At 72.4% G+C, this 172,724-nt stretch carries 169 protein-coding genes, 2 pseudogenes and 1 riboswitch (1 of these 172 only partly in view); of the genes and pseudogenes, 74 read left to right on the plus strand and 97 right to left on the minus strand.

All coding sequences use genetic code 11. The features are described 5' to 3' along the window. The 3 genes in view from HJG45_RS13800 to arfB are tightly spaced (each overlapping or abutting the next) and all read left to right on the plus strand, a layout consistent with a single transcriptional unit that may run on beyond the window. Positions 1 to 374: the 3' end of an ethanolamine ammonia-lyase subunit EutB gene (locus HJG45_RS13800; RefSeq protein ID WP_171612697.1), read on the plus strand. It extends 1,003 nt beyond the left edge of the window; the window shows 374 of its 1,377 coding nt (coding positions 1,004-1,377); its start codon lies off the left edge, out of view; its stop codon occupies positions 372 to 374. Beyond that, positions 371 to 1,132 (plus strand): ethanolamine ammonia-lyase subunit EutC, encoded by a 762-nt coding sequence (gene eutC / locus HJG45_RS13805; protein WP_171612698.1) that lies wholly within the window; start codon positions 371 to 373, stop codon positions 1,130 to 1,132. Before HJG45_RS13800 ends, eutC begins: the two co-directional genes overlap by 4 nt. After that, positions 1,129 to 1,551: an alternative ribosome rescue aminoacyl-tRNA hydrolase ArfB gene (arfB, locus tag HJG45_RS13810; RefSeq protein WP_171612699.1), complete on the plus strand. Its 423-nt coding sequence runs from the start codon at positions 1,129 to 1,131 to the stop codon at positions 1,549 to 1,551. Before eutC ends, arfB begins: the two co-directional genes overlap by 4 nt. Positions 1,552 to 1,567: 16 nt before the next feature. On the opposite strand, the gene HJG45_RS13815 is transcribed toward arfB, so the two are convergent. From HJG45_RS13815 to HJG45_RS13845, 7 genes are all read right to left on the minus strand, one after another. Then, the gene (locus HJG45_RS13815) at positions 1,568 to 2,641 is read right to left on the minus strand and encodes a BMP family ABC transporter substrate-binding protein (protein WP_171612700.1); all 1,074 of its coding nucleotides are present in this window, start codon (positions 2,639 to 2,641) and stop codon (positions 1,568 to 1,570) included. A 32-nt stretch (positions 2,642 to 2,673) separates the two neighbouring features. Beyond that, positions 2,674 to 3,603, minus strand: a complete 930-nt coding sequence (locus tag HJG45_RS13820; protein ID WP_171612701.1) for an ABC transporter permease — start codon at positions 3,601 to 3,603, stop codon at positions 2,674 to 2,676. Further along, entirely contained in the window at positions 3,596 to 4,666 is a 1,071-nt protein-coding gene (locus tag HJG45_RS13825) for an ABC transporter permease (protein WP_171612702.1), read from the minus strand. The genes HJG45_RS13820 and HJG45_RS13825 overlap by 8 nt, the downstream gene beginning before the upstream one ends. Further along, on the minus strand, positions 4,650 to 6,185 hold the full coding sequence (locus tag HJG45_RS13830) for an ABC transporter ATP-binding protein (RefSeq protein WP_171612703.1): 1,536 nt from the start codon (positions 6,183 to 6,185) through the stop codon (positions 4,650 to 4,652). The genes HJG45_RS13825 and HJG45_RS13830 overlap by 17 nt, the downstream gene beginning before the upstream one ends. Before the next feature lie 136 nt (positions 6,186 to 6,321). Further along, positions 6,322 to 6,765 carry a PepSY domain-containing protein gene (locus HJG45_RS13835; RefSeq protein WP_171612704.1) on the minus strand — a complete coding sequence of 148 codons (444 nt, stop codon included), beginning with the start codon at positions 6,763 to 6,765 and terminating at the stop codon, positions 6,322 to 6,324. Positions 6,766 to 7,082: 317 nt separating this feature from the next. Next, a complete protein-coding gene (locus HJG45_RS13840; protein WP_171612705.1) occupies positions 7,083 to 8,057 on the minus strand; it encodes a tripartite tricarboxylate transporter substrate-binding protein in 975 nt (324 codons plus the stop codon). Positions 8,058 to 8,117: 60 nt separating this feature from the next. Next, on the minus strand, positions 8,118 to 9,182 hold the full coding sequence (locus tag HJG45_RS13845; RefSeq protein WP_171612706.1) for a ketopantoate reductase family protein: 1,065 nt from the start codon (positions 9,180 to 9,182) through the stop codon (positions 8,118 to 8,120). 164 nt (positions 9,183 to 9,346) lie between these two features. Here HJG45_RS13845 and HJG45_RS13850 point away from each other — a divergent pair, with 164 nt between their 5' ends. From HJG45_RS13850 to HJG45_RS13870, 5 genes are all read left to right on the plus strand, one after another. Then, a complete protein-coding gene (locus HJG45_RS13850; RefSeq protein ID WP_171612707.1) occupies positions 9,347 to 10,603 on the plus strand; it encodes a putative DNA modification/repair radical SAM protein in 1,257 nt (418 codons plus the stop codon). Then, positions 10,600 to 12,162 (plus strand): UdgX family uracil-DNA binding protein, encoded by a 1,563-nt coding sequence (locus tag HJG45_RS13855; RefSeq protein ID WP_368040586.1) that lies wholly within the window; start codon positions 10,600 to 10,602, stop codon positions 12,160 to 12,162. The genes HJG45_RS13850 and HJG45_RS13855 overlap by 4 nt, the downstream gene beginning before the upstream one ends. Positions 12,163 to 12,334: 172 nt before the next feature. Then, positions 12,335 to 13,594, plus strand: coding sequence for a sorbosone dehydrogenase family protein (locus HJG45_RS13860; protein WP_171612708.1), 1,260 nt, complete (start codon positions 12,335 to 12,337; stop codon positions 13,592 to 13,594). A gap of 64 nt (positions 13,595 to 13,658) precedes the next feature. Next, positions 13,659 to 14,243, plus strand: a complete 585-nt coding sequence (locus HJG45_RS13865; protein WP_171612709.1) for a c-type cytochrome — start codon at positions 13,659 to 13,661, stop codon at positions 14,241 to 14,243. Next, positions 14,240 to 14,695 carry a hypothetical protein gene (locus HJG45_RS13870; protein WP_171612710.1) on the plus strand — a complete coding sequence of 152 codons (456 nt, stop codon included), beginning with the start codon at positions 14,240 to 14,242 and terminating at the stop codon, positions 14,693 to 14,695. The genes HJG45_RS13865 and HJG45_RS13870 overlap by 4 nt, the downstream gene beginning before the upstream one ends. Positions 14,696 to 14,725: 30 nt before the next feature. Here the strand turns inward: HJG45_RS13870 and HJG45_RS13875 are convergent, their stop codons facing one another. The 4 genes from HJG45_RS13875 to HJG45_RS13890 form a co-directional block, all read right to left on the minus strand. After that, positions 14,726 to 15,721, minus strand: coding sequence for an SMP-30/gluconolactonase/LRE family protein (locus tag HJG45_RS13875; protein WP_171612711.1), 996 nt, complete (start codon positions 15,719 to 15,721; stop codon positions 14,726 to 14,728). A gap of 184 nt (positions 15,722 to 15,905) precedes the next feature. Further along, positions 15,906 to 16,847 carry a prephenate/arogenate dehydrogenase family protein gene (locus HJG45_RS13880; RefSeq protein WP_171612712.1) on the minus strand — a complete coding sequence of 314 codons (942 nt, stop codon included), beginning with the start codon at positions 16,845 to 16,847 and terminating at the stop codon, positions 15,906 to 15,908. Continuing rightward, entirely contained in the window at positions 16,840 to 17,934 is a 1,095-nt protein-coding gene (gene hisC / locus HJG45_RS13885) for a histidinol-phosphate transaminase (RefSeq protein WP_171612713.1), read from the minus strand. Before hisC ends, HJG45_RS13880 begins: the two co-directional genes overlap by 8 nt. Then, the gene (locus HJG45_RS13890) at positions 17,934 to 18,794 is read right to left on the minus strand and encodes a chorismate mutase (RefSeq protein ID WP_171612714.1); all 861 of its coding nucleotides are present in this window, start codon (positions 18,792 to 18,794) and stop codon (positions 17,934 to 17,936) included. The genes hisC and HJG45_RS13890 overlap by 1 nt, the downstream gene beginning before the upstream one ends. A gap of 304 nt (positions 18,795 to 19,098) precedes the next feature. On the opposite strand from HJG45_RS13890, the gene HJG45_RS13895 reads away from it, so the two are divergent. Continuing rightward, on the plus strand, positions 19,099 to 20,253 hold the full coding sequence (locus tag HJG45_RS13895) for a homoserine O-acetyltransferase (RefSeq protein WP_171612715.1): 1,155 nt from the start codon (positions 19,099 to 19,101) through the stop codon (positions 20,251 to 20,253). Positions 20,254 to 20,375: 122 nt separating this feature from the next. Continuing rightward, entirely contained in the window at positions 20,376 to 20,975 is a 600-nt protein-coding gene (gene metW / locus HJG45_RS13900; RefSeq protein ID WP_171612871.1) for a methionine biosynthesis protein MetW, read from the plus strand. Between the two features lie 79 nt (positions 20,976 to 21,054). On the opposite strand, the gene HJG45_RS13905 is transcribed toward metW, so the two are convergent. The 4 genes from HJG45_RS13905 to HJG45_RS13920 all read right to left on the minus strand — a co-directional run bounded on the left by HJG45_RS13905 (position 21,055) and on the right by HJG45_RS13920 (position 24,825). Continuing rightward, positions 21,055 to 21,282 (minus strand): hypothetical protein, encoded by a 228-nt coding sequence (locus HJG45_RS13905; protein ID WP_171612716.1) that lies wholly within the window; start codon positions 21,280 to 21,282, stop codon positions 21,055 to 21,057. A 237-nt stretch (positions 21,283 to 21,519) separates the two neighbouring features. Further along, a complete protein-coding gene (locus HJG45_RS13910) occupies positions 21,520 to 22,188 on the minus strand; it encodes an SDR family NAD(P)-dependent oxidoreductase (RefSeq protein WP_171612717.1) in 669 nt (222 codons plus the stop codon). Between the two features lie 112 nt (positions 22,189 to 22,300). After that, on the minus strand, positions 22,301 to 23,965 hold the full coding sequence (locus HJG45_RS13915) for an FkbM family methyltransferase (RefSeq protein ID WP_171612718.1): 1,665 nt from the start codon (positions 23,963 to 23,965) through the stop codon (positions 22,301 to 22,303). 56 nt (positions 23,966 to 24,021) lie between these two features. Further along, positions 24,022 to 24,825 (minus strand): hypothetical protein, encoded by an 804-nt coding sequence (locus HJG45_RS13920; protein WP_171612719.1) that lies wholly within the window; start codon positions 24,823 to 24,825, stop codon positions 24,022 to 24,024. Positions 24,826 to 24,993: 168 nt separating this feature from the next. Between HJG45_RS13920 and fabD the strand changes: the two genes are divergently transcribed. Together fabD and fabG are read left to right on the plus strand one after the other, a co-directional pair. After that, positions 24,994 to 25,953 carry an ACP S-malonyltransferase gene (gene fabD / locus HJG45_RS13925; protein ID WP_171612720.1) on the plus strand — a complete coding sequence of 320 codons (960 nt, stop codon included), beginning with the start codon at positions 24,994 to 24,996 and terminating at the stop codon, positions 25,951 to 25,953. A 12-nt stretch (positions 25,954 to 25,965) separates the two neighbouring features. Further along, positions 25,966 to 26,703: a 3-oxoacyl-[acyl-carrier-protein] reductase gene (fabG, locus tag HJG45_RS13930; RefSeq protein WP_171612721.1), complete on the plus strand. Its 738-nt coding sequence runs from the start codon at positions 25,966 to 25,968 to the stop codon at positions 26,701 to 26,703. A gap of 147 nt (positions 26,704 to 26,850) precedes the next feature. Here fabG and HJG45_RS13935 read toward each other — a convergent pair whose 3' ends face one another. Next, positions 26,851 to 28,206, minus strand: coding sequence for an amidase (locus tag HJG45_RS13935; protein WP_171612722.1), 1,356 nt, complete (start codon positions 28,204 to 28,206; stop codon positions 26,851 to 26,853). 244 nt (positions 28,207 to 28,450) lie between these two features. On the opposite strand from HJG45_RS13935, the gene dapF reads away from it, so the two are divergent. From dapF to HJG45_RS13960, 5 genes are all read left to right on the plus strand, one after another. After that, positions 28,451 to 29,290: a diaminopimelate epimerase gene (dapF, locus tag HJG45_RS13940; RefSeq protein WP_171612723.1), complete on the plus strand. Its 840-nt coding sequence runs from the start codon at positions 28,451 to 28,453 to the stop codon at positions 29,288 to 29,290. Beyond that, the gene (mtaB, locus tag HJG45_RS13945; RefSeq protein WP_368040587.1) at positions 29,287 to 30,543 is read left to right on the plus strand and encodes a tRNA (N(6)-L-threonylcarbamoyladenosine(37)-C(2))-methylthiotransferase MtaB; all 1,257 of its coding nucleotides are present in this window, start codon (positions 29,287 to 29,289) and stop codon (positions 30,541 to 30,543) included. Before dapF ends, mtaB begins: the two co-directional genes overlap by 4 nt. Positions 30,544 to 30,546: 3 nt before the next feature. Beyond that, positions 30,547 to 31,932 carry a signal recognition particle-docking protein FtsY gene (gene ftsY / locus HJG45_RS13950; RefSeq protein WP_171612725.1) on the plus strand — a complete coding sequence of 462 codons (1,386 nt, stop codon included), beginning with the start codon at positions 30,547 to 30,549 and terminating at the stop codon, positions 31,930 to 31,932. 83 nt (positions 31,933 to 32,015) lie between these two features. Further along, on the plus strand, positions 32,016 to 32,588 hold the full coding sequence (locus tag HJG45_RS13955) for a peroxidase-related enzyme (RefSeq protein ID WP_171612726.1): 573 nt from the start codon (positions 32,016 to 32,018) through the stop codon (positions 32,586 to 32,588). A gap of 5 nt (positions 32,589 to 32,593) precedes the next feature. Next, complete coding sequence (locus tag HJG45_RS13960; protein ID WP_171612727.1) at positions 32,594 to 33,379, plus strand: creatininase family protein; 786 nt, start codon at positions 32,594 to 32,596, stop codon at positions 33,377 to 33,379. Positions 33,380 to 33,533: 154 nt separating this feature from the next. Here HJG45_RS13960 and HJG45_RS13965 read toward each other — a convergent pair whose 3' ends face one another. From HJG45_RS13965 to tkt, 6 genes are all read right to left on the minus strand, one after another. Next, entirely contained in the window at positions 33,534 to 33,887 is a 354-nt protein-coding gene (locus HJG45_RS13965) for a hypothetical protein (protein ID WP_171612728.1), read from the minus strand. Beyond that, complete coding sequence (locus HJG45_RS13970; RefSeq protein WP_171612729.1) at positions 33,887 to 34,453, minus strand: NUDIX domain-containing protein; 567 nt, start codon at positions 34,451 to 34,453, stop codon at positions 33,887 to 33,889. The genes HJG45_RS13965 and HJG45_RS13970 overlap by 1 nt, the downstream gene beginning before the upstream one ends. 216 nt (positions 34,454 to 34,669) lie before the next feature. Continuing rightward, on the minus strand, positions 34,670 to 34,969 hold the full coding sequence (locus HJG45_RS13975; RefSeq protein WP_171612730.1) for a hypothetical protein: 300 nt from the start codon (positions 34,967 to 34,969) through the stop codon (positions 34,670 to 34,672). Positions 34,970 to 35,034: 65 nt separating this feature from the next. Further along, positions 35,035 to 36,228, minus strand: coding sequence for a phosphoglycerate kinase (locus HJG45_RS13980; RefSeq protein ID WP_171612731.1), 1,194 nt, complete (start codon positions 36,226 to 36,228; stop codon positions 35,035 to 35,037). 198 nt (positions 36,229 to 36,426) lie between these two features. Beyond that, positions 36,427 to 37,443, minus strand: a complete 1,017-nt coding sequence (gene gap / locus HJG45_RS13985) for a type I glyceraldehyde-3-phosphate dehydrogenase (protein ID WP_171612732.1) — start codon at positions 37,441 to 37,443, stop codon at positions 36,427 to 36,429. A 43-nt stretch (positions 37,444 to 37,486) separates the two neighbouring features. Next, entirely contained in the window at positions 37,487 to 39,526 is a 2,040-nt protein-coding gene (tkt, locus tag HJG45_RS13990) for a transketolase (RefSeq protein WP_302479756.1), read from the minus strand. A 154-nt stretch (positions 39,527 to 39,680) separates the two neighbouring features. Between tkt and HJG45_RS13995 the strand changes: the two genes are divergently transcribed. Next, positions 39,681 to 40,421, plus strand: coding sequence for a VIT1/CCC1 transporter family protein (locus tag HJG45_RS13995; RefSeq protein WP_171612733.1), 741 nt, complete (start codon positions 39,681 to 39,683; stop codon positions 40,419 to 40,421). Between the two features lie 173 nt (positions 40,422 to 40,594). On the opposite strand, the gene HJG45_RS14000 is transcribed toward HJG45_RS13995, so the two are convergent. Both HJG45_RS14000 and HJG45_RS14005 read right to left on the minus strand, forming a co-directional pair. Next, entirely contained in the window at positions 40,595 to 42,262 is a 1,668-nt protein-coding gene (locus HJG45_RS14000) for a helicase HerA-like domain-containing protein (protein WP_171612734.1), read from the minus strand. An 82-nt stretch (positions 42,263 to 42,344) separates the two neighbouring features. Beyond that, the gene (locus tag HJG45_RS14005; RefSeq protein WP_171612735.1) at positions 42,345 to 42,776 is read right to left on the minus strand and encodes a lysozyme inhibitor LprI family protein; all 432 of its coding nucleotides are present in this window, start codon (positions 42,774 to 42,776) and stop codon (positions 42,345 to 42,347) included. 182 nt (positions 42,777 to 42,958) lie between these two features. On the opposite strand from HJG45_RS14005, the gene rpmI reads away from it, so the two are divergent. The 6 genes from rpmI to HJG45_RS14035 all read left to right on the plus strand — a co-directional run bounded on the left by rpmI (position 42,959) and on the right by HJG45_RS14035 (position 48,326). Next, the gene (rpmI, locus tag HJG45_RS14010) at positions 42,959 to 43,165 is read left to right on the plus strand and encodes a 50S ribosomal protein L35 (protein WP_111468122.1); all 207 of its coding nucleotides are present in this window, start codon (positions 42,959 to 42,961) and stop codon (positions 43,163 to 43,165) included. A 15-nt stretch (positions 43,166 to 43,180) separates the two neighbouring features. Then, entirely contained in the window at positions 43,181 to 43,567 is a 387-nt protein-coding gene (gene rplT / locus HJG45_RS14015) for a 50S ribosomal protein L20 (protein ID WP_171612736.1), read from the plus strand. Positions 43,568 to 43,694: 127 nt separating this feature from the next. Further along, a complete protein-coding gene (gene pheS / locus HJG45_RS14020) occupies positions 43,695 to 44,801 on the plus strand; it encodes a phenylalanine--tRNA ligase subunit alpha (RefSeq protein ID WP_171612737.1) in 1,107 nt (368 codons plus the stop codon). Position 44,802: 1 nt separating this feature from the next. Beyond that, positions 44,803 to 47,286 carry a phenylalanine--tRNA ligase subunit beta gene (gene pheT, locus HJG45_RS14025; RefSeq protein WP_171612738.1) on the plus strand — a complete coding sequence of 828 codons (2,484 nt, stop codon included), beginning with the start codon at positions 44,803 to 44,805 and terminating at the stop codon, positions 47,284 to 47,286. A 30-nt stretch (positions 47,287 to 47,316) separates the two neighbouring features. Further along, positions 47,317 to 48,021, plus strand: coding sequence for an AzlC family ABC transporter permease (locus HJG45_RS14030; protein WP_254452508.1), 705 nt, complete (start codon positions 47,317 to 47,319; stop codon positions 48,019 to 48,021). Then, positions 48,018 to 48,326, plus strand: a complete 309-nt coding sequence (locus HJG45_RS14035) for an AzlD family protein (protein WP_171612739.1) — start codon at positions 48,018 to 48,020, stop codon at positions 48,324 to 48,326. The genes HJG45_RS14030 and HJG45_RS14035 overlap by 4 nt, the downstream gene beginning before the upstream one ends. Positions 48,327 to 48,344: 18 nt before the next feature. Here the strand turns inward: HJG45_RS14035 and HJG45_RS14040 are convergent, their stop codons facing one another. Continuing rightward, positions 48,345 to 50,717, minus strand: coding sequence for a mechanosensitive ion channel family protein (locus HJG45_RS14040; protein WP_171612740.1), 2,373 nt, complete (start codon positions 50,715 to 50,717; stop codon positions 48,345 to 48,347). A 108-nt stretch (positions 50,718 to 50,825) separates the two neighbouring features. Here HJG45_RS14040 and HJG45_RS14045 point away from each other — a divergent pair, with 108 nt between their 5' ends. The 4 genes from HJG45_RS14045 (at position 50,826) to HJG45_RS14060 (ending at position 53,887) form a co-directional block, all read left to right on the plus strand. Beyond that, on the plus strand, positions 50,826 to 51,020 hold the full coding sequence (locus tag HJG45_RS14045) for an HIG1 domain-containing protein (protein WP_171612741.1): 195 nt from the start codon (positions 50,826 to 50,828) through the stop codon (positions 51,018 to 51,020). A gap of 217 nt (positions 51,021 to 51,237) precedes the next feature. Further along, positions 51,238 to 51,987 carry an electron transfer flavoprotein subunit beta/FixA family protein gene (locus HJG45_RS14050; protein WP_171612742.1) on the plus strand — a complete coding sequence of 250 codons (750 nt, stop codon included), beginning with the start codon at positions 51,238 to 51,240 and terminating at the stop codon, positions 51,985 to 51,987. Positions 51,988 to 51,989: 2 nt separating this feature from the next. Continuing rightward, on the plus strand, positions 51,990 to 52,919 hold the full coding sequence (locus tag HJG45_RS14055) for an electron transfer flavoprotein subunit alpha/FixB family protein (protein ID WP_171612743.1): 930 nt from the start codon (positions 51,990 to 51,992) through the stop codon (positions 52,917 to 52,919). Positions 52,920 to 53,008: 89 nt separating this feature from the next. Then, a complete protein-coding gene (locus HJG45_RS14060; RefSeq protein ID WP_171612874.1) occupies positions 53,009 to 53,887 on the plus strand; it encodes a 3-hydroxybutyryl-CoA dehydrogenase in 879 nt (292 codons plus the stop codon). Between the two features lie 59 nt (positions 53,888 to 53,946). Here HJG45_RS14060 and HJG45_RS29220 read toward each other — a convergent pair whose 3' ends face one another. Further along, entirely contained in the window at positions 53,947 to 54,462 is a 516-nt protein-coding gene (locus tag HJG45_RS29220) for a pyridoxamine 5'-phosphate oxidase family protein (protein WP_368040588.1), read from the minus strand. Between the two features lie 241 nt (positions 54,463 to 54,703). On the opposite strand from HJG45_RS29220, the gene gpmI reads away from it, so the two are divergent. The 5 genes from gpmI to HJG45_RS14090 all read left to right on the plus strand — a co-directional run bounded on the left by gpmI (position 54,704) and on the right by HJG45_RS14090 (position 61,135). Then, a complete protein-coding gene (gene gpmI / locus HJG45_RS14070) occupies positions 54,704 to 56,230 on the plus strand; it encodes a 2,3-bisphosphoglycerate-independent phosphoglycerate mutase (protein WP_171612745.1) in 1,527 nt (508 codons plus the stop codon). A gap of 157 nt (positions 56,231 to 56,387) precedes the next feature. Then, complete coding sequence (locus HJG45_RS29455; RefSeq protein WP_171612746.1) at positions 56,388 to 57,803, plus strand: peptidoglycan DD-metalloendopeptidase family protein; 1,416 nt, start codon at positions 56,388 to 56,390, stop codon at positions 57,801 to 57,803. 88 nt (positions 57,804 to 57,891) lie between these two features. Further along, a complete protein-coding gene (locus HJG45_RS14080) occupies positions 57,892 to 59,268 on the plus strand; it encodes a S41 family peptidase (RefSeq protein WP_171612747.1) in 1,377 nt (458 codons plus the stop codon). Between the two features lie 158 nt (positions 59,269 to 59,426). Next, entirely contained in the window at positions 59,427 to 60,431 is a 1,005-nt protein-coding gene (locus tag HJG45_RS14085) for a divergent polysaccharide deacetylase family protein (RefSeq protein WP_171612748.1), read from the plus strand. A 221-nt stretch (positions 60,432 to 60,652) separates the two neighbouring features. Then, entirely contained in the window at positions 60,653 to 61,135 is a 483-nt protein-coding gene (locus HJG45_RS14090; protein ID WP_171612749.1) for an RNA pyrophosphohydrolase, read from the plus strand. Between the two features lie 15 nt (positions 61,136 to 61,150). On the opposite strand, the gene glp is transcribed toward HJG45_RS14090, so the two are convergent. The 4 genes from glp to HJG45_RS14110 all read right to left on the minus strand — a co-directional run bounded on the left by glp (position 61,151) and on the right by HJG45_RS14110 (position 64,885). Beyond that, positions 61,151 to 62,395, minus strand: a complete 1,245-nt coding sequence (gene glp, locus HJG45_RS14095) for a gephyrin-like molybdotransferase Glp (protein WP_171612750.1) — start codon at positions 62,393 to 62,395, stop codon at positions 61,151 to 61,153. Further along, positions 62,376 to 62,912 (minus strand): molybdopterin-guanine dinucleotide biosynthesis protein B, encoded by a 537-nt coding sequence (gene mobB, locus HJG45_RS14100; protein WP_171612751.1) that lies wholly within the window; start codon positions 62,910 to 62,912, stop codon positions 62,376 to 62,378. The genes glp and mobB overlap by 20 nt, the downstream gene beginning before the upstream one ends. Positions 62,913 to 63,030: 118 nt before the next feature. Then, complete coding sequence (locus HJG45_RS14105; protein WP_171612752.1) at positions 63,031 to 63,459, minus strand: GFA family protein; 429 nt, start codon at positions 63,457 to 63,459, stop codon at positions 63,031 to 63,033. Between the two features lie 94 nt (positions 63,460 to 63,553). Further along, positions 63,554 to 64,885 (minus strand): dihydroorotase, encoded by a 1,332-nt coding sequence (locus HJG45_RS14110; RefSeq protein WP_171612753.1) that lies wholly within the window; start codon positions 64,883 to 64,885, stop codon positions 63,554 to 63,556. Positions 64,886 to 64,988: 103 nt separating this feature from the next. Here HJG45_RS14110 and HJG45_RS14115 point away from each other — a divergent pair. After that, positions 64,989 to 65,441, plus strand: a pseudogene (locus HJG45_RS14115) (DUF29 domain-containing protein); the annotation flags it as partial. A gap of 18 nt (positions 65,442 to 65,459) precedes the next feature. Here the strand turns inward: HJG45_RS14115 and asnB are convergent. From asnB to HJG45_RS14140, 5 genes are read right to left on the minus strand one after another with little or no spacing between them, the layout of a single operon-like run. Then, positions 65,460 to 67,232, minus strand: a complete 1,773-nt coding sequence (asnB, locus tag HJG45_RS14120) for an asparagine synthase (glutamine-hydrolyzing) (RefSeq protein ID WP_171612755.1) — start codon at positions 67,230 to 67,232, stop codon at positions 65,460 to 65,462. Further along, on the minus strand, positions 67,232 to 68,341 hold the full coding sequence (locus HJG45_RS14125; protein WP_254452509.1) for a glycosyltransferase: 1,110 nt from the start codon (positions 68,339 to 68,341) through the stop codon (positions 67,232 to 67,234). Before HJG45_RS14125 ends, asnB begins: the two co-directional genes overlap by 1 nt. Next, positions 68,338 to 69,354 carry a glycosyltransferase gene (locus HJG45_RS14130; protein WP_171612756.1) on the minus strand — a complete coding sequence of 339 codons (1,017 nt, stop codon included), beginning with the start codon at positions 69,352 to 69,354 and terminating at the stop codon, positions 68,338 to 68,340. Before HJG45_RS14130 ends, HJG45_RS14125 begins: the two co-directional genes overlap by 4 nt. After that, entirely contained in the window at positions 69,354 to 70,139 is a 786-nt protein-coding gene (locus tag HJG45_RS14135; RefSeq protein ID WP_171612757.1) for a glycosyltransferase family 2 protein, read from the minus strand. Before HJG45_RS14135 ends, HJG45_RS14130 begins: the two co-directional genes overlap by 1 nt. Continuing rightward, positions 70,136 to 71,056 carry a glycosyltransferase family 9 protein gene (locus HJG45_RS14140; RefSeq protein ID WP_171612758.1) on the minus strand — a complete coding sequence of 307 codons (921 nt, stop codon included), beginning with the start codon at positions 71,054 to 71,056 and terminating at the stop codon, positions 70,136 to 70,138. Before HJG45_RS14140 ends, HJG45_RS14135 begins: the two co-directional genes overlap by 4 nt. Before the next feature lie 204 nt (positions 71,057 to 71,260). Here HJG45_RS14140 and HJG45_RS14145 point away from each other — a divergent pair, with 204 nt between their 5' ends. Together HJG45_RS14145 and HJG45_RS14150 are read left to right on the plus strand one after the other, a co-directional pair. Next, positions 71,261 to 72,109, plus strand: a complete 849-nt coding sequence (locus tag HJG45_RS14145; protein WP_171612759.1) for a folate-binding protein YgfZ — start codon at positions 71,261 to 71,263, stop codon at positions 72,107 to 72,109. A gap of 81 nt (positions 72,110 to 72,190) precedes the next feature. Beyond that, positions 72,191 to 73,621, plus strand: coding sequence for a hypothetical protein (locus HJG45_RS14150; protein ID WP_171612760.1), 1,431 nt, complete (start codon positions 72,191 to 72,193; stop codon positions 73,619 to 73,621). Here HJG45_RS14150 and HJG45_RS14155 read toward each other — a convergent pair. From HJG45_RS14155 to HJG45_RS14170, 4 genes are all read right to left on the minus strand, one after another. Next, a complete protein-coding gene (locus tag HJG45_RS14155) occupies positions 73,611 to 74,480 on the minus strand; it encodes an SDR family oxidoreductase (RefSeq protein WP_171612761.1) in 870 nt (289 codons plus the stop codon). The genes HJG45_RS14150 and HJG45_RS14155 overlap by 11 nt on opposite strands. A 90-nt stretch (positions 74,481 to 74,570) precedes the next feature. After that, positions 74,571 to 77,240 carry a pyruvate, phosphate dikinase gene (gene ppdK, locus HJG45_RS14160; RefSeq protein WP_171612762.1) on the minus strand — a complete coding sequence of 890 codons (2,670 nt, stop codon included), beginning with the start codon at positions 77,238 to 77,240 and terminating at the stop codon, positions 74,571 to 74,573. An 82-nt stretch (positions 77,241 to 77,322) separates the two neighbouring features. Continuing rightward, on the minus strand, positions 77,323 to 79,476 hold the full coding sequence (gene glyS / locus HJG45_RS14165) for a glycine--tRNA ligase subunit beta (RefSeq protein ID WP_171612763.1): 2,154 nt from the start codon (positions 79,474 to 79,476) through the stop codon (positions 77,323 to 77,325). 197 nt (positions 79,477 to 79,673) lie between these two features. Further along, positions 79,674 to 80,576: a glycine--tRNA ligase subunit alpha gene (locus tag HJG45_RS14170; protein ID WP_171612764.1), complete on the minus strand. Its 903-nt coding sequence runs from the start codon at positions 80,574 to 80,576 to the stop codon at positions 79,674 to 79,676. Positions 80,577 to 80,671: 95 nt separating this feature from the next. Between HJG45_RS14170 and HJG45_RS14175 the strand changes: the two genes are divergently transcribed. Beyond that, the gene (locus HJG45_RS14175; protein ID WP_171612765.1) at positions 80,672 to 81,076 is read left to right on the plus strand and encodes a ketosteroid isomerase-related protein; all 405 of its coding nucleotides are present in this window, start codon (positions 80,672 to 80,674) and stop codon (positions 81,074 to 81,076) included. A gap of 4 nt (positions 81,077 to 81,080) precedes the next feature. Here the strand turns inward: HJG45_RS14175 and HJG45_RS14180 are convergent, their stop codons facing one another. The 7 genes from HJG45_RS14180 to HJG45_RS14210 all read right to left on the minus strand — a co-directional run bounded on the left by HJG45_RS14180 (position 81,081) and on the right by HJG45_RS14210 (position 85,491). Further along, positions 81,081 to 81,887 (minus strand): S49 family peptidase, encoded by an 807-nt coding sequence (locus HJG45_RS14180; RefSeq protein WP_171612766.1) that lies wholly within the window; start codon positions 81,885 to 81,887, stop codon positions 81,081 to 81,083. A 186-nt stretch (positions 81,888 to 82,073) separates the two neighbouring features. Then, positions 82,074 to 82,280 (minus strand): hypothetical protein, encoded by a 207-nt coding sequence (locus HJG45_RS14185; RefSeq protein WP_171612767.1) that lies wholly within the window; start codon positions 82,278 to 82,280, stop codon positions 82,074 to 82,076. Between the two features lie 79 nt (positions 82,281 to 82,359). Further along, on the minus strand, positions 82,360 to 82,725 hold the full coding sequence (locus HJG45_RS14190; RefSeq protein ID WP_171612768.1) for a gamma-butyrobetaine hydroxylase-like domain-containing protein: 366 nt from the start codon (positions 82,723 to 82,725) through the stop codon (positions 82,360 to 82,362). A gap of 15 nt (positions 82,726 to 82,740) precedes the next feature. After that, positions 82,741 to 82,953 carry a Trm112 family protein gene (locus tag HJG45_RS14195; RefSeq protein WP_171612769.1) on the minus strand — a complete coding sequence of 71 codons (213 nt, stop codon included), beginning with the start codon at positions 82,951 to 82,953 and terminating at the stop codon, positions 82,741 to 82,743. Between the two features lie 177 nt (positions 82,954 to 83,130). Continuing rightward, entirely contained in the window at positions 83,131 to 83,808 is a 678-nt protein-coding gene (locus tag HJG45_RS14200; protein ID WP_171612770.1) for an LON peptidase substrate-binding domain-containing protein, read from the minus strand. A gap of 10 nt (positions 83,809 to 83,818) precedes the next feature. Beyond that, on the minus strand, positions 83,819 to 84,769 hold the full coding sequence (locus tag HJG45_RS14205) for a co-chaperone YbbN (protein WP_171612771.1): 951 nt from the start codon (positions 84,767 to 84,769) through the stop codon (positions 83,819 to 83,821). A gap of 206 nt (positions 84,770 to 84,975) precedes the next feature. Then, positions 84,976 to 85,491 carry a prolyl-tRNA synthetase associated domain-containing protein gene (locus tag HJG45_RS14210; RefSeq protein WP_171612772.1) on the minus strand — a complete coding sequence of 172 codons (516 nt, stop codon included), beginning with the start codon at positions 85,489 to 85,491 and terminating at the stop codon, positions 84,976 to 84,978. Between the two features lie 218 nt (positions 85,492 to 85,709). Here HJG45_RS14210 and HJG45_RS14215 point away from each other — a divergent pair, with 218 nt between their 5' ends. The 3 genes from HJG45_RS14215 (at position 85,710) to HJG45_RS14225 (ending at position 88,871) form a co-directional block, all read left to right on the plus strand. Continuing rightward, a complete protein-coding gene (locus tag HJG45_RS14215) occupies positions 85,710 to 86,702 on the plus strand; it encodes a tripartite tricarboxylate transporter substrate binding protein (RefSeq protein WP_171612773.1) in 993 nt (330 codons plus the stop codon). Positions 86,703 to 86,825: 123 nt separating this feature from the next. Then, positions 86,826 to 87,482 (plus strand): PAQR family membrane homeostasis protein TrhA, encoded by a 657-nt coding sequence (locus HJG45_RS14220; protein WP_171612774.1) that lies wholly within the window; start codon positions 86,826 to 86,828, stop codon positions 87,480 to 87,482. 330 nt (positions 87,483 to 87,812) lie between these two features. Beyond that, a complete protein-coding gene (locus HJG45_RS14225; protein WP_171612775.1) occupies positions 87,813 to 88,871 on the plus strand; it encodes a glycosyltransferase family 4 protein in 1,059 nt (352 codons plus the stop codon). 66 nt (positions 88,872 to 88,937) lie between these two features. Here HJG45_RS14225 and HJG45_RS14230 read toward each other — a convergent pair whose 3' ends face one another. Further along, positions 88,938 to 89,270, minus strand: coding sequence for a YdhR family protein (locus HJG45_RS14230; RefSeq protein ID WP_171612776.1), 333 nt, complete (start codon positions 89,268 to 89,270; stop codon positions 88,938 to 88,940). A gap of 91 nt (positions 89,271 to 89,361) precedes the next feature. Then, positions 89,362 to 89,745: a VOC family protein gene (locus HJG45_RS14235; RefSeq protein ID WP_171612777.1), complete on the minus strand. Its 384-nt coding sequence runs from the start codon at positions 89,743 to 89,745 to the stop codon at positions 89,362 to 89,364. Positions 89,746 to 89,867: 122 nt separating this feature from the next. Between HJG45_RS14235 and HJG45_RS14240 the strand changes: the two genes are divergently transcribed. The 3 genes from HJG45_RS14240 (at position 89,868) to HJG45_RS14250 (ending at position 92,188) form a co-directional block, all read left to right on the plus strand. Next, a complete protein-coding gene (locus tag HJG45_RS14240; RefSeq protein ID WP_171612778.1) occupies positions 89,868 to 90,620 on the plus strand; it encodes a DUF2786 domain-containing protein in 753 nt (250 codons plus the stop codon). Beyond that, positions 90,617 to 91,051: a hypothetical protein gene (locus HJG45_RS14245; protein WP_171612779.1), complete on the plus strand. Its 435-nt coding sequence runs from the start codon at positions 90,617 to 90,619 to the stop codon at positions 91,049 to 91,051. The genes HJG45_RS14240 and HJG45_RS14245 overlap by 4 nt, the downstream gene beginning before the upstream one ends. A gap of 72 nt (positions 91,052 to 91,123) precedes the next feature. Further along, the gene (locus tag HJG45_RS14250; protein ID WP_171612780.1) at positions 91,124 to 92,188 is read left to right on the plus strand and encodes a ketopantoate reductase family protein; all 1,065 of its coding nucleotides are present in this window, start codon (positions 91,124 to 91,126) and stop codon (positions 92,186 to 92,188) included. A gap of 21 nt (positions 92,189 to 92,209) precedes the next feature. On the opposite strand, the gene htpX is transcribed toward HJG45_RS14250, so the two are convergent. Beyond that, entirely contained in the window at positions 92,210 to 93,148 is a 939-nt protein-coding gene (htpX, locus tag HJG45_RS14255; RefSeq protein ID WP_171612781.1) for a zinc metalloprotease HtpX, read from the minus strand. A gap of 142 nt (positions 93,149 to 93,290) precedes the next feature. Between htpX and HJG45_RS28800 the strand changes: the two genes are divergently transcribed. Beyond that, positions 93,291 to 93,560 carry a succinate dehydrogenase assembly factor 4 gene (locus tag HJG45_RS28800; protein WP_171612782.1) on the plus strand — a complete coding sequence of 90 codons (270 nt, stop codon included), beginning with the start codon at positions 93,291 to 93,293 and terminating at the stop codon, positions 93,558 to 93,560. 558 nt (positions 93,561 to 94,118) lie between these two features. Here HJG45_RS28800 and HJG45_RS14265 read toward each other — a convergent pair. The 4 genes from HJG45_RS14265 to HJG45_RS14280 form a co-directional block, all read right to left on the minus strand. After that, positions 94,119 to 94,772, minus strand: coding sequence for a sugar transferase (locus HJG45_RS14265; RefSeq protein ID WP_171612783.1), 654 nt, complete (start codon positions 94,770 to 94,772; stop codon positions 94,119 to 94,121). Between the two features lie 34 nt (positions 94,773 to 94,806). Next, positions 94,807 to 96,060 (minus strand): O-antigen ligase family protein, encoded by a 1,254-nt coding sequence (locus HJG45_RS14270; protein ID WP_171612784.1) that lies wholly within the window; start codon positions 96,058 to 96,060, stop codon positions 94,807 to 94,809. A 13-nt stretch (positions 96,061 to 96,073) separates the two neighbouring features. Next, a complete protein-coding gene (locus tag HJG45_RS14275; RefSeq protein ID WP_171612785.1) occupies positions 96,074 to 96,952 on the minus strand; it encodes a hypothetical protein in 879 nt (292 codons plus the stop codon). Positions 96,953 to 97,020: 68 nt separating this feature from the next. Then, the gene (locus HJG45_RS14280; protein ID WP_171612876.1) at positions 97,021 to 98,781 is read right to left on the minus strand and encodes a heparinase II/III-family protein; all 1,761 of its coding nucleotides are present in this window, start codon (positions 98,779 to 98,781) and stop codon (positions 97,021 to 97,023) included. Between the two features lie 137 nt (positions 98,782 to 98,918). On the opposite strand from HJG45_RS14280, the gene HJG45_RS14285 reads away from it, so the two are divergent. Further along, positions 98,919 to 100,877 carry an SLBB domain-containing protein gene (locus HJG45_RS14285; protein ID WP_171612786.1) on the plus strand — a complete coding sequence of 653 codons (1,959 nt, stop codon included), beginning with the start codon at positions 98,919 to 98,921 and terminating at the stop codon, positions 100,875 to 100,877. Between the two features lie 13 nt (positions 100,878 to 100,890). Here HJG45_RS14285 and HJG45_RS14290 read toward each other — a convergent pair whose 3' ends face one another. The 3 genes from HJG45_RS14290 to HJG45_RS14300 form a co-directional block, all read right to left on the minus strand. Continuing rightward, positions 100,891 to 101,499 (minus strand): hypothetical protein, encoded by a 609-nt coding sequence (locus tag HJG45_RS14290; RefSeq protein ID WP_171612787.1) that lies wholly within the window; start codon positions 101,497 to 101,499, stop codon positions 100,891 to 100,893. A gap of 409 nt (positions 101,500 to 101,908) precedes the next feature. After that, positions 101,909 to 102,823 carry a hypothetical protein gene (locus HJG45_RS14295; RefSeq protein ID WP_171612788.1) on the minus strand — a complete coding sequence of 305 codons (915 nt, stop codon included), beginning with the start codon at positions 102,821 to 102,823 and terminating at the stop codon, positions 101,909 to 101,911. Beyond that, positions 102,823 to 103,062 carry a DUF6471 domain-containing protein gene (locus HJG45_RS14300; RefSeq protein ID WP_171612789.1) on the minus strand — a complete coding sequence of 80 codons (240 nt, stop codon included), beginning with the start codon at positions 103,060 to 103,062 and terminating at the stop codon, positions 102,823 to 102,825. The genes HJG45_RS14295 and HJG45_RS14300 overlap by 1 nt, the downstream gene beginning before the upstream one ends. Positions 103,063 to 103,169: 107 nt before the next feature. Here HJG45_RS14300 and HJG45_RS14305 point away from each other — a divergent pair, with 107 nt between their 5' ends. Further along, the gene (locus HJG45_RS14305; RefSeq protein ID WP_171612790.1) at positions 103,170 to 104,132 is read left to right on the plus strand and encodes an IS1595 family transposase; all 963 of its coding nucleotides are present in this window, start codon (positions 103,170 to 103,172) and stop codon (positions 104,130 to 104,132) included. A 157-nt stretch (positions 104,133 to 104,289) separates the two neighbouring features. Continuing rightward, positions 104,290 to 104,418 (plus strand): hypothetical protein, encoded by a 129-nt coding sequence (locus tag HJG45_RS29225; RefSeq protein WP_302479757.1) that lies wholly within the window; start codon positions 104,290 to 104,292, stop codon positions 104,416 to 104,418. A 99-nt stretch (positions 104,419 to 104,517) separates the two neighbouring features. On the opposite strand, the gene HJG45_RS14310 is transcribed toward HJG45_RS29225, so the two are convergent. Together HJG45_RS14310 and HJG45_RS14315 are read right to left on the minus strand one after the other, a co-directional pair. After that, entirely contained in the window at positions 104,518 to 104,760 is a 243-nt protein-coding gene (locus tag HJG45_RS14310; RefSeq protein WP_171612791.1) for a hypothetical protein, read from the minus strand. A gap of 363 nt (positions 104,761 to 105,123) precedes the next feature. Next, positions 105,124 to 105,324, minus strand: coding sequence for a hypothetical protein (locus tag HJG45_RS14315; protein WP_171612792.1), 201 nt, complete (start codon positions 105,322 to 105,324; stop codon positions 105,124 to 105,126). Positions 105,325 to 105,564: 240 nt separating this feature from the next. Between HJG45_RS14315 and HJG45_RS14320 the strand changes: the two genes are divergently transcribed. Then, a complete protein-coding gene (locus HJG45_RS14320; RefSeq protein WP_171612793.1) occupies positions 105,565 to 105,810 on the plus strand; it encodes a hypothetical protein in 246 nt (81 codons plus the stop codon). Here the strand turns inward: HJG45_RS14320 and HJG45_RS14325 are convergent. The 3 genes from HJG45_RS14325 to HJG45_RS14335 form a co-directional block, all read right to left on the minus strand. Beyond that, positions 105,781 to 106,263, minus strand: coding sequence for a response regulator (locus HJG45_RS14325; RefSeq protein WP_171612794.1), 483 nt, complete (start codon positions 106,261 to 106,263; stop codon positions 105,781 to 105,783). The genes HJG45_RS14320 and HJG45_RS14325 overlap by 30 nt on opposite strands. A 347-nt stretch (positions 106,264 to 106,610) precedes the next feature. Next, positions 106,611 to 107,480, minus strand: a complete 870-nt coding sequence (locus HJG45_RS14330; protein WP_171612795.1) for a DUF3800 domain-containing protein — start codon at positions 107,478 to 107,480, stop codon at positions 106,611 to 106,613. 163 nt (positions 107,481 to 107,643) lie between these two features. Continuing rightward, positions 107,644 to 108,075: a hypothetical protein gene (locus HJG45_RS14335; protein WP_171612796.1), complete on the minus strand. Its 432-nt coding sequence runs from the start codon at positions 108,073 to 108,075 to the stop codon at positions 107,644 to 107,646. Between the two features lie 215 nt (positions 108,076 to 108,290). Here HJG45_RS14335 and HJG45_RS14340 point away from each other — a divergent pair, with 215 nt between their 5' ends. From HJG45_RS14340 to HJG45_RS14350, 3 genes are all read left to right on the plus strand, one after another. Beyond that, on the plus strand, positions 108,291 to 109,088 hold the full coding sequence (locus HJG45_RS14340) for an SLBB domain-containing protein (protein WP_368040589.1): 798 nt from the start codon (positions 108,291 to 108,293) through the stop codon (positions 109,086 to 109,088). Positions 109,089 to 109,149: 61 nt separating this feature from the next. Beyond that, on the plus strand, positions 109,150 to 111,225 hold the full coding sequence (locus HJG45_RS14345; RefSeq protein ID WP_171612797.1) for a YjbH domain-containing protein: 2,076 nt from the start codon (positions 109,150 to 109,152) through the stop codon (positions 111,223 to 111,225). 41 nt (positions 111,226 to 111,266) lie between these two features. Further along, a complete protein-coding gene (locus HJG45_RS14350) occupies positions 111,267 to 112,352 on the plus strand; it encodes a glycosyltransferase family 4 protein (protein WP_171612798.1) in 1,086 nt (361 codons plus the stop codon). Here HJG45_RS14350 and HJG45_RS14355 read toward each other — a convergent pair. Further along, positions 112,335 to 112,976 carry a YjbF family lipoprotein gene (locus HJG45_RS14355; protein ID WP_171612799.1) on the minus strand — a complete coding sequence of 214 codons (642 nt, stop codon included), beginning with the start codon at positions 112,974 to 112,976 and terminating at the stop codon, positions 112,335 to 112,337. The two genes, HJG45_RS14350 and HJG45_RS14355, sit on opposite strands and share 18 nt — an antisense overlap. Before the next feature lie 169 nt (positions 112,977 to 113,145). Between HJG45_RS14355 and HJG45_RS14360 the strand changes: the two genes are divergently transcribed. Next, positions 113,146 to 113,850, plus strand: a complete 705-nt coding sequence (locus HJG45_RS14360; protein WP_254452510.1) for a CBS domain-containing protein — start codon at positions 113,146 to 113,148, stop codon at positions 113,848 to 113,850. Positions 113,851 to 113,868: 18 nt separating this feature from the next. Here the strand turns inward: HJG45_RS14360 and HJG45_RS14365 are convergent, their stop codons facing one another. Genes HJG45_RS14365 through HJG45_RS14375 form a run of 3 tightly spaced genes read right to left on the minus strand, consistent with a single transcriptional unit; the run spans position 113,869 to position 120,337 of the window. Beyond that, positions 113,869 to 115,119, minus strand: coding sequence for an MFS transporter (locus HJG45_RS14365; RefSeq protein ID WP_171612800.1), 1,251 nt, complete (start codon positions 115,117 to 115,119; stop codon positions 113,869 to 113,871). Then, positions 115,116 to 115,655 (minus strand): mismatch-specific DNA-glycosylase, encoded by a 540-nt coding sequence (locus tag HJG45_RS14370; protein ID WP_368040594.1) that lies wholly within the window; start codon positions 115,653 to 115,655, stop codon positions 115,116 to 115,118. The genes HJG45_RS14365 and HJG45_RS14370 overlap by 4 nt, the downstream gene beginning before the upstream one ends. Continuing rightward, the gene (locus HJG45_RS14375) at positions 115,652 to 120,337 is read right to left on the minus strand and encodes an NAD-glutamate dehydrogenase (RefSeq protein ID WP_171612801.1); all 4,686 of its coding nucleotides are present in this window, start codon (positions 120,335 to 120,337) and stop codon (positions 115,652 to 115,654) included. The genes HJG45_RS14370 and HJG45_RS14375 overlap by 4 nt, the downstream gene beginning before the upstream one ends. A gap of 120 nt (positions 120,338 to 120,457) precedes the next feature. Here HJG45_RS14375 and HJG45_RS14380 point away from each other — a divergent pair, with 120 nt between their 5' ends. From HJG45_RS14380 to uraD, 8 genes are all read left to right on the plus strand, one after another. After that, entirely contained in the window at positions 120,458 to 121,678 is a 1,221-nt protein-coding gene (locus HJG45_RS14380; protein ID WP_171612802.1) for a cupin domain-containing protein, read from the plus strand. Next, positions 121,678 to 122,256: an OmpA family protein gene (locus tag HJG45_RS14385; RefSeq protein WP_171612803.1), complete on the plus strand. Its 579-nt coding sequence runs from the start codon at positions 121,678 to 121,680 to the stop codon at positions 122,254 to 122,256. Before HJG45_RS14380 ends, HJG45_RS14385 begins: the two co-directional genes overlap by 1 nt. Before the next feature lie 124 nt (positions 122,257 to 122,380). Next, a complete protein-coding gene (locus tag HJG45_RS14390) occupies positions 122,381 to 123,352 on the plus strand; it encodes a tripartite tricarboxylate transporter substrate binding protein (protein ID WP_171612804.1) in 972 nt (323 codons plus the stop codon). Between the two features lie 308 nt (positions 123,353 to 123,660). Further along, positions 123,661 to 123,927: a twin-arginine translocase TatA/TatE family subunit gene (locus HJG45_RS14395; protein ID WP_171612805.1), complete on the plus strand. Its 267-nt coding sequence runs from the start codon at positions 123,661 to 123,663 to the stop codon at positions 123,925 to 123,927. Between the two features lie 206 nt (positions 123,928 to 124,133). After that, on the plus strand, positions 124,134 to 124,754 hold the full coding sequence (locus tag HJG45_RS14400) for a methylthioribulose 1-phosphate dehydratase (protein WP_171612806.1): 621 nt from the start codon (positions 124,134 to 124,136) through the stop codon (positions 124,752 to 124,754). Then, the gene (locus tag HJG45_RS14405) at positions 124,751 to 125,287 is read left to right on the plus strand and encodes an acireductone dioxygenase (RefSeq protein WP_171612807.1); all 537 of its coding nucleotides are present in this window, start codon (positions 124,751 to 124,753) and stop codon (positions 125,285 to 125,287) included. The genes HJG45_RS14400 and HJG45_RS14405 overlap by 4 nt, the downstream gene beginning before the upstream one ends. Before the next feature lies 1 nt (position 125,288). Further along, positions 125,289 to 125,981, plus strand: coding sequence for an acireductone synthase (gene mtnC / locus HJG45_RS14410; RefSeq protein ID WP_171612808.1), 693 nt, complete (start codon positions 125,289 to 125,291; stop codon positions 125,979 to 125,981). Further along, positions 125,978 to 126,466 carry a 2-oxo-4-hydroxy-4-carboxy-5-ureidoimidazoline decarboxylase gene (gene uraD, locus HJG45_RS14415; RefSeq protein WP_171612809.1) on the plus strand — a complete coding sequence of 163 codons (489 nt, stop codon included), beginning with the start codon at positions 125,978 to 125,980 and terminating at the stop codon, positions 126,464 to 126,466. The genes mtnC and uraD overlap by 4 nt, the downstream gene beginning before the upstream one ends. A gap of 18 nt (positions 126,467 to 126,484) precedes the next feature. Here uraD and HJG45_RS14420 read toward each other — a convergent pair whose 3' ends face one another. The 3 genes from HJG45_RS14420 to HJG45_RS14430 are packed head-to-tail and all read right to left on the minus strand — an operon-like array spanning position 126,485 to position 128,902. Next, entirely contained in the window at positions 126,485 to 127,351 is an 867-nt protein-coding gene (locus HJG45_RS14420) for an alpha/beta fold hydrolase (protein ID WP_171612810.1), read from the minus strand. A gap of 49 nt (positions 127,352 to 127,400) precedes the next feature. After that, positions 127,401 to 127,889, minus strand: coding sequence for a nucleoside deaminase (locus HJG45_RS14425; protein ID WP_171612811.1), 489 nt, complete (start codon positions 127,887 to 127,889; stop codon positions 127,401 to 127,403). A 38-nt stretch (positions 127,890 to 127,927) separates the two neighbouring features. Next, positions 127,928 to 128,902 (minus strand): tripartite tricarboxylate transporter substrate binding protein, encoded by a 975-nt coding sequence (locus HJG45_RS14430; protein WP_171612812.1) that lies wholly within the window; start codon positions 128,900 to 128,902, stop codon positions 127,928 to 127,930. Between the two features lie 222 nt (positions 128,903 to 129,124). Here HJG45_RS14430 and corA point away from each other — a divergent pair, with 222 nt between their 5' ends. After that, a complete protein-coding gene (corA, locus tag HJG45_RS14435; RefSeq protein ID WP_254452511.1) occupies positions 129,125 to 130,147 on the plus strand; it encodes a magnesium/cobalt transporter CorA in 1,023 nt (340 codons plus the stop codon). 137 nt (positions 130,148 to 130,284) lie between these two features. Beyond that, the gene (locus HJG45_RS14440) at positions 130,285 to 131,250 is read left to right on the plus strand and encodes an acetamidase/formamidase family protein (RefSeq protein ID WP_171612813.1); all 966 of its coding nucleotides are present in this window, start codon (positions 130,285 to 130,287) and stop codon (positions 131,248 to 131,250) included. A gap of 46 nt (positions 131,251 to 131,296) precedes the next feature. Here HJG45_RS14440 and HJG45_RS14445 read toward each other — a convergent pair whose 3' ends face one another. From HJG45_RS14445 to HJG45_RS14460, 4 genes are all read right to left on the minus strand, one after another. Beyond that, the gene (locus tag HJG45_RS14445; protein WP_171612814.1) at positions 131,297 to 132,181 is read right to left on the minus strand and encodes a sulfurtransferase; all 885 of its coding nucleotides are present in this window, start codon (positions 132,179 to 132,181) and stop codon (positions 131,297 to 131,299) included. 182 nt (positions 132,182 to 132,363) lie between these two features. Beyond that, a complete protein-coding gene (locus HJG45_RS14450; RefSeq protein ID WP_171612815.1) occupies positions 132,364 to 133,437 on the minus strand; it encodes an SDR family oxidoreductase in 1,074 nt (357 codons plus the stop codon). 70 nt (positions 133,438 to 133,507) lie between these two features. After that, entirely contained in the window at positions 133,508 to 134,182 is a 675-nt protein-coding gene (locus HJG45_RS14455; protein WP_254452535.1) for a superoxide dismutase, read from the minus strand. A gap of 120 nt (positions 134,183 to 134,302) precedes the next feature. Then, positions 134,303 to 135,370, minus strand: coding sequence for an ABC transporter ATP-binding protein (locus HJG45_RS14460; RefSeq protein WP_171612817.1), 1,068 nt, complete (start codon positions 135,368 to 135,370; stop codon positions 134,303 to 134,305). Between the two features lie 128 nt (positions 135,371 to 135,498). Here HJG45_RS14460 and HJG45_RS14465 point away from each other — a divergent pair, with 128 nt between their 5' ends. The 4 genes from HJG45_RS14465 to HJG45_RS14480 all read left to right on the plus strand — a co-directional run bounded on the left by HJG45_RS14465 (position 135,499) and on the right by HJG45_RS14480 (position 137,955). Continuing rightward, the gene (locus HJG45_RS14465; RefSeq protein WP_171612818.1) at positions 135,499 to 135,846 is read left to right on the plus strand and encodes a YqjD family protein; all 348 of its coding nucleotides are present in this window, start codon (positions 135,499 to 135,501) and stop codon (positions 135,844 to 135,846) included. 24 nt (positions 135,847 to 135,870) lie between these two features. Next, entirely contained in the window at positions 135,871 to 136,299 is a 429-nt protein-coding gene (locus HJG45_RS14470; protein WP_171612819.1) for a phage holin family protein, read from the plus strand. A gap of 208 nt (positions 136,300 to 136,507) precedes the next feature. Continuing rightward, the gene (locus HJG45_RS14475) at positions 136,508 to 137,527 is read left to right on the plus strand and encodes a 3-hydroxyisobutyryl-CoA hydrolase (protein WP_171612820.1); all 1,020 of its coding nucleotides are present in this window, start codon (positions 136,508 to 136,510) and stop codon (positions 137,525 to 137,527) included. 47 nt (positions 137,528 to 137,574) lie between these two features. Then, complete coding sequence (locus HJG45_RS14480) at positions 137,575 to 137,955, plus strand: acyl-CoA thioesterase (RefSeq protein ID WP_408902021.1); 381 nt, start codon at positions 137,575 to 137,577, stop codon at positions 137,953 to 137,955. A 127-nt stretch (positions 137,956 to 138,082) separates the two neighbouring features. Here the strand turns inward: HJG45_RS14480 and HJG45_RS14485 are convergent, their stop codons facing one another. From HJG45_RS14485 to HJG45_RS14510, 6 genes are all read right to left on the minus strand, one after another. Beyond that, the gene (locus tag HJG45_RS14485; RefSeq protein WP_171612822.1) at positions 138,083 to 138,580 is read right to left on the minus strand and encodes a hypothetical protein; all 498 of its coding nucleotides are present in this window, start codon (positions 138,578 to 138,580) and stop codon (positions 138,083 to 138,085) included. A 166-nt stretch (positions 138,581 to 138,746) separates the two neighbouring features. Then, positions 138,747 to 139,661, minus strand: coding sequence for an EamA family transporter (locus HJG45_RS14490; protein ID WP_171612823.1), 915 nt, complete (start codon positions 139,659 to 139,661; stop codon positions 138,747 to 138,749). A 76-nt stretch (positions 139,662 to 139,737) separates the two neighbouring features. After that, positions 139,738 to 140,715, minus strand: coding sequence for a tripartite tricarboxylate transporter substrate binding protein (locus tag HJG45_RS14495; protein ID WP_254452512.1), 978 nt, complete (start codon positions 140,713 to 140,715; stop codon positions 139,738 to 139,740). Then, positions 140,712 to 141,704, minus strand: coding sequence for a tripartite tricarboxylate transporter substrate binding protein (locus HJG45_RS14500; RefSeq protein WP_171612824.1), 993 nt, complete (start codon positions 141,702 to 141,704; stop codon positions 140,712 to 140,714). Before HJG45_RS14500 ends, HJG45_RS14495 begins: the two co-directional genes overlap by 4 nt. A gap of 196 nt (positions 141,705 to 141,900) precedes the next feature. Continuing rightward, positions 141,901 to 142,917, minus strand: a complete 1,017-nt coding sequence (locus tag HJG45_RS14505) for an OmpA family protein (protein ID WP_171612825.1) — start codon at positions 142,915 to 142,917, stop codon at positions 141,901 to 141,903. Positions 142,918 to 143,075: 158 nt separating this feature from the next. Continuing rightward, positions 143,076 to 144,146, minus strand: a complete 1,071-nt coding sequence (locus HJG45_RS14510) for a DUF6817 domain-containing protein (protein ID WP_171612826.1) — start codon at positions 144,144 to 144,146, stop codon at positions 143,076 to 143,078. Positions 144,147 to 144,384: 238 nt separating this feature from the next. Here HJG45_RS14510 and hemA point away from each other — a divergent pair, with 238 nt between their 5' ends. Further along, positions 144,385 to 145,611 (plus strand): 5-aminolevulinate synthase, encoded by a 1,227-nt coding sequence (gene hemA / locus HJG45_RS14515; protein WP_171612827.1) that lies wholly within the window; start codon positions 144,385 to 144,387, stop codon positions 145,609 to 145,611. 136 nt (positions 145,612 to 145,747) lie between these two features. Here hemA and HJG45_RS14520 read toward each other — a convergent pair whose 3' ends face one another. The 3 genes from HJG45_RS14520 to HJG45_RS14530 all read right to left on the minus strand — a co-directional run bounded on the left by HJG45_RS14520 (position 145,748) and on the right by HJG45_RS14530 (position 147,647). Then, positions 145,748 to 146,155, minus strand: a complete 408-nt coding sequence (locus HJG45_RS14520; protein ID WP_171612828.1) for a hypothetical protein — start codon at positions 146,153 to 146,155, stop codon at positions 145,748 to 145,750. A gap of 159 nt (positions 146,156 to 146,314) precedes the next feature. Continuing rightward, complete coding sequence (locus HJG45_RS14525) at positions 146,315 to 146,524, minus strand: hypothetical protein (protein WP_171612829.1); 210 nt, start codon at positions 146,522 to 146,524, stop codon at positions 146,315 to 146,317. Positions 146,525 to 146,648: 124 nt separating this feature from the next. Beyond that, entirely contained in the window at positions 146,649 to 147,647 is a 999-nt protein-coding gene (locus HJG45_RS14530) for a substrate-binding domain-containing protein (RefSeq protein WP_171612830.1), read from the minus strand. Positions 147,648 to 147,870: 223 nt separating this feature from the next. Here HJG45_RS14530 and ptsP point away from each other — a divergent pair, with 223 nt between their 5' ends. From ptsP to HJG45_RS14545, 3 genes are all read left to right on the plus strand, one after another. Continuing rightward, entirely contained in the window at positions 147,871 to 150,411 is a 2,541-nt protein-coding gene (gene ptsP, locus HJG45_RS14535) for a phosphoenolpyruvate--protein phosphotransferase (protein WP_217362923.1), read from the plus strand. Further along, a complete protein-coding gene (gene pfkB / locus HJG45_RS14540) occupies positions 150,411 to 151,358 on the plus strand; it encodes a 1-phosphofructokinase (protein WP_171612832.1) in 948 nt (315 codons plus the stop codon). The genes ptsP and pfkB overlap by 1 nt, the downstream gene beginning before the upstream one ends. 212 nt (positions 151,359 to 151,570) lie before the next feature. Continuing rightward, on the plus strand, positions 151,571 to 153,316 hold the full coding sequence (locus HJG45_RS14545) for a PTS fructose transporter subunit IIC (RefSeq protein ID WP_171612833.1): 1,746 nt from the start codon (positions 151,571 to 151,573) through the stop codon (positions 153,314 to 153,316). A gap of 127 nt (positions 153,317 to 153,443) precedes the next feature. Here the strand turns inward: HJG45_RS14545 and crcB are convergent, their stop codons facing one another. The 3 genes from crcB to HJG45_RS14560 form a co-directional block, all read right to left on the minus strand. Then, complete coding sequence (gene crcB / locus HJG45_RS14550; RefSeq protein WP_171612834.1) at positions 153,444 to 153,875, minus strand: fluoride efflux transporter CrcB; 432 nt, start codon at positions 153,873 to 153,875, stop codon at positions 153,444 to 153,446. Between the two features lie 77 nt (positions 153,876 to 153,952). Further along, a riboswitch (Fluoride riboswitch) is annotated at positions 153,953 to 154,030 on the minus strand. A gap of 273 nt (positions 154,031 to 154,303) precedes the next feature. Next, the gene (locus HJG45_RS14555) at positions 154,304 to 155,107 is read right to left on the minus strand and encodes an SDR family NAD(P)-dependent oxidoreductase (protein ID WP_217362924.1); all 804 of its coding nucleotides are present in this window, start codon (positions 155,105 to 155,107) and stop codon (positions 154,304 to 154,306) included. Between the two features lie 13 nt (positions 155,108 to 155,120). After that, positions 155,121 to 156,200, minus strand: coding sequence for a phosphotransferase family protein (locus HJG45_RS14560; protein WP_171612835.1), 1,080 nt, complete (start codon positions 156,198 to 156,200; stop codon positions 155,121 to 155,123). A gap of 101 nt (positions 156,201 to 156,301) precedes the next feature. Between HJG45_RS14560 and HJG45_RS14565 the strand changes: the two genes are divergently transcribed. After that, entirely contained in the window at positions 156,302 to 156,754 is a 453-nt protein-coding gene (locus tag HJG45_RS14565) for a DUF1810 domain-containing protein (protein ID WP_171612836.1), read from the plus strand. A 109-nt stretch (positions 156,755 to 156,863) separates the two neighbouring features. Continuing rightward, positions 156,864 to 158,012, plus strand: coding sequence for a molybdenum ABC transporter ATP-binding protein (gene modC, locus HJG45_RS14570; protein WP_171612837.1), 1,149 nt, complete (start codon positions 156,864 to 156,866; stop codon positions 158,010 to 158,012). Between the two features lie 139 nt (positions 158,013 to 158,151). Here the strand turns inward: modC and HJG45_RS14575 are convergent, their stop codons facing one another. The 11 genes from HJG45_RS14575 to HJG45_RS14625 form a co-directional block, all read right to left on the minus strand. Further along, complete coding sequence (locus HJG45_RS14575; RefSeq protein WP_171612838.1) at positions 158,152 to 159,321, minus strand: acyl-CoA dehydrogenase family protein; 1,170 nt, start codon at positions 159,319 to 159,321, stop codon at positions 158,152 to 158,154. A gap of 1 nt (position 159,322) precedes the next feature. After that, a complete protein-coding gene (locus HJG45_RS14580) occupies positions 159,323 to 160,099 on the minus strand; it encodes an enoyl-CoA hydratase/isomerase family protein (protein WP_171612839.1) in 777 nt (258 codons plus the stop codon). Next, positions 160,096 to 161,169 carry an acyl-CoA dehydrogenase family protein gene (locus HJG45_RS14585; protein WP_171612840.1) on the minus strand — a complete coding sequence of 358 codons (1,074 nt, stop codon included), beginning with the start codon at positions 161,167 to 161,169 and terminating at the stop codon, positions 160,096 to 160,098. Before HJG45_RS14585 ends, HJG45_RS14580 begins: the two co-directional genes overlap by 4 nt. A gap of 225 nt (positions 161,170 to 161,394) precedes the next feature. After that, positions 161,395 to 162,030 (minus strand): 3-oxoacid CoA-transferase subunit B, encoded by a 636-nt coding sequence (locus HJG45_RS14590; RefSeq protein WP_171612841.1) that lies wholly within the window; start codon positions 162,028 to 162,030, stop codon positions 161,395 to 161,397. Between the two features lie 34 nt (positions 162,031 to 162,064). Further along, a complete protein-coding gene (locus HJG45_RS14595) occupies positions 162,065 to 162,760 on the minus strand; it encodes a 3-oxoacid CoA-transferase subunit A (RefSeq protein ID WP_171612842.1) in 696 nt (231 codons plus the stop codon). Positions 162,761 to 162,840: 80 nt separating this feature from the next. Further along, positions 162,841 to 163,674: an isocitrate lyase/phosphoenolpyruvate mutase family protein gene (locus HJG45_RS14600; RefSeq protein WP_171612843.1), complete on the minus strand. Its 834-nt coding sequence runs from the start codon at positions 163,672 to 163,674 to the stop codon at positions 162,841 to 162,843. Beyond that, complete coding sequence (locus tag HJG45_RS14605; RefSeq protein ID WP_171612844.1) at positions 163,671 to 164,252, minus strand: 3'-5' exonuclease; 582 nt, start codon at positions 164,250 to 164,252, stop codon at positions 163,671 to 163,673. The genes HJG45_RS14600 and HJG45_RS14605 overlap by 4 nt, the downstream gene beginning before the upstream one ends. A gap of 142 nt (positions 164,253 to 164,394) precedes the next feature. Further along, positions 164,395 to 165,252: a MaoC family dehydratase gene (locus HJG45_RS14610; protein WP_171612845.1), complete on the minus strand. Its 858-nt coding sequence runs from the start codon at positions 165,250 to 165,252 to the stop codon at positions 164,395 to 164,397. A gap of 1 nt (position 165,253) precedes the next feature. Beyond that, a complete protein-coding gene (locus tag HJG45_RS14615; protein WP_171612846.1) occupies positions 165,254 to 167,383 on the minus strand; it encodes an acetate--CoA ligase family protein in 2,130 nt (709 codons plus the stop codon). Positions 167,384 to 167,491: 108 nt separating this feature from the next. Continuing rightward, entirely contained in the window at positions 167,492 to 167,734 is a 243-nt protein-coding gene (locus tag HJG45_RS14620) for a hypothetical protein (RefSeq protein ID WP_171612847.1), read from the minus strand. A gap of 333 nt (positions 167,735 to 168,067) precedes the next feature. Beyond that, positions 168,068 to 169,483, minus strand: a complete 1,416-nt coding sequence (locus tag HJG45_RS14625) for a lytic transglycosylase domain-containing protein (RefSeq protein ID WP_217362925.1) — start codon at positions 169,481 to 169,483, stop codon at positions 168,068 to 168,070. Positions 169,484 to 169,841: 358 nt separating this feature from the next. Here HJG45_RS14625 and HJG45_RS14630 point away from each other — a divergent pair, with 358 nt between their 5' ends. Further along, positions 169,842 to 170,693 carry an ABC transporter permease gene (locus HJG45_RS14630; RefSeq protein WP_171612849.1) on the plus strand — a complete coding sequence of 284 codons (852 nt, stop codon included), beginning with the start codon at positions 169,842 to 169,844 and terminating at the stop codon, positions 170,691 to 170,693. Positions 170,694 to 170,695: 2 nt separating this feature from the next. Then, complete coding sequence (locus HJG45_RS14635) at positions 170,696 to 171,427, plus strand: ABC transporter ATP-binding protein (RefSeq protein WP_171612850.1); 732 nt, start codon at positions 170,696 to 170,698, stop codon at positions 171,425 to 171,427. A gap of 85 nt (positions 171,428 to 171,512) precedes the next feature. Here the strand turns inward: HJG45_RS14635 and HJG45_RS14640 are convergent. Both HJG45_RS14640 and HJG45_RS14645 read right to left on the minus strand, forming a co-directional pair. Beyond that, a pseudogene (locus HJG45_RS14640) lies at positions 171,513 to 172,598 on the minus strand (transposase); the annotation flags it as partial. A 6-nt stretch (positions 172,599 to 172,604) separates the two neighbouring features. Continuing rightward, entirely contained in the window at positions 172,605 to 172,712 is a 108-nt protein-coding gene (locus tag HJG45_RS14645) for a transposase domain-containing protein (RefSeq protein ID WP_408902020.1), read from the minus strand. Positions 172,713 to 172,724: the final 12 nt, after the last annotated feature.

Below are 172,724 nucleotides of genomic sequence, written 5' to 3' on the forward strand. Positions count from 1 at the left end.
ACCTGTTCGACGGCAAGCAGATCACCCGCGCCGGGCTGGAGGACCATTGCTGCGGCAAGCTGCTCGGCCTGCCGATGGGGGTGGATGTCTGCTACACCAACCATGCCGAGGCCGATCAGGACGACGTGGACGCGCTGCTCACCCTGCTCGGCGTCGCCGGCGTTACCTACATCATGGGCGTGCCCGGCGCGGATGACGTGATGCTCGCCTACCAGTCCAGCTCCTTCCATGACGGCCGCTATCTCCGCGCCGCGCTCGGCAAGCGGCCGGCGCCGGAATTCGCCGCCTGGATGGAGCGGATGGGGCTGGAGGCGGCGAGCGGCGCCGGCGAGCTGCCGCCGCGCCTCGCCCCGGCGCTGGCGGGGCTGGCATGAGTGCCGCCGATCCGCCGGTGACGCCGGCACGATGGAGCGAGCTGCGCCGCTTCACCGCGGCGCGCGTCGCCCTCGGCCGCGCCGGCAACGGGTTGCCCACCGCGGCGCATCTCGATTTCCAGGAGGCGCATGCGCGGGCGCGGGACGCGGTGCATTCCGCCCTCGACCCGGCGGCGCTGGAAGCCGCGTTGGCGCCGCTCGGCCTGCCGGTGCTGCGCGTCGCCAGCCAGGCACCGGACCGGCGCAGCTACCTGCTGCGCCCCGATCTCGGCCGCAGGCTGCGCGCGGGCGATCGCGCCCTGCTGCCTGCGGCGCCGGGCAGCCTGCTCTTCGTCATCGCCGACGGGCTCTGCGCCAGCGGCGTGCAGGCCCAGGCCCCGGCGGTGATCGGCCATGCCCTGCCGCCTCTCCGCCAGGCCGGCATCCCGGTGGCGCCCATCGTGCTGGCCGAGCAGGCACGGGTCGCGCTCGGGGACGAGATCGGCGGCGCCATGGGGGCGCGGCTGGTTGCCATGCTGATCGGCGAGCGGCCGGGGCTGACGGCGCTCGACTCGCTCGGCCTCTACCTCACCTATGCGCCGCGGCCGGGCCGCAGCGATGCCGAGCGGAATTGCATCTCCAACATCCGCCCCGGCGGGCTCTCCCCCGGGCAGGGCGCCGGCAAGCTGGTCTGGCTGGTGCGGGCGGCGCTCGGCCAGGGAATGACCGGCGTCGCGCTCAAGGACGAGCAGCCGCTGCCCGGGCGATTGCCGCCATGATCCGCGTCACCAACCGCATCAGCCTCGATGAGTCTGAATTGCAGGAGGAGTTCCTGCGCGCCTCCGGCGCCGGCGGGCAGAACATCCAGAAGGTGGAGACGGCGGTGCAGCTCCGCTTCGATGTCCTCCGCAGCCCCTCCCTGCCCGAGCCGGTGCGGCAGCGCCTGCTGCGGCTCGGCGGGCGGCGCGTCACCGGCGAGGGCGTGCTGGTCATCACCGCGCAGCGGCACCGCACGCAGCTCCGCAACCGCGAGGACGCGCGCGAGCGCCTGCTCGCCCTGATCCGCGAGGCGGCGACGCCGCCCCCGCCGCCGCGCCGGCCGACCAGGCCGACGCTCGGCGCGAAGACGCGCCGGCTGGAGGGCAAGGCGAAGCGGGGCGACGTCAAGCGGCTGCGCGGCCGCCCGGATGCCGAGTGAGTCGCGGCGCGCGGGCTCACAGCTTGCCCTGCACGCCCTCCAGGAACCAGTTCATCGACAGGATCTCGGGATCCGTCAGCGCCTTGCCCTCCGGCACCTTCACCGCGCCGGACTGGTCCCGGAGCGGGCCGGCGAAGACCACCAGCCGGCCGGACTTGATCGCCTCGGTCTTCGCCGCGACCTCCTCGAGCAGCGGCGCCGGCAGGGCCGGGTTGACGCGGGAGAGCCGCACCATGCCGCTCGCCAGGCCGCCCCAGACATCGCCGCTGGTCCAGCTGCCGTCGATCGCCTTGCGCACCCGCTCGATGTAGTAGTCGTCCCAGTGCATCTCGACCGCGGTGGTGTGGGTCTTCGGGGCGTATTTCAGCATGTCGCTGTCATAGCCGCTGCACCAGACGCCCTTCTCCTCGGCCGCCTGCACCACGGCGGTGCTGTCCGTGTGCTGCGTCAGGTAGTCGGCGCCCTGCGCCACCAGCGTGTCCGCCGCCGCGCGCTCCTTGCCCGGATCGAACCAGGAGCTGGTGAAGATCACGCGGATGACGGCCTGCGGATTGACGCTGCGGGCGCCGAGCAGCATGGCGTTGATCCCCTGGATCACCTCGGGGATCGGGAAGGCGGCGACATAGCCGATGGTGCCGGATTTCGAGAGCCGGCCGGCGATGAGGCCGGTGAGATAGCGCGGCTCGTAGTAGCGGCCGGAATAGGTGGCGAGGTTGACGGCGCGCTTGTAGCCCGTCGCATGCTCGAACTTCGCCTTGGGAAAGGCACGCGCCACCTTCTCCACCGGGTTCATGTAGCCGAAGGAGGTGGCGAAGACGAGCTGGTTGCCGTCCTGCGCCAGGCGGCGGATGACGCGCTCGGCATCGGCTCCCTCCGGCACGTTCTCGACATAGGCGGTCTTCACCGCCGGGCCGAGCGCCGCCTCCACCGCCCGCCGGCCAAGCTCGTGCTGGAAGGTCCAGCCGGCATCGCCGATCGGCGAGACATAGACGAAGCCGACCCGGAAGGGATCGGCGGCGCTGGCCGGGCGCAGCGCGGCGGCGCCGAGCAGCGCGGGCAGGGCGAGGAGCGGGCGGCGGTGCAGGCTCATGCGGCGCGGTATCCCATCGTGGTGCGGCGGTATCAACCGGCGGCGGTGAAAGGCTTGCCCAGGGCGGCGGGCGCGTTGAGCTTCCGCCGCGTCTCGTCACGCGAGATCAGCACCAGGACGACCACGGTGGCGAGGTAGGGCAGCATCGAGAGGAGATGCGGCGACACCTCCAGCCCGAAGGCCCCGGCCTGGAATTGCGCGATGGTGACGAAGCCGAAGAAGAGCGCGCCGAGGGCGAGCCAGCCCGGCTTCCAGGCGGAGAAGACCACCAGGGCCAGCGCGATCCAGCCGCGGCCGGCGACCATGTTCTCCGTCCACATCGGCGTGTAGACCAGGGAGAGATAGGCCCCGCCCAGCCCGGCCATGGCGCCGCCGAACAGCACCGCCGCATAGCGCACGCGCAGCACGCCGTAGCCGAGCGCATGCGCTGCCTCGTGGCTCTCGCCCACCGCCCGCAGGATCAGGCCGGCGCGGCTGCGGTAGAGGAAGGCGCCCACCAGCGCCGGCAGCAGCAGGGCCAGCCAGAGCACCGGGTCGAGCAGCATGAGCTGCTGCGCCACCGGCCCGGCGGCATCGAGCCCGGGCCAGATCACGCTGGCCAGGCCGGCGATCGGCGTGCCCTGCCAGGGCAGCCCGATCAGCGCCGAGAGGCCGATGCCGAAGATGGTCAGCGCCAAGCCGCAGGCGACCTGGTTGGCGCCGAGCGTCAGGGTCAGCAGGCCGAAGAGCAGCGCCATCAGCATCCCCGCCAGCGCCGCGACCAGCAGGCCGAGCAGCGGCTGGCCGGTGGCGGCGGTGGCGATGAAGCCGGCGGCGGCGCCCACCAGCATCATCCCCTCGACGCCGAGGTTCAGCACGCCCGAGCGCTCCGCCACCAGCTCCCCGAAGCCGGCGAGCAGCAGCGGCGTCGCGGCCCTCAGCGTGGCGACGAGAAGAGCGAGGAGGACGAAGGCGTCAGGCATGCCGGCGCGCCACCCGGACCAGCCGCCGGTCGATGAAGACGTCGCTGGCGAGCAGGAAGAACAGCAGCATGCCCTGGATGGTCCCGGTCGCGGCGATCGGCAGCTGCATCGAGACCTGCAGTTGCTCGCCGCCGAGATAGATCAGCGCCATCAGCAGCGCCGCGAGCAGGATGCCGAAGGGCTGCAGCCGGCCGAGGAAGGCGACGATGATGGCGGCGAAGCCGTAGCCGGGCGACATCAGCGGCTGCAGCTGCCCGACCGGTCCCGCCGCCTCGCAGAGGCCGGCGAGCCCGGCCAGGGCGCCGGCGAGGCAGAGGCCGAGCCAGGTGCCGCGCGCGGCGGAGAAGCCGGCATAGCGCGCGGCGCGCGGCGCCAGGCCGATGGTGCGCAGCCGGTAGCCGGCGACGGTGCGGGCGAGCAGCGCCCAGGCGAGCGGCACGGCCAGCAGCGCCAGCAGCACGCCGGCATGCAGCCGCGTGCCCTCGACCAGCACCGGCAGCAGCGCATCCGCCTCGAACATCCGGCTCTGCGGGAAATTGAATCCCTCCGGGTCGATCCAGGGGCCATGCACCAGCCAGCCGAGGAACTGCACCGCGACATAGCTCAGCATCAGCGTGGTCAGGATCTCATGCGCGTGGAAGCGCGTCTTCAGCAGCGCCGGGATCGCCGCCCAGGCGGCGCCGCCCGCGGCCCCCGCCAGCAGCATCGCCGGCAGGATCCACCAATGTCCCTCGCCGCCGAAGGCCAGCGCGATGCCGCCGCCGGCGATCGCCCCCATGGTGAGCTGCCCCTCGGCGCCGATGTTCCAGAGGCCGGCCTGCACCGCGACGGCGATGCCGATGGCGCAGAGCAGCAGCGGCGTCGCCTTCAGGCCGAGCTCGGTCAGCCCATCGAGCGTCGAGAGCGGGTCGAGGAAGAGGGTCCGCAGCGCCACCAGCGGATCGTAGCCCAGGGCGGCGAAGACCAGGCCACCGCCCGCCGCGGCCAGGACCGCCGCCAGCACCGGCGACAGCCAGAGCATGGCGCGCGAGGGCTCCGGCCGCGCCTCAAGCCGCAGCGGCATCGGCCATCCTCTGGGCATCCCCGGGGGCACTGCCCATCAGCAGGCCGATCGCCTCGGCGCCGGTTTCCGCCACCGGCACGGGCGGGGAGAGGCGGCCGCCGGCCAGCACCGCGATGCGGTCGGCGAGGCCGAGCAGCTCGTCCAGATCCTCGCTCACCACCAGGATGCCGGCCCCGGCCGCCGCCAGGTCTAGCAGCGCCTGATGGATGGCGACCGCCGCGCCGATATCGACGCCCCAGGTCGGATGCGCCGCCAGCAGCACGCGCGGGCCGGCATCGATCTCCCGCCCGACGATGAACTTCTGCATGTTGCCGCCCGAGAGGCTGCGGCCGCGGGCCGCGATGCCGGCGGCCCGCACGCCGAAGCGCGCGATCAGCCGCGTCGCCAGCGCCCTGACCGCGCCGGGATCGAGCAGGCCGCGCGGCGCCGTGCGGGCATCGAGCCGCGTCAGCAGCGCATTCTCGGCCAGGCTGTAATCGGCGATGGCGCCGCGGCCGAGGCGTTCCTCCGGGATGAAGGCGAGGCCGCGCGCCCGCCGCGCCGCCGGGCCGAGATGGCCGACCGGCCGCCCGTCGAGCGCGATGCGCGCCGCCGCGCTGCGGCGCTCGCCGGCCAGCGCGGCCAGTAGCTCCGCCTGGCCGTTGCCGGCAACCCCGGCGATGCCGAGGATCTCGCCGGCGCGCAGCTCGAGCGCGATGTCGCGCAGCGTCGTGCCGAAGGGCTCCTCCGGCGCCAGGGTCAGCCGATCGACCACCAGGCAGGGCGGGCCGGGCTGCCGGGCGGCGCGCGTGGTGCGGACGACGCGGCCGCCGATCATCATCTCGGCGAGGGATTCCGCCGTCTCGGCGCGCGGGTCGCAGCGCGCCGCCACGCGCCCGGCCCGCAGCACGGTGGCGGCGCTGCACAGCGCCCGGATCTCCTCCAGCTTGTGGCTGATGTAGAGGACCGAGCAGCCCTCCGCCGCCAGCCGCCGCAGCATGGCGAAGAGGCCTTCCACCTCCTGCGGCGTCAGCACGCTGGTCGGCTCGTCCAGGATCAGCAGCCGGGGCTGCTGCAGCAGGCAGCGCAGGATCTCGATCCGCTGCCGCTCGCCGACCGAGAGGTGGTGCACATGCCGTCCGGGATCGACCGCGAGGCCGTAGCGCGCCGCGACCTGCCGGATCTCCGCCGCGAGCGCCTCCAGGGGCCGCGTGCTGCCGAGGCCAAGGGCGATGTTCTCCGCGACGGTCAGGGTCTCAAAGAGCGAGAAATGCTGGAACACCATGCCGATGCCGAGGCGCCGCGCGGCATTCGGATCGGCGATGGCGACCGGGCGGCCGTCCCAGGCGATCTCCCCCGCATCGGGGGCGACGACGCCGTAGACGATCTTCATCAGCGTGGACTTGCCGGCGCCATTCTCGCCGAGAAGGGCGTGGATCTCGCCCGGCGCGACGCTCAGCGCGACCTCGTCATTCGCCAGCGTGGCGCCGTAGCGCTTGACGATGCCGGTCAGGGCCAGACGCGGCGGCGTCGGGCTCATGCCGGGCGCCGCCCTGCCGATGGCATGGACTCCTGCAATGGCCTGCCTCTTCCCTGTCCGTCCGCGCCACGCGCGATATCGGCCCCGAGCGACTCCGGACGGAAAGAGACCACTGCCGGGGCGGTCCCGGCAATGCTCAGCGAATGACCGCCCCGGTGCGGGCATTGACCCGCACCTCCACCGGCGTGTCGCCCTGGCGGGCGCGGAGATGGATCACCTCGCCCTCCCGGCTGGCCTCCTCGACACCGGTATAGCCGCGTTCCTGCAGCAGGCTGCGGGCCTGGCTTTCGGTGAGCAGCGGGGCGTCGCGCGGCGCGCCGGTCAGCGCATCGATGCGCAGCTCCGGCACCTTCTCGCCATAGCGGGTCGCATCCAAGACCTTGTAGGTGTCGCCTTCGCGCTCCACCTCGCCGATCTCGTTGTAGCCGCGCGCCCGCAGCACGGTGCGCACCTGATCGACGGTCAGCCAGGCGGGATTGACCTGCTGCGGCTGCGGATCCTGCGCCGAGGCCGGGCAGGTCGCCGCGGCCAGGGCGAGGAGAACGGACAGGATTGGGGCAACAGAGTGCCGCACGGGCATGGCGCTGGCTCCGACATGGCCCGTCCCCGGGCAGAATTGCCGGACTAACCGCGCCGGCCGGAGAAGGTTCATGCGGCCGAAGCTAGCGCCTCGCCTCCCGCTCGTGAACCTCCCGGCCTTGCCGGGATGCCATCGCGGGCGCGCGCCATGACCGGCGCTTGCACTCGAAGTCGAATTGCAGCGCGGATTGTTCGAGGCTTGGGGCAAGGCCCTGACGCGGCGGGCCGCCATTCCTCGCCGGCGCTCCCGCGATCCGCTCCCAGGCGCCGATCGAAACCGCCGCTGCCCGTTGTCCTGCTGCGGCTTCGCGGGGAGTTCTAATCCGCATAGGCACCGGCCGCCTGGATGACCGGCCGCCAGCGCTTCACCTCATCCGCGAGGAATTGGCGATGGAAGGCAATCGTCTGGCGCTCCGGCGCGGGGATGTCGGTCAGTAGCTCGGCATAGCGTTGGCGCAGCTTCGGCTCCTGCAAGGCGGCGCGCATGGCGGCGGAGATCTTCTCCTGGATCGGCTCCGGCGTGCCGGCCGGCGCATAGAGGCCGTGCCAGGTGCTCATCGCGATGCCGCCGAAGCCGGCCTCCGCCGTCGTCGGCACCTTGGGCAGGCCGGGCAGCCGCTCCGGGCTGCTGACGCCCCAGGCCCGCACGCGGTCGTCGCGGATATAGGGGATGGTGTTGGTCGCCTGGTCGCAGAGCAGGTCGATGCGGCCCGCCATCAGCTCGGCGATTGCCGGCGCCGTGCCGCGGAAGACGACGATGGTGGCGCGGTTGCCGGCCGATTGCTGCACCAGCAGGGCGCAGAGATTGGCCGCCGAGCCGAGGCCCGCGGTCGCCATGTTCAGCGCGTCGCCGCGCTGCGTCAGCGCGCCCATCACCCCAGCCAGGTCCTTCGCCTCGAAATTCGGGCGGGTGACGATGGTCATCGCGGCGTCCGAGACCAGGCCGAGCGGCGCGAAGCTGCCCGGCACGTCATAAGGCAGGGAGCGGTAGAGCGTGGCGCTCGCCGCCATGCCGATGTTGTTGATCAGCAGCGTGTAGCCGTCGGGCTTCGACTGCACCATGCGCTGCGGCCCGACGATCGAGCCGCCGATGCTCTCGACCACCACCGGCTGGCCCATATGCCGGCCCATGCTGTCGGCGACGATGCGGGTGACGGTGTCGGTCGGGCCGCCCGCCGCGCCGGCGGCGATGATGGTGACGGGGCGGCTCGGGTAATCGGTCTCCTGCGCCCGCGCCGCGGCGCCGGCGAGGACGAGCGGGGCGGCGAGCAGGCCGCGTCGCGTCGGGTGCATCCTGGATCTCCCTGGTGGGGCGGCGGGCCTCGGACCGGTCAGACGACCGGTCCGTCAGCATCAATTCAGCCGCAGCGCCTTGATGTGCTGCGGGTCGGGCTGCAGCTCGCCCTTCTCGACCCGCTTCACGACTTCGGTCAGCGCCGCATTGGCCGGCGTGGCGAGGCCGATCTCCTGCGCCCGGTCGGTGATGAAGCCGTTCAGGAACTCGATCTCGGTGCGGCGCCCCTTCACCATGTCCTGGCCCATGGAGGGCCGGTGCGCGCCGCCGCCAGGCTTGTTCGCCTCCTTGATGCGGTGCTCGTCATAGGCGCGGCGCGCCTCGGCATCGCCCTCGCCGGCCCGGGCGATGATCTCGGGGTCGAGGTGGTGCACCTCCTCGAGCGAGTAGCCAAGCGCCTGGCCGACCCGGATCGCCTCGCTGCCGAGGCGGGCGGTGAACTGCCGCAGCGTGTCGTCGAGCAGGATGTCGCGGCTGATGAGGCCGGTGCAGGCGGACATGCCGTTGGCCATGGCGTTGGTGACCAGCTTCGACCAGCGCTCGCCCCAGAGATTGGCGGTGACCACGCAGCTGTCCGAGAGGGCGCAGAGCCGGCCGATCTCCTTCGCCCGGTCGGTGATGCGGCCATGCACCTCGCCGACCCGGAAGACGGTATGCGCCGCCCCGCCCTTGCCGGAGGCGCGCCGCACATGCCCGGGCTCGCAGAGCTCGACGGTGATGGAGGAGGCGATGGCGCCGAGGGTGCGGCCCCAGCCGACGATGCCGGCGATGGTCTCCTCGTTCATGCAGTTCTGCAGCGAGACGCAGAAGCCGCCTGGCGCCAGGTACTGCTTCACCATCATGGTGGCCCAGGCCGTGTCGTAGGACTTCACGCAGATGAAGGCGATGTCGAAGGGCCGCTGCTTGGAGACCTGCTGCAACTCCGTCAGGTGCAGCGCCTGCACGGGCACGGTGAACTCCGGCACATCGCGGATATGGGTGATTCGCAGCCCGTCCCGCCGCATCGTCTCGACATGCTCCGGCCACATGTCGACGAAGGTGACGTCCTCGCCCGCCTGGACCATATGCGCCCCGGCATAGCCCCCGACCGCGCCGGCGCCGATGATGGCGATGCGATTGCCCATGAAGGTTTCCTTCCCGAACTCCCGGCGATGATGCCCGGCACCCGCGGGCGCCGCAATCTGCGGGCCGGCCGGCGGCGATGGGCCGGGCGGGGCTTGCCATGCGGCCAAAAAAGAACATATAGTGAACAAATAGCGGGGCCGGCCGCTGCGGGCCGGATCGATCCATGGAATTGCGCCGCAAGCTCGAGATCCTCGCCGACGCCGCGAAATACGACGCCTCCTGCGCCTCCTCGGGCACCGAGACGCGCGACAGCCGCCAGGGCGGGATCGGCAGCACCGAGGGCATGGGCATCTGCCATGCCTATGCGCCGGACGGGCGCTGCATCTCCCTGCTCAAGGTGCTGCTGACCAATGCCTGCCAGTTCGACTGCGCCTATTGCATCAACCGCGCCTCCTCGCAGGTGCCGCGCGCCCGCTTCACGGTGCGCGAGCTGGTGACGCTGGTCCTGCACTTCTACCGCCGCAATTACATCGAGGGGCTGTTCCTCTCCTCCGGCATCATCCGCTCGCCCGACTACACGATGGAGCAGATCACCGAGGTCGCGCGGCAGCTGCGGGAGGAGCATGGCTTCCGCGGCTACATCCACCTCAAGACCATCCCGGATGCGGCGCCGGAGCTGCTGGCCCGCGCCGGGCAGCTCGCCGACCGGCTCTCGATCAACATCGAGCTGCCGCAGGATGCCAGCCTGCGGCAGCTCGCGCCCGAGAAGGACGGTCCCGGCATCCGCCGCGCCATGGCCGGGCTGCGACTCAGGATCGACGAGGCGCGCGAGGCCGGCCGCGGCGCCGGCCGCGCCGCGCCGCCACGCTTCGCCCCCGCCGGGCAGAGCACGCAGATGATGGTCGGCGCCGATGCCGCCGACGACCGGGCCGTGCTCGGCACCAGCGCCGGCCTCTACGCCGCCTATGGTCTGCGCCGCGTCTACTACTCGGCCTATTCGCCGATCCCCGACGCCTCCCGCCGGCTGCCGCCGCAGGCCCCGCCCCTCCTGCGCGAGCACCGGCTCTACCAGGCCGACTGGCTGCTGCGCTTCTACGATTTCGAGCTGGACGAGATCCTGGCGGGTGGCGAGGGCGGCATGCTCGATCTCGCCCTCGACCCGAAGCTGGCCTGGGCGCTGAAGCATCGCGGGCGGTTCCCCGTGGACGTCAACCGCGCGCCGCGCGAGATGCTGCTGCGCGTCCCTGGCCTCGGCGCCCGCACGGTGGACCGGCTGCTCTCGACCCGGCGGCAGCGGGCGATCCGCACCGACGACCTGGCGCGGCTGCGGCTGCCGCTGGCGAAGCTGCTGCCCTTCCTCGTCACCGCCGATCGGCATCCGCGCGCCGGCCTGCTCGACCGCACCGATCTGCGGCAGATGCTGGCGCCGCGGGCCGGCCTGGCCGCGGCGGCGCGGCCGCGCCAGATGGTGCTGCTGTGACCGGCGTTTCCGTCACCGGCGAGATCGACGCGCCGCTGCCGGGACCGGCCGACTTCGCCGCCTGGCGGGGACAGGCACGCCGCTTCCTCGCCGCCGGCCTGCCGCCGGCGCTCGTGTCCTGGCGGGTCGCCGGCGAGGCGCCGGGCCTCTTCGCCTCGGCCGCCCCGCCGGAGACGGTGGCGCCCCTCTCGGCCAGCGTCCCGGCCAGCGTGCCCCGCAGCTTTCTCGAGGCGGCCGAGACCGCCATCCGGCACCGCGACCCGCAGCGCTTCGCCCTGCTCTACCGGCTGCTCTGGCGGCTGGCGCATGACGAGCCGGGTCTGATGCAGGTGGCGACCGATCCGGATGTCCTGCGCCTCCACGCCATGGCCAAATCCGTGCGGCGCGACGCCCACAAGATGCACGCCTTTGTCCGATTCCGCTGCGTCGAGATGGCGGACGCGCCGGACGAGGACAGCGGCGCCGATCCGGTCGGCGCGCACTACGTTGCCTGGTTCGAGCCGGAGCATCATATCCTGGAAGCCGAGGCCGGCTTCTTCATTCGGCGCTTCGCCGGGCTGCGCTGGTCCATCCTGACGCCGGAGGCGAGCGCGCACTGGGACGGCGCCACCCTCCGCATGGGGCCCGGCGGCACGCGGCGCGAGGCGCCGGCCGAGGATGCGCATGAGGCGCTCTGGCGCGCCTATTACCGCAGCGTCTTCAACCCCGCCCGCCTGAAGCCGGCGGCGATGCGGGCGGAGATGCCGGTGAAGTACTGGCGCAACCTGCCGGAGGCGCGCGAGATCCGCGGCCTGATCGCCGATGCGCCGCGGCGCACGGCCGAGATGCTGGCCCGCGGCGTCTCCGCGCCGATTCTCCGGCGCCAGCGCCCGCCGCCGGCGGCGGTGCAGCCAACCGCCCTCCCGGACGTTGCGGAGACCATGCCAGCCGATCTCTTCTCCCGCGTCGAAGACCCGGCCGCCGCGCTCGCCGCGCTCCGGGCCGGTCTCATGGGACGCAACGACCTGCCCCCCTGGACGGCGGCCAGCACGCAGCCGGTCTTCGGCGAGGGGCCGCTCGGCGCGCCGCTGATGTTCGTCGGCGAGCAGCCGGGTGACGAGGAGGATCTCGCCGGCCGGCCCTTCGTCGGCCCTGCCGGCCGTCTCTTCGACCGCGCGGCCGCGGAGGCGGGGATCGACCGCAGCGCCACCTACGTCACCAATGCGGTGAAGCATTTCAAGTTCAAGCCGACCGGCCGGCGCCGCCTGCACCAGTCGCCCGATGCCGGCGACATCACCTACTACCGCCCCTTCCTGAAGCGGGAGATCGAGTTGGTTACGCCGGGCCTCGTCGTCTCGCTCGGCGCCACGGCGCTGCGGGCGCTGACCGGCAAGCCGCTGCCGATCACCCGGGTGCGCGGCGAGATGATCGAGGCGCCGGAAGGCTTCCGCATCTTCCCGACCGTGCATCCCTCCTACCTGCTGCGCCTGCCCGACCCGGCCAGCAAGGAGCGCGAATACGCCCGCTTCGTCGCCGACCTGGTCGCGGCGCGGGAGGCGGCGGATCGTCTCGGCAGCTAGGGCGGACCATGCGCCGGCCTTTCCCCGGCATTGCCGGCGCATGACGGAAGGGTGCGGCGCGAGGCTTCCCGGAGTCGGTGTCGTGCGAGGTGCTTGCGCGGCGCCGAGCCGGCATGGTCTCGTGAAACAAGCGGCACCGGTACGGTGACGTGCAAAGAACGGGGGACCGTCCATGTCCGGCACATCATTGCGGAAACGGGGAATCGCCTTCGCCGCGATCGCCGCGGCGGGCCTGGCGCTCGGCGCCGGCCCGGCCGCCGCGCAGCTCAAGAGCTACGACAGCAGCAAGCCCAGCTTCTGGAAGAACCCGCCGCCCGACTGGTTCCTCGGCGACGAGACCGAGGCGCAGAAGGGCCTGGCGCCGCCGGTCGGCCCGGCCCTGCCGACGCCGCTCTCGGAGCTGCAGGACAACCTGAAGAAGATCAAGCTGCCGCCGGGCTTCAAGATCGAGGTCTATGCCTCCGGCCTGCCCGAGGCGCGGCAGATGGCCTGGGGCGACAAGGGCACGCTCTTCGTCGGCTCCTTCGGCGCGGGCAATGTCTATGCGGTCACCGAATCGGGCGGCAAGCGCGAGGTCAAGACGATCCTGAAGGGGCTGAACATGCCCACCGGCGTCGCCTTCCGCGACGGCGCGCTCTACGTCGTGGCCATCGACAAGCTACTCCGCTACGACAACGCCGAAGCGAAGCTCGGCGCCATGCCGGAGCCGGCGGTGGTCTATGACGACATGCCGCCCTTCGTGGCGCATGGCTGGAAGTACATCGTCATGGACAAGGAGGGCGCGATGTACCTGCCCTTCGGCCCGCCCTTCAACATCGGCATCCCGCCGACCAGCCTGTCGCAGATCCGCCGCGTGCATCCGAACGGCCTGGCCGAGCTCGTCGCGCTCGGCGTGCGCAACAGCGTCGGCGGCGACATCGATCCGCGCACCGGGCAGTACTGGTTCACCGAGAACGCCCGGGACTGGGTGAGCGACGACATGCCGAGCGACAAGCTGAACCGCATCAGCCGGCTCGGCGAGCATTTCGGCTATCCCTACTGCCACCAGGGCGACATGCCGGATCCGAAATTCGCCATGGGCCATAAATGCGACGAGTTCACCCCGCCGGTGCTGAACCTCGGCGCCCATGTCGCGCCGCTCGGGATGAAGTTCTACACCGGCAGCCAATTCCCGGCCGAGTACCGCAACAACATCTTCATCGCCGAGCACGGCTCCTGGAACCGGCACAAGTATCAGGGCGGCCGGATCATGCGCGTCACCGTCGACCCCGACGGCAAGAACGCCAAGCAGGAGGTCTTCGCCGAGGGCTGGCTGACCGGGGCGCAGGAATATTCCGGCCGTCCGGCCGATGTTGTCATCGCCCAGGACGGCTCGCTGCTGGTCGCGGATGACTGGGCCGGCGCCGTCTACCGCATCAGCTATTCCCGCTGAGGCGACGCAACCGCCCGGCCCTCCCGGCCGGGCGGCACATCTGCAGACCTGGACGAAACCGCGCATGCGTCCCTTCCTCGCCGCCGTCGCGGCCGCCGCCTGCCTCGCCCTCCCTGCCGCCGAGGCCGCCGATATCGAGGCCGGACGCGCCCGCGCCGAGCCCTGCATGGCCTGCCACGGCACGGACGGCATCACCGCCGACCGCTCCATCCCCTCCCTCGCCGGGCAGAAGGAGCGCTACCTGCAATGGCAGCTCGTCTTCTTCCGCTCCGGCCGACGGCAGAGCGAGATCATGCAGCCGCAGGCGGCGGAGCTCTCGGATGAGGAGCTGCGCAATCTCGGCGCCTATTTCGCCTCCCTCCCCCGCATCGTCCTGCCGCCCGGGCCGCCCGATCCGGCGTTGCACGAGAAGGGCAAGCTGGCCGCGGCGCGGCACCGCTGCGCCTCCTGCCACATGGACAACTACGCCGGCAGCCAGGCGGCGCCGGCGATCGCGCATCAGACGCGTGAATACACCACCAAGGCGCTGGAGGATTACCGCAACAACGCCCGCCCGAGCGTCGGCGTCGCGGCGATGAACGAGGTCGCCGGCGGGCTGACGGACGAGGACATCGCCGCCATCGCGCTCTACATGGAAAACCCGGAATGAGGCGTCTGCCGCTGCTCGCCGCCGCGCTGCTGCTCGTCGCCGCCGGCCCGGCGCAGGAGGCGCCGTTGCAGGATACGGAAGCCTTCGAGCGCGGCTTCGCCATCTCGCTCTACCAGTTCGATGCCTGCGGCGACCCGCTGGCCGGGCGCATGTTCCGCAGGGCCCTTACCGACCGCTTCGACCATTGCCCCTTCTCGCCCGAGGCCAGGAGCCGCTACCGCGACCGCACGCGCGCCGAACTCGCCCGCGTGCGGGAGCGGATGCAGCGTCTGGTCGAGGAGAATGGCGGCCTGCCGCGCGAGCTGGCCGGCATGTCCACCACCTGCCATGCGCAGCAGGCCAGCGCGCCCTACCGGGAGTTCCGCGCCCTGCTCGAGCGCTATGCCGGGGGCATGGTGCCGGCGGAGGCGGTGATCCCCGCCTCCTGCGACGCAGCCGACATCATGCCCTGAGACCGGCCGCCGCCCGGCCTCGAGACCTGCCTATTTCGGCTGCGCCACCGCGATCGCCCGGAAAGGCGGCGGCGTCTGCGATTTCAGCTTGGGGTCGAAGAGGTATTTCAGCGACACGTCGAGCACGTAAATGGTGTCGCCGTGCCGGGCGAGCGAGACCGGGGACTGGAAGCCGTCGCGGATCGTCCGGACCTCCGCCGCCTCGCCGCGGATGGTGATCAGGTCGAGCGTGCCGCGGCCCTCGCCCTCGACCATCAGCAGCGTGTTGGGCCCCGCCGGCCGCAGCCCGTCGGCATGGACGAGCGGGCGGGATGTCTTCAGCTTGGTCACCGCGCCGGCGCTGCCATCGGGCTGCATCGCCACCCGGAACAGTCCGTCGCCCTCGAAGAAATTCACGTAGACCGCGCCGTCGCCGATGGCGATGCCGTCGAGCCGGGGCCCCTTGCCCTCCCATTGCGGATCGCGCGCCCAGACCTCGAGCGCCGCGGCACCCGGGCGCAGCCGGAGGATCCGCGCGGAGAGCGTGTCGGTCGCATAGGCCGTGCCATCCTCCGCGACCGCGATGTCGTTGCAGAAGGGCGACTGCCCGGCGATCGTCCCGGGCGGGAAGGGGAAGCGCCCCTTCGGCGCCCCCGTCTTCAGGTCGAACAGCACCAGCGCGGTCGGCGTGTTGCCGCTCGGCACGCGCACGCCCGCACCCGTCATGTCGGAGGAGCAGGCGTAGAGCGTCCCGGATCGCTCGTCGGCGAGCAGGCCGACCACCGAGGAGAGGCCGTTCGTCCCCGCGGGGATCCACTCCTTCGCCTCCGCGGCGCCGGGCGCGGCGCGGAGGATCCGCCCGCCGGCCATGCTGCTGAAATAGAGCGTGCCGTCGGCGGTGGCGTGCAGGCTCTCGGGGAAGTCGGCATGGCCGGGGACCAGGACATCGTCCCGCGCGGCGGCCGGCGCCGCGGCGAGGGCCGGCAGGCCGGCCGCCAGGACGGCGCAGCGCAGCCCGTGCAGGGCGCGTCGGATCTTCCTTCGCATGGTGTCCTCCCGTTCCGGGGCGGATCGCGCCGGATGCCCCTCTATATTCCATTAAATATAGCGAAGCGGCCTGCCGCAACCGCGATCGCAGCGGCAGCGCCACAGCCCGGCAGGGTAGTCCTTCTCCACCGGCCCATCGAGTGCCGCCTGGCGCGAAGCCCGGTCGCGGCTTCGCCAGGCCTGGTCAGGCCTGCCGGCGCTCGATCAGCCCGCGGCGGATGCGGCGGCCGCGGCGGATGCGGTCCTCGATGAACTCCGCCTGCCCCCAGCGCACGGCGCGGGCCAGGGCATGGCTGTCCTCGGTGAAGCGGGCCAGCATCTCGAGCAGCGCGTCGCGGTTGTTGAGGAAGATATCGCGCCACATGTCGACGTCGCTGGCCGCGATGCGGGTGAAGTCGCGGAAGCCGGAGGCGGCGAATTTCAGCACCGCCTCGCGCGTTTCCTCGGCCAGGTCGTCCGCGGTGCCGCAGATGGTGAAGGCGATGAGGTGCGGCAGGTGCGAGACGATCGCCACCACCTTGTCATGCGTCTCGGCATCCATCCGCTCGACCATGGAGCCGCAGCGGCGCCACAGCTCCGCCACCCGCTCCGTCGCCGCCGGGTCGCCCTCGCGCAGCGGCGTCAGGATGCAGTAGCGCCCCTCGAAGAGCTCGGCGAAGCCGGCATCCGGACCGCTATGCTCGGTGCCCGCCATCGGATGCGCCGGCACCAGATGCACGCCCGGCGGCAACAGCGGCCGCAGGTCGCGGATCACGCTGCCCTTGGTCGAGCCAACATCGGAGAGGACGCAGCCCGGCGCCAGATGCGGCGCGATCTCGCGCATCACCCCGGCATAGGCGCCGACCGGCACGCAGAGGATGACGCCATCCGCCCCCGCCACGGCCCGCCCGGCCTCCGCCTCCACCGTATCGGCGAAGCCGAGGGCGCGGATGCGGTCCAGCGTCTCCGACCGGCGGCTATGGACGACGATGCTGCGCGCGATGCCGCCCTTGGCTCGCGCCGCGCGGGCGATGGAGCCGCCGATCAACCCGGCGCCAATCAGGCAGAGCCGGTCGAAGAGCGGCGCCGCCTGCGTCCGCACCTGCTCCGGCGTCGCCGCGCCGCGCCCGAAGAACTGCTCAGCCATTCGCGCCGCGCATGAAGCCCGTCAGCGCGTCCAGCACCATGTTGCATTCCTCGGCCGTGCCGATGGTGATGCGCAGCGCCTGCGGCAGGGCATAGGCGCCCATCATGCGCACGATCAGGCCGCGCTGCTTCAGCGCCGCATCCGCCGCCTTGGCCCGCTCCGCCGTGCCGAAATCGGCCAGGATGAAATTGCCCTCGCTCGGATGCACCACGATGCCGGCGGCGCGCAGCCCGTCCGACAGCCGCCCCCGCCACTCCGTGTTGTGCGCGACCGAGCTCTCGACCCAGCCCGGCTCGGCCAGCGCCGCGACGCCGGCGGCCATGGCGGGGGCGTTCACGTTGAAGGGGCCGCGGACACGGTTGAGGATGTCCGCCACATGCGCCGGGGCGTAGCACCAGCCGAGGCGCACGCCGCCGAGCCCGAAGATCTTGCTGAAGGTCCGCGTCATCACCGTGTTGGTGCCGGCCTCGACCAGCGCCGTGCCAGGGTCGTAATCCGGCCGGGTGACATATTCGGCATAGGCGCTGTCCAGCACCAGCAGCACGTCCTCGCGCAGCCCGGCGCGCAGCCGCGCCACCTCGGCGGCCGGCAGCATGGAGCCGGTCGGGTTGTTCGGGTTGGCGAGGAAGACCAGCCGCGTGCGCGGGCCGACCGCGGCCAGCATGGCATCGACATCGGCGGTGAGGTCGCGCTCCGGCACCTTGATCACCCGGCAGCCGGCATAGCGGCCGGCGATGTCGTACATGACGAAGCCATGCGCGCTCATCACCAGCTCGGTGCCCTCGCCGCCATAGGCGAGGATCAGCGCGCCGATCAGCTCGTCCGAGCCGTTGCCGCAGACGATCCGCGCCGGGTCGAGGCCGAAGCGGGCGCCGATCGCCTCGCGCAGCGCCGTGGCGCCGCCATCGGGGTAGCGGTGCAGCTCGGCGGCGAGCTTCGCATAGGCGGCCTGGGCGCCCGGCGGCACCCCGAAGGCGCCCTCGTTGGAGGACAGCTTCACGATGCGGTTGACGCCCGGGATCTTCGACTCGCCGCCCACATAGGGCTCGATCGAGAGGATGGAGGGGCGGGGCAGCAGGGTCGGCATCAGCCAAGGTCTCCACTCGCCGGCACGGCATGGAAGCCGAGCGGCAGCACATGGGCAAAGGGCAGCTGGGCCAGGCGCGGATCGCCGGCCTCGACCACCCCCTCGATCTCGGCGAGGGCCAGGGCATGGCCGGCCTCGCGGCGCAGCAGCAGGCTCAGCGCCGGCAGGCCGGCGGCCTCGAGCCCGGCGAGCAGCGCCGCCCGCCCGGCCTCGGCGGCGGCCTCGATCCGCAGCAGCGAGCGGTCCGCGCCGCTCGGGTCCGGCGCGCCGAGGATGACCACCAGGGCCTCCGGCCCCGCATAGCCGGCCGGCCGCCAGAAGGGCAGCCGTGCCGCCACCTGCAGCCGCGGCGCATCGAGCGCCGTCCACCAGGCGCGCTCGGGGGCCTCGCCCTCCTCGGGCAGCGGCAGCACCGCCACCTGCGCCTCGCCGGCCGAGAGGGCCGAGAGCGCCGCCGCCAGGCTCGGCAGCGGGCGGAGCGTGATGGCGCCGCCGAAATGGTCGCGGGCCAGCAGCAGGCCGGCCTCGTCGCGCGCATGCAGGGCGACGGTGTAGCCCCCCTGCAGGCCGCTGCTGGCGCTGATGATCTCGTGCCAGATCTGCACCACCGCGCCGGCCGGCAGCGGACCGCCATGCCGGGCGAGCAGCCGGCGCAGGATCATCGCCTCCCGCCCCGGGCGCAGCGGCCCGGTCCCGCGCTTGATGCGGCTGCTGGCGAGGGTGGCGACCACCTCGGCACGGCGCTGCAGCAGGTCGTGGATGGCATCGTCCAGCCGGTCGATCTCGTCGCGCAGCGCGGCGAGCGCGGCGTCCGGCGAGCCAGTCGTCGAGAGGGGGGCGGGTTCGGCGGCTGCGGTCATCGTCCGGTGTCTTCCCGCCCTAAGTTCGAGCGCCTGTCACAAGGAGCGCCTGCCATAACCCGCCGCCACCCTGCCCTGGCAGGCCCGGCGCCCGGAGACGACGCGCCGGGACCGATGGGCGGCTCCCTCGGGCCCGGCCTCGTCGCGCGGCGGTTATGGGGGCGTTCTTAGACGCCACCGGCCCCGACGCCAAGCCGATCGCCCAGACCAAGCCCCAGGGCCAAATAGGAGGCCGGTCGCGCGCCGGCGGTTCCGGTGGCGGGCGATCTGCTCTATGCAGGCCAGCCTGAGAAAGCCCCCGAGCATGTCAGCCCCCGTCGCCCCCTTCCCGCAGGTCGACCACCAGCGCGCGGTCTTCGCCGATGGCCTGGCGCTCGACTGCGGCATGGCGATCGCGCCGCTGGCGGTGGCCTACCGCACCTATGGGCAGCTCAACGCGGCGCGGAGCAATGCCGTGCTGGTCTGCCACGCCCTGACCGGCGACCAGTACGTGGCCGAGCCGCATCCGCTGACCGGCAAGCCGGGCTGGTGGGAGAGCATCGTCGGCCCGGGCAAGCCGCTCGACACCGACCGCTACTTCCTGGTCTGCGCCAACGTCCTCGGCGGCTGCATGGGCAGCACGGGGCCGCAGGAGGAGATGACGGATGCGGCGGGGCGCGGCCTCGGCCGGCCCTGGGGAACGGATTTCCCCAACATCACCATCCGCGACATGGTCCGCGCCCAGAAGCGCCTGGTCGAGCATCTCGGCATCGGCCGGCTGCTCGCCGTGGTCGGCGGCTCGATGGGCGGCATGCAGGCGCTGGAATGGGCGGCGACCTTCCCCGATGCGGTCTTCGCCGCCGCCCCCATCGCCACCGCCGCCTATCACAGCGCCCAGAACATCGCCTTCCACGAGGTCGGCCGCGCCGCCATCCATTCCGACCCCGCCTGGCGGGGCGGCCGCTACTGGGAGGAGGGACGGGTACCGGCGCAGGGCCTCTCGGTCGCCCGCATGGTGGCGCACATCACCTATCTCTCGGAGCAGGCGCTGACGCGGAAATTCGGCCGCCGGCTGCGCGGCGCCCCCACCCTCACCTTCCTCGAGGATGTCTTCGAGGTGGAGAGCTACCTGCGCCACCAGGGCAGCACCTTCGTCCGCCGCTTCGACGCGAATTCCTACCTCACCATCACCCGGGCGATGGACTATTTCGACCTCGCCGCCGAGCATGACGGCGACCTCGCCGCCGCCTTCCGCGGCACGGCGACGCGCTTCTTCATCGCCTCCTTCAGCAGCGACTGGCTGTTCCCGACGGCGGAGAGCCGCGCCATCGTGCGCGCCCTCAACGCGGCGGCGGCCAATGTCTCCTTCGTCGAGATCACCTCGGACAAGGGACACGACGCCTTCCTGCTGGACGAGCCGGATTTCCACCGCGCCCTCGGCGGCTTCCTCGCCGGCTGCGCCGACCGGCTGGGAGTGTGAGCATGCCGGAGGCCCCGACCGACCGCCATCACGACGACGGCCACCCCAATGGGCGCCCCAACGGACGCCCGGGCGGGCGCCCCGCGCCGCGCGGCGGCGAGATCAAATACGTCGCCAAGAACATGCGGCTCGACCTCCGCCTGATCGCGGAGATGATCCCGTCCGGTGCGACGGTGCTCGATATCGGCTGCGGCGACGGCGCGCTGCTCGCGCATCTCACCGCCGAGAAGGGCGCCGATGCGCGCGGCATCGAGATCGACATGGCGCAGGCGACGCAGGCAGTGGCCGCGGGTCTCGCCGTGATCCAGGGCGATGCCGATCACGACCTCGCCTTCTATCCGGACGGCGCCTTCGACTATGTCGTGCTCTCGCGCACCCTGCAGGCGGTGGAGCGGCCGCGCGAGGTGCTGCGGCAGATGCTGCGCATCGGCCGGCATGCCGTCGTCTCCTTCCCGAATTTCGGCCATTGGCTGCTGCGCTGGCAACTGCTCAGCAAGGGCCGGATGCCGGTGACCGAGACCTGGCACCGGGAGTGGTACGAGACGCCGAACATCCACCCCTGCACCATCCGGGACTTCTTCGACCTCTGCCGACTCGACGGCTACGAGGTGGTGCGCTGGCTGGCGGTGGATGATCGCGGGATGCGGGCGCCCTGGACCCGGGCGCCAAGGCTCGCCAACCTCTTCGGAGAGCAGGCCCTGTTCCTGCTGCGCCGGGGCTGAGGCCGGCCCGGATCGCCGGCGATGCCCTCGCTGGCGCCTGGGCGTGGACGATGCGGCAGAGGGCCCCGCGGGCCAGGCCTCAGTGCAGCCGGGCGCCGCGCGGCCGGCGCGCCGTCGTCGCCACGGCCGTGACACCCGCATTGCGCGGCTGTTCCGGCATGAGGGAGGCGGCGAGCGCCGCATGCCGGGCCGCATCCGTCGCCCCCATGCGCAGGCACTCGGCCTCGACATAGGACAGCATCAGCCGCAAAGCGGAATGGTCCGCCGTCTCACTCTCGGTCTCGGCAACCAGAGGCGTGGCACGCATAAGCGGCTCCGGTAATTGTGATCGTCCACAGGACACATACAAGTGACCCGTTAACGCGGCAAGCCGGAAGTCGTTTCTGGTACCGGTCAATTTTGCACAAACCCCTTGAAAACAATGGGATTCACCATGTTAAAGTTGTCAAACCAAGGCATTTCTACTTGACGTTTCCGAGACGGTGTCGGCCTGTCCAATCAGCCTCCGAGGGTCAAACTCCCGTGACTTTCGGCCGCGCCGCCCTCAGAACCGCTCCACCCAGGGCCGGATCTCGATCTCCCAGCTCCAGGCGCTCCGCGGCTGCCGGATCAGCGCCAGATAGGTCTCGGCGATCGCATCCGGGTCGAGCAGCGTATCCTCCCCCTGCTCTGGCCGCCGAGCGCTGCGGATGCCGCCATCGATGACGACATGCCCGATATGGATGCCCTTCGGGTGCAGCTCCCGCGCTGCCGACTGCGCCAAGCCGCGCAGCGCGAATTTGCCCATCGCGAAGGCCGCGCTCTGCGCATAGCCCTTCACCCCGGCCGAGGCGCCGGTCAGCAGGATGGTGCCCTGGCCCCGCGGCAGCATCCGCCGCGCCGCCTCCCGCAGGGCGAGGAAGCCGCCGAAGGCGCAGACCTGCAGGCTCTTCTGCACCTCCGCCGGATCGAGCTCGGCCACCGGCCCACGGGTCCGGTAGCTCGGATTGTAGACCACCACCTCCGCCTCGCCGGCCGCCTCGAACAGCGCGGCCATCTGGGCCGGATCGGCGGCGTCGCAGGCATGGGTGCGGGCGCCCGTCTCGGCGGCGAGCGCGGCGAGCTTGGCGGTGTTCCGGGCCGCCAGGGCGACGCCATAGCCCTGCCGCGCCAGCAGCCGGGTGAGCGAGGCGGACAGGCCATCGCCCGCGCCGATGATGAGAGCCTGGGGCATGCGGTCACCTCCGTTTCGGCGGAGGCTAGCATGCGGCCCGAGGCGGCAGCCCCGCCCCCTGCGCAGGGCGGACGCTGGTGGCCCCGCTCATTCGGCAGGGCGCCTGCCGGCCCTATCGCGGTAGGAACAGCCAGGTCGGGTCGCGGTTGAAGCAGGCCTCCGGGCGATAGCCGAGGGGGCGGAGGATCGCGTCCACCGCCGCGAAATCGCCCTCGGTTAGCGTCTCGACATACAGCGCCGGGCGGTGACGGGCGAGAATGCCGCGCGCCCCCTCCAGCACCGCCGGCTCCATGCCCTCGACATCCAGCTTGATGACCGCCGGCGCCTCCTGCAGCACGTCGTCGAGCCGCACCACCGGCACCGCGCCGGCATCGGCCGACCCCTCCATCGCCAGCCGCGTCCGCCCGGCATTGTGCCCGGGCCCCGGACAGAGGCGGGCCAGGCCCGGCGCCGCCCCGGCACCCTCGGCCCGCAGGCTGAGCCGCGCCGCCAGGCCGTTCGCCTCAAGCGTCGCCTGGCAATGCGCGGCCAGCGCCGGCGCCGGTTCGAAGGCCAGCACCCGGGCGCCGCAGACCCCGGCGGCGAAGAGGCTGTGATTGCCGATATTGGCGCCGATATCGACGAAGAGCGCCCCCGGCGGCAGCCGCCGGCGGAGATCCTCCAGCATCTCCGCCTCGTAGAAGGCGCCGGTGGAGAGGATGGCGTGCTGGATGTGGTCGGCCGGCTCGCGCAGCGGGAACACGCCGCGCCAGGCGCCGTGCGAGAGCGGCATCAGGCGCTCCCGCAGCGCGGGCGGCCGGCGGTCGGCCAGCATCGCCAGCACGCCGGCCACCTGTCGCTCGAGCCCGAAGCGCGCCTCGGCCAGGCCGCGCCAGCGTTTGGGCCGGGCGGCGCAGATCAGCCGCACTGCCTCGTCCACCGTCCCGAAGCGCACCGCCTCGGGCCAGAATTCCTCCGAGCCGCGATGGTCGAGCACGGCGAGGTCGCAGCCCGCCGCGGCCGCCTCGGCGATGGCATAGCCGAAGCTCTCATGCAGGCTGGTCGAGAGCAGCACGGCGTTGCGGGCATGCCAGTCGGGCATGGCCGCGGCCGGCAGCGTGCCGTCGAAGCGCACCGCCCCGCCGAGGCCCATGCGCGGCACCAGCCGCAGCACCGCCTCCTCCACCATCCGCTCCCCGGGCGAGGCGGTGATGTGCAGCCGCCAGCGCGCATCCTCCTCCAGCAGCCGAGCCAGCACCTCGAGCGCCAGGGTCGGGTTCTTGCGCGCGGCCATGCTGCCGCACCAGCCGATGCGGAAGGGATCGGCCGGCGCCGTGGCCGGCACGAAGCGGGCGAGGTCGAGGCCATTGTGGATCACGTGCAGCCGCGTCGTCCGCTCCAGCCACGGCGCCGCCTGCAGCACGATGCGCGCCATGTCCTCGCTGACGGTGACGAGGTCGTCCACCTTCGGCCAGGGGCCTTGCGCCACGTGCAGCGTCTCATAGGCCTCGACGCGGTGGACCCGCAGGATCACCCGCCGGCCGCCGAACTCGGTGCGCGCGATCAGCTCGGGGAAGGGCGGCCAGCAGAACTCGAACCACAGCGCGTCGCGCGCCGGGTCGTCCGTCCAGTGCAGGGCCTCGGCCAGCACGGCGGGGCCGGTCACGGTGAAGACACGCACCTCCACCGCGCCGGAGGCGGCGAGGCCGGCCACGAGATCCGGCAGGAAATGCTCGAGCCCGCGCAGCTGCAGCACGGCGAGCCTCGGCGGCCTGCTCTCCCGGAATGCGCCCTGCATGCGGCCCCCCTTCTGGCTGGCCCTCGCAGGCTGCGGCCGGGCGGGTGAAAGCGCGGTTAAGGCGCCCCGGCCGCGGCGCCGGCCATCGCATCCTGCCAGGCGAAGAGCGGGCGGAGCTGCCGGGCCGGGCGGTCCCCCATGTAGTAGGAATATTCCGCAGCCCGCCGGTAGAAGGCCTCCTCCTCCGGCGGCAGGCCGGTCTCGCGGTACCAGGGCAGGTGCCGCGCGGTGAAGCGGCCGCCGACGCGGATCCCGCGGAAGGGCTGCGCCGGGTCGAAATGCTCCTGGTCGTAGAGCGCGAAGATGGTGTCGATCTCGGCCCGGTAGAGCGGCTCGGCGAAGCCCGGCATGGTCAGCCGCTCCTGCCAGTGCGCCGCTTCGGACTCCCAGATCCGCTTCCAGCCTTCGGCATGCCGGAAGGCGGTGTCCACCATCAGGTGCCGGTCGGCGAGGCTGAGGGCGAAGCCGGCCTTCCCGCTGCGGAACTGCGCCGCGACCCGGGCGAGCTGCGCTGGGAAATCCGCCGGCAGCGCCGGGTTCAGCTCGAGGTCCGGATCGGTCAGGCAGAAATGCCGCGGCAGGCGGCGCAGGAAGCCCGCATCCTGCCAGACCGCGCGCGGGCCGAGATTCTGCCCGAGCAGCAGCACCAGCACCCGCCCCGGCGCCAGCCCCTGCGCCGCCCAGCGCCGGTAGAGCGCGAGCGCCGGCGGGTAGGTCGAGCCGTTGTCCAGCACCACCGGCCGCAGCCCAGGGAAGCGCAGGAGCTGGCCGACCATGCCGGCGACATAGGTGGGGTTGTTGAAGGCGGGGATGAGGACGGGCATCTGCCCCGCCGCCGCGATATCCGTGCCTGCCGCCATGTCCGGCCCCCTCCTGCGGGCGCCAGCCTGCCCCGGCATCCCCTTCCAGGCGGTGAAGACCCCGCGCCCGGCGGCGCGGCGCGGGGATGCCGGAACGTTGACAGTCGGATGACCGACCGTTACCCCGCGCGCCCATCGCTCGGCCACGCCACCAAGGGAAACGCCATCATGGCCCTCGCCTTCGTCTTCCCCGGCCAGGGGAGCCAGGCCCCCGGCATGGGCCGGGATCTCGCCGCCGCCTTCCCCGTCGCCCGCGAGGTCTTCCAGGAGGTGGACGAGGCGCTGAAGCAGAGCCTCTCGCGCCTGATGTTCGAGGGCCCGGCGGAGGAGCTGACCCTCACCGCCAATGCCCAGCCGGCGCTGATGGCGCATTCCGTCGCCGTGCTGCGGGTGCTGGAGAAGGAGGGCGGCTTCGACCTGCCGGCGCGCGTCGCCCTGGTCGCCGGCCATTCCCTCGGCGAGTACAGCGCGCTGACCGCCGCCCGGGCCTTCGATCTCGCCACCGCCGCCCGCCTGCTGCGGCTGCGCGGCGAGGCGATGCAGAAGGCGACGCCCGCCGGCATCGGCGCCATGGCGGCGCTGCTCGGCGCCGAGCTGGAGCAGGCTCAGGCGCTCTGCGAGGCCGCCCGGACCGATCCGGAGACCGGCAAGGCCGAGGTGGCGGAGATCGCCAACGACAATGGCGGCGGCCAGGTGGTGATCTCCGGCCATAAGGGCGCGATCGACCGCGCCGTCGCCGCCGCGCCCGGCGCCGGCATCAAGCGCGCCATGCCGCTGCCGGTCTCGGCGCCCTTCCATTGCTCGCTGATGGCGCCCGCCGCCGAGGCGATGGGTGAGGCGCTGGAGCGGGCCGCGATCGCCGCCCCCGTCGTCCCCGTCGTCGCCAATGTCTCGGCCGCGAAGGCCACGGACCCGGCCGAGATCCGCGACCTGCTGGTCCGGCAGGTGACCGGCACGGTGCGCTGGCGCGAATGCGTCGCCGCCATGGCCGCGATGGGCTGCGACCGCTTCGCCGAGCTCGGCGCCGGCAAGGTGCTGACCGGCCTGATGAAGCGCAACGCGCCCGGCGCCACGGCCGTCGCGCTGGGCGCGCCGGGCGATATCGAAGCCTTCCTGAAGAGCCTCTGAGGAGCCCGCGCCATGTTCAGGCTGGATGGCAAGGTCGCGCTGGTCACCGGCGCGACGGGCGGCATCGGCGCCGCGACGGCGCGGGCGCTGCACGCCCAGGGCGCCCAGGTGGCGCTGACCGGCCGCCGCGCGGCGGAGCTGGAGGCGCTGGCCGCCGAGCTCGGCGAGCGCGTGCTGGTGGCGCCGGCCGACCTCGCCGAGGCGGCGGCGCCGGCGGCGCTGGTCGAGCAGGTGGAGGGCAAGCTCGGCGGGCTCGACATCCTGGTGAACAATGCCGGCTTCACCCGCGACATGCTGGCGTTGCGCATGGGCGATGCCGACTGGGCCGCGGTGCTCGAGGTCGACCTGACCGCCCCCTTCCGCCTGGCCCGGGCGGCGCTGCGTGGCATGATGAAGAAGCGGCATGGCCGCATCGTCTCCATCGCCTCCATCGTCGGCGTCACCGGCAATGCGGGCCAGGCGAATTACGCCGCGGCCAAGGCCGGACTGATCGGCATGAGCAAGTCGCTGGCGCAGGAGGTCGCGACGCGCGGCGTGACGGTGAACGTCGTCGCCCCGGGTTTCGTGAAGACGGCGATGACGGACGCCCTGCCCGAGGCGGCGCGCGGCAAGCTGCTGGAGCGCATCCCGGCGGCGCGCATGGGCCTGCCGGAGGATATCGCCGGCGCGGTGGTCTACCTCGCCAGCGCCGAGGCGGGCTGGGTCACCGGCCAGACCCTGCACGTGAATGGCGGGATGGCGATGATCTGATCCACTGGCCCTCAGGCACCGGGCGCCAATCTCCGGTTCGCCTGGCTGCGCGACATGGGTCGCGGGCCCCGTTCGGGACCTCGGACAGGTCATAAGACCGGTCCGTTCGCATCAAGTGGCTGGCCGCCCGCCGGCCTGCCCCTTTTGCTACAGGTCGAGCCGGATGCCGGTCTCCGAGAGGAGGAAGCCGGCCAGCCGCGCATCCGCCCCCGGCGCGCCGAAGAGCAGCGCCCCGACCGGCATCCCGCTCGCCTCGTCCAGCCCGGCGCGCAGCGTGGCGACCGGCCCGCCGAGCGCCGTGGTCGGGATGACGAAGGACGGATCGCCGGTGGTGCCGTCGGCCGGCGCCACATCCGGGGCCGCGGGCAGCAGCAGCAGCTCCTCGGTGCCGAATTCCGCCCAGAAGCGGCGGCGGATGCCGGCCAGCCGGTGCAGCGCGTTGAGATACTTCGCCTCGGGCACCGCCAGCCCGGCCTCGATATCGGCGGCCAGGCGCGGAGCCAGGCGCTCCCGCGGCAGCCGGGCATGGGTGCGGCCGAGCTCGGCGAGCAGCACGATACGATGGGTGGCGAGGATCTCCTCGAGCCCGACCGGCGTCGCGGCGCAGCGGATCGCCAGCCCGGCCACCGCCAGCCGCTCGGCCAGCGCCGTGATACCGGCGGCGATGCCCGGCGCGACGCGGCGCGCCACCAGCGGGTCCTCCAGCACCATCAGCCGGGGCGGCGGCGCCTGGTGGTGCCAGGGGGCGCCGAGCCGCAGATGGTCGGCCGCATAGCCGCCGGCGAGCAGGGCGGCGTCCCGGGCCGAGGCGCCGAAGGCGCCGACCGTGTCGAAGCTCGGCGCCAGCGGCACCACCCCGGCGCCGCCGATGGCCAGGGTCGAGGGCTTGAAGGCGCCGGCGCCAGTATAGGCCGCCGGCCGGTTGACGCTGCCTGCCGTCTGGGTGCCGAGGGCGAGCGGCACCGTGCCGCAGGCGATCGCCGCGCCCGAGCCGGCGGAGGAGCCGCCCGGCGTCCGCGCCAGGTCCCAGGGATTTCGCGTCGGCGGGCGGGATTCGTAATAGGCGTATTCGGTGGTGTGCAGCTTGCCCAGGATGATGGCGCCCGCCGCCCGCAGATGCGCCACCACCGTGGCATCGGCCGTCGCCGGGGCGATCCCGTCGCGCGAGGCGCTGTTCGCCCGGGTCGGCAGGCCGGCAACGTCGATCACGTCCTTCACCCCGACCGGGATGCCGTGCAGCGGGCCGCGCACCGCCCCCGCCGCCCGCTCGGCATCGAGGGCGCGGGCAGCGGCCAGCGCCTCCTCGGCCAGCACATGCACCCAGGCCCGCACCGCGCCGTCCACGGCCGCGATGCGGTCGAGGCAGCGGCAAACCAGCGCCGTCGCGGTCAGCGAGCCGGCCGCCATGGCCGCCGCGAGGTCCTGCACCCGGCCGGGATCCTGGACCAGCGCCTCCGCAACGGCGGGCTCCGGCGCGAGCGGGACCGGGTTGGAGCCGCTCATCGGCCGCCCACCCGGCGGCGCGTCACGGGCCATGGCGGCGGGGCGGCGGCACGGCCGGTGGAAGCAACCATGCTGCGAAACGCCATCTGCTGTCTCCGCGTCAGCCGAGGCCAGGATGCCCGGCGACGGGTTTAGCAAGCACCATGCCGGTAGCAACAGCCCGGCCGGTCGCGGCCGGCGCTGCCCTCCCATGCGCCGCGCCGTCTTGGATTGGTCGCCCGCCCACGGCATATCTGCGCCCGCCATGGTCCCCTTCCGGAAGATGCACGGCCTGGGCAACGACTTCGTCGTCCTCGATGCCCGCCAGGCCCTGCCGCCCATCACGCCCGTCCGGGCCGCCGCCCTCGCGGACCGGCGCTTCGGCGTGGGCTGCGACCAGCTCATCCTGCTCGAGCCCGGGGGTGAGGGGGCGGATGTCTTCATGCGCATCCGCAACCCCGACGGGTCGGAGGCCGGGGCCTGCGGCAATGCCACGCGCTGCGTCGCCGCCCTCCTCGCAGGGGAGCGGGACAGCGACCGGGTGGTGGTGCGGACCATCGCCGGCGACCTGCCGGTGGAGCGGCTGCGGGACGGGGCCGGACGCGATCTCTGGCGCGCCGATATGGGCGAGGCGCGGCTCGACTGGCGGGCGGTGCCGCTGGCATCGGCGATGGACACGCTGCACCTGCCGCTCGCGGCCGGCGGCGTCGCCGATCCGGCCGCCTGCTCCATGGGCAACCCGCACGCCACCTTCTTCGTCCCCGCGCTCGACGCGCTGGAGCTGGCGACGATCGGCCCGGCGCTGGAGCACGACCCGATCTTTCCCGAACGCGCCAATATCGGCTTCGCCCAGGTGCTGGACCGCGCCCATCTCCGCCTCGCGGTCTGGGAACGCGGCGCCGGGCTGACGCTGGCCTGCGGCTCCGGCGCCTGCGCGGCGCTGGTGAATGCGGCGCGGCGCGGCCTGACCGACCGGCGCGCCACCGTCTCCCTGCCCGGCGGCGACCTGCTGATCGAATGGCGGGAGGACGGGCATGTGCTGATGACCGGCCCGGCGGCCACCGCCTTCACCGGCACGCTCGACCTCGAGGCCTATCCGCGGTGAGCGTCGAGGTCCTCACCTTCGGTTGCCGGCTCAACACCTATGAGTCCGAGGCGATGCGGTCGTTGGCGACCGAGGCCGGGCATGCCGGGACCATCGTCGTGAACACCTGCGCCGTCACCGCCGAGGCGGAGCGGCAGGCACGGCAGGCGATCCGCCGCGCGGCGCGCGACAATCCGGGGGCCCGCATCGTCGTCACCGGCTGCGCCGCGCAGATCGCGCCCGAACGCTGGGCCGGCCTGCCCGGCGTCGCCCGGGTGATCGGCAATGCCGACAAGCTGAAGCCGGAGAGCTGGGCGCTCGGCGCGCCGCCCGCCCCGGTCAGCGACATCATGGCGGCGACCGAGACGGCGGCGCATCTGGTGACGGAGTTCGCCGGCCGCGCCCGCGCCTTCGTGCAGGTGCAGCAGGGCTGCGACCACCGCTGCACCTTCTGCGTCATCCCCTTCGGCCGCGGCCCCTCCCGCTCCGTCCCGATCGGCGCCATCGTCGAGCAGGTGCGGGCGCTGGTCGCGCATGGCTACCGCGAGGTGGTGCTGACCGGCGTCGATATCACCTCCTACGGCCCGGACCTGCCGGGCGCGCCGAGCCTCGGCCAGATGGTGCGCCGGCTGCTCGCCCTGGTGCCGGAGCTGCCGCGGCTGCGCCTCTCCTCGCTCGACCCGGTGGAGGTGGACGAGGATCTCTGGCGGCTGATCGCCGGCGAGCCGCGGCTGCTGCCGCATCTGCATCTCTCGCTGCAGCATGGCGCCGACCTGATCCTGAAGCGGATGAAGCGCCGGCACCTCCGGGCCGATGCCCTGGCCTTCGCCCGGCGGGCGCGGGCGCTGCGCCCGGACATGGCCTTCGGCGCCGATTTGATCGCCGGCTTCCCGACCGAGACCGAGGCGCAGTTCCGCGCCACGCTCGATCTCGTCGAGGAGATGGAACTGAGCTTCCTGCACGTCTTTCCCTATTCCGAGCGGCCGGGCACGCCGGCGGCGCGCATGCCGCAGCTGCCGGTGCCGCTGCGCAAGGAGCGGGCGGCGCGGCTGCGCGAGGCCGGCCGGCAGGCCGCGACGCGCTTCTATGCCGCGCGGCTGGGCGCGGCGCGGCTGGGGGAGGAGGAGCAGGTGCTGTTCGAGCGCGAGGATCGCGGCCATACGGCGCATTTCGCCCCCCTGCGCCTGATCGGCGGCGCCGCCGCGCCGGGCGAGCTGCGCCGGGTGCGGGTGACCGGCACGGCGGCGGACGGCCTGCTGGCCCGGGCGGCCTGAGCCATGGCGCTCCGCGACTGGATCACCCGGCTGCGCAGCCGGGGCGAGACGCCGCCGGCCGAGACGCCGGCCACCGAACCGCCGCCGCCCGCGGCGATCCCCGATCTCGCACCGCCGGCACCGCCCGCCGCGCCCCCCGCAGGGCCCGTTCCCGCGCCGCCGCCCCCTGCCCCGGCCGCACCCGACCTTGCGCCGCCACCGCCGGCGCCCTCCCCGGCGCCCCATCCCGAGCCTGAGCGCCCTGCACCGCCCGAGCCCGCGAGGCAGGACCAGGACGGCGCGGCGGCCGCACCGCCGCCACCCCCGGCCGCGGATGCCGATCTCGCGCCGCCGCCGGCGCCACCGCCCACCATCCCGGCGCCCGAGCCGGTCCCGGCCCCGGTTGCCGCGCCGCCACCGGCCTCGGTCGTCGTGTCGCCACCCGCGCCGCCGCCCGTCCCGGCGCCTGCCGAGGAGCCGGCCACCGGGCGTCCGGGCTGGTTCTCCCGCCTCAAGGCCGGGCTGTCGCGCTCCACCGCCAAGCTCACCGAGAGCGTCACCACCCTCTTCCGCAAGCGCCGCCTCGACGACGAGGCGCTGGAGGAGCTGGAGGAGACGCTGATCACCGCCGATCTCGGCGTCGCCGCCTCCCGCCGCATCGTCGAGGGCTTCCGCAAGACCCGCTTCGGCAAGGAAGTGACGGATGAGGAGGTGAAGACGGCGCTGGCCGAGGCGATCGCCGAGATCCTCGGCCCCGTCGCGCGGCCGATGCCGATCGAGCCGGCGCATGCGCCGCATGTTGTGCTGGTGGTGGGGGTGAACGGCACCGGCAAGACCACCACCATCGCCAAGCTCGGCCAGCAATACCGCGAGCAGGGCCTGGCCTGCGCCTTCGTCGCCGGCGACACCTTCCGCGCCGCGGCGGTCGAGCAGCTGCAGATCTGGGGCGACCGCACCGGCTGCCGGGTGCACGTGCCGGCCAAGGAGGGGGCGGATGCCGCCGGCCTTGCCTTCGACGCGCTGAAGGCGGCGAAGGCGGATGGCACGGAGGTGCTGCTGGTCGATACCGCCGGGCGGCTGCACAACAAGTCCGCCCTGATGGAGGAGCTGCGGAAGATCGTCCGCGTCATCCGCCGGGTGGACGAGACGGCGCCGCATTCGGTGCTGCTGGTGCTGGATGCCACCACCGGCCAGAACGCCATCCAGCAGGCCAAGGTGTTCAAGGAGATGGTCTCGGTCAGTGGCCTCGCCGTGACCAAGCTGGACGGCTCGGCCAAGGGCGGCGTGGTGGTGGCGCTGGCGCAGGAATTCGGCCTGCCGGTGCATTTCGTCGGCGTCGGCGAGAAGGCGGCCGACCTGCGGCCCTTCGCGGCGCGCGACTTCGCCCGCGGGCTGATGGGGCTGGACTGAACGGCCCGGCGGCGTAGGGTCGCGGCGCAGAAGGACCAAGCAGGGCAGGGCCGGCAATGGCCCCCGCCCGGAGGAGACCCGCCATGGCCCAGCCCGCCGTCAGCCGCTTCCCCGTCCCGCGCCTCGCGGACATGCCCGAGGACATCCGCGCGCGGATCGAGAAGGTGCAGGAGAAGTCGGGCTTCATCCCGAACGTCTTCCTGATGCTCGCCTACCGGCCGGAGGAATTCCGCGCCTTCATGGCCTATCACGACACGCTCATGGACAAGCCCGGCGGCCTCTCCAAGGCCGAGCGGGAGATGATCGTGGTCGCCGTCTCCTCCTACAACCAGTGCCAGTACTGCGTCGTCGCGCATGGCGCGATCCTCCGCATCCGCGCCAAGAACCCGCTGATCGCCGACCAGATTGCCGCCAATTTCCGCAAGGCCGACATCACGCCGAAGCAGCGGGCGATGCTGGAATTCGCCCTCAAGGTCACGCAGCGGGCCAACGAGGTGGAGGAGGCCGACAGCGCCGCCCTGCGCGACCACGGCTTCACCGATGACGACATCTGGGACATCGCCGCCATCGCCGCCTTCTTCGGCATGTCCAACCGCATGGCCAATGTCACCTCGCTGCGGCCGAACGAGGAATTCTACGCCCTGGGCCGGGGCTGAGCCGGATGCCGGAAATCCGCTGGGAGCGCATGACCGGGCCGGAGTTGAAGGCGCTCGCGGCCCGGGATGCGCTGGCGGTGCTGCCCATCGGCAGCTTGGAGCAGCACGGCCCGCACCTGCCGGTCTGGACCGACAGTCTCTGCGCGCATGAGATCGCGCTGCGCGGCGCCGCGGCGGCCGGCATCCCGGTCGCGGTGCTGCCGCCGATGTGGATGGGGCTGTCGGAGCATCACCTGCCCTTCGGCGGCACCGTCACCCTCGACCACGCCACCTTCCATGCGGTGCTGCGCTGCGTGGTGCGGTCGCTGCTCGCCGACGGCTTCCGCAAGCTGCTGATCGTCAACGGCCACGGCGGCAATATCGACCCGCTGGCGGTCAGCACGCGGGAGCTGGCGGTGGAATTCGGCATCCCGGTCGTCGTCACCACCTGGCCGAACCTGGCGCCGAAGGAGATCGCGGCACAGCTCACCACCCAGCCGGGCATCCAGCATGCCTGCGAGGGGGAGACCAGCCTCTGGCTCGCCCTCGACGCGACGCAGGTGCGGCGGGAGAAGCTGGCCGAGACGATCTCCAACCCGCCGCCCAATCCGCCCCCGGGCATGGTGCGCTTCTGGTCCTTCGAGGAACGGGCGCCCCGCACCGGCGTCCGCGGCGACCCGCGCGCCGCGACGGCGGAGAAGGGCGAGGCGATCCTCGCCGTGGTGACGGCGGCGCTGGCGGCGGCGATGCGCGATCCTGCGCTGTGGAGCACGCCCGACGATGTCTGGACTCCGGGCCGGTCGCAGCGCTGAGGCGCGGAGCGCCTGCACCAACGGACCGGTCCCTTGACCGGTTCGAGGCCCTGAACGGGGCCCGCCGCAGGTGCGGCGAAGCCAAGCAAGCCGGAGGCTTGCGCCCCGCGCCTGAGGGGGGCCTTCATGCGGTCACGCATGAGGGCTCCTGGACTCAATAGGAAAAAGGCACGTTGATCCGCGCGCCCGGCGCCGGCTTGAACAGCTTGTCCTCCAACACCTCGCGCTCCCCCTGATCGACCGCCCCCCGACCGGGGAGCGGCCGGTTGATGATGCTGGGGTCGATCCGGGCGCGGTCCGGCTCGATGACGCGCGGGGCTTCGCGGGTGCGGTCGGGGACCGGCGCGATGCTGGAATTCGCCGGCAGGCCGGATTTCTGCGGCAGCGGGACGGAAGGCTGCTTCGGCAGGTCGAGCGGCGGCGGCTTGCCGGCGCCAGCCTGGGCCCGGGCGGTGCCAGCGGCCAGTGCGAGCATGAGGATCAGGCAGGGCAGGCTGCGTCGGCGCATCACAGCGCACTCCCGGCGGGCTGGGCCAAGGGGAGGGGCAGGGGCCTGGTGCCCCGCGGATCTTCCGGCGGATTGGTGGCCGGCGCCGCCAGCGGCCGGTCGCGCATGTCGTGCCAGCGGCGCAGCGCCCAATGGACCGAAGGGAAGGCGATGTCCTGCCAGGGGATCTCGTCCCAGCCGAAGAAGCCGACCTCCTGGCTCTCCGGACCGGCCGCGATGCCGGGCTCGGCCAGCCCGGCGCGGAAGATGACCTGCACCTGTCCGATCCGCGCGATCGAATAGACGGCGAGCACGCCCTCGATGGCGATGCGGGCGCCCGCCTCCTCCCAGGCCTCGCGCCGCGCGCCCTCCTCCACCGTCTCGGCCATCTCCATGTAGCCGGCGGGCAGGGTCCAGTAGCCGCGGCGCGGCTCGATGGCGCGCCGGCAGAGCAGGATGCGGCCCCCTTCGGCGACGACGCTGCCCACGACGATCTTCGGGTTCTCATAGGCGACGAAGCCGCAATCGGGGCAGGTCAGCCGCTCGCGGTCATCGCCGGGCGGAACGGTGCGGACGAAATCCGGCATGGCTGGACGATGCGCGGGGCGCGGCCGCCATGCAAGGGCGGCCGGGCACCGTTACGCGCCTCGCTCCCGACCGTGAGCAGGGTCGGGACGACAGCGGATTGCGTTCAAGATTGAACGCCGCTCCGCTGTCGCCTGTTGTTCCCAGAGCAGCGTCACGCCTCCGGGCGGTCTCGCCCTCCCGCGATCTGCTCTAGCGGTGGCGGCCCGACCCCGGGCTCAAACCCGCAGGTCGAGCAGCGAGCCGCGCGGCAGGATCTGGCCGGGCTTGTTTGGCACGCTCTCGAGGCTGCGCTGCGCCGCGCCGGCCTCTTCCTGCGTGCGGACCGGCGCGGCGGGCGAGATGCCCCGGACCTGTTGCACATCCCCGGCCCGCCCGACCGAGGGGGTGAAGGCGCTGAAGGACTGGCTGGCGATCATGCGCAGGATCATGCGGCCGAGATCCGAATCGGCGGTTAAGGCGGCCCGCCGGATCGGGCTGGCCCGGCGGTCGGGGAAGAAGGGGCCGGCGATGCGCATGGCCTCAGGCTGCGCATCGCCGCTTTCATCGTCCAGTAACCTATGATTGGGTTACCGGAATGAGATCATGCCTCGAGCGCGGCGACCCCCGGCAGCGTCTTCCCCTCCAGCCACTCCAGGAAGGCCCCGCCGGCCGCCGAGACATAGGTGAGGCGGTCGGCGATGCCGGCATGCTTGAGGGCGGCCACCGTATCGCCGCCGCCGGTGATGGATTTCAGCCCCGCCGACTGCGTCAGCGCCGCGACGGACTGGGCGATGGCCACCGTCGCCGTGTCGAAGGGCGGCACTTCGAAGGCGCCGACAGGGCCGTTCCAGACCAGGGTGGAGGCCTTCCGCAGCCGGTCCTCGATGGCGGTGATCGTCTCCGGCCCGACATCGAGCGCCATCATGTCGGCGGGCACACCGTCGATGCCGACCGTCCGGGTCGGGACGTTCGGGGCGAAGCTGCCGGCGACGACCAGATCGAGCGGCAGCAGGATCTCGCAGCCATTGCCCTTCGCCTCGGCCAGGATTTGCCGGGCGGTGTCGTGCATCTCGGCCTCCTGCAGCGACTTGCCGAGGGCATGGCCCTGGGCGGCGAGGAAGGTGTTGGCCATGGCGCCGCCGATGACCAGGACATTGACCTTCTTCGTCAGGTTGCCCAGCAGGTCGAGCTTGGTGCTGACCTTGGCACCGCCGACGATGGCGACCACCGGCCGGGCGGGGTTGCCGAGGGCGGCGTCGAGCGCCTCGAGCTCCGCCTGCATCAGCCGGCCGGCATAGGCGGGCAGCAGCCGCGCCACGCCCTCCGTCGAGGCATGCGCCCGGTGGGCGGCCGAGAAGGCGTCGTTCACATAGACATCCGCGAGCTTCGCCAAGCCCTTGGCGAGCTCGGGGTCGTTCTTCTCCTCGCCGGCATGGTAGCGGGTGTTCTCGAGCAGGATCACCTGGCCATCCTGCATCGCGGCCGCCGCCGCCTCCGCCGTCGGGCCGACGCAGTCATCGACGAAGCCGACCGGCTTGCCGAGCGCCTCGCCGAGCGCCTCCGCCATCGGCTGCAACGACATCTCCGGCACGCGCTTGCCCTTGGGGCGGTCGAAATGGCTGCAGACGATGACCCGGCCGCCCTTCTCCGCCAGCTCGCGGATGGTCGGTGTCAGCCGCTCGATGCGGGTGCGGTCGGTGATGCGGCCGTCCTTCATCGGGACGTTCAGGTCGGCGCGGAGCAGGACGCGCTTGCCGCGGGGGTCGAGCGCATCGAGGGTGCGGAACTTGGCCATGGAGGGTCCTTCGGGCGGCGTGCCTGCAGGGCCGCCGCGCCCGGAGGCGCGACCCCGCCCTGCGGCACCGGCATCGGGTCGCGGCGCGGGCCGGCCTGTCGGCGGCGCCGCGCCACGGCGGAAGGGAGGCTGCCCCGGCTTGCCGGGGATGCGGCGGGGCCGGTGGCCCCGCCCGATCAGCGAAGGTTCAGCGCGCGATCAGAGCTTGCCGAAGAGCGCCATGGTGTCGCTCATGCGGTTCGAGAAGCCCCACTCGTTGTCGTACCAGGACAGAACGCGCACCAGCCCGCCATCGACCACCTGGGTCTGGGTGGCGTCGAAGGTGCTGCTGTGCGGGTCGTGGTTGAAGTCGACGCTGACCAGCGGCGCGGTGTTGTAGCCGAGGATGCCCTTCAGCTCGCCCTCGGCGGCCGCCTTCATCGCCGCGTTCACCGCCTCCTTCGTCACGCCTTCCTTCTTCGGCACGAAGTCGAGCGAGACGAGCGAGACGTTCGGCGTCGGGATGCGGATGGCGGTGCCGTCCAGCTTGCCCTTCAGCTCCGGCAGCACCAGGCCGACCGCCTTGGCCGCGCCGGTGCTGGTCGGGATGGCGGAGACCGCCGCGGCACGCGCCCGGTGCAGGTCCTTGTGCAGCGTGTCGACCGTGTTCTGGTCGCCGGTATAGGCGTGGATGGTCACCATGTAGCCGCGCAGGATGCCGAAATTGTCGTGCAGCACCTTGGCGACCGGGGCGAGGCAGTTGGTGGTGCAGGAGGCGTTGGAGATGACGGTCATCTCCTTGGTGAGGATCTTCTCGTTCACGCCGTAGACGATGGTCGCGTCGGCATTCTCGCCCGGTGCCGAGATCACCACCTTGCGGGCGCCGGCCTGCAGCAGGGCCGAGGCCTTCTCCTTGCTGGTGAAGATGCCCGTGCACTCGGCGGCGACGTCGATGCCCTTGAAGGGCACCTTGGTCGGGTCGCGCTCGGCGCTGACCGTGATCGGCGCGTAGCTGCGGCCATTCGCCTTGATGTGCAGCGTGTTGCCCTCGACCCCGATCTCGCCGGGGAAGCGGCCATGGACGCTGTCGTAGCGCAGCAGATGCGCATTGGCCTCGACCGAGCCGAGGTCGTTGATGGCGACGATCTCGACATCGTCCCGCCCGCTCTCGATGGCGGCGCGCAGCACCAGGCGCCCGATCCGCCCGAATCCGTTGATGGCGACCTTCACGGCCATGATCCGTCGTCCTTCTTCCGGTCTTGTCTCTCTATATAGCCTATCAGCCGAGGCGTTTCTTCACCGCATTGGCAACGGCTTCCGCCGTGATGCCGAAATGGCGGAACAGGTCCTCGGCCGGCGCCGAGGCACCGAAGCCATGCATGCCGACGAACAACCCCTCCGGCCCCAGCCAGCGCTCCCAGCCGAAGGGGATCGCCGCCTCGATGCCGACGCGCAGCGCCTCGCCGAGCACCTGCGCCTGGTAGCTTGCGTCCTGGGCGGCAAAGAGTTCCCAGGAGGGCAGCGAGACAACCGCGACGGGGATGCCCTCCGCCTCCAGCGCCGCCCGGGCGGCGAGCGCGGTGCCGACCTCAGAGCCGGTGGCGATCAGGGTGGCGCGGCGCGGCCCGGAGGCCTCCTCGACGACGTAACCGCCACGAGCACAACGATTCTCGCCGGCATCGCTGCGGAAGGCGGCGAGGTTCTGCCGCGACAGCGCCAGCACCGTCGGCCCGTCCGCCCGCTTCACCGCGAGTTCCCAGCACTCCGCTGTCTCCATCGCGTCGCCGGGGCGGAAGACCACGAGGTTCGGGATGGCGCGCAGGCTGGCCAGGGTCTCGACCGGCTGGTGGGTCGGCCCGTCCTCGCCGAGGCCGATGCTGTCATGCGTCAGCACATGGATCACCCGCTGGCGCATCAGCGCGGCGAGGCGGATGGCCGGGCGCATGTAGTCGGCGAAGACCAGGAAGGTGCCGGAATAGGGGATGATGCCGCCATGCAGGGCCATGCCGTTCATGGCCGCGGCCATGCCGTGCTCCCGTACGCCATAATGGACATAACGCCCGGCGAAATTCCCGCGCGCGATGGAGGGCACGCCCTTCACATTGGTGTTGTTCGAGCCGGTGAGGTCGGCTGAGCCGCCGATCATCTCCGGCACCGCCGGCACCAGCGCCTCCAGCGCCTTCTGCGAGGCGACGCGGGTCGCCAGCTTCGGCCTGTCGACCGCGTGCTTCTGCCGCAGCTCGGCCAGCGGCTCGTGCCAGGCCTCGGGCAGGCGGCCCGCGACGGCGCGCTCGAACTCCGCCTGCATCGGGTGCTTGGCGAGACGCTTCAGCCAGGCTCGGCGGGTGCCGGCGCCGCGGCGCCCGGCCTCCTCCCAGCGGGCGCGGATGCCGTCCGGCACCTCGAAGGGCGGGTAATTCCAGCCCAGCGCGCTCTTCGCCGCCGCCGCCTCGTTGGGGCCGAGCGGGCTGCCATGGCTGCCCGCGGTGCCGGCCTTGGTCGGCGCCGAGAAGCCGATGATGGTGCGGCAGGCGAGCAGCACCGGCCGGCGGCTGCGCATCGCCCAGGCGAGCGCCGCCTCCACCGCCGCCGCGTCATGCCCGTCGACGCGCCGCACCGCCCAGCCATAGGCCTGGAAGCGCTTCAGCGTGTCGTCGGTGAAGGAGAGGTCGGTGCCGCCATCAATGGTGACGCTGTTGTCGTCGTAGAGGACGCAGAGCTTCTCGAGCTGCAGATGCCCCGCGAGGGAGGCCGCCTCGTGGCTGATCCCCTCCTGCATGCAGCCATCGCCGGCGATGACCCAGGTGCGGTGGTCGACCAGCGACTTGCCGAAGCGCGCCGCCAGGATGCGCTCGGCGAGCGCCATGCCGACGGCATTGGCGAGGCCCTGGCCGAGCGGCCCGGTCGTCGTCTCGATGCCCGGATGCTCGCCGTATTCCGGATGCCCGGCGGCCGGCGAGTGGAGCTGGCGGAAGCGCTGCAGCTCCTCGATGCCCATGCCGGCATGGCCGGTCAGGTGCAGCAGGGCGTAGAGCAGCATCGAGCCATGGCCGGCCGAGAGGACGAAGCGGTCCCGGTCGGGCCAGCGCGGGTCGGAGGCGTCGAATTTCAGGAAGCGGGTGAAGAGGACGGTCGCCACATCCGCCATGCCCATCGGCATGCCGGGATGGCCGGACTTCGCCTTCTCGACCGCATCGATCGCCAGGGCCCGGATCGCATCCGCCATCCGCCGCTCCTCGGTCGCCGGCCGGGCCAGGATGGCGGCCTGGGCGTCCAGGGCGGGGTTGGGGGCGTCGGGGCTCGGGGCAAGGCTGGCCAAGGCGCGGGTCTCCGGAACGCCCGGCCCTATACGGCGATGGGCGGGAGCGGGCAACCGCACCCCGGCCTGCCCGCCCGGCGCGCGTCGCCGAGGGAGCGACCACCGGCACCGGTCCGCCATGGCGGACGGGATCGGCCGGGCGATATAGGGCGTCATGGATCCCGCTGCGCTCCCGGCCGCCTCCGACGGCTTGCCGCCACCGCCGCCCGGGCCGCCCGAGCAGCATTTCACCGGCTCGGAGACGGTGCGGGACCTCGTCATCGGCATGGCCGACGGCCTCACCGTGCCCTTCGCCCTGGCCGCCGGCCTCTCGGGCGCCGTCGCCGCCAACCCGCTGATCGTCACCGCTGGCCTCGCCGAGATCGCCGCGGGCTGCGTCGCCATGGGGCTCGGCGGCTACCTCGCCGCCCGCACCGACGCGCAGCACTACGTCGCCGAGCGGCGCCGCGAGGAGGCGGAGACGCAGGACTTCCCCGACCGCGAGCGATGGGAGGTGGCGGCGATCCTGCATCGCTACGGGCTGCGCGGCGCGGTGCTGCAGCAGGCGACCGAGGCGGTGGCGAGCGACCGCCGGCGCTGGGTCGATTTCATGATGCGCTTCGAGCTGGAGCTCGCCGAGCCGGGCGCGGGGCGGGCGCTGCGCTCGGCGGCGACCATCGGCGGCGCCTATGTGGTGGGCGGGCTGATCCCGCTCTCCCCCTACATGCTGCTGGACGAGAGTCGCCCGGCGCTGGTCGCCTCCTGCGCCCTGACCGGCGCGGCGCTGCTCGCCTTCGGTTGGCTGAAGGCGCGGGCGACCGACCTGCCGGCGCTGCGCGGGGCGCTGCAGACGCTCGGCATCGGCGGGCTGGCGGCGGCGGCGGCCTTTGCGGTGGCGCGGATGGTCGGCGGCTAGAGCGTGATCGCTTGGGGTGGACGCACCGAAAGGCGTGCCTCACGCGATCACACAACGGCCTGGACCATGATCCGCGACCCTGTGTGAGCGGATCATGGTCCAGAGCATTTTCCGTTCACCTGCGTTCACGGACCGGTCCGAGGCTTCGAACGGGACCCGCCGGCCGGACTGCGTCAGCGCTTCAGGATCGAGCCGAGCACGCCGCGCAGCACGGCATTGCCGATCTGCCGGCCGACCGAGCTGCCGACGCTGCGGGCCACCGACTTGGTCATCGCCTCGAGCGGGCTCTGCCGCCGACCGCCGCCGCCCGTCAGGACCTGGCCGATCACCTCGCCCCAGCCACCGCCACTGCCACCGCCACCGGCCGCACCGCCGCCGCCACGCTGCTGCGGCGGCTGCGGCGCCGGGCCGGACCAGGGGCCCGACCAGGGGCCGGGCGCATCACGGCGTCCTCCCTGCGGCAGGCTGTCCGGCCCGGAGCGCACCGGCACCACCACGCCGCCCCAGGGATTGTCGTCGCGCACCGGCGCCGGGCCGGTCGGCCGGGGCCCGGCGGCCGGTTCCCCGGTGGCGCGGCCGACCAGCCGCTCATAGGCGCTCTCGCGGTCGACCGCCGTGTCGTAATGCCCGGCGAGCGGGCTCTTCTGCATCAGCGCCGCCCGCTCCTCCGGCGTCACCGGCCCGATGCGGCCACGCGGCGGCACCACCCGCGCCCGCTCGACGATGGAGGGCGTGCCATCCGCCTGCAGGGTCGAGACCAGCGCCTCACCCACCGCCAAGTGCGAGATCGCCTCCTCCGTGTTCAGGCGCGGATTCGGCCGGAAGGTCTCGGCCGCGGCGCGCACCGCCTTCTGCTCGGCGGGCGTGAAGGCGCGCAGCGCGTGCTGCACCCGGTTGCCGAGCTGGCCCAGCACCGTCCCCGGCAGGTCCAGCGGGTTCTGGGTGACGAAATAGATGCCGATCCCCTTCGAGCGGATCAGCCGCACCACCTGCTCCACCTTCTCGACCAGCGCCTTCGGGGCGTCGCGGAAGAGCAGATGCGCCTCATCGAAGAAGAAGACGAGCTTCGGCTTGTCGAGGTCGCCCACCTCCGGCAGCTCCTCGAACAGCTCGCTGAGCAGCCAGAGCAGGAAGGTGGCGTAGAGGCGCGGACTCTGCACCAGCTTGTCGGCCGCCAGGATGTTCACCGAGCCGCGGCCGGCCGGCGTGACCAGCATCAGGTCCTGCAGCGACAGGGCCGGCTCGCCGAAGAACTGCTCGCCGCCGGCCTGCTCCAGCACCAGCAGCCGGCGCTGGATGGTGCCGATGGTGGTCTTGCTCACCTGGCCGTAATGGTCCCGCAGCTCCGCGGCGCGGTCCGCGACATGCGCCAGGATCGCCCGCAGGTCCTTGAAATCGAGCAGCAGCAGCCCCTCGTCGTCGGCGACCTTGAAGGCGATGTTGAGCACACCTTCCTGGGTGTCGTTCAGCTCCAGCATGCGCGAGAGCAGCAGCGGCCCCATCTCGGCGACGGTCGCGCGCAGCGAATGGCCCTGCTGGCCGAAGACGTCCCAGAACACCACCGGGGCGGCCTCATAGGCGTAGTCCGCCTCGCCGAGCTCATGGGCGCGGGCCTCGAATTTCGGGTTGGGCCTGCCAGGGAGGGCGATGCCCGAGAGGTCGCCCTTGATGTCGGCGGCGAAGACCGGGACGCCGGCGCGGGAGAAGCCCTCGGCCATGACCTGCAGGGTCACGGTCTTGCCGGTGCCGGTGGCGCCGGCGACCAGCCCGTGGCGGTTGGCGCGGGAGAGCAGGAGCTCGCAGGGTTTCTCGCCCCGGCCGATCAGGATGCTCTCCGCCATCGCAACTCCCTCCTTCTTCGGGCGCCACCGGCCCCGGGCACGGCACCACCGGCATGGATGCCCGGATAGCCGGGCATGATGCTCAACGCCCGGCAGCCCTGCGCTGGGTTTCTTCCAATTCCAACGCCCGGTCCGCCGTCAGCCGGGCGACGCAATCCGCCGCGGCGATGCGCGACAGGGTGCCGCCCTCGGCGGCGAGTTCTCCCTGCGCCGCGCAGGAGCGATCGCGATAGGCGATCCAGGCCCGCTGCGCGTCCCGCAACAGCGCCTTGGTCTCCGCGTTCCAGCCGGGGTCGCGCATGATGCCGCCATAGGCGGCGTTGAGGCGCCGGTCCCAGCGGCCGGCCTCTTCGTTACTGCATTGCACCATCGCCGGCGTGACTCCCCCGGCGCGGTCGAGGCAGGCGGCATAGGCGGGTGTTGCCCGCTCGGGCGTCGCGGCCGCCTGGCCATGCGCCGCCGCGCCCGGAAGCAAGAGGAGTGCGGCGGCGGTCAGGCGGTGCATCGACGGCATGTCCGGTCGTTCCCCTGGCAGCTATACGCCGCGCCTGCCCGGCGCAAGGGCGATCCCGCTTGCATCCCCCACCCACCATCGCTATACGCCGCCCTCCCCGCGCGCCGGTGCTTGTCTGGGCATGCCCGGCCGCGTTCCCGCGTCCCCGTCCCGGGACGCCTCCCGACCGCAGGAGGTCCGAAATGCCCAAGATGAAGACGAAGTCTTCGGTGAAGAAGCGCTTCAAGACCACGGCCACCGGCAAGGTGCTGGCCGGCCCGGGCAAGAAGCGGCACATGCTGCGCAACCGCTCCTCCAAGGTGAAGCGGCAGAACACCGGCACCCAGGTTCTGCGCCACCAGGACGGGCTGACCGTCCTGCAATGGGCCCCCTACGGGCTGGTCCGGTAAGAAGGAGCGCACGCCATGGCACGTGTGAAGCGCGGCGTCACCGCCCACGCCCGTCACAAGAAGGTCCTCCGGCTGGCCAAGGGCTATGTCGGCCGGTCCTCGACCAACTACCGCCCCGCCCTGCAGCGGGTCGAGAAGGCGCTGCAATACGCCTATCGCGACCGCCGCAACAAGAAGCGCGACTTCCGGGGCCTGTGGATCCAGCGGATCAACGCCGCGGTGCGCGAGCACGGGCTGACCTATTCCCAGTTCATCGCCGGCGTGAAGGCGGCGGGGATCGAGCTGGACCGGAAGGTGATGGCGGCCATCGCCTTCGACGATCCGTCGAGCTTCGCGGCGCTGGTCGAGAAGGCCCGCGCTGCACGGTCTGCCCCCTTGGCTGCGGCCAAGCCGGCCGCCTGACACTTCCCGCTTCGGAAGTCTGACGCAGAGAGGGGCCGCTCCCGGCAGGGTGCGGCCTTTTTCGTTCGCGGCCGGCGGAGGCCCCCTGCCGCACCGGTCCGCCCCCAAGATTTCGGGACGCTGAGAGATGAGCGAGACGACCAAGCCGGGCGACGACCTCGCCGCCCTCGAGGCCGAGACGGCGGCGGCGCTGGACGCGGCCGGCGACCTGCGCGCCTGGGACGCGGTGCGCGTCGGCCTGCTGGGCAAGAGCGGCCGCCTGACCGCGCTGCTGAAGGGCCTCGGCCAGGTGCCGGCCGAGCAGCGGCGGGAGCGCGGCGCGGCGCTCAACCGGCTGAAGACGGCGCTGGAAGGCCGGATCGAGGCCCGCCGCACGGCGCTTGAGGCGGCGGCGCTGGAGGCCCGCCTCGCCGCCGAGCGCATGGACGTCACCCTGCCGCCGCGGCCGCACCCGCCGGGCGGCGCCGAGGTGGGCGGCATCCACCCGATCAGCCGCACCGTCGAGGAGCTGGTCGCCCTCTTCGGCGCCCAGGGCTTCTCGGTCGCCGAAGGGCCGGACATCGAGAGCGACTGGCACAATTTCGGCGCCCTCAACATCCCCGAGCACCATCCGGCGCGGCAGGACCACGACACGTTCTATCTGCCGGCCCTGCCGGGCGGGAATGGCCGCCGGCCGGTGCTGCGCACCCACACCTCGCCGGTGCAGATCCGCACCATGGTGGCGCAGGAGCCGCCGATCCGCGTCATCGTCCCCGGCCGCACCTGGCGCGCCGACCACGATGCGACACACAGCCCGATGTTCCATCAGGTGGAAGGGCTGGTGATCGATCGCGGCATCACCCTCGGCCACCTGAAGGGCTGCCTGATCGACTTCCTGCGCGGCTTCTTCGGCATCGCCGACCTGCCGGTGCGTTTCCGCGCTTCCTACTTCCCCTTCACCGAGCCCTCGATGGAGGTGGATATCGGCTGGGACCGGAAGTCCGGCGAGCTCGGCAAGGGCACGGACTGGCTGGAGATCCTCGGCAGCGGCATGGTGCATCCGCGCGTGCTGGCCAATTGCGGCATCGACCCGCGGGAGTGGCAGGGCTTCGCCTTCGGCATGGGCATCGAGCGCATCACCATGCTGAAGCACGGCATGCCCGACCTCCGCCCCTTCTACGAGAGCGATCTGCGCTGGCTGCGCCACTACGCGGCCGACCCGCTCTCGCCCCCCTCCCTGGCGGAGGGCGTGTGAGATGAAATTCCCGCTTTCCTGGCTGCGCCGGCACCTCGACACCGCCGCCCCGCTCGCCGAGATCATCGCGACGCTCAACCGCATCGGCCTCGAGGTCGAAGGGGTGGAGGATCGCGGCGCGGCGCTGGCCGGCTTCCGCATCGCGCATGTGGTCGAGGCCGCGCCGCACCCGAATGCCGACCGGCTGCGGGCGCTGAAGGTCGATCCCGGTGATGGCCGGCTGCTCTCCGTCGTCTGCGGCGCGCCAAATGCGCGGGCCGGAATGAAGGGGGTGCTGGCCCTGCCCGGCGCCTTCATCCCCGGCACCGGCATCACGCTCAAGAAGGGCGAGATCCGCGGCGTCGCCTCCGAGGCGATGATGCTCTCGGCGCGCGAGATGGGCCTGGGCGACGACCATAGCGGCATCGTCGACCTGCCCGCAGAGGCGCCGCTCGGCGAGAGCTACGTCGCCTGGGCCGGGCTGGACGACCCGGTGATCGAGATCAGCGTCACCCCGAACCGCGGCGACGCGCTCGCCATCCGCGGCGTGGCGCGCGACCTCGCGGCGGCCGGGCTCGGCACCTTGAAGCCGCTGCCCGAGCCGAAGATCGTGCCCGCCTATCCCGCGCCGCTGCGCTGGGAGATCGCCGATCCGCGCGCCTGCGACCATGTCCTCGGCCGCGGCATCCGGGGCTTGCGCAACGGGCCGAGCCCGCGCTGGCTGCGGGACTGGCTGGTCGCCATCGGGCTGCGGCCGATCAATGCCCTGGTCGACGTGACCAACCTCTTCACCTACGGCCTCGGCCGGCCGCTGCACGTCTTCGACGTGGCCAAGGTGCAGGGCGGCACGCTGACCATGCGCATGGCGCGCGAGGGCGAGAGCCTGGTCGCGCTGAACGGCAAGACCTACGCGCTGACGCCGGAGGACGGCATCATCGCCGATGCCGCCGGGCCGGAGGCGCTCGGCGGCATCATCGGCGGCGAGCCCTCGGGCTGCGACGAGGGCACCACCGAGTGCTTCATCGAATGCGCCCTCTTCGACCCGGTGCGCATCGCGCTCTCCGGCCGCCGGCACGACATCCGCACCGATGCACGGGCGCGTTTCGAGCGCGGCGTCGACCCGGCCCTGCCGCCGCTCGCCCTCGACCTCGCCACGGCGCTGATGCTCGAGCTCTGCGGCGGCGAGGCGAGCGAGGTGGCCGCGGCCGGCGCGCCGCCGGCCTGGCAGCGCAGCGCGACGCTCCGCTTCGAGCGGCTGGCCGGGCTCGGCGGCGCCGCGGTGCCGCCCGAGGAGGCGGTCGCCATCCTGGAGCGCCTCGGCTTCGCCGTGCAGCAGCGCGATGCGGCGCAGGTGACCGTCGCCGTGCCCTCCTGGCGCAACGACATCGCCCAGGCCGGCACCGTCGATGCGGTGCTCGACCAGGCCGCGACGCTGCCCGCCGACCGGGCCCGCGCCGCGGCCGAGGGCTGCGCCGTGGTGGAGCCGGAGGCGGATCTGGTGGAGGAGGTGCTGCGCATCCGTGGCCTCGACACCATCCCGCCGGTCTCGCTGCCCGTCGCCGGCATCGTGCCGCCGCCGGCGCTGACGCCGAAGCAGGCGCGCGCCGGCCTGGCCCGCCGGGTGCTCGCCGCGCGCGGCATGCTGGATTGCGTCAGCTTCGGCTTCCTCGAGCGCAAGACGGCGGCGTTGTTCGGCGAGACGCCGGACGCCCTGCGACTGGAGAACCCGATCGCCGCCGATCTCGACCAGATGCGCCCGACGCCGCTCGCCAGCCTGCTGCTCGCCGCCGGGCGCAACGCCGCCCGCGGCTTTCCGGACGTGGCGCTGGCCGAGCTCGGGGCGAGCTACCTCGATCCCTCGCCGGAGGGGCAGCGCCAGGTCATCGCCGGCCTTCGCGCCGGCCATACGTCGCGGCACTGGGCCGAGGCCGCCCGCCCGGTCGATGCCATGGATGCGAAGGGCGATGCGCTCGCCCTGCTCGCCGCGCTCGGCCTGCCGATGGCGGCGGTGACGGTCACCACCGATGCGCCGGGCTTCTACCATCCCGGCCGCAGCGGCGTGCTGCGGCAGGGGCCGAAGACGGTGCTGGCACGGTTCGGCGAGATCCATCCGAAGGTCCGCGCGGCGCTCGACCTGGCCGGGCCGGCGGTCGGCTTCGAGGTCTTCCTCGACGCCATCCCCGAGCCGAAGCGGCGCCGGAAGGGCACGCCCGACCTGCCGGCCTTCCAGCCGCTGCGGCGCGACTTCGCCTTCCTCCTCGATGAGGGCGTCGCCGCCGAGCAGGTGCTGCGCGCGGCGCGCGGCGCCGACCGGCAGCTCGTCGCCGATGTCGCCGTCTTCGACCGCTATGCCGGCGACAAGCTGCCGGCGGGCAAGGTGAGCCTCGCCATCCAGGTCACCCTGCAGCCGCGCGAGGCGACGCTGACGGATGCGCAGATCGAGGCGGTGGCGGACCGCATCGTGGCGGCGGTCGTCAAGGCGACCGGGGCGGTGCTGCGGGCCTGAGGGGCGGCGCCGCCATCGGGGGATCGGGGCTTGGACCAGCGCGGCGGCTTCACGCGGGGCGGGGTGGTGCGGGGGCTGAAGGCGGCGCTCGCCATCACCCTCGGCCTCTCCCCCTTCGGCCTGGTGGTCGGGATGACGGCGGATGGCGTCGGCCTGTCGCTGGCCGAGACGCTGCTGATGAGCGGCCTGGTCTTCGCCGGCACGGCGCAGCTCGTCGCGCTGCAGCTCTGGTCAGACCCGGCGCCGATCCTCGCCGCCAGCCTTGCCTGCCTGGTGATCAACCTCCGCCTGGCGCCGATGGGCGCGGCGCTCGCCCCGATGCTGGACCGCACCCGCGGCCTCCGGCTCTGGGGCACGCTCGCCCTGCTGGTGGACAACGCCTTCGCCCTCGCCATCGCGGATATGCGGGCTGGGCGGCGCGATGCCGGCTTCCTGCTCGGCGCCGCCTTCGGCATGTGGCTGAACTGGATGGCGATGGTCGCGCTCGGCCATGTCTTCGGCGCGGCGCTGCGCCTGCCGGCCGGGCACCCGGTCTTCTTCGCCTCCTCCGCCGCGGTGCTGGCCCTGCTGGTGCAGCTCTGGCGCGGCCGCGGCGACCTGCAGCCCTGGATCGCCGCCGGCGGGATCGCCCTCGCCGCCCAGGGCCTCGGCCTCGGCGCGCCCTGGCCGGTGCTGGCCGGGGCCTTCGCCGGCGCCGCGCTCGGCGCCTGGCAGGATCGGCGGCGACGCGCATGACGCTCCGCCCCGACGTGCTGGCGGCCATCCTCGGCATGGCGCTGGCGAGCTATCTCTGCCGCGCCGGCGGCTATGCGATCCTGCGCGTCATCCGGCCGCCGCCCTTCGTGCAGGCCATGCTGCAGCACCTGCCGGGCTGCATCTTCGTCGCCTTCCTCGCCCCCGCCCTGGCCGGCATGGGCTGGCCGGCCGTCGCCGCGGGCGCGGCGGTGCTGCTGGTGCAGGTCCGGTTCGGCCGGCTGGTGCTCTCCATCCTCGCCGGCGTCGGCGCGCTCTGGCTGCTGCGCCTCGCCGGCCTCGGCTGAGCGGCGGCCCGTTATCCCCTATTGCGCCGCCTGCGCCGCATCCGGGCCGGCGGGGCGCGGCTCCGGCGGCCGCTCGACCAGCACCATGGGCTGCGGCCGGGGGATCTGGATGCCGAGTTCCTCGAAGCGCTGCTTGATGCGCCGGTTGAACTCCCGCGCCACCGGCCAGCGGGAGGCCGGCTCGGTCTTCACCCGGGCGCGGATCGTCACCCCCGAATCCGCCAGCTTGTCGACGCCCCAGACATCGATGTCGTCGCGGATGAGGGCCTTCCACTTCGCCTCGGCGCGGATCTCCTGGCCGATGTCCCGCAGCGCCTGCACCACGCGGTCCGTGTCCTCGGAATAGGCGACCGTGACGTCCAGCACCGCGAAGGCGAAGTCGCGCGTCATGTTGGTCACCGTGGTCACCGCGCTGAAGGGCACGATGTGCACGCTGCCATCCGTCGCCCGCAGCCGGATGGAGCGGATCGAGAGATGCTCCACCACGCCCGTCAGGCCGCCGAGCTGCACCGTGTCGCCGACCGCGACCGCATCCTCCAGCAGCAGGAAGACGCCGGTGATGACGTCCCGCACCAGGGTCTGCGAGCCGAAGCCGATGGCGAGGCCGACCACGCCGGCGCCAGCCAGCAGCGGCGCGACGTTGACGCCGAGCTGCGCCAGGGCGTTGAGCACCACGAAGACCAGGATCACCACGCCGAGCACTGTGCGCAGCATCGGCAGCAGGGTGCGCACCCGGGCGCTGCGCGCCGCCTGGCTGTCGCGCGAGAGCCGCGTCAGCCGCCGCTGGATGGCGGAGTTCGCCGCCTCCCACACCACCAGTGCCAGCACCAGCGTCATGGCGATGGAGAGCAGCGTGCCGAGCAGCCGGCGGCCCAGCGTCCCCTCCTCGAACCAGGCGAGGCTGCGGAGGCCCCAGGTCTCGAACAGCAGGATGAGGGCGCCGGCCCCGATCAGCGCGGAAGCCACGCCCTTCAGCAGCGGCACGTATTGCGCCGCCCGCGCCGCCAGGCCCGGGAAGCGCCGTGCCATCTCGGGCCCGGGATGCAGCACCCGGTCCATGGACCAGCCGACCGCCTCGTCCAGCGCCTTGGCCAGGCCGAGGACGAGGAGGGTCAGCAGCGTGCCGGTCAGCAGCCGGTGGAAGCCGTTCTCGAGCGCCAGCGCCCAGACCGTCCAGGAGGCCACCAGCCAGAGGATGACAATGACGTGCCAGATCTCCGCCAGCCGGTCGCGCGCGCCGCGCAGCAGGCGGCGCGTGCCCGTCGCCTCCTCGCCCGGCTCGAGCGGGCTGGCCTGCAGCCATTGCGCCACCGCCTCGCGGTGCCGCAGCACGATCCGCGCCAGCAGCAGCGAGATCACCAGCAGGGTCAGGTTCACCACGGCGTCGTAGGCCGACCAGGGCAGGCCGAGCAGCAGCCCTGCCTCGGCCAGGGTGTAGCCGCTGACGCCGATGAGCATCAGCCGCCGCAGGCCGCTCATGGCGGCGGCGGCGGTGGCGTCCGAGCAGGGGATCAGCCGCAGGTGGCTCGAGGCGGGCGAGAGCAGCATGCGGGCGCAGGCGAAGGCGGCGCGCGCCGCCACATAGGCATTCGCCATCATCAGCCCGATCAGCCGCGTCGTGGGCAACGGGCTCACCAAGCCGAACAGGCCGTAGACGGCGAGGCCGAAGGCGCTGATCGGCAGCAGGTCGAGCAGCAGCCGCGCCAGGACGAGCGGCACCCGCTTCAGCCAGGTCCAGGGCGTGCCCTGCGCCCGCGGCGCCGCCGCGTCGAGCCAGCGGCGCGCCGGGGTCACGGCGCGCACCACCAGCCATTCGGCGGCCAGCCCGATCGCCGCCAGCAGCAGCAGCTTCCAGGCGGCATCCATGATGCGCGTCTGGGAGACCGGGTCCCGCGCCATGCCGGCCGCCGCGCTCCAGAGGCCGGGCAGGTCGGCGATCGAGCGGATGCCGGTCAGGACGGTCTCCGACAGGGCGCCGATGCGGTCCGACAGCCCGGCGATGAGCTGTGCCCCGACCGTGTTCGGGGCGATCAGCGCCTCCTGCGCCGCCTGTCCGGCGGGGGCGGGAGCGGCGGCCGGCGCGCCGGGGGCCGGGGTCGCGGCGGCCGGTCCTGCCTCGCCGGCCTCCCCGGCCGGCGGCGCGCCCGGCTGGCCCGGGCCACCCGCCGGCGAGGCGGCCTGCGGCGCGGTCCGGCTCGCGGCCGCGAGGGCTTCGAGCGTGCGCAGGAATTCCTGCCGCCGGGCGCCGTCGCGCAGCAGCGCGGTGACGCTGTCGAGATCGGCCTGGCTCAGGCCGGGCGCCGCCGGTGGCTGGGCCTGCGCGGGGCCGGCCAGGAGGAGGACGAGAAGGAGACTCCAGAGGCTGGAGCGGAACGGACGGAATGGGGTCATGAGCGCCGCCAGCAACCTCATTGCGCCCCTGCGGGTCAAGCGCCGCGACGCGCGCGGGGCATCGGGCGCCGCCATTGCGCTTTCCCGCGGTCATTTTAGATGAAACCCATGAAGACGCTCCTCACCATCCTCACCGGCATGGGCATGCTGGCCACCCTCGGGGTAATGCTGGCCGGGATGCTCGGCCTCATCCGGGCGGACGGGAATGCGAGTCGGTCCAACACGCTGATGCGCTGGCGGGTGATCCTGCAGGGGATCACGCTGGCCCTCTTCGCCCTGCTGCTGCTCGTCTCCCGGCACTGACCGGCCGGCCCCCGCTGGTGCCCGGGCAGGCGGACCCGGCGGCGGGTGGCCGCGTTTTGACAGCGCGCGGCGCCCAGCCCTATTTTGCCCCGGGTTTTGCGCGGGGCGGGCAGCCGTCCCTCGGGCGCCGCCGCGCCATGCGCAGGGAGACCAGCCTGCGGCCTGCCGGCGGGCCGCGGGAGACACCTTAACAACGCTCAGGGAAACGGCAGAGGCGATGAAGCTCCTCGTCCCGGTCAAGCGGGTTGTCGACTACAACGTGAAGGTCCGCGTCAAGGCGGATGGCACGGGCGTCGAGACCGCGAACGTCAAGATGTCGATGAACCCCTTCGACGAGATCGCGGTCGAGGAAGCGGTGCGCCTGAAGGAGAAAGGCGTGGCGACCGAGATCGTCGCGGTCTCTGCCGGGCCTGCCGCCTGCCAGGAGCAGATCCGTACCGCGCTCGCCATGGGCGCCGACCGCGGCATCCTGATCGAGCATGACGGCGGACTCGAGCCGCTCGCGGTCGCCAAGCTGCTGAAGGCGGTGGTCGAGAAGGAACAGCCCCAGCTCGTCATCCTCGGCAAGCAGGCGATCGACGACGACATGAACGCCACCGGCCAGATGCTGGCGGCGCTGCTCGGCTGGCCGCAGGGCACCTACATCTCGAAGGTCGAGCCGGCGGATGGTGGGCTGAAGATCACCCGCGAGGTGGATGGCGGCCTCGAGACGCTGCAGCTCAAGCTGCCGGCGATCGTCACCACCGACCTGCGCCTGAACGAGCCGCGCTATGCCTCGCTGCCCAACATCATGAAGGCCCGCAAGAAACCGATCGAGACGCTGAAGCCGGCCGATCTCGGCGTCGATGTCGCGCCGCGCCTGACGGTGGTGAAGGTGGAGGAGCCGCCGAAGCGCCAGGCCGGCAAGAAGGTCGGCTCGGTGCAGGAGCTGGTCGAGAAGCTGCGCAACGAAGCGAAGGTGATCTGATCATGGCTGTTCTGGTTCTGGTCGACCACGACGGCGCCGCCGTGACGCAGCCGACGCGCAGCACGGTGGCCGCGGCGGAGAAGCTCGGCGAGGTGCACGCCCTCGTCCTTGGCCCGAAGGCGGTGGCCGAGGCGGCGGCGAAGATGGCGGGCGTCGCCAAGGTGCTGCATTCGGATGCCGAGCAGTATGCGCATGGCCTCGCCGAGCCGATCGCGGCACTGCTGGTCGCGCTCGCGCCCAACTACTCGCACCTGCTGGCGCCGGCCTCGGCCGCGGGCAAGAACGTCATGCCGCGCGCCGCGGCGCTGCTCGACGTGCAGGTGATCTCGGACATCGCCGGCGTGGTCGATGCCGACACCTTCGTCCGGCCGATCTATGCCGGCAACGCGCTGGCGACGGTGAAGTCGGCCGATCCGAAGAAGGTCATCACCGTCCGCGCCGCGAGCTTCGACCCGGTCGCCGCCGAGGGCGGCAGCGCCGCGATCGAGGCGGCGCCCGCGGCCGATGACCCGGGCGTCTCCAAGTTCCTCGGCGCCGAGATCGTGAAGTCGGAGCGTCCGGAGCTGACCGCAGCGCGCATCGTCATCTCCGGCGGGCGCGCCATGGGCTCGGCCGAGAATTTCCACATCATCGAGAGCGTGGCCGACAAGCTCGGCGCCGCGGTCGGCGCCTCCCGCGCCGCGGTCGATGCCGGCTATGCGCCGAACGACCATCAGGTCGGCCAGACCGGCAAGATCGTCGCCCCCGACCTCTACATCGCGGTCGGCATCTCGGGCGCCATCCAGCACCTGGCCGGCATGAAGGACAGCAAGGTCATCGTCGCCATCAACAAGGACGAGGAGGCGCCGATCTTCTCGGTCGCCGATTACGGCCTGGTCGGCGACCTGTTCAAGGTGATGCCCGAGTTCGAGGCCGAGCTCGGCAAGAAGTAGGCGCTCGCGCCAAGCCAGGGCCGCCCGACGCCAGCCGCGTCCGGCGGCCCTTTTTCGTTGTGGCGCTTTCATTAGACGAGGTGGAGATCATGGCGGAGGTGAAGAAGCTCGGCGTCATCGGTGCTGGCCTGATGGGCAACGGCATCGCCCATGTGGCGGCCCTGTCGGGCGTTCCGGTGGCGCTGGTCGATATCAACCAGGCGGCGCTCGACAAGGCGCTCGCCACCATCGGGAAGAATCTGGACCGGCAGGCGAGCAAGGGCAGCATCCCCGCCGGGGCGAAGGACGAGGCGCTAGGCCGCATCACCGCCGGCACCAACTACAAGCTCTTCGCCGAGTGCGACCTGGTGATCGAGGCGGCGACCGAGAACGAGGAGATCAAGAAGAAGATCTTTGCGAGCCTCTGCCCGCAGCTCTCGCCGGAAGCGCTGATCGCCTCCAATACCTCCTCCATACCCATCACCCGCCTCGGCGCCGCGACCGACCGGCCGGGGCGCTTCGTCGGCATGCACTTCTTCAATCCCGTGCCGATGATGAAGCTGGTCGAGGTGATCCGCGGCCTGGCGACCGAGGACGCGACCGTCGCCACGGTGACGGCGCTGGCCGAGCGGATGGGCAAGACGGTGGTGGCGGCGGCCGACTACCCGGCCTTCGTCGTCAACCGCATCCTCTGCCCGATGCTGAACGAGGCGATCTTCGCGCTCATGGAAGGTGTCGGCGATGTCCGCGCCATCGATGCCGGGATGAAGCTCGGCGCCAACCATCCGATGGGGCCGCTCGAACTCTCGGACTTCGTCGGCCTCGATACGCTCTACAGCGTGCTCAAGGTGCTGCATGAGGGGCTGGGCGATCCGAAGTACCGGCCCTGCCCGCTGCTGGCGAAATATGTCGAGGCCGGCTGGCTCGGGCGGAAGTCCGGCAAGGGCTTCTACGACTACAGCACCACCCCGCCGACGCCGACGCGCTGAGGCGCGGCAGGCGGGTGATCCATCGGGTGGGGGCGATACGGCGCCCACCCGCCGATCGTTCAGCCGGCGCGCTTGGTGAAGTCCACCTTGTCGTTCTCACCGGGATGCGGCGGCTCCCCCGTGGTCACGGCCTTCAGGTAGCCATAGGCGTGCACCAGCGTGCTGGAGGGCGAATCCCAGTATTCGGCGCCCTCGCACTCGACCTTGATCAGGGTGATGCGCGGATCCTCCGGCCCACCCGGGAACCAGACGCGCATCGGCTCGGCCCAGAGCTGCTTCTGCCGCTCCGGATCGCGCAGCGTCTCGGCCTTGCCGAAGACCGAGACGTAACTCTGCGAATCGGGATCGGCATAGGCGAGCAGGACGCGGTCGTCCTTCGCTGCCTCGTCGCTGACATTGCCGTCGATGGCGGCGAAGAACCACAGCACGCCATCGAACTCCCGATTGGCGGCGCGCATCGGCCGGGCGCGGAAGCGGCCCTGGCCATCCTGGGTCACCATCATGGCAACCGCGATATCCTTGATCATGGCCCAGACCTTGCGCTTGGCCTCGGCATCGCTGCGGGTATCCGTCACGGCGGAAATCCTCTCACGGTAGGGCGCGGTCCCGTGGCCAACGGCCGGGCGGCGGGCTGGTTCCGGTCCCGCCTTGCCCCCATCTGGCCTCGGCAGTAAGGCGCTGTCATACCGACAGACCGGTCGCTGGACCGGTCCGAGGCCCCGAACGGGGCCCGCGACGTATGTCGCGAAGCCAAGCAAACCGGAGGTTTGCGCCCGGCGTCTGAGGGCCATGCTGTCAGTCGAGGAGTGTCCTTCCATGCCGCATCCCCGCCCCGTCATGCTGGTCATCCTGGACGGCTGGGGCTGGCGCGAGGATCAGGCGGACAATGCCGTTCGCCAGGCCCGTACGCCGCATTTCGACGCGCTCTGGCAGGCCGGGCCGCGCGCCTTCCTGCACACCTCCGGCCATGATGTCGGCCTGCCGGACGGGCAGATGGGCAATTCCGAGGTTGGGCACCTCAATCTCGGCGCCGGCCGCGTCGTGATGCAGGAATTGCCGCGCATCGACGCCACAGTGAAGGACGGCTCGATCGCCCGGCTACCGGCGCTGACCGCGCTGATCGACACGCTCAAGGCCTCGGGCGGCACCTGCCACCTGATGGGCCTTGTCTCGCCGGGCGGCGTGCACAGCCACCAGGCGCATGCCGCGGCGCTGGCGAAGGCGCTGGCGGCGGCCGGGGTGAAGGTGGCGATCCACTGCTTCACCGATGGCCGCGACACGCCGCCGCGGGCGGCGCCGGACTATCTCCGCCGCCTGCTCGGCGATATCGAGGGCCTCGCCGGCGTGCGCGTCGCCACCGTCACCGGCCGCTACTACGCCATGGACCGCGACCATCGCTGGGAGCGCGTCTCGCAGGCCTATGACGTGATGGTCTCGGCCGCGGGGGCGCGGGCGCCGGACCCGGTCGCGGCGGTCGAGGCGGCGCATGCCAGGGACGTCACCGACGAGTTCGTGCCCGCCACCGCCATCGGCGACTACCAGGGCATGCAGGATGGCGACGGCGTGCTCTGCTTCAACTTCCGCGCCGACCGGGTGCGGGAGATCCTGTCCGCCCTGCTCGATCCCGCCTTCAAGGGCTTCGACCGCAAGCGCGTGGTCCGCTTCGCCGCCGCCGCCGGGATGACGGAGTATTCGACCGAGCTCGCGGCCTTCCTCGGCACCCTCTTCCCGCCGGAACGGTTGGGCGACATCCTGGGCGAGGTCGTCGCCCGCGCCGGCCGGACCCAGCTCCGCATGGCCGAGACCGAGAAGTACCCGCACGTCACCTACTTCCTGAACGGCGGCGAGGAAAAGCCCTATCCCGGCGAGGACCGCATCATGGTCCCCTCCCCCAAGGTCGCCACCTACGACCTGCAGCCGGAGATGTCGGCGCCAGAGCTGACCGAGAAGGCGGTCGCGGCGATCGGCTCCGGCAAGTATGATCTGATCGTGCTGAACTTCGCCAACCCCGACATGGTCGGCCATACCGGCAGCCTGCCGGCCGCGATCAAGGCGGTCGAGACGGTGGATGCCGGGCTCGGCCGCATCGCCGATGCCGTGAAGGCCCAGGGCGGGGCGCTGCTGGTCACCGCCGATCACGGCAATTGCGAGTTGATGAAGGATCCCGCCACCGGCGGGCCGCACACCGCCCATACCACCAACCCGGTGCCCGTCTTCGTCATGGGCGCGCCCGCCGGGGCGAAGCTGCATGAGGGCCGGCTGGCGGATGTCGCGCCGACGCTGCTGCACCTCATGGGATTGCCGCAGCCGGAAGCGATGACCGGCCGGTCGCTGCTCGAGTGATACCGGCCTGCAGAACGACTGACCTGCAGCCGGCGCAGCCGGCTGAGCGCCCGAACGGGCGCCGCCGCGAGTGCGGCGAAGCCAAGCTGCCACAGGCGGCGCCGGTGCCTGAGGTCATTGATGGGTCACCATCAATGCGCGCTGGTATGACGCCACGGTGAGCGCTGCCCGGCCGACGCCTCGTGCGCCGGCCGGATGCGGCGGACCCCGCCGCCCGGCCCGGCCCGGCCACGCCCCATGGCCCGGCGCCGCCCCCTGCACCGGGCCGGCCGCCGGGCCGCGCCCAAGCTGGCCTGCCGGCCTCGGCCTCCTGCTCATCCTGGCCTCCCTGGCCCAGCCGGCCATCGCGCAGCCGACGCCGGACGCGGTCCGGGCGGCGCAGCGCGCCGCCGCCGCCGAGCAGGAGGCCGCCGAGGCCGCCGCCCGCGCCGCCGAGGCTGCCGCCGCCGAGGAACGCCGCCTTGCCGAACGCCGGGTGACCTCGGCCCGCCGGGTCCAGGCGGCCGAGCAGCGCCTGGCCGAGGCGGAGGGACGGGCCCGCGCCGCCGCCGCCGCCGCGGCCGGGGCCCGTTCGCAGCTCGAGCAGCGGGCCGCGGCGCTGGCGCCGGCGCTGCCGGTCATGCTCCGGCTGGCGCTCTGGCCGGCGGAATCGCTGCTCGCCATTCCCGGCCCGCCGGAGGACACGCTGCGGGGCCTGCTGGTGCTGCAGGGCGTCTCGCGCGGGCTGAGTCGGGAGGCGGCCGAGCTGCGCGCCAGCGTCGCCGAGGCCGCTCGCCGGGCCGCCGCCGTGAGTGCGGAGGCGGAAGCGCTGCGCGCTGCCGGGGTCGAGGCCCGCGAGGCGACGGTGGCGCTGGAGGCGGAGCTTGAGGAGGCGCGGCAGCGCCGCAGCGCCGCCCGCGACGCCGAGGATGCCGCGGCCCGCCGGGCGCAGGACAGCGCCGCCCGGGCCAGCAGCCTCGAGGGCGCCCTGGCCCAGTTGCAGCGGGAGGAGGCGCGCCGCGCCGCGGCGGAGAAAGCGCGCGAGGCGGCGCTGGAACGCGCCCGCAAGGCGGCGGAGACCCGGGCGGCGGCGGCGGCCCGGGCGCGCGACGCCGTCCGCGAGGCCGCGGCCCTCGAAGCCGCGGCCAAGGCGCGGGCGCAGGAGGCCGCCGCCCGGGCCGTGGCGCCCCCGCCGGCCGGCCGCGGCGCCCGCCCGATGCCCGTCGCGGGCCAGGTGAGCCGGGAGTTCGGCGCCGGTGGCGAGGGCGATCGGTCCCGTGGCATGACACTCGCCGCGCTGCCGGGCGCTCGCGTGGTCAGCCCCTGCGGTGGCAAGGTGGTCTTCGGCTCCTCCTTCCGCAGCTACGGGCTGCTGTTGATTGTGGATTGCGGGGACGGCTACCATTTTGTCCTGGCAGGGCTCGACCGGTTGGACGTCGCCCCGGGGCAGCGGGTGCTGGCCGGGGAGCCGGTCGGGCGGCTGGGGAGCGGCGCCAGCGCCGGGGATGGGGGCGGCCGGGTGCCCCTCTACCTCGAGCTGCGCCGCAAAGGGCAGCCCGTCGATCCCCGGAATTGGTTTGCCGCGAAAGGATGAGGCGGCAAGCATCACCGCAAGGACGGTCTAGGCTACAACGCTCTACAGGGGCCCGCCGGGCCGGAACGCAAGGACATAGGTTGGCCGCATGAAGCGCAGGGTTCGGACGGTGGCGGCGATGGCGGGAGCCTTCGCGGCCGGGGTCGTGGTCGGCCCCATGGTGGCGGCCATGGCGCAGGACGGCGGCAGGGCGGACACCTACCGCCTGCTCAACCTCTTCGGCGACGTCTTCGAGCGCGTCCGGGCCGAGTATGTGGAGCCGATCAACGACCGCGAGGCGATCGAGAATGCCATCAACGGCATGCTCACCGGCCTCGACCCGCACAGCTCCTACCTGAACCAGCGCTCCTACCGCGACATGCAGGTGCAGACGCGGGGCGAGTTCGGCGGGCTCGGCATCGAGGTCACGCAGGAGAACGGCTACATCAAGGTCATCTCGCCGATCGACGACACCCCGGCCTTCCGCGCCGGCGTCAAGGCGGGGGACCTGATCACCAATCTGAACGGCAATTCCGTGCAGGGCCTCACCCTGCAGGAGGCGGTCGAGCAGATGCGGGGCGAGCGTGGCACGCCGATCAAGATCACCATCCGGCGTGAGGGCGCCGACCGGCCGATCGAGCTGTCCCTGACCCGCGAGGTGATCCGGCCGCAGGTGGTCCGCTCCCGCCTCGAAGGGAACGACGTCGCCTATATCCGGCTGACCTCCTTCAACGAGCAGACCGACGTGAATCTGCGCCGCGCCCTGCAGACGCTGCGCCAGCAGGCGCCAAACGGGCTGAAGGGGCTGGTGCTCGACCTCCGCAACAACCCGGGCGGGCTGCTCGACCAAGCGGTGCAGGTCTCCGACGAGTTCCTCGACAAGGGCGAGATCGTTTCCACCCGGGCCCGCCGCCCGGAGGATGCGCAGCGCTGGAACGCCAAGCCCGGCGACATCGCGCAGGACCTGCCCATCGTCGTGCTGATCAACGGCGGCTCCGCCTCCGCTTCCGAGATCGTCGCCGGCGCGCTGCAGGACCACCGCCGCGCGGTGGTGCTCGGCGTGAAGAGCTTCGGCAAGGGCAGCGTGCAGACCGTCATGCTCATCCCGGGCAACGGCGCCATCCGCCTGACGACGGCGCGCTACTACACGCCCTCCGGCCGCTCGATCCAGGCCACCGGCATCGAGCCGGATATCGAGGTGCTGGCGCAGCGCGAGCAGGCGACGGCCGGCATCCCGCGCGAGCGCGAGGCCGATCTGCGCCGGGCGCTGCGCAACGAGGGCGGGGTGCAGCAGCCCGCCGGCGCCGCCATTCCCAAGCTCGACCTGCCGGCGGGCGTCATCGAGAAGGTCTCCCGCCTGCCGCCCGAGGGCGCGCCGGCCTTCGACCCGACGAAGCCCGAGACCGACTTCCAGCTGCAGCAGGCCACGCAGTTCCTGCGTAACCTGGCGTCGGCGCAGCAGACCTCCCGCCGCGCCGCGCGCTGAGGCCAGGCCAAGGGTCTCAGCCGGTGGACCGCAAGCAGGTGATGGAGCAGGCGCAGGCGATGGGCCGTCGCCTGCGCCAGGAGAGCCTGCCCCGCGCGTTTCTCGCGCTGCGGCAGGCCTTGGCCGGCTGACGCGGCCTGGGCCTGTTCTGGGCGGTCGTGCTCGGGCTGCTCGTCGGCGGCATCGGCATGCTCGCCTGGCTCGGCCCGCTGCCGGGCCACGGCCCCGCGGCCGCGTCGGAGGCGCCGGCGCTGCCAGGACCGGCGCAGGCGGCGGCGGCCCCAAGTGCGCCCCCGGGCGCCGAGCCGGTCCTCGACGCCGCCTTCCGCGGCCCGGTGCCGGGCCGGCCGATCCCCGCCGCCGATCCGGCCCTGCTGGAGAACGGCCCCTATGGCCGGCTGCCGCGCATCGGGCCGGAGGGGCGCTCCTCGATCCGCACCTATGGCCGCGGCTTTGATCGGCAGGACCAGCGGCCGCGCATTGGCCTCGTCGTCGGCGGGCTCGGCCTGAACGCCGCGGTGTCGGAGGAGGCGATCCGCCGCCTGCCCGGCGCCGTCGCCCTCGCCTTCAGCCCCTATGCGCCGCGGGTCGAGCTGCTGCTCGACCAGGCGCGGGCCAAGGGCATGGAGATCCTGGTCGCCCTGCCGCTCGAGCCGAGTGGCTACCCGCTCAACAATCCCGGCGACCGAGCCCTGCTGACCGGGCTTTCCGCGAATGAGAACAGTGACCGGCTGCTCTGGGTGCTGTCGCGCTTCACCGGCTATGTCGGCGCCGTCGGCGCCCTCGGCCCGATGCGCGGCGAGCGCTTCGCCCAGCTCGCGGACTCGCTGGCCGCGTTGCAGGCCAACCTGACCGGCCGCGGCCTGCTCTACATCGATCCGCGGCCCGGCGCAGTGCGGGCGCCGGCGCGGGCCTGGGGCCGCGGCGTCGACCTGGTGGTGGACGAGCCAGCGACGCGCAGCGAGATCGAGCGCAAGCTGGCGCGGCTCGAGGCGCTGGCCCGGGAGGGCGGCTCGGCCCTCGGCTATGCCGGGGAGGCCTCGCCGGTGCTGGTCGACCGCATCGCCGCCTGGGCCGGCGGCATCGAGGAGCGCGGCCTGGTGCTGGCCCCGGTGACGGCCATGCTGCGGCGGCCGGAACAGGCGGCCTCGCGCTCGCCCTGATACCCATGGCCCTGATGCGTGACCGCATCAGGGCCCACTCAGTGTTCCTTTGGCGCCGGGCGCAAACCTCCGGTTTGCCTGGGCCTTCGCCACACTTGTGGCGGACCCCGTTCGGGACCTCGGACCGGTCGGGCGACCGGTCCGCTGGTACGAGGCCAAGCGGGACGCTCACGCCCGCCGGCGATCCGGTCTATAGGCCGCCGGCGCTTCGGAGGCTGCCCATGGACCTGCCCTATCGCCGCTGCGTCGGCGCCGTGCTGTTCAACCCGGATGGCCGCGTGCTGGTGGCGCGGCGCGCCGACCTGCCGAATGCCGAGGGTGCCCCGGGCGGCTGGCAGCTGCCACAGGGCGGCATTGATGCCGGAGAGAACCCGGCGGTCGCCATCTTCCGCGAGCTGGCCGAGGAGATCGGCACCGCGAAGGCCGAGATCCTGGCCGAGCATCCCGACTGGCTGAATTACGACCTGCCGCCGGAGCTGCTCGGCAAGGCGCTGGGCGGTCGCTTCCGCGGCCAGACCCAGCGCTGGTTCGCGCTGCGCTTCCTCGGCACGGAGGCGGAGATCCGGCTCGACCTCGACCCGCATCCGGAATTCGATGCCTGGCGCTGGGCCCGGCTGGACGAGCTGCCGGCGCTCGCGGTCGGCTTCAAGCGGGCGATCTACGAGACCCTGGCGCGCGACTTCGCCCGCTTCGCCGGACCGTAGCGCGGGGCGCCGCACTCAGAACAGGGCCGCGAAGGGCAGCACCCGCACCGCATCGCCCGGCCGGACCGCCACCACCTCCTCCGGCAGCTCGGCGAAGGCGTCGCTCGCGGCCAGGGAGGAAAGCAGCGCCGCGCCCTCGCGCTCGATGCGCTCGGCGACGGGCAGCAGGCCGGAGGGGCGCAGACGGACGCGGAGATACTCCCGCCGTCCCGGCTTCTTCCGCGCCTCGAACCCCGCCTCGGCGCTGAAGCGCGGCAGCGGCTCCGGCGCCGCGCCGGCCAGGCGCAGCACCAGCGGCCGCGCCAGGTGCAGGAAGGTCACCACCGCCGCCACCGGATTGCCCGGCAGGCCGAGCACCGGCGTCCCGCCCACCACCCCGAGCGCCGCCGGCCGTCCCGGTTTCACCGCCAGCCGCCAGAAGACCAGCCTTCCGCCCTGCTCGATGGCGCTGCGGATATGGTCCTCCTCCCCGGCGGAGACGCCGCCCGAGGTCAGCAGCAGGTCGTGGCTTGCCGAGGCCGCGCGTAGCGCCGCCGCGCTCTCCGCCGCCCGGTCCGGCAGGATGCCGAGATCGACCGCCTCCACCGGCAGCCCGGCCAGCAGCGCCAGCAGGGTGAAGCGGTTGCTGTCATAGGTCTGCGCCGGGCCGAGCGGCTGGCCCGGCGCGGCCAGCTCGTCCCCGGTCGAGAAGACGCCCACCCGGATGCGCTGCACGACGGCGAGGCTGCCGCAGCCGAGCGCCGCCGCCAGCCCGATCTCGGGCGCCCGCAGCCGGCGCCCGGCCGGCAAGGCGACCGCGCCCTGCTGGACATCCTCGCCGGCCGGGCGGGCATTCGCCCCGCGCCGCAGCCCGGGCGGGACCAGCACGCCCTCCGGCCGCAGCGCCGCATCCTCCTGCATCAGCACGGTATCGGCCCCGGGCGGCATGGGGGCGCCGGTGAAGATGCGCGCGGCCGCCCCCGGCGGCAGCGGCGCAGCATCCTGCCCGGCGGCGACCCGCCCGGTCAGCCGCAGCGCCGTCAGCCCCTCGCCGAGATCGGCATGGCGGAAGGCATAGCCATCGACCGCGCTGTTGCAGAAGGGCGGCAGCGGCAGCCCGGCCCGCAGCTCCCGTGCTAGCACCCGGCCGAGGGCGGCGGCGAGCGGCACCGTCTCCTCCCCCGTCACCGGCGGCACCCGCTCGGCGATCAGCGCCTGCGCCGCCTCCACCGAAAGCAGCGGGTCCCCGAGGGCGAAGCAATCATCCGAAAGCTGCGCCACCGCGCCCTACCCCCCTCCAGGCCGCGGCATCCGCGGCGAAGCGCTGCACCAGATCGGCAGCCGCCTCCACATCGTCCAGGGGGACCCAGGGCAGATCGCCGGGCGGCGGCACGTCGCTGGCGATGGCGGCGATCTGCGGGTCCTCCGGATGCAGCCAGGGCTTGCCGTTCGCCGCGCGGTGGACCTCGATCTTCGGATGGGTGTCGCGCTTGAACCCCTCGACGATGACGAGATCGACCGGCGAGAGGCGCGAGAGGAGGAAGCGCAGATCCGGCTCCGGCGCGCCGCGATGCTCGGTCAGCAGCGCCCAGCGCGCCTCCGAGGCGACGAGCACCTGCCGCGCCCCGGCTTCCCGGTGCTTCCAGGAATCCTTGCCGGGCGTGTCGACATCGAAGCGGTGATGCGCGTGCTTGAGGGTGGAGACCGCGACGCCCCGGCGGCCGAGGCAGGGGATCAGCCGGGTGAGGAGCGTGGTCTTGCCGGCCCCGCTCCAGCCGGCGAGGCCGATGAGCTTCATGCTGGTAATCTAGAGCAGATCGCGGGAGGGCGTGAACGCCCGGCACGGCGCGCCGGGCGCGGAGGCAGGCCACGCCTGCCTCCCCCTTCGCGCGGCGAGGCGAAGGATCAGCGCCCGCCTATTCCGGCACCATCTCGCCGGAGCCGCCGAACTCCGCCGGGAAGTCCTTCAGCTTCGGCAGCCCGTCCTTGATGCGGAGCACCGCCTCGCCGTAGTTGACATGCACCGCCGGCTCGAAGGGCATGTCCGGGATGGTGGCGGAGAAGACGTCCACCATGTTGAGCGGCGGATGGCGCGCCATGAGGTGGCCGCCGCAGAGCTTGCAGTACTGCCGGTGGCTCATCTCGGTCTTGGAGAAGGTGGCGACATGCTCCTCGCCCTTCGTCACCTTTACCGCCTCGGGCGGCCAGAGGCTGAACGCATTCACCGGGCCGCCCGACCAGGATCGGCAGGACCGGCAATGGCAATAGCCCATGGCGTTGGGGGCGCCGCTCACCGTGATCTCGACGGCGCCGCAGAAACAGGCGCCGTTATAGCTTCCGCTCATGCTTGGTCTTCCTCCCTTGCTCGCCCCGGCGGGGGCAGCCTAGGCCACCCCGCCGCGATGGACCATGCCGCCATGGCATGATGCGCTCCGTGGCTCAGCCGCCGCGCGCTTCCTGGAAGGCGACGCCCTGGCCGCGCGGCGCGCCGATCACCTCATCCTCGCGCATCGCCACCTTGCCGCGCAGGATGGCCATCACCGGCCAGCCGGTGCAGCGATGCCCGGCGAAGGGCGTCCAGCCGCAGGGCGAGACGATCCAGCTCTCCTCGATGACCCGCTGCTTCTTCATGTCGACCAGCGTGAAATCGGCGTCGTAGCCGGCGGCGAGCCGCCCCTTGCCGGTCACGCCATAGACCCGCGCCGGCCCGGCGCACATCAGGTCGGCGAGGCGGGAGAGGGAGAGTCGCCCGGCGCTGACATGGTCGAGCATCAGCGGCACGATGGTCTGCACGCCGGTCAGCCCCGCCGCGCAATCCGGCCAGGGCCGCTCCTTCGCCGCGCGGCTGTGCGGCGCGTGGTCGGAGCCCACCACATCCACCGTGCCGTCGGCGACCGCCGCCCAGGCCGCCTTCAGGTGCCGCTCGTCGCGGATCGGCGGGTTCATCACGGCATAGCCGCCGAGCCGGTCATAGGCCTCGTCGGTCTGGGTGAGGTGGTTGAGCAGCACCTCGACGGTCGCGACGTCGCGGAACTCCTTGAGGTAGTCGAGCTCCTCCGCGGTGCTGACGTGCAGGATATGCGCCGGGCGGCCGGTGCGCCGCGCCAGCGCCATCAGCCGCCGCGTGCCGAGGAAGGCGCATTCCACGTCGCGCCAGACCATGTGGTTGCGGTGCGGCATGCCGGAGGTGAATTGCGGCTTGCGCTCCTGCAGCCGGTATTCGTCCTCGGAATGGTAGCAGATGCGCCGCCGGCCGCCGCGCATCACCCGCTCCAGGCTCGCATCATCCTCGACCAGCAGGTCGCCGGTGCTGCTGCCGGCGAAGACCTTCACCGCGCAGACATTCGGCTGCAGCTCGAGCGCGGCGAGCTCCGCGATGTTCTTCTTGCTGGCGCCGACATAGAGGCCGACATCGACCCAGGCGCGCCCTTCCAGATAGCCGCGCTTCCAGTCCAGCCGCTCGCGGTCGGTGATGCTGGGCGCGGTGTTCGGCATGTCGAAGACCGCGGTGAGGCCGCCGAGCAGCGCCCCCTTGGTGCCGTGCGAGAGATCCTCAACCGCCGGGTCGCCCGGATCGCGCAGATGCACATGCGCGTCGATCAGGCCCGGCAGCACGTGCAGGCCGCGGCAATCCACCTCATTGGCCGCCTTGTCCAGGCGCAGGTCGCCGAGGGCCGCGATCCGCCCCTCCCGCACGCCGACATCGGTGGTCTCGACGCCCCAGGGCAGCACGCAGGCGCCGCCGCGCAGGATGAGATCGTAGCTGGTCATGGGGCGGGGATCCTCCTTGGGGCCGGGTGCGGCAGCACCTATACTCCGCCTCGCCATGCCCGACGATTCCGGCCTCCGCGACCGCGATTGATATGCCTGGACCCAGGACCAGTCCGCCCGGTTGCGCGCCTGGCCGGAGCTGCTTCGCCCCAACGGCCTGGACGTGAAGGAGATCGCGGAGGAGATAGAGAGCGCGAGGACGTCCGATCGCCGGGCGATCATCTCCTACCTTCGGCTGATCATCCTCCATGCCTTGAAGATCGAATTCCACCCGGCCGCAGCCTCCCGCCTGCACTGGATGGTTGAGATCGGAGGCTTCCGCGCGGAGCTGGGCCGGCTCTTCGAGGACAGCCCCAGCCTCTTCGCCCAGCGGGACGCGCTGTTCCTCAAGGCGTGGCAGGATGCGCGCCGCGAGCTTGGCCGGGCGCTGGCGCTGGAGGCGCCCGAGGCCGCCCGCCACTTCGCCGCCGCGATCGGCCCCGATGCCCCACCCCGCTACGAGCTGGACCGCCAGATCCTGAACGAGGACTGGCTTCCTGCCCCGCCGGCGCCCTGACCGCGCCGGGCGCAGCCCTCAGCGCGCCGCCAGCACCTCGAACACGTCGCCTTCCGGTCGCCGCCCCTCGATGTGCCGGCGATGCCAGAGCGCGTAGAACAGCAGGTGCCAGGCGGCGAAGCCGCGATGCTTCTCGCCGCCGGCATGGCGGAAGAGCGAGGCCACGCGATCCGGCCGGGCGATCTCGGCGACGCCCGGCTGCGCCGCGACCAGCGGCCCCAGCCGGTCGCCGACCCGCTCGATCCAGGCGCCGACCGGCACGGTGAAGCCCTGCTTCGGCTTGAAGGGCTCGGCCGCCGGCAGATGCCTGGCCAGCCACTGCCGCAGCAGCCACTTGCCGGTATGGCCCTGCACCTTCAGCGCATCCGGCAGGCGGAAGGCGGCCGCGGCGATGCCAGTATCGAGCAACGGCGTCCGCCCCTCGACGCCATGCGCCATCAGGCAGCGGTCGAGCTTGATGAGAAGATCGTTCGGCAGCCAGTCCGCCACGTCCAGCGCCTGCGCCGCCTGCAGCCGGGTGCGGCCCGCGCTCGCCGCCGCCGCCTCGGCCGCCACGATGCCGTCGCGCCAGCCGGTCGGGGCGGCGCGCAGGACATCGACGCGGTCGAAGCAGCCATGGGCGCGCGGCGCCTTGCCGCCCAGCCACCAGGGCTTCATGGCGGCGCGGTAGCGGCCATAGCCGCCGAAGAGCTCGTCGCCGCCCTCGCCCGAGAGCACCACCTTCACCTCCTCCCGCGCCCGCCGCGCCAGGAACCAGGTGGGGATGATGGCGTAATCGGCCGCCGGGTCGTCCATGGCGGCGACGATCTCCGGCAGGTGGCGCCAGACATCCTGCTCGGTGACCGCGACGGTGACGTGCCGCGCCCCCGTCGCCCGCGCCAGCGCCGCCGCCTGCGCCCGCTCGTCCGCTGCGCCGGGCACGTCGAAGCCGGCGGTGAAGGCGAGCACCGGGGAGGTTCCCCCCTTGGCATTCAGCCGCGCCATCATCGCCAGCACCGTGGCGCTGTCGATGCCGCCCGAGAGGAACATGCCATAGGGCACGTCGCTGCGCTGGTGCAGCGCCACGCTTTCCTCCAGCGCCATGTCGAGCCGCGCCAGCGCCGCCTCGCCGCTGATGACCTCCGGCCCGCCTTCCGGCAGCGCCGGGCGCAGGCGGCGCTCGGCGACGGCGCCATCGGCGATCACCACCGTCTCGCCGGGCAGGATGCGCGAGATCCCCTCGAAGATCGTCTCCGCGCCGGTGGTGAATTGCAGCTGCAGCAGCTCGGCCCGCGCCGCCGCGCGCACCCGGGGCGGCACCAGGCCGGCGGCGATCAGCGCCTGTGGCTCGGAGGCGAAGGCGATGCCGCCCGGCACCTCCGCCACGTAGAGCGGCTTGATGCCGAAGGGGTCGCGCGCCAGCACCACCTGCCGGGCGGCGCGATCGGCCAGGGCGATGGCGTACATGCCGCGCAGCTTGTCGGCGAAGGCGATGCCGTCGCGCCGCCAGAGATGCAGCGGCGGCTCGCAATCGCTGCCGGTGGCGCAGCGGAGCTGGTTGGCCTCGCGCAGCTCGCGGTAATTGTAGACCTCGCCATTGCCGACCAGCGCCGCCGGCCCGGCGAAGAGCGGCTGGTCGCCGGTGACGAGATCGATGATGGCGAGCCGCGTATGCGCCAGCGCCACGGGGCCGACCACGTGATGCCCGGCACCGTCCGGCCCGCGATGCGCCAGCGCCCGCGTCAGCGCGTCCAGCGTCGCGCCGTCGGGCGTCAGCCCCTGTCGCAGCGCGAGGCCCGCCAGGCCGCACATCAGCCGCGCCCTCCGGCGAGAACGCCCGCCGGGGCGACCTCGCGCAGGAAGGCGTGCCAGCGCGCCAGCACCGGCGCCTCGGCATGCGCCCGCTCGAATTCCACGCGCCCGGCCGCGGCGAGCTGCGCGGCGCGGCCGGGATCGGCCAGCAGCCCGGCAATGGCGACGGCGAGCGGCGCCGGCTCCTCCTTCGGGACCAGCAGCCCGGTCTCGCCTTCGCGGATCAGCTCCACCGGCCCCTGCGCCGCGGCGGCGACCACCGGTCGCGCCGCCGACCAGGCTTCCAGCACCACATTGCCCAGCGGCTCGTGCCGCGAAGGGCAGACGAAGACATCGCAGGCGGCGAGCAGCGCACCGGTATCCTGCCGCCAGCCGAGGAAGGCGGTGCGGTCGGCGACGCCGAGCTCGCGCGCCAGCCGCTCCAGCGCCGCGCGCTCCGGCCCCTCGCCGGCCAACGAGAGATGCACGCCCGGCAGCAGCGCCAGCGCGCGCAGCAGCACGTCGAAGCCCTTGTTCACATGCAGCCGGCCGAGCGCCAGCAGCCGCGGCATGCCAGCCGGCGCGGGCAGCGCCGCCGGCGCCAGCCCGGCGAAGTCATGCGCGAAATTCGGCACGACATGCGCCCGCTCCGCCGGCCAGCCCTGACGGATGAACCAGTCGCGGAGATCGCGGGTATTGCCGACCAGATGATCGCATCCCCGATAGTATTTCAGGTCGTAATAGCCGCCGAGCCGCCCCACCAGGGTCCAGGGCGCGCCGCCGCGCTTGATGCGGCCGGCGAAGCGGCTGGCACGGCTCGCCCAGGACACCACCACCTCCGGGCCGAAGCCGGCCAGCAAGGCGCGCAGCCGCGGCCCGGTCCGCAGGTCGAAATAGCCGCCGAATTCCAACTCCTCCGGCGGCAATCCACCGGCGCGCAGCCGGGCGGCGCGGCCCGGCTCCTGGCGGATCACCGCCAGCACCTCCTCGCCCGCCGCATGTTGCGCCAGGGTCAGCCGCTCGTAGAAGGCCTCGGCGCCGCCCATGGCGGCGCCGCCCATCACATGCGCGAGGCGCAGCGGCCGGTCGGCCAGGCGCGCCGGCGCCGCTGCCGGCAGGTCAAGGCTCATGCCAGCGCCTCGAACCGGGCGGCGACCTCGTCCCAGGAGGGGCCGGGGCCGCCGGCCAGGGCGGCGCGGTGCATGGCGGACCAGGCGGCATCCTCGGTGAGGAGACGGATGGCGGCCGCGGCAAAACCCGCGTCGTCGCGGGCCACCAGGCCGGTCTCGCCATCCCGGATGCGCTCCGCCACGGCGCCGAGCGGCGTGACGACGGCCGGCAGGCCCATCGCCTGCGCCTCGGCCAGCGCCAGGCAGAAGGTCTCGCCGGTATCGCCGCGATAGAGCATGAGCCGGGCCTCGCGGAAGCGCGCCGCCAGAGCAGGGCGCGGAAGGGGGTCGAAGATCCGCACGCCAGCATCGGCCAGCGCGGCGGCACGGGCCAGCACCGGCGCGGCACGGGCCGCGAGGCGGGCGTCGCCGCCATAGGTGGCGGCGCCGGTATAGAGGTGCAACTCCGCCTCCGGCACGGCGGGGCGAATCCGTGCCGCCCAGAGATCGAGCAGCCAATTGAGGCCACGCCGGGGATTGGAGGCGAAGATAGCGATGGGCGGCCCGGGCGGCCGGGGCGCCGCGCCGGCATCGAAGGGTGGCGCCAGGGCGAGCGGGATCTCCACCGGGCGCAGCGGGGGCCAATGGCCGAGGCTGGCGGAATGGCTGGGCCCGAGCGTCACCACCCGCGGCCAGTGGGCGAGCAGGGGCAGGATGTTGCGCAGCTTGCGCAGATAGCCCGCCGGATTGTGCAGCCAAAGCACCCGGCGGCCGCGCGGCAGCCAGCGGAACAGCCGCGGCGAGCGGTTGGCGATGACCAGCGCCGCCGGCGCGCCGCCGCGCGCGAGGGGCGACCAGGCGAGGCCGCCTTGGCAGGCCGCCGGCTCATGCCCGGCGCGCAGCTCGAGTTGGTGGCCGCGCCGGCGGAAGGCCTCGGCGAGCAGGGCGAAGGCGGTCTCGACGCCGCCGACCGGACGCTCGGCCAGAACCGCGGGCCCGAGGCGCGGCCCGTCCGTCGCCATGACGATGCGCATCAGCGCGGCGCCGCCGGGTGGTGCCGCTCCGGCTCCAGCCGCGCCTTGAGATGCGAGAGCAGCGGAAAGAGCCCGGCGCAGAGCGCGATCAGCAGCCCCCAGCCGCCCTCCCGATAGCCCTTGCGCCGGACATAGCAGAGGAAGATGCGCGACAGGCAGCGCCGGACATTGTCCGGCAGGGAGCCGATCCTCCCCGCCGCCAGCAGGTCGGCCGCCTTCGCCGAGGAATAGCGGTCGAGCCGCCGCAGCATGTCGGAGATGTCGCGGTCCACCTCGTGCCGGATGCCATGGGCGGTGAGGCGCTCGCCCTCGGTCCCATTCCAGTCGAGGCCGGGATGCACCCGCTGGCCGCGCCAGCGCTTGGCGCCCTTGCGGAACAGGATGGGCTTCAGCGTGGTGCCGAAGCTGCCGCCCCAGCCATGCAGGATCAGCCGGTCGCCCACATAGTTGTCGATCCGCACCCGGTGAAAGCCATGCGCCGAGCGGGTGATCAGGGCGCGGATATCGGCCCAGAGCTCGGGCGGCACCCGCTCATCGGCATCGACCTCGAGGATCCAGTCGCCGCTGCAGGCCGCGATGCCGGCATTGCGGCGCTCGCCCTCCAGCTCCCAGCCGCCCTCCAGCACCCGCGCGCCATGGGCGCGGGCGATTTCGGCGCTGCCGTCACTGCTGCGGTCGAGCACCACGACGATCTCATCCGCCGGGCGCAGCGTCGCCAGGCAGGCTGGCAGCCGCGCCGCCTCGTTCCGGGCGACCACCAGGGCCGAGAGCCGCGGCGGGCTCATGCCGGCACCTGGGCGGAGAGCAGGCGCTCGGCGGCGACCAGCGCCGCCTCCAGCGTCAGGCCCGGCATGCTGTCGAGGCCCGGGCTGTCCGGCGCCACCGCGGTTGCGACATGCCGGCCGGCCGGAGCGTATTCCTCGACGCGCGAGGGGCCGAAGAGGCCGAGCGTCGGCGTGCCGGTGGCGGCCGAGAGATGCATCAGCCCGCTATCGTTGCCGACGAAGAGGGCGCAGCGCGCCAGCACCGCCGCCACCTCCGGCAGGGAGAGGGAGCCGACCAGATCCACCGCGCGGTCGCCGAGCGCCGCCAGCACCGGCGCCGCCATGGCGCGCTCCTGCGGCCCCGGCCCGCCGAGGATGGCGGCGCGGGCGCCGGCCAGGGGCGCGCCGGGCGCCGTCAGCGCCCGGAAGAGGGCGGTGAAGCGCTCTGCCGGCCAGACCTTGCGGTCCCAGTTGGCGGTGGGCCCGAGGGCAATCCAGCGGCCTTCCCCCGGCAGCAGCGTCGCCGCCCGCGCCCGGTCCGCGGCATTGAACCAGGCGACCGGCAGGGGCGGCGGATCCAGCCTGAGCAGGGCGCCGAGATGCGCCAGCCGATGGCCCGGCTGCCGCCCGCCGCGCAGCACGTAACGGCGGCGGGCCCGCACGGTCCAGGCGAAGGCGGAGCCCCGCAGATCGACCAGGATGTCCCAGCGCTGGCCCGCCACGGCGCGCCACAGCTCCAGCCAGTGCAGGCGGTACCGGCGCTTGGTCAGCACGATGGTCCAGGCCCGGTTGGGCATGCGCGCGAAGACCCCCTCGGCCACCGGGCCGCAGGCCACGACCAGCTTGGCCTGCGGATAGGTCCGGATCAGGTGGTCCAGCAGCCCGGTCGAGAGGACCGCGTCGCCGATCCGGGTGGAGGAGATGAAGAGGATTCGCACGGCACGGCGGCTGTAGCACGTCCCGGCGGGAAGGGCGCCTCCCGCTGCCCGGCCGATGGCGGGCGGCTACAGCGGATTGCGTTCACGCCCTCCCGCGATCCGCCTTGCGAAAATTCGCCCCGCGAGCGCGGCGGGGCAATCCCAGGGGGGCGGGACGCGGCGCGGACGGTTGCAGCGGCGCATCCTCCGGCCCACCTTCTTCGCATGCCGATTGCAGTCCTGCCCGAGCGGGGCGTGGTGGAGGTGGCCGGCGAGGATCGCGTCGCCTTCCTCCAGGGCCTCGTCTCCAACGATGTCGCCGACGCCGTTCCCGGCACCGCCGTCTTCGCCGCCCTGCTCTCGCCGCAGGGCAAGTGGCTGGCCGATTTCTTCATCCTCGCCGCCGATGACCGGCTGCTGCTCGATTGCGAGCGCACCCAGGCGCCGATGCTGGCGCAGAAGCTCTCCCGCTTCCGCCTGCGGTCGCGGGTGACGGTGCGCGATGCCTCGGAGGCCTTTGCGGTGCATGTTGGCTGGGGCGGCGCGCCGCTGCCCACGGGCCCGGGCGTGATCGCCGCACCCGATCCCCGCCTGCCGGAAGCCGGCTGGCGGGCGCTGGCCCCGGCGCCGCTGGCCGGGGCGGAAGCCAGGCCGGAGGACTGGGACCGCCACCGGCTGGCGCTCGGCCTGCCGGAGGGCAGCCGCGATCTGGTCACCGAGCAGACCGTGCTGCTGGAGGCCGGCTTCGACGAGCTGCACGGCGTCTCCTGGACCAAGGGCTGCTACATGGGCCAGGAGCTGACGGCCCGCACCCGCTACCGCGGCCTGCTGAAGCGGCGGCTCGTCCCGGTCCGGATAACAGGCCCCCTGCCCGCGCCCGGCACGCCGGTGACGGCGGGAGCGGCGGCGGGCGGGGCCGAGCTCGGCGAGATGCGGTCGGGCCGCGACGGGCTGGGGATCGCGCAGCTGCGGCTCGAGGCGCTGGACGGCCGACCCCTGCAGTGCGGCGAGGCCCGGCTGGAGCCCTGCATCCCGGCCTGGATGGCGCTGCCGGAGCGCGCTGCGGCCGGCTGATCCGGCCCATCGAAGAGCAGCGTCGCACGTCCGGGCGTTCACGCCCTCCCGCGATCCGCTCCAGGGGCGCTATCCTGGCACGTGCCCGCCATCACCTCGACGCTCCGGGCCTGGGCCCGGTCGCTGGCCACCGCTCTCGCGGCGAGCCTGCTGCTAGCCCTTCTCTTCGCCGCCCTGTCCTGGCAGGCCGCCGGCCTGGCCCCCGAACGGGCGCTCACCCTGCTGCGGCCCCTGGTCGGCAGCGGGGCGTTGTTCGAGACGCACCGGATGCCGCTCGGCGTGGTGCGGATCCCGCGCTGGTACGGCAATAACTGCCTGGTCTTCGCCATGCTGGTCCTGCCGCATGACGAGGGCCGGGCGCGGGAAGCCTTCTCGCCCAACCTCGCCGTCTCGCCGCTGCTGCCGCTCGCCATGGCCGATCCGGCCGGCGGCGAGACGGCGCCGCCCTGCCTGCGCCTAGCGGAGCTGCTGGCGCCGGGCGCGGAGCGGCTGCCGGCGAAGCGCTACCACCGCTACCTGCATGGCCAGCGGGTCGCGACCGCGCTTCTCCTGCCGCTGCTCGGACCGGTCGGCCTGCAGGATGCGGTCTTCCTCGCGCTGAACGGCGCGCTGGGCGGCCTGTTCCTCCTCGCCGGCCTCCGCGCCGCCCGGCGGCGACGGCAAGGCGATGCGGGTTGGCGGCGCGATGCCGGCTTTGCCGGCATCGGCCTCCTGCTCTTCACGAGCTACGGGCTGCCGGCGCTTGGCTTCTGGGTCAGCCACGCCCTGTCGGATTTGGTGCTGGCGGCCTTCCTCTGGGCCCTATGGCTGCTGCCGGGGCGCGAGGACGCCGGGCCGGCCTGGCTGCTCGGTGCCTTCGGCTGTGGCGTCGCCCTGTTCGAATTCCTCACCGGCGGCCTGCCCCTCGGCGGCGGCCTCGTGCTGCTCATGGCGGCCCTGGCGGACCGCCCGGGCGGCGCGCTCCGCTCGCTCGCCGCCTTCCTCGCCGGCGCCGCCCTGCCCTTCCTGCTGAAGGCCGCGATCGCCGCCCTGGTTTTTCCGGATACGCTGCAGAGCGCCGACGCGGCCGCCTTCGAGCATCGTCTCTTCGGCCCGATCGCGCCCGAGGTTCCCACGCAGCTTCTCACCGCCTGGTCGCCGATGGCGGGCTTCGACCTGCATCGCGTCGACGAGAGCCTGCTCTTCCGCCTGCGCTACCTGCTCTTTCGCCTGCAGGGCTATTATTGGCAGATGGGCTTCGGCCTGGGCGAGGCCGGGCGGGTCCTGATCCGCGGCAGCCTGATCGGGCTGGTGCTGCTCGCCATTCCCGCCCTGCGGCGCAATGCCGCGCGGGCCGGGCCGGCGCTGGGCGCGGCCCTGCTGCTGATCGCCTGGTACATCGTCTTCCTGAACCACAGCGCGCTGCATGCGGTCTGGATGGCGCGCTGCATGGTGATCTTCCCGGCCGCCCTCTGGGTTCTGGCGCTGCCGCTGCTGCCGGGCCCGCGGGAGGCGGCGGCGATCAGGCGTTGACCACCGACCCGCCATTCGGATGCAGGGTCTGGCCGTTGAAGTAGCTGCTGTCCGCCTCGCTGGCGAGGAAGATGTAGCTCGGCGCCACCTCGTCCGGCTCCCCAGCGCGTTCCATCGGCGCGCTCTCGCCATGCTCCGCGGTGCGCTCCTCGTCGAAGCTCGCCGGGATCAGCGGCGTCCAGATGGGCCCCGGTGCCACCGCGTTAACCCGAATCTTGCGCTGCTTGTAGAGCGCCTGCGAGAGGCTGCGCGTGAAAGCGAGGATCGCGCCCTTGGTGCTGGCATAGTCGACCAGCTGCGGGCTGCCGCGGAAGGCGGTGACGGAAGTGGAGTTGATGATCGCGCCGCCCGTCGGCATGTGCCGCAGCACGGCCCGCGTCACCCAGAACATGCCGAGGATGTTGGTGCGGAAGGTCCGCTCCACCTGGGCTTCCGGGATCTCGGCGAAATCCTCGCAGACATGCTGCTCGGCGGCGTTGTTGACGAGGATGTCGATATGGCCGCCGAGCGCCCCGGCCGCCTCGTCCACCGCCTTCCGCACGAAGCCGGCATCGCCGACATCGCCGGGGAGCAGGATGCAACGGCGCCCCGCCGCCTCCACATGCCGCTGCGTCTCCTCGGCATCCGCATGCTCATCGAGATAGAGGATCGCGACATCGGCGCCCTCCTTGGCGAAGCCGATCGCCACGGCCCGGCCGATGCCGCTGTCGCCGCCGGTGACGAGGGCGGTGCGGCCCTGCAGCTTGCCGCTCGGCTTCCAGTGCTCCATGCGGTCGCGCGGCTGCGGCCGCATCTCCGCCTCGATGCCCGGCTGCCGGTCCTGATGCTGCCGCGGCTGTGGGGTGTCCTGCTCCGCCATGAGGGTCTCCCGTCTCCTGCAGGGAGAACGGGAGGTGCCGCAGGGCGGTTGCGCATGGCCGGCGGAACGGCCGGCCATGCGCCCTCCGGCTCAGGCCGTGCGGTCGACGCCGCCCGAGAGCGCCGCCTGCGCCGCCGCCAGCCGCGCGACGGGCACGCGGTAGGGCGAGCAGGAGACGTAATCGAGCCCCGCCTCCTCGCAGAAGGCGATGGAGAAGGGATCGCCGCCATGCTCGCCGCAGATGCCGAGCTTGAGGTCCGGCTTCACCGCCCGTCCCTTCTCGCGCGCGATCTTCACCAGCGCGCCGACGCCGTCCGGATCGATGGAGACGAAGGGGTCCTTCGGCAGGATGCCCTTCTCGACATAGAGCGGCAGGAACTTGCCGGCGTCGTCGCGCGACAAGCCGAAGGTGGTCTGGGTGAGGTCGTTGGTGCCGAAGCTGAAGAAGTCGCCCACCTCGGCGATCCGGTCGGCGACGAGCGCCGCCCGCGGCAGCTCGATCATGGTGCCGACGAGGTATTCGATGGGGCTGCCGCTCTCGCCGAAGACCTCCTTCGCCACCTTGTCGACCTGCGCCTTGGTGATCTCGAGCTCGCGCCGCGTCGCGACGAGCGGGATCATGATCTCGGGCACCGGCGCCTTGCCGGTCTCCTTGGCGATCTCCACCGCCGCCTCGAAGATGGCGCGGGCCTGCATCTCGTAGATCTCGGGATAGGAGATGCCGAGGCGGCAGCCGCGATGCCCAAGCATCGGGTTGGCTTCCGAGAGATCCTGCGCCCGGCGCTGCATCGCCGCGACATCGGCGCCGAGCGAGGCGGCCACCTCGGCGATCTCCGCCTCGCCATGCGGCAGGAATTCGTGCAGCGGCGGGTCGAGCAGGCGGATCGTCACCGGCAGCCCCGCCATGATGCGGAACAGCTCGATGAAATCCTGGCGCTGGAAGGGCAGCAGCCGGGACAGCGCCTCGCGGCGACCGTTCTCGGTTTCGGACATGATCATCTGCCGCACCGCGCCGATGCGCTGCGGGTCGAAGAACATGTGCTCGGTGCGGCAGAGCCCGATGCCCTCGGCGCCGAATTTGCGCGCCGTATCGGCGTCGAGCGGCGTCTCGGCATTGGTGCGCACCTTCAGGCGGCGGACCCCGTCGGCCCATTCCATCAGGGTGGCGAAGTCGCCCGAGAGCTGCGGCTCCACCATGGGCACGCTGCCGATGAAGATCTCGCCGGTCGCGCCGTCGAGGGTGATGGTCTCGCCGGCATTCACCACTTGGCCGCCGGCCTGCAGCGCCTGGGCGCCGTAATCCACCGTCACGCCGCCGGCGCCGGCGACGCAGGGCCGCCCCATGCCGCGGGCAACCACCGCGGCATGGCTGGTCATGCCGCCGCGCGTCGTCAGGATGCCCTTGGCGGCATGCATGCCGTGGATGTCCTCGGGGCTGGTCTCGATGCGCACGAGGATGACATTCTCGCCCTTCTGCGCCCGGGCCTCGGCCTCGTCCGCGCTGAAGACCACGGCGCCGCAGGCCGCGCCGGGGGAGGCGGGCAGGCCTTTGGAAAGCAGCTTGCGCGGCGCCTTCGGATCGAGCGTCGGGTGCAGGAGTTGGTCTAGCGCCGCCGGGTTGACGCGCTTGATCGCCTCCGCCTGGTCGATCAGCCCCTCGCGCGCCATGTCGACGGCGATCTTCAGGCTGGCGGCGGCGGTGCGCTTGCCGTTGCGGGTCTGCAGCATGTACAGCTTGTTCTGCTGCACGGTGAACTCGATGTCCTGCATGTCCGTGTAGTGCTTCTCGAGCGTCGCACGGACCTTCACCAATTCCTGGTAGGCGTCGGGCATGGCCTTCTCCATGCTCCGCTCGCCCGGCTTGGCGCGGGCCTCGGACATCGGCTGCGGCGTGCGGATGCCGGCGACGACGTCCTCGCCCTGGGCGTTGATCAGATACTCGCCGTAGAAGATGTTCTCGCCGGTCGAGGGATCGCGGGTGAAGCAGACGCCGGTCGCGCAGTCCTCGCCCATGTTGCCGAAGACCATCGCCTGGACGTTCACCGCCGTGCCCCAATCGGCCGGGATGTCGTGCAGGCGGCGATAGGTGTTGGCGCGCGGGTTCATCCAGGAGCCGAAGACCGCGCCGATGGCGCCCCAGAGCTGCGCCGCCGGGTCCTGCGGGAAGGGTTCGCCCTTCACCTCGGCCACCATCTCCTTGTAGCCGTCCACCACGCGCCGCCAGTCCTCGGCGGTGAGCTGCGTGTCCTCGACCACCCCGCGGTCGAGCTTCACGTGCTCGATGATCTCCTCGAAGCGGTGATGGTCGATGCCGAGCACCACGCTGCCATACATCTGGATGAAGCGGCGGTAGCTGTCCCAGGCGAAGCGCGGATCGCCGGAGGCGGCGGTGAGCCCCTCCACCGTCTTGTCGTTCAGGCCGAGGTTGAGGACGGTGTCCATCATGCCCGGCATGGAGACCCGGGCGCCGGAGCGGACGGAGACGAGCAGCGGCGTCCGGTCGTCGCCGAAGCGGGCCCCGACCGCCTCCTCCACCTGCTTGAGAGCGGTGCCGACCTGGTCCTTGAGCTCCGGCGGGTACTGCTTGGCGTGGTCGTAGTAGTAGGTGCAGACCTCGGTCGTGATGGTGAAGCCGGGGGGGACAGGCAGGCCGATGCTGGCCATCTCGGCCAAGTTCGCCCCCTTGCCGCCCAGCAGGTTGCGCATCTCGGCCTTGCCCTCGTTATGGCCGGCGCCGAAGCTGTAGACCCACTTGCTCATCGGCACTGTTCCCCTTGCGATCCGGATGGCCGCCGTTCGGCACAGGAAGTTATGAACGGCGCGTTACCACACCGAGTCAGTTTCAACCTTCGATTTTTGAGACATCCGCCACCGCATCCATGGCGGCGCAGAGCGAGTGCAGCAAACGCAAGCGGTTCCGGCGGAGTTCCGGGTCCGCATCGTTCACCACGACCCCGTCGAAGAAGGCATCGACCGGGGCGCGGAGGGTAGCGAGGCGTTCCATGGCACCGAGGAAATCCTCGGCCGCCAGGGCCGTGGCGACGGCCTCGCGCGTCGCCGCGACCGCCGCCGCCAGGGCCTTTTCCGGCCCGGCGACGAGCCGCCCGGCCTCCACGGGGCCGTCATGCGGCCCGTCCTTGCGGCTCTCGATCCGCAGGATGTTGGCGGCCCGCTTGTAGGCGGCGAGCAGGTTGGCGCCGTCCGGCGTCGCCAGCATGCGGGCGAGCGCGTCGGAGCGGGCGAGGAGGCGGACCAGGTCGTCATCCGGCGCGGCGCCGAAGACCGCGGCGACGATGTCGTGCCGGGCGCCCTCGGCACGGAGCTGGACGCGAAGGCGCTCGGCGAGGAAGTCGAGCAGGCCGGCGGCGAAGGCAGCGACCATGGGCGGCTGGGCTGAGCCGGCGGGCGGAGTCCAGCCCGACCGCATCGTCTCGGTCGCCAGCGTCATGCCGAATTCCGGGCTGGCGGCGCCGGCGGTCGCCTGCGGATAGCCGAAGAAGGCCTCGGCGATCATCTCCGCCAGGCCGAGCCGCAGCCCGTTCTCGCGGATGATGCGGATGACGCCGAGCGCGGCGCGGCGCAGCGCATAGGGGTCGCCCGAGCCGGTCGGCCGCTCGTCCACGGCGAAGAAGCCGGTGAGCTGGTCCAGCTTGTCGGCCAGCGCCACGGCCACGGCCACCGGCTCCGACGGCACTGCATCGCCCGGCCCGAGCGGCCGGTAATGCGCGCCGATCGCCTCGGCCACCCGCTGGTCCTCGCCGCCATGCAGCGCATAGTAGCGCCCCATCACCCCCTGCAATTCGGGAAATTCGCCGACCATGCCGCTGGCGAGGTCGGCCTTGGCCAGCCGTGCCGCCCGGCCTGCCAGCGCCGGATCGGCGCCGACCGCCGGCGCGATCAGCCCGGCCAGGCGTTCCAGCCGCCGCACCCGCTCGCCCTGGGTGCCGAGCTTCGCATGGAACACCACGCTGTCGAGCTTCGGCAGGAAGCTCTCGAGCGGCTGCTTGCGGTCGAGGTCCCAGAAGAAGCGGGCATCCGAGAGCCGCGCCCGCAGCACGCGCTCATTGCCGGCGACGATCGCCGCGCCGCCATCCTGCGGCACGATGTTGCTGACGATGGCGAAGCGCGGCGCGGCCCGCCCGTCCGGATGCCGCAGCGCGAAGTAGCGCTGGTTCACCCGCATGGTGGTGCGCATCAGCTCGGGGGGGAGGTCCATGAAGGCATCGTCGATGCGGCCGAGCAGCGGCACCGGCCATTCGACGAGGCCCGCCACCTCGGCCAGCAGCCCGCGATCGGGCACCACCTCCAGCCCTTCGGCGGCCGCCAGCCGGTCGATCCCCTCGGCGATGATCCGCTCGCGCTCGGCGGCATCGGCGATGACGAAGCGCTCGCGCAGCCCCGCCGCATAATCGGCGACGCCCCGGACCGCGAAAGGCTCGGTGCCGGCCAGCACCCGGTGGCCCTCGGTCAGGTCGGCGGCGGCCAGGCCATGCACGGCATCCTCGCCCTGGGCGAGGGCGAAGGGCACCGGCCGGCCATCCAGCAGGCAGAGGATGCGCTGCAGCGGCCGCACCCAGGCGAATTCGCTGGTGCCCCAGCGCATGCTCTTCGGCCAGGGGAAGCCGCGCAGCAGCGGCGGCAGCGCCGCAGCGATCAGGCCGGCGGCCTCGATCACCTGCCCGGGCTTCTGCAGCACCCAGAAGGCGCCCTCCTGCACCAGCGCCTCGCGCGGCGCGCCATGCTTGCGGAGGAAGCCCTCGATCGCCGCATCGGGGGCGCCGATGCGCGGCCCGCGCTCCTCCTTGCCCGGGGTCTCCGCCCGCGCCGCCATCTCGCCGAAGGCCGCGATGCGGCGCGGCCCGAAGAGCGGGCGCGGCGCCGCGGTCATCAGCGGGGCGAGGGCCTTCTGCAGCAGGGCGCAGAAATCCTCCGCCGCATGGGCCTGCATGCGCGCCGGGATCTCCTCGGAGAAGAGTTCGATCAGGAGCTCAGGCATGGGACGTCAGGGCGACCTTCGGATCGGTTCGGGCTGGATGTCGCCCGGGAATGAGGGCGACCTCGCCGGAAGGGGTGGGATCGCCGGGGCATGGCCGGCGCAGGAGTGGGCCCGGCTCCCCGGCCCCAGCATGGCATGATTGGCGCCGGAGGGCACGATGCCGGCCCGGACACCACCCCGGGCACCACGGCGCGGGCTCAGCCACCGCCGGCCAGCCAGGCCTCGCAGCAGCCCTTCGCCAGGGCCCGCACCCGGCCGATATAGGCGGCGCGCTCGGTCACGCTGATGGCGCCCCGCGCATCGAGCAGGTTGAAGCGATGGCTCGCCTTGATGCACTGGTCGTAGGCCGGCAGGGCGAGGCCTTGCTGCAGCAGCGCCGCGCATTCCTCCTCGGCATCCTGGAAATGCCGGAACAGCTTCGCCGTGTCGGCATACTCGAAATTATGCGCGCTGAACTCGACCTCGGCGCGGTGGAACACCTCGCCATAGCTGACGCCCTGGCCATTGAAATCCAGGTCGTAGACGTTCTCGACGCCCTGGATGTACATCGCCAGCCGCTCCAGCCCGTAGGTGAGCTCGCAGCTCGGCACCTCGCAGGGAATGCCGCCGACCTGCTGGAAATAGGTGAATTGCGTCACCTCCATCCCGTCGCACCAGACCTCCCAGCCAAGGCCCCAGGCGCCAAGGGTCGGGCTCTCCCAGTCATCCTCGACGAAGCGGACATCGTGCACCCGCGGGTCGAGCCCGATCGCGCGGTAGCTGCCGATCAGCATGCTCTGCGGGTCGGCCGGCGAGGGCTTCAGGATCACCTGGTACTGATAGTAGTGCTGCAGCCGGTTCGGGTTCTCGCCATACCGGCCATCGGCCGGCCGGCGGCTCGGCTGCACATAGGCCGCTTTCCAGGGCTTCCGGCCGAGCGCCCGCAGCGTCGTCGCCGGATGGAAGGTGCCGGCGCCGACCTCCATGTCGTAGGGCTGCAGGATGACGCAGCCCTGGGCCGACCAGTAGGCGTGCAGCCGCAGGATCAGCTCCTGGAAGCTGGGCGGCTTGCTGCGGGCGGGGGCGTCGCCGGCAGGCGCGGCGGTGACGGCGGTCTGCATGCGGCGGCTTTTGCCATGCCGACGCGCCCGAACATAGTGGGCGAAGGGGAAGCCTGCCCTGTCCAAGCCCCCATACTCACGGGAAGGAGAGCCACATGACCGAGACCGAAGGCCTGATTCGCGCCTATTATGCCGCCTTCGATGGCGGCGACCGCGAGGGAATGCTGGCGCTGCTCGCGGATGACGTTATCCATGACGTGAACCAGGGACCACGCGAGACGGGCAAGGCGGCCTTCCGCGCCTTCCTCGGCAAGATGGACCGCGCCTATCGGGAGTCGATCCGCGACCTCGTCGTCATGGTCGATGCCACCGGCCGGCGGGCAGCGGCCGAGTTCATTGTCGAAGGAGAATACCTGGCCACCGATCCCGGCCTGCCCGAGGCGAAGGGCCAGCGCTACAGCCTGCCCGCCGGCGCCTTCCTCGAAGTGTCCGAGCGCCGCATCCGGCGGGTGACGACCTATTACAACCTGCCCGACTGGATCCGGCAGGTGGGTGGCTGACCGCCTACAAGCCGAGGCGCGCCCAGGCCGCGCGCTCCTCGAGCGCCTCGATCATCGCCTGCGCCGAGAGCCCCGGCAGCAGCCGCCGCAGCAGCGGGGGGCGCGGTCCGCCGACCGGGATGAGGCGCGCCTTCTCGCCGAAGCGGCGCCTCGCCTCCTCCGCGGCATCGCCGAGGCGGTCCGCCAGGCCAAGGTCAACGGCCTTCCGGCCCGGCCAGAAGCGGCCGGTGAAGAGTTGGTCCGGCGGTGCCCGCAGCCGGCTGCCGCGGCGGCTGGTGACCCAGGCGGCGAATTCGCCATGCAGGTCCTCCAGCAGCGTCTCCAGCCGCGCCGCATCCTCCGGCCGCTCCGGCCGGAAGGGGTCCCAGAAGCTCTTCTCGGTTCCGGCGGTGCGCAGGCGTCGCTCCACGCCGAGCCGCTCCATCGCGTCCTGGAAGCCGAAGCCGGCGGCGATCACCCCGATGGAGCCGAGGATGGAGGCCGGGTCGGCGACGATCTCATCGGCCGCGCAGGCGATCCAGTAGCCGCCGGAGGCGGCGGCATCCTCGACGCAGGCGATGACGGGCACTTTCTTCTCCTCGGCGAGGCGCCGGATCCGTGCCGCCACCAGGCTCGACTGCACCGCCGAGCCGCCCGGGGAATTGATCGAGAGGAAGACGGCCGAGAGCCGCTTCAGGCCGAAGGCCCGGTCGAGCACCGGGCCGCTCGTCGCCAGGCTGATGCCGCCGCCGAAGCCCGGGCGGGGGGTGATGGCGCCCTGCAGGCGGACATGCGCGATGCGCGGGCGGCGGTCGAGGATGGAGGGGAGCATGTTGCGAAGAGAGATGCCGCTTCGTGGCGCCGCATCAAGCCATGCGCCCTGCCGGCCAGAGCGTGATCGCCTGGGGTGGACCCACCGAAGGCGAGACGCACGCGATCCAACAACGATCTGCACCCTGGTCCGCGAACCCGGGTGAACGGATCATGGTCCAGAGTGAATGCGGGAGGGTGGGGCGCCTCAGCGGATGCCGCGCGGCTCCGACGCCGTGCCGCCCGGGGCGTTCGGATCGCTGCCCGTGTGGTAATTCAGGTTGATCCCTCCCGGCCCGGCGCCGGCCTGGCTCAGGGAAGGACGGCCGGTGCTCGCATCGGTGCCGATCGGCGTCGGGCCGACGCTGCGGCTGGGCGGCTGGTTGCCACAGGCGGCGAGGCACAGCAGGGCCATCGCAAGGGGAATGCGGCACGCTGGCATCATGGCTCTCCGCCTGCCGCAACAGCGGAGGACCCGCCGGGTTGCTGCCGCCTCAGCCCCGGCGCGGCGGGTCGCGACTCAGCCCCTTGGCCGCCAGGGCCGCCTCATAGGCCGCCCAGCGCGTGGCCTGCTCGCGGCCGAGCTGGTGCAGATAGTCCCAGGAATAGATGCCGGTGTCGTGCAGATCATCGAAGATGATCCGGATGGCATAGTGGCCCACCGGCTCCAGCCGCAGGATGCCGACCTCCCGGCGGCCGGCCAGCGTCACCTTCTCGCCCGGCCCATGGCCCTGCACCTCCGCCGAGGGGCTTTCCACCCGCAGGTATTCGGCAGGCAGGGCGAAGCGGCTGCCATCGTCGAAGGCAACCTCCAGCAGGCGCTCCGCGCGCTTCAGGCGGATCTCGACGGGTTGTGTCATCGGGCCTCGCCCCCCTCAGGCGTCCAGCGGGCGCGCCTCGTCGGGCAGCATGATCGGGATGCCGTCCCGGATCGGATAGGCCAGCCGCGCCTGCTCGCTGATCAGCTCGCCGCGCGCCCGGTCGTAGCGCAGGGGGCCCTTGGTCACGGGGCAGACCAGGACTTCCAGCAGGGTGGGATCGACCTCGCCACCGGGGCTCGGGGGGGTCGGGGCTTGCGTGTCGCTCATGCGGGCCGTTCCTACAGCGGATGGCGCGCCGCGCCGAACCTGCTTTGAGGCAAGAGAGGTGGCGCAGGCGCCTGCGGCAGACCCCTAGAGCCGATCGTCGTGGGGCGGAAGCGGCCGGATGGGGCGAATCACCGCCCGATCCTCCGCGCAGGCCGGAAGGGGTCGCTCCCGATCGTCTCAGCTCGGCCGGCGATCGGCGGGCGCATCGGCGGCGCCGGGCTCGGGATGCGCCCCGATCTGCAGCAAGGCGACGAGCATGGCGGCCCGGTCCTCCGGCGCCGCCGCCTCGAGGAGCGCCTGCTTCTCGCGCGGCTCGAAGGGGCAGATCATGGCCAGCGTCAGGACCAGGAGGAAGTCGGAGGTCTGCTCGATCGCCTCCCAATTGGCCTGAATGCCGCGCGCCCGGAAGAAGGGCCGCAGCGCCCCGAGCAGCGCCGCGCGATCGACACCGGCCGGCCGTTCCGTGAGATCGAGATCGATCTCGAACCCCGTGTAATCCGCCCGCACCCGCCGATAGCCCCGCCGCATCGGCAGTTCGGCGACCGCCCGGAAGCGGATCACACCGCTGAGCGTGATCAGCAGCCGCCCGTCATCGGTCTCGGCGAAGGAGGAGAGGCGCCCGAGGCAGCCGATGCGGTACAGCCCGGGCCCGGTCGCGCCGTCCGCAGCGCCCGGCTCGGGCTGGATCATGCCGAACATCCGCCCCTCGGCGAGGCTGTCGAGCGTCATCGCCAGGTAGCGCGGCTCGAAGATGTTCAGCGGCAGGCGGCCGCCCGGAAGCAGCAGCGCGCCGGGGAGCGGAAAGACCGAGATCTCCGCCGGCAGATCCGCCAGGCTCGGGTGGAAGGCGGCCACCGTGCCGGGTCTACCGAAACAGCAGGGAGGAGAGCTTGCGCCGCCCGGCCAGCGTCGCCGGATCGTCGAAGCCCCAGGCCTCGAAGAATTTCAGCAGCTGCTTGCGGGCCGCCTCCTCGTTCCAGGCCTGGTCGCGCCGGATCGCCTCGATCAGCGCCGCCACGGCACCCGCCCGGTCGCCGGCCGCGTTCAGCGCCACGGCGAGGTCGATGCGCGCCGCATGGTCGTTCGGGTCGGCGGCCAGGCGCTGCTCGAACTCGGTCAGCTTCTCCCGCGCCTTCCGGCCCTCCGCGGCGAGCTCGAGGGCGCTGCGGACGGAAGCGATCTCGGCATGGTCACGGAGCTTGGCCGGGACGCCGCCGAGGACCTGCAGGGCCTGCTCCTCCTCGCCGAGCGCCATGAGCGCGCGGGCGACGCCAGCATAGGCCTCGGCATTCTCCGGCTCCTGCTGCGCCAGGGCGCCGAAGAGCTGCAGCGCCCCCTGGTGGTCGCCCTCCTCGGCGGCCAGCTTCGCCTCGGCCAGCAGGTCGGCGGTCGGCATCTGGCCGCCGGCGGCCTTCAGCAGGCCCTCGACGAACTTCTTCACCTCGCTCTCGGGCAGGGCGCCCTGGAAGAGGTCGAGGATCTGGCCCTGCCAGAAGGCGGCGACGGTCGGCACGCTCTGCAATGGCAGGCCGAGCTGGGTGAGCTGCTGCACCAGGGCACGGTTCTGATCGATGTCGATCTTGACCAGGCGCACCCGTCCGCCGGCGGCGCGCACCACCTTCTCGAGCGTCGGGGTCAGCGTCTTGCAGGGCCCGCACCAGGTCGCCCAGAAATCCACCAGCACCGGGACCTCCCGGCTGGCGTTGACGACATCCTGCATGAAGCTCTTCTGGTCGCCGTCCTTGATCGGATCGGCGCCACCGCCGGCGGCAGCCGCGCCGGGGCCCTGACGGTTCGGGTCGAAGATGACGTCCATGGCAGCACTTCCTTGGTCTTGCGGTCTTAAATGCCCTCGCCAGGCGCGGGCACAATGGGGGGCGGGCCATCCGGCGGGGCCGGGGCATTCGCCGCAGGGATAGCAGGCCCGGCCGGGTCGGGACATGCATCCCAGTCGGGGAACGGGGGTGGCGGGATTGCGACGGGCGATCCGCCCGGCGCCCTGGACCGCATCGCGCCGCGGCGCTACCCGGCGGCCGGCGGCACCGCCAGCAGCTCCGGCCGGTGTCCGAGCACTTCGAGGAAGCGCAGCAGGTCGGCCGGGCGGATGGCGGTGGTCATGCTGTTCACGAGAGGGTGGAAATGCACCCATTCGTGGCGCCGCATGAATTCCTCGTCCAGCACGATGCGCACCTGCCCCGGCGGGGCATTAACCATCCCGAAGGGCGTGACGGAGCCCGGCTCGATCCCGAGCAGCGCCCGCAAATCCTCGGCCGGGGCCATCTCGACCCGGCCGGTGCCGGCGGCGCGCGCCAGCGCGTTGACCGAGACCTTCCGGTCCTCCTCCAGCACGGCGAGCAGATGCGGCCCCGGCCCCGCCTTGGCCGGACGCAGGAAGAGGTTCTTGCTATGCCCGCCCGGCAGGCTGCCGCGCAGCGACCGGCTCTCGGCGACGGTGAAGACGGGCGGATGGCGCGTGGTGCGGGTCTCGAGGCCGAGCGCCGTAAGGCGGGCGAGGAGGGTGTCCGGGGTTTCGGGCATGCCGCTGTCCTGCTGTGGCGCGCGCTGTTTCGGGCGGCGGGCCCGGCCCGCGCAAGCCGGCGGCGGAGCCCGTGGCGCGAGTCCGTCGCTTTTGACGGCCGGATCGGCCGGATGCGCCAGCTCTGCCTCGACGCCGCAACGGCCGCGTAATACATCGACGCGGCAAGGGTGCCGGACCATGTCTCCGGCCCCCGCACGACCGCTGCCGGAGAATGCCCATGCACCGCCGTACCCTGCTCGGCGCCGCCGTCGCCAGCCTCGCTGCCCCGCTCGCGCCGCTCCATGCCCAACCCGCCGCGGATGCCTCGGGCTGGCCGAGCCAGCCGCTGCGGATCGTGGTGCCCTTCGCCGCCGGTGGCCCGACCGACATCCCCGCCCGGCTGCTGGCCGAGGAGCTCGGCAAGGAGCTGCCGCAGCGCCCGGTGGTGGAGAACCGCACCGGCGCGGGCGTGGTGGTCGGCACCGATGCGGTGGCGAAATCGGCCAAGGACGGCAACACGGTCCTCTACACCACCGTCGCCCATTCGGCCCTGCGCGCCATGTTCGCGCGCCTGCCCTTCGATCCGCTGGCCGACCTGCAGCCGGTCGCGCTGGTCGGGGTGATCCCGATGGTGCTGATGGCGAACAAGGACCTGCCGGTGAACTCGCTGCAGGAGCTCATCGCCCTCTACAAGGCCAATCCCGGCAAGTACGACTACGGCAGCGCCGGCAACGGCTCCGCCCTGCACCTCGCCGCCGAGCTGTTCCTGCGCGAGGCGGGCGGGCTGAAGGTGAACCATGTGCCCTATCGCGGCTCCGCGGCGGCCATGCCGGACCTGCTGGCCGGCACCACCTCCATGATGCTGGACGTGGCGAACAACACCCTTCCCTACGTCCAGCGCGGCGACGTGAAGGGCCTCGCCGTCAGCTCGCCGAAGCGCATCCCGCAGCTGCCGGACGTGCCGACCTTCGCCGAGGGCGGGCTGCCGAAATACGAGGCCTATACCTGGCACATGATCATGGTGCCGGCCGGCACGCCGGAGCCGATCCAGTTGGCGATCAACCGCACCGTCAACCGCGTCCTCGCCAAGCCGGATGTCCAGCAGCGGCTGGGCGAGCTGGCGCTGCAGGTCCGCACCGACAGCACGCCGGCCAGCGCCACCCAATGGCTGCAGTCGGAAACCGCCAAGTGGGAGCCGATCATCCGCGCCGCGGGCATCAAGCCGGATTGAGCGACCGGGGCCCGCCCGCGTCCCGAATCCACGGCGGTCGCGGGCCCCTCTCCATGGTCTGATCGCCGCTGGCGTTGCAGCCCGGCCGGACCGGCCCATGTCTTGCTCATGGTCCGCGTCCGCTTGCCCGCCGCGTCGCTGCCTGCCGCCATTGCGAGCCGGGCGGAGTATGCGGCGGATGCCGCCGTCCATGCGGTCGGGCTGCTGGCCGGGGGCCTGGCCTGTCTCGGCCTCGCCCTGGCCCTGCCGGATGCCGCGGGGCGGCGATCGGCGGCCGCCTTCGGCCTCTATGCCGCCGGGCTGCTGGCGATGCTCGGCTGCTCCGCCCTCTACAACCTCGCCCGGCCGGGCCAGTGGCGACGCATCCTGCAGCGCTTCGACCACGCCGCCATCTTCCTGATGATCGCCGGCACCTACACGCCGGTTGCCCTGCTGGCGATCGGCGGCGGCTGGGGCTGGGCGCTCTTCGCCACGGTCTGGGCCGGCGCGCTGAGCGGCGCCCTGCTGAAGCTGCTGGCGCCGGCGCGGATCGAGCGGGCGGCGATCCTGCTCTACCTGCTGCTCGGCTGGGTCGGCCTGCTGGCGATCGGGCCGCTGCTGCAATCCCTGCCGGTTGCCGACCTGCTGCTCCTGCTGCTCGGCGGCATGCTCTACAGCCTCGGCGTGCGGGTGCATCTGGCGACCGCGCTCCGCTTCCACACCGCGATCTGGCACGGCCTCGTCCTCGCCGCCGCCGCCTGCCATTACGCCGTCGTCCTGCATCTCGCCTCGGCCGACTGAGACCGGCGCGCATCGATGGTGACCTGTCGATGCCCTCGAGCACCGGCGCTGCCTACGGCAGCTTGGCTTCGCCACAGGCGTGGCGGCGCCCGTTCGGGCGCTCAACCGGCTGCGCGGCTACATGTCATTTTCGATATCGGAACGAAATGACAACCGCCGGATCCGGGGCCGCCCTGGACCACAAGATCGTGATCAGGCCGCCCTGCCAAGAAGCCGCCAGACCGCGCCTTTTTGTCGTCGGATTTTCCGGCTTCCTAGCGTTCAGGCAGACGATGCCCCGGATACGCCTTCGCATGCGGCACCCTTCGCCGCTCGGGAGAAATCGATACGATGAGAATCGCGCAGATTGCGCCTTTGGCTGAAGCCGTGCCGCCGAAGCTGTATGGCGGGACGGAGCGCGTTGTCTCCTACCTGACGGAGGAGCTCGTCGCGCTCGGCCATGACGTCACCCTGTTCGCCAGCGGGGATTCGGTCACGACGGCGACGCTCGCCCCGATGTCGCCGCAGGCGCTCCGCCTCGACAAGACCATCGGCGACCCGAACGCCCCGGTCTTCCTGATGCTCGAGCGGGTTCTCAGGCGCGCCCATGAGTTCGACATCCTGCACTTCCATCTCGACTACATGCCCTTCTCCCTCTTCACCCGGCAGCCGACGTCGCATGTGACGACCTTGCATGGCCGGCTCGACCTGAAGGAGATCTGGGGGCATTACGAGTTGCACCGCGACGTGCCGCTGATCTCGATCTCCGACAGCCAGCGCCGGCCGATGGCCTGGGCGAACTGGGCGCGGACGATCCATCACGGCCTGCCGCAGAACCTGTTCCGGCCGACGCCGGGGGCGAAGCCGTCCTACCTCGCCTTCCTCGGCCGCATCTCGCCGGAGAAGCGGGTGGACCGCGCCATCGAGATCGCCGGCCGCGCCGGGATGAAGCTCAAGATCGCGGCCAAGGTGGACCGCGCCGACCGCGACTACTTCGAGCAGACGATCGAGCCGCTGCTCGCCCAGCCGCATGTCGAGTTCATCGGCGAGATCGGCGACCACCAGAAGGCCGAGTTCCTCTCGAACGCGCAGGCCCTGCTCTTCCCGATCAACTGGCCGGAGCCCTTCGGCCTGGTGATGATCGAGGCGATGGCCTGCGGCACGCCGGTCATCGCCTACAACCACGGCTCGGTGCCGGAGGTGATGCAGGACGGGCTGACCGGCTTCATCGTCGATGGCGAGGATGCCGCGGTCGAGGCGGTCGGCCGGTTGCCGCTGCTGTCGCGCGAGGCGATCCGGGCGGAGTTCGACAAGCGCTTCACCGCCCGCCGCATGGCGGAGGAGCATGTCGCGCTCTACGAGGAGCTGGTGCGCGCCAAGCTGCCGCCGGTCCGCATCGCCGCGGAGTGACGGGGCGCGCCTCCCCCTCTCAGCCGGGGGAGGCCATCCACGGGGCGCGGTCCTGCCGCGCCCCGGCTACTCGGCCGCCAGGCGGTCGAAATCGATGGGCGCGCGGGTGATCTCGCTCATCCGCCGACGCACCGCGAAGACGCGGACCGAGACCTCGGACAGGTCGGGATTGTTGCGCATCCGCGCGACGATCGGCCCCCGCGCATAGGCCTCGGCGCTGGCGCGGTCGGCGAAGAGGTAGATGCCGCCGGCGAGGCGCTCCGCATCCCCGTCCAGCCAGATCTTCCAGAGCAGTCCCGGCACCTCGAGGAAAGGCCTGGCGCGCTCATCGGTGTAGCGCGCTTCCCATTCCGCCTTCGGCATGTCGGGGCGCCGGTAGTTGATCTGGACGATATGCATGGACCTTCCTCCTTCGTGCAGTCCCCCCTGGCCGGCCCCTGTCCGACCGGGCCGCGCGGGAATGGCGCGCTTGCCGCAGGTCGGCCGCGGATCAGGCGAGCCTGCGTTCCAGCAGCTCGATGGTGATGTTCTCGGGGCCGCGGATGAAGCAAATTCGCACGCCCGGCCGGGCCTGCCGCGGCTCGATCGTGAAGGTGACACCCTTGGCCTTCAGTTCCGCCACCGCCGCGTCCAGATCGTCCACCGCCAGTCCGAAATGGTCGATGCCGTTATAGGGGGAGGTCGGCGGCGCGGCGACGCGGTTGTCGGATTGCGAGATGAAGAGGTTGAGGCCGCCGAGCACCATGTCGATGCGGGGCGCCTCGCCCGATACCCGCCGCGCCACCTCGGCGCCGAGCGTCTCCTGGAACCAGGCCGCGGTCGCCTCGAGATCCGGGCTGCGCAGATGCACGTGGTCGAAGCCGTAGCGGGCCATGGGTCGCTCCCTTGTCGTGCCGCCAAGCCTATGCCGATGCCGGGCGACTGGACAGCAGCGCGGGCAAGCCGGCCGCATGGCGGAGCTTGACCGGCCCCGCCCGGCCCCGGCAGGACAGCCGCATGGATCAGCAGACCGAGCTCGCCAAGGTGAAGGCGCGCATCCGCGCCCTCAGCGCCCGCACCGTGGAACGCGGCTGCTCCGAGGCCGAGGCCCTGGCCGCCGCCGCCAAGGTCGGCGAGCTGCTCGAGGTCTATGGCCTCTCCATGTCCGAGGTGTCGCTCCGCGAGGAGGCCTGCCAGCAGCGCCGCGTCACCATCGCCGGGCCGCAGCGCCTGGCGCTGCGCTGGCTCTACCCGCCCCTGCTGCGCTTCTGCGAATGCCGCGGCTGGACCGACGGGCGCGCCGATTTCGTGCTCTTCGGGCTCGAGCCGGACGTGCAGATGGCGGAGTACCTGCTGCGCATCGCCGACAGCGCCCTCGCCTTCGAGGAATCGCGTTATCGCGCCAGCCCGGACTGGCACCGCAGCCGCGCCACGCCGCAGACCCGGCTGCGGAGCTTCCGCTACGGCTTCGCCGACCGTCTCGGCCAGCGGCTGGAGGCGATGACGGCGGAGCGCGAGGCCGCGGCCGAGCAGCGCCGCGCCGCGGCCGCGCCCGCCGCGGCGAGCGCCTCCACCGCCCTGGTGCTGGCCAAGGAGAAGAAGGTCGAGGAGGGCTTCCGCACGCTCGGCCTGCGGCTGAAGACGGTCTACTCGACCGCGACGGTGCGCGACCGCGGCGCCTATGGGAAGGGGCAGGCGGCCGGGGGCCGGGTCGGGCTGGAACGCCCGGTCGGGGCCTCCCCCGCGGCGGGGCGGCTGCCGCGACGATGAGCCGCGGGGATGCCGCGGCGCGGCGCCTCTATGCCTGGGAGGACCGCGAGGTGGCGCCGCGCGACCTGTCCCGCGTGCCTTTCGCGCAGCTGCAGGCACTCGCCGACCATGTCTGGGCGGCCGAGGGCCTGCGCTGGCCGCCGCGGCTGCGGCCGCTGCCGCCGCAGGCGCGGGCGACCGTCGCGCGGGCGACGCGCCTCGCCATCGAGGCCCCGCCGGTGCTGCCGAGCTGGGTGCTGCTGCACGAGCTGGCCCATGCCATGACCAGCACGGCCGAGGGCGCGAATGACGGCCATGGGCCGCGCTTCGTCGGGCTCTACCTGCGGCTGCTCGTGCGGCACGCGCGCATGCCGGAGGACGCGCTCGTCGCCTCGCTGCGACAGACCGGCATCCCCTTCGAGCCGGAGGCGCGGCCCATCTTCCTGGCCTGATGCGTCCGGGCCCGCATCTTCCTCGCCTGGGCCCGCGCGCGTACCGTCGCGGCGAGCAGGGAGGAATGGAAGATGCGTCCGAGGATCGCCTTCATCGGGGCCGGCGCGGTCGGCGGCTATCTCGGCGGGCATCTCGCCCGGCTCGGCCACGACGTCACGCTGATCGATGCCTGGCCGGCGCATGTCGAGGCGATCCGCGCGCAGGGGCTGCGGCTCACCGGCATCGAGGAGTCGCAGAACGTCACCGTGCCGGTCCCGGCCCTGCATCTCAGCGACGTGCAATCCCTCTCGAAGCAGCGGCCGATCGACATCGCCTTCGTCTCGGTCAAGTCCTACGACACGGTCTGGGCGACGCAGCTGATCGTGCCGCATCTGGCCCCCGGCGGCTTCGTCGCCAGCCTGCAGAACTGCATCAACGAGCCGGCCATCGCCTCCGTCGTCGGCTGGGGCCGCATCCTTGGGGTGATCGCCGGCACCTATTCCGGCGAGTTGCACGCGCCGGGCGAGATCCGCCGCACCGTGCCGCTCGGCGGCACCCAGCGTGTCGTCTATGCAGTGGGCGAGCCGCATGGCCGCATCACCGCGCGCGTCGAGCAGATCCGCGCCATGATCGCCGAGATCGACAGTGTGCATGCGACGACCAATCTCTGGGGCGAGCGCTGGTCGAAGCTCTGCGTCAACGTCATGCGCAACGGGGTCAGCGCCGCCTCCGGCCTCTCGGGCAATGAGTGCGACCGCGACGACCGGATCCGGCGCTTCTCGCTTCGCCTCGGCGCCGAGGCGGTGCGGATCGGCCAGGCGCTCGGCTATGCGCTGGAGCCGATCCAGAAGATCGCGCCCGAGCTTCTCGCCCGCGCCGGCTCCGGCGACGCGGCGGCGCTCGAGCAGGCCGAGGCGGTGATCCTCGGCACGCTCGCCGCCGGCCAGCGCAGCGCCCTGCAGCGTCCCTCCATGGGCCAGGACATGCTGAAGGGCCGGCAGACCGAGATCGACCAGATCAACGGCCATGTCGTCGCCGAGGGGGCGAAAGCCGGCCTCGCCGCCCCGGCCAATGCGGCCCTGACGGCGGTGGTGAAGCGGGTGGAGCGCGGCGAGATCGAGGCGCGCCCGGAGAACATCGCCGGCATCAACGCTTGAGGCCGCGCCCCCCGGGCGGTCTCAGCTCCAGGGGTTGCGCCGGCCACCCCCCCAGGGAGAGCCGGGCGGGTAGCTGACGACCGGCGGCGCCCGCCGCGGCAGCGCGCCCCCGCGCGGCGCCATGGCCAGCAGCCGGCGGATGCGCTCCTCGGTCGGCGGGTGGGTGGTGAAGAGGCTGTCCATGCGCAGCCCCGAGAGCGGGTTGATGATAAACATGTGGGCGCTCGCCGGATTGGCCTCGGCCACCTGGTTGACACGGCCCTGCTTGTACTGCTCGAGCTTCTGCAGCCCGCTCGCCAGCCAGCGCGGATCGCCGGCGATCTCGGCGCCGAGCCGGTCCGCCTCGTATTCCCGGGACCGACTGATCGCCATCTGCACCAGCATGGCGGCGAGCGGCCCGACGATGAGCAGCACCATGGCGCCGATCGGGCCGAAGGGGTTGCGCCGGCCATCCTGGCTGTGGCCGCCGAAGAGGAAGCCGAATTGCGCCAGCATGCCGACCGCGCCGGCGAGCGTCGCGGTCAGGGTCATGATCAGCGTGTCGCGGTGCTTGATATGCGCGAGCTCGTGCGCGACGACCCCGGCCACCTCCTGCTCGTTCATCAGGTCGAGCAGGCCGGTATTCACCGCGACGGCGGCATTCTGCGGGTTGCGCCCCGTGGCAAAGGCATTGGGCTGGTCCTCATGGATCACGTAGAGCGCCGGCATGGGCAGGCCGGCCCGCTGCGCCAGCTGCTGCACCATGGCGAAGAGGCGCGGCGCCTCGGCCGGCGTGATCGGCTGGGCGTTGTACATGGACAGGACCATGCGGTCGCTGTTCCACCAGGCCCAGAGATTGGTGCCACAGGCGAGGAGGAAGGCGAGGACCATGCCCTGCTGGCCGCCGAGGAGGTAGCCGATGCCGATGAAGAGCGCCGTGAGGGCGGCGAGCAGCATCGCGGTGCGCATATAGCCTTGCATGTGCCTACCCCTCCCGACACCGATCTGAATTTTCCCCCGAAGTTGGGGGTGGCAGGATTCCAACCCGAAACCCCACATGGTGAGCATGACAGAATCCAGACAAGGGGTGGTGACGACAGCGCCGACCCGGCCCCAGGCGGCGATGCGCGCGCAGGTTCCGATCTCGCCGGACCTGCCGCCGCAACCGGTGCCGCCCGTGCCCCCGCCGCCGCCCGGCCCGGACCTGCCGGAGCCGCCGGTCGAGGATCCGCCGGGGCAGGAGAGGCCGGTGCCCGGCGATCCGGACCAGCCGCCGGCCGGCGACCCGCCGGGCGAGCCGCCGATGCGGATGAAGGAGATCGGCGGCCCTGCCGGGCCCGAACCCACGCGTTACGGCGATTGGGAGCGGAAGGGACGCGTCAGCGACTTCTGACGCCGACCACCTGGCCGGGGCCCTCCGTTGTCCATGCTCGGGTCAGGGCGTGGGACGTGGGCCCGGATCGGCCCGGCCTGTATGTCACCCGGTTGCGACTCGGGCGGCGTGAGTGAGCCCGGCCGGATCGAAGCATGAACTTGTTAGCGGCACCGGGCGCCATCCTCCTACCAGGGCTGGTATGGCCCCGGTCTGCGGGCCGGCCCGTCCGGTGTCAGCGATTCGTTCGCGCGACTCGGGACAACCAGTTGATTCGGTTTCTTACCAGATGCTGTGCGGGGAAGCCCGTTTCGTGTTCCGTTCCAGAATGCCGGGTCATGCACTGCCGGTGGCTGCGAGGCGCCCGGAACGCCCCCGCACCTAGCAAGCCGGCATGTCGCGCTTTGTGGTCAGCAACGCATATCCATGACACGGCATAACTTGAAATTCAAATCTTTATGCATGAAATACAACCAGTGGTTACTTCAGTTAAAACAGCCCTCCATGGCCTGAATCGAGTGCCGTTCGCGCGGGCCGGCACCCGATGCGGCATGGTTGCCGACGGGCCGCGCAGCGATCTCACGCCCGCGCCGTGTCGTTGAGCGGGGCCCGCCAGGCGGTGCCCTCGCCGGCATCCGGCCCCAGGCCCCGATCCTCCAGCCGCGGCATGGTGACATGCCCCGGGGCGGCGACGCCGATCCCGCGCAGCAGCAGCCAGAGGCAGCGCAGCACGATCGCCAGATCCGCACCCAGCCGCGGCGGGGTCAGGGCATAGCGAACATCGAGGGCGAGCCGCCTCGGCCAGGGCACGGCATTCCGCCCCGCCGCCTGGGCCAGCCCGCAAAGGCCCGGGCGGACGCGCAGCCGCTCTGCCTCGGCCAGCGTGTAGAGCGCACCGTATTCCGGCAGCAGAGGACGCGGGCCGACCAGGCTCATCTCGCCGCGCAGCACGTTCACCAGCTGCGGCAGCTCGTCGATCGCGCTGGCGCGCAGGACCCGGCCGAACCGGCCCAGGCGGGCCGCATCCTCGCCCGGCCCCTCCCGCAGGCTGCGGAATTTCAGGAGCAGGAAGCGCCGGCCGTCCCGGCCCGTCCGCCATTGCCGGAACAGCACCGGCCGGCCGAGCGCGAGGAACACGGCGAGGGCGGCGAGCGCCAGCAAGGGCGCGGCGGCGAGCAGCAACAGCCCCGCGCCGAGGATGTCGACGGCACGCTTGCCCCAACGCTCATACATGCTTCCCCTCCGTCTTGTTGTTTGCAGGGCAGGGTCACGCCTCCCGACACGGAGGCCCTTGCGGCATCCTCGGCCGCGCCTCCATGGCGAGCGACAGCAGCAGGCCGAGGCCGAACCAGACCATGCGGTTGCCGAGATCGGTCGAGACCATCGCGGTCAGCGCCACCGGCAGGGTCAGCGCTGCGATGCGTGCCGCCCGCCCTGGCGCCACCTGCCAGGCACGCCGCGCCGCCAGGACCGCGCCGCCGCCGAAGGCGAGCAGCCAGAGCAGCAGCCCCGGCCAGCCGCCCTCGACCAGCGCCTCGAGCGCATGGTTGTGCGGATGCAGGCTGCGGTCATCGCCGCTGCCGGAGGCCAGGGTGAAGCCGCCGGTGCCGAGCCCCCAGGGCGTCGCCTCGGCGGCCCAACGCAAGGCCTCCCGCCACAGGATCAGCCGGGCCGGGGTCGCCGTGGCAGGGTCACCGAGCAGCCGCTCGAGCGTCCGCAGGCCGAGATCGACCCCCGGCAGGGCCAGCAGCACCGTCAGGCCGCCGAGCCCGAAGCCGAGGATCAGGCCGAGCCAGCCCAGCGCCGCGACCCAGCGCCCGGAGAGGCAGAGCAGCAGCGCCGGCGCCCCCGCCGCGCCGAGCAGCAGGCCGAGCAGCGCCGCCCGCCCGCCCGGCACCAGCACCGCGAGGGCGAGGAGCAGCAGGATCGCCACCCAGCCGGCGCGCCGCGCCCCCTGCGCCTCCATCGCCCGCAGGGCCGCGAGGCCGGCGGCGCAGGCGATGGCGAGGCCGGCGAGCTGGTACTGGACCCGCAGCTTCTGCGGGTCCTGGCCGAGCGCCCCGCCGAGGATCACAGTGCCGCTGACGACGCCCCAGGCGGTCGCGGCGCCGACCAGCAGGCCGATGACGACCACGGTGCCGCAGAGCCGCCGGAGGCTCGCCGCATCCGCGCCGACCAGCAGCCCGGCGAGGAGCATCGCCGGCCCCAGCAGGACGAGCTGCGGCAGCTTCTCGGCGAGCACCAGGCGCGAGCTGCTCCAGCTCCCGGCGAGGGTCAGCCAGAGCAGCAGCAGGGCCGCGGCGAGCAGGGGCACCGCCAGGATCGGCCGGATCTCCCAGGCCCGGTCCAGCAGCAGCAGCGCCAGGGCCGGCAGCAATGGCAGCGCCAGGAGCAGGGTCAGGTCCAGCGGCAGCGCGGCGAGGCCCGGCAGGGATTTCAGGGCGCCAGCGAATTGCAGCGCGGCCGCGAGCAGCCCGCTGGCGGCCGCGAGCCGCGCCGGCTCGGCGCGCGCGGCGACCATCACTCGGCGCCCATCACTCGGCGCCCAGGGCCGGGACCGCATGGCCCGGCACCGATGCCGCGGCGAGGCGGTGGCGCAGCAGGACAATGGCCAAGGTGCCGGTCAGCGACACCAGCGGGGCGAGCAGGAGGAAGAGGAGCAGCAGCAGCGTCCGGTTCGGCAGCGAGGGGCGCAGCTCCACCATCGGGGCCGAGACGATCCGCGCCGCCACCGCCTCGTCGGCGGCGACCACCAGGGCGCTGCGCTGCTGCTGGCCCAGCAGGTCATAGAGCGCGTTGCGCAGGTAGAGATCGCTCTCGGTGGCGAGCCTCGCCTCGATCGCCGCGATGCGGCGGCGGGCGAGCGCGCCGAGATCCTCGCGCACCTTGGCCTCGGCCAGGGCATGCAGCCGCTGCAGGGCGTCGAGCGCCGCCGCCCGGTCGCGATGCGCCAGGGTCAGCGTGAAGGTGACGGTGGCGATGTTCTGCGTGGCGGCGAAATTCTGCTCCAGCCAGGCGAGCGCGTCGTCGAGGTCGGCCTCGACCCGCAGGCCGAGCGCCCGGCGCAGCGGCCCGAGCGGCCAGGCGGCGCGCAGCGCATCCAGGTGCTGCAGCAGGCCGGTGTCGCGGGCGAGCATCGCCGCGGCCTCGGGCGAGCGAAGGGCATCGAGATAGACGGCGAAATTGCCGCTCGGCCGGTCATCGAGCAGGCCGCCGCCCAGCAGCGGCATCGGGGAGAGCAGGGTGGAGGTGGCGATGCTGGTCGTCTCGGCCGGCGCGATGACGGCCTGGGCCACGTAGCGCTGCGGCATCCGGAGCAGGATCGCGACCAGAACGGCGAAGAGCAGGAGCGCGGCCAGCGCGGCCTGCCGGCGACGCTGCCACAGGCCGCGCAAAAGCAGATCCAGTGCCATCGCCGTTCCCCCGGGCCTCGCGCCGCCGACCCACCTTCACAAAATATTGTGGCGATATCGCAAAAACTTCAATGCGGAATCGGAATCAGCTCGATCCGCGTCGCCAGCCGGCGCGTCTCGCCGCCGAAGCGCGCCGCCAGCACCGGCGCCGGGCGCACGCGGCCGTAATCTGGGCTCTCCCAGCCGGGCTCCAGCCCGCAGCGCAGCGGGCCATCCGCGGCGATCCTGAGGCGCGCCCGCTCGCCCTCGACCCCATCGGGCCGGAGGCGCCACTCGCCGGGCGCGAGGCGCCAGCGCAGCACCGCCTCGCGGTAGGGGCCGCCCAGCCGGTCCTCCACCACCCAGCCGCGGCCCTCGGCGCGGATGCGGCGCTCATGCCGGCGGCCCCGCCAGTCGCGCAGCCAGGCGCCGTCCGGCAGCAGGCCGGTCCGCGGCCAGCGCGCGAAGAGGAAGCGGGAGAGCCGCGGCATCTGGTCCTCGCCATCGAAGGCGATGGTGTTGTGCGCCGCCGTCCCGGAGAAATAGGCGTGCCACCAGGCGGACTCGGGTGGCGGGTTGTAGGCGCCGGTGCCGCCGTCCGGCAGCAGCGGCAGCGCGCCCACCCAGACCTCGCAATGCAGCAGGTCGGCCTGGCCCGGCCGGAAGCGCAGCGGCCCGGTGCGCAGCAGGCAGCGCGTCCCGCTGGCCTGCCATCCCCGCAACCCTTCCACCACCCAGCGGGCCGGCGGCGCGGCGAGGGCCGGGCCTGCCGCGAGGCCGAGCCAGGCGCAGCCCGGCTCCGCGGCGAAGCCGGCCGAGCCGCCGCCGAAGAGCCGCGCCGCCCGCTCCAGGCTCGGCCGCGCATCCGCCGGCCCGGCCAGGGCGAGATCGGCGAAGGCGGAGCCATCCTGATGCCCGAGACGCGGCATGGCGCCGGTCGCCGGGTCCACCAGGCGGTGCAGCCAGCCCGTCGCCGCCGCGGCGCGCCCGGCGGCCCGGGCGCCGAGCGGCGGCCCGCCGAGCCGGCGGCGCAGCCATTCGGTCACGGCGAGCACGTCCAGCAGCAGCCGGTGATAGCCGGTCGAGCACTGGGCGAAGGCCCCGTCCGGCGAGACCAGGCGGCCAAGCGCCGCCTCCAGCCCGGCCGCCCCCCGCCGCGTCCAGCCGGCCTCGCCGAGGAGCAGGCCGCAGACCAGCAGCCCGGCGGGCTCGGAAACGGTGTGGTTGTTGTCCTGCGCCAGCGCATAGGCGCCGGTCGCGGCGATGCGGCGGCCATGCAGCGCCAGCACCGCCCGCAGGCTGGGCGAGAGCCGGGTCTCGGTGCCGAGCAGGGCGAGGCCCAGGGCCAGGTGCAGCACACGCAGCGCCGCCTCCTGGCCGCAGGCCCAGTTCGGGCCGCGGAAGGGCGGGTTGCGCCTGGCCCAGTCGCGCAGCAGCGCCTCCAGCCGCGCGGGATGGCCGGCGCCGGGCGCGAGCCGCGCCGCCTGGGCGAGAAGCGGCAGCTCGGCCCAGCGATTCCGCTCCCAGACCGGGCGGATGTCGCCATGGCGGAAGAGGTCGAGGGCAAGGGCCGGCGCCTCGGCGGGAAACGGTCCGTGCCAATCGCCAGCCACCACGTCGCCGGCGCGGTCGAGCAGCCGCGCCCAATGGGCGGCCGGCAGGCCGGCGGGCGGCGGCAGGGCCGGTCGCGGCCCGGGCAGGAGGCCATCGGCCGGCATCGCGGCATCGGCGAGCCGCCAGGCGGCCAGCCTTCGCCCGGCATGGCGATGCCAGCCCGCCAGCAGCACCGGCCGCAGGCCCAGGCGCCGCGCCGCGTCCAGCCGGCCAAGCAGGACCTCGCAACATTCCATTAGACGCACGACTAGCGATGATTTAATACGACTTCAACCTTTAGTGATTGTGTCGGCCTGCATCCGACAGGGGGAACAGACTGGAACGCCGCCTTCGCCACCGCCTGCTGCGGGCGGCCCTGTCGGTCGCAGTGGCGATGCAGTCCGCCCCACCGGCCGTACCGCCGGCGGCGGCGCAGACGGTCACGCCGGGCGCCTTCCTCTCCCCCCCATCGCTCCCCTCCGCCCTGCCGGGCGGCCTGCCGCTGCCCAACCTGCCGCAGGCGACGCAGCAGGACATCCTGCAGCGGCTCCTCGATGCCGGCGCCGGCCGGCCGGTGACGGCGGCCATCCCCGCCCCGGCGATCCCACTGGCCACGGCTATGCCAGTAGCGCCGGCACCACCGCCGGACGAGCCCGCCTCCCCCGCCGAGACCTTCTTCGCCGCGCGCGGCGTCGGCCAGGCCTGCCAGGCGGCGCCCTGCCCGGCCGCGCCGCTGCGGCAATTCGGCTATGACAGCCTGCGCGGCATGCCGGCGGGCCAGCCGATGGGCCTCGGCTTCGGCGCCCTGCCGGCCGACTACCTGCTCGGCCGCGACGACGAGGTGGTGCTCGCCTTCCGCGGCCGGGCGCGACAGACCATGAGCCTGCGCGTCGGACGCGACGGCATGCTGCTGGTGCCGGACCTCGCCCCGGTGCCGGCGGCGGGCCGGACGCTGCGCGAATTGCGCGCCGATCTCGAGGCGCGGTCGCTGCGCGAGCTGGGCGGGTCGGAGGTCTTCGTCTCGATCGGCCAGGTGCGGCAGATCGCCATCTTCGTCGGCGGCGAGGTGGCGCGGCCGGGGCTGCAGCCCCTCACCTCCATGGCCTCGGTGCTGGATGCGCTGGTCGCCGCCGGCGGCGTCCGCCGCACCGGCTCGCTGCGGGCCATCCGGATCGAGGGCGCCAACACCCGCCGGACCATCGACCTCTATCCGGTCATCGCCGGCGAGGGCACGCCGCCCGACCTGCGGCTGCAGGAGGGCGAGCGCATCCTGGTCCCGCCGCTCGGCGGGGTGGTGGCGATCAGCGGCGAGGTGACGCGGCCCGGCATCTACGAGCTTCCCGCCGGGCTCGGCCAGGCGCCGCTCGCCACGGTGCTGCGGCTGGCGGGCGAGCCGCTGCGGCCCTCCGGCAACCGCTTCCTGCTGCAGACCACCGATGCCGAGGGGCGGCGCAGCCTGCGCGAGATCGGGCCGCGCGACGCGCTGCGCCGCGGCGATTCGCTGCGGGTCGAGCCGGGCTCGGACGTCCTCGCCCAGGATCTGCGGCTGGCCGGCCATGTGGTGGCGCCGGTGCTGCGCTCCGCCGGCGGGCGGGCGCAGACCCTGCGCGGACTGCTCGCCGATCCCCGGCTGGTGCGGGCCGATCCCTATGCCCGGCTCGGCGTGATCTGGCGCACCGACCAGCGCAACCGGACGCGGCGCTTCCTCACCTTCGATCTCGGCCGCGTGCTGCAGGGCCAGGCCGACATGCCGCTCGCCGAGGGCGATGAGGTGATCCTGCTCGGCTTGGCGGACGTGCTCTTCCTCGCCAGCCCCGGCGTGCAGCAGGCGATCCGCGGCGATGCGCCGGATGCGGGCCAGGCGGTGCAGCCGGGCCAGCTCGCCGGCCCCGCGCCGGGCGTCGCGGCCGGCCCGATCGCCGGCCAGCCGCTGGCCGCCGCCTCCGGCATGCCGGGCGGGACGCTGGCCGGGGCGGGAGCGGCCAATCCGGCGGGCGCCGCGCCGCAGCCGGCGCCGGTGACCTGCGCCGCGCTGGTCCAGCTCGCCGTCGCGGCGCAATCCTCCTCCCAGCGCTTCGCGCATGCGCGGGCCGCCGGCTTCCCGGATCTCGGCCTGCTGCCCTGCCCGCAGGTCTATCTCGACTATCCGACGCTGCTGCCCTTCCTGCTCGACCAGAGCGTGCTGCTGACCGGCGAGGTCCGGCAGCCCGGCCTCTACCCCATCCTCGACGACACTGGCCTCGACGCCGTGCTCGCGGCGGCCGGCGGCGCGACCGACACCGCCGACCTGGCCGGCCTTGTGGATCAACGACACCACACGGCTTTGGCATCGTCTTTTGGTTGGGGTTGGTGACGTGATGCGCGCGCTAGTTTTGGCTGGGCGGCGGATCGTCGGCAGGGCAGTCGTCATCCTCGCAGTTGTGGCTTCTGCATTCGTAGAAGTCGGCAGCGGGGCGGCGCGTGAAGTTGCGGTCGATGTAGTCGAGGTTCTGGAGCGTAGTGCAGAACTCGATCCGGTGGGTTTGCTCGGGATTGAGCGTGTCGGCATAGCGGGCTCGGCCGAACACGGCGAACCCGCCCTTTTTGTATCGGCCATCGCGTATCTGCGTGAAACTGATCCACTGCGACAGGTTGATGCGGCAGGCGATGATGGCGAGACGTTCCTTCGGCGCCAGCCTGATCGCAATCTGGCCGTTCTGCGCCAGGACGGTCTTGTTGAAGGGGTCGGCGGGCTCGTCGAGGAAGGGCGAGCATCCCATCGAGTAGACGAGGCGACGCGTGGCCGTGCCGCCGTCATTTATCAGCGGCACCCGAACAATGACCCGCTCATTTCCGTCCCCGGCGAGGTCCAAGACGAACTCGGGCCTGCCGGCTTGGACGGAGGCCGAGACGGTAGCCGCCAGGGCGTTGGAGCTGATCCTGTTGGCTTCTTCGGCGGCTTTCACCTGGTTGCGGGCTTCGGTGAGGCTGCTCATAGCCGCGTCGTAGGCCCACCAAGCGAACAGGGCGGCTGCACCAGTGGCAGCGGTTGCCAGGGAGGCCGTAACGCCGCTCGCCCACCAGTAGATATACTCTCGCTTCCTATGACGTTCCTCGCTGGCGTCCTTTGCCTTGGCGGCTTGGCGATCGCGGGCCTCACGTTTCACTTCATAGGCCCTGTTTGGCTGGTGCTTTTGGGGTGGGTGATCGGCGTGAGTGGTGGCGCCGCGACGTTGGTGGGCATCATACCTCGATTAGCTGGAGCGGCTCCCATGTGAGCAGCGACCCGCCATGCAAACGAACACGCGGGCAACGGCCACGAGGGCAGGTGGCAATGGCCGCACGTCAATACGCCCTCCTTATGTGGCGCGACGGAATGGTATACGCTTGATTTGGAATCTTCTTCTAATCTGCCTCATTGCCTTCAGCGGACAAGGGCATGCTTCGCCCGGTCACGGGCGCAGAGTTGTTGATCGTCTCATGTCTGAAAATGACGTTTCGCTCGACGTCGAATACATCCCAATATTGAATTCTTCCAAAGCAATAAGTTTTTTGGAAATTCGAGCTAATGTTTTCAAGTTCAGTTTTGGTCAGCGTATCGTCTTTTTTACTTTCAATGGTAATCTTTGCGGTGGGCTGCAATGTCTGTCGAGGGCTTTCTTTTGTGTCGTTGACCAGAAAGTTGACTTCGTTGAATGCCAGCACCTCAATTTCCGTCCAAGCTGTGAGGCGTCGCGCTGGTGTCTGGCCAAAGTTCGTAATCTCGATTTCGACGGTCGGTTGCCTCCCTGCTACGACATTGTAGATTGTGATCCGCTCTATGCCGACATAGGCCCGAAGTTGCTTCTCGGCCGTACGATCTGCGGCTTGCACAGCCGCAGCAGCGGCGTCGGCGCTTCTACCAGCCTCTTTCACCGAGCGGCGGGTCAACAGGAGCGTCCAGAACAACGCGACGGTGCCTACGCCGGCAAGGACCGTCTGTACCCAAGCGATGTTGACCTGATCATTGGCCGCATCAGCAGCACGCTCTGCGGCAATAGCCGCCCGTTGCTGGGCCACGAGATCGTCGGCCTCATGTTGCTCGGTGCGCTGTGCGCGTTCTTCGGCGCGCTCGGCCTCTACAGGATCTTCGATGATCCGAACCGGGAGCGAAAGCGATCTGGCTGGCTGCTCGCTTTGGTGGGCATCCCGCTCACCTTCACGTTCTACGGGTGGGCGCGATTGGGTTTCCCCGGCTCGTTCTGGGGATTGTGCGGATGAGATTGGAGAGAGCGCCGCAGCAATAATGGCAACGGCCGTGGCGGTGGCGAGGCTCCGCATCAGTCCAGCCTCACCTCCTTCGCCCCCACTGCCACCATCACCTGCAACAAGAACACAGCGGTAAACCCGCCCCTGGCGATCTTGTTGCGGATATTCGGCTCGGTCTCCTTCACGCCGATGGCGGCCAGGCGCTCCACGAGCTGGGCATAGGTGACGTTCCGCCGCTTCAGCTCGGCCTTCAGCAGCCCCTTCGCCCGCGCCTGCCACTCGGCGGTGTCGGCCGTCTCCGTCTCTGCCAAATCCACATCCCTCACGATGGCGTATGCCATCATATCCGGTGCGTTTGTCGTTGTCAGCAAGGCGCATTGCCATCATAATCGGTGCATAGGCATTGGATACGATGGCAATGGCCCAACACTTCCTGCTTTCCGCCAAGGCCCGCACCCTCTCCCTCACGGCCATCTGCCGCATGAGCGACGACGAGGCGCACGCGGCCTTCGTGGCGATCCGGTGGGCTGCGACGGGTGGCGAGCCGGTTTGCCCGCGCTGCGGCTGCATGGCGGTCTATGCCTACACGGTGCGCCGCATCTGGAAGTGCAAGGCGTGCAATCACCAGTTCTCGGTGACGAGCGGGACCATCTTCGCCAGCCGCAAGATGCCGATCCGCCAGTACCTCGTTGCCATCGCCATCTTCGTGAACGCGGCCAAGGGGCTGTCCGCCCTCCAGCTCGGCCGTGATCTGGACGTGCAATACAAGACCGCCTTCGTGCTGGCCCATAAGCTGCGCGAGGCCATCGGCTCGGGCCAGGCCGACACCACCCTCTCGGGTCATGTCGAGGTGGATGGCGCGTACTTCGGCGGCACGGTGCGGCAGGAGAACCGGAAGGAGGACCGCAAGGACCGCCGGCTGGCCGAGAACCAGACCGGCAAGCGCCAGGTCGTGGTGGTGATGCGTGAGCGCGGCGGCCGGACGCTGCCCTTCGTGTTCCGCTCGGAGGACCAAGCCATCCCGACGATCCGGGAGCGTGTTGCCCCTGGCAGCACCGTCTATGCCGACGAGGCCGGTTCCTGGGATGCGCTGCACGCCCGGTTCGAGACCAAGCGCATTAACCACCAACTCGCCTTCTCGGACGACGGCGCCTGCACGAACCAAGCGGAAAGCTACTTCTCCCGCCTGCGCCGGGCCGAGTGGGGCCAGCACCACCACATCAGCGGCAAGTACCTCGGCGCCTATGCCCGCGAGATGGCGTGGCGGGAGGATACCCGCCGCCGCTCGAACGGGACGCTGCACAGCCTCGCGGCGGCTGCGGCGCTCGGGCATCCGGTGTCGCGGGTGTGGGCCGGGTACTGGCAGCGCGGTCGGGCCTAGTCGCAGGAAGATTACCGGCCCACGACCTTAGCCATAGGATTCAATTGGGCGAATCAGGAAGCAACCCCTAATTGTGTCTCGACGCGACCCACACCCTGACGGCGGCAGGCGGAGCCTAGCGCCGGGGCCAAGCCGGCCCTGAAAGGGGGTGATGTTGTTGTCCAACAAGAAGATTCAGATCGGCCGGAGTGCAAAGTCCGGCCGGTTCATGACCGTGAAGGCCGCCACGGCGCGGAAAGCTACCGCGACCGTGGAGACCATCCGGAAGCCGAAGAAGGGCAAGTGATCGTGCCGGTCACCCCATCTTCGAACTAGGGCGGCGGGCGAAAGCCCGCCGCTCACCTTTCTGATTCTGACTTAGCCCTACTCTTGCGACAAGTGCGCTTTATCGCCCCGGTATCCCCGGAAACGATCCGCCGTGCGGCTTGAGCCAGAACCGCTTCCGCTCGCCGGTAAGCGCCTCGGCCAGCTTGTCGATCGCATCCATCACCTCGCCGGCGGCCTTGTAAGCCGGGCCGCCGATCGGCGCCTCGGTTAGCACCTGCACGCAGAGCTTGCGGCACTCCCCGGCTGCCTCCATCGCGGCGTCGATGGTGGTAGGCGGGAGGATGCGGCGGGAGCGGGGCATGCCGTTAAGGCTGGCAGACCATCCGAACAAAGCAAGAACATTTTGCCCGTCCCGGTAAATGCTCGGCCACCTTCCCATGCGAGTTGATCCCGTCCGGCAGGGTAGATCCAATGGCCTCAATAGCAGAACGCAAGTTCTTTGGTTACGTCAGGGTTGAGGTTGTATCGCATCACCCAAGGCGATGGATTTGGTCCGTATGCCGAGACGACACTCACACCCCGGTCATGTCAGCTCAAACGCCCCTCTTCTGCGCCGAGAGTGCGTGGGAAGCCGGGAGGAACGCACTGGCAGCTTTGGAGAAGGGCGAGGCAGGCATAAAGGCGGCCTAGGTCGGCAGATGCCGGCCGCCCTACACACCTCCGGTTAGGCCGCTTGGCTAAGCTCGCTGGCCTGTTTGAGCGAAGCGCCCTGCTCCAACGCGCGCAGCACCTTCCGCCCGGCCTGCCAGGCATCGTCAGGGTGCCGGTATGCCCTGGTAGCGGTGATGATGGTCGTATCGCCCACATCTCGGCAAACGGTCCACGCCCATTGCCGCTGCTTGCGGGCGACGATCTCGACCTTCACGTATCCAAAAAACTGACACCGCGAGACCGCCGGCATCTGCAATCCCTCTCGTTTATGATCCTTTGTCGTAATTAAGCTATAGATTATGTTTCGTAAAGGCAAAGTTCGCCTCTTGACACCTAGGCTACGCGCCGACGCCCGGCCCGCGTCGCTCGCGGCAACCTACCGCACACGAATCATTGCTATTACGAACCCTCATTTCCGTGATACCCACACCCTGAGGTGGAAAACGGGGATAAAATGAAGGTGTATTTAGACGAATTCGGCGAGAAGCGCCTGATCGGCCGAGCGGACGTGCCCGCCGATGTAGGGCCGGTTTTCACAGTGCCGCTGTTCGGCCCGAAGTCCATCATCACCGATGCCTACACGATCGGCACCGTGACCCGCTTCCCGTCCGGCGGCGCGCCCGTCGTCGAGCGCGCCGTGATCGTCTCGTCTGTCCAGTACCCCGAGTTTCTACCGGGGTGGCAGCCACTGGCCTCGTAGCGCGATCGGACTTGTCGAGTTGGCGATGGGCTGGCGGGTGTTTCGCCGGTCCAGGGCCGGGAGTTCCCGCGCCGCTCGGTCCATCACGGCGCGCGCGACGTCTGGCAGCTCCGCATAGCCGAACGGCTTTTCCAGCCGCGCGATCGGGCCACCAAGGCCACGCAGGTCAGCCTGCGGCGCCTCCCCGGGAAAACCCGTGATGACGACGATCGGCAGAGCGGGGCGCATCTCCCGCAGAGCGCGGATGACCCGTTGCCCCGCCAGGCTGCCGTTCAGCCAAAGCTCCACGATCGCCACGTCGATCGGCGCCATGGATGCGCGGTGCAGCGCCTCGGCCTCGCCGGCCGCATAGAGGGTGTCGAAGCCAGCCTCACTTAGGAGATCGCCGGCCATCAGGCCGAGCAGAGCTTCATCATCAACGACCAACGCAAGCGGACGTGCGGCCTGGCTCATGACATGCAACCTAATTAGTGCTTAATCACAATGATATCATGATGTTCTCGAAACGCAATTGGTTGATGCGGCATGGATGCGGCGAGCCTAGGGCTGCGATGCCACCGCTTCCTAGGGCGTGGTTGGCATGAGGCATCACCAGGCCACCGTATCTGGAAAAACGCCTTGATCGGACCTGGGTCTGCCAAAAACGAGTCCTATCAATGGCTTACAAGCCATTGAAATTGCTTCCAGAATTCGCTATACATTCTCAGGTGGGCGTCTCCGGAGCCACCCGCGTTGCCCGCTAGGGCAGCACCTGAACTGACGGTTGCCCCCATGAGGTAACCTACCAAGCGGTTTGGGCTTTAAGGGGCCGGGATGCCCGCCGCCTTTCTCGGGCGTTGGGCACCGTAAAACTCAAAGATGGAGCGCTGTTCGTCGCTGATGCGGTGAAGCCCATCTACTGGCCACAGGAACACACCACGTCCGAAGTGCTTGCCGTTTGGACCTTCGGCGATGCGGGGCTTAAGCACTTGTGCGTATGACGGTCGGCCTACCCTCACCTGTTGTCCGATTATGGGCGTCTCTGGCAACGCTTGATAGAAGGCACTAGCAACGACATCCGCAAGCTGAAGTCCCGGCCGGTTTGCATGTGGGAAGCTTACGATTTGAGAGAGATCCACCATATCCCAGGCAAGATCGCCAGCTTTCAGATGTAGGCGGTTGTTGGCGCTTTGGAGTTGAATGCGGGCGAGGTAATCCAAGGTCCGCGAGTAGCGATGCCCACCGCGAGTTGAGAACTCGACCCGAACCGTTCTTGGTTCACCATACTTCCGCATGGCATGCCCACGGCAATATTTTGTAACCTGTTCCAAGAGCAGACGCGCCATCCAGTTATAAAACCAATTTTGCTTGGCAATTCGTTCTGCGCGCTCGTTGCGATAGCCTCGAAGGCTTGGCTTATGCGAAATCCCAACAAAGTAACGGGCGGGCAAGCCGGACATGAAATCGGAAACCGCTTGCCGTCTTTCCGGGGAAAGCTCGGCAAAATGCAAGTCTTTCCGTTGCTTTGCTCGCATATCAGTTAAAATACGGCTAAGCCACTCTCGAGGCTGAGAGTTAACCTGCGCCTCCACTACGAAGGCACCAATGGTGAACCATTCGGTTCCACCGACCGGATCGAGGGGACGCACGCGCTTTACGCCATCGTCTCCCGCTTCATCGATATATGCCACATACCCAACTGGAGGTGCCATCGAATGGATCGTAGGCGCGAGGCGTCCAAGCCGGAAAGTGCATCCCGGATGGAACGCTTCCAACGACGCCTCCTGCGACCTTGGCCGTGACGAGAACGAAGCGCGGTTCAATGAGAAGCCGACGTGCAGCAGTTTCTGGCACCTACTCCGCCACCTCCCACAGCCTCGCCCGCCCCTGCTTGCCGTTCTGCCGGATCACGCCTCGGTCCCGCTGATGCCGAATAGCCCTGCCGATGCTCTCCACCACCGCCGACCGCAACGCCGGGCTGGCCGCGTCCAGCGCCCGTTCCTCCATCACCTGATCCGCCAGGGCCGCAATCGTCATCGGCCCGCCGGCCTCGCGCAGCATCCCCAGCACCGACCGGCTCATGTCCTTCAGCACGCCCAGCATCGGCGAGCGCGCCTGCCGCATCTGGATATCGTCCACCGGATAGGCCGGGTCCAACTGCCGGATCACCGCGTCCACCGCCGCCAAGTCGGCATAGAGCCGGTCCAGCCGTGCCCGCGCCGTCTCCAGCTCGCCGGCCAGCATCGCCCGGCGCTCCACCAGGCCGGGTAGGACGAACTCGTTCATCGTAGGCGCTCCCGCAAAACGGGAGCGATTATAAGGGGTTAGCGGCCAATCCGCCCGAGGGCGTGAGGTGTGGTTGATACCTAAAGCCGGACCTGGCCTCGGTCGAGCTGGCGCGGGAGCCGGCCGAGCAGGCCGCCACCCTGCCGCTCTCGCGCACCCTCATCGACCTGCGCTCGCGCAATTTCGCCGCCGTTCGCCTCTCGCCGCGCGACGCGGTGCGGCTGCCGCGCGGCTTCGGCGACCGCGATACGGGGCCGGTGACGCTGGTCGGGGAGTTCGTCCGCCCCGGCGTCTACGACATCCGCCGTGGCGAGCGGCTGTCCGAGGTCATCGCCCGGGCCGGCGGGCTGACCGCCCAGGCCTATCCCTACGGCGCCGTCTTCAGCCGCGAGAGCGTCCGCCAGCGCCAGCAGGAGGGATTCCAGCGCACCGCCCGCGAGCTCGAGCAGGGGTTGATGCAGGTCGCCGCCGGCCAGGCCGTCGCCGGGATGCGCGGCTCGACCGACCTCTCCGGCGCGATCCAGGCGGGCCAGGCCCTGGCGACCTCGCTGCGGCAGACGCGCGCGGCCGGGCGGATGGTGGTGGAGGCGAATCCCGTCGTCCTGGCCGGCCGTCCCGACCTCGACGTGCTGATGGAGCCGGGCGACCTGGTGGCGATGCCGAAGCGGCCGAACGAGGTGACGGTGGTCGGCGCGGTGCTGAACCCGGGCAGCCTGCAATTCGCCACGGGCTGGAAGGCCGGCGACTATGTCCGCGGCGCGGGCGGCGAGCAGCGCTTCGCCGATGGCGACCGCGCCTTCGTCGTGCTGCCGAACGGCCAGTCCGCCCCGGCGGGGCTGGGCGGCTGGCTGTCGGGCGGGCCGCCGATCCCGCCCGGCAGCACGGTGGTGGTGCCGCAGGACCCCTCCCCCTACGAGACCTGGGGATTCCTGCGGGACGTGACGCAGGTGCTGTCGCAGGTGGCGCTGTCCTCGGCGGCGCTGGCGGTGATCGTCCGGTCGGGATCGAAATAGTCCCCATGCGCGGCGGCACGGGACGGCGATGACGCATCGCAGGCAGCGATGGCGCCGCCGCATGCTGGCCGCGCTGCTGGCCTGCGCCTGGGCCCGCCCGGCCCCGGCGCAGGAGGTGCCGGCGGCGGGCAGCGACCTCGGCGGCGTCGGGCTGATCGAGATGCGCAACGCCCGCTTCCGGCCCGATGGCACGCTCGAGGCCGGGGCGGCGCTGCGGCATCAGCGGCAATACTGGTTCCTCGGCTTCCAGACCCTGCCCTTCCTCGAGACCACCTTCCGCCTGACCGACCGCCTCGATGCCACGCGAGGCCGCGGCATGACGAACGACCGGGCCTTCGATCTCAAGCTGCAGCTCTGGACGGAGAATGCCTGGCGCCCGGCCCTCGCGGTCGGGCTGCAGGACGCGATCGGCACCGGCCTCTATGGCGGGGAGTACCTCGTCGCCTCGAAGCGCTTCGGCCCGGTCGATGTCAGCCTCGGCATGGGCTGGGGCCGGCTCGGCACGGGCAAGGACATGCCCAACCCCTTCCGCCTCCTCTCCGGCCGCTACAAGACCCGCTCGCGCGATGTCGGCGAGGGCGGGACGCCGGCCTATGGGACCTGGTTCCGGGGCGAGGAGGTGGCGCTCTTCGGCGGCCTCGAATGGTCCCTGCCCGAGATCCCGACCCCCTATGGCGCGGTCGAGGGGCTGCGGGCGAAGATCGAGTGGTCGGGTGACGCGCTGCGCGACGAGCGCGGCGACTATCCGGCCCGGACCGACACCCTGCGCGGCGAGGCCCGGTCGCGCCTCAATTTCGGCCTGCAATGGCAGCCCAATCCCTGGCTCGATGCCGGGCTGCATTTCGTCCATGGCACGGACCTGCTGGTCCGTCTCTCGCTCCGCCTCGATCCGGCGCGGCCGCCGGAGGCGCCGCGCCCGCCGCCGCCCGCCCTGGCGCCGCGCCCGGCGCAGGGCGATGCGGGGGCGATCGCGCCGGCCCTGCGGGCGGCGGGGTTCCGGCCGCTCGGCATCGAGCTCGACGGGGCGGAGGCGAGGATCGCGGTGGAGGGCGGCCGCTTCCCCACCCTGGCCCAGACGGCGGGGCGCGTGGTCCGCGCCGTCCAGCCCAACCTGCCGCCGGAGGTCGAGCGGATCGAGGTGCTCTGGCACCGCGCCGGCGCGCCGGTGGCCCGCCTGGTCGTGCTGCGGGAGGCGATCGAGGCCGGCGCGACGGGCCGCGGCAGCGCCGAGGAGGTCCTGGCCACGGCCAGCCTGCATCCGGCAACGGACCGGTCCTTCCCGGGCAGCCTGGGCGCGCCGGGCCTGTCCTGGGCGATCGAGCCGCGGCTGGCGCTGCAGCTCGGCGATCCCGGCCAGGCGGTCCGCTGGCAGGCCGGGCTGGTGGCCGGCGCCCGCTACGGGCTCGGCGAGGGCGTCGCGCTGGCCGGCAGCCTGGCCCAGGCGGTGCTCGGCAATCTCGACGACGGCAAGCCCTCGAACAGCGAGCTGCCGCATGTCCGCAGCGACATCGCCCGCTACGCGCGGGAGGGCAAGACCTCGATCCCCACCCTCTATGCCGAGCGGATCTGGACCCTGGCGCCCGACTGGTTCGCCCGCATCACCGGCGGGCTGCTGGAGCCGATGTACCAGGGCGTCTCCGGCGAGGTGCTGTGGCGGCCCATGGACCGGCCGATCGCCATCGGCCTCGACCTCGCCTGGGTGGCGCAGCGGGAATACCGGCAGCGCTTCGCCGCGCTCGGCTACACGGTGGCGACCGGCCATGCCTCGCTCTACGCCGACCTGCCGCTGTGGAACCTCTACGCCGTGCTGCGAGCCGGGCGCTACCTGGCCGGGGACTGGGGCGGCACGATCGAGCTCGGCCGGCGCTTCGACAGCGGCATCGAGGTCGGCGCCTTCGCCACCTTCACCACCGTGCCCTTCAGCCAGTTCGGCGAGGGCAGCTTCGACAAGGGCATCTACCTGCGCTTCCCGCTGCAATTGTTCGGGCCTGATACGGCGGCGCGCGCCGGCGCGGTGATCCGGCCGGTCGTCCGCGACGGCGGGCAGCGGCTGGTGGTCGACAACCCGCTCTGGGAGGTGACGCGGGACGGGCGGGCGGATGCGCTGGCGCGGGGCTATCTCGGCTTCCTGCACTGAGCTTGCAGCCGGGCCGGGCATCGGCCACACCCCGGCCCGCCATGACGTCAGCCGCCCTTTTCCAGCATCTGGTCTTCGCCTGCGGGCTGGCCCTGCTCTCCGCCGCCACGGTGCGGCTGATGATCGCCTTTCCGATCCTCGACCACCCGAACCATCGGAGCGCGCATGTCCGGCCGACGCCGCGCGGCGGCGGGGTCGGCGTCGTGCTCGCCTTCATCGCCGGCATGCTGGTGCTCTACCGGGTCGCCGACCAGGCGCGCATCGCCGAACGGCCCTTCCTCGGCGTCATCCTGGCCGCGGTGGCCATCGCCGCCGTGGCGCTGGTCGACGACATGCGCGGCCTCTCCGCCCGGCTGCGCTTCGGCGCGCAGCTCGCGGCGGCCCTGGTCGCGGTGGCGAGCGGGCTCGCCGTCAGCCGCCTCGCCATCCCCTATGTCGGCCCGGTCGAGCTCGGGCTGGCCGGCACGCTGCTGACGATCTTCTGGATCCTCGGCTGCACCAATGCGGTGAACTTCATGGACGGGCTGGACGGGCTGGTCGGCGGCACGCTGCTGATCGCCTGCGCCGCGCTGACCGCGATCGCCGCGCTGCAGGGCGGCGGCTTCGTCTATGCCGCCGCGCTCTTCCTGACTGCCGGGCTGCTCGGCTTCCTGCCCTTCAACCTGCATCCTGCCCGCATCTTCATGGGCGATGTGGGCAGCCAGTTCGCCGGCTTCATGCTCGCGGTCCTGGCCATCGCGGCGAGCCGCTTCGACGTGACGCAGCTCAGCTTCCTCATCGTGCCGCTGCTGCTCTTCGCGCTGCTTTTCGACACCGCCTTCACCCTGCTGCGGCGGGCCGCGATGGGCGACAAGGTCGGCGCGCCGCACCGTTCGCATCTCTACCAGATGGCGCAGCGGGCGGGCATGGACACGCGCCTCGTCGCCGCCACGCATTGGGGCTTCGCCGCCTTCCACGCGGCGCTCGCGCTGCTGTTCCTGCGGCTGCCGCCGAACGGCAAGCCGCTCGTCGTGCTGCCGGCGCTGCTGGTTCAGCTCCTGTGGCTGGCGCTGGTCGCCAGGCGGGTGCGGCGGGCGGGGCTGAGCTGGCGCGATGACGCCGTTGCGCCGTCAGGGTCCGGCGGATGATCCCGCCGGCGCGCCGCCCGCAAGCCGCGGCAGCGGGAATTCCACCGTCAGCATCGGTGCCTCGGGACCGACCCATTGCGTCGCCTGCAGCACGGCGCCGCTCTCGGCAGACACCCAGAACAGATTGGTGAACCGGCCGGCCCCTTCGGCCCGGCAGCGCTCCGTCACCAGCAGCACCGCGGCATCCTCGGTCGGCTCGGCCCGCAGCCGGCACTCGATCTGGATCCCGAAGCGCATGCCCTCCGGCTTCCGGTTCGAGCGCATCAGATCGACCATGCGCCGGGCGGCGGCGGAATGCGTGAGCAGCGCCGCCGGGTCGGCGAGCGGGTCCGGCCCGTCGAAGCGGGTCGCGGCCAGCATCTCGGGAAAGCCCGCGGTGGCGACGATGCGGCCGCCATCGGTCTCGACCACCTGGTTGCCGGCGGTCCGCCAGAGGCGACGGTCCCCGGTCTCCTGCACCAGGGCGGCGTCGCTGGCGCGACCGCGGCGGATGAGGCGCAGCGTGCTGCCGGAGGGCTCGGCCTCGAATTCGGTGCTCGGCTGCGGCAGCAGTTCGCCCCAGAGCGTATCGCCGCAGCCGGACAGCAGCAGGCACCAGACGAGGAGAGCCGGGACGGCGCGCATCACCGAGATGTTAACATCACTTGCGGAACGAGGCGAGCGCTACCTCATGCGGTGATGGCGGCCGGACCGCCGCAGGGCGCGAACTCCCGCAACCGCCATGAGTTGCGCTGGCGCAAGGCAGCGGCAGCGGACGTGGCGCAGCCTTGCGATGCCCGCCGAGGAGGATGCCATGACGCCACTCACCGCTCTCGACCTCATGACCGCCGATGTCGTCACCGTGCCGCCGGCGACGCCCGTGATCGCGGTGGCCCGCCTGCTCGCCGAGCGCGGCATCTCCGCCGTGCCGGTGGTGGACAAGGGCGGCAAGGTGGTCGGCGTGGTGACCGAGGCCGACCTCATCCGCCGGCTCGCCGGCGAGGAGGACCAGCCGCAGGGCTGGCTGCGCAGCCTCTTCTCCGACCCGGGCGAGCAGGCCGAGCGCTATGCGCGGACGCATGGCAGCACGGCCGAGGAGATCATGACCACGGACCTGGTCTCGGTCAGCGGCTCGGACACCGCCGCGCATATCGCGCATCTCATGGAGGAGAAGGGCATCCGCCGCGTGCTGGTGCTGGAGGATGGCCGGCTGCGCGGCATCGTCTCCCGCGCCGACCTGCTGCGCGCCCTGGTCGCGCCGCCGAAAAACGAGGCGGGCGGCGAGCTCTCGGATGAGCGCATCCGGCAGGCGGTGCTGGCCGCCATGCGCAAGCAGCCCTGGATCGACAGCTTCTACACCCTGGTCGAGGTGAAGGATGGCATCGTGGAGTTCCACGGCTTCATGACCACCGATCAGGTCAAGCGCGGCCTGAAGGTGCTGGCCGAGCAGGTGCCGGGGGTGAGGGGCGTGGTCGACAGCACCCAGCCGATGCCGCCCTATCTCTACGGCGGGATGTAGGGTGCCGGGGCGCTCAGCTCAGCCCCGCCTCGGCTCCCGCACGCCGGCGAGCAGGGCCGCCCCCGCCGCCAGGAAGACCGGCACCGTCGCCATCCCGGCGCGCTGGCTGGCGGTGGCCGCCGTGACCGCCGCCAGGGCCCAGGGACCGATGAAGCCGGTGATGCGCCCGCTGAGGGCGAAGAGGCCGAAATGCGCCGTGACTTCCTCGGGCGGCGCCAGCCGGGCCATGAGCGTCCGGCTCGCCGCCTGGGACGGGCCGAGGAACAGGCCGAGCACCAGGGCCAGCCCCCAGAAGACTCCCTTGTCCTGCGCCAGGACAAGGCCGGCGCCGAGCAGCATCAGCGCCGCCAGCGAGACCAGGATCGTGCGCTTCGACCCGAAGCGGTCCTCGACCAGCCCGAAGCCGGCCGCCCCCAGCCCCGCCGTGACGTTGAGCGCGATGCCGAAGAGGAGGATCTCCTCCAACCCCATGCCGAAGACGCCGGCCGCGTAGATGGCGCCGAAGACGAAGAGCGTGTTCAGCCCATCCGTGTAGAACAGCCGCGCCAACAGGAAGCGCAGGAGCGCGGGGCGGCGCGGCAGGCGGCGCAGCAGGGCGGCTATTTCCGCCAGCCCCTGCACCATGGCGGCGCGCAGCCCCGGCCGGGCGCCGGGCGGGTCCGGCAGCAGCACCAGCACCGGCCAAGCGAAGAGCGCGATCCAGCCGGCGGTCAGCAGCGCCGTCGCCCGGACATGCTCCGCCGCGCTCCGGTCGAGGCCGAAGGGCGAGGGATCCGGCCGCACCAGCAGCAGCAGGGCCAGGCCGAGGCAGGCCAGCCCGCCGGCATAGCCGAGGCCCCAGGCCAGGCCGGAGACGCGGCCGATCGCCGCCGGCCGCGCCACCTGCGGCAGCATCGCGTTGTAGAAGACCATGCCGAGTTCGAAGGCGATCGTCGCCAGCCCGACGCAGGCCAGGGCGAGCAAGGTCGATCCGGGACCCGGCCGGGCGAACCAGAGCGCGCCCGTGGCGGCCACCATCACCAGGGTGGAGAGGGCGAGCATCCGCCGCCGCCGGCCGCCGGCATCCGCGACCGCGCCCAGCAGCGGCGAGAGCAGCGCGATGACGAGCCCCGCCACCGTTTGCATCCAGCCCCACTGTGCCTGGCCGGTCGCCGGGTCCGGGGCGATGCCCTGGGCGAAATAGGTGGCGAAGACGAAGGTCGAGATCATGGTCGGGAAGGCGCTGTTCGCCCAGTCGTAGAGGGCCCAGGCCCAGGCCTGCCGCGTCATGCCGGGCGGGTCCGCAACAGGGCCGCGAGCGCCTGCCAGGGCGCCGGGTCCCAGGCGCCGCAGGCGCGGCCGGAGGGCGAGGGCAGCACGAAGAGCGGCGGCAGCACGGCGGGGCCCGGCGCCGGGCCGAGCGGCGGCCTGCGGCATCCGAGGACCCGCGCGGCCGGGCCCTTGCCGACAAAGGCGAGCAGGCCGGGCCGGCAGCGCCGCATCTTCGCCGTCAGCGCCGCCACGTCGAAGGCGGCCGGGGGAATCTCGCTATCAGCCCCGGCGGCCGTGGTGCAGAGATCGGTCAGGCCGATCCCGAGGTCGAGGAGCAGCGGGAATTCCGGTGGCGCCAGCCGGCGCGGCGTGATGCCGGTGCGGTGCAGGATGTCCCAGAATTTGTTCCCGGGCCCGGCGTAATAGGCACCGCGCGCCGCCGAGGCGCGGCCCGGCGCGCTGCCGCAGAAGACGAGGCGCAGCCCTGGACGCAGCAGGTCCGGCAGGATGCCGCTCGCCGCCGGCCCGGGCGCGGCCGGGCGCAGCGGGCTCAGCCCAGCCCCCGCAGCGCCCGGGCCGCGACGCCGATCGCCGCCAGGTCGGCATCCATCAGCGCCTCCTGGGCAAGCTGCGCGACCGGCGCGGGATCCGGCATCGCGTCCCGCAGCAGGGCCGCGGCCAGCCGCGCCTGCACCGCGGTCAGGTCCTCCAGCAGCGCCGCCCGGGCGCGCGGCCCGAAGCTGCCGGGCGCGGGCGCCGTCGCCGCGGCCTGGCGCAGCGCCTCGATCCGGAAGGCCGCCCCCACCTCGTCCCAGGCCGCGGCTGCCCGCTCGGCCGGCGCGCCGGTCTCGGCGGCGAGGGTCAGGATCCTCGGCGCCGCGGCGAGCCGCGGGGCCGAGGCCGCCAGGGCGATGGCCGGCTCCGGCAGGCCGGCGGCGCGCCAGGCCTCGGCTTCCGGGCCGTCCGGCGTCGTCGCGGCCAGCAGCGCCGCGAGGCCGGGCCGCAGGGACTCGAGGCTGGGGCCGATGGGGCCGGCATCGCCGAGGAGATTCTGCGCCGCGGCCTCCTGCAGCCGGCGCAGCGCGAGCAGCAGGTCGAGCTTCGGCCCGGCCGGGGCCGGAGCCGCATCGGCGGCATCGGCGGCGGCGGGCAGGCCGAACCCCTCCCCGGCCAGCCAGGCGGCGCGCGTCGCCGCGACGGGCCCGGCCTCGGCGGCGAGCCGCGCCAGCCCGGCACAGCCGATGCGGTTCGCCACCTCGTTGGTGATCGCGGTCGCCACCAACTCCCGCCGCAGCCGGTGCCGGGCGATGAGATCGGGGAAGCGCTCGCGCAGCGGGCGCGGGAAATAGGCAAGCAGCACCGGCGCGAAGACCGGGTCCTCCGCCAGGCCGCTCTCCTCGATCGCCTCGGTCAGCCAGAGCTTGGCGAGCGGCAGCAGGGCGCAGATGGCCGGCCGGGTCAGCGCCTCGCCGGCGGCGATGCGGGCGCGCAGCGTCGCGGCATCCGGCAGGCCGGCGACCGCGCGGTCGAGCACCCCGGCCGCTTCCAGCCGGAGCATCAGCAGCGCCTGGGCCGGCAGCGCCTCGGCCCCGGCCCGCTCCTCGAGGCTCACCGCCAGGTGCTGCTGCGCGTTGTCGCGCAGGACGAGCTGGCCGACCTCCTCCGTCATCTCCCGCAGCAGCGCGTCGCGCTGCATCCGGGTCAGCCGCCCCTCGCGCTCGGCATCGGCGAGCAGGATCTTGATGTTGACCTCGTGGTCGCTGGTGGAGACGCCGGCGGCGTTGTCCAGCGCATCGGTGTCGATCCGGCCGCCGGCCCGGGCGTATTCGACGCGCCCGGCCTGGGTCACGGCGAGGTTGGCGCCCTCGCCGACGACGCGGGCGCGCAGCTCGCCGCCATTCACCCGGATCGCGTCGTTGGCGCGGTCGCCGGCCTCGGCCTGGCTTTCCTCGCCGGCCTTCACATAGGTGCCGATGCCGCCGAAATAGAGCAGGTCGATCGGGGCCCGCAGGATCGCCTGCATCACCAGGGCCGGCTCGGCACGGTCGGCCTCGATGCCGAGCAGGGCCCGCATCTGCGGCGACAGCGGGATGCTCCGCAGGTTGCGCGGGAAGACGCCGCCGCCGGGCGAGATCAGCGCCGGGTCGTAATCCGCCCAGGAGGAGCGCGGCAGCGCGAAGAGGCGGGCGCGCTCGGCGTAGCTGGCCGCGGGGTCCGGATCCGGGTCGATGAAGATGTGGCGATGGTCGAAGGCGGCGACGAGCCTGGTCTTCCGGCTGATCAGCAGCCCGTTGCCGAAGACGTCGCCCGACATGTCGCCGACGCCGGCGCAGGTGAAGGGCTCGGCGAAGATGTCGTGGCCGAGCTCGGCGAAATGCCGGGCGATCATCACCCAGGCGCCGCGCGCGGTGATGCCCATGCCCTTGTGGTCGTAGCCCGCCGAGCCGCCGCTGGCGAAGGCATCGTCCATCCAGAAGCCGTATTCGGCGGCGAGGGCATTGGCGATGTCGGAGAAGGTGGCGGTGCCCTTGTCCGCGGCGACGACGAGATAGGGATCGTCGCCGTCGCGGCGGACCACCTGCGGCGGCGGCACGATCCGGCCCTCGACGAGGGTGTCGGTGATATCGAGCATGCCGCGCACCAGGGTGCGGTAGCAGGCGATGCCCTCGGCCATGAAGGCCTCGCGGTCAGCGGCCAGCGGCGGATGCTTCAGGATGAAACCGCCCTTCGCGCCGGTCGGCACGATGACGACGTTCTTCACCCGCTGCGCCTTCATCAGGCCGAGGATCTCGGTGCGGAAATCCTCCCGCCGGTCGGACCAGCGGATGCCGCCGCGCGCCACCGGCCCGGCCCGCAGATGCGTGCCCTCCATCCGCGGCGAATGCACGAAGATCTCCCGCCAGGGACGCGGCGCCGGCATCTCGCCGGCCGCGGCGCTGTCGATCTTCAGCGACAGCCAGGGCCGGTCGAGATGATAGTTGGTGCGCAACACCGCATCGAGCAGGCCGCGCAGGCGCGAGAGGATGCGGTCCTCGTCGGGGCTCTGCACCGCGTCCAGCAGTTCCGACCAGCCCTGCTGCAGCGCCGCCTCATCCCGGCCACCCCCCGATGTCGCAACCTCCGGGTCGAAGCGCGCATGGAAGAGGTCGAGCAGCAGCCGCGCCGCCCGCGGCTGGTCGGCGAGCGCCGCCTCCACCGCCTGCTGCGAGAAGCCGAAGCCGACCTGCTTCAGCCAACGGTACATCGCCCGCAGCAGCCAGCATTCGCGCCAGTTGAGACCGGCGCGCAGGACCAGCCGGTTGAAACCGTCCGCCTCCGCCCGTCCGGCGAGCAGCGCATCCAGCGCATCGAGCAACGCAGGGAACCGGCCCGGCTCGGCCGGCGTCGCCGGGGCGAGGCCGAAGACATGCAGCACCACGGCCGCGCCGTCGGCGGCGACGAGGCGGTGCGGCACCTCCTCGACGGCGCGGAGATCGAGGCTCTCAAACAGCGGCAGCGCCTCGGCCAGCGGCAGGGGGCCGCCCGGATTGGCCAGGCGCAGCACCAGCCCCTCCGTCCCCGGCGGGCGGCCGAGGGCTGCGGCCGGCCGGCCCTCCGCCAGGGCGCGCTCGGCCAGGGCGAGATCGGCGACGCCCTGCTCGCCGGTCGCGGCCTCGCGGTAGGCGGCGGGAAAGGCGTCCCGCCAGCGCGCCAGCGCCTCGGCCGCACCGCCCTCGCCACGCTCGGCGGTCAGCGCCTCGGCCAGGCGATCGGGGAAGCTGCGTGCCGCCTGGGTGATCGCCGCCTCGAGCACCGCCGTATCGACGGCCGGGACGCGCCCTGGCGTGGTACCGATGATGTAGTGGATGCGGGCGAGCGGCGCGTCGCCCATGGCGATGTGGAAGGCGCTGAGATGCCCGCCATAGGCCCGCGCCAGCATGGCCCCGACGCGCTCGCGCAGCCGCGTGTCGAAGGTGTCGCGCGGCAGCCAGACGATGGCCGAGACGAAGCGGCCGAAGGGATCGGGCCGCAGCACCAGCGCCGGGCGGGGCCGGATCTGCAGGTCGAGGGCATGGCGGGCGCCGGCCAGGATCGCCGCCTCGGGCGCCTGGAACAGCTCGTCGCGCGGCCAGGTGTCGAGGATGTTGCGCAGCGCCCGTCCGTCATGCCCCTCCGGGTCGAGGCCCGCGGCGGCGAGGATGCGGCCGACCTTCTCGGCCAGCATCGGGATGCTGCGCGGGTTGCGGTTGTAGGCCGCCGCGGCGAAGAGGCCGAGGAAGAGCCGGCCGCCGGTGACGCGCCCGTCCGGGCCGAAGATGCGCGTCGCCACCACATCGGCATGCTGCGGCCGGTGCACGGTGCTGCGCATGTTCGCCTTGGCGACGCTGACCGGCGTCGGCTCGGCGAGCGCGGCCAGCACCGCCGGCGGCAGATGCGCCGGGTCGCGCAGCACGTCGAAGACCGGGATCCGCGGATCGCGCAGCAGGCCGAGATTCTCGGCGGCGACGATGGCCAGGCCTCCCTCGAGGGAAAGGGCGTAGCGGCGATGGCCGAGCAGGACGTAATTGTCCTCTGCCAGCCAGTGCAGGAAGGCCGGGCCGCCGGGCTCGGCGCCCATGGGGGCGGCCGCGACCTCCTGCCCCGCCCGCCGCAGCGCCGCCGCCATGCCCGGGAAATCCGTCACCGCCAGCCGGACATCGGCCATGGCCTGGGCCAGCGCCGCCTCCAGCCCCTGCCAGTCATCGGTGCCGGCATGCGCCTGGCCGGGCAGCAGGGCCGCCGACAGGGCGCCAAGGGCGATGCGCATCATGCTCTCCGCGCCGCCCTCCGGCGCATCGAGGGCCAGGAGTTCTCCCGCGGCATCCCGCCGCACCCGCAGCACGGGATGCAGCAGCTGCCGGACGACGCGCCCGTGGCGGGCGAGCGCGCCCAGGGCGCTGTCGACCAGGAAGGGCATGTCGTCGGTGACGATCTCGGCCACCGCATGCGGCCCGCGGCCCGGCCCGGGCGGCAGCACCCGGACCCGTGCCGTCCCCGGCGGCCGGCTGCGCGCCAGGGCGAAGAGGCTGGCGGCAGCGGCGGCCATCGCCTCGGCCGGCAGGGCCGCCAGCTCGGCGGTGGGCACGCCGGCATAGAGATGGTGCAGGAGTTGCAGGGCCGCCGGCGGCAGGTCCGGCGCCAGTCGCCCGAGCGCCTCCTCGGCGACGCGAAGCAATTCCTGGCGCGCGGGATCGCCCGCGGCGGCGATGTCCGTCATGGCGGCTTTCCTCCCTGCTCGACCGGCGCGCCCGGCCCCCGTCGCGCCCGGCCGCCCCGTGGCGGCGGCTGACGCATGAGGAATGACCCGGGGGCCGCGAATCGGCTAGTGTCATCCGCCATGAGCATGACCTTCGCCGAGCTGCTGGCGCCCGTGACGCCCGAGCAGTTCTTTGCCGAGTACCACGACCGCAAGCCACTGCACATTCGCGGCGCGGCGGCGAAATTCGCCCATGTCCTGTCCTGGCGGCAGATCAACCGGCTGCTGGACATGACCCACATCTGGTCCGGCCAGTCGCTCAAGCTGGTCATGGACGGCACGCCCGTGCCCGCCGAGCAGTATTGCAGCCGCGCCACCAGCCGGGACAACGACCCGGTGCAGCAGCCCGTGGCCGCGCGGGTGCGGGACTGGGTGGCGCGCGGCGCGAGCCTGGTGCTGAACGACGTCGACAGCCTGACCCCCGGCCTCGCCGCCGTCAGCGGCGCGCTGGAAGCCGCCGGGCTCGGCAAGGCGCAGGCGAATGTCTACATCTCCTGGCAAAGCCACAAGGCCTTCCCGGCGCATTACGACACGCATGACGTCTGGGCGGTGCAGGTCGAGGGCGAGAAGACCTGGAATGTCTGGGAAGGCCGCGCCGAATGGCCGATCGCCCATCCCGCCTTCCGCACCGAGAGCCAGGCGCAGCACGAGCAGCAGAAGGGCCGGCTGCGGGAGAAGGTGCTGCTGAAGGCCGGCGACCTGCTCTACCTGCCGCGCGGCTGGTACCATGACGCGCTGGCCGAGGCGCCGGCCTCGGTGCATGTCGCCTTCGGGCTGCACGCGCCGCTTGGGATGGACCTGCTCAACATCCTGCATGAGCGCGCCCTCTACGATGCCGAGTTCCGCAAGCCGCTGCCGCGGCAGGACGGCTCGGCGGCCGCGCGCTTCGCGCTCACGACCCGGGCCGGGCAGCTCGCCCAGCGGCTGGCGGAGCTGGCGCGCGACCCGAAGGTGATGGCGGCGCTGGAGCGCTTCGTCGCCGAGTATCATTTCGTCCGCGGCGGCAACGACCTGCTGGCGGCGCGCGGCCTGGCGGAACCGGAGACGGCGACGGCCGATGCGGAGGTGCCGGCCTGGAAGGTCCTGGCGCCCGGCGCGAAGCCGGTGCGGCGGGGAGCGGAATGGGTCCTGAAGACCGCGCAGGGCATCCTGCCCCTCGCGCCGCCCGAAGCCGAGGCGGCGGGCTGGCTGCTAGCCCGGCCGGACATCGCCGAGCCGGAACTCCGGGCCGCGCATCCGCAGGTGGATGCCCCTTCCCTGCTCGCGCGGCTGCGCGAGGCCGGCCTGCTGGCCGCCGCCTGATGCTCCCGGCCATCCTGCTGCTGGCGGCCCTGCTGCCCGGCGCCGCCCTCGCCCAGTCACGCTCCTTCAACTGCGTCGGCGCCGACCAGCTCGAGGACGATGTCTTCGCCATTCCCTTCGCCCGCGGCGCCGCCGCCCCGGGCGAGGCGGCCCGCACCAACCTCGCCGCCGTCGCGGAGCGGGCGAAGAGAGAGCCGGGGCGGCCGCTCTGCGTGCTCGGCCATGCCGGCCCGCAGGAAGGCGGCGCCCAGAGCGGCACCCAGCTCGCCGCCAAGCGCGCCGGCCAGGTGGCGGTGGCGCTCGCCAAGCTCGGGGTCGCGCCGGAGCGCATCCGTGCCGAGGCCCGCCGCGCCGCCTTCGCGCGCGGCGCCGTGCCGGAGGAGCGGAGCGTGACGGTGGTGCTGCTGCCGGCGACCGCCGGCGCCGCCGCGCCCGAGGCGCCGGCCCGCGCGCAAACGCCGGCGCCGACGCCGCCCGCCAGGCCGGCCGATGACGTCGCCCCGACCCCGGCCGAGGGCGCGAAGCCCGCCCCGGCGGAGGCCCCGCCCGCGGCCGGGCCGCCCGCCGCCAAGCCCTGACGCGCCCCGGCGCCGGGGCGCGGGCGGCGTCTTGCCGCGGCGAGCCGGGCCGGCGATGAGAGCCCGCGCATGGGCCGCCAGGGTCGGCCCCCAGGTCGCCCCCAGGTCGCCCGAGGATGTCACCATGAGCCTGTCCCGCCGCCCTCTCCTCGTCGCGCCTGGCCTGCTGCTCGCCGCGCCGGCCCTGGCGCAACCCGCCTGGCCGGAGCGGCCGGTGCGCTTCATCCTGCCCTTCCCGCCGGGCTCGACGCCGGACATCACCGGCCGGGCGGTCGCCAGCCATTTCACCCAGGCCTTCGGCCAGCCCTTCGTGGTGGAGAACCGCGCCGGGGCGGGCGGCAATATCGGCACCGACCTCGTGGCCAAGGCGAGCGACGGCCATGTCATCGGGCTGACCATCAACGGCCCGCTCAGCACCGCCAAGGCGCTCTATCCCGACCTGCCCTACGACCCGGCCCGCGACCTGGCCGTCGTCTCCCTGCTGGTCCGCGCGGCGCAGGTGCTGGTGGTGCATCCCGCCATCCCGGCCACCAACCTGGCCGGGTTCATCGCCCATGTCCGGGCCAATCCCGGCAAGCTGTCCTTCGGCTCGGTCGGCTCCGGCTCCGGCGGGCATCTCGCCATGGCCGACCTGATGGCGCGGGCCGGGCTCGACATGGTGCATGTGCCCTATCGCGGCTTCCCACAGGCGGTGCTCGACCTGGTGGCCGGCCGGATCGAGGCGATGATCCTGGTCTCGGCCGGCATCCTGCCGCAGATGCGCGAAGGCCAGGTGCGCGCCCTCGCCGTCACCGCCGAGCGGCGGATCCCGCAGGCGCCGGAGGTGCCGACCCTGGCCGAGAGCGGCATGGCGGATGCCGCGAGCTATGCCTGGAACGCCCTCATCGCCCCGGCCTCGATGCCGGCCGGGCGCGTTGCCCGCCTGGCCCGCGAGGCCGGGGTGGCGCTGGCCGAGCCGCAGGCCCGGCGGGCGCTGGAAGCGGGCGGCTTCGAGGTGGTGGCCAGCGGGCCCGAGGCGGCGAGCCGCTTCGTCGCGGCCGAGACGGCGCGCTGGGGCGCCCTGATCCACCGCCTCGGCATCAAGGCCGAGGCCTGACGCCGCGGCCGGCCGTGGCGATGCCCTTGGGAATGCGGGGACGAGATGCGGGCCGGACGGCCCTCATTCCACCGCATGGTTCGGCCTAGCGGAGCCTTTTCCGGTTGTCTGGGGACGGCCGCCGAACCATCTGCGTGTTTGCGCCGCCAGGGGCGGCGCACTAGTGTCCGCGGCAATGCCGGGATGGGTCGCGGAACGGCCGCGACCGCCGGCAAGGGCCAGGCAGGGCCATCCTTCGTTGCCGGATCCATCCTTGTCGGACCGGGCGGCGCGGGGTGCGACAACAGACAGGGTCATCGGGGCGTCACATGGGTTCCTTCAGCATCTGGCACTGGCTCATCGTGCTGCTGGTCGTCCTGCTGCTCTTCGGCAGCGGCAAGATCAGCACGCTGATGGGAGACCTCGCCACAGGCATCAAGTCCTTCAAGAAGAACATGAAGGAGGACGAGCCCGATGCCTCGCTCGCCGAGAGCGCGCCGCCCGCCGCCACCAAGCCGGCCGGCAGCATCGGCGGCCCGGGGCAGCCGGCCGAAACCACCCACGGCACGACCACGACGAGCCGCCCCGCCGCCTGAGGCAGCGGGCCCCGGCGGGTGAGGCCGATCCCGCCGCGAAACCTTGACCTGATCGGGCGCCCTCCGGCCGGAGGGCGCCCCTCCCCAGCGAATGGCGTTCAGCATCGAGCGCCGTTCCGCTGTAGCCCGTCATTTTCCGAGCCGGTTCACGCGTCCGGGCATCCACGCCCGCCCGCGATCCGCTCCAGCCCTTATCCGCGATGCCAATGCCGGACGACGCTTTCGCCGCCGCAACCGCCGCCATCATCGCGGCCGGCCGGCGCATGGACCATTTCGGCTGGGTGCCGGCGACGGCGGGGAACATCTCCGTCCGGTTGCCCGATGGCAGCCTGGCCATCACCCGATCCGGCGGTCACAAGGGATTCCTCGCAGCCGAGGGCGTGATCCGGGTCGACCTGGACGGCCGGCCGCTGCATCCGGGCGACCGGCCTTCGGCGGAAACCGGGCTGCATTGCGGCATCTACCGCCGCTTCCCCGAAGCCGGGGCGGTGCTGCACGGGCATTCGGTGCCGGTCACGGTTCTCTCCCGGGCCGGGGCCGATGCCATCCGGCTGGAGGGCTACGAATTGCTGAAGGCTTTCCCAGGGTTGCCGACGCATGCCGCCTCGGTGACGGTGCCGATCCTCGACAACGAGCAGGACATCCCGCGCCTGCAATCCGAGGTGGAGCGGCGCTGGGACGCCATGGCGGAGGTCCCGCCGGGCTATCTGATCCGGGGCCATGGGATCTATGTATGGGGCGCCGACATGCCGGCCGCGCTGATGCGGCTGGAGGCGCTGGAATTCATGCTCGCCTGCGAGATGGAAACACGGAGGGCGCTGAGATGAGCCGACTGACGGTGTGGGAGGCCGAGACCGGCCGCACGGTGCTGCAGACCGAGGATGCCGAGGAGATCGCCCGGGCCCTGGGCGGGATCGGCGTGCGCTTCGAGCGCTGGGAGGGCGTCGCGGTGCCGGAGGGCGCCAGCAACGAGCAGGTGCTGGAAGCCTACCGCCCCCATCTCGACAGGCTGATGGGCGAGACCGGCGCGGGCAGCGCCGACGTCATCAGCCTGACGCCGGACCATCCGCAGGCCGCCGCGATGCGGCAGAAATTCCTCTCCGAGCATGTGCACACCGAGGACGAGGTGCGCTTCTTCGTCCGCGGCAGCGGCGATTTCGTCATGCATGTCGATGGCAAGGTCTGGGATGCGCACTGCGTGCAGGGCGACCTGATCAGCGTGCCGGCCAATACCCGGCACTGGTTCGACGCCGGCGAGGCGCCGCGCTTCACCGCGCTGCGCATCTTCACCGACCAGTCGGGCTGGGTGGCGCATTTCACCGGCAGCGACATCGCCGGGCGCTTCCCGGTCGCCGCCTGAGATGCCGCGCCCGGCCGCCATCCTCACCGATATCGAGGGGACGACCACCAGCATCGCCTTCGTGAAGGACCGGCTCTTCCCCTTCGCGGCCGCGTCGCTCGAGGACTTCCTCGCCACCCAGGGCGAGACCCCGGCGGTGCGCGAGATCCTGGCAGCGGTCCGGGCAGCGGCGCCGGGGCAGGAGCCGGTGGCGGCGCTGCGGGGCTGGATGGCGGCGGATGCCAAGGTGACGCCGCTGAAGGCCCTGCAGGGGCTGATCTGGCACCGGGGCTATGCCGATGGCCGGCTGCGGGGGCATCTCTGGCCCGATGTGCCCGGCTGCCTGCGGGCCTGGGCCGCGGCCGGGCTGCGCCTCGCCATCTATTCCTCGGGCTCGGAGGAGGCGCAGCGCGACCTCTTCGGCCATAGCGAGGCGGGCGACCTGACGCCGCTCTTCGCCGGCTTCTTCGACACGCGGATGGGCGCCAAGCGGGAGGCGGCGAGCTACCGGGCGATCGCCGCCGCGCTCGGCCTGCCGGCCGCCGACATCCTCTTCCTCTCCGATGTCGCGGAGGAACTGGACGCGGCGGCGGCGGCCGGGATGCCGGTCTGCCAGCTCGTCCGCGCGGCCGACGGGACGGTCGCCTCCGGCCGGCATCCGGCGGAGAGCGACTTCCCCGGCGTCGCCCGGCGCTTCGGGCTGCCCGTGGCGTGACGCGGGAGGATTTCCTCACCTGCTTCGGCCCTGTCTTCGAGAACCGTCCCGACCTCGCCGAGGCGGTCTGGGCCGGCGGGCCCGATTGCCGCTCGGCCGAGGCACTGCAGGCCGGCTTCGTCGCGGTGCTCCGCAGCCTGCGGGACGAGGCGCTGACCGCCTTCCTGAACGGCCATCCCGATCTCGCCGGCGCGCTGCTCGCGCGCGGGGCGGTGACGGCGGACAGCGCGAAGGAGCAGGGCTCGGCCGGGCTCGACGCGCTGGATGCCGCCGGCCGGGCGCGTTTCCTGGCGCTGAACGCGGCCTATCGCGCGCGCTTCGGCTTTCCCTTCATCATGGCGGTGCGCGGCCGCGGCGCGGCCGAGATCCTCGCCAGCTTCGAGGCCCGGCTGGGCCGGGACGCCGCCACCGAGCGTGCCGAGGCGGTGCGCCAGATCGAGCGGATCCTGCTGCTGCGGCTGCAGGACCGCTTCGGGGCCGCCTGAACGCCCGGAGGGACCTGCTCAGGCGGGATACGCCCGCAGATGCTCCAGCAGCAGCGCGTTCACCCGCTCCGGCACCTGGTCCGGCGCGTAATGGCCGACCCCCGGCAGGATCTCGAAGCGATAGGGCGCCTCGATGAACGCGCCCGTGCCCTCGGCCGCCATGCGCCCCACCGTGTCGTCGGCATCGCCCCAGAGGAACAGGGTCGGCACCCGGATCTTCGGGATGGGCCGGTGCACCGTGCCGCGGGCCCGATACCAGGCGAGGGCCGCCGCCATCGCCGGCTCGCTGCCCAGCACCGCGAGATGCTTCGCCGTCTGCGCCGGCGGGATGCCCTGCGCGGCGTGCCGGCGCCGCAGCCAGGCGCAGTCCTCGGCCAGGAGCCTGGGCACCGCATCCGGCTCGAGGAAGGCCTTGTGGTGGCGGGAGCGCTGCGGCTGCTCCGGATCCTCGGCCAGCGCCCGGGCGAAGGCGCCGGGATGCGGGCGGGAGAGCATGGTGAGCGAGGCCAGCCGCTCCGGCCAATGCGCCGCGATCTCCCAGGCGAGGCTGCCGCCCCAGTCATGCCCGACGAGATGGAAGCGCCGCCCCTCCTCGCCCCGGGGCCCGCCGAGGGCGTCGGCGAGGTCGAGGGCGTCGCGGATCAGCAGCTCGATGTCGTATTGCGCCACATCCGCCGGGTCGGGTCGCGCCCCGGCCGAGTAGCCGCGCTGGTTGGGCGCCGCGGCGAAACAGCCCGCCGCGGCCAGCGCGGGCAGTTGCGCATCGTAGAGATGGCGGGAGACGGCGAAGCCGTGCAGCAGCAGCACGAGCGGCGCGGCCGGATCGCCGGCCACCGAGACATCGAAGACGAGGCCGGGCCCCGTCTCCACCTGGCGTGTCTGCATCGGGCGGCCCCTCCCTTTCGGGGCAGGACAGCACCGCCCCCGGCGGCGATCAAGACGGCGCGGCGGCCCAGCCCTCCAGCACCGTGATCGCCTCGGCGACCAGCGCCTGCCGCGCCGGCATGCGTCCCTGGCCGATCGGCGCCCCGGCCTCCCGGCGCAGCGCCGCCACATCGCCGCGCCGCCGCAGCCCGGCCGGCACGGCGGCGAGGACCCGGGCGCTGTCGGCGAGGGAGGCGGCATAGACGACGCGGGCGATGCCGGCGATCTCCATCGCCGCGACGCAGAGGGCGCAGGGCTCGCAGGAGGAGAACAGCACGCAGCCGGAGAGGTCGAGCGTGCCGAGCCGGGCGCAGGCGTCGCGGATCGCCTCGGTCTCGCCATGCGAGGTGGGGTCGAGCCGGCCGCGCGAGCGGTTGAACCCCTCGCCCACCACCTGCCCGTCGCGCACCACCACGGCGCCGAAGGGCTCGCTGCCCGGCCTCGCCGCGGCCTCGGCCGAGAGGGCGATGGCGCGGCGCAGGACGTCGTCCTCCTCCATGGTCCCTCCTTGCGGCGTCGCGGCGGCCGGCGCCGCGGTCAGTCGTTGCGGATGCCCATGGCCTTCACCATGCCGCCCACGCTGTCGATCTGCTCGCCGACGAAGCGGGTGAACGCCACCTGGCTCATCTCGCCCGGGACGATGCCGACTGTCGCCAGCCTGTCACGGATGGCGGGCTGCTGCATCGCCGCCGTCAGCTCGGCATGCAGGCGCTCGGTGACCGGCACCGGGAGATGCGCCGGCGCGGAGAGGCCGAGCCAGTTCTGCGCCAGCAGGCCGGGCAGCCCCGCCTCGCTTACCGTCGGCACCTCGGGCACGCTCGGCACCCGCGCGGGCGCCGTCACGGCATAGGCGCGCAGCCGGCCGCCGCGGATAGTCTCGACATTCTCCGGCAGCGTGTCGAAGGAAAGGAGGATGGAGCCGCCCAGGAGATCGGCCTGCATGGGCTGCGAGCCGCGATAGGGCGCGTGGTTCAGCGGGATCCCCGTCTGCTGCGAGACCATGGTGCCGACCACATGCCCGACCGAGCCGGCGCCGGAGGTGCCGTAGGTCACTGGGACGGGCTGCGCCTTCATCCAGGCCAGCAGCCCCCGTAGGTCCTGCGCCGGGACCGCGAGGTTGCTGACCACCACTATCGGCGTCGCGCCGATATAGGCGATATGGGTGAAGGAGGCCTGCGGATCGTAGCCCGGCCGGCTGTAGAGCGGCGGCGAGGTGACGATCGGCGCCGTGTTGCTCAGCATAAGCGTGTAGCCGTCGGGGGGCTGCTGCGCGACATGCAGCGCCGCCAGCGTGCCGCCCGCTCCGGGCTTGTTGTCCACCACCACGCGCTGGCCGAGCTTCGGCCCCAAGGCCTCCGCGAGGACCCGGGCCGCGATGTCGGAGGCGCCGCCGGGCGGGAAGACGACGACGATGCGGATCGGGCGCGCCGGCCAGCGTCCCGCCGCGGCAGGCCCCATCTGGGCGAGGGCGAGGCAGAGGATTGCCGCAAAAAGCGGCAAGAGACGTCGCATCCCTGGTTACCTCTCGGCCGGAGGGGGTGATCGGCCGGGATGGGAGCAAGCGCCAGGCCAGGGGTGACTTGCCCCAGGGTGACTTGCCCCAGGGGTGACTTGTCTGGCCGCTGCGGCTAGAGCACATCGCAGACGGCCGGAGAGGCCGGAAGGCGAGACTCTGCTCCGAAAACAGCGATCTGGCGCAGGCCGCGATGCCGAGGGCATGGCGGGCGGTGCCGGATGCGCCAGACCCGTTCCGACCCGGGGGACTGCCGGATGCTGACCACCTACACCGTCGAGAACGGCCATCTCCTGGTGCGCGAGGGACCGCAGGAGCCGGAGGCGCTCCGCCGGGCGGTCTGGATCGACCTGCTCACCCCGACGCCGGAGGAGGAGCGGCAGGTGCAGGAGGCGCTGCGCCTCGAGATCCCGACGCGCGAGGAGATGCAGGAGATCGAGAGCTCCTCCCGCCTCTACCGCGAGGACGACGCCCTCTTCCTCACCGCGCCCTTCCTCTACGGGATCGAGGGCGGGGAGATGGGCTCGACCGCCATCACCTTCGTGCTGGCGAACAGCGCGCTGATCACCGTGCGCTACGCGACGCCGCGGGCGGTGGCGGTCTTCGCCGCGCGCTGCCACCGCACCCCGGTCGCCCTGCTGAACTCGCCGGACGGGGTGATGCTGCATCTGTTCGAGCAGATCGTCGACCGCCTGGCCGATATCCTCGAGCGCATCGCCTCCGACATGGACCGCGCCAGCCAGGCCGCCTTCCGCTCGGCCCGCGCCAAGGTGAAGGCAACGACCAAGGATGCCGACCTGAAGGACGCGCTGATCACCCTCGGCCAGGTCGGCGAGGTCACCACGCGGGCGAGCGAGACGCTGCTCGGCCTCTCGCGCATCCTGACCTTTCTGACGGCCGAGAAGGCGACCGCGGTGCGCAAGGAGAATCAGGGGCTGATCAAGACCCTGGTGCGCGACGTGCGCTCCCTCGTCGAGCACGCGAATTTCCTCAACAGCAAGGCCAATTTCCTGCTCGATGCCGTCCTCGGCATCATCAATGTCGAGCAGAACGCCATCATCAAGACCTTCACCGTGGCGAGCGTCGCGCTGATGCCGCCGACGCTGATCGCCAGCATCTACGGCATGAATTTCGAGACGATGCCGGAACTGCATTGGGAGTTCGGCTACCCCCTGGTCGTGGGGCTGATGATCGGTTCCGCCGTGCTGCCGATCGTCTACTTCAAGCGCAAGGGTTGGCTGTAATACGCCCCACGAAACCGCCGCGCGGCCCGGTGGCAGCCCCTCTGGGCCCGGAGGATGCGGGCGCTGTCCGACAAGCCCCCTTGCCTCTCCGGCACGGGCTTGGCTCCATGCGGAACCATCCGAGCCGGGGGAGCCGCATGCCCGCGACGCATCGCATCGAGCCGACCATCGCCAATGTCCGCTGGGGCGCCTTCGACGCCTCCTTCGCCCCGGTGCAGGAGGTGGCGCCGGGCGATCTCGTCATCCTGGAATGCGTCTCCGGCGCGAAGGAGGTGATGCCGCCGCCCGGCAGCGGCATGGCGATCCCGGAGCGGCTGGCTGCCATTCATGCCGGCGGCGTGCCGCGGCTCGGGCCACATATCCTCACCGGACCGGTCGCGGTGAAGGGCGCCGAGCCGGGCGACGTGCTGCGCGTGGATATCGAGCGGATCGACCTCGGCGCCGACTGGGGCTTCTGCGGCTTCCGGCCGCTCTTCGGCACGCTGCCCGAGGACTTCCCCTATGCCCGCGTGCTGCACATCCCGGTCGACCGGGAGGCGATGACCTGCAAGGTGCCGGTCGGCCCCGGCATCACCCTGCCGCTCTCGCCCTTCTTCGGGGTCATGGGCGTGGCGCCGCCGCCGGAATGGGGCGCGATCAGCACCAAGGAGCCGCGGGCGCATGGCGGCAACCTCGACAACAAGGAGATCGGCGCCGGCGCCACGCTCTTCCTGCCGGTCTTCGTGGAGGGGGCGAATTTCTCGGCCGGCGACGGGCATGGCGTGCAGGGCGATGGCGAGGTCTGCATCAACGCGCTCGAGATGTGCCTCACCGGGCATTTCCGCCTCAGCCTGGAGAAGGGCGGCGGCGCCAAGGACCCGCTGCTGGCATATCCGCGTGCCGAGACGCCGACGCATTACATCAGCATGGGCATGCACGAGGATCTCGACCTCGCCATGAAGCAGGCGCTGCGCGAGATGATCGCCTTCATCGTCAGCCGCGCCAACCTCTCGGCGGCCGATGCCTACCAGCTTTGCAGCCTCGCGGTGGATTTCCACGTGACGCAGACGGTGAACGGCGAGAAGGGCGTGCACGGCCTGCTGAAGAAGGGACTGCTGTTCTGAACGCGGCGCCGGCCGGCCCCGGTTTGGGGCCGGCCGGCAGGCGCGGTCATCCCCGCTCGATCGGCAGGGAGGGGTCCTTCGCCCATTCGCTCATCGAGGCGTCGTAGACCGCGAGGTTGCGATAGCCGAGCTGGTGCAGCAGGAAGGCATCGAGCGTCGCCGCGATGCCGCCGCCGCAATAGAGCAGGATGCGCTTCCCCGGGTCGGCGCCCACGGCGGCGAAGCGCTCGGCCACCTCGGCGGGCGGCTTCAAGGTCAGCCGCCCCGGCTCGAGCAGCTCGGCGACCGGCACGTTGACGCTGCCGGGGATGCGGCCCGGCCGGCCGTAGCGGTCATTCTCGCCACGGTGCAGATCGGGGGAGAGGGCGTTGATGGTGCAGGTGCCGGCATCGCCGATCGCCGCCTTCACCGCCTCCTTGCCGACGAAGAGGCCCGGCCGTGGCCGCGCCGTCAGGCTGACGGCCGGGTAGCGGCTCTCGCCGGATTCGGTGGGCCGCCCCTCGGCGCTCCAGGCATCGAAGCCGCCGTCGAGGATCGCCGCCTCGTCGAAGCCGATGGCGCGCAGCATCCACCAGACCCGCGTGGCCCATTGCGGGCTCTTGCGCGCGTAGAGGATGACGCGCTTGCCCTCGCCGATGCCGCGGGCGGCGAAGCGGGCGGCGAGATCCTCGGGCGCGGGCATGGTGAAGTTGAACGGGCTCGCCGTGTCGGAGAGCTCGCCCTGCAGGTCGAGGAAGGCCGAGCCAGGGATATGCGCCGCCTCGTAATCGGCGCGGCCCGCCTCGGCGCGATAGGGCCGGCCGGTGCCGCTCTCATAGTGCAGATAGGTCGTGCAGTCGAAGATGCGGAGCGCGGGATCGCGCAGGTGCTCCGCGAGCCAGGCGGTCGAGACGATGGCCTCGGGATGGGCGAAGCCCGGCTTGGCTGGCATGGGGTCCTCCGCGATTTGGCCGGGACGGCGTCCGGCCGCCCGACCCTGCCCGCAGCCGCCGCCCGCCGCAAGCCGGGGATCCACAGCGGATTGCGTTCAAAAGTGAACGCTGCTCCGCTGCAGCCTGTTGTTTTCAGGGCAGAGTCACGCGTCTGGGCGATCTCGCCCTCCCGTGATCTGCTCTAGAAGAGACCCGTTCGCCGCCGGCGGGGAAGCGGCATTCGCCCGGCGCCGGCGCGGCGGGCGGCGCCGGCACTGGCGCCGATGGCCAGGGCGCCGAGCCCGGCCAGCACCGCCGCCGTCATCCCCGGATGAAGCTGCGCCTCGAGGAACAGGCTGGTCTTGCGCACCGGCGCCACCGGCCGCGTCAGGCTCTTCTCGGTCCCGTCCCCGCGCGGCGCGTAGAGATTGTCCGCCCGCTCCTGCCGCGGCGCCTTGCGGCTGACCTGGGCGGGGTAGCCGACCGCCTCCATCACCAGGTCGGTCGCGCGCGGGAAGAGGCTGCCCATCAGCGAGATCGCATGGCCGCCGAAGCCGACCACGATCTCCCGCTTGCGGTGCTCGCAGGCATGCAGGATGGCCCGCGCCACCAGCTGCGGCTCATAGGCCGGCGGCGGCACGCGGATGCCCTGAGCGCCCAGCAGGTTGCGGCCATGCTCCTGGAAGGCCGTCTCGATGCCCGATGGCTTGATCAGGGTCACGCTGACCGGCGCGCCGTCGCGCTCCAGCTCCATGCGCAGCGCCTCGGTGAAGGCGCGCACCGCATGCTTGGTGGCGCTGTAGGTGCCCTGCAGCATCATGGCCCGGTCGGACAGCACGCTGCCGACATTCACCAGCGCGCCGCCATGGCGGCGCAATTCCTTCGCCGCGATCAGCGAGCCATGCACCACGCCCCAGTAATTCGTGTCGAAGAGCCGGCGCTGGTCCTCGAGCGGCGTCTTCTCGAGCTCGCCATAGATCGAGGTTCCGGCATCGTTCACCCAGGAATCGAAGCCGCCGAAGACCTGCCGGGCCTTTTCCGCCGCCGCCTCCAGCGCCGCCTGGTCGCCGACATCGGCCACGGCGAAGTCCGCCTGTCCGCCGCGGCCGCGCAATTCTTCGACGATCCGCCGCAGCGCCTCCTCGTTGCGGGAGACGAGGAAGACGCGGGCCCCGGCCTGGGCGGCCCGCCTGGCGGTGGCGAGGCCGATGCCGGAGCTGGCGCCGGTGATGACGATGGTCTGCTGCGGCAACGGCTTCAGCCGGATCTGCGGCATCGGGGCACCTCGGCTTCGGGGGAGCGGCCTCAACCCGCCGCTCCCCGGCCGGTTCCCCGGCGGCCCGCCGCTACACCTTCAGCGTGCCGGCCTTCGCCGCGGCATAGCGCTGCGCCACCGCTTCCCAGTTCACCACGTTCCACCAGGCGCGGGTGTATTCCGGCCGGCGGTTCTGGTAGCGCAGGTAATAGGCGTGCTCCCAGACATCGTTGCCGAGCAGCACGCGGCCGCCCTCCATCAGCGGCGTGTCCTGGTTCGGCTTCTGCGCCACCGCGAGCTTGCCGTCGCGGGTGACGGTGACGAAGGCCCAGCCGGAGCCGAACTGCGTGTTCGCCGCCCGCTCGAAATTGCCGCGGAAGGCGTCCCAGCCGCCGAGGTCGCGGGTGATGGCCTGCATCAGCTCGCCCGTCGGCTGGCCGCCCTTGCCGCCCATGATGCCCCAGAACATCGTGTGGTTGGCATGGCCGCCGCCATTGTTGCGCACGGCGGTGCGGATGCCCTCGGGCAATTCCGGCAGCTTCGCCAGCATCGCCTCGATCGGCATGGCGTGCAGGGCGCTGTGATCCTTCACCGCCGCATTGAGGTTGTTCACATAGGCCGCATGGTGCAGGTCGTGGTGGATCTGCATGGTGCGGGCGTCGATCGCCGCCTCGTTCGCCTCTAGCGCATAAGGCAGCGGCGGCAGGCTGAAGGGACCGGTCGGCGCCGCGGGCGTGGCGGGCTGGGCGAAGACGCGGTGCGGCATGGCAAGGAGCGCGGCGCCACCGAGCAGCAGGTGGCGACGACGGGCGGTCACGGACATGGCTCTCTCCCTCGGGGTGAGAGGCAGATTAGGGCGCGAGGGCCCCTGGCCAAGTGATCCCCTTCACAAAGCCCGATAGGCGAAGGCCGCATAGGGGTCCCAGGCGACCGAGGCCGGGCCGCCGATGCGCGGTACCCGGCTGCCGGGCGGCCGCTTCGCCACCAGCGCGCCGCCGCGCCCGACCTCCAGCAGCAGCCGCAGATGGTCGCCGAGGAAGATCACGTCCTGCAGCGCCGCCGGCAGCGCGCCCTCGCCCATCTCCTCGGCCCGCATCGCGGCCACCGCCACCCGCTCCGGCCGCACCGCGACGATGCAGCGACTGCCCGGCCCGGCGGCGTCGCCGCGCCGCGCCCAGAGCTCCGGGCCGCAATCGAGCCGCACCTGGCAGTCCTCGCCGTCGAAGGCGAGCACCGTTCCGGACAGGCGGTTGTTGTCGCCGAGCAGGAAGGCGACGAAGGCCGAGACCGGCTCCTCATAGACCGATTGCGGCGTGCCCTCCTGCACCACCTCGCCGGCATCGAGCACGGCGAGATGGTCGGCGAGCAGCATCGCCTCGCCGGGCTCGCGCGTCGCCACCACCACCGTCAGGCCGAGGCGGCGGAACAACCCCCGCCATTCCAGGGCCAGCCGGTGCCGCAGCCCCTGGTCGAGACCCTCGAAGGGATCGTCCAGCAGCAGGACCGCCGGTTGCGGCGCCAGGGCCCGCGCCAGGGCCAGCCGCCGGAGCTGCACCGGGTTGAGCTGGCCGAGCCGCGTCGCCTCCTGGCCGTCGAGGCCGAGCTGGGTCATCGCCCGCGCCACCTGCGCCGCGCGCTGCGCCGCCGGCAGGGCGAGCACCAGGTCGGTCACCACCTGCTCGACGCGGCGCCCCCGCGCCTGCGCCTCCACCGGCTGGAAAAGGCCGAAGCCGCGCCAGCCCGGCGGCGGGCGATCGAGCAGCGCGTCCTCAAGCCATATCCGTCCGGCATCCGGCGAGGCCAGGCCGGCCAGCAGGCGCAGCAGGCCGGTCTTGCCGGCGCCCTGCGGGCCGAGCAGCACCGTGCAGCCGCCGCGCGGCACCGCGAGGTCGATGCCGTGCAGCCCGAGCGCCGGCCGGCGCACACCTTCGAAGCGCAGCAGAGGCACGTCCATGCGAATCCCCAACCCGCGTCCTTCGCGGGGCGTTCTTACACCGCCCCCTGACCGTCCGACGCAAGGTGGAACCAGTCGCATCGCGGCGGCGTTCCCTGGGCAAGTTACCCCTGCGGAAGGAGCACGCCATGAGCGCCGCGAATGATTTCTCCAATGACGCCCGCAACCTGAAGGACCAGGCCCAGGCCTCCGCGCAGCGCGTCAACGATGACGCGAAGGAAGAGCTGGCGAAGCTGCGCGCGCAGGTCGAGCGGCTGATGCAGGATCGCGTCACCCCGGCCCTGGCCGGCGCCGCCGATCAGGTGCAGGGCTATGCCAACCGCGCCCGCGAGACCATCGAGGACCAGGCGGACGCCATCTCCGAGACGGTGCGCGAGCGGCCGCTCACTGCCGTCGTCATCGCCGCGGCGGCGGGCTACCTCATCGGCAGGCTGATGGGCGGCAATACCTACGTCTACCCGCGCGAGCGCCACTGACCCGGGAGGCGGCCGCGGATGCGCATGTTTCAACTGCTCCGCCTGGCTGCCCAGGCGGAGGCGCTGCGCTGGAAGCGGACCGGCCGGGGCTATGCCATCCAGGCTGGCCTCGGCGCGGCCGCGGCCGTCTTCGCCGTGATGCTGGTGATCATGCTGCACATCGCAGGGCTGATCTGGCTGGCGCGTGGGCGGGATCCGGCGATCGCCGCACTGATCGTGGGCGGGGTCGATCTGGTGCTCGCTGCCATCCTCGGCTGGCTCGCGGCACGGCATGCCCAGGATCCGGTGGCCCTCGAGGCGCTGCGGGTGCGCGATGACGCGTTGCGCCAGGTCGGCGACACCACGGCGCGCGCCGCCATGGTGATGCCGCTGCTGCGCAGCCAGTCGGCGAAGAAGGGCTTGGTCGGGGCGGCCCTGACTGCCATCGCGGTCGGGCTCTTCGCCCGGCGATAGCGATACCCTCCGGGCCCTCGCGGGACCAGCCGGTGCGGGGCGCCGGCTGGTTGCCGGCCCGAGGGCAAGAGGCTAGAGCAGGCACCGGGCGGGCGCGGGTGCCGGGATCTAGTCCCGCTCCAGCCAGGACGCGCCACGGTGGAAGCTTCTCCGGATTCCTTCGCTCCGCCGCTGGCGATGTCGCGGGACGATATCCAAGGAGCGCCGCGTGAGCGAGACCACCGAGCCGACCATCCTGGCCCGCCGCGAGGGCGCCGCCGGCACCCTCCTGATGAACCGGCCGAAGACCCTCAACGCCCTCGACTTGGCGATGATCCGCGGCTTCCAGAGCGCGATCGATGCCTGGAAGGACGACGCGGCCGTGCGCCTCGTGGTGCTCGAGGGCGCGGGCGGCAAGGCCTTCTGCGCCGGCGGCGACGTGCGGCGCATCCGGCAGCTCGCCATTGAGGGCGACACCGCGGCGATCGAATCCTTCTTCGCCGAGGAATATGCCGTAAATCGCGGCATCGCCACCTTCGGCAAGCCCTGGGTGTCGCTGATCGACGGCGTCTGCATGGGCGGCGGCATCGGCGTCTCGGCGCATGGCAGGCCCATTGTCGTCACTGAGAGCGCGTTGCTCGCCATGCCGGAGACGGCGATCGCCCTCTTCCCCGATGTCGGCTCCTCCTACATCCTGCCACGCCTGCCGGGCGCGGTCGGCACTTGGCTGGCCCTGACCGGCGCGCGCCTGCGCGGCGCGGATGCGGTGCATGCCGGTCTCGCCACGCATTACGTGCCGAAGGCGAAGCTGCCGACGCTGCGCGAGGCGCTGTTGGCCGGCGACGCCGCAGTGGTCGAGCGCTTCGCCGAGGCGCCGCCCGCGGCGAGCTTCGCGCCGCATCGCGACGCCATCGACCGCTGCTTCGGCCGCGACAGCGTGCCGGAGATCCTCGCGGCGCTGGAGGCCGAGGGCACCGACTGGGCGCGCGAGCAGGTGGCGATCCTGCGCCGGATGTCGCCGACCTCGCTCTGCGTCTCGCTCGATCTCATCCGCCGCGGCGCCGATGCGACACTTGACGAGTGCCTGGAGATGGAGCTGGCGCTGACGCGCAGCGTGGTGAACCGGCATCCCGATTTCCGCGAGGGCGTGCGCAGCGTGCTGGTCGACAAGGACGGCAAGCCGAGCTGGTCGCCGGCGACGGTCGAGGCGGTGGATCCGGCCGCGATCAAGGCGCTCTTCGCCGGATGAGCGCCGCGGCCGGCAGCGAGAGGCCTACCGGGGCTCCTACCGAGGCTTTGGGCCCGCACGGGAAGCTCGAGATCCGCACCCTCGCCATGCCAGCCGACACCAACCCCGCCGGAGACATCTTCGGCGGCTGGATCATGGCGCAGATGGACATCGCCGGCGGCATCGCGGCCTCGGCCCGGGCGGGTGGCCGCGTGGTCACCGTCACCGCCACCGACATGACCTTCCTCAAGCCGGTCAAGGTCGGCGACATCGTCTGCTGCTACTGCGACCTGAAGCGCGTCGGCCGCACCTCGCTCACCCTGCATGTCGAGGCCTGGGTGCTGCGCCACGGCCAGGGCGAGCGGATCAAGGTGACCTCGGCCGACATCACCTATGTCGCGCTCGACGAAGCCGGGCGGCCGCGGCCGGTCGATCCGCCGCGGGGCTGAGGCGGCCGCCGTCCCAGGCGGCGCGCTACAGCGGATTGCGTTCAAGAATAGGCGCTGTTCCGCTGTCGTTCCTTGTTTTCAGCGCGGATTCACGCGTCCGGGCGTTCACGCCCTGCCGCGATCCGCTCTACCGCGCCGCCTCGATGGCGCGCTCGGCGCCGGCGGTCGCGCGCACCGCCGCCTGGAACTGTCCGCCATGCAGGTCGCGCTGCGCGACGATGAGGTGCCGCATCGCCGAGGCCGGCATGGCATCGCCGGCCGCGCTCGCATTCTGCAGGGCGGTCCGCGCCTGTTGCAGGTCGAGGCTCGCCTGCTGCCGGTCGCGCGCGGCGATCTCGCCCTCGGCGTGACGCAGCAGCTGCTCCGCGTCCTGCAACACCGCATGCCGCGTATCGACCGGCACCATGGGCGCGGCGGGCGTGGACGAGGCAGCCGAGGCGGGCGCCGGCACCTGGGCCGATGCCGGCTGCGCCTGCATGTAGGGCTTCATCTCGGGATTGTCGGCCTCCGACCGCTGCCATTGCGGCCCAGTGCGCCCGAGGCCGGGTATGGCGGTATCATCGGCGAAGGCGGGGCCGGCGGCGAGCAGCAGGACGGTGGCGATCGTCAACCTCGGGATGCGCATGGGTCGATCCTCCTCGACGGAGCGGCAGCGGCGACGGATGGGAGGCCGCGTTGCCGGCACCATTCATGCGCGCCTTGATCTGGCGACGGCACGGAGACGTCATGAAGGATCAGCCAGGATGCGACACGCGGCCGCAACACCGGGCGCCCGCGCTTCACGCGCCAGGCTACCGCCCGAGCAGCACCAGGACGACGCCCAGCATCACCACGACGACGCCGAGGATCTCGGCCGCGGCGGGTCGCTCCTTCAGGTAGAAGCGGCCGAAGAGCAGCGTGAAGACGATCTCCACCTGCCCGACCGCGCGCACCATCGCCACCGGCGCCAGCGCGAAGGCGGTGAACCAGCAGGCCGAGCCGCAGGCGGAGAGTGCGCCGACCTGGGCGCTGCTGCGCCAGGTGGTGAAGACGGCCCGCGCCTGATCCGGTTCCCGCGCCAGCAGCCAGCCGCCCTGCATGATGGTCTGCAGGATATTCGCCGTCACCAATGTCACCAGCGCGCGCAGGATCGGGTCCTCGCCCGGCAGCGCCTGGTTCGCCGCCTTGATGAGCACGCTGGTGAGCGCGAAGAAGAAGCCGGAGGAAAGGCCGCAGAGCGCCGCGGGCTGCACCGTCGCCCGCAGCACCTCGCCGAAGTTGCGCCCCTTGCCGGCGAGGGAGAGCCACAGCACGCCAGCGACCCCGACGCCGATGCCGCACCAGGCGAGCGGCGAGATGCGCTCGCCGAGCAGCAGCAGCGCCAGGATCGCGCCCTGCACCGCCTCGGTCTTCGCATAGGCGGTGCCGACGGCGAAGCCGCGGAAGCCGAAGGACATGATGAGCAGGTTGGTGCCGAGGATCTGGCCGAGCCCGCCGGCCGCGGCGAGCAGCAGGAAGATGCCGGAGACCGGCGGCAGCGCGCCGCCGAAGGCGAGCAGATAGAGCAGCAGCAGCAGGGCGCCGACCGGCACGCCGTAGAGGTAGCGCACCACCGCCGCGGCATTGACCGAAAGCTGACCGCGCAGCTTCTGCTGCATGGCGGTGCGCCAGGTCTGGAACAGCGCGGCGGCCAGGGTCACCGGCAGCCAGAGAGGCGAGAGGATCATCCGACCGACAGGCTGCGGGGCGCCCGGCGCCCCGTCAATGCCGGGCCGTCAGGCGACGAAGCTCGCATACCGTGGATCATCCAAGATCGAGCTGCAGCCCCTCGGCGCGGATCACGCCGCGCCATTTCTCCGTCTCGCTGCGGACCCAGGTGGCGAACTCCTCCGGCGAGAGGCGCAGCGGCACGCCGCCGAGCTGGGCGAAGCGCTGCTGCATCTCCGGCTCCTCGAGCATGGCGTTGATCTCGCCGTTCACAGCCTGCACGATCGCGGGCGGCAGGCCGGCCGGCGCGAACAGCCCGAACCAGGTGTTCACCTCGAACCGGGCCAGCTCCGGCATCGTCTCCCGCACCGCCGGCACATCCGGAAGCTGCGCATTGCGCTCGGCGCTGGTCACCGCGAGCGCCCGCACCCGGCCGCTGCGGATATGCTCGATCACGCCGGTGAGGTTGTCGACCAGGAAGCCGATATTGCCGGCCAGCAGCTCGGTCTGCGCCGGCGCCGAGCCGCGGAAGGGCACATGGATCGCCTGCGCCTTCAGCAGCTGCAGCAGCCAGACCGGCGTCAGATGCGTCGATTGCCCGACGCCGGTGGAGGCGTAGCTGACGCGGCCCGGCTCGGCCCGCAGCCAGGCGGCGAACTCGGCCATGTTGCGCACCGGCCTGTCGGCATTCACCACCAGCACGTTCGGCCCGCGGATCTGCCCGGCGACCGGCAGCAGCTGCTCGGGCCTGTAGGGCAGATCGCGGAACAGCGAATAGGCGATGGCCTGCGGCCCGATATTGCCCGAGAGCAGCGTGGTGCCGTCCGGCTTCGACCGCACCGCCTCGAGCGTGCCGATGGTGCCGCCCGCGCCGGCGCGGTTCTCCACCACCACGGGCAGGCCCCAGCGCGCCTGCAGGTGCTGTGCGCAGAACCGCCCCATGATGTCCGTGGTGCCGCCGGCCGCCGCCGGCACGATGATCCGCACCTGCTGCGCCGGTCGCCAGCCCTGCGCCCGCGCCGGCGCGGCGAGCAGCAGCGCCGGCGCGGCAAGCGAGAGGCGGCGGCGCATCATCCGACCTCCAGCTGCAGCCCCTCCTTGCGGATCACCACGCCCCATTTCTCGATCTCGCCGTTGACGAAGGCGGCGAACTGGTCGGTGGTGCCGTAGAGCGAGACGCCGCCCATCTCGCGCCAGCGCGCCTTCACCTCCTCGGTTTCGTGCCAGCTCTTCATCGCGGCGTTCAGGCTCTCCGCCACCGGTCGCGGCGTCGCCGCCGGCAGGAAGATGCCGAACCAGGTGTTGACGTCGAAGCTCGCCAGCTCCGGCATCGTCTCCCGCGCCGCGGGGATGTCGGGAAGCTGGTGGTTGCGGTCGGCGCTGCTCACCGCCAGCGCGCGGACCCGGCCGGCGCGGATCTGGGTGATGCCGCTGGTCAGGTTGTCCCACATGTACTGGATGTTGCCGGCGACCAGCTCCATCGCCGCCGGGCCGGCGCCACGGAAGGGCACGTGGATCGCCTCCGTCCCCGTCGCCTGGTTGAACCAGACGCCGGTGAGATGCGGGCTCTGCCCGACGCCGGGCGAGCCGTAGCTCAGCTTGCCGGGATTCTTCCGCAGATGGGCGACAAGCTCCGGCAGGGTATTGGCCGGAATCGAGGGATGCACGACGAGCACGTTCGGCCCGCGCACGGTGCCGCAGACCGGCAGCAGCGCGTCGCGCCCATAGGGCAGGTTGCGGAAGAGCGAGAGGCCGATCGCCTGCGGCCCGATATTGCCAAGCAGCAGGGTCAGCCCGTCGGGCGCCGCCCGCACCACCTCGGCGGTGCCGATCACGCCGCCGGCGCCGGAGCGGTTCTCGACCACGCAGTTCTGCCCGTAATGCGCCTGCAGATAGGGTGCGAGCAGCCGGGCGCTGATATCGGCGGTGCCGCCGGGCGCCGCCGGCACGACGATGCGGATGGGCTGGCTCGGCCGCCAGTCCTGCGCCCGGGCGGCGCCGGGCGCGAGGAAGGGCAGAGCGAGCGGCGAGAGCAGCGCGGCACGGCGCGGCAGGCGAAGCATGGACGGTTTCCCTCATCTTTCGACAGGCCGGGCCGGCTGGGATCCGGCCGGCCCGGGACCGGCCATCTCGGGCCGGCATCATCGGCGCACCATGCCGGTCCCGGGGCGCGCAGGAAAGAGTGCCCGTCCCGGCCCCGCAACAGGCCACGCCCTGGCGCGGCCCGCCGCCGCGCGGACCTGTCCCCGTCGCGGCCCTCTATTGCGGCAGGATCTCGATGCGCCGCCGCGGCCCGTCCGACGTCGCGGCGGGTTGCGTCGCGCCGGGGCCGGTGACCGCGATCTCCTCGCGCCCGACCCCCAGGCGCTCGAGCTCGGTGCAGACCGCCTCGAGCCGCTGCCGCATCAGGCGCTCCCGCGCCTCCGGCGTCGCCGCCCGGTCCGCGCTGCCCCGCACCGCGATGCGGGCGAGGCGATAGGGGCCGCCCTGCCGCGCCGCCTCGGCCAGGATGCGGCGGCTGCGGTCGCTGAGCTCGCTGCGGTCCCAGTCGAAATGCACCAGGTAGAGCCGCACCGGCTCCGGCGCGGTCGCCGCCTCCTGCGGCCCGGCCGCCTCGGCCGCCGACCGGCCGAAGGCGTAGCGCAGGCCGATCAGCAGCGTGTGGTTGCGGTTGGCGAACTGACCCGTGCCCTGGCTGAGCAGCTGGCCGCCGGCCCCCTCGGCCCGGCCCTCGATCCGCGCGTCGCCGGCCGTGCCGAGGAAGCGGTATTCGGTGGCCAGGGCGAGGCCGGGCAGGGCCAGGATCGGCAGGGCCATGCCGGCGATCGCCTGGAAGGCCAGGCGGCCATCGACATCGTCGAAGACGCGCCGGCCCGGCCCTGGCCCGAGCGGGGTCACGGCGGCGCCGACCTGATGGAACTCCGTCCAGGCGATGCCGAGCCCGGCGCCGAGATAGGGCTGCAGCGGCTGGCCGCCGAGGGCACGCTCCGTGCCGATATAGAGATTGGCCATGCCGCCATAGGTCGAGACCGTGCCGCTGGCGGGCCGGGCGATGCCGTTCTCCCGGTAGCTGCCCTCGACCTCCAGCCGGAGGCCGTTGCCGGACCCCCAGCCAAGGCTGAGCAGGCCGGCCGGGCCGGTCTCCGTGTGCAGCCGCATCGCCTGCGGCCCGGCGCTTTCATGGAAATTGGCGGCGATCCCGGCGCCGAGATAGAGGCCCTCGACCGGCTGCGCCGTGGCCGCGCCGGCGCCGAGCGCCACCACCGCCATCGCCATCCCTCTGCTGCATCCCGACACGGAGCCTCTCCCGGCTGGCCGCGGCACGACCAGCGGATGTTCCTATCACGGAACGGAGACGGGCTCCCGCATTTTCATTCTGAGTTCGACCTGAATGGTCCCGCCTGTTGCATGCCCGTAACAGGACGGGACTAGGCTCAGGCGGTGACCAGCCCGAGCCCGTTCAGCCCGCCCAGCGTTTCCGGCCAGCGGCGCGCCTCGGCCGATTGCAGCAGGATCCGCGCCCAGGCCACCCAGCCGGACCAGGCGATGCGCTTGTCCCAGGCGACGCCCCAATCCTGCAGCAGGACGAGCCCGGCCCGGGCATGGCCTTCCGCCATGTCCCAATCCCCGGCGAGCAGGCCGAGCTGCGCCAGCATCAGCCGCGGCTCGCCGACATGCGGGTTGTGCTGGATGCAGGCCGAGAGCGCCCGGTGGGTCGGGCCGAGCCCGGCCATGGGCAGTCCGCGCGTCACCGCCTGCCAGTAGAGGGTGACGGCCGCCATCTCCTCCTCCGGCTCCAGCACCGCCGTGCAGCGGGCGAAGACCGGCGGCACCGGCAATCCCCAGTCCTCGGGCAGGTCGGAAAGCAGGCGAGCGAGACGCGAAAGCAGCGAAAGCGCCGTCGCGGTCGGCTTCAGGGGCCCCGGCCAGAGCGAGGCCGCCCAATTCTCCCGGATCGGCCGCGGCTTCGCCGCGGGAAAGCCGGCGAAGATCTCGTCCTGCCAGGAATGCCACTGCTCGGCGATATCGGCGATCGTGGCGATGGCGAAGACCGCGACGTCGCGCCCGGAGAGGATGACCGGCGGCGCCCCGTCGCGCTCCAGCGCCATCCCCTCCTCCGGCAGCGCCTCGGCCGCGAGCAGCCGCCGGGTGAAGAGGCTGCGGGGCATGGTGCAGAACAGGTGGATCAGTCGCTCCGCCTCCGCGCCGAGCGCCTCAGCCAGCTCGGCACGGTTGCCGGCGCCGTCGAAGAGCTTCAGGTCGACGTATTCGTTGGAATAGACGCTGTGGAACAGGCCGAGCAGCCGCACCTCGCGCGGCTGGTCCCAGAGCGTCAGCGTGCGGCAGACGCCGAGCAGATGGTCCTTGAAGGTGCCGGCCTTGTGCCAGTCCTCGCCGGCGCTGCGACTGAAGAGCAGGTGCAGCAGCCCGGGCAGCTCCGGATCGACGGCGGCCCAGTCATCGGCGAGCAACGCCCGCAGCCTGGGATGCAGGGGCTCAGCCATGGCGCCGCGCCTCCGATGGAATGCAGCCGGCGGGGCCGACGATGCGCATCAGTCCGTCTCCTCGGCCCGATCGCGCCGTTCGGCATCGGGACCGCCGGAGCATGCGCGTGCCAGGACTGGCCGGCAATTCCCGGCGCCCCGCGCGCCCGCCGCAGTGCTGGATTGCAATCGTTTCATCGGCTTCAGGTCGGAAACGGCGCTTCGCCGCGGCCGGCGGAGTGCTACACACCGCCCCGCCATGCAGACCCGTGCCGCCCTCCTTGCCCATTGCCGCGACAGGCTCGGCGCCATGCGCCGGGAAGGCCGCTACCGCGAATTCGCCCAGCTCGAGAAGCTTTCGGGCCGCTTCCCGGTCTATCGCTGGCACAGCGCGCAGGGGCCGCGCGAGGTGACGGTCTGGTCCTCCAACGATTATCTCGGCATGGGCAACCACCCGGCGGTGCGCGAGGCGGCGTCCCGCGCCGCCGCCGAGCACGGCGCCGGCGCCGGCGGCACCCGCAACATCTCCGGCACCTCGCCGCTGCATGCGGCGCTGGAGGCCGAGCTCGCCGCGCTGCACGGCAAGTCCGGCGCCCTGCTCTTCGGCTCCGGCTACATCGCCAACGACGCCGCGATCTCGGCGGTGCTGGAGGCGCTGCCCGGCTTCTGGGTCTTCTCCGACGCTAAGAACCACGCCTCGATGATCGCCGGCATGCGCCACGCCAAGGGCGCGACCCGCGTCATCTGGCAGCACAACGACCTCGCCGATCTGGAAGCCAAGCTCGCCGCCGCGCCGGCCGGGGTGCCGAAGCTCGTCGCCTTCGAGAGCGTCTATTCCATGGATGGCGACATCGCCCCGATCGGCGCCATCTGCGACCTCGCCGAGCGCCACGGCGCCATCACCTATCTGGACGAGGTGCATGCCGTCGGCCTCTACGGCGCCGGCGGCGGCGGCATCAGCGAGCGCGACGGCGTCGCGGCGCGGGTCGACCTGATCGAGGGCACGCTGGCCAAGGGCTTCGGCGTCTTCGGCGGCTATGTCGCGGGCGAGGCCGAGCTGGTCGACTTCATCCGCAGCGTCGCCGGCGGGCTGATCTTCACCACCGCCCTGCCGCCGGCCGTCGCCGCCGCCGCGCTGGCCAGCGTCCGCACGCTGCGGAGCGACCCCGCCCGGCGCGCGGCCCTGGCCGAGCGCGCCGCGGCGCTGAAGGCGGCGCTCGACGCCGCCGGCCTGCCGCGCATCCCGGGGCCGAGCCATATCGTCCCGGTCATGGTGGGCGAGGCGGCACTCTGCCGCGAGGTGGCACGCCGGCTGCTGGAGGAGCACGGACTCTACGCCACGCCGATCAACTATCCAACCGTGCCGCGCGGCACCGAGCGCCTGCGGCTCTGCGCCACGCCCTTCCACACCGACGCCATGATCGCCGAGCTGGTGCAGGCCCTGCGGGCCGTGCTGCCGCAGCGCCTGCCCGCTGCCGCGGCCTAGAGCAGGTCCCGTTCGAGTGTTTCCACTCGAAAAAGCGGCTTTGCGGGGATCCCGGCGCCCCTTGGCCCGAGGACCGTCGCATCCTGCCGTGGCAGGGCGGTGAAGGCGGCGGCGCGGCATCCGCCCCGGACGCCGCCTATTCCGCCTGCATGGCCCCGTCGCTCACCGTGACGCGGGAGATGCGGCAGGCCGCGAGGTCATGCATCTCGATCGCCCGGCCATCCATCCAGACGACGCGCAGGCCGAAGCGGCCCTCGCCGGTGAAGCGCACCGGCAGGCTGGCGCCGGGGGCGAGGGTGGCCGGGGCGAGCTGGTCCGGACCCCAGCCAGGAGCGCCCATCGGCGCCAGGTAGAATTGTTCGATCGCCTGGCTCGAGGCGTTGGCCAGCCGCGCCGTGCAGCCGCCACCGCTGCCGCAACCGGCCAGCAGCGGCAGCAGGGTCAGGACGAAGGCGAGTCGCCGGCCTGCGGATTTGCCCGCCGCCGCGCGGCCGCAGGCCAAGGCGGCGAATTCCGTCGCCGGAATGCGCCGGGATTTGGTCATGACGAGGACCTTGCCTGTGCTAGGGGCCTGTGTTCCGGGCATGGTCAGGCGGACCGGCCAGAGGGTCAATCGGCCAGCATGGATCATATCGGGCCGACGAGGCCGGTCCGCGCGGGATCAACGGGTGGGCGCGATCCGCCGGATCGCCTACCCCATCCCTCAGCCGCCGAGGCTGTCGGGCTCCGGCATCTCGCGGTTCGCCCGCACCTCGCCCGCGGCATCGGCGGTCTCGGCCCAGGTATCGGTGATCATCTCGCCGGTCGGCGGGATATCCGGGCCGTCCGCTGGCGGCCGGGCCGAGGCCGCCGACATCGAGGACGGCGCTGCGGCCGGTTGAGGCAGGCTCGGCGTCTGGTGCGGATCAGGCATCGGCACCTCCCGTTCGTGGTGTCCCATTGCAGGAAACGCCACACACCGGCGGTTGTTGCCCGCCGCGCGTCACGCCGCCGGCGAAGGCACCGGGCCGTTTCCCACAGCCGGTGGCTGCCGAGCCCTATCCGGCCGCCCCGCCGCGGCGGGCGGTGGAGCCGCGCAGCACGCAACACCCGCTCAGCATCACCTTGCGGACCGGCGCCCCGGGCGTGCGCAGCCGCTCGAAGAGCAGCGCCATCGCCATCCGCCCGATCTCGGCCAGGGGCTGCTCGATGACCGTCAGGCTGGGCTCCACCAGCCCGGTCCAGTCCTCGTTGTCGAAGCCGGCCAGGGCCAGGTCGGCCGGGATGCGCAGCCCCGCCGCGCGGGTCGCGCGCAGCACGCCCATCAGCAGCAGGGAATTGCTGACCATCACCGCCTCCGGCAACGGCCCCTCCTCCCGCAGTGCGGCGAAGCCCTGCTCGGCCGCCGCCACCTGCGGCAGCACGAAGCGCTCCCGCACCGGCAGGCCATGCCGCGCCATGGCGGCCCGGTAGCCCTCGGCGCGCTCGATGCCGGTGCCGCTGGTCCGGCCGAACAGGCCGGCGATGCGGCGATAGCCCTGCGCCACCAGATGGTCGACCAGCATGGCGCTGGCGGCGTGGTTGTCGAGCAGCACGCTGTCGAAGAGCCCGGGCGGCCCGGCGCGGTCGATCAGCACCACCGGCACCTCCGGCCGCTCCGTCGCCAGCCGCTCGGCAGTGACGCGGGTCGGCGCCAGGATCACGCCGGTGACCCGCTCCTCCTGCATCAGGCGGAGATAGATCGCCTCGCGCGCCGGGTCCTCGCCGGTGTTGCAGAGGATGACGCGCAGCCCGGCCTGGTAGGCGGCCTCCTCCACCGCCCGGGCGAGGCCAGTGAAAAAGGGGTTGCCGATATCGGCGACGACCAAGCCGATGGTGCCGCTCTCCTGCGAGCGCAGCCGGCGGGCGGCGAGATTCGGCCGGTAGCCGGTGGCGCGCACCGCCTCCAGCACCTGGGCCCGCAGCGCCGCGCTGACCGGCCCCTTGCCGAGGGCGCGCGAGACGGTGGCCGGGGAGACGCCGGCGGCGCGGGCGACATCCTTGATGCTCGCCGTCACGCGGCGCGTCCCCGCGCGTTGCCCCCCGTAACGGGGCGCGGCGGACTGCGGAACCGCCGGCGGGACGGAAGGGGCTGTGAGATCGGTTTCACCATCTGATCCCTAGATAACCCCAGCCTTTTCTTGGCCTCAAGCCCGTTCCCAACTATGACCAGCGAAATTCTTTGACAAGATGACTGAGAACGTTTTCATTGGCTGCAACAAGCCAGGCAGGAACGTCCCCATGGCCTCAGCCGCCTCCATGCCGATCGCCCGCGAGCTCGTCCGGCTCAATGCCCGTCCGGCCGACAAATCCGCCGCCATCGCGGAGGCGGGGCAGCTCCTCGCCGCCGCCGGCTGCGTCGACCCTGCCTATGCCGCCAGCATGGCGCGGCGCGAGCAGGCGGCGAACACCTTCCTCGGCCATGGCGTCGCCATCCCGCACGGCCTGGGCGAGGACCGCGGCCTGGTCCGCCGCAACGGCCTCGCCATCCTGCAGATCCGCGACGGCATCGCATGGAATCCCGGACAGGTGGCGCATCTCGTCATCGGCATCGCCGCCGCCTCGGACGAGCACATCGCCATCCTCCGCCGCCTAACCCGCCTGCTGAACGACCCGGCGGCGCTGCAATCCCTTTTCACCACCGACGACCCGGAGGCGATCATCGCCGCCCTCGGCACCGAGCCGGCCGCGGCGCCGCAGGCCGCCCCGGCCCGGGACCTCGCCGAGCGCTTCGACTGGGTGGTGGACTACCCGGCCGGGCTGCATGCCCGCCCCGCCACCCGCTGGGTCGAGGCGGCGCGCGCCACCGGCTGCCGCGTGCAGGTGCGGCATGGCGAGCAGGCGGCGGAGGCGACGGCGCTGGTCGGGCTGCTGCAGCTTGGCCTCCGGCCCGGCGACCGCATCACCGTCTCGGCCGAAGGGCGCGACGCCGCCGCCGCGCTGGCCCGGCTGCGCGCCACCATCACCGGCCTCAGCGCGCAGGAGAAGGCGGATGCGGCGCTCGCCGCCCAGCGCGCCGCCGCGCCGGCGCGCGGCTGGGAGCCGGCCGGCCAGCTCCTCGCCCTGGCCGGCATCGGCGCCAGCCCCGGCCTCGCCATCGGCCGCGTGCACGTGCTGACCCAGGCCGAGGCGGCGATCCCCGACACGCCGTTGCCGCTGGCCGAGGGCGGCGCCCGGCTGGAGGCGGCGATCCGCGCCACGCGCGCCCAGCTCAAGGCGCTGGAGGACGACACCGCCCGTCGCCTCGGTCCCGGCGAGGCGGCCATCTTCCGCGCCCATGCCGGGCTGCTGGACGACCCCGACCTGATCACCCGCACCTGCCAGCTCATGGTGGAAGGCCATGGCCTCGCCTGGTCCTGGCACCAGGCGGTGGAGCGGGTGGCGGGCAGCCTCGCCGCGCTCGGCAATCCGGTGCTGGCCGGCCGCGCCGCCGATCTGCGCGATGTCGGCCGCCGGGTGCTGGCGCAGATCGACCCGACCCTGACTGGCGGCTCCCTGGCCTCCCTGCCGGAGGGGCCGGTGATCCTCGTCGCCGAGGATCTGGCGCCCTCCGACACCGCCGGGCTCGACCCGAAGCGGGTGGTCGGCCTGGCGACGGCGGCGGGCGGCCCGACCTCGCACACCGCGATCCTCGCCCGCACCCTCGGCCTGCCGGCCATGGTGGCGGGCGGCGCCGCGCTGCTCGATCTGCCGCCGGGCACCGAGGCGGTGCTGGATGGCGGCGCCGGGCGGCTGCACCTCTCGCCCGGCGAGGCGGATCTCGCCTCGGCCCGCGCCCTCCTCGCGGCGCAGGCGGAGCAGAGGGCGCGCGAGGCGGCGCTGCGGGCCGAGCCGGCGGTGACGCGCGACGGCCACCGCACCGAAATCGCGGCCAATATCAACACGCCGGACCAGGCCGGCTTCGCCCTCGCCCAGGGGGCCGAGGGCGTCGGGCTGATGCGGACCGAGTTCCTCTTCCTCGAGCGCGGCGACACGCCGGACGAGGCGGACCAGTACGCCATCTACCGCGCCATGCTGGAGGCGCTGCAGGGCCGGCCGCTGATCGTCCGCGCCCTCGATATCGGCGGCGACAAGCAGGTGCCGCATCTGCGCCTGCCGGTGGAGGCGAACCCCTTCCTCGGCGTCCGCGGCGCCCGGCTGCTGCTGCGCCGCCCCGACCTGATGGAGCCGCAGCTCCGCGCCCTCTACCGCGCCGCCGCGGCGGGCGGGCCGCTCTCCATCATGTTCCCCATGGTGACCTCGGTGCCGGAGGTGATCGCGCTGCGCGCCGCCTGCGAGCGCGTCCGCGCCGAGCTCGGCGCGCCCGAGGTGCCGCTCGGCATCATGGTCGAGGTACCGGCCGCGGCGGTGCAGGCCGATGCGCTGGCCCGGCATGTCGACTTCTTCTCCGTCGGCACCAACGACCTGACGCAGTACACCCTGGCGATCGACCGGCAGAATCCCGACCTCGCCGCCGAGGCGGACAGCCTGCATCCCGCGGTGCTGCGGCTGATCGGCCAGACGGTCGAGGCGGCGACGCGGCACGGGCGCTGGGTCGGCGTCTGCGGCGGCCTCGCCGGCGAGCCCTTCGGCGCCGCCCTGCTGGCCGGGCTGGGCGTCGCCGAGCTGTCGATGACGCCGCGCGACATCCCGGCGGTGAAGGCGGCGCTGCGCGGCGCCGCCATCGCCGGGCTGCGCGAGCTCGCCGCCCGCGCCCTCGCCTGCGGCACCGCCGAGGAGGTGCGGGCGCTGGAACCGGCGCTGCGCGCCATGACGCAGCCCGCCTCGCAGGCGGCCGCCTGATGGCCGCGCCCTTCGTCACCCTCTCCCTGAACCCGGCGATCGACCAGACCGTGGTGCTGGAGGCGCTCAGGCCCGGCGCGGTGAACCTCGCCCGCGACAGCCTGCGCCATGCCGGCGGCAAGGGCATCAACGTCGCCGCCTGCCTCGCCGACTGGGGCGCGTTCGTCACCGCCACCGGCTTGCTGGGCGAGGCGAATGACGCGCCCTTCCGCGCCCTCTTCGCCGCCCGCGGCATCGCCGATTGCTGCATCCGCATCCCCGGCGAGACGCGCACCAACATCAAGCTGCTGGACGAGGCGAAGGGCGACACCACGGACATCAACCTCCCCGGCAGCCCGCCCTCGCCCGAGGCGCTCGACCAGGCCCTGGCCGCGCTGCATGCGGCGACCGGCCCGGGCACCACCGCGGTGCTCTCCGGCAGCCTGCCGCCGGGCCTCGCCGCCGAGACCTATGCCGACCTCACCGGCCTGCTCGTCGAGCAGGGCGCGCGCGTCGTGGTCGATGCCAGCGGCGCGGCGCTGTCCGCCGTGCTGGCCGGCCCGGTGATGCCGCATGCGGTGAAGCCGAACCGGCACGAGCTGGAGGGCTGGGCCGGGCATGCGCTGTCCGACCGCGCCGCGCTGTTGGCCGTCGCCCGCGCCCTCATCGCGCGCGGCATCGGCCTCGTCACCGTCTCGCTCGGCGCCGAGGGCGCGCTCTTCGTCACCGTCGAGGCCGCGGTGCTGGTCCACCCGCCGGAGATCGCCGTCGCCAGCAGCGTCGGCGCCGGGGATGCGATGGTGGCCGGCCTCGCCGCCGGCCTGGCCGAGACGCTGCCGCTGCCGGCGCTCGCCTGCCGCGCCACCGCCTTCGCCGCCGCCAAGCTGCAGCGCCCCGGTGCGCAGCTCCCCGGCCGCGCCGCGGTGGAGGCGATCGCCGCCGGGCTGCGGGCCGAGCCGCTCGATTGATGGCGATCCGCAGCAATGCTTGCGCATCGCTGCAGCCTCAATCGCCGGCGCTGCCCTTGGCAGCCTGGCTTCGCGGCGTCGCGCCCTTTGGCGCGCCAAAGGGTGCGACCCGCGGCGCCCATCCGGGCGCTCAGCCGGCGGCGCCGGCGGCATGAAGGTCGAACGTCATCTGGGCCGGTGTGGCCGCCGCCCCAGGATCCAGGGAGGAACGGATGTCCGGAGTGATCGCGGTGGTCGAGGCGGGCGACAGCCCGGTCCAGGCCATGCTGGCGGCCGAGGCGCTGCGCCAGGCGGCGCGGCGCGGCGGCAGGGAGTTCGCCGTCGAGGTGCGGATCGGGCATGGCGTGCTCTCGCCGCTGCCGGCCAGCCCCGAGGCGGAGGCGCTGCTGCTGGTCGGTGAGGCGGCGCAGGCGCCGGCCGGGCTCGACCGGCTGGGCGCGGTGCGGGCGCGCATCGAGGAGGTGCTGGCCGATGCCGGCGCCGTCCTCGCCCGCGCCCTGCCGGCGGCCCCCGGCGCGGCAGCCCCCGCCACCGGGACGGAGGCCGCGCCGGCGGCCGGCCGCCGCATCGTCGCCATCACCTCCTGCCCCACCGGCATCGCCCACACCTTCATGGCCGCCGAGGGGCTGGAGGGGGCGGCGAAGGCGCTCGGGCATTCCATCCGGGTCGAGACCCAGGGCTCGGTCGGCGCGCAGAACGCACTGACGCCGGCCGAGATCGCCGCCGCCGATCTGGTGCTGATCGCCGCCGACACCCAGGTCGACCTGTCGCGCTTCGCCGGCAAGAAGGTGTTCCTCAGCGGCACCAAGCCGGCGATCAATGACGGCCAGGCGCTGATCGCCCGCGCCTTCGCCGAGGCGAAGCCGCAAGGGGCGGCCGGGGGCGGCGCCGGCGAGGCGGCCGCGGCGGGGAGCGCCGCGCCGGGCAAGACGCCGCTCAGCGGCCCCTACAAGCATCTGATGACCGGCGTTTCCTACATGCTGCCCTTCACCGTCGCCGGCGGGCTGCTCATCGCCCTCGCCTTCGCCCTGGGCGGCATCTACGTCTATGACGACGCGCATCGCGACACGCTGGGCGGCGCGCTGTTCCAGATCGGCGGTCGCGCCGCGCTGGCGCTGATGGTGCCGGCGCTGGCCGGCTACATCGCCTATTCCATCGCCGACCGGCCGGGCATTGCACCCGGGATGATCGGCGGCATGATCGCGGCGCAGCTCAATGCCGGCTTCCTCGGCGGCATCGTCGCCGGCTTCGTCGCCGGCTATTCGGTCGCCTGGCTGAACCGCGCGCTGCGGCTGCCGCGGACGCTGGAGGGGCTGAAGCCGGTGCTGATCCTGCCGGTGCTCGGGGCGCTGATCACCGGCCTGCTGATGATCTATGTCGCGGGCGGGCCGGTCGCGGCGGCGCTCGCCTGGCTGACCGAGTTCCTGCGCGGCATGCAGGGCAGCGCCGCCATCCTGCTCGGCCTGCTGATCGGCGCGATGATGGCCTTCGACATGGGCGGGCCGGTGAACAAGGCGGCCTATGCCTTCTCGACCGGGCTGCTGGCGAGTTCCGTCTACAGCCCGATGGCGGCCGCCATGGTCGCCGGCATGACCCCGCCGCTCGGCCTGGCGCTCGCCGCCTTCCTCTTCCGCGACCGCTTCAGCCTCGAGGAGCGGGAGGCGGCGCCGGCGGCAGGGGTGCTCGGCCTCGCCTTCATCTCCGAGGGCGCGATCCCCTTTGCCGCCAAGGACCCGTTGCGGGTGATCCCGGCGCTGGTCCTCGGCTCGGCCGTCGCGGGCGCCATCTCCATGGCGGTCGGCGCCGAGCTCCGGGTGCCGCATGGCGGCGTCTTCGTGCTGCCGATCCCGAATGCGGTGTCGCATCTCGGCGGCTATGTGGTGGCGCTGCTGGCCGGCACGGTGGTGACGGCGCTGGCGGTGCGGCTGTTCAAGCGCCCTGCCGCGGCACCGGCCTGATTGCGCGCATCGACGTCGCACCCTGTCGCTGCCCTGCCGTGGCTTCGCCACGGCAGGCTGTGACGCCCCTCGCAGCCCGAGGGACTCGATGGGGCCCCACTGACGGCGCGCAGCGACGTCGTGGAGATCAGCCCTCCTCCTCGATCGCCGCCTGTACGATCGGCACCGCCCCGCCATTCATCTGCGCCGCCAGCGCATGGCCGAGCGCGACGCCGGCGACGCAGAGCGCCACCGAGGCCAGGATGTTCACGCCCGCCCGCAGCACCGCGCCGCTGCGCAGCAGGTCGAGCGTCTGCAGGCTGAAGGAAGAGAAGGTCGTATAGCCGCCGCAGAAGCCGATCATGACGAAGAGCCGCAGGTTCTCCGAGACCGGGTAGCGGCCATGGGCCAGCGTCAGCGTGCCGAAGAGCCCGATGAGGAAGGAGCCAGTGACGTTGATGATGATCGTGCCCCAGGGCAGCTCGCGGCTGATGGGCAGGGCCAGCACCGAGACGGCATAGCGGGCCAGGGTGCCGAACGCGCCCCCGAGCATGACGATGAGGCAGGTGGCGAAGGACATGCGCGCTCCGTGACATCGGGCGGGCATGGAAAAGCCCGCCGGGCGGCGGGCTGCTGCGGACGCACCCCTACCGCCTGGTTGCGGTAGGAGTCATCAGCCCGGACGGGGGTGTCCCGCAGGGGGCGGTTTCGGGGAACTCCATCCCCATCGCGGCGAGGCTAGCGCCCGCCGGGCAGGGCGGCAAGCAGGTGCCCCAGAGCATTTTCCGTTCACCTGCGTTCACGGCAAATGCTCTATCCTGTTGTTTTCATAGCATCTTCACCCGTTCGAGTGTTTCCACTCGAACGGGATCTGCTCTAAGGCGCCTATCAGAGCCGTCGCTTCCCGTTGCCCTGGCGCGGCTTTGCCGCGGCAGGCTGTGACGGCTCCTGGGCAGGAGGGGACGCCATGGGGCCCCCGCAAAGCCGCGAAGCGGTTTTGTGGGGAGTTCAGCCGCGCGGCCAGCCCGGGCGGCCGCGGAAGGGCCGCATGTCGGGATAGCCGGTCACCGCCCAGGCGCCGTCCACCAGCAGGCTGGCGCCGGAGACGTAGCGGGCCTCCTCGCTGGCCAGGAACAGCGCCGGGCCGGCGATATACTCGGGCTGCGCCGCGCGGCCCATCGGGATGCGGGCGAGGAAAGCTTCCAGCGCCGCCTGGTTGTCGAAATGATGCCGGGTCAGCGGCGTCTGCACCAGGCCCGGCAGCACCGCATTCACCCGCACGCCGTCCGGCGTCATCTCCAGCGCGCCGTTCTTCGTCAGCATCTCGACCCCCGCCTTGGCCGAGGCATAGGCGGCGCCGGCATGCATCGGCACATGGGCGTTGAGCGAGGCGATGTTCACGATGGCGCCGCCGCGGCCGAGCATGTGCCGCGCCGCATGCTTCATGCCGAGGAACACGCCCTTCAGGCAGAGATCGACGGTGAAGTCCCAATCCTCCTCCGACAGGTCGACGATGTAGCCGGGGCGCGAGGCGCCGGCGACGTTGAAGACGCAATCCAGCGCACCGAAGCGCTCAACGGCGAGCGCCATCAGCGCCGCGACCTCCGCCTCCCGCGTCACGTCGGTGCGCAGCGTGGCGAGGCCGTCCTCCGCCAGCCGCGCGACCTCGCCCAGGCGTTCCTCGCTGACATCGCCGCAGACCACGCGCGCGCCCTCGCGCCGCAGCCCCTGCAGGATGGCGAGGCCGATGCCCGAGGCGCCGCCTGCCACCACCGCCACCTTGCCGGCGAACCGTCCCATGCCCTGGCTCATGCTTCTTCCTCCCCTATGCGAATGGCCCGCCCTCGATCCAGGCCGCCGCGCGCTGCAGGCATTCGATGGCGGTCTGGTGCAGCGTCTCGCCCGTCTCGCGCGGCGCCTTGCCGGCGAAGGCGCGGGCATGGCTGCCCTCGAGCAGGATGCCGAGCTTGTAGCTCGCCAGCACCGCATGCCAGCGGAGCGGCGCGAGATCGCGGCCGGTGCGCGCCGCGTAATGCGCGATCATCTCCGGCATGTCGGGCAAGCCGTCATGCGGCGCGATGCGGTAGCCGCCCGGTGGCGGCGCCCCGCCCTCCGGCCACTGCGCCAGCAGCCGCCCGAGATCGAGCAGCGGGTCGCCGAGCGTCGCCAATTCCCAATCGACGATGGCGGCTAGCGCCGGGCCGTCGGGGGCGAACATCACATTGCCGATGTGGTAGTCGCCATGCATCAGCCCGGGCCGGAACGCCGCCGGCAGATGCGCGTCGAGCCAGGCGCCGACCGCCTCCACCTCGGGCAGCGCCTGCGGCCCCGGCCAGCCCATGTATTGCCGGTAGCCCTCGAGCTGCGACCGCCAGCGACCGGCCTGCCGGGCGAGGAATCCCTCCAGCCGGCCGAAATCGCCGAGCCCCACCGCCACGGGATCGACCGCGGCGAGGCTGGCGATGCCATCGACCAGCGCCAGGCTCATGGCGTGCCGCACTGCCGGATCGCCGGCATGCAGCGGCGGCAGGCCGGTGGTGGCGTTGAAGCCGCGCACCACCTCCATGAGGTAGAAGACGCCGCCGAGCAAAGCCGGGTCGTCGCAGAGCGCGACCAGCCGCGGATGCGGCACATCCGTCCCGGCCAGCGCCGCCAGCAGCCGCGCCTCGCGGCGCATGGTGCGGTTGCCGTCCAGCACCGGGCTCGGCGGCGATTGCCGCAGGACGAATTCCCGCCCGCCTCGGCGCAGGCGCAGCATCAGGTTCTGCGTGCCGCCGGGCAGCCGCTCCAACACCGTGACCGGCCCCGCCTCCAGCCCCGCCGCATCCATCCAGCGCGCCAGCGCCGCGAGGTCGACGGGCGCGGTCGTGGTCGTGGTCGTGGTCTCCAGGCTGCCAGGCGCCATGCCTCCTCCCCCCTGCAAGCCTTGCCGACCAGCCTGCGCGCCGACCGGGGGGAGTCAAGCCGCGCGACAACCGGCGGGGCGGCTCCGGCGTTGCCTGCGGCATGAAGGCCGCCCCGACCGATCCCTTCGACCTCGCCCGCTTCGTCACCGCCCAGGACCCGGTGCTCGCCGAGGTCCGGGCCGAGCTCGCCGCCGGCCGGAAGCGCAGCCACTGGATGTGGTTCGTCTTCCCGCAGCTCCGCGGCCTTGGCCAGAGCGCCATGGCGCGGCATTACGGCCTTTCCGGGCTGGCGGAGGCAGTCGCCTATCTGGCGCATCCGCAGCTCGGGCCGCGGCTGCTGGACTGCACCGGCCTCGTCAACCGCATCGAGGGCGCCTCGGCGCATGCCATCTTCGGCAGCCCGGACGACATGAAATTCCGCTCCTGCATGACGCTCTTCGCCGCCGCGCAGCCAGGCGAGCCCGCCTTCCGGGAGGCGCTGCGGCGCTACTACGGCGATCAGGGGGACCCCCGCACCCTGGCGCTGCTGCGCGAGGATGCGGCGCATCGCTGAGCCGCCGCGCCGGCCGCGCATGGACCGGTGCGGCGACGGTGGTTATCTCCCACGGGACAGGCCCTTCCCGGAGTAGCCGCATGCGCCGCCCGTCCCGCCGCGCCGCCTGATGCTCGAGGTCGCGCTGCGCCACCGCTTCGGCCCGCCGCCCGATCGCGGCCCACCCGATCAGGACAGGACGGCGCCTGCCGGCTTCTCGCTCGACATCGCCTTCGCCACGCCGGAGCGCGGCGTCACCGCCCTGTTCGGCCCCTCGGGCTGCGGCAAGAGCACCGTGCTTGCCGCCGTCGCCGGGCTGCTGCGGCCGCAGGAGGGGCGCATCCGGCTCGGCGATGCGACGCTGCTCGACACGGCGCGCGGCATCGCCGTGCCGGCCGAGCGCCGGCGCTGCGGCATGGTGTTCCAGGACGCGCGGCTCTTCCCGCATCTCAGCGTCGAGACCAACCTGCGCTACGGGCTGCGCCGCGCCCCCGCTGGCGCCGTGGGTCCGGGCTTCGAGGAGGTTGTGGCGCTGCTCGGCATCGACCCGCTGCTCGGCCGCCGTCCCGGGCGCCTCTCGGGCGGCGAGCGGCAGCGCGTGGCGCTCGGCCGCGCCCTGCTGGCCCGGCCGCGGCTGCTGCTGATGGACGAGCCGCTCGCCGCGCTCGATGCCGGCCGCCGGGCCGAGGTGCTGCCCTTCCTGGCGCGGCTGCGGCAGGGCGCGGGGCCGCCGATCCTCTACGTCACCCATGCGCTCGAGGAGGTGGATGCGCTGGCCGACCGGCTGGTGCTGCTGCAGGCGGGCCGGATGCTGGCCGAGGGCACGGTGGAGGCGCTGTCGCTGCGCACCGACCTGCCGCTCGCCCTCCGGCGGGATGCCGGCGCGCTGCTGCCCTGCCGGGTGCTGGCGCATGAGCCGGGGCGCGGCCTGACGCGGCTTGCCTTCGCCGGCGGCGAGCTCACCCTGCCGCTGCGCGAGGACCCGGTCGGCACACCGGCGCGGGTCCGGCTCCGCGCGCGCGACGTCGCGGTGGCGACCGAGGCGCCGCATGGCCTCTCCACCCAGAACATCCTGCTGGCGACCTTGCTGGATATAGGCCCGGCCCCCTCCGCGCATGAGGCATTCCTGCGGCTGCGGGTGGGCGAGGCGGAGCTGCTCTCGCGCGTCACCCGCGACAGCGTCGCGCGGCTGCAGCTCGCACCTGGCCGGGCGGTCTGGGCGGTGATCAAAGCGGTGACCTTCGACCGCGCCGGCGGCGCCCCGACCGCCGCGGATTGATCGCGCACTCGCGGACCGGTCCCTTGACCGGTCCGAGGCCCCGGACGGCGCTCACGGGTCGCGCCGTCAGGCGAACCGGAGATTTGCGCCCGGCATCTAAGGGGACCGTTGACGGCACGCCATCAACGGCCATTGAAACCTATCCCGGCAGTTCGAGGACGTTCTTGCTCAGGATGTTGCGCTGGATCTCGTTCGAGCCGCCATAGATCGTCGCCGGCCGCGCCTGGATGTAGAGGCCGCCGATGTTGAGGTCGCGATTGCCGTCCAGCGGCTCCAGCAGCCCGGCATTCTCGCCGGCGATCTCCAGCATGGTGTCGGTGATCTTCTGGAAGAGTTCCGTCTGGATGATCTTCAGCATGGAGACATCGGGACCGAGGGACTGGCCGCGCTTCAGCCGGTCGACGAAGGTGCCGTAGAGCGCCTTCAGATCCTCGAATTCCAGCCGCAGCCGCGCATACTGGTCCTGGAAGCTGGCCTCCTCCCAGACGCCCATGCGCTCGGCCAGGATCTTCAGCCGCGACAGCGCATAGCCCGACTGTCGCGGCGAGCCGAGGAAGATGCGCTCGAAGCCGAGCAATGCCTTGGCCATGTCCCAGCCCTTGTTGAGCTGGCCGACCAGATTCTCCTTCGGCACCCGGACATTGTCGAAGAAGGTCTCGCAGAACTCGTCATGCATCTCGAGGTTGATGATCGGCCGCACGGTGATGCCGGGCGTCTTCATGTCCACGAGAAGGAAGGAGATGCCTTCCTGCTTCTTCGCGTTCTTGTCGGTGCGGACCAGCAGGAAGATCCAGTTGGCGTCCATCGCCAGGGTGGTCCAGATCTTCTGGCCGTTGACCACGTAGTGGTCGCCGTCCAGCACCGCCTCGGTGCGCAGCGCCGCGAGGTCGGAGCCGGCATTCGGCTCGGAATAGCCCTGGCACCAGATATGCTCGCCGGTCAGGATCTTCGGCAGGAAGCGCCGCTTCTGCTCCTCGGTGCCGTATTTGATCACCAGCGGCCCGAGCATGACGATGCCGTGGTCGTTGGTGCGGGCGACGCCGTGGCGCTCGTATTCCTCGGTGAGGATGATCTGCTTCGCCGGCGAGAGGCCGAGGCCGCCATGCTCTTTGGGCCAGCCGGGGCAGAGCCAGCCCTTCTCGGCCAGCGTCATGTACCAGACCTTGTTCTCGGCCCAGTGCAGGCGCTTCGGCGGGTTGCGCAGTTCCTCCGGGTAGTTCTCGTGCAGGAAGGCGCGAACCACCTGGCGGAAATGCTCGTCCTCCAGCCCGTCGAGCTCGGCGGGCGGCGGGATGCGGATGGCGTCCATCTCAGGCTCCCTTGAACTGCGGGGCACGCTTGCCGAGGAAGGCGGCGCGGCCTTCCTTGAAATCCTCGGTCAGGAACAGCGTCGACTGGAAATGCCGCTCCTGCTCCAGGGCGCGGTCCAGCCCCTCGCCCAGCATCTGCTTGGTCAGCGCCATCGGCGCCGGCGCCTGCTCGGCGAGGAAGCGCGCCTTCTCCACCGCTGTCGCCAGCGCGTGGCCCTTGGGCACGATGTGGTCCACGATGCCGATGCGCTCCGCCTCGGGCGCGCTCATCTGGCCATGGTAGAACAGGATCTGCCGCGCCCTCCCCTGGCCGACGCGCAGCGGCAGGGTGTGCGGCAGGCCGAGATCGGCCATCAGCCCGATCCGGCCGAAGCCGGCGGCGAAGCGCGCATCCTCGGCCGCCACCACGGTATCGGAGGCGCAGGCGAGCGACAGGCCGGCGCCGACGCAATAGCCCTCGACCGCCGCCACCACTGGCAGGCTGCCGAGTACCATCAGGCGGATCAACTGGTGCGAGAGCCGCATGCGCTCCCGCCCTGCCAGCGCGCTCTCCACGTCCATGCCCGAGATGTCGCCGCCCGAGCAGAAATGCCCGCCCGCGCCGGTGACGACGACGGCGCGGATGCCGGCCCCGGACTGCGCCCGCTCCAGCGCCGAGACCATGGCGGTGCGGATCGGCATGGCGAGGGCGTTGCGCCGCGCCGGCTGGTCGATGGTGAGGATGAGGACGGCGCCGTCCCGTTCCTCGATCAGGCGCATGGCGGAAGGCTCGCTCATTCCTCGACCTCCGGGCTGACGGTCATGAAGCGGCGTCGGTGCAGGCTGGCGCTGCCGAACTGGTTGGCCATGACCATGGCCTTCCGCAGGTAGAGGCCGACATCGTAATCATCGGTGTAGCCGATGCCGCCATGCAGCTGGATGCTCTGCCGCGTCACCAACAGGCTCGCCTCCGCCGCCCGCGCCTTGGCGCGCGAGACCACGGCGCGGCGGGCATCGCCGCTGGCGCCGGCATCGAGTGCGGCGGCGGCGGCCTCGATGCTGGCGCGGGTCAGCGCCACCTGCATCTTCAGGTCGGCGGCGCGGTGCTGCAGCGCCTGGAAGGTGCCGATGATGCGGCCGAATTGCTGGCGCGTGCGGAGATAGTCGAGCGTCATGGCGAAGGCCCGCTCCATGCCGCCGAGCAGGTAGGCGGCGGTGACCAGCGCCGCCTCGTCGAGCGCATCGGCGAGCGCCGTGCCGATATCCTCGGCGACCGGCCTGCCGAGGTCGCGCGGCGGCGTGACCGTGCCGAAATGCCCGCCATCCTGCGTCGGCTCGGTCGCCACCCGCAGCGCCGCGGCGGGCAGCTCATACAGGGAGAGCCGGCTGCCCACGCGCACCGGCAGCAGGAAACCCGCCGCACCGCCGGCCATGGGCAGGAAGCGCCGCGGCGCTTCCGGCGTGCCGGGCGCCTCCAGCGTATCGGCCCGCTCCTGCCAGGCGGTCAGCAGCAGCGTCTCGCCGGCCAGCAGCTTCGGCAGCGAGCCCTTGCCGCCGGCTGTGGCGAGGAGCTGCGCCGAGAGCGCGGCGCCGATCAGCGGCTCCGGCGCCAGGCCGCGGCCGAGTTCCTCGGCCAGGGCGCACATCTCGCCGAGGCCGAGGCCGGCGCCGCCCATCGCCTCCGGCACCCGCAGCCCGATCCAGCCCATCTCGCCCATCTGGCGCAGCATGGCGGGGTCGAAGCCCGGCGCCTGGAAGCGCAGCGCCCGCACCCGCTTGAGATCGCCATCGGGCGGGACCACCGCCGCGGCGCTGTCGCGGATCATGCGGATGGATTCGGCGCGGTCGTCCGCTTCGGCGGCACTCATGTCACTCTCCCAACACCCTGGGCCCAAAACCCCGGGGCACGACGTCCTCATGCCGGTCCGCATGCGGTTGGCCTGTAGCCGGCAGAGCCGGCTGAGCGCCCGAACGGGCGCCGCCAGTCGTACCCATTGGCGCGCCTCGCGGCGCGACGTGGCGAAGCCAAGCCGCCAGTGGCGGCGCCGGCGATCGAGACCGCGGACATGCGCCAGCATGTCTGCGGGACAGCATCAATTCGCGTGGATCGTCGCACCGCTCTTCGCGCGCACCTCGTCCAGCGTCACGCCGGGCGCGAGGTCGACTAGCATGAAGCCCTTCTCGGGCAGCACGTCGATCACCGCGAGGTTGGTATAGACGCGGCGCACGCAGGCGAGGCCGGTCAGCGGATAGCCGCAACGCTCCACCAGCTTCGGCCGGCCATCCTTGGTGGTGTGCTCCATCACCACCCAGAGCCGCTTGGCGCCGGCCGCGAGATCCATGGCGCCGCCGACCGCCGGCGCGGTGTCGTTCTCGCTCGTCGCCCAGTTCGCCAGGTCGCCATTTTCCGCCACCTCGAAGGCGCCGAGGACGCAGAGGTCGATATGGCCGCCGCGGATCATGGCGAAGCTGTCGGCATGGCCGACGAAGCTCGCGCCCCGGGATAGGGTGATGAGCTGCTTGCCGGCATTGATCAGCCAGGGATCCTCATGGCCCTTCGCCGGCGCCGGCCCCATGCCGATGACGCCGTTCTCGGACTGGAAGATCACCTCCTTGCCCTGCACATGGTTCGCCACCATGGTCGGGATGCCGATGCCGAGGTTGACGCACCACCCCTCCGGCACGTCGGCGGCGAGGCGGGCGGCCATCTGGTCGCGGGTGAAGGGCATGGGCTTCCTCTCCTCCTCTGCTCGCTCGGCCCGGTCAGGCCTGCTCGGGCTTCACCCAGTCGCCGCCGCGATCCACCTGGACCACGCGGTTCACGTAGACGCCCGGCGTCATGATCATGTGCGGATGCAGCTCGCCGAGCTCGCGGATGTGCTGCACCTGGGCGATCGTCAGGGTCGCCGCCATGGCCATCACCGGATTGAAATTCGCGCCGGAGCCCCGGTAGACGAGGTTGCCCCAGCGATCCGCCTCCCAGGCCTCGATCAGCGCGACATCGCCGGGCAGGGCGCGCTCCATGACGTAGCGCTTGCCGTCGAACTCGCGCACCTCCTTGCCCTGCTCCAGCAGCGTGCCCGCCGCGGTCGCGGTGTAGAAGGCCGGGATGCCGGCGCCGGCGGCGCGGATGCGCTCGGCCAGCGTGCCCTGCGGCGTGATCTCGAGCTCGATCCGGCCCTCGCGGTAGAGGGTCTCGAACACCACCGGGTCGGAGGAGCGGGGGAAGGAGCAGATGATCTTGCGGACCCGGCCGAGCTCCATCAGCCGCGCCACGCCGACGCGCCCGACCCCGGCATTGTTCAGCACGGCGACGAGGTCCTTCGCGCCCTGCTCGATCAGCCCCTCGATCAGCACGTCCGGCTGCCCGACGCTGCCGAAGCCGCCGATCAGGACCGTCGAGCCATCCTTCACGCCGGCCAGCGCCTCGGCCACCGACTGCACGATCTTGTTGATCATCAACCCCTCCCGGATCGGGGGATCAGGTAAACCGCGGCGTCCGGGTGGTCCAGCCCCCCGGACCAGCCCCCAGGGTCTGGTCAGCCCGGCGGCCGCATCTGGCCGTTCACCGCCGCATGCGCCGGGATGGCGGCCAGCCGCGGCAGGTCCCCGGCGATCAGGGCCTGGCCCATCTCCAGCGCCGCGCCATAGGCGGCCCGCGCCAGCGCCCCGCCGACGCTGACCCGCCGCACCCCCGCCGCCGCCAGCTCGGCCATCGGCAGCAGCCCGGCACGCGGGCCGATCAGCACGTTCACCGGCTTCGGCGCAACGGCGGAGACGACCCGGCGGATGGTCTCGAGATCGGGCAGCGCCGGCGCATAGAGGCAATCCGCCCCGGCCTCGGCGAAGGCGATGAGGCGGCGGATCGTGTCCTCCAGGTCCGGACGGCCATGCAGGTAGTTCTCGGTCCGCGCCGTCAGGACGAAGGGCCGGCCGAGGCCCCGGGCCGCCGCCACCGCCGCGTGCACCCGCGCCAGCGCGGCCTCGAAATCATGGATCGGCGCCGCCGGGTCGCGGGTCGTGTCCTCGATGGTGCAGCCGGCGAGCCCGGCCTCGGCCGCCGCCCGCACGGTGGCGGCGCAATCCTCGGGCGCGGGGCCGTAGCCGTCCTCGAGATCGGCCGAGACCGGCAGGCTGGTCTCGGCGAGGATCGCCGCGGCATTGGCGATCGCCTCGGCGCGGCTGAGCGCGCCGTCCTGCCGCCCGAAGGTCCAGGCGGCGCCGGCCGAGGTGCTGGCCAGCGCCGCCGGGCCGAGCGAGGCGAGCAGCCGGGCGCTGCCGGCATCCCAGGCATTGGGCAGGGCGAAGCAGCCCGATCGGTGCAGGGCGACGAAGCGCTCGGCGCGCGCGGCGGCATCCGCGGGGGCGGTCATGCGGCGATCTCCTCCGACAGGCCCTCTGCGGGGCCGTTGGTGATGCCGTGCAGGCGCATCGGCACCGGCGGCAGCGCGTGCAGGGCGCGCAGCACCTGCGCCGCCAGCCAGGCATCCTCGAGCGCGCCATGCAGGCTGCCCTCGCGCGCCAAGCCGCAGACGGCGGCGGCCTGGGCAAGGCCGGCGCGCTGGCCGGGATGCGTCCGGCGCCAGAGCTTCAGGGTGCAATGCGCCGCGCCCCAGGGCAGGGACAGGCCGAGCCGGGCGAACTCGCCGCCCAGCATGCGCTGGTCGAAGGGCATGTTGTGCGCCGCCGCGGCGCAGCCGGCGAAGAAGGTCGCGATCTCCGCGGCATGCGCGGCGAAGGGCGGGTGCCGGGCGAGGAAGGCGTCCGACATGCCATGCACGCGGATCGCGCCCCAATGGCAGCGGATGCCGGGAGCGAAGGCGAGGTGCAGCGTCGCCTCCGGCTCCAGCGCCGCGTCCAGCCGGACGGCGCCGAGCGAGACGACGCGGTCGTCCATCCCCGCCCCGGTGGTCTCGGTATCGAAGACGACGACCGGCCCACCATTCCACATGCGCCCGTCCTTCCGCCCGCAGCTGCTGTCGCCACCCGTTGTCCCGGCGCGGCTTCGCCGCGCTAGGCTGTGGCGCGCCCCGGGCCCGAGGGACCCACCGGGGCCCCCACGACGGCGCGCAGCAACGTCGTGGGGATGAAGATCATGCGTAGCGGAACAGCCCGTTGCTGACCACCACCTTGTCGCGCTCGACAACCCGGGCGCGGAAGGCGGCGCCGCCATCCTCCTTCCAGATCTCGGTGCGGATCGTCTCGCCCGGGAAGACCGGCGAGGAGAAGCGGAGATCCATCCGCCCGAAGCGCGCCGTGTCGTAGTCGCAGAGGCTGCGCAGCAGGGCGTGGCAGACGGTGCCGAAGGTGCAGAGCCCGTGCAGGATCGGCTGCGGAAAGCCGGCCTGCTTCGCCACGGCGGGGTCGATATGCAGCGGGTTCAGGTCGGCGTTCAGCCGGTAGACCAGCGCCTGTTCCGGCCGCGTCGCCAGGTCGAGCGTGACGTCCGGCGCCCGCTCCGGCTCGGGATGCGGCTTCTTCACCGGGCCGCTCGGCCCGCCGAAGCCGCCATTGCCGCGCATGAAGCTGGTGGAGGTGCTGGTCGCCAGCACCTCGCCGGTCTTCGCATCGACGATCTCGCGCTCGGAATACATCAGCGCGCCCTTGCCCTCGCCGCGATCGACCAGGCCGGTGATGCGCGAGCGGCCGATCACCTCGCCCTCGGTCGGCAGCGGCTTGTGCAGGATCAGACCCTGCTCGCCATGCAGGATCTGCTGCCAGACGATGCCGGTATCCGGGTTGCGCGACCAGAAGCCAGGCGAGGCAAGCACCACCGGCATGGAGGGCATCACCTTCAGCCGCGGCTCGTACAGGAAGTCGAGCTGCTTCTCGTCCATCGGGTCCTGGCCGAGGCCGATGGAGAAATTATACAGCGCCACGTCCTGCCAGCGCAGCGCCTGCCGCACCTCCGGGATCGGGTAGTTCAGCAGCTTCTCGTAGACGATGGCCATCTCAGTGGCTCCCCCCTTCCAATTCGATGACGGCGTCGGCGGCGTAGCAGCCCTCGCCCGCCGGCAGCACCAGCAACGGGTTGACGTCGATGCCGGCGAGGCGCGGCCCGGCCGCCGCGGCGAAGGCGGAAAGGGCCGACAGGGCGCTGGCCAGCGCCGGCAGGTCCGCCTTCGGCCGCCCGCGCGCGCCGTCGAGCAGCGGGAAGCCCTTCAGCGAGCGGATCATCCGCTCCGCCTCGGCCGGATCGAAGGGGCAGCGGCGGAAGGAGACGTCCTTCAGCACCTCGATGAAGATGCCGCCCAGGCCGACCATCGCCACCGGGCCGAAGACCGGGTCGCGGAACATGCCGAGCGCCATCTCCACCGCGCCCTTGATCTGCTTCGCCACCAGCACGCCCTCGATGCGCGCCTTCGGGGCGTGCTGCCGGGCGCGCTCCAGCAGCGTGGCGAAGCCCTGCCGCACCGCGCCGGCATCGGCGATATCGAGCAGCACGCCGCCGATCTCGCTCTTGTGGAGGATGTCGGGCGAGAGGATCTTAAGCACCACCGGATAGCCGAAGCGCTCCGCCGCGGCGACCGCCACCTCGGCATCCGGGCAGGCCGCCTCCGGCACCGCCGGCACACCCGCCGCGGCGAGCAGCGCCTTGGCCGCCGCCTCGGAGGGCGTGGTCTCCGGCAGCGTCACCTGCGGCAGCGGAACCTCCGGCCGCGCCTGCTCGGCGGCGGCGAAGGCGGCGCCGTAATGCCCCATGGCGGCGATGGCGTTCACCGCCCGCGACGGATCCTCGAAGCAGACCCAGCCATCCGCCTCGTAGTCGCGCACCTTGTCGGGCGCGAGCATGGACATCACCCAGAGCCGGTCCGGATGCGCCTCGCGCACCGCGCGCATCTGCTGCTGCAGGCTGGGGCCGACGCTGCGCCCGGCTGCGGTCTGCGACCAGAAGGAGAGGATGGAGGTATAGCCGCCATCCGTCGCCACGCTCTCGGCGAACTGGCCGATCAACGGCAGGTTGTTGGTCACCTGCGCGGTGCAGTCGACCGGGTTGCGCGGGGCGCAGAAGGGCACCAGGCCGCGCAGCCGCTCCTGCGCCGCCTCCGGCATCGGCGGCATCTCGAGCCCCACCTGCTCGGCGGCATCCGAGATCAGCACGCCGGCGCCGCCCGAGACGGTGAGCACGCCGAGCGTGTTGCGCGCCGGATAGATGCGCTTCGCCGCGGCATAGGCGATGTCGAGCATCTCCTCCGTCGTCCGCGCCCGCACCACGCCGAACTCGTCGAGCACCGCCTGGGTGACGGTGTCGTCGCCGGCGATGGAGGCGGTGTGCGACTTCGCCGCGGCGCCGCCGAGCTGGCTGCGGCCGACCTTCATCATCACGATCGGCTTGCGGTTGCGCCGCGCCAGCTCCAGCGCCGCGATGAAGCGCTCGCTCTCGCGGATGCCCTCGGCATAGGCGCAGATCACGTCCACCTCGGGCGCCTGCGCCATCCAGCCGAGCGCATCGCCGAGCGCGACCTCGGCCTCGTTGCCGGTGGTGATGCAGACCTGCATGCCGAGGCCGCGGTCGAGCGCCGCCGAGAAGACATGCGTGCCATAGGCGCCGGATTGCGAGACGACGCCGATCCGGCCAGGGATCGGCCAGCCCTTCTCGAAGCTCGCGGTGAAGGTGCCGTAGAAGCGGATGCTGTCGTTGAAGACGCCGAGGCAGTTGGGGCCGAGCAGGCGGATGCCGTGCTCGCGCGCGACGGCGGTCAGCTTCTCCTGCGCCGCGGCGCCGGCCTCGTCCATCTCGGCGAAGCCGGCGGAGAAGACGATGACGGCGCGGCATCCCTTGCGGCCGAGCGAATCGAGGGTGGGGATGGCGTGCTCGGCCGGCACGGCGATGATGGCGACGTCCGGCGCCGCGGGCAGCGCCTCGACCGAGGCGAAGGCCGGCAGGCCCTGCACGGTCTGCCGCTTCGGGTTCACCGGCCAGAGTTCGCCGGCGAAGCCGCGCTCCTTCATATAGGCGATCGGGCGACCGCCGATCCGGGCTGGCTCATCGGACGCGCCGATGATGGCGACCGAACGGGGCCGCACCAGCGCATCGAGGGATGCGAAACCGGCGGTGGCCGGCGCGGCGACGGCAGTCATGGACCTCTCCCTTAGCTTGCTATGCGTCGCGCACCCTGAGGGAGAGGCGGCGCGACAGCAAGGGGGGAGCGGCGCGCCGTCGGGGCGCGCTAGGCGGGGCGCGGCGCCCTAATCGTCATCTTCCTCGTCATCCTCGTCCGCATCCTCGTCGTCGTCATCCTCGAGGTCGTCGTCAGCCTCCTCGCCCTCGTCGAAGTCGTCGTCCTCGTCGAACTCGTCGTCCTCCTCGTCGAACTCATCCTCATCCTCGTCATCCTCCCCCTCGCCGCCCAGGGCGAGAGGCGGGCACGGGCGGAGCATCGGGACGAGATCCGGGCAGGCGGGATCAGGCTCCAGGGTGGGGACGGACATGCTTGCTCCTCCGATCCGTTCAGGCACGCGCCATGGCCGAAGGCGGGCCGGCCGGGCGGGCCTGCCCCGGGGCCACCGGGACAGGACCCGATCCACGACCAGCCCGCTGCCGGTCGGGGCCGGCGGTAGGCCTGCGTGGCATGGCTGTCCATCCATCCGCAAGCGCATCGCCGGCGGCTCCATCCGGCACCGGTCAGGGCCGGAGGACAACGCCCAGGCAGGCGAATCGGCGCGGCGGTCATGCAGATGCGGCGGGCATGGCGGCGGGTGGCGTCGCGGCCTGGTGGGAATGGCCAGCGGGGATGGCCGGCGGCCGCGCCGCCGGCCGGCGTCTCACCCCTGCGAATCGGGCGAGATCACCATGCAGCCGCCCTTGCGGCGCAGCCGGTCGCAGGCCGCCTGGGCCTCGGACTGGGACAGGCCGGTCACCCGGGCCCGGTAGAGCGTCGACTTGCCGGCGGCGACCGGCTGGACCATCGGGCGACCGCCGGCGGTGCTCTTCGCTGCGGTCGCGGCGCCGCGCGCCTGGGCCTGGTTGGCATAGGCGCCGACCTGGACGGCCCAGTTGCCGGCCGCCACCGGGGCGCGGCTGACCACCGGCCGGGCGGCGTTCGGCAGGGTCGCCGCCTGCGCCGCACTCATCAGGCCGAAGCCGCGCGAGGGGCCGGGCGGCGCCGGCCGGGCGACGGGCGCGGCGAGCGTGGCCAGCTGGGTGCGGGCCGGGGCCGGCCGGGCCGCCGGGGCGCTCGGCCGCGGCGCGCTGTCCGCGGCGTTGCGGCGCGCGGCCGGCTCGGGCGTCGGCTCCGGCGGGTTGGGGATCGGCTCCATCCGCACCACCGCGCCCTGCGGCGGGCTGGACCGATAGGTGCTGCCGTCCGGAATCGGATCCATCCGCACCACCTCGCCCTGGCCGGCTGGCAGGCCGGAGCGGTAGGTGCTGCCATCCGGGATCGGATCCATGCGCACCACCGGGCCGCCCACGGGGCCGAGCGAGGCGACCTGGACCGGCCGCTCGGTGCTGCCATCCGGGATCGGGTCCATGCGCACCACCGGGCCGGCCGGCAGCTGCGCCACCTGGATGCCGGGCTGCTGCGCGTCGCGCTGCTCCTTGAGGGCGAGCATGGTGCCGGCATCCATGCGCCGCGGCCCGGCCGGGATGTTCAGCGGGATCTCGCCGGCGAGCTGGATCTCCGGCGCGATCCGGCGCTGCGGATGGTGGCCGACGATGTTGGGGCCGATGCGGCGGACGTAGTTACGGGTCTCGGCCGGCAGGCCGCGACTGTTCCAGAGATAGTCCTCGAGCCGCCGCGGGCCGGCATTGTAGGCCGCCAGGAAGGCCGGCGTGCCGTAGAGGTCGTACATCTCCCGGATATAGGCCGCCCCCGCCATGATGCTGTCATAGGGGTGGTAGGGGTCGTCGCCGAGGCCGTAGCGCGCGGCCACCTCACGGTAGGTGCCGGGCATGACCTGCATCAGGCCCATGGCGCCGACCGGGCTGGTGGCGCCCACGCGGCCGCCAGATTCCTGGCGCATGACCTCGCGGATCCAGCGCTCCGGCACGTCGAATCGGCGCGCGGCGTCGCGGATCCAGGGCCCCCAGGGATCGCCGGGCGGGCCAGGCGGATCATAGCTGCTCGGGCGGTTGTAGTGGCCATACACCGCGGCGGCATGCTTGCCGCCGGATGTCTGGGTGGATTGGCCGCAGGCGGCCAGCAATGCGAGGATCGACAAGGCGATGGCAGGGCGCATCAGACGGGCGCCAGGCGCCCGCACTGTCCGGCCAGCCTCGATCGTCGTCCGCTTCCCCTGGGGCATCCCCTTGGCTCCGTCGGGTTTTGGACCACCGGGTTCCGAAGCCTGCCCCCCCGAGACCCGCACCGTCCCCACGATGCGTGTCTCCAGGCTTGCCCCGAAGACCTGGCGGACGGCGTGCGTCCTTAAGATTGTCAGGCCTACACGTTTATGGGCGTGTTCGGCAAGACCGAGTCTTCATCGCAATACTTTGCATGCGTCATTTCTTGCCTGTGTCCTAATGGCGACGCAGCAGGCGGCCCCCGGCCGCGCATCGCGCTGGAAGCCATGGCCGGACCGGTCTATAGGCCGGCCCATGCTGGATGCGACCCTGCCGCGGCCCGATCAGGGCCCGCTCTATCTCTGCGATGCGGCACGGCCGCGCCGCCGCGCGGCGGCGCTCGAGGATCTGGCAACCGGCCTCAGGCGCTGGCGGCTGCCCGCCGCCCTGGCCCGACTCGACATCCGCAACCGCTACCGCGGCTCGGTGCTCGGCCCCTTCTGGCTGACGCTCTCGACCGCCGTCATGGTGGTCGGGCTCGGCATCCTCTACTCCTCGCTCTTCAAGCTGGAGGTGCGGAACTACCTGCCCTTCGTCGCGGTCAGCCTGATCGTCTGGACCATGATCAACCAGACGGTCACGGATGCCTGCACCAGCCTGACCAGCGCCGAGGGCATCATCCGGCAGATGCCCCTGCCCTTCACGGTGCATGTGCTGCGCTCGGTCTTCCGCAACGCGCTGATCACCGCCCACAGCCTGCCGCTGGTCTTCCTGGTCTTCCTCGCCACCGGGACCATGCCGGGCTGGGAGGTGCTGCTGCTCATCCCCGGCCTGCTGCTCGTCGTGGCGAACGCCTTCTTCGTCTCGCTGCTGCTCGGCATGGTCTGCGCCCGGTTCCGCGACATCGCGCCAATCGTCAACAGCTTCATGCAGCTCGCCTTCTACATGTCGCCGGTGCTCTGGAAGCCGGAGCTGCTGGGGGACACCGCGCGCTGGCTGCCGCTCAATCCCTTCTACTCGGTGATGGAGACGGTCCGCGGGCCGCTGGTCGAGGGCGGGGTGGCGCCGCTGGTCTGGCTCTCGGCGGTGCTCTACACGGGCCTCGTTGCCGTGGTGGCCCTCGCCTTCTTCGTCCGCTTCCGCGGCCGCATCGCCTTCTGGGTCTAGCCATGCCCCATATCATCGCCGAGAGCCTGGCCATCGACTTCCCGCTCTACCATATGGGCGCGCGGTCGTTGAAGAAGCGCATCCTCTCCAAGGCGCCGCTGCGCCTGCGGGAGGATGCTTCGCACCGCGTCGTCGTCTCCGCCCTGCGCGACCTCAGCTTCCGGATCGGCCGCGGCGAGCGGGTGGCGCTGATCGGGCATAACGGCGCCGGCAAGACGACGCTGCTGCGCACCCTCGCCGGGGTCTACGAGCCGGTGGCCGGGCGGCTCGAAGTGGCGGGGCTGATCGGCTCGCTCATCGATCCCTCGGCCGGCATGGACCAGGAATCGACGGGGCGGGAGAACATCGTGCTGCGCGGCCTGTTCCGCGGCCTCTCCGAGGCCGAGAGCACCGCCATGGCGGATGAGGTCGGCGCCTTCTCCGGCCTCGGCGAGTTCCTCGACGTGCCGGTCCGCACCTATTCGGCGGGCATGCAGGTGCGCCTCTCCTTCGCCATGGCGACGGTCATGGAGCCGGAGGTGCTGCTGATGGACGAGTGGTTCCTCGCCGGCGACGCCGCCTTCATGGCCAAGGCGCGGGAGAAGCTCACCCGGTTGGTCACGGATGCCGAGATCCTGGTGCTGGCGACGCATGACATGGAGGTGGTCCGGGAATGGTGCACCCGGGCGATCCGCCTCGATGCCGGGCGGATCGTCGCCGACGGCCCGGTGGCCGAGGTGCTGGAACTGGCCTGAGGCGGCGCCCCGGCCCCCTTCCGGTAAATGCTCTAGCAGCCTGTTGGGTTTGGGCCAGCTGGCAGCGGGATAGCTGAGTTGTGGATTAGGTGGCCAGCCGCGGGCGGTGAAGCCTTCGGCAGTTGTAGGCGAGCGCGATCAGGTTCCACTCGGCGGTGACCTTGGCGAGGCCGCGGAGGTGGAAGCGGGTGAAGCCAAGCGCGGACTTGATGATCCCAAAGACGGGTTCGACGGTCTGCTTGCGGCGGGCGTAGCGGGTCTTGGCGTCGGGGGTTTCGAGCTTGGCCTGCATGGCGAGGCGCCAGGGCTCGGTGATGCGGCGTGCGGTCTTCGGCTTGGGCAGCGGGCGGAAGTCGTAAGCGCGATGCGGCTGGGTACGGCCGATGGCGACGAGTGGCTCGATACCCCGAGCCTGGAGGGCGGAAACGGCCGGGCCTGAGGCGAAGCCGGTGTCGGCAAGAACGGTCCTCGGCAGGCCGATGCCCTGCTCCATGCCGAGGATGGTTGAGACAAAGCTTGGCGCATCGGCGGTGGTGGTGACGACGCCGGTGGCGAGGATCATTTGCGTGCCCTCGGCGCAGACCACGGCCTGGGCGTTGTAGGCCTGGCGGTACTCGTGAGCGTCGGAGCGGCGCATCAGTGCGCTGTCGGGGTCGGTGAGGTTGGACTGCCGCTCGGGTGGCGGATCGTCCTCGGGCGGCTTGGGCGGGCGGCCGCGTCGGCCGGTCTTGGCGTCGTAGGCGGCGCGCTTGGCCTCTTACTCTGGCCGGGCCGCCTCGGCTTCGGCGCGGGCCTGTTCCTCAAGCCGGGCGCAGGCGACATCGAGCTTGGCCTTCAGCGCCTCGTGCCTTGCGATCTCGGCAGGCAGGGCCTGCGGGTCGGGCTGCGCCTCGGCATCGGCGGCCTCGGCGCGGGTGGTCAGCGCGGCGATGTCGGCGGCGAGCTTGGCGCGCAGTTCCTTGGCCCGGTCGTAGCGCACCGAGCGGATCTTGGAGGCGTTGGCGTCGAGCTTGGTGCCGTCGATCGCCACCATCCCAAGCCACAGAAGCCCGCTCTCACGCGCCAGCAGCAGCACCTGCAGGAAGGCCGCCTCGAAGGCGGTGCGGTTGGCCCGGCGGAAGGTCGCGATGGTGTCATGGTCGGGATGCAGGTTCGCGGCCACGTAGCGGAGTATGCGTCAGCCCACGCTGGTGGGTTGACGGCTTGGCCTGAAGTTCCAGGGTAGCAGCTCGTCGATACGGGTGATGGGGTGGCCATTTGCGAGGCGGTCGAGCACGGCTGCGATGTAGGCTTCCGG

The sequence above is a fragment of the Roseicella sp. DB1501 genome (assembly GCF_013112485.1).
Taxonomy (GTDB): Bacteria; Pseudomonadota; Alphaproteobacteria; order Acetobacterales; family Acetobacteraceae; genus Paracraurococcus.

Excerpts from the sequence above, each read along its gene's own strand:
- HJG45_RS14185 (WP_171612767.1), bottom strand. The coding sequence starts at position 82,280 with ATGGCCCTGCTGTGCCTCGCCGCCTGTGGCAACCAGCCGCCCAGCCGC.
- HJG45_RS14105 (WP_171612752.1), bottom strand. The coding sequence starts at position 63,459 with ATGAGCGGAAGCTATAACGGCGCCTGTTTCTGCGGCGCCGTCGAGATC.
- HJG45_RS14230 (WP_171612776.1), bottom strand. The coding sequence starts at position 89,270 with ATGCATATCGTCCAGATCAACTACCGGCGCCCCGACATGCCGAAGGCG.
- HJG45_RS14265 (WP_171612783.1), bottom strand. The coding sequence starts at position 94,772 with ATGTATGAGCGTTGGGGCAAGCGTGCCGTCGACATCCTCGGCGCGGGG.
- HJG45_RS14080 (WP_171612747.1), top strand. The coding sequence starts at position 57,892 with ATGAAGCGCAGGGTTCGGACGGTGGCGGCGATGGCGGGAGCCTTCGCG.
- HJG45_RS14225 (WP_171612775.1), top strand. The coding sequence starts at position 87,813 with ATGAGAATCGCGCAGATTGCGCCTTTGGCTGAAGCCGTGCCGCCGAAG.
- pheS (WP_171612737.1), top strand. The coding sequence starts at position 43,695 with ATGAGCGAGACGACCAAGCCGGGCGACGACCTCGCCGCCCTCGAGGCC.
- HJG45_RS13965 (WP_171612728.1), bottom strand. The coding sequence starts at position 33,887 with ATGCGCCGACGCAGCCTGCCCTGCCTGATCCTCATGCTCGCACTGGCC.
- HJG45_RS13830 (WP_171612703.1), bottom strand. The coding sequence starts at position 6,185 with ATGAGCCCGACGCCGCCGCGTCTGGCCCTGACCGGCATCGTCAAGCGC.
- HJG45_RS14345 (WP_171612797.1), top strand. The coding sequence starts at position 109,150 with ATGCTGGCCGCGCTGCTGGCCTGCGCCTGGGCCCGCCCGGCCCCGGCG.
- HJG45_RS14575 (WP_171612838.1), bottom strand. The coding sequence starts at position 159,321 with ATGGACGCCATCCGCATCCCGCCGCCCGCCGAGCTCGACGGGCTGGAG.
- HJG45_RS14090 (WP_171612749.1), top strand. The coding sequence starts at position 60,653 with ATGGACCTGCCCTATCGCCGCTGCGTCGGCGCCGTGCTGTTCAACCCG.
- HJG45_RS14045 (WP_171612741.1), top strand. The coding sequence starts at position 50,826 with ATGAAGACGCTCCTCACCATCCTCACCGGCATGGGCATGCTGGCCACC.
- HJG45_RS14180 (WP_171612766.1), bottom strand. The coding sequence starts at position 81,887 with ATGCTCCCCTCCATCCTCGACCGCCGCCCGCGCATCGCGCATGTCCGC.
- hemA (WP_171612827.1), top strand. The coding sequence starts at position 144,385 with ATGCAGACCCGTGCCGCCCTCCTTGCCCATTGCCGCGACAGGCTCGGC.
- metW (WP_171612871.1), top strand. The coding sequence starts at position 20,376 with ATGCGGCTCGACCTCCGCCTGATCGCGGAGATGATCCCGTCCGGTGCG.
- HJG45_RS13955 (WP_171612726.1), top strand. The coding sequence starts at position 32,016 with ATGGCCCAGCCCGCCGTCAGCCGCTTCCCCGTCCCGCGCCTCGCGGAC.
- HJG45_RS13910 (WP_171612717.1), bottom strand. The coding sequence starts at position 22,188 with ATGCCCCAGGCTCTCATCATCGGCGCGGGCGATGGCCTGTCCGCCTCG.
- HJG45_RS14295 (WP_171612788.1), bottom strand. The coding sequence starts at position 102,823 with ATGCGGAGCCTCGCCACCGCCACGGCCGTTGCCATTATTGCTGCGGCG.
- pheT (WP_171612738.1), top strand. The coding sequence starts at position 44,803 with ATGAAATTCCCGCTTTCCTGGCTGCGCCGGCACCTCGACACCGCCGCC.
- HJG45_RS13890 (WP_171612714.1), bottom strand. The coding sequence starts at position 18,794 with ATGACCGCAGCCGCCGAACCCGCCCCCCTCTCGACGACTGGCTCGCCG.
- HJG45_RS14170 (WP_171612764.1), bottom strand. The coding sequence starts at position 80,576 with ATGCAGACCGCCGTCACCGCCGCGCCTGCCGGCGACGCCCCCGCCCGC.
- HJG45_RS14420 (WP_171612810.1), bottom strand. The coding sequence starts at position 127,351 with ATGCAGACACGCCAGGTGGAGACGGGGCCCGGCCTCGTCTTCGATGTC.
- HJG45_RS14510 (WP_171612826.1), bottom strand. The coding sequence starts at position 144,146 with ATGGCTGAGCCCCTGCATCCCAGGCTGCGGGCGTTGCTCGCCGATGAC.
- HJG45_RS14365 (WP_171612800.1), bottom strand. The coding sequence starts at position 115,119 with ATGACGCGGCAGGCCTGGGCCTGGGCCCTCTACGACTGGGCGAACAGC.
- HJG45_RS14290 (WP_171612787.1), bottom strand. The coding sequence starts at position 101,499 with ATGAGCAGCCTCACCGAAGCCCGCAACCAGGTGAAAGCCGCCGAAGAA.
- HJG45_RS13880 (WP_171612712.1), bottom strand. The coding sequence starts at position 16,847 with ATGGCTGAGCAGTTCTTCGGGCGCGGCGCGGCGACGCCGGAGCAGGTG.
- HJG45_RS14355 (WP_171612799.1), bottom strand. The coding sequence starts at position 112,976 with ATGCGCGCCGTCCCGGCTCTCCTCGTCTGGTGCCTGCTGCTGTCCGGC.
- HJG45_RS13980 (WP_171612731.1), bottom strand. The coding sequence starts at position 36,228 with ATGGCCAAGTTCCGCACCCTCGATGCGCTCGACCCCCGCGGCAAGCGC.
- HJG45_RS28800 (WP_171612782.1), top strand. The coding sequence starts at position 93,291 with ATGCGCGCGCAGGTTCCGATCTCGCCGGACCTGCCGCCGCAACCGGTG.
- HJG45_RS14555 (WP_217362924.1), bottom strand. The coding sequence starts at position 155,107 with ATGAGCCAGGGCATGGGACGGTTCGCCGGCAAGGTGGCGGTGGTGGCA.
- HJG45_RS14240 (WP_171612778.1), top strand. The coding sequence starts at position 89,868 with ATGGATCAGCAGACCGAGCTCGCCAAGGTGAAGGCGCGCATCCGCGCC.
- HJG45_RS14465 (WP_171612818.1), top strand. The coding sequence starts at position 135,499 with ATGAGCGCCGCGAATGATTTCTCCAATGACGCCCGCAACCTGAAGGAC.
- fabG (WP_171612721.1), top strand. The coding sequence starts at position 25,966 with ATGTTCAGGCTGGATGGCAAGGTCGCGCTGGTCACCGGCGCGACGGGC.
- HJG45_RS14380 (WP_171612802.1), top strand. The coding sequence starts at position 120,458 with ATGAGCATGACCTTCGCCGAGCTGCTGGCGCCCGTGACGCCCGAGCAG.
- HJG45_RS13935 (WP_171612722.1), bottom strand. The coding sequence starts at position 28,206 with ATGAGCGGCTCCAACCCGGTCCCGCTCGCGCCGGAGCCCGCCGTTGCG.
- HJG45_RS14190 (WP_171612768.1), bottom strand. The coding sequence starts at position 82,725 with ATGACACAACCCGTCGAGATCCGCCTGAAGCGCGCGGAGCGCCTGCTG.
- HJG45_RS13970 (WP_171612729.1), bottom strand. The coding sequence starts at position 34,453 with ATGCCGGATTTCGTCCGCACCGTTCCGCCCGGCGATGACCGCGAGCGG.
- HJG45_RS14440 (WP_171612813.1), top strand. The coding sequence starts at position 130,285 with ATGCCCGCGACGCATCGCATCGAGCCGACCATCGCCAATGTCCGCTGG.
- HJG45_RS14000 (WP_171612734.1), bottom strand. The coding sequence starts at position 42,262 with ATGGCGGAGAGCATCCTGATCGGCCGGGGCGAGAAACCCTGCGAGCTC.
- pfkB (WP_171612832.1), top strand. The coding sequence starts at position 150,411 with ATGGCCGCGCCCTTCGTCACCCTCTCCCTGAACCCGGCGATCGACCAG.
- HJG45_RS14350 (WP_171612798.1), top strand. The coding sequence starts at position 111,267 with ATGACGTCAGCCGCCCTTTTCCAGCATCTGGTCTTCGCCTGCGGGCTG.
- modC (WP_171612837.1), top strand. The coding sequence starts at position 156,864 with ATGCTCGAGGTCGCGCTGCGCCACCGCTTCGGCCCGCCGCCCGATCGC.
- gap (WP_171612732.1), bottom strand. The coding sequence starts at position 37,443 with ATGGCCGTGAAGGTCGCCATCAACGGATTCGGGCGGATCGGGCGCCTG.
- HJG45_RS14130 (WP_171612756.1), bottom strand. The coding sequence starts at position 69,354 with ATGCGCATCGTCATGGCGACGGACGGGCCGCGCCTCGGGCCCGCGGTT.
- HJG45_RS14545 (WP_171612833.1), top strand. The coding sequence starts at position 151,571 with ATGTCCGGAGTGATCGCGGTGGTCGAGGCGGGCGACAGCCCGGTCCAG.
- asnB (WP_171612755.1), bottom strand. The coding sequence starts at position 67,232 with ATGTGCGGCCTGGCGGGCCTCGCGCTGCGACAGGGGCTGACGCCCGAC.
- HJG45_RS14615 (WP_171612846.1), bottom strand. The coding sequence starts at position 167,383 with ATGACTGCCGTCGCCGCGCCGGCCACCGCCGGTTTCGCATCCCTCGAT.
- eutC (WP_171612698.1), top strand. The coding sequence starts at position 371 with ATGAGTGCCGCCGATCCGCCGGTGACGCCGGCACGATGGAGCGAGCTG.
- HJG45_RS14280 (WP_171612876.1), bottom strand. The coding sequence starts at position 98,781 with ATGGAATGTTGCGAGGTCCTGCTTGGCCGGCTGGACGCGGCGCGGCGC.
- HJG45_RS14335 (WP_171612796.1), bottom strand. The coding sequence starts at position 108,075 with ATGAACGAGTTCGTCCTACCCGGCCTGGTGGAGCGCCGGGCGATGCTG.
- HJG45_RS14485 (WP_171612822.1), bottom strand. The coding sequence starts at position 138,580 with ATGCGCATCCCGAGGTTGACGATCGCCACCGTCCTGCTGCTCGCCGCC.
- HJG45_RS14400 (WP_171612806.1), top strand. The coding sequence starts at position 124,134 with ATGCCGGACGACGCTTTCGCCGCCGCAACCGCCGCCATCATCGCGGCC.
- HJG45_RS14455 (WP_254452535.1), bottom strand. The coding sequence starts at position 134,182 with ATGCCGCACCGCGTCTTCGCCCAGCCCGCCACGCCCGCGGCGCCGACC.
- HJG45_RS14275 (WP_171612785.1), bottom strand. The coding sequence starts at position 96,952 with ATGGCACTGGATCTGCTTTTGCGCGGCCTGTGGCAGCGTCGCCGGCAG.
- HJG45_RS14460 (WP_171612817.1), bottom strand. The coding sequence starts at position 135,370 with ATGGACGTGCCTCTGCTGCGCTTCGAAGGTGTGCGCCGGCCGGCGCTC.
- dapF (WP_171612723.1), top strand. The coding sequence starts at position 28,451 with ATGGTCCCCTTCCGGAAGATGCACGGCCTGGGCAACGACTTCGTCGTC.
- HJG45_RS14205 (WP_171612771.1), bottom strand. The coding sequence starts at position 84,769 with ATGGACGTCATCTTCGACCCGAACCGTCAGGGCCCCGGCGCGGCTGCC.
- crcB (WP_171612834.1), bottom strand. The coding sequence starts at position 153,875 with ATGTCCTTCGCCACCTGCCTCATCGTCATGCTCGGGGGCGCGTTCGGC.
- HJG45_RS14585 (WP_171612840.1), bottom strand. The coding sequence starts at position 161,169 with ATGAGTGCCGCCGAAGCGGACGACCGCGCCGAATCCATCCGCATGATC.
- HJG45_RS13865 (WP_171612709.1), top strand. The coding sequence starts at position 13,659 with ATGCGTCCCTTCCTCGCCGCCGTCGCGGCCGCCGCCTGCCTCGCCCTC.
- HJG45_RS14005 (WP_171612735.1), bottom strand. The coding sequence starts at position 42,776 with ATGCCGTCGATGCACCGCCTGACCGCCGCCGCACTCCTCTTGCTTCCG.
- HJG45_RS13825 (WP_171612702.1), bottom strand. The coding sequence starts at position 4,666 with ATGCCGCTGCGGCTTGAGGCGCGGCCGGAGCCCTCGCGCGCCATGCTC.
- HJG45_RS14580 (WP_171612839.1), bottom strand. The coding sequence starts at position 160,099 with ATGAGCGAGCCTTCCGCCATGCGCCTGATCGAGGAACGGGACGGCGCC.
- HJG45_RS13920 (WP_171612719.1), bottom strand. The coding sequence starts at position 24,825 with ATGGCGGCAGGCACGGATATCGCGGCGGCGGGGCAGATGCCCGTCCTC.
- HJG45_RS14495 (WP_254452512.1), bottom strand. The coding sequence starts at position 140,715 with ATGATGCGCCGCCGCCTCTCGCTTGCCGCGCCGGCGCTGCTGCTCGCC.
- htpX (WP_171612781.1), bottom strand. The coding sequence starts at position 93,148 with ATGCAAGGCTATATGCGCACCGCGATGCTGCTCGCCGCCCTCACGGCG.
- HJG45_RS14270 (WP_171612784.1), bottom strand. The coding sequence starts at position 96,060 with ATGGTCGCCGCGCGCGCCGAGCCGGCGCGGCTCGCGGCCGCCAGCGGG.
- HJG45_RS14610 (WP_171612845.1), bottom strand. The coding sequence starts at position 165,252 with ATGGCCATCGTCTACGAGAAGCTGCTGAACTACCCGATCCCGGAGGTG.
- HJG45_RS14560 (WP_171612835.1), bottom strand. The coding sequence starts at position 156,200 with ATGGCGCCTGGCAGCCTGGAGACCACGACCACGACCACGACCGCGCCC.
- arfB (WP_171612699.1), top strand. The coding sequence starts at position 1,129 with ATGATCCGCGTCACCAACCGCATCAGCCTCGATGAGTCTGAATTGCAG.
- mobB (WP_171612751.1), bottom strand. The coding sequence starts at position 62,912 with ATGAAGCTCATCGGCCTCGCCGGCTGGAGCGGGGCCGGCAAGACCACG.
- HJG45_RS14635 (WP_171612850.1), top strand. The coding sequence starts at position 170,696 with ATGCCCCATATCATCGCCGAGAGCCTGGCCATCGACTTCCCGCTCTAC.
- HJG45_RS14600 (WP_171612843.1), bottom strand. The coding sequence starts at position 163,674 with ATGACCGCCCCCGCGGATGCCGCCGCGCGCGCCGAGCGCTTCGTCGCC.
- HJG45_RS14210 (WP_171612772.1), bottom strand. The coding sequence starts at position 85,491 with ATGCCCGAAACCCCGGACACCCTCCTCGCCCGCCTTACGGCGCTCGGC.
- HJG45_RS13895 (WP_171612715.1), top strand. The coding sequence starts at position 19,099 with ATGTCAGCCCCCGTCGCCCCCTTCCCGCAGGTCGACCACCAGCGCGCG.
- HJG45_RS14050 (WP_171612742.1), top strand. The coding sequence starts at position 51,238 with ATGAAGCTCCTCGTCCCGGTCAAGCGGGTTGTCGACTACAACGTGAAG.
- HJG45_RS14520 (WP_171612828.1), bottom strand. The coding sequence starts at position 146,155 with ATGACCAAATCCCGGCGCATTCCGGCGACGGAATTCGCCGCCTTGGCC.
- HJG45_RS14195 (WP_171612769.1), bottom strand. The coding sequence starts at position 82,953 with ATGAGCGACACGCAAGCCCCGACCCCCCCGAGCCCCGGTGGCGAGGTC.
- HJG45_RS14625 (WP_217362925.1), bottom strand. The coding sequence starts at position 169,483 with ATGCGCCCTGCCATCGCCTTGTCGATCCTCGCATTGCTGGCCGCCTGC.
- HJG45_RS13995 (WP_171612733.1), top strand. The coding sequence starts at position 39,681 with ATGGATCCCGCTGCGCTCCCGGCCGCCTCCGACGGCTTGCCGCCACCG.
- HJG45_RS14500 (WP_171612824.1), bottom strand. The coding sequence starts at position 141,704 with ATGCTTCGCCTGCCGCGCCGTGCCGCGCTGCTCTCGCCGCTCGCTCTG.
- HJG45_RS14215 (WP_171612773.1), top strand. The coding sequence starts at position 85,710 with ATGCACCGCCGTACCCTGCTCGGCGCCGCCGTCGCCAGCCTCGCTGCC.
- HJG45_RS14305 (WP_171612790.1), top strand. The coding sequence starts at position 103,170 with ATGGCCCAACACTTCCTGCTTTCCGCCAAGGCCCGCACCCTCTCCCTC.
- HJG45_RS14060 (WP_171612874.1), top strand. The coding sequence starts at position 53,009 with ATGGCGGAGGTGAAGAAGCTCGGCGTCATCGGTGCTGGCCTGATGGGC.
- HJG45_RS13820 (WP_171612701.1), bottom strand. The coding sequence starts at position 3,603 with ATGCCTGACGCCTTCGTCCTCCTCGCTCTTCTCGTCGCCACGCTGAGG.
- HJG45_RS14155 (WP_171612761.1), bottom strand. The coding sequence starts at position 74,480 with ATGGCGGAGCAGGACACCCCACAGCCGCGGCAGCATCAGGACCGGCAG.
- ppdK (WP_171612762.1), bottom strand. The coding sequence starts at position 77,240 with ATGAGCAAGTGGGTCTACAGCTTCGGCGCCGGCCATAACGAGGGCAAG.
- HJG45_RS13860 (WP_171612708.1), top strand. The coding sequence starts at position 12,335 with ATGTCCGGCACATCATTGCGGAAACGGGGAATCGCCTTCGCCGCGATC.
- HJG45_RS13915 (WP_171612718.1), bottom strand. The coding sequence starts at position 23,965 with ATGCAGGGCGCATTCCGGGAGAGCAGGCCGCCGAGGCTCGCCGTGCTG.
- ptsP (WP_217362923.1), top strand. The coding sequence starts at position 147,871 with ATGGCCTCAGCCGCCTCCATGCCGATCGCCCGCGAGCTCGTCCGGCTC.
- HJG45_RS14595 (WP_171612842.1), bottom strand. The coding sequence starts at position 162,760 with ATGATCAACAAGATCGTGCAGTCGGTGGCCGAGGCGCTGGCCGGCGTG.
- HJG45_RS13975 (WP_171612730.1), bottom strand. The coding sequence starts at position 34,969 with ATGCGCATCGCCGGCCCCTTCTTCCCCGACCGCCGGGCCAGCCCGATC.
- HJG45_RS14310 (WP_171612791.1), bottom strand. The coding sequence starts at position 104,760 with ATGCCCCGCTCCCGCCGCATCCTCCCGCCTACCACCATCGACGCCGCG.
- HJG45_RS14390 (WP_171612804.1), top strand. The coding sequence starts at position 122,381 with ATGAGCCTGTCCCGCCGCCCTCTCCTCGTCGCGCCTGGCCTGCTGCTC.
- HJG45_RS14630 (WP_171612849.1), top strand. The coding sequence starts at position 169,842 with ATGCTGGATGCGACCCTGCCGCGGCCCGATCAGGGCCCGCTCTATCTC.
- HJG45_RS14245 (WP_171612779.1), top strand. The coding sequence starts at position 90,617 with ATGAGCCGCGGGGATGCCGCGGCGCGGCGCCTCTATGCCTGGGAGGAC.
- HJG45_RS14470 (WP_171612819.1), top strand. The coding sequence starts at position 135,871 with ATGTTTCAACTGCTCCGCCTGGCTGCCCAGGCGGAGGCGCTGCGCTGG.
- HJG45_RS14175 (WP_171612765.1), top strand. The coding sequence starts at position 80,672 with ATGACCGAGACCGAAGGCCTGATTCGCGCCTATTATGCCGCCTTCGAT.
- HJG45_RS14395 (WP_171612805.1), top strand. The coding sequence starts at position 123,661 with ATGGGTTCCTTCAGCATCTGGCACTGGCTCATCGTGCTGCTGGTCGTC.
- HJG45_RS14285 (WP_171612786.1), top strand. The coding sequence starts at position 98,919 with ATGCAGTCCGCCCCACCGGCCGTACCGCCGGCGGCGGCGCAGACGGTC.
- gpmI (WP_171612745.1), top strand. The coding sequence starts at position 54,704 with ATGCCGCATCCCCGCCCCGTCATGCTGGTCATCCTGGACGGCTGGGGC.
- HJG45_RS14375 (WP_171612801.1), bottom strand. The coding sequence starts at position 120,337 with ATGACGGACATCGCCGCCGCGGGCGATCCCGCGCGCCAGGAATTGCTT.
- HJG45_RS14135 (WP_171612757.1), bottom strand. The coding sequence starts at position 70,139 with ATGAGCCCGCCGCGGCTCTCGGCCCTGGTGGTCGCCCGGAACGAGGCG.
- HJG45_RS14405 (WP_171612807.1), top strand. The coding sequence starts at position 124,751 with ATGAGCCGACTGACGGTGTGGGAGGCCGAGACCGGCCGCACGGTGCTG.
- HJG45_RS13960 (WP_171612727.1), top strand. The coding sequence starts at position 32,594 with ATGCCGGAAATCCGCTGGGAGCGCATGACCGGGCCGGAGTTGAAGGCG.
- HJG45_RS14605 (WP_171612844.1), bottom strand. The coding sequence starts at position 164,252 with ATGTGGAATGGTGGGCCGGTCGTCGTCTTCGATACCGAGACCACCGGG.
- HJG45_RS14110 (WP_171612753.1), bottom strand. The coding sequence starts at position 64,885 with ATGACCAGCTACGATCTCATCCTGCGCGGCGGCGCCTGCGTGCTGCCC.
- HJG45_RS14250 (WP_171612780.1), top strand. The coding sequence starts at position 91,124 with ATGCGTCCGAGGATCGCCTTCATCGGGGCCGGCGCGGTCGGCGGCTAT.
- hisC (WP_171612713.1), bottom strand. The coding sequence starts at position 17,934 with ATGCCGACCCTGCTGCCCCGCCCCTCCATCCTCTCGATCGAGCCCTAT.
- rpmI (WP_111468122.1), top strand. The coding sequence starts at position 42,959 with ATGCCCAAGATGAAGACGAAGTCTTCGGTGAAGAAGCGCTTCAAGACC.
- HJG45_RS13845 (WP_171612706.1), bottom strand. The coding sequence starts at position 9,182 with ATGGGCAATCGCATCGCCATCATCGGCGCCGGCGCGGTCGGGGGCTAT.
- HJG45_RS14325 (WP_171612794.1), bottom strand. The coding sequence starts at position 106,263 with ATGAGCCAGGCCGCACGTCCGCTTGCGTTGGTCGTTGATGATGAAGCT.
- HJG45_RS14320 (WP_171612793.1), top strand. The coding sequence starts at position 105,565 with ATGAAGGTGTATTTAGACGAATTCGGCGAGAAGCGCCTGATCGGCCGA.
- mtnC (WP_171612808.1), top strand. The coding sequence starts at position 125,289 with ATGCCGCGCCCGGCCGCCATCCTCACCGATATCGAGGGGACGACCACC.
- HJG45_RS14145 (WP_171612759.1), top strand. The coding sequence starts at position 71,261 with ATGCCGATTGCAGTCCTGCCCGAGCGGGGCGTGGTGGAGGTGGCCGGC.
- HJG45_RS14565 (WP_171612836.1), top strand. The coding sequence starts at position 156,302 with ATGAAGGCCGCCCCGACCGATCCCTTCGACCTCGCCCGCTTCGTCACC.
- HJG45_RS14040 (WP_171612740.1), bottom strand. The coding sequence starts at position 50,717 with ATGACCCCATTCCGTCCGTTCCGCTCCAGCCTCTGGAGTCTCCTTCTC.
- HJG45_RS14505 (WP_171612825.1), bottom strand. The coding sequence starts at position 142,917 with ATGGCGATGGCGGTGGTGGCGCTCGGCGCCGGCGCGGCCACGGCGCAG.
- HJG45_RS13815 (WP_171612700.1), bottom strand. The coding sequence starts at position 2,641 with ATGAGCCTGCACCGCCGCCCGCTCCTCGCCCTGCCCGCGCTGCTCGGC.
- corA (WP_254452511.1), top strand. The coding sequence starts at position 129,125 with ATGCGCCAGACCCGTTCCGACCCGGGGGACTGCCGGATGCTGACCACC.
- HJG45_RS14450 (WP_171612815.1), bottom strand. The coding sequence starts at position 133,437 with ATGCCGCAGATCCGGCTGAAGCCGTTGCCGCAGCAGACCATCGTCATC.
- HJG45_RS13870 (WP_171612710.1), top strand. The coding sequence starts at position 14,240 with ATGAGGCGTCTGCCGCTGCTCGCCGCCGCGCTGCTGCTCGTCGCCGCC.
- HJG45_RS14055 (WP_171612743.1), top strand. The coding sequence starts at position 51,990 with ATGGCTGTTCTGGTTCTGGTCGACCACGACGGCGCCGCCGTGACGCAG.
- HJG45_RS14620 (WP_171612847.1), bottom strand. The coding sequence starts at position 167,734 with ATGTCCGTCCCCACCCTGGAGCCTGATCCCGCCTGCCCGGATCTCGTC.
- HJG45_RS14425 (WP_171612811.1), bottom strand. The coding sequence starts at position 127,889 with ATGGAGGAGGACGACGTCCTGCGCCGCGCCATCGCCCTCTCGGCCGAG.
- HJG45_RS13835 (WP_171612704.1), bottom strand. The coding sequence starts at position 6,765 with ATGCCCGTGCGGCACTCTGTTGCCCCAATCCTGTCCGTTCTCCTCGCC.
- rplT (WP_171612736.1), top strand. The coding sequence starts at position 43,181 with ATGGCACGTGTGAAGCGCGGCGTCACCGCCCACGCCCGTCACAAGAAG.
- HJG45_RS14590 (WP_171612841.1), bottom strand. The coding sequence starts at position 162,030 with ATGCCCTTCACCCGCGACCAGATGGCCGCCCGCCTCGCCGCCGACGTG.
- HJG45_RS14360 (WP_254452510.1), top strand. The coding sequence starts at position 113,146 with ATGACGCCACTCACCGCTCTCGACCTCATGACCGCCGATGTCGTCACC.
- HJG45_RS14525 (WP_171612829.1), bottom strand. The coding sequence starts at position 146,524 with ATGCCTGATCCGCACCAGACGCCGAGCCTGCCTCAACCGGCCGCAGCG.
- glyS (WP_171612763.1), bottom strand. The coding sequence starts at position 79,476 with ATGCCTGAGCTCCTGATCGAACTCTTCTCCGAGGAGATCCCGGCGCGC.
- HJG45_RS14125 (WP_254452509.1), bottom strand. The coding sequence starts at position 68,341 with ATGAGCCTTGACCTGCCGGCAGCGGCGCCGGCGCGCCTGGCCGACCGG.
- HJG45_RS13905 (WP_171612716.1), bottom strand. The coding sequence starts at position 21,282 with ATGCGTGCCACGCCTCTGGTTGCCGAGACCGAGAGTGAGACGGCGGAC.
- HJG45_RS13850 (WP_171612707.1), top strand. The coding sequence starts at position 9,347 with ATGGAATTGCGCCGCAAGCTCGAGATCCTCGCCGACGCCGCGAAATAC.
- HJG45_RS14430 (WP_171612812.1), bottom strand. The coding sequence starts at position 128,902 with ATGCGACGTCTCTTGCCGCTTTTTGCGGCAATCCTCTGCCTCGCCCTC.
- HJG45_RS14490 (WP_171612823.1), bottom strand. The coding sequence starts at position 139,661 with ATGATCCTCTCGCCTCTCTGGCTGCCGGTGACCCTGGCCGCCGCGCTG.
- HJG45_RS14445 (WP_171612814.1), bottom strand. The coding sequence starts at position 132,181 with ATGCCAGCCAAGCCGGGCTTCGCCCATCCCGAGGCCATCGTCTCGACC.
- HJG45_RS13840 (WP_171612705.1), bottom strand. The coding sequence starts at position 8,057 with ATGCACCCGACGCGACGCGGCCTGCTCGCCGCCCCGCTCGTCCTCGCC.
- HJG45_RS14235 (WP_171612777.1), bottom strand. The coding sequence starts at position 89,745 with ATGGCCCGCTACGGCTTCGACCACGTGCATCTGCGCAGCCCGGATCTC.
- HJG45_RS14035 (WP_171612739.1), top strand. The coding sequence starts at position 48,018 with ATGACGCTCCGCCCCGACGTGCTGGCGGCCATCCTCGGCATGGCGCTG.
- HJG45_RS13875 (WP_171612711.1), bottom strand. The coding sequence starts at position 15,721 with ATGCGAAGGAAGATCCGACGCGCCCTGCACGGGCTGCGCTGCGCCGTC.
- fabD (WP_171612720.1), top strand. The coding sequence starts at position 24,994 with ATGGCCCTCGCCTTCGTCTTCCCCGGCCAGGGGAGCCAGGCCCCCGGC.
- HJG45_RS14385 (WP_171612803.1), top strand. The coding sequence starts at position 121,678 with ATGCTCCCGGCCATCCTGCTGCTGGCGGCCCTGCTGCCCGGCGCCGCC.
- ftsY (WP_171612725.1), top strand. The coding sequence starts at position 30,547 with ATGGCGCTCCGCGACTGGATCACCCGGCTGCGCAGCCGGGGCGAGACG.